This is a genomic window from Nonomuraea sp. NPDC049655 (assembly GCF_044465465.1).
Taxonomy (GTDB): domain Bacteria; phylum Actinomycetota; class Actinomycetes; order Streptosporangiales; family Streptosporangiaceae; genus Nonomuraea.
In genome coordinates this window covers 338723-561304 of the sequence record NZ_JBITLS010000004.1, presented here as the reverse complement: position 1 = coordinate 561304, position 222582 = coordinate 338723, and the positions used below count along the sequence as shown (strand labels likewise).

The following is a 222582-nucleotide window of genomic DNA, read 5'->3' as shown; positions in this document are numbered from 1 at the left end:
CGGTGCTGCGCCGGCTCGGCGCCGTCGACGACGAGGCCCAGCTCCGCTCGGTCCTGCTGATCTCGGCGCTGGCCGACGGCGATCTCGACGCCGCCGAGGCCGAGCTGGCCGGCATCAACGGGATCAGCGAGGGTGACACCGTGCTCGGCGGCGCGGCGATCGACTCGCTGTGCGCGGCCGAGATCGCCCTCGCCCGCGGGGAGACGTCCGCGGCGCTGGTGCACTACCGCAGGGCGGTGGAGCGGGCGCGCGACCTGCGTCCGCCGGGGGTGCCGTACGAGGGGGCCACGTCCTGGTCGGTCGTCGCGGAGTCGATCGCGCTGACGGCGTACGCCCACCATGCCGGGCCGCGGGAGGTCGGGTACGGCGCGGAGCTGTTCGCCGCCGCGCGGGGCTACGACCTGCTGATCGTGACGAACCCGGTCCTCGACTTCCCGGTGTGCGGCTCGATGTTGTTCGCGCTCGGGACGTGGGGGCTGCTGCGGCAGGCCGTGGCGGCGCGCGACGCGATCAGGCTGCTGGTGCTGGCCGAGCGGTTCTCGTACAACAGGACGATGCCGAGCATGCACTTCGCGTTGATCGAGCCGCACGCGGAACGGGCCGCGCCGGGCACGCTCGCGGCCGTCCGGGCCGAGTACGGCCACCGGCGCGGCCCTGACCTGCTCGACGAGGCCCGGCGGCACGTCGATCAGGTCTTCGGCCATGACCGGCGGCGCTCACATGTGCCGCTTGTAGCTGCGCACCGACAGGGGCGCGAAGATCGCCATGACGACCGCGCACGCCAGCAGGGTCCAGGCCACCTCGCCGCTGACGAGGGCGTTGTTGGCGAGGTCCCGGGTGGCCGTGACCAGGTGTGAGACCGGATTGACCCGGACGAACGCGGCCAGCCACCCCGGCAGGGTCTCCACGGGGACGAACGCGTTGGACAGGAACGTCAGCGGGAACAGGATCATCATCGAGATGCCCTGCACGGCCTGGGCGCTGCGGGCGATCGTGCCGACCCAGGTGAAGATCCACGCCAGCGACCAGCCCGTGAAGATGGCCAGCAGGATCGCGGCCAGCACGCCGCCCACCCCGCCGCCCGGCCGGTAGCCCATCACCATGCCCATGCCGAAGGTCAGCGTGGCCGCGATCGTGTAACGCAGCAGGTCGGCCACCATCGGGCCGGCGAGCGGCGCGATCCGGGCGATCGGCAACGACTTGAACCGGTCGAAGACGCCCTTCTCCATGTCCTCGCGCAGCTGCGTGCCCGTCGCCATGCACGTCGTCAGCACCGTCTGGGCGAGGATGCCGGGGATCATGAGCGGGAGGTAGCTCTGCACGTCGCCGGCGATGGCGCCGCCGAAGATGAAGGCGAACATCGCGGTGAACAGCAGGGGTTGCAGCGCCACGTCGAAGAACTGCTCCGGGTTGCGGCGCATCTTCTTCAGCGCCCGCCAGGCCATCGACAGGGTCTGGCCGACGGTCTCCGCCAGGGTCACGCGCCGCCGGGCGGCCTCCACGCGGTCGGCGGCCCTTACCGTCTCGCGGGTGGGGGCGATCATGGTGCTCATCGGTTCTCCTCCGTGCCGGTCGCGGCGTCGTCGTCCGTCCCGTGGCCGGTCAGGACGAGGAACACCTCGTCCAGGCTGGGCTTGGCCACGCTCACCGACGAGATCGACACCCCGGCGGTGCGCAGGGCGATCAGCACCTCGGCGGCCAGGTCGGCCTGGTCGAGCGCGACGTTGAGGCGGCCCTGCTCCGGGCTGAGCACCGGGTCGGAGCCGAGCACGCGCCGCACGACCTCCACGGCGGCGGGCACCTCGTCCGGCTCGGCGAGCAGCAACTGCAGGGTCGAGTTGCCGACCGCGCTCTTCAGCTGGTCGGGCGTGCCCTCGGCGACCTTGCGGCCGTGGTCGATGACGGCGATGCGGTCGGCGAGCTGGTCGGCCTCGTCCAGGTACTGGGTGGTCAGCAGCACGGTGCAGCCGTCGGAGACCAGGTCGCGGATGGCGTCCCACATCTGGCCGCGGGTGCGGGGGTCGAGGCCGGTGGTGGGCTCGTCCAGGAAGATCAGCGGCGGCCTGGTGATCAGGCTGACCGCCAGGTCCAGGCGCCTGCGCATGCCGCCGGAGAACTGCGAGATCGGCTTGTCGGCCGCGTCCTCCAGGCCGAACTGGCCCAGCAGCTCGGTGGCGATGCGCCGGGCGCGCGGCTTGGCGATGCCCTGGAGGCGGCTGAACAGCCAGAGGTTCTCGCGGGCGGTCAGGTTCTCGTCGACCGAGGCGTACTGGCCCGTGACGCCGACGAGCTGGCGGATCACGTGCGGGTTGGCGGCCACGTCGACCCCGAAGATCTCGGCGCGGCCGGCGTCGATCTTCAGGAGGGTGGCCAGCATGCGGAGGGTGGTGGTCTTGCCCGCGCCGTTGGGGCCGAGGACGCCGAAGATCTCGCCGGTGCGTACGTCCAGGTCGATCCCGTCCACGGCCCGGTGTGCGCCGAACGTCTTCACCAGCCCTTCGGCGTGTACGGCCGCCTCGGTGGCCGCTCTGGGGGGCGGGCCGACCCCGGTGTGCCCGAGTTCTGTGATGCTCATGGCTCCAGTGTCGGGGACGCCGGTTTCATGGCGCCCTCGACAAGGTTTCACCGGTTGCCGAGGAGAATGTACGGATGCGTGAATCGCCGTGGATGATCCTCATCGGCCCCGCCGCGGCGGGCAAGAGCACCCTGGGCGAGGGCATGGCCACGGCGACGGGCCGGCGCTTCGTCGACATCGACGCGAGTGGAACGCGCGGTGGCCGACCACCCGGACGCGATCATCGCCCTCGGGGCCGGCCACAGCCACTACACGCGGCCGGAGCTGTTCCGGCGCGTCCGGGCCGCCCTCGCCGCCGTCGAGCACGTGGTGCTGGTGCTGCCCTGTCCGGACGAGGAACGATCCGTCCAGGTCCTGCGGCGGCGCAGCCTGGCCACGAAGCAGACCGACTGGATCGGCGCCGACGGCCACGACTTCCTCGCGGAATGGGTGCGCGACCCGGGCAACCGCACCCTGGCCACGACCGTCCTGCACACCGACGCGGACACCCCCGGCCAGACCCTCGCCCGCCTTCTGACCGCGTGCGGGACCGGCTAGCGCTCGGAGCCGAAGCGGTAGACGGTCGAGTTCCTGGCCCGGAAGCCGAGGCGCTCAGGCGCCCAGGACGGCCTGCCGCTCCTGGCGGATGACGCCCTGGATGTCGAGGTCGTAGTTGCACAGGATGACCCCGACCCAGTCGCCGTCGAGGTAGATCGACCAGTTCGTGTTGCCGCCCGCGATGCCGCCCCCGTGGCTGACGTGCCGCTGGTCGCCTGTGATCCCGGCGACCGGCCCGTACGCGCAGGCGGCGTTGGTGCCCCCGGAGCTGCTGTAGGTCTTGTCGGTGCCGGGGGTGAAGACGGGCGGTCATAGGCGGCCACCCCGCCCTCGGCGGGCGTCAGCCCGCCACCGGCCGCCAGGGGCACACCGCGCCGAGCAGGCCCAACGTCGTCCGCCGCGACGGCCTCGCGGATCCGGCTCCACTCATGCGCACCTCTTCTCGGGCAGGTCCAGGAAAGGCATGCAACCGGTCACGACGTTTCCCCGAAGTTTCCCGTACGGCCGCCACGCCGGGCGGACCAGCACGGTAATCTCATCGGACGATAACTAAATGCATTAATCTGACGACTGTGAGTAATGGACACGTTGTCGGTACGCCGCCGCTTCGCCGTACCCTCACCCGCGTCCTCCGCCGCGTCGGGAGGCGGGGCGCCTCCTTGACGTTCGTGGGCCTGCTGAGCCTGGCCATCGCGGCCTCGCTGGCGTTCGTGCCGGGCAACCAGCGCGGCACGCCCGGCTACGCCTCGCTGGCCGTCGTCGCGCCGTTGCCCGCCTGGGCGGCGGTCTGGTGCGCGCTCGGCATGCTCTGCCTGGCGCAGGCGTTCATGCGGTCCGACCGGGTGGCCTTCGCCGCCGCGACCGCACTGCTCCTCACGTACGGGCTGATCTATCTGATCTCGACCTTCACCGGCGACAACCCGCGGGGCTGGGTCGGCGGGGCGGTCTGGCTGGCCTTCGGCGGCTGGATCGCGCTGATCGCCACCTGGCCCGAGGCGGTCGTGCTGGGCCGCCTGCCGGGCGGCCGCGCGGCGTCCTCGACGGCCGTCGTCGTGGCCGACGCCTCGGGCACGATCCAGTCGTGGAACCCGCAGGCCGAGGCCCTGTTCGGCTGGGACACCGACGAGGCGGTCGGCAGGTCGCTGACGATCCTGATGCCGCCGCGCTTCCGCGGCCGGCACACCGACGGGCTCGCCCGGGTGCTCTCCGACGGCCACTCCGACCTGGCCGGCCGGATCATCCCGCTGGTCGGCCTCCACCGCGACGGCAGCGAGTTCCCGATCGCGCTGACGGTCAACGCCTGGCACAGCGACGACGGCGTCACCTACACAGGGGTGATCCGTCCATTGGGGGGCCGCCATGTCCGCTCTGAGTGACATCCTGGTCCAGCTCGGCGTCGGCATCGTGCCGCTCGGCGTGGCCTACCTCGCCTTCCGCTCGGCGACGGACGCCAGCAAGAAGTCCCAGCAGAGCGCGCTGCTCCAGGTCGAGCACCAGGCCGAGGTCGAACGCTCGAAGGTCGACGCCGAAGCCTTCATCCGCGCCAAGACGATCTACGAGGACGCCCTGGCGCAGATGGAGAAGCAGATGACCCGGATGCAGGGCCAGGCCAGTCAGCTCGGCGCGGAGCTGGTCAACGAGCAGAGCAGCTCGGTGGCGATGCGCGACCAGATCCGCCGCTTGCAGGCCCAGATCCGGGCACTGGAACGCACGGTCCTGGCGTTGCGCTCCCAGCTCGTGGACGCGGGGTTGTCACCGGCGCCGCCGTCCGACCTGACCGGGCCGCATCTGCTGCGGCCGCAGCGCTCGGCCGACTAGGAGGCGTCGCGGGCCAGGCCGTGGGCGGCGGCCAGCAGCTCGATGGAGCGCAGCCACGCCTTCCTGTCGGGCGCCGAGGAGACGACGATCAGCTCGTCGGCCTGCGCGTGCGCGGCGAAGCGGGTGAGATAGTCCTCGACCTCGGCGGGCGTGCCGACGGCCGAGTACTGCATCATCCGCAGGATCTGCTGCCCGCCCGGCGATTCGAGCACCATGTCGGCCTCCTCCGGCGTGAACGTGCGCCCACGCCCGAGGAACCGGCTCACCCGGTACCGCTTGGCCGTCAGCAGCTGCTCCTGCGCCTCCTCGCGGGTGTCGGCGGCGATCACGTTCACCCCGGCGATCACGTACGGCTCGGCGAGCTGCTCGGACGGCTTGAACTCGCGCCGGTAGAGCGCCACGGCCTCCTCCAGCGCGTCGGGCGCGAAGTGCGAGGCGAACGCGTACGGCAGCCCGAGCGCGGCGGCCAGCTGGGCGCCGAACAACGACGAGCCGAGGATGTACAGCGGCACGTTCGTGCCCTTGCCGGGCGTGGCGTCCACACCGGGGATGCGTGACTCGCCGGTGAGGAATCCCTGCAGTTCGAGGACGTCCTGGGGGAAGGTGTCGGCGGCGCCCGGGGTGCGCCTCAGGGCGCGCATGGTGGGCTGGTCGCTGCCGGGGGCGCGGCCGAGGCCGAGGTCGATGCGTCCGGGGTGGAGGGTCTCCAGGGTGCCGAACTGCTCGGCGATGGTCAGCGGGGAGTGGTTGGGCAGCATGATGCCGCCCGCTCCGAGGCGGATCGTCCTGGTGTGAGCGGCTACGTGGGCGATGAGCACGCTGGTGGCCGAGGAGGCGATGCTCGGCATGTTGTGGTGCTCGGCGTACCAGATGCGGTGGTATCCCAGTTCTTCGGCCCGCTGGGCCAGACCCACGCTCGCGGCCAGACTCTCGCTCGCCGTCTCTCCGTCGCCGATGTGCGCCAGATCAAGGATGGAGAGTGGAACAGTCATGGGGAACGAGCCCTTTCGCCTGGACGGTGGCCATCGGGCAGTGCAACCGTAATGGCTCTCCGCTTATTTCCCGGGCTGGTTCCCGGGCTTGTTCCCCGGGCGCCCCCGCGCGGGGGCGCCCGGGAGGCGTCACGACGCGGTGCAGGTGAGGGCGGGCGGGGTGCTGGTCGCGGCGTCGCCGTTGGCGAGGAAGCCGAACGTGGTCGTCGCGCCGCCGGCCAGGGCGCCGTTCCAGCTCAGGTTCGTCACGGTGGCGTTGCCGGACAGAGTGCCGTTCCAGAGCTGGCTGATCGTCTGGCCGCCGGGGAACGTCCACTGGACCTTCCAGCCGGTGGTCGGCGCCGAGCCGGTGTTCTTCACGGAGACCTCGCCCTGGAAGCCGCCCTGCCACTGGCTGGTCACCTTGTAGGCGGCCGAGCAGCCGGCCGGGCCGGTGGTGGGGGTGACGGTGGGCGTGACCGTCGGGGTCACCGTGGGGGTCACGGTCGGGCTCGCGGTGGGCGAGGGCGCGGCCATGGCCAGGTCGTACGCCCGCTGCGGCACGAACTGCCCGGCCCCCGCGATGCAGCCGTCGGCCTCGCCCGGCGGCTTGACCCACAGGTAGGCGTCGATCGCCGCGTCACCCGTGTTCGTGGTGCTCCAGATGCCCGTGGCCCGGCCGGCGGGGTCGCACCACTCGCTGCCCGCCGGGCCGTTGCCGTTGCGGCTGGTGTCGATGACCGCCTTCAGCCTGGACACGCCGGTCGCCGCGATGACGCTCTTGGCGTACGACACCAGTCCCGGCGTCGCGCGGTAGTTGGAGGTGTTGAGCGCGATGCCGTCGGCGCTGCCCCCGACGTCGGCGCCGTTGAGCCTGGACGCGGCCTCCGACGCCGGCAACCAGGCGTCGTGACCGATGTCGAAGTACACCTTGACCTGCGACGACGTCGCCTTGAACTTCTTGCCCGCGTACGCCATGGACGCCTTCACCTCGGCCTGCTGCGCGGCGTTCATGCAGTTCGTCATGATGGCCAGCGCGTCCGGTTCGAGGACGACGGTCGCCGCCCGCCCGCCCAGACCGGCCGCGATCTGGTCGATCCACGCCCGGTAGGACGCGTGGTCGGGCGCCCCGCCCGCGCTCGCCCCGCCGCAGTCGCGGTTGGGCATGTCGTACACGACGACGATCGGGATCTTGCCCGCCGCGGCGGCGGCCCCCACGTAGGAGTCCACCTGGCCGCGCACGGTCGCGGGGTTGTAGCTGGCGAACCACCGGCCCTGCGGCACGGCGGCGATCCGGTCCCTGATCACCGGCGTACGGCTGTCGCCCGGGTTGGCGGCGACCCATTTGGCGGCGTTCGTCTGGGGATCGACGTAGAAAGCGGAGTCGGCGGCCTGGGCGGTGGACGAGGCGAGGACGACCGCCCCCGCCGCGGCCACGGCGGTGGCGGCGACGAGCGCCGCGAGCACGGGCCTTCTGCGAGACATGAGGTTACTCCGTCCGTAGAGTGGGAGTGGGAGCGCTCCCACGGCTCTCTCCGGATCGTAGGGAGCCTGCCCGGCCGCAGAAAGACATCCGACCGCTGCCGACCGGCTTTCCTCAGGATTTCTCCAGGCCAGGGCCGGTCAGGGCGATGAAAGTTTCACTCCGCCAGGCACGCCTCGAACACCGCGGTCAACCGGTCGACGTCGGCCGCCGTGGGCTGCTCGGGGCCCAGCCGGCGGCGCATCGCCCCGATGCCCAGGAAGACCGCCGTCGCCATCCTGGCCCGCGCCTGGACGTCGGGCCCGTCGAGCTGCGCGGCCAGCGGATCGAGGATGGACGTGCGCAGGCGCTCGCGGACGACGTCCTGGATCTCCGGATGGGCGGCCGAACGTTCGAGGGTGCGCAGCACCGGGCTCTCGGGGTCGTGGTGCATGCGCTCGGCGGCGTATTCGGCCAGGCGGCGCGGCAGGCTCCCGTGATCGCCGGCCAGCAGGGCGACGAATGTGGGCTCGCCTTCGAGCACCGCGCCGAAGAGCCCGGCCTTGGAGCCGAAATAGCGGCCGACCAGGGCGATGTTGGCCTCCGCGGCCGCGGCGATCATGCGGACGGTGACCTGCTCGTATCCGTGCTCGCCGAACAGCACGCGGGCCGCGTCAAGGATGCGCTGCCGGGTGGCCTCGCGCCCGCGGGGCCGGGCGTCCGTCGTCGGGGCGTCCATGTTCCGAACTCTACTCAGGAATAAAGTCACTTGCCGCGCGGCTAGTAAACATGCGTATACTCAACATTGGATAAGTGCGTACGAAGGGGATGTGGTGTCTTGGTAGCCCAGGCACAGGCCGCGCCCCCCGCCCGAAGGCAGTACACCCACCGCGAGATCCTCGAAGTCATGTCCGGGCTCATGCTCGCCATGCTGACGTCGATGATCTCCACTTCCGTGGTGGGCACCGCGTTGCCGACGATCGTGGGGGAACTCGGCGGTCAGGACCAGTACTCATGGGTGGCCAGCGCCACCATGCTGACGATGACGGTCTCGACGCCGTTGTGGGGCAAGCTGTCCGACCTGTTCGGACGGAAACTGCTCTTCCAGACCGCTCTCGGTCTGTTCGTGGCGGCTTCACTGGTGGCCGGTCTGTCGCAGAACATGGGACAGCTCATCGCGGCACGTGCCGTGCAGGGCCTGGGCGTGGGTGGTTTGTCGGCACTTGCGCAGGTGATCCTGGGAGACATCGTCTCGCCGCGCGAGCGCGGCCGGTACTCCGGTTACATGGGGGCCGTCTTCGGGATCTCCACCGTCGCCGGGCCGCTGCTCGGCGGGTTCATCGTGGACACCGACTGGCTCGGCTGGCGCTGGTGCTTCTACGTCGTGGTGCCGTTCGCCATCGTCGCGTTCGCGGTGGTGCAGAAGGTGCTGCGGCTGCCCAAGGTCAAGCGGAACACCTCGATCGACATCTGGGGCGCGACCACCATCACGGCCAGTGCGGCCTCGCTGATGCTGCTGCTGACGCTGGGCGGCAACGAGTTCGAGTGGAACTCGTTCTGGACCTACTTCCTGGCCGCGTTCGCCCTGCTCATGCTGGCCTTGGCGGTGCTGGCCGAGCGTACGGCCCGCAACCCGATCCTGCCCCCGCGGCTGTTCAGGAACCGCACGTTCGTGCTCACCAGCGCGGCCTCGCTGTTCGTCGGCATGGCCATGTTCGGCGCGATGATCTACCTGCCGCAGTACCTGCAGATCGTCAAGGGCCTGAGCCCGACGAACTCGGGTCTGATGACGCTGCCCATGGTGGTGGCGCTGTTCCTGGCGGGCGTGATCTCCGGCAAGATCGTCACGAACACCGGCAAGTGGAAGATCTTCCCGGTCGCCGGTCTGGTGATCGTGGCCGTCGGCCTGTTCCTGCTCTCCCGGCTGCACGTCGACTCCAGCGAATGGCTCATCGGCTTCGACGTGGGCGTCCTGGGCATCGGCCTCGGCCTGTCCATGCAGATGCTCATCCTGGCCGCCCAGAACGGCTCCGAGCTGCGTGACATGGCCTCGACCACGGCCGGCGTCTCGTTCTTCCGCTCGCTCGGCGGCGCGATGGGCGTCGCGGGCTTCGGCGCGATCCTGACCAACCGGCAGGCGAGCGAGTTCGCCGACCTGGTGGCCCAGGCCCGCCTCCACCTGCCCAGCACCGGGCAGAAGCTGGGCAGCCCCGCCGCGATCCAGCACCTGCCCGAACCGCTGAAGGGCATCATCCTGGAGTCCTTCACCCGGGCCCTGGAGACAGTGTTCATGGTCGGCGTGCCGATCGCCCTGCTCGGGTTCGTCGCGGCGCTGTTCCTGAAGGAGCTGCCGCTGCGCGGCACCACGATGCCGGCCGGCCCCAAGCCCCTCGGCAAGGACGACCTCGTCCTGGCCGGGCTGCTCCTGGAGCTCATCGCCCAGCGCGTCGAGCGCTCGAACGGCCAGCCGTCCGCGCTGCTCTCCGCGGTCGCCAGGATGGCGCCGCCCGACGGCCGCCCCGAGCGCGAACGCGCCTGGACGGTCGCACAGAACGTGCTCCGGCCCACCTCGCGCGCCCTCATCGCGCAGGCCACGCCGGCGCAGCAAGACCTCGTATCCGGAGGAGTCTCACAATGATTCGCAAGTTCGTGGGCGCCGTAGCGGCCGCCCTGGCGGTCATGGCCGGCCTGTGGCTGATGATCGCCCCCTTCGCCCTCGGCACGCAGCCCGAGAACGCCGACTGGACCGACCCCACCACGACCGAGTTCTTCTCGGGCCTGGGCGTGACCGTCTTCGGTCTCGTGGGCGTCATCGGCTTCGTCCTGGCCATCTACGAAGAGCTCGTGATCCGCGGGCTGGTGACCGTCAAGCAGCGCGTGAAGCCGGAGCCGGAGCCCGAGCCCGTGCCCGCCGCGCCGCAGGCGTCCTCGGCCGAGCTGGCGAGCCTGCTCGCGCCGCTCGTGGAGGCGCTGCGCGAGGACATGCACAACCCGAGCCGCGGCGGTGAGCACCGTCAGAACGGCAGGACCACCCTGGTGGGTCTGGAGGAGTCCCGATGAAGGCCAAGCTGGGCATTGCCGCCCTCGTCCTGCTGTTCCTGACCGGGCTGTGGCTGGTCGCCGCGCCGTTCGCGGTCGGCTACCAGCCCCGGGGCGCCGTGTACACGGACGCGACCGTCAACGACCTGTGGGTCGGCGGCGGGCTCGCCGCGGTCTCGTTCGTCGCCCTGGTGATCTACGCCGCCGACTCACTGCGCGAGCTGGCCCGCCGCGGCAAGCACGCGGACGCCTGACGCGAGTCCTGCCGTGTTCGGCGGTAGCACAGACCCCGGCTGGGAGCCACTTGAAGGCCGGCTCCCGGCGGGGCAGTTCGAGATCGGCAAGGACGGCGCCGGGCTGCTGGTCGTCGGCTTCGACGGGTCGGACCCCAGCCGCAACGCGCTCGCGTACGCGGCCGGACTGGCCCGGCGGGACGCCGCCGCGCTGCTCGTCGTCTTCGTGGAGCCGATCAACAGCGCCACGTTGTGGTTCTTCGCCGGCTCCCCGGTCATCCCGGACAGCGCGGCCGACCTCACCGACGACCTCCGGGACGAGCTGAAGGGCGCCGGCGTGCCCTGGCAGTTCGTCAGCGTCCGCGGGGACACCGCCCGCGAGTTGGAGGCGCTCGCCGGCTCCTACCGGGCCGACGCCATCGTGGTCGGCAGGTCGCGTTCCTCCTGGCACGCCCTGGGCGGCTCGGTGGCCGTCGGCCTGGCGAAACGGGCTCGCCGTACCGTGCTGATAGTCCCCTGACCTGGCATGACGTCGCATATGGTGGCCAGATGAAACGTACCGCCGCCATCGCGTTCGTGGTGCTCACGTCCGTTTCGTGCGCAGGTCAGGAGCCCGTCGCCTCGTCCGGCGCCACGCCCACGCCCTCCGCGCCCGCATCCGGGACGACGTCGCCCACGACCTCGCCCACCAGCGAGCCGAGCCCGACGGCTCCGCCGCCGTTCACCTCGAAGGTCACGAAGGTGTCGCGCGAGCGGCTGCCGTACTCGTGGCGGCCCGGGTGCCCGGTGTCCTACCAGGACCTGCGGCTGGTCACCATGTCGTTCTGGGGCTTCGACGACAAGCCGCACACCGGCGAGCTCGTCGTCCGCAAGACGGTCACCGACGACATCGAGACCGTCTTCCGCAAGCTGTACGACTGGCGCTGGCCCATCCGGCAGATGAAGCTCGTCGACGTCTACAAAGGCGACGACTTCGCCTCCATCGAGGCCGACAACACCTCGGCATTCAACTGCCGTCGCGCGACCGGCTCCAGCAATTGGTCGAACCACGCGTACGGCCAAGCGATTGACATCAATCCACGCGAGAACCCATATGTCACTGCAAGCGGTGGCACAGCACACCAAAATGCCAAGAGGTACACCCAGCGCCCAATGAAGGGTAAAGGTGTGGTAAACCCTGGAGACAAGGTCGTAAGGGCCTTCTCCGACGTCGGATGGGAGTGGGGCGGCTACTGGACGGGCGCCAAGGACCTGCAGCATTTCAGTAAGGGCGGAGGCTGAGACAATCCCTCATGGCGGCTAAGGACGGCGACGGCTGGGCCGAATGCGGGCTCGGACACAGACATTGGGGCATCCACGGAGCGTCGGGCCTGCTGCTCGTCCACCATGACCCGCTCGGCGTGCCCCACGTGCTCATGCAGGAACGCTCCTTGTGGAGCCACCACGGCGGCACCTGGGGGCTGCTCGGCGGCGCCCGCGACAGCCACGAGGACGCCGTCACCAGCGCGCTGCGCGAGGCCCACGAGGAGGCCGCCCTCGGCGGCGACGGGTTCCGCGTCCAAGGCGTCTACCTCGACGACCACGGCGGCTGGAGCTTCGAGACGGTGATCGCCGAGTCCGCCGAGCTGGTGCCGGCCAAGCCCGCCAACAGCGAGAGCACCGACCTGCGCTGGCTGCCGCTGCCCGAGGTGGCCGCCCGCAAGCTGCATCCCGGCTTCGCCGCGACCTGGGACCGCGTCCAGGCCGCCATCCGTCCCGAGACGATCGTGCTCGACGTCGCCAACATCATCGGCGCGCGGGCCGAGCGCGGCTGGTGGAACGACCGGCTGGGCGCGGCCACCCGCCTGCTCACCGACGTGGCGGAGCTCAGGCTGGTCCACCCTGTGTTGTCGCAGTGGTTCCCGCGGGTGGTCGCGGTGGTGGAGGGCGCGGCCAGGAGCACCCCCGAGATCCCCGGGCTGCAGGTCGTCGCGGCGACGGGCAGCGGTGACGACGCGATCGTCGACGTCGTGGCCCGGGCCAAGCCGTGGGAGCGGGTGCTCGTCGTCACGGCCGACCGCGGGCTCCGGGAACGGGTCGCCGAGCTGGGCGCCGAGATCGAGGGCCCCCGCTGGCTCCTGTCACAGCTGGGCCGCTGAACGGGCGGCACTTCTAAACAGGAAGCACCTCGTCGAAGGCGGCCACCAACCCGGTCACGTCGAGCACCCGCCGCAGCACGCCGTGCACGCCGAACAGGCGTAACGAGCCGCCGTGCCCGGCGACCGCGCGCTGGTGCTCCACCAGCGTCCACAGGCCGCTGGAGTCGCAGAAGTCGAGGTGGTGGGCGTCGATCGCGAGGTGCACGAGCCCTTCGGCGGTCAGCTCGGCCAGCCGCTGCCTCAGCAGGGGCGCCGTGACCTTGTCGAGGTCTCCGGCCAGGCGCACCGTCGTGTCGCCGGGACCACGCTCCACCTCGACGCCGAGATCCGCCACCTCCTGAACGTACACCCCTGCCACCACAGCCGCTATCGTGGTGTCCGCACAGGAGGGTTCGCATAGTGGACGAGTGCAGCCGCCTTGAAAGCGGCCAGGTCAGCGATGGCCTCGTGGGTTCGAATCCCACACCCTCCGCTCACTCGCGCACACCCGCGAACCCGTCGCCCACACTGGCGGCGAGCTGCAGGTAGGCCTCCCTGGTCGCCTCCTGGAGCCGGTCGAGGTCGATCTCCGCGCCCTCCTCCAGGTGCGGGTCGTACGGCACCCTGATCACCGCGCGGCACCTGGCCGCGAAATGGGCCTCCAGCTTTCTGATGTCCACCGCCGACTTCGACCGCGGCCGGACGCTGCACAGCACCACGGTCGCGTTCTTCACCAGGTCGGCGTAGTGATGGGCCTCCAGCCAGTCGAGGGTGGCCGAGGCCGCCCTGGCGCCGTCCACGGAAGGACTGCTGACCAGCACGATCTGGTCGGCGAGCCCGAGCACGCCGCCCATGGCGGAGTGGAGCAGGCCGGTGCCGCAGTCGGTGATGCAGATGGAGTAGAAGTTCTCCAGCACCTGGGAGACGGCCTGGTAGTCGGCGCCGCTGAACGCCTCCGACACCGACGGGTCGCGGTCGGAGGCCAGCACCTCCAGCCGCGAGGGCGCCTGCGAGGTGAACGCCCTGATGTCGACGTACCGCTTGACCTGGTCGCGCTCGTTGAGCAGGTCGCGCACGGTGGCGGAGGTCTCCAGCACCAGCTTGTCGGACAGCGTGCCCCGGTCGGGGTTGGCGTCCACGGCGATGACGCGGTCGCCGCGCATCTGCGCGAGCGTCGCGCCGAGCCCGACCGTCGTCGTGGTCTTGCCCACGCCGCCCTTCAGGCTCAGCACGGCCACCCGGTGGTGGCCGGTGGTCACGGGGGTGCGCGCCCTGGTCACCAGCTCGCGGCGGCGGCGCACCTCCGGCGCCTCGCCCGGCTTGATCCAGCCGCCGGACGCCTTGTAGACCAGACGCCGCCAGCCCTTCGAGGGCGCGTTGCGCCTGCCGCGCAGCAACGACTCCGGGTCGAGGCTGTCGGCGGTCGGCCTGCCGGTGAGCGGCGGGCGCTGCGGCGCGGTGAAGACGGGGATGGGCGCCGGACGCCGCCGGCGCTCGTGCGGCGGCGGGATCTCCCGCTCGGCCGGCCGCCACTCCTGGCGGTCGCTCCACTGCGGGCGCTCGTCCCGCGCGGCGTCCTGGGGGGCGGGCGCCTCGCCGTGCGTGAGGTCGGGCCGCTGCGGGCGGCCCTCGCGGAAGGAGGTGTCGGACCACTGCGGCCGCTCGTCCCAGCGGGGCCGCTCATCGGCCGGCGCCTCCTCGACCGCCTCCCCGCGTACGGGCTCCTCCCTGCGGACCGGCTCCTCGAACCCGCGCGGCGGCTCGACGCCGGCGGGCTCGGCGGCTTCGATCGGGGCGGGCTCGTCGAACGCCCTGGCCGCGTCGGTGCGGGCGGGCTCGTCGGACGCCCCGGGCGACTCGGTACGCGACGGCACGTCGAACGCCCCGGGCGACTCGGTGCGGGACGGCAGGTCGAACGTCCTGGATGACTCGGTGCGGGACGGCAGGTCGAATGCCGCGGGCAGCTCGGTGATCATCGGCTGTGTCTCGTTCGACTGCTCGGCGGGCCGCGACCAGTCGCCGAGCGACGGCCAGCCCGGCTCCTCGCTCTCGCGCGCCTGCTCCTCGCCCTGCTGCCGCCCCTGGTCCCCGACCGGCTCCTCGCCCTGCTCCTGGCTCGGCCTCTCGCCCTGCTCCCGGCCCTGCTCGGTGTCCTCCCCGCTCCCCGCCCGCTCGGGCGGCGTGAACGTCAAGGAGTAGCTGTCGGTGTCGTCAGGACGCGGCAACGGCTTGAGCGGCGCCAGGAAAGGGTCCTCCGACCGGCCGAGGCTCACCGGCGGCGCGGCCGGCTCGCCCGCCGCGCTCTCCTGCCCCCTGCCGCCTTCCCGGCCCCTGCCGCTCTCCTGCGTGGCGGCCCTGTCCAGCCACTCCCCGGCCTCGCTCTCGGCCTCGGGCAGATCCTCGGCCGCCGCGTGGCCGTAAACGGAGTCGACGGCGGCGCGGAACAGCGGCGGCGTCGGCGTGTCGTGCGGCGTGGGCACGAGCAGCCACGGGTCCTTGGGGTACGGCGAAGCGACCGGCTCGTCCGCCGACGCGGACGAGGCTCCGACGGAGACGGGCGTCTCCTCCGTCTCCTTGATCGCGTCCAGCCAGGCCAGCTGTTCCTCGAGAGATTCTTCTCGATCGTGTCTTGCCACCGTGTTCCCCCTCGGGTGGGTCTAAAGGGGCAGCAAATACTTTGCAGGTTAACGCCACGCGTTCCCGCGCAGCCCGGCAACCCACAACTTCTTTGCCCGGCTACCGTGGATCGCATGCGAGCCATTGAGATCACCGAGCCAGGCGGACCAGAGGTCCTGGAATGGCGTGAGGTGCCCGATCCGGCCGTCGGACGCGGCGACGTGCTCATCGACGTGGTGGCCTCGGCGGTGAACCGCGCCGACGTCCACCAGCGGATGGGCTTCTACGACCCGCCGCCCGGCGCGCCCCTGTACCCGGGGCTGGAGGTGTCGGGCGTGGTGGCCGCCGTGGGGGCGGACGTCGAGCAGTTCAAGGCCGGAGACGAGGTGTGCGCGCTGCTGGCCGGCGGCGGTTACGCCGAGCGCGTGGCGGTGCCCTGGCAGCAGGTCATGCCGGCGCCGCAGGGCGTGCCGCTGGCGGAGGCGGCGGGGCTGCCCGAGGTGGCGTGCACGGTGTGGTCGAACGTGTTCATGGTCGGCCGGCTGCGGCGCGGCGAGACCCTGCTGGTGCACGGCGGGGCCAGCGGCATCGGCACGTTCGCGGTGCAGCTCGCCAAGGCGCTCGGCTCACGGGTGGCGGCCACGGTCGGGTCCGAGTCGAAGGCCGAGCAGGTCAGGAAGCTGGGCGCGGACGAGGTCGTCAACTACCGCGAGGAGGACTTCGCCGACCGGGTGGAGGCCGACGTCATCCTCGACATCATGGGCGCCAAGTACCTGGCGGCCAACGTACGGGCGCTGCGCACCGGCGGCCGGCTGGTGATCATCGGCCTCCAGGGCGGCGGGAGGGCCGAGCTCGATCTCGGCGCGCTGCTGACCAAGCGGGCCTCCGTCCACGGCACCACGTTGCGCGCCCGTCCGGTCGACGAGAAGGGCGTCATCGTCCGGAGCGTCGTGGACAACGTCTGGCCGCTGGTCGAGGCGGGTGCCGTACGTCCCGTGGTCTACGCGAGCGTGCCCATGGCAGAGGCGGCCGATGCACACCGAATGTTGGATTCGGGAGAGCACGTCGGCAAGATCCTGCTAGTACGGTGAGTGTTATGAATGCTGAGGACAACAACACCCCTCACATCGTGGTGGTGGGCCCCGACTTCCAAGGTCAGGGCGATAGCGGTGATGAAGAGCGCTCGGTCACCAACCTGGTCGAGCAGCCCGCCAAGGTGATGCGCATCGGCAGCATGATCAGGCAGCTCCTGGAGGAGGTGCGCGCCGCCCCCCTCGACGAGGCCAGCCGCAAGCGGTTGAAGGAGATCCACGAGTCCTCCATCAAGGAGCTTGAGGACGGTTTGGCGCCGGAGCTGGTCGACGAGCTGGAACGGCTGTCGCTCCCGTTCACCGACGACAACGGCACGCCCCCCAGCGAGGCCGAGCTGCGCATCGCGCACGCCCAGCTCGTGGGCTGGCTGGAGGGTTTGTTCCACGGTATCCAGACCACCCTGTTCGCCCAGCAGATGGCGGCCAGGGCCCAGTTGGAGCAGATGCGCAGGGCGCTGCCCGGCGTGCCGCAGGGTGACGAGGGCCACCGGCCGCCGAGCGGGTCGGGCCCCTACCTGTAGAGCCGTTCCAGCACCTGAGCGACGCCGTCCTCGTCGTTGGACGCGGTCACGTGATCGACCGCCGCCAGCACGTCGGGGTGGGCGTTCGCGACGGCGTACGACGTACCTGCCCAGCTCAGCATGGGCAGGTCGTTCGGCATGTCGCCGAAGGCGACCACGTGGGCCGGCTTGATCTCGTGCCGCCCGGCGAGCGTGGCCAGCGCCGTGGCCTTCGTCACGCCCTGGGCGCTCATCTCGACCAGGCCGCCATGGCTGGAGTGGGTCGCGGTCACCAGGTGGCCCACCAGGTCGTGCACGGTCGCGTGCAGCTCGTCGGCGCCCATCTCGGGATGGAGGGCGAGCAACTTGGCGCAGGGCCGGGCGGTCAGCGCGTCTCGGTCAATCCGGACAACTCCGACACCCTTGCGATCCAGACCACCGAGCCGGAAATCGGACTCATGCGCAAAACCACCTTCATACTCGACCGAAAATACGAGACCGGACACGTTCGCTCGTAGCTGAGCGACGACTTCCCCCAGTACGTGGGCGTCGATGAGGTGAGATTCCACTATCCGTTCGGTATGGAGATCGTAGATCAGTGCGCCGTTGGCGCATACGGCCAGGCCACGGTGCCGTACGGCGCCCGCGACCTCCCTCATCCACCTGGGCGGCCGTCCGGTCACGAAGACGAGCGCAGCCCCGGATTCCTCGACTTTCGCGAAGGCCGCAGCCGTCCGGGGAGACACGGTTCCGTCGGCGCGCAGGGCGGTGCCGTCGAGGTCGGTGGCCACTAGGCGCGGCGGTGCAAGGCTCTGCATAACAGGTTCCAGTTTGCCCGGTGATGCCGCCTGACAGAAATCTTCGTAGGGACGGGAACACCAACGCGCCAGAATGGTGTTAGATGTGATGGCGTTGTATTAGCTGATCCCGTAGTGAAAACCAGCATGACTTTGTCTGAGCCACCCCGGGTGCCTGCTGTACGACACACCGGGATCCACGAGGTGTGGGTCCCATAGATTCACATCCTGAGGGAGAGCTTTTATGGCTCAGGGAACCGTCAAGTGGTTCAACGCTGAGAAGGGCTTCGGCTTCATCGCCCCGGACGGCGGTGCGCCGGACGTGTTCGTGCACTTCTCCGAGATCGTCGGCAACGGCTACCGCAGCCTTGAAGACGGCCAGCGGGTCGAGTTCGAGATCACGCAGGGACAGAAGGGGCCGCAGGCCTCCCAGGTCCGTGCTATCTGACCTGTAGTTCGTAGTTCGCAAGTAAGGCCGGGGTCCGCATTCCAGCGGGCTCCGGTCTTTTTGCTTCTCGCCCCGGAGACCTCCACCGCCTCTCGCCAAAGCCTGAGGACGCCGTGGCGGCCCCGAGAGGCGTCGTGCGGCCCCTCCCATGTCCGGACATGTACTCGCGCCTCAGCGGCCGTCTGAAGCGCCTGCCGAACTTCTGTCCACAGGCGGATGTCGCCCTGTGGACAAAGGTGAGTTTCACAAATCAGTCACGGCCTCGGGCACGGCCCAACTTCCCTCCGTCTCCTGCCATCCACCCGTATATGAGGTACGCGTGGTTATGTCACCCCGTGACCATCACCGGGGTCATCCTGCTCCTGCTCAACGACCACCTCTTCAAGCCGCTCTGGCCCGGCCTCCTCACGGGCAAGCTCAGTGACCTGGCCGGACTCGTGGTCGCCCCCGCCGTGCTGGCACTGCTCCTCGGACGCCGCGCCGACCTGGCGGCCACCGTCCTGACCGGCCTGCTGTTCACGTTCATGAAGACCACGGAGACGGGCGCCGATCTCGCCTCCCAGGCTTGGAGCCTCGTGGCCGGGCCCGCGCGCGTCCTGGCCGACCCGACGGACCTGATCGCCCTGCCCGCCCTCGCCCTGGCCTGGTGGGTACGGCAGCGCAGCGCCGGCACCGACTCCCCGCGCCGGCGGATCATGGTCACCGTGCCGCTGGCCGTCCTGGCCGTGACCGCCACGGCCGGGCCCGTCCCGGCATCGGCGGCCCTGTCCGTGGACGTGACCGAGTCGGGCAAGATCGTCGTTGGGACGACCGGCACGGAACACAGCACCCGCCTCTCCGACGACGGCGGCACGACCTGGACCGACGGAACCGCCCCCGCCGCGACCCGGACGTCGATCAGCGCCCAGTGCGTGCCCGGCCAGGCGACCCGCTGCTACCGCGTCCGCCAGAACCACCTCGGCGTGGACCAGTCGGACGACGGCGGCCGGACCTGGCGGCCCTCCTGGCAACCGTCCCCCGACGCCCGCCTCCGGCTGAGCAGGAAGTACGGCGCGGACGAGAGCATGCTCATGTCCTACGACCTGGCGGTCCAGGCCAGGCCCGGAGGGCACGTCGTGGTCGTCGCCAACGGCGTGGACGGCATCCTGGTCAGGGACGTCTCAGCCGCCTGGCGTCGTCTCGGCTGGTCCTACACCCTCGACGACGTGCGGGCCGACGAGGTGGACCTCAGCCCCGAGCGGAACGTCGCGCTCTTCCTGGCGGTGTGCATGCTGCTGGGCGGCGTCGGCGCCAGGATGCGCAGGTATCAGAGCGCGTTCGCGACATCAGGGGCGATCGGGGCGCTGGCCATGTACGTCGCGCTGGACAGCGGGAGCGGCGAGACGGTGTTCGTCAACCTCACCGCCGTGTTCAGCTGGGCGGTCGCGCTGGCGACCGGGCTGGCGTGCCTCGTGCTGGCCTGGGACGGAAAGCCGCAGCCGGTGAGCGCGCTGACCGGCGTGGTGGCCGCGCCGCTGGTCTACGCGGCCGTTTACCTGCCCTTCCACGGCTGGGCACGCGGCACGCCCGAGACCCACGGGACCGCCGTCACGCTCGCGGCCCTGCTGACCGGCCTGATCGTGGTCGCGGGCGTCGCCGTCATCGCGATCGACGCCCGCCGCCACTCCTACTTGGACGGCTCCAGCACGTCGAGCCCCACGTAGGGACGCAGCGCCTTGGGAACCACCACCGAGCCGTCGGCCTGCTGGTGGTTCTCCAGGATCGCCACGATCCACCGGGTGGTGGCCAGCGTGCCGTTGAGCGTGGCCAGATGCTGTGGCTTGCCGTCTTTGTCCCGATAACGGACGGCGAGCCTGCGCGACTGGAACTCGGTGCAGTTGGAGGTCGAGGTCAGCTCGCGGTAACGGCCCTGGGTCGGGATCCACGCCTCGCAGTCGAACTTGCGCGCCGCCGACATGCCGAGATCGCCCGCCGCCGTGTCGATGATCCGGTAGGGGACCTCGATCTTGGCCAGCATGTCCTTCTCCCAGGCCAGCAGCCGCTGGTGCTCCTCGTGCGCCTCCTCGGGACGGACGTAGGAGAACATCTCCACCTTGTCGAACTGGTGGACCCTGATGATGCCCCGGGTGTCCTTGCCGTACGAGCCGGCCTCGCGGCGGAAGCACGACGACCAGCCCGCGTAGCGCAGCGGCAGCTCGTCGCCGCTCACGATCTCGTTGGCGTGGTAGCCGGCCAGCGCCACCTCGGAGGTGCCGACGAGGTAGAGGTCGTCCTCCGGCAGGCGGTAGATCTCCTTGTCGTGGGCCACGTGGAAGCCGGTGCCCTGCATGGTCTCCGGCTTGACCAGCACCGGAGTGATCATCGGGGTGAAACCGGCCTCGATCGCCTGCTGCATCGCCATGTTGAGCAGGCCCAGCTGCAGGCGCGCGCCGACGCCCTTGAGGAAGAAGAACCGCGAGCCGGACACCTTGGCGCCGCGCTCCATGTCGATCGCGCCGAGCGCCTCGCCGAGCTCCAGGTGATCCTTCGGCTCGAAGTCGAACTGGCGCGGCTCCCCGAACGTCTCCAGGACGACATAGTCGTCCTCGCCGCCCGGAGGGGCGCCTTCCTCGACGATGTTCGGCACCGTCTGCATGAGCTGGTCGAGCTCGGCGGCCAGCTTCTCCGCCTCGGCCTCGGCGGCCTTGACCTGGCTCGCGAGGTCTTTGGCCCGCTGGAGCAGCGCGGCCTTCTCCTCGCCCTGCGCCTTGGAGACCGACTTGCCCATGCTCTTTTGCTCAGCGCGCATCGACTCGAACGAGGTCAGCGCGGATCGGTGGCGCTCGTCGAGGTCGAGCAGCGTTGCGACGACGGAGTCGTCCTCACCGCGGGCACGCTGCGACGCCCGTAGCCGGTCGGGATCCTCACGAAGGGTACGCAGGTCAATCACAAGGAAAGGCTACCGGCGCCCACCCCCACCCCGCCCCCGGATTCCCCGGCGCACCACTCGGGGCGCACCCGCAGACCCCCCGAAGGCACCGCGACCTGGGTGAACCATCGGGAACGGTCGGACCCGCGTCAACACCTCAGAGCGGTCAGGCCCGCGTGAACGCCCCAGGGTCAGAGCCGGCCGGATCTGATGCGGGCCAGCCAGTCGGCGGCCTCGGCGAACTGGGTGTCGGCCGTGCCCCTCTTGATCTGCGGCGCGACCCCGTCGGCGCGGGGGTAGCTGCCGAGGAAGCGCACCTCGCCGCAGATGCGGTGGAGCCCGGCGACGGCCTCGCCCACCCGCGCGTCGGCGATGTGCCCCTCGAAGTCGAAGTGGAAGAAATAGCGCCCGATGCCGTCGCCCGTCGGCCGGGACTCGATGCGGGTCAGGTTGACCCCGCGCACGGAGAACTCGGTCAGCATCTCCAGCAGCGCGCCCGGGTGGTCGTCGGCCAGGAAGACGACCAGCGTGGTGCGGTCGGAGCCGGTCGCCTCCGGCAGCGGCCCCGGACGGCTCACCTTGACGAACCTGGTCACCGTGTCGGACCGGTCGCCGATGTCGCCGGCCAGTGCCACCAGCCCGTAGTGTTCACCGGCGATGCGCGCGGCGATGGCCGCGTCGTACGGCGAGCCGGGCAGCGAAACCTCCTGGGCCGCGGCCGCCGTGGAAGGCGCGGCGACCACCACGGCGTCGGGCAGCTCGCGGGCGATGAAGGCGCGGCACTGCGTGATGGCCGCGGGATGGGTGTAGACCCGCTTGATGTGCGCGATCTCGGTGTCGGGCCTGGCCAGCAGCGAGAACTGGACCGGCAGCAGCAGCTCGGCCGTGATCGTCAACGGCTCGCCCCAGGCGAACTCGTCGAGCGTCGTGGTGATCGCGCCCTCGATGGAGTTCTCCAGCGGCACGACGGCGCCGTCGGCGTCACCGGAACGGGCGGCGTTGAGCGCCGCGCTCACCGTGGCGCAGGGCAGGCGCTCGGCGGCGGGGTCAAGGAGCCTCAGGGCCTCTTCGGTGAAGGTCCCTTCCGGTCCGAGATAGGCGAGTCTGGGCATGTATCCAGAGTATCCGCAGGTGGTCGCAGCACGCCGCCCTTTCGCCGACCGCGTACGGCACCCGTACGGACACTCAGCGTGAACCCTTGAGGACCCGCGGCGGGACCAGCGGCCCCAGCCCGAGCCGGGCCGCCCGCACCGCCTGCTCCTCCTCCGGCGACAGCGGCTGCTGCCCCTTCCCGCCCACCACCGGACGCACGTACGTGCGCGTCTCGCTGGTGCCGTTGATCGAGGTCAGCACGATGCCGTCGCCCAGCCCGTTGATCATGGCCACCGAGAACGAGAGCCTGCCGCTCATCTCGGCGAGCGCGTCGTAGCGGCACACGGCCACGTCCCTGATCGCCTTGAGGTCGCCGGCGCCCTCGCCGGCCTGCCTGGCCACCCTGCGCAGACAGTCGTCGACGGCGACCCTGGCCTGCCTGAGGCCCATGTAGCCGATGAACACGCCACTCACCCCGGCCACGAGGCCCACGACTACCCAAGCGGTAACGAGCACGACACAGAGGGTAATACTTCGGTCAAGCCGGCTGCCGCCGTTTGGGCAACCAGGACGCCAGCAGCCAGACCAGAACCAGCGCCCCGAGCCCGAACCCGTCCTGCACGATCTTCCCGAGCACCAGGCTCACCCCCGGGATCCCGGCGGCGATCAGCGAGACCCCCCACCAGGGCACGGGCACCACGTAGAACAGCCAGACCCCCGCCGCCACCCGCAGCCTCACCGGATCGCGCCCGTCGCCGACGATCGCCCCGAGCACCACGACCACCCAGGCCAGATGGTGGATCCAGGCGACCGGCGAGAGCAGCACCGCCATCAGCGACGTCAGCGCCACCGCCGTCAGCTCGTCCTTGGCCTGGTACGCCGCCCGCGCCGCGTGGAACCCGTACCAGGCCACGGCCGCCACGATCACGGCCCAGATCACGAACGTCAGCGACTCCGGCATGTACAGCCGCAGCAACATGCCGCGGATCGACTGGTTCGTCGTGGCGGTGTTCGCCCCCAGCCGCTCCGGATCGAGCAGCGCCGAGAACCAGAAGGCGGACGCGTCCTGCGGGATCACCACGAACGGCAGCACCGTCAGCACGGCCGCCACGAACGCCGCCATGAAGAACGTCCGCCACTGCCTGGTGACCAGGAAGTAGATCAGGAAGACGCCGGGAGTCAGCTTGACGGCCGTGGCCAGCCCGACCAGGAAGCCCCGCGGCAGCCAGGGCCGCCGTGCCAGGCAGTCCACCAGGCACAGGGCGACCAGCAGGATGTCCACCTGCCCGAACCGCACCTGGTCCCGGATCGGCATCAGGTACGTGCAGGCCACCATGAGCAGCCCGAACACCCACGGCACGTAGGCCCGCAGCGTCTGGCGGAAGGCGAACCAGACGGTGACCGCCAGCGCCACGAAGATGCCGGCCGTCCACACCCATTGGGCGGTGCCCCAGGACATCTCGGCCAGCGCCACGGCCAGCATCGCCGCGACGGGCGGATAGGTGAACGGCAGCAGCTGGGGCGCCGGGGTGAAGAAGTCGTACACCGGACGGCCGTCGAGCAGCATCTGGCCGCCGGTACGGTAGACGTCGAGGTCGACGAGCCGCTGGTCGTCCGGGTTGGTCAGCCACGTGTGCACGAGAGGCGCGGCCGCCGCCGCGACGACGAGCGCCACCACCACCCACGCCCACCACTGCCGCCGGATCACTCGCACCTCGCCTCTTGTCACGATGTGGCACGTTACCGTGGCTGTTGATCGAGGGCGCAGACACTGGGGGTTCCGTACATGCCTTACGCCACGCTCGGGGGCGAGCACCAAGCGCGTCGCGTACGCCCCGCGACCCCGAGCGCCCACCCCAAGCCCCTGCACAGTCTCGGTGCAGCGGCGCCTCGGGCGCGCCGCCATCTCATCACGGTGCTCCTCGGCCTCCTGATCGCCGCCCTCCTCCTCCCCGGCACGGCCGCCGCCGCCCAGGGGAGCGCCGCGGCGGCCTCGGGCAACGGCGTCCCGGGGCAAGGCGGGCCGGCAGGGGGGCGGGTCGTCGTGGTCGGCGTCCCCGGCCTCCAGTGGAGTGACTTCAGCGAGTCGGGCACGCCGACCCTGTGGAAGCTCGTCGCCCAGGGCAGCTCGGCGTCACTGTCCACCCGCGCCGTCCCGCCCAAGGACCGTGGCCTCACCTGCCCCATGGCCGGCTGGCTGACCGTCTCCGCCGGTCAGCGCGCCGGCACCCCCGGACAGGGCTGCCCCGCCGCGACGCCTCCTCAGGCCGCCGGGGAGGGCGCCACCGTCCCCGGGTGGCGGGAGCTGGTGGCCTTCCAGGCCGACACCGGCTACGCGGCCCAGATCGGCACGCTCGGCCAGTTGGTGGCGGACGGCGGAGGCAAGGTGGCGGCGATCGGCCCTGGCGCCGCCCTCGCCGCCGCCGACAAGACCGGAAAAATCACCAAATACGCCCCCACCCTCGACGCCCTGAACGACCTGACCCCCTACAACCTGATCGTCTTCGAAGCCGCCGACCTCACCACCGCCTGGGCCCGCGGCCCCCTCGACGATCACGGAATCCCGGTCTCGCTCCCGGCCGCCGAACGCCGAGCCGCCGCAACCAGGGCGGACCAGCAGATCGCCGCCCTGATCGGCAAGGTGCCCCAGAACACCACCGTCCTGCTCGCCGGCATCTCCGACCTCAGCCCGAACGCCCACCTGCACGCGGCCCTCGCCACGGGACCGTCCCCGAGCGGGCAGCCGTACCCGCGGGGTGGCTCTCTCACCGCCTCCTCCACCCGCCAGGACGGCCTGGTCACCATCACCGACCTCACCGCCACCGCCATCCAGCTCCTGGGCCTGACCGCCCCTCGCGACGTGGTCGGCCGCGCCTGGCAGCCCGACGGCGACGCCTCCGCGCCGGCCGCCGCCACGGTGACCCGACTGGCCGACGGCGACCTGGCCAGCCAGGTGCTCCGGGACGTACGCGGGCCCTTCTTCACCGTCCTGGTGAGCGTCCAGCTGCTCTTCTACGCCCTGGCCGCCCTGGCGCTGCGCCGCCGCAGCTCCTCCCGTGCCCGGCAGTCCCTGCCCGCGTCCGACGCCGCCGGCTCGTCGGCCGACCGCACGCCCACGGCGACCGCCGCCGTGCCGGGCGCTCCCCAGGCGGACGGCCACCCTGCCCCGGCTGCGGGCGGCGACCCGGCCGACGCCTCGAAGCTGCTGGCCGCCATCCAGGTGGTGGCGACGGTCAGCGGCGCCATCGCCGTCTCCACGTTCCTGGCCCAGCTCGTGCCGTGGTGGAGCCTGCCGATGCCGATGGTCTCGGTGATCGTGACGATCCTGGCCATCGCCGCCCTGGTCACCGGCCTCGCGTTCGCCGGCCCCTGGCGTGCGCACGTGCTCGGCCCGCTCACCGTGGTCGCGGCCGTCACCTCGCTCGCCCTCCTGATCGACGTGATGACCGGCTCGGCCCTCCAGGTCAACGCCGTGACCGGCTACGAACCCGTCACCGGAGGACGGTTCTACGGCTTCAGCAACATCGCCTTCGCCGTCTACGCCACCGGCACGGTGCTCGGCCTGGCCGGGGTGGCGCATTGGCTGCTCGGCAGGGGCGTCTCCAGGACGGTGGTCGTGGCGCTGTGCGGCCTGTACGGCGCCTTCGCCGTCTTCGCGGACGGTTCGCCCTCGTGGGGCGCCGACTTCGGCGGTGTCCCGGCGTTCGTGATCGGGGTGGCGGTCTTCCTCATCCTGCTGTCCGGCAGGCGGGTGTCGGTGCTGAAACTCCTGCTCGTGGGGGTGGGCGCGGTGGCGCTGATCGCCGCCATCTCGGTCTTCGACTGGATGCGCCCGGCCGACAGGCGCACGCACCTCGGCGCGTTCGTGCAGCAGATCATCGACGGCCAGGCGTGGACCGTCGTCGGACGCAAGTTCGGGGCCATGATCGGCGTGACCGTGGGCAACTGGCCGCTGACCCTGCTCTCGCTGGTCGCGCTGGCCTTCCTGTTCCTGGTGCTGGCCCGCCCGTCGCGCTGGGGGGCCTCGGCGCTGGGTCAGGCGTACACGCTGGCCCCGCCGCTCAGGGCCGGCCTGTTCGGGACGCTCACCTGCGCTTTCATCGGCTTCCTGATGAACGACTCGGGCATCGCCATCCCGGCCATGGCGCTCACGGTGGCGGTGCCGCTGACGCTCGCGGCCTGCGTACGGGCCCTCCAGCTCGCCACGCCCACACCACCAGCAGAACGGTCAACGCCAGCAGCGCCCACGCGATCTGAGGCCTGAGGACGCCACTGAGCCATTCGACGCCCCGCGGCTGCCCGTCGACCCGGGCGGGCAGGTAGGCCAGGGACAGGACCAGCAGGTGGGCGACCATGAACCCGTCGACGGCCGAGGCTCCCACCAGGGCGAGCATGCCGAACGCCAGCCCGTCGTACCAGGGCAGGATGTACGGCGTGGCGAACAGGTAGGCCACGACGAGCGCCGCCGCCATGACCGGCGCCTCCAGCCCTCCGGAGGCCCCCTCGCGGAAGGCGGACCGCCGGGACGCCAGCCGGAGCAACGACCAGGCGACGAGCGCGAGCACCACCAGCGCGCCCACCTGGATCTCGCCCCGATACGCGCGCCCGGTGCCCACCAGGGCCCAGAGCCCCCCCTGCACCAGCTTCCAGAACGAGGCATGCGAGATCGCCTTGCTGGTGGTCGTCACCGGCGTGATCGCCTCGGGCCCGACGACCGCGTAGCCGACGACCACCACGGCCAGCGCGCCGGCCGCCATGACGGCGAGCCGCCCAGGACGGCGGCGCAGCTCCCACGCGGGCCCCAGCGCCACCAGCCCCGCGTTGAGCTTCGTCGCCACCCCGAGCCCGAGCAGCACCCCCGACGTGACCGGACGTGCCCTGGCCAGCAGCGCGGCCACCATGCAGGCGATGGCCAGGGTGTCGGCGTGCATGCCCGCGACCAGGTGGTAGAGCAGGAGCGGATTGACCGCCCACAACAGGGCGGCCCGCAGCCGCCGGGCGGGGTCGTCCCTGGTGAAGCGGTCGATCAGCAGGGCCGTGACGACGAAGGCGGCGGCGTTGAACACCGCCAGCACGAAGATGGTCAACCGGAGCGAGTCGCCGCCGATCCAGCTCGCCAGCGCCTGCAGAGCGGTGGCGACGGGCCCGTAGACGCTGGGTTCCTCGCGCCACGGCCGCTCGACCGCGTCGGCGATGGGATCGCCCGGCAGGTCGACGGCGCCGTGCGTGTAGGGGCTGAGCCCCAGCGTGACCATCCGGCCGTACACGGCGTAGTTGAGGTGATCGCCAGAGCCCGAGGGAGGCAGGAACGCGAGCACCCCCGCGGCGAGACAACCGAGCAGCACCAGCGGCCGGACCCGCAGCCCGGGACGCGGCCCGGCGGCCAGCGCCGCCAGCAGCCCGGCCCCGCCGATGAGCAATGCCGCCGCGGCCAGGACGAGCACCGCATAAGGATCAGGACGGGCATCCAGCCAGTACGGCGGCTGCCACCCCGGCCCGCCCAGCGCGGGAACCATGGGAGAGGGCCCGAGCAACCCGATCGTGATCGTCAGGAGCACCGAGACCGCGATCATCACCAGCCCGGGAACCGCGAGCCGCGCTCGAACGGCGTCGAAGAGCCGCCCCGGCCGAGGCGCCGCCGCGCGCCCACCGGCCGCGGAGGCCCGGGCGAACACCGGCCGCCCACCCCACGCGACGACCCCGCCCCCGCCCGCCGGGAACCGGCGCCGGTCGGCGGCGGACCACGGAAGCCGCAGCGATGCCACCCGGAAGGGTGGGGCTTGTGCCTGTTTGCGGCGTCTCTCCGAAGTCACCCGCAAATTCCAGCACACTCGTCACGGCCCCAGCCCCAGATCATCCACGCCTGTGGATAACCCGGAGCACGAAATCACCGCTTAGGAAGGAGTTTGCCGAGATTTTCGACGACCACCGGCTCCCGGCTCGCCAGAGCCAGAGCGACGTCCCGCAACTGCCGGGCGCGGTGCAGCTGAGCCCGCCAGTCGTTGCCGGTGGCGCGGTGGGACATCTCCACCTCGACCTCGACGACCCTGAACCCCTTGCGCAGCAGGTCGATGGTGAGCGCCGTCTCCACGCCGAACCCGTGCGCCAGCGGCCGGGCGGCCTCGAAGGCGGCTCGGGTCAGGCAACGCTGGCCGTTGAGCGGCTGGGCGGCCTCGAAGCCGGTGGCGCGGCGGATGCCGTCTTTGGACACGCGCACGACTAACCCATGGCCGCCGAGCTTCACCCGCGTGCCGAACAGCGCGATCGTCATGTCGGCCTTGCCCTCGCGCACGGGCTCCACCAGCGGCGCCGCGGCGCTCGCCGTGTCACCCAGGTCGGCGTCGAGGAAGAGCAGGTGGCGAGGGGTACGGTCCTCGTCGAGGAGGCGTACGGCCTCAGCGCCCGTCTCCATGGCCGCGGCCTTGCCGCGGTTGCGGCTGTGGCGGACCACCCGCGCGCCCGCCGCCCGCGCCACCTTGCCGGTGCGGTCGTGCGAGCCGTCGTCGACGACCACGACGAGATCGACGCCCGGCAGGCCGGCCGCCGCGGCGACGGTGGCGGCGATGCGGTCGCCCTCGTTCACCGCGGGAATGACGACGGCCGTGTCAGCCTGCGTCATGATCCCTCGGTGATGAGGAACTCCTGCGGCAGCTCGTCATGCACGGTGAACACCGAGACGAGCCCCGTCACCTGCAGGATCTTGCGGACGGCCGGACGCGGCGCGGCCACCTCCAGCACACCCCCCCGCTCTTTCATGCGCTTGAGCGCCGAGAGCAGCACGTTCATCCCCGTGGAGTCGCAGAAATCCACGGCGGACATGTCGATGACCACCCGGCTGGGCTCGTCCTGCAGCAGCCGAGTGAACTCGGCCTGCAGGTGAGGCGCCGTATAGAGGTCGATTTCTCCGGTGATGGCAACGAGTGCGCACCCGGCATGTGATCGAGTCGAGACCTTGAGCTCCACATGGGCAGGCTAGCGGCGCGGAGGCTTCCGGTCACGTTGTCACGCCGAGAGGGGAACGACAGGTTTTTGTCCTCCGTTTGGGCTCCATCAAAACGGAGAGTACGCGAAGCTTGACAGCGTGACACCGGAACCGGCAACGCTTCATGGAGAAGGAGGGGCTGTGGCCCGCCCCATGGGCCTCGTATCGATGAATGCAGAGAAACCTGAAGATCCACAGCGTCAGGGGCTCCGGGAACGTCTGGAGACCATCCTCATCCGCACAGAAAAGGCCACGTCATGGCATGACGAAGCAGCGCGCCTGCGCAGTCTGCTGAACCACGAGGGCTACGTCCCGATCCGCACCAGGCTGGCGAGCGAAGACCTCGACTTCCTGGCCGGCTCCCGCGCCGACCTGCTCAGGTTCGCCGAGCTCGGGCTGCGGCTGCTCGACCTGCACCAGCCGCGTGACGCGGGTGGCATCACGAGCGACACCGCCAACCCGATCCTGCGGTGCCGGAGCTGCATGTGGCGCTGGCCCTGCCCGACGTTCCGGGCGATGTCGGAGTCGTTCGGGCAACGCGACACCGCGCTCCCCGAACCCGCCTGACCCGGGCGCCCAGACCCGGGCGACCCACGATCGAGGAAGCGAGACCACAGCGGAAGATCGAGGCAGGACACCGTGCGGGAACGTCAACTTCCGGACACCAGGGGCAACCGGATCTCGAACCGGCACCCCGGTCCTTCGTTGACCACCCCGATCATCCCATCATGCGCCTCGACGATCCCCTGGGCGATCGCCAGCCCGAGCCCGGCGCCGCCGTCGGCGGTGGGCGTACGCGCGGCCTCCCCCCGGAACGCCACCTCGAACACCCGAGGCAGATCCTCCTCGGGAATCCCCCCGCAACCGTCGGCCACCGAGAGGCAGGCCATCCCCTGCTCGTCCACCCCCGCCCGCAGCACCACGGCCCGTTCCGACGGCGTGTGCCGGATGGCGTTGACGACCAGGTTCCGCAGGGCCCGGCCCAGCGCCGCCGCGTCGGCCTCCACGGGCACGGCCCCCGCCGCCTCCGCCGTGAGCACCACCCCCTTGGCCCTGGCCAGCGGCTCGACCCCGGCCAGCGTGTCCGCGACGAGGTCGGCGAGCCCGATCCTGGCCCGCGAGAGCCGCAACGCGCCCGCGTGGATGCGCGACAGCTCGAACAGGTCGTCCACCATGGCCGAGAGCCGTTCGACCTCCAGCTTGATCTGGCCGTGGTAGCGCGCGACCGTCTCGTGCTCGGCCACCACCCCGTCCTCCAGGGCCTCGGCCATGGCCCGCAGGCCGGCGAGCGGCGTGCGCAGGTCGTGGCTCACCCAGGCGACCAGTTCCCGGCGCGCGCCTTCGAGCGCGCGTTCCCGCGCGTACGCCTCCTCAAGGGTGCTCGCGATCTCCTGGAGCTCGGCCGGCAACCCCAGCGGCGCCCTGAACGGCACGTCGCGCACAGCCGCCACCAGCCGCCTGCTCTCCCCCACCACCCGCCTGGCCAGCACGAACGCGACCCCGAGCCCCACCAGGCCGCCCACCGCGACCACGCTGAGCACGAAGTCCTTGACCGCCCCCTCGATGATCATCTTCATGGTGATGGCGACCACGCCCGCCAGCGTCGCCGCCACGGCGACCACCACCACGACGGCCAGCATCACCCCGATCGACCTGGTCCGCAGCCGTCCCATGGCCCATACGCCGGCGGCGGCGACCAGCAGCCCCAGCCCCGCCGAGACGGCCACGACCATGGGCAGCTCGCTCATCGACACCATGGGATCGGGAGGCGTCACCCCGCGCTCTCCTGCGGCTCGTACCGGTAGCCGACACCCCAGACCGTGACGATCCGCCGCGGCTCGGTCGGGTCCGCCTCGACCTTCTCCCGCAGCCGCCGCACGTGCACGGTCACGGTCGAGGAGTCGCCGAACGACCATCCCCACACCTGGTCGAGCAGCGCCGACCGGCTGAACGCCTGGCGCGGGTTGCGCATGAGGTAGGCCAGCAGGTCGAACTCCCTGGCCGTCAGCATCACCTGCGCGCCGCCGAGCCGCACCTCGTGGGCGCCGACGTCCACGACGAGGTCGCCGTCGCGCAGCACGCCGGTGCCGGCCGTGACCGACGCCCCCCGCGCCCGGCGCAGCACCGACTGCACGCGCAAGGCCAGCTCCCGGGGGCTGAACGGCTTCGTCACGTAGTCGTCGGCCCCGGTCTCCAGGCCCACCACCCGGTCGATCTCCTCGCCGAGCGCGGTCAGCATGATCACCGGGACCGGCCACCGCTCCCTGAGCTTCCTGCACACCTGGAGCCCGTCGATCCTGGGCAGCATCAGGTCGAGCACCATGAGGTCGGGCGGGTCGGCCAGGGCCCTGCGCAGCGCCTCGGCGCCGTCGCCCACGCACTCCACCTCGTGCCCGTCGCGCTCCAGATAGCGCGCCACGACCTCGGACACGGTCGGATCGTCGTCGACCACCAGGATGCGGGTGTTCACCGTCTCACCGTACGGCTGAGCCCCACGTGGCGGACATGGTGGCGGACATGGACGTCACAGGTTCGTAAGCCTCGCGGATCATGCTCGCAGGACGTACGGTGGCCTCATGAGTAGAGTCGTGATGCTCGTTTTAGGGACCCTTCTCGGTCTCTTCGTGCTGTTCAACTTCCTCCTGCCCCTGCTGGCAGGTCTGTTCAAGTTCGCCCTGATCGTCGGGGTCGTCGGCCTGATCGTCTTCATCACCGTCACCGTCGTCGGTAAGTCCCGTTCGTCGCAGTGACGTCGCTTCTGTTCGATCCGTGGCTGGTGGGGATCACCATGATGGCGATCCTCCTGCTGGCCACGTGGGCGGCCACGTTGCCGCCCGTCCTCGGCGGTGAGTCTCCCGGCTTCCCGCTGACCTACGCGCGCCGCACGGCCTTCCAGCGGCTGCGCGATCCCGACGCGGCCGGACGCCCGCGTCCACGAGCGCCCTAGGCGAGCCCCGCTTCCGTCAAAGCGGGGCTCATCGTCATGTGTGAGCCCTGATCCGTCGTCATGTCTGAAGGGCTCATGATCGATTCACTTGTCACGTTCGTCATCGGCGTGTCCGGCGGCCATGCCGCGCTCGCCATCGTGCTGTTCACCCTCGCCGTACGCCTGGTCCTGCTGCCGCTCAACGTCCGGCAGGCGCGGGCCGGCCAGGTCCGGCAGCGGCTCGCGCCCAAGTTGCAGGAGTTGCGTAAACGCCATGGGCGCGATCCCGAGCGGCTGTCCAAGGAGCTGACCGCTCTGTACGCCCGGGAGGGCACGTCGCCGTTCGCAGGGATCTTGCCGATGCTGGCGCAATTGCCGTTCCTGTGGCTGATGTTCAGGGTGGCCACGCACCCGACGGCACTGGCCGGTCACACTCTGTTCGGGGCGCCGCTGGGCCAGCAGCTCGCGGGTGTGGTGGCCAATTTCGGTCTGATCAGTTGGCCGGTTTCGGTCTTTGTCGTCGTGATCGCGGGGCTCGTGCTGCTGGCATGGCTGTCGGCACGCTCGATCAAGGTGTCGGAGGAGCAGCCTGAGTTGCTGCGCAAGGTCATGCCGCTGTTGCCGTACGGCTCCGCGCTGGCCGTGCTCGTGCTCCCCCTGGCGGCCGGCCTGTACCTCCTGGTCTCCACGGCGTGGGCCGTCACCGAACGGGCCGTACTGGCGGCCAGGACCGCCTAGCCGGCCTCCTTCAGGGCCGCGACCTGCCCGTTCACCGCCGCCCCGTTGGGTGCGGGCAGGATGGCCCACACCGTCGTCGTGTCACCGTCGTGACGAACCCCCCAGCTCTCAGCCACGTATTCGACGATCCCCAGCCCCCGGCCCCCGAGCGAAGACAGGGTCGGGCGGCCCGCCCGCGGCTCCGTCGCCGCACCCCCGTCGCTGACCGCCACCTCTATGTGATCGTCGCTACGCATCCATGCGACCCTCACCATGCCTGAAGGCAGCGGATGCGCGTGCCGCAGCGCGTTGCTCAGCAACTCGCTCACCACCAGCACCGCATCGTCGATCGCGGCGGTGTAGACCCCACAATCCTGCAGGTCAGTGCTCAGACGCTGGCGGGCGACGGCGACGCTGGACGGCGCGTACGGCAGCAGCACCACGCTTGACACACCCACCTCCCCGTTCCCTGTGCCCCCCGCGGGAACACTCCCCGGTACGACCGAAATGCCCCGTTAGCCAATCGCAGAAACCGCATCTCGATCACAGCTTGTACACATTGGACGATAGATCAGCTCAACTGTGACCACCTCGTTACCGCATCGGTGTGTCGGATCGGATAGGGGAAGCGCGCCTCAGGATCAACCGCATCCTCGTACCCCCTCCGGGCCTCGATTGAGCACTCACTTCTCCCCCCTGTGCCCTGGCCAGACTGCGCACGATGTAGAGGCCCAGCCCCACTCCACCAAAGCGCCTCCGGTCCCCGCTGTCCACCTGGACGAAGCGCTCAAAGATCCGTTCGCGGTCAGGCGGTGGGATTCCGACCCCCTCGTCATCCACCACTACGACCACGCCGTCGTCTTCGGGCCAAGCTTCAACACAGATCAATCCACCCATTGGGGAATATTTAAACGCGTTCTCCAGCAATTGCCCCAAAACGATGTCGGTTGCCAGGGCGTCACCCAGCACCGGCGGCAAATCGTCCGGGATGCGCACTTCGACGCGGTGGCGGTCGGACAACACGGGGAGGCCGAGCGTGGCCGCGTGGATCCGGGCCGCGAGGTCGAACGCCTCGATCCGCACGGCCAGCTCGTCCGCGCCCGCCCTGGCTCCCAGCAGCAGGTGGTCCATGAGCTGGCCCAGCGATCCGGCCCGCTCGGCGATCGTGTGCACGGCCGAGCGGCGTTCCGCGTCGCTCATCTTGTCCCAGCGCGCGTCGAGCGTGCCGGCGAACCCGCGCACGATCGTGATCGGCGTGCGCAGCTCGTGGCTGGTGGTGGCCAGGAAGAGGTCCTTGGCCTCCTCCAGCTCCTTGGCCTGGGTGACGTCGCGGAAGTCGATGACGATCTCGCCGGTCTCCTCGATGCGCGCGCTCACCACGTCCAGCCAGCGCCCGTTCTCCATCTGGAACGTGAGCTTCTCGCCGGGGCTGGGCAGCGGGAACGGCGGCGGGCCGCCGATCACCGCCTCGGCGGGGAAGGCGGTCAGCTCGGCCGCGGCGGGGTTCCAGCGCACGACCCGGCCGGCGTCGTCCAGCACGGCGATGCCGTCGGCGCTGGCGTCGAACACGGCCCGCTCGTGCGCCCGCTGCCGCACCGCCTCCTGGTAGGCCACCGCGTTGCCGACCGCGATGCCGGCGTGCCCGGCCAGCAGTTCGAGCAGCTCCAGCTCCAGGTGGCCGGGGGCGGGCCCGGCGAACAGCGCGTAAAGGGCCCCGTAGGGGCGGCCGCCGACCGCGGCCAGGCCGAGCGCGATCGTGTGCAGCCCGTTGAGCCTGGCCCAGACCAGGTCGCCGAGCCCCTGGGACTCCAGCATGACGGTCTTGCCCGTCCGTAAGAGCTTGTCCACCAGGCTCGTCCGCAGGCCGGTGGTGGTGCCCCTGAGCGTCTCCGGCAGCCGGTACGTGCTGACCAGCCGCAGCCGCTCCCCCTCGATCAGCACGAACCCGCCCGCGTCCGCGCCCGTCAGCTCGGTGAGGCTGGCCGAGATGCGGTCGAGCACGGCCGGCAGCTCCAGCTCGGAGTTGATGTCGCCGACCACGTCGGTGAGCCGGCGCACCAGCCTGGCCCGGCGTTCCATGCGCAGCCCGGCGACCTCGTCGGCCCGCGCGGGATGGTGGGCCAGGACGTAGCCGACCACGGAGTTGCCCATGCGCAGGGCGTTGATGTCCACCCGCAGGTCGAGCGGCCTGCCGTCCTTGTGGACGCGCTTGGTGCGCAGCGACACCTGGCCCCCGGTGCGGACGCGCTCCAGCACCGCGTTGTGCTCGGCGGCCAGCTCGTCGGGGACGATCGGCGCCCGGCGACCCAGCATCTCGGCCGCCGTCCAGCCGAACAGGTGCTCGGCCGCCGCGTTCCAGACCAGCACGCTCTGGTCGCGGTCGAGCGCCACCACGGCGTTGGGGGACCCGGCGAGCACGGCGCGAGCGATCTCCTCGTCACTGCCGACCCATGCGTATCCCACACCTCCATAGTGCACGTGGCGTGGTGGGTCTGACGGGCGATCCGTCCGATACGCTGCGCTCACGAAGATTCCGGTGGCTGAAACGGGTGAGAGGCATGTCGAGCAGCGACCTCGATGCCCTGCTGAGAGTGACCTCCAGCACCTACAAGGGCGAGGGGCCCCCGGACATCGCGTTCGGCACCTACGACGGCGCGGTGGGCAGGCTGGTGCTCGCGGTGACCGGCAAGGGCATCGCGGCCTGCAGTTTCGAGGCCGAGAACACCGTGTTCGAGCGGGTGGCCAAGGAGGTCGGCACGTTCATCGGGCCCGACGCCCGCCGCCTCGACCCGGTGCGCCGGGAGCTCGACGCGTACTTCTCCGGCCGGCTGCGCACCTTCGCCACGCCGGTCGACCTCGCGCTGGCCACGCCGTTCGCCCGTACCGTGCTGCAGAAGACCATGGCCGTGCCCTACGGCACGACCACGACGTACGAGGAGATCGGCGCGAGCATCGGACGGCCGCGCGCCCTTCGCGCGGTCGGCAACGCGGTCGGCGCCAACCCGGTGTGCGTGATCGTGCCCTGTCATCGGGTGGTCCGCGAGGACGGCGAGCTCGGCGACTACGCCGGAGGCGTGGCCGCCAAGCAGCACCTGCTCAACGTCGAACGCCGGGTCTCAGCGGGCCGCTGAGCGGCGCCGGCCGAGCACGCCGATGAGCAGCGTCACCAGGGCCGCGACCAGCGCGCCGCCGAGCGCGCCGTTCATCCACGGCTCCCGCGTGAAGCCGACGGCCTCGCGGGCGGAGGCCCAGAAGCCGTCCCAGCCGGCGACCGTGGGCGTCGAGGTGGTGAACCAGTAGGCGGCGAAGCCCAGCGCCCACGGCAGCAGCATCAGCCAGCGCGAGGGCGCGTCCTCGGCGGTGTTCCAGCGGGCCGCGCCGCCGAGCACGAAGTAGTCGACGGCCAGCACCGCGAACATCGGCACGAACACCGCGCCGATCACCCCGAGGAACGCGCCGTAGGAGGTGACGTCCACGACCAGGGCGATCGCGGTGGTGAGCACTCCGATCGCGGTGGAGACGACCCGCCGGTCCACCTTCGGCATCAGGTTCTGCAGCGAGACGGTGGTGGAGTAGACGTTGGCGAAGGACTGGTCGGTCTCGCGCAGCACCAGGATGCCGAAGAACAGCGCGCCCAGCGGCGCCGCGACGAACGGCTGGAACACGACCATGCCGTCGGCCTGGACCGCCTGGGCGCCCGCGATGGCCACCGCGTACACGCCGAGTGCCAGGCAGGCCACCTGGGCGACGGTGTAGCCGCCGACGACGCCGGTGAAGGCGGCCCGGCTGGAACGCGAGTGCCTGGCGAAGTCGGCGGCCATCGGCACCCACGACACCGACAGGGCGATGACGTAGTCGACGGCCGGGGCGAAGGCCGTCCACGACCCGCCCGTGTACGTCGGCGCCTCGCCCAGGAACGACACGGTGAACCAGATCAGCGACACGATCACGCCGGCGGTCACGTACCGGCGCAGCAGCCGGATCGACCCGAGCGGCCAGACGGCGAGCGCGGTGGTCAGCACCCCCGCCACCACCACCCACACCTGGTACGGGACGCCGCCGAAGATCGCGTTCGCGGCCTTGGCGATCACCCAGAGCTCGAAGGCCCCCCAGCCGAGCATCTGCACGATGTTCAGCACGGACGGGACGTACGACATCTTCGCCCCGAACAGCCCGCGCAGCAGCACCATCGCCGGCCGCCCGGTCTGCGTGCCGGGGATGGCCGACAGGCCGACCATGGCCGTGCCGATGAGGCTGCCGACCACGGCGGCCGTGAGCGCGGCCACGAGGCTGAGCGGCGCGTCGCCCAGGGGATCGATCAGGACGAGCGCGCCGGAGAAGCCGAGGAGGCTGACACCGAGGTTGGCCCAGAGCGCGCCCTGGTCGAGGACGCCGAGGGTCTTGGGGGGCGCGCCGTCAAGGGTCAGCGGAACTTCGTCGACGACATGCGTCATCGCACACTCCCTACGCCGGCATTACCCGGACAGGTTCAGGCGGTCGGCAGCGGCTGTGTTGCTGCCCTCTCAGCCCGGCACCCCGAGCTCCCGCGACTATGCAGTTGGCGCCCTCATCATGCCTCAATGGCGGCGGAACCGCCACAGTGGGGCATTCAGGCCACGAAAGGATCCTGCCCGGTCTCGCTGACCATCGGACGGCGCGCGAACTCCCACGACTGCATGCCGCCGCCCACGTTGACGGCGTCGCGCCCGAGCTGGTTGAGCCACGCCGTGACCTGCATCGACCGGCCGCCGACCCGGCACACCACGTAGACGGTGCGGTCGGCGGGCACCTCCTCGACCCGGCCCTGGATCTGCGACATGGGGATGTGCACGGCCTCGGGGGCGTGGCCGGCCAGCCACTCGTCCTGCTCGCGGACGTCGAGCAGGTAGGCGTCGTCGGGAACGGCGGTGACGTCGATCTCTGGAACGGTCATGCCTCCATCATCCCGCGCCCGGGACCCTACTTGAGCAGGCGCGACATCCGCCGGTCGGCCAGCGGCTTCCCGCCCGTCTGGCAGGTCGGGCAGTACTGGAGCGCGGAGTCGGCGAAGGACACCTCGCGGATCGTGTCGCCGCACACGTCGCACGGCTGGCCGGCCCGGTTGTGCACGCGCAGCCCGGACTTCTTCTCCGCCTTGAGGTCTTTGGCGGCCAGCCCGTGCGCCCGTTCGACGGCGTCGCGCAACGTCGTCACGATGGCCTCGTGCAGGTCGGCTATCTGCGCGTCGGTCAGCGTCGCGGCGATCTTGAACGGCGACATCCTCGCCGCGTGCAGCACCTCGTCGGAGTAGGCGTTGCCGATGCCCGCGATCACCTTCTGGTCGCGCAGCAGCCCCTTGATCTGGGTGCGGTTGCCGCCCACGATGCGCTTGAGCGCCTCGACGGTGAAGGCGTCGTCGAGCGGGTCGGGGCCCAGGGCGGCGACGCCGGGCACGTCCTCCGGCTTGTCGGTGACGTAGACGGCCAGCCGTTTCTGCGTGCCGGCCTCGGTCAGCTCGAAGCCGGGGGCCAGGCCGTCGTCGTCCGGCGCCAGCCGTACGCGTACGGCCAGCGGCCCCTTGCCCGGCCGCACCGGCCGCGCGCCGGTCAGGTCGTCGCGCCAGCGCAGCCAGCCGGCGCGGGCCAGATGGATGATCAGGTGCAGGCCGTCGCAGTCGAGGTCGAGGAACTTGCCGTGCCTCGACACGTTCGTGACGGTGAGCCCGCCGAGCGCGGTGACCGGCGGGTCGAACGTCTTGAGCGCCTGGAAGCCGACGACGTCGACGCCGGCGATCGAACGGCCGACCGCCCGCTCGCGCAGGAAGTTGGTGAGCGACTCCACCTCGGGAAGTTCCGGCATGCCCCCAGGGTATGGCGCGCGCCGGACCGGCACGCGACTACGGCACGTCCCAGAAAGCTACGGCACGTCCCAGAAGGCGAGCTCGTGTGCCATGCCCTCGGCGAACAGCGCTTCCGCCCGTACGGGGTCGGGGTCGGCCTCGTCGATCATCTGCCCGATCCGTACGGTCAGCGCCGCGAACGCGGGGTCGGCGTAGGTGTCCACCCAGGCCCGGTACCGCGGCTCGGCGGGCGGGTTCTCGGCGAGGATCTTCCCAAGACTCGAATAGCCCCACATACACGGATAGAGCGCGGCCAACCCCTCCCCGTACGACCCCGCCGCCTCCAGCAGAAACGCCGTGTACGCCACACACGCCGGCCCCTTCACCGCATTGTCCAGATCGGCCCCGAACTCCGCCGACAACGACCGATGCAGCCGCAGTTCGTCGTGGTACGTCGCGTACGCCAGATCCACCAGGTCTCCCAGATGCCCGTCCGGCGCCTGCCAGGCCAGCCTGGAGAACACCCGCACATAGTCGAGCAGGTACAGGTAGTCCTGCTCCAGCCAGGACCGGAAGACCGGCTCCGGCAGGTCGCCGCGCCCGATGCCGGCCACCGTGGGATGGTCCAGCTGCGCCTGGAGCAAGGGCCGGCCGATCGCGTGAAGTCTTTCCGAAATGCTCATGCCTGGGAGGTTAGTGTCGGGACATGACCGTGACGATCGCCGAAGAACTCCTCCTCCTGGCCCACGACGAGGAAGCAGGCAAACAGCTCATCGGAGGCGTCCAGCTCGACCCCGCGCTCGGCGGCGCGATCCTCGCCGAGCTGGCCGCCGCGGGCCGCGTCGAGCTGGCCGACGACAAGGTGACGGTGAAGGACCCCACCCCGCTGGGCGACGCCGAGCTCGACGCCGCCCTCGCCCGCATGGCCGAGGACGGCAAGGCCAGGAAGCCCGCGTGGTGGGTTCAGCGGCTGCAGTCGGACAAGCTGCGCAGGCGCCTGCTCACCAGGCTCGCCGAGGCGGGCGTGCTGGCCGAGGAGCGCGGCCGGGTCCTGGGCGTCTTCCCGACCACGCGCTGGCCGGAGGCGGACCCCCAGGTGGAGGCCGACGTGCGCGAACGCGTCACGGCCGTCCTCGCGGGCGCCGACCCCGACGAGCGCACCGCCACGCTGATCGCGATCATGCACGCGGCGAAGCTCGACCGCAAAGCCTTCCCGGGCGCCGACCGCGAGCGCGTCAAGGAGATCGCCGAGGGCGAGTGGGCCGGCCAGGCGGTCGCCAAGACGATCACCGCCATCACCGCGGCCATCGCCGCCACCGCCTCCACCGCCGCAGTCGTCGCCGCCACCACGACCTGAGCCGTGCCCTTGCCGGGCCGGGCCCCTGATCGGGCCCGGCCGTTCCCGCGAGGCTCGCGCCTACGCGGGACGGGTCAACCGGCGTCCACGATCTCCTTCGGCACCGGCTTGTCGGCCTTCAGCGCGTCGAAGAGGGCCAGCGCCTTGAGCCGGTCCCACTTGACCGCCGCGCCGCCGCCGGCGACGATCTCGTTCCCGCCGAACGGCACCACCGTCGTGACCGGGCTGTCGCCCATCGCCAGCCCCAGCGAGAGCATGTCGAACGCGCCGGTGCCGGAGTCGACCTCGACCGCGTCCGTGGCGCTCATGGCCAGCGGGATCGAGGTGAACGGGTTGATCAGCACGCCCGGACTGGCGGCCTTCTTCACCACCGCGCCGAGGAACTGCCGCTGCCGCTTGGTGCGCTCGAAGTCCGGCAGCGCGCCGCCCTTGCGGGTGCGCACGTAGCCGAGGGCCTGGGCGCCGTTGAGCACCTGCTTGCCCTTCTTGAGCTTGAGCCCGGCCTTGGGGTCGTCGACGTCGGCCCGGACGTTGATCTCGACGCCGCCGATCGCGTCCACGATGTCCACGAAGCCGGCGAAGCCGATCTCCATGTAGTTGTCGACGTGCACGCCGGTGACCGTCTCGATCGTGCGGACCAGCAGCTTCGGCCCGCCGGACGCGTACGCCGCGTTGAGCTTGTCGCGCCCGCGCCCCGGAATGGTCACCGCCGAGTCGCGCGGCAGACTGACCAGGGTGGGCTTGTCGCCGTTGTCGGAGATGTGCAGCAGCATCATCGAGTCGGTGCGCTGCCCGACCGCGCGCCCGGTGGCCAGCTTCTTGCGCTCGGCCGCGGTCAGCCCCTTGCGGCTGTCGGAGCCGACCAGCAGCCAGTTGGTGCCGGGCGTGTCGGCGGGGCGGCCCGGGTACTCGTCGAGCACCCCGTCGATGCCCGCCAGCCGGGAGTTGATCCAGAAGAACAGGCCCACGGACGCCACCAGGAGCAGCGCGACCAGGCCCGCGACGATCTTCAGGACGGTCCGGCCGCGCACCCGCGGCCCCCTGGGCCCGCGCGGCTCCTTCGGCGCGGTCTCGCCCGCCGCCCTGAGCGGTTTGACCGGGCTGTTCCCGGCACGCTCGCGTCCGTAGACCTTGCCCGATCGGGGAGGCGGCGGAGGCGGCGGCGACTGCTGCTGCTCGTCGGAGTAGGCGGGCAGCTTGGACGTGGCCGCGTTCGGCACGCCCGGCGGGACCCGGTGGGCGGGTGCGCCACCGGAACGCTGCCCGTCGCCGGGCCTCGGTGGCAGCGGGCGGCCGTCGCCCGGCGAGCGCATGGCCCGCGTACGGTCGTCCTCGGACACTTCGCCTTCTTCCCTTCGGTATGCCATAGACGCTACGTCCAACCCCCTGGCAGTGAAGACATCTCACCAAGTTTCTCCCACGGACAAGTACACACAACTAGCTGAGAGTCACTGCGGAAACATAGACGCGGACTGCGTCGTTAGCGTTATGGACGACCTCTATCGAAGGGATGATCGTGTCCGCTCCGGACTCGTGGAGTCTTGGCCCGTGCCTCGGCACGGGTTCCTCTGAGGGCTCACCCCGGTGAGCGCCTATCTCGGCCTACTGGCCCTTTTCCTCCTCACCGCCGCCACCGGGTACTTCGTCGCCCAGGAGTTCGCCTTCGTCGCCGCCGACCGGGGCCTCCTGCGCGAGCAGGCCGCCGCCGGTGACACCCAGGCCGAAAAGGCGCTCCAGGTGACCTCCCGGCTCTCGTTCATGCTCTCGGGCGCCCAGCTCGGCATCACCGTCACGGCCCTGCTCGTCGGCTTCCTGGCCGAGCCGGCCATCTCCGTCCTGGTACGGCCCTGGCTCGACGGCACGGGCCTGCCCGACGCGGCGATCACGGGGCTGTCCGTGGCCGCCGGCGTGTTCGTGGCGACCGTGGTGCAGATGGTGCTCGGCGAGCTGGCGCCGAAGAACCTCGGCATCGCCAGGCCCGAGCCGGTGGCCAAGTTCCTGGCCGGGTCCACGCTGGTCTACCTGGCGGTCGTCGGGCCGGTGGTCAAGCTGTTCGACTCGGCCGCCACCGGGCTGCTCCGCCGCGTCGGCATCGAGCCGGTCGAGGAGGTCGAGCACGGGGCCACCCCCGAGGAGCTCTCCCGGATCATCGAGGAGTCGACCCAGGCGGGCGAGCTGCCCCCGAGGTTGTCGGAGCTGCTGGAGCGCGCCCTGGAGTTCGGCGACCACAGCGCCGAGGAGATCATGGTGCCGCGCCCCCGCGTGGTGGCGCTGCGCGACTCCCAGCCCATCTCCGACCTGGTGGAGGTCATGCGCGAACGCGGCCACTCCCGCTACCCCGTCGTCGGTGACGACGGCGACGTGGTGGGCGTGACGGGCGTGCGCGAGCTGCTGGAGTCCGGCCTGGACGAGGGCCTGGTCGGCAGCATCACCCGCCCCGCGCTGCTGGTGCCCGACTCGCTGCCGCTGCCGGCCGTCCTCGACCGGATGCGGGCGGCCAACGACGACATCGTCTGCGTCATCGACGAGTACGGCGGCCTGGCCGGCGTGCTCACCGTCGAGGACCTGGCCGAGGAGCTGGTCGGCGAGCTCGTCGACGAGAACGACCCCGAGCCGGCGGGCGCCGTCGAACGGCCCGGCGGCGTCTGGGAGGTGCCCGGCTGGCTCAGGCTGGACGAGGTCGAGCGCGCGACCGGCGTCGCGCTGCCGGAGAGCGACGACTACGACACCCTCGCCGGCCTGGTGCTGGCCCGGCTGGGCCGGATGCCCGACCCCGGCGACATGGTGACCGTCCCGATCGAGGGGGTCGCCGACCCGTTCGCCGACGACGCGGCCGAGCACCTGGCCGAGCTGACCGTCATGTCGCTCAACCGCCGGGTGCCCGAATGGGTGCGGCTCGCGCCCGTGCAGCACGCGGAGGCGTCCCGATGACGATGATCCTGGTCAGCCTCGCGCTGCTGTTCTTCAACGCGCTGTTCGTGGCCGCCGAGTTCGCGTTCGTCTCCGCCAGGCGGCACCGCCTGGAGGAGATGGCCTCGGGCGGCAACCGCCTGGTCCGGGTCGCGGCCAAGTCGGCCGTGGGCGGCGGGCGTCAGCTCTCGCTCATGCTGGCCGGCGCGCAGCTCGGCATCACGCTGTGCACGCTGGGCCTCGGCCAGGTCACCGAGCCGGCCATCGAGCACTTCCTGGAGCCGGTCTTCGCCGCCGTCGGCGTGCCGGAGTCGCTGCGCATGCCGATCGCGCTGACGATCGCGCTGGCGCTGGTGACGTTCCTGCACATGGTGGTGGGCGAGATGGCCCCCAAGTCGTGGGCGCTGACGCACCCCGAGCGGGCGGCGCTGGTGCTGACGCTGCCGTTCCGCGGGTTCACGCAGCTCATGCGGCCGCTGCTGTCGTCGCTCAACGGGCTGACCAACCTGATCCTGCGCCTGTTCGGCGTGCAGCCGCGCGACGAGCTGGCCACCACCAGGACGCCCCGGCAGCTCGCCATGCTGGTGGGCGAGTCGGGCCGGATGGGCCTGCTCGACCGCGAGGAGCACGACCTGCTCACCCGCGCGCTGCGGCTGCAGGCCGAGGGCATCGAGCGTCTGATGGTGCCGATCGACCGGGCCGTGAAGGTGCCGCCGGCCGCCGGGTCGGCCCAGATCAGGGCCAGGGCGGCGGGCAGCGGGCACCTGCGGCTGCTGGTGGGCGGTCCGGCGGGCATCGAGGGCGTCCTGCACGCCCGTGACGCCCTCCTGCAGCCCACGCGTACGGCCGGTGAGCTCGCCAGGCCGCTGCCGAGGCTCGCGTGCGTCACGCAGGTCCCCGAGGCCGTGACGGCCCTTCAGGAGGCCCGCGCGCACCTGGCGCTGGTCACCGGCCAGGGCGGCGCGGTCATCGGCATGGTGAGCCTCACGGACCTGCTGGGCGAGCTCCTGGACACCAAGGCCGCCTCGCGCGCCTACTCCCCGGCGGCGAACCCGTCGAGGTAGGCGGCGTGCTGCGCCCGCTCGGCCTCGATGAGCGGGTGCGGCTCGGCGTAGACGTGTTCGAAGATCGCCGAAGGGACGGGGTCGGGCAGTTCGAGCAGCCGCCTGCGCAGCTCGGCCCCGATCTTGGCGGCGTCGGCCTCGACCTCGCGGAAGAAGTCGTCGCCGGTGCCGGCCGCGGTCAGGTACGCCCTGACCCGCTCGATGGGGTCGCGCCGCCGCCACGCCTCGACGTCGTCCTTGGCCCGGTAGCGGGTGGGGTCGTCGGAGGTGGTGTGCGCCCCCATCCGGTACGTGAACGCCTCGATGAGCGTGGGCCCCTGCCCCGACCGGGCGTCGGCCAGCGCCTTGCGCGTGACCGCGAGGCAGGCCAGCACGTCGTTGCCGTCGACCCGGACGCCGGGGAACCCGAAGCCTTCGGCCCGGCGGTACAGCGGGATCCGCGACTGGCGTTCCTGGGGCTCGGAGATGGCCCACTGGTTGTTCTGGCAGAAGAACACGATCGGCGCGTGGCAGGCGCCCGCGAAGACGAACGCCTCGTTCACGTCGCCCTGTGAGGTGGCGCCGTCGCCGAAGTAGACGATGGTCGCCCCGGCCTTGTCGGTGCCGATGACGCCGTCGCGCTGCATGCCCATCGCGTAACCGGTGGCGTGCAGCGCCTGCGTCCCGATGACGATCGTGTACAGGAAGAAGTTGTGCCGGGACGGGTCCCAGCCGCCGTGGTTGACGCCGCGCCACATGGCGACCACGTCGAGGGGGTCCATCCCCCGGCAGTAGGCGACCCCGTGCTCCCGGTAGGAGGGGAAGACGGCGTCCAGATCCCCGACGGCGCGCCCGGAGCCGACCTGGGCGGCCTCCTGACCGAGCAGGGACGTCCACAGCCCCAGCTCCCCCTGACGGGCGAGCGCGACGGCCTCGGAGTCGATCCGCCGGACGGTCACGAGATCCCGATAAAGATCCCGGATCTCATCATCCGAGACGACCAGCGGATATTCCGGATGCTCCACGCGCTCACCGGAGGGCGTGAGCAGCTGAACCATCGAGTCATCCATGTGCGGCAACCCCCTGAACAGAAACCCAGCGGCCACAGTTTGCCGTAGCCCTCAGGATCACCCGAACCCGCCCACCAAACCAATGTGACCTAAATCACGCAAGCCACCAGAAAGTTCGCTGCAAGTCGGCTGACCTAAAGTCCAAGAGCCACGTCACAAGAAAGAAATCCCAGGACCCTTGCGCACCAGAACCCGGTACGAAACTGTGGGCCAGACCCGAGAGACGAGCAACCCCCATGGACGGGGGCCCGGGGGAGAATCCCCCGAACGCTTGTCCCCCTGGGGGTCCGGGGGTTATCCCCCGGGCAGATATGACGAGGGGACCCGAGGAAGCCGACCTGTAAGGCCGGCGACCAAGGATCCCCTAGTCACCGAGTGGGCGAGGAGGGATTTGAACCCTCACGTCCTTTCGGACACACGGACCTGAACCGTGCGCGTCTGCCGTTCCGCCACCCGCCCGTTTGTGGGTGCGGAGAAACAGTAGCACGGAACAGCCACTGGTACTGAACCCGGATACGATCGCAGAAGACACGGAAGCGGAGGAGCTGGGCGCGACTGGCAACGAGCGTCACGACGCCGCCTCGTGGGACGAGCGGAAACCGGGCGCCGGAAGCGTCTGGGGCCGCGATCATATGCAGGGAAGAAGGGAGGTACCCGGTGGGAGTCCTTCAGCGCTTCGAGCGAAGGCTCGAAGGCTTGGTTGAGGGGGCCTTTGCGCGGGCGTTCAAATCTGACCTTCAGCCGGTCGAGGTCGCCAGCGCGGTTCAACGGGAGATGGACGAGCGGGCGGCGATCGTCGCACAGGGCCGGACGCTCGTGCCCAACGACTTCGTGGTGGAGCTGTCCACGACCGACAGCGAACGGCTTGAGGTCTACGCCGACAGCATCAGCCACGAGCTGGCCAACCTCGCCAGGGAGTACGCCAAGGAACAGGGCTACTCCTTCGTGGGACCGGTCCGGGTGCGCTTCGAGACCGCCGGGGACCTGGCTGTGGGCCTGTTCCGCATCCGGTCCGGCGTCATCCGCGGCGCGACGGTCGAGCAGGACGAGATCCGCCAGCCGGCGAGCGACCTGCCCCCGTCCAGGCCCGGGGCCTTCAACGGGCGGCCCAGGCTGCTCGTCTCCACCCAGGACGACCCGCAGGGCGACCGCTCCTACGAGCTCACCACGCCGGTGACCTTGCTAGGCAGGGGCACCGACTGCGATCTTCGTCTTGTCGATCCGGGAGTCTCGCGGCACCATGCGGAGCTGCGCGTCGAGGGGCAGCTCGTGGCCCTCGTCGATCTCGGTTCGACGAACGGCACCTTCGTCAACGGCCAGCCGGTACGCAGAATCGAGCTCCAGAACGGCACGCGAGTGACGCTGGGACGCACGACTCTGGTGTTCCGGCGCGATTAGGGGTAGACAGACGGTCCATGTCCGAGCTCACGCTGCTGCTGATCCGGCTCGCCTTCCTGGCGGTGCTGTGGTTTTTCGTCATTGCCGCAGTCGGCGTGATCCGGACTGACTTGTTCGGTTCACGCACGGCTCCCGCGGGCCCGCGCAAAGCCGTGAAGCCCGCCAAACCGGTGGCCAAGCCCAAGAGCAAAAAGGGCGAGCCACGCCAGCTCATCGTTACCGGTGGCCCATTGCAGGGCACCACCATTAACCTCACGGAGACGCCCATCACCATTGGCCGGGCGAACGACGCCACGCTGGTAGTCAGCGACGACTACGCATCCAGCCGGCATGCCCGGCTCTTCCCTCAGGACGGTCAGTGGATCGTGGAAGATCTCGGTTCGACCAACGGCACGTATCTCGACCGCTCGAAAGTCACCCGTCCGACCCCGGTGCCGCTCGGTGTTCCGATCCGCGTCGGCAAGACAGTCATTGAATTGCGCAAATGACCATCGCACTCCGCTACGCCGCCCGCTCGGACGTCGGCCTCCTCCGCGAAGGGAACGAGGACTCGGCGTACGCTAGCGGCCGCCTGCTGGCCGTCGCCGACGGCATGGGCGGGCACGCACACGGCGAGGTGGCGAGCTCTGTCGCCATCGCCGCCATGGCCTCTCTGGAAGAGGCCCAACAGGGGGGTGACCTGCTCAACGCCATCGAGGCAGCGGTGCGCGACGCCAATCGCCGGCTGCACGAGATGGTCGGGCGGGATCCCAGCCTCAAAGGCATGGGCACGACGCTCACCGCCATGCTCTGGAACGGCACCCAGGTCGCCCTGGTGCACGTGGGCGACTCGCGCGCCTACCTCCTGAGACGCGGCGAGCTCTACCAGATCACCCATGACCACACCCTGGTGCAACAGCTCGTCGACGACGGGCGCATCACGCCCGAAGAGGCGGCCACGCACCCCCAACGATCGATCCTGCTGCGCGCGCTCGACGGCAGCGGCGAGGTCGATCCCGACCTCACCCTGCGCGAGGCGCAGGTGGGCGACCGCTACCTGCTCTGTTCCGACGGCCTGTCGGGCGTGGTGAGCGCCGAGACGCTGCACGCCACGCTGACCAACATCGACGACCCCGAAGAGGTGGTCCGCCAGCTCATCGATCTGGCGAACCGGGGCGGCGGGCCCGACAACATCACGTGCGTGCTCGCCGACGTGCTGGAGATCAGCGACGGCCAGGAAGTTCCCGTGGAGGCGGCGGTCGTCGGCGCCGCGGGGATGACCAGGCTGCGAGGAGGCGCCCCGGAGACCCAGCCGGGGCGAGTGAGCGCGGTGACCGCACCCCAGCCGGCGATCGCCGGCGGTGACGACTTCGATGAGCCGGTCGCGCAGGCGACCCGGCGGTCGGGGCGGCGCCGTCGTGTGTGGCCCGTGCTGGTCACCGTGCTCGGGGTGGGCGCCGTCGCCTTGGGCGCCGGCGGTTACCTCGGATGGCAGTGGACCCAGGACCAGTTCTTCGTCGGTGCCAGGGGCGACGAAGTGGTCATCTTCCAGGGGATCAAGCAGGAGGTGGGGCCGATCGAGTTCTTCCACGTGGAGAAGCGCACCGGCCGTCCGGTCTCCAAGCTGTCCCCGGCGGACCAGGCCCTGATCAAGAGCGGCATCCCCGTCACCGACGTCAACGAAGGCGTGACGAAGATAAACGGATTGAAGTTCTCCCAGGACGACAAGGGCGACACGGGCGACACGAGCTCCACCACGGCCACGTCCCCGACTCCCTCCGCCACCAAGACGAAATCGCAATAAATGGCAGAAATGCTCGCGACCCCCGTCCCGATGCCGGCCAAACGGCGGGTGGCCCAGCTGGTCCTGCTCGCCCTGGCGGTGCTGATCATCATGGGCGCCTACGCCAACGTCGGCCTGGCCGTCGACGGCAAGGTGCCGGCCGGCATGCTGGCCTACGGGCTGGGCCTGGGCGGCCTGATGCTGGCGGCCTACCTGGTGCTGGCCAAGTTCGCACCATGGGCCGACCCGCTGATCCTGCCGCTGGTCACCCTGATCAACGGCCTCGGGCTGGTGATGATCTACCGGCTGGAGTCGGCCGACATGGGCGGCGCCTCCGCGGCCAACCAGATCATGTGGACCGGCGTCGGCGTCGTGATGTTCTCGATCACGTTGATCGTGCTGCGCGACCACCGCATGCTGCAACGCCTGACGTACACGGCGGGCGCGGTGGGCCTGGTGCTGCTGGCGATCCCGGCGCTGCTGCCCGGCTCGCTCAGCGAGGTCCAGGGCGCCAAGATCTGGATCCGCATCGGCGGCTTCTCCATCCAGCCGGGCGAGTTCGCCAAGCTGGCGCTGGTGGTCTTCTTCGCCGGCTACCTGGTGGCCAAGCGCGACGTGCTGGCGCTGGCCGGGCGGCGGCTGCTCTTCATCGACCTGCCGCGTGCCCGGGACCTCGGGCCGGTCCTGGTCACCTGGGGCCTCAGCCTGCTGGTGCTGGTCTTCGAGAAGGACCTGGGCACCTCGCTGCTGCTGTTCGGCACGTTCATCGCGATGCTCTACATCGCCACCCAGCGCACCTCGTGGGTGCTCATCGGCATCCTGCTGTTCGTCGGCGGCGCCTTCCTCGCCGGGCAGGTCTTCGACCACGTGGGCGCGCGTTTCGACGCCTGGCTCGACCCGAGCAACCCGGTCTACTACGGCACGGCTCCCGTCTGCCTGGAGGACCCGCCGGGCGACCCGATGTGCAGCAAGAGCTACCAGATCATGCAGGGGCTGTTCGGGTTCGGCGCGGGCGGCATCCTCGGCACCGGGCTCGGCCAGGGCCACCCCGACCTGATCCCGCTGAGCTTCTCCGACTTCATCTTCGCCGCGACCGGCGAGGAGCTCGGGCTGACCGGCCTGATGGCGCTGCTCATGCTCTACGCGCTGCTGGTCGAGCGCGGCCTGCGCACCTCGCTCGTGGCCCGCGACCCGTTCTCGAAGCTGCTGGCGGGCGGCCTGTCGTTCATCCTGGCCTGGCAGGTGTTCATCATCGTCGGCGGCGTGACGAACCTCATCCCGCTGACCGGCCTGGTCACCCCGTTCATGTCGCAGGGCGGCTCGGCGCTGCTGGCTAACTGGATCCTTATCGCGCTGCTGGTACGCATGTCAGACGCGGCGCGACGGCCCCCGCCCCAGGCGATCCAGAACGAAGGACTCACCCAGGTGTTCCAGCGATGAACAGCACTCTGAAGCGCGCGGCCGTGGCCTGCCTGGTCATGTTCGCGCTCCTGATGATCAACGTGAACATCCTCCAGGCGGTCCGGGCCGACGACTACCGCTCCAACCCGAGCAACCGCCGCAACTACTACGAGCGCTACGCCGTCGAACGCGGCCGCATCACCGCCGGCGGCAAGGTGATCGCCCAGTCGGTGGAGACCGACAGCAAGAACTTCAGGTTCATCAGGAAGTACACCGACGGGAAGCTCTACGCGCACGTCACGGGCTACTTCTCGCCCGAGAGCGCGAGCGCGATCGAGGGGGCCGAGAACAAGCTGCTCGACGGCTCCAGCGCCGACCTGCTGCTGCGGCGGAGCATCGACCTGTTCACGGGCGAGCCGACCAGGGGCGCGAACGTCGACCTCACGATCAACCCCAAGGCGCAGAAGGCGGCCTACGACGCCCTGCGCGCCAGCGGCAAGCGCGGCGCGCTGGTGGCGCTCGACCCGCGGACCGGCGGGATCCTGGCGATGGTGTCGCTGCCCACGTTCGACCCGGCCGAGCTGTCGGGCACCGACAAGGGCACGGTGTTCACCCGCTACAACGAGCTGGACAAGGACAAGAGCCAGCCGCTGCTCAACCGGGCCATCGCCCAGACGTACCCGCCGGGGTCGACGTTCAAGGTCGTGACGGCGGCGGCGTACCTGGAGGACGACTCCTCGCGCGGCGGCGACACCACGGTCGACGCGCCGCAGCGGCTGCCGCTGCCCAACACCAACATCAGCCTGCCCAACTACGGCGGCGCGGCCTGCGGCGCCGGCCAGGTGCCGCTCGTGTACGCGCTGGAGAAGTCCTGCAACACGCCGTTCGCCAAGATCGGCATGCAGCTGGGCTTCGACAAGCTCAACGAGCAGACCGAGAAGTTCGGCATGGGCAAGCAGATCGGCGTGCCGATGTCGGTGGCCCAGAGCGACTTCGGCAGCAAGTACGACGACGCCGCGCTCGCGATGGCCTCCATCGGCCAGCGCGACAACCGGATGACGCCGCTGCAGATGGCCATGATCGCGGCCGGCATCGCCAACGACGGCAAGGTGATGAAGCCGTACCTGGTGAACAAGATCACCGACTCCAAGAACGACGTCATGGAGGAGGCCAAGCCCGAGGAGCTGACCGAGGCGGTCAGCTCCGAGACGGCGAGCAAGCTGCGCGACATGATGGTCAGCGTGGTCAACAACGGCACGGCCAACCTCGCGCAGGTGCCGGGCGTCCAGGTGGGCGGCAAGACCGGCACCGCGGAGACCAGCAACGGCGCGCCGCCGCACGCCTGGTTCATCTCCTTCGCGCCCGCCGAGGACCCGAAGGTGGCGCTGGCGGTCATCGTCGAGTCGGGCGCGGCCAACGTCGGCGCGGAGGCCACGGGCGGCCACACCGCCGCCCCGATCGCAAAGGCTGTGCTGGAGGCGGTGCTGAACAAGTGAGTGACGGTAACGTGCTGGGTCATGCGGCTCCGTAACCGCTATCTTCTGCTCTCCCGCATCGCCACGGGCGGTATGGGAGAGGTGTGGCGCGCCCGTGACGAGCTTCTGGGCCGCGAGGTCGCGGTCAAGATCCTGCGCAGTCACATGCACGCCGACCCCACGTTCCGCGAGCGCTTCCGCAACGAGGCGCGGCTCACGGCCGCCCTGGCCGATCCAGGGGTGGCCCAGATCTTCGACTACGGCGAGCAGAGCGATCTGGCCTATCTCGTGATGGAGCTGGTGCACGGCGAGCCGCTGTCGGCCATCCTGGGGCGCAACGGCGCGCTCGGGCCCGAGGTGGCCCTCGACGTGGTGCACCAGACCGCCAAGGCGCTGCACGCGGCCCACTCCTCCGGGATCATCCACAGGGACGTCAAGCCCGGCAACCTGCTGGTCACCCGCGAGGGCACGATCAAGGTGACCGACTTCGGCATCGCCCGCGCCCTGGAGGCCGCGCCCGTCACGCAGACCGGCACCGTCCTCGGCACTGCCCAGTACGTCAGCCCCGAGCAGGCCCAGGGTTTCCCGCTCACACCCGCGACCGACCTGTACTCGCTGGGCGTGGTGGCCTACGAGTGCCTGGCGGGCCACACGCCGTTCCGGGCCGACAGCCAGGTGGCGATCGCGCTGCTGCACCTCAACGAGCAGCCGCCGCCGCTCGGCGCGGACGTGCCCGTCCCGGTGCGCGACCTGGTCATGACGCTGCTGTCCAAGGAGCCGGGGATGCGCCCGGCCTCGGCGCTGGAGGCGGCCGACCGGGCGTACGTGCTGCGCCAGTCGCTGGCCGAGGGCGTCGAGCAGGGCGCCGACCTGAGCATGTACACCGATCCGGCGGGTTTCCGGGTGCGCGAGCCGGCCACGGAGGACCAGCGGGCGACCGAGAGCCTCGCCCCGGCGACGACCGTCCAGAGCCCGCCCGACCCGCCGCCCCGCAGCCGCCGCGGCGCGCGGACGCTGGCGCTGGTCGCGACGGCCGGCTGCGTGGCCGCGGTGGGGCTGAGTGCGATCACGTTCGCCAACCGAAATACGACGCCGCCTCCCCTGCCGGAGATCGCCGAGCCCAGCCACTCCCCGATGCAGTCGCCTGAGCTGCTCAGGCCCACGCGGACGAAGAAGCACACGCGCCGACCCCCGGCGGTTCCGGTGAAGTCGACGCGGCCGGTACCCTCGCGGTCGGCTACGGTAAGCAAGTCGGCTACTCCTACGAAGAAGCCGACACCGAAGCCAACCCCGACCACCCGTACCCCGACTCCCACCCCCACCACCCCAACGCCCAGCAGGACACCGACAACTCCGACACCAACCGCTTCGCCGGACCCGGGTGGCACAAACCCGCCGAAGGAGGAGACGTGATGCGCTACGGGGTCGATGATGGACACCGGCGGCCCCCCGAGCAGGCCGGTACCCAAGATGAACGGTAAGGGACAGTGCAGGAAATGACTCAGCCTCGGCTACTCGGAGGTCGTTACGAGCTCGACGGTGTCGTCGGGCGCGGCGGCATGGCCGAGGTGTATCGCGCCCGAGACATCCGGCTGGACCGCATAGTCGCGATCAAGACCCTCCGCTCCGACCTGGCGCGCGATCACACCTTCCAGGCCCGCTTCCGCCGCGAGGCGCAGTCGGCGGCCTCACTGAACCACCCCGCCGTCGTCGCTGTCTACGACACCGGCGAAGACGTCACCGACGGCACCCCGGTGCCCTACATCGTGATGGAGTACGTCGACGGCCGGACGCTGCGCGACCTGCTGCGCCAGGACCGCCGGCTGCTGCCCGAGCGGGCGGCCGAGCTGGTCGACGGCATCCTGCGCGCGCTCGACTACAGCCACCGCGGCGGCATCGTCCACCGTGACATCAAGCCGGCCAACGTGATGATCACGCGCGCCGGCGACGTCAAGGTGATGGACTTCGGCATCGCGCGCGCGATGGCCGACTCGGCCGCCACCATGACCCAGACGGCGCAGGTGATAGGGACCGCCCAGTACCTGTCGCCCGAGCAGGCCCGCGGCGAGCGGGTCGACGCCCGCAGCGACATCTACTCCACCGGCTGCGTGCTGTACGAGCTGCTCACCGGCCAGCCGCCGTTCACCGGCGACTCCCCGGTGGCGATCGCCTACCAGCACGTCCGCGAAGAGCCGATCCCGCCCTCGCAGATCGACCGCGAGATCCCGGCGTGGGCCGACGCGATCGTGCTCAAGGCCATGGCCAAGGACCCGGCCCACCGCTACCAGAACGCCGGCGAGATGCGGGCCGACATCCAGCGGGCCATGTCCGGCATGCCGGTCGACGCCCAGACGATGGCGATGACCGGGAACTTCAACCAGGGCACCCGCATGATGACCGCCACCCAGGCGGCCCAGGGCCCGGCCACGCAGCGCACCGGCGCGGTCCCGCCGTACGAGTACGGCGACGGCGACGGCACCCGCGTGGGGCGGCGCAGGGCCTCCGGCGGCGGTGGCGGCAACGCGGTCAAGACAGCGTTGTGGATCATCATCCCGCTGCTGATCATCGGCGCCTTCGTCACGGTCGGCTACCTGGTGTTCGGCACCAAGGCCGCGCCCACCGACGCCTCGGTCACCATCCCGGCCCTGTCCACGCAGAAGCTGGATCCCGCGCAGAAGGCGCTCATCACCCTGGGCCTGAAGCCCGAGGTGGTGCAGGAGGCCAGCGACGAGTTCGGCAAGGGCACGGTGATCCGGACCGAGCCGGCGGAGGGCGAGAAGGTCGAGAAGGGCGCCACGGTCAAGCTGGTCGTGTCCAAGGGCAAGGAGAAGGTCGCCGTACCCGACGGGCTCATCGGCATGGACACCCAGGAAGCGATGAAGGCCCTCGCCGACGTCGGCCTGAAGGGCGTGGTCAAGACCAAGCAGTCCGCCAAGCCCCAGGGCAAGGTCTTCGAGACCAAGCCGGCGGCCGGCACCGAGATCGAGAAGGACGCCAGCGTCACCCTCTACGTGCCGTTCGAGCTGACCGAGCTGCCCGACGTGACCGGCTACACCCAGCAGGACGCCATCGCCGCGCTCAAGGGCGCCGGCTTCAAGGTGAAGGTGTCGCCGCAGGCCGACAACCAGGCCGAGGGCACGGTCATCCAGCAGAACCCGGGCGCGGGCCAGAAGCTGCCGCCGAACACGACGATCACGATCGTGGTGTCCACCGGCCCCGAGACGGCTCCGCCGCCCACCAACGAGCAGCCGACCGAGCAACCGACCGACGACCAGACGGACGACTTCCCGTCCGACGAGCCGACCGAGGACAACCCGATCGGCGACGACGGCCTCAACGGCTGACCCGACCGCCCAGGGCCGCCCTCCCCACACGGGAAGGGCGGCCCTCGGCGTTCCACCGCAGAACTTCCGGCCCGCCGACCACTACGCCTCGCGGAAGGGGGCGGGGGGCGAGTGCGCCGTGTTGTGGGAAGGGCCCGAGCTGGCGAGCGTCCCGCGTTGTGGGAAGAGCTGGGTGGCGGGTGTTCCGGTGCGCCGGGAGCCGGGGTTACGGGGAGCGTGGAGAACGCCCCCGCCGCTCGGGGGCAACGGCGGGGGCGTTCATTTGGTAGTCGCTCTGTGCGAGCCGGGCGTTACACGATCCCGTGCAGCCAGTTCCCGAGCAGCCGGTGGCCGTGCTCGGACAGCACCGACTCCGGGTGGAACTGGATGCCCTCGATGGGCGCCCGGCGGTGGCGCAGGCCCATGATGACCCCGTCGTCGGTGCGGGCGGTCACGTCGAGGACCTCGGGGACGGTCTCCGGCAGCACGGCGAGCGAGTGGTAGCGGGTCATCGGCACCGGCGACGGCAGGCCCTCGAAGACCCCCTTGCCGTCGTGGTGCACGGCGCTGGTACGCCCGTGGACCAGCTCGGGCGCGCGGGCCACGGTGGCCCCGAAGGCGACCGCGATGGCCTGGTGGCCGAGGCAGACGCCGAGCAGGGGCGTGCCGCGCTCGGCCGCGCGCAGCACCAGGGGCACGCTCACGCCGGCCGCCTCCGGCGTGCCCGGCCCGGGGCTGACGAGCACGCCGTCGAAGGCGTCGCCGTCGCGCACGCCCACGACGTCACGCGGGCGCACGTCGCAGTCGGCGCCCAGCACGCGCAGGTACTGGACGATCGTGTGGACGAAGCTGTCGTGGTTGTCCACGACCAGCACGCGGGTCATCTTCTTACGGTCACCTCGTCGAGCGTCACCGCCGGCTCCAGGAGCGGGAACACGGCATACCAGAGTACGACCCCCACGACCACGACCAGCAAGGCGGCCGCCAGCACCTTGCGACGGGGGTCGCCGGGCAGTTTGCGCCAGATCCAGCCGTACATCTCATTCCATTCTGAGCTCGGTCTTCTTGAGCACGCCGTACACGATGAGACGCTGGGCGGCGGAGTACTCGGGATGGCAGGTGGAGAGGGTGATGTAGGCGCGGATGGGACGGATGTCGGGCTTGCCGGGGACGGGGGCGAGCACCTCCACCTCCGTGGGCTCCACGACGTCCTGGGACGTGACGCGGTAGGTGTAGCGGGCCTCGCGGGCGTCCACGATGATCTCGTCGCCGCGTTCGAGCTCGTCGAGCTCCTTGAACGGGGCCGCGTACGTGGTCCGGTGGCCCGAGACCACGAAGTTGCCGATCTGGCCGGGCATGGCGCTGTCGGGGTAGTGTCCCGGGCCCTTCTTCAGGTGCTCGGCGTCCACGCCCTCGACGATGGCGTACCGGTAGTCGCGGCCGAGCCGCGGGATGCTCAGCATGGCGACGGCCCTGCCGAGCTGGATCTTGTCGATGCGGCCGCGGTCGCGCTCCGCCTTCTCGGCGGCCAGCTCGCGCTGGAGCAGCAACTGCTGGCTCTTGGTGTAGGCGCCGGTGCCCCAGAGCAGGTAGGCGCAGAACAACATGAGGACCAGGCCGGCGGTGATGCTCAGCTCCCCCACGGCCCGGAAGATGGACCGCATGTCGTCAGCGTATTCATGACATCTCCCGACGTGGGGGATCGCCATGTCGTGCGCGTGGCGACTATCCTGGGGCACGCTTCAACTACGCTTAACGAAGAGCCTGTGGACGATCCGGAAGCCCAGGCCCTCAGCAGGAGTTACCCAGTGCCCAAGTCCAAGGCTCGCAAGAAGGCGGTTTACACCCCGCCGCAGAAGTCCCAGCAGGTCAGGGTCAGCCCGCGCTGGCTGGCGCCCACCATGGTGGTGTCCTGGATCATCGGCATCCTGTGGATCGCGATCTACTACGTCGCCCCGCAGGCGCCCTTCTTCAGCGACCTCCAGAACTGGAACCTGCTGATCGGGTTTGTCTTCATCATCTTCGGTGTGGTTCTTTCCACCCGCTGGCGTTAGTTCTTTCCACAGTCTTTTCCACAGCCTGGGGAAGTCAGATCGAGCTCAGGATCGCCGAGGTCCGGGCCATCACGAGCACGGCTAGCACGGCCAGCGCTCCCGCGATCGCCAGCACCTGCCACAGGGTCCGGTTGGTCTTGGGGGCGTAGGCCATCGCTCCCGCCAGCACCGAGCCGGTGATCAGGCCGCCGACGTGCCCGGTCCAGCTGATGCCGGGGAACACGAAGGTGATCACCAGGTTGATCACGATGAGCATGGCGATGCCGCGTACGTCCATGTTGAGCTTGCGGCCCACCACGAAGACGGCGCCGAAGAGGCCGAAGATGGCTCCGGACGCGCCCACGGTCGGCTGGCCGAGCGGGTCGAGCCAGAGGCTGAGCACGCTGCCGCCGACGGCGCTGACGAGGTAGAGGGCCGTGTACCGCACGTGCCCGAACGCGCGCTCCAGGTAGGGCCCGACGACGTAGAGCGCCCAGCAGTTGAACAGGATGTGGAAGACGCCGGCGTGCACGAACGCGGCGCTGACCAGCCGGTAGTAGTCGCCGAAGACCGCCACTCCGGCCGGCCACATCTGCAGCGCGCCGGTGACGGCGGGCACGAGGTATTGGGCGCCGAAGACGAGGACGTTGACGGCCAGGATGGCCCAGGTGACGTACGGCGTGCCGACGACCTGGCCGCCGAAGGTGGAGCGGGCCTGGCGGAAGCCCTGGTTGCCCTGGGCGACGCATTCGGGGCACTGGAAGCCCACGGCGGCGTCGCGCATGCAGTCGGGGCAGATGGGCCGGTCGCAGCGCTGGCAGCGGACCCAGGTCTCCCTGCCGGGATGCCGGTAGCACGTGGGGACCGCCTCGGCGGGCTGCTCGGGCTGCGAGGGCGGGCTGGGCGGCTGGCTGGTCATGTCCAGAGCCTATGACGTACCGGACGTAGCTGTGTGCCGTCGATCAGGGCTGTGACATGCCTGCCCGAAGGGGGCGGGACCCGTGGACGGCCCGCCCCCGTCAGGGATCGGCTCAGCCCTGTACGCGCTCGATGGTGACCGACTCCAGGACGACGTCCTGGACGGGACGGTCGCGCCGGTCGGTGTCGGTCTTGGCGATGGCGTCGACGACGTCCTGGCCCTCGACGACCTCACCGAAGATCGTGTGCTTGCCGTTGAGGTGCGGCGTGGGCACGACCGTGATGAAGAACTGCGAGCCGTTGGTGCCCTTGCCGAACCGGACGCCCGCGTTGGCCATGGCCAGCAGGTAGGGCCGGTTGAAGTAGAGGTCCGGGTGGATCTCGTCGTCGAACTCGTAGCCGGGGCCGCCGATGCCCTGGCCGAGCGGGTCTCCGCCCTGGATCATGAAACCGGAGATGACCCGGTGGAAGATGGTCCCGTCGTACAGACGGGCCGTGCTCTTCTCGCCCGACTCCGGATGCGTCCACTCGCGGGTGCCCTCGGCGAGCTCCACGAAGTTGCGGACGGTCTTCGGCGCCTGGTTCGGGAAAAGCTCGACCTTGATATCGCCGCGATTGGTCTTCAGATTTGCGATCAGCTTCTCAGCCACGAGACAGCTGCCCCCCTCTATGCACAGGGTTGTTTGTGATGTTCTGAGGAATATGGCCGTTCGGCCTCCTGAGCCATCCTCCCATGGACCGCCATGATTGAGCCGCCTTGTCCAGGGAAGGTCAAGCGCGGGGCCCCAACGACAGGGGAGGTTGTCGTGTCCCTGACACTGAAGAGACGCCGCGTGGTAATAGAGGTACCCGCCACGTGGATGGGCCGCATGAAGGCCCAGGCCGTCAAGACCGGCCATCGCATGGCGCCAATGGCGGACCAGGCCAAGGTGGCCACCGCACAGCGCATCGAAGACGCCCGTTACTGGGCGGCGCCAAGGCTCGACGCCGCGGCGCACGGGTTCGAGGATCAGGTCGCCCCCAAGGTCAGCAGGATGCTGTCGGCGGCGGCCAAGCGAATCGACCCGAAACCGTCCCGGTCACGGCGGTGGCCGACGATGGTGCTGCTGACCGGTCTTGCGGTCGGCGCGATCGGCTACATGGCCTACCGTCGCAACGCCCAGCAGTGGACCGAGCACATGAAGGACTCTGCCTCCGATGCATCACGCTGGGTCGGCGAGAAGGCGGACAGGACCGCGCATTCAGCGGACCGGATGGCGTCCAACGTGCAGAACAAGACGGACCAGGCATCGCACAACATGCCCTGATCCGGACCGGAAGCGCGCCTCCGCTCTCACGAGAGCGGGGGCGCGCTTCCGCGTTCCGGCCCGTTGACGGTTCACCAAGCGCTTGCTACAAAGCCGAGCATGGCGCTGTCACCGCTCGACGATCACCCCGTGCACCAGACCGCCCAGGTCATGCGGCACGTCGCCACCTCCGACCGCAACTTCTACGACCGCTACTACTTCAACTGCCACGCCGGCACCGACGAGCTCATGCTGATCGTCGGCCTCGGCCAGTACCCCAACCTCGGCGTCACCGACGCCTTCGCCCTCGTAAGGCACGGCGACCTGCACCGGGTCGTGCGGGCCTCGCGCGAGCTGGGCCCCGACCGGATGGACACCAGGATCGGCCCCTTCCGGGTCGAGGTGATCGAAGGGCTCAAACGGCTCCGCGTGATCCTGGAGCCGACCGAGCATGGCCTGTCCTTCGAGCTCGACTGGGAGGGGACGATCCCGGCGACCCTCGAACCCCGCCACTTCCTGCGATGGCAGGAACGGGTGATGTTCGACTCGATGCGGCTCGCCCAGACCGGCCGCTGGTCCGGCAGCATCACCGTCGGCGAGCAGGTGATCCCGGTCACCCCCGACCGCTGGCTCGGCACCAGGGACCGGTCATGGGGCGTGCGGCCGGTGGGCGAGCCCGAGCCGCCCGGCATCCAGGCGAACAACCCCGGCACGTTCTACTGGCTGTACACGCCGATGAAGTTCGACGACCACGCCATCCTGTGCATCATCCAGGAGGACCACCGTGGCCGGCGGCTGCTGGAGGAGGCCGTACGCGTCTGGACGGACGGGCGGGAGGAGGAGTACCTCGGCCGGCCGGACTACCGCCCGGTCTACGCCCCGGGCACCCGGGACGTCGTGGACGCCGTGATCGCCTTCTCGCCGCCGGGCGGCAGGCCGTTCGAGGTGCGCTGCACGCCGGTGCTGCCGGTGCACCTCATGGCCGGCACCGGATACGGGCTGGAGCCGGAGTGGAGGCACGGCATGTACCAGGGGCCGGGGCCGGTCGTGCAGGGGGTGACGTACCGGCTGCCCGACGACGCCGCCAGGATGTGGGGCCTGGTCGACGCCGTCGGCCGCTTCGAGTACGACGGGCTCGTCGGTTACGGGCTGTACGAGTACTGGGCGCTCGGCCCGCACCCGTCGTTCCCCGGGTGAAACTACTTGGCGGGCTCGGCGGGGGCGCACACGATGTGGACGACCTTGCTGGGGTCGTCCAGCTGCACGGCCCCCGGGGGAAGCTCGGTCGCGGGCAGCGCCGGAAGCATCCGCGCCGCCTCGCCTTCGGGAAGGGCGGTGGGCCCGGCCTCGGCATCGGTCAGGGGGGTCGCCGGGACGGCGGGCACGGCCTCGCCCTCGGGAACGGTGGCGCTCGGCGTGGTGGGCGCGGCCTCGGTGCCGAACTGAGGGGCGCTCGGGGCGGAAGGCGTGGTGGGCGCGGCCTCGGTGCCGAACTGAGGGGCGGTCGGGGCGGAAGGCGTGGTCGGCGCGGCCTCGGTGATCGTCCGGGGGGCGAGTTCGATCACGCGGCCCCGCTCGGCCTTGAGCTCCGGCGCGCCGTCCGCCCGCTCCCCCTTCTCGTCGCGCATGACGAACACGCGGGCCGCCGGGCCGCCGGCGAGCTTGACCTCCTTGCCGTCCGGCGTCCGGCAGAGCACAGCCGTGGTCGTGGCGGTGGTGGCATCGGGTGCGGGGGTTCCGTCGGCCAGGGCGGAGCCGCCCAGGCCCGCGAGCGCGAGCACCCCCACCGTGCCGAGGACCGCGAGACGTCGCTTGAACATGCATTCTCCTCAGTGGAATCCATCCGAACGCCCCCGAGCGTGCTCGCCCGCACCTGAAGCGACCCTGAACGCGCCCGAAATGATCTTCAGGTTGGCTTTAGGTTCGCTCAGGCACTCTGGACGTCGTGCGAGTGCTGCTGGTGGAGGACGAGGAACGGCTGGCCGGCCTGATCAAGGGCGGGCTGGCAGGCGAGGGCTTCGCCGTGGACGTGGCCCACGACGGGCGCGACGGCCTGTGGATGGCGACCGAGAACGCCTACGACGTGATCGTCCTGGACGTGATGCTGCCCAGGATGAACGGCTACACGGTCTGCTCCCGGCTGCGCGAGGCGGGCGACTGGACCCCGATCATGATGCTCACCGCCAAGGACGGCGTCTACGACGAGGCCGAGTCGCTCGACAACGGCGCCGACGACTACCTGGCCAAGCCGTTCTCGTACGTGGTGCTGCTGGCCCGGCTGCGCGCCCTGGTGCGGCGCGGCGGGACCGAGCGGCCGGTGACGATCACGGTCGGCGACCTGGTGGTGGACCCGGCCGGCCTGCGCTGCCGCAGGGGCGGGGTGGAGGTCGGGCTGACGCCGAAGGAGTTCGCGGTGCTGCACGCGCTGGCCCGCCGTCCCGGCGAGGTGGTCTCCAAGAGCGAGCTGCTGGCCCAGGCGTGGGATTTCTCCTACGACGGCGACCCGAACATCGTCGAGGTCTACATCAGCGCCCTGCGCAGGAAGATCGACCTGCCGTTCGGCCGGACGACGCTGGTGACCGTCCGGGGAGCGGGTTACCGGTTGGAGGCGGCATGAAGGCGCTGCTCGGACGGCCGACGTGGGCCCGGGTGTCGGGCGGGCTGTCGTCGGTGCGGGTGCGGGCCACCGTCGCGGCGACGCTGGTGGTGGCCCTGGCGCTCGGCGTGGCCGCCCTGGTGCTGGTCATGGCGTTGCGCGGCACGCTGGAGGGCAACGCGGGCGAGGAGGCGGTCAGGCGCGCCGCGGCGGCGATGCCGTACGCGGAGACGGTGCCGATCATGCCGGAGGGGGCGACGCCGGCGGCCACGACGACCGCCGCCCAGATGAGCACGATCATGGTGGACGACCTGTCCGTGGTGCGGCTCGCCGATCCGGACCTCGTCCTGGCCGGCCGCGCCACCGGCTCGCCCGCCCTGTGGGCGCAGCCGGCCGACTACGCCGTCGCCGGTCTGCAGGTGAGCACGCCGACCGGCCCGGCCACGCTCTGGTCGCGGGTCTCCCTGGACGGCGTGCAGAAGGCCGTCCAGGCCCTGTACGGCGCGTTGCTGCCCGGCGTGCCCGCCCTGCTGCTCGTGGTGGCCGGGATGACCTGGTTCTCCGTGGGCCGCGCGCTGGCCCCCGTGGCCGCGATCAGGGCCAAGGTGGCCGACATCACGGCCCGCGACCTGCACCAGCGCGTGCCGGTGCCGGGCTCCAAGGACGAGATCGCGGCCCTGGCCACCACCGTGAACGGCACCCTCGACCGCCTGGAGACGGCCGTGGGCCGGCACAAGCGGTTCGTCGCCGACGCCGCGCACGAGCTGCGCAGCCCCATCGCGACCCTGCGGGCCCGGCTCGAACTGGCCGAGCAGAGCGAGCTCACCCGCGAGGCGCTGGCCGACGTCGAACGCCTGCAGTCGCTGGCCGCCGACCTGCTCATGCTGGCCAAGCTGGACGCCGGCGAGCCGCTGCGCACCGACGAGCTGGACCTGGGTCAGGTGGCGGCCGAGGAGTCGCTGCGCGCCAGGCGGCGGCCGGAGATCAGGGTCGAGCTGGACATCGAGCCGGACGTGGTGCTGCACGGCTCCCGCGCCCACCTCGACCGGCTGGTCACCAACCTGGCCGACAACGCCGTACGGCACGCCGCCTCGGCCGTACGCGTACGGGTGCGCGCCGAGGAGGGCCGGGCCGTGCTGGAGGTGCGCGACGACGGCCCGGGGATCCCGCCGGAGCACCGCGAGGCCGTCTTCGGCCGCTTCACCCGCCTGGACGAGGCACGGGCGAGGGACGCCGGCGGCGCCGGGCTCGGCCTGCCCATCGCCAGGGACATCGCCCACCTGCACGGCGGCACACTCACGTACACGGACGCCGGTTTCGTGGCCCGGTTCCCCCTCGCGGAGGGGGCGCTCAGCCCCGTTTGACGGCCAGGGCGTAGTTCGTGCTGCGCTGGAAAATCTCGAAACCGGCGCGGGAGTAGACGCTGACGGCTCCCGTGGGGTTGTCGGCGTCGACGCCCAGCCCGGTCGTGTCGAACCCCTGCGCGCGGAAGGCGGCCAGGGCGTGCGCGATCAGCGCGCCGGCCACGCCCTTGCCGCGCCACTCCCGGAGCGTCCCGATGATCTGGATCCAGGCCCGGCGCTCGCCGGCCAGCGCGTTGTAGCCCTCGAAGGTGTGGGTGATGAGCGTGCCCACCGCCCGCCCCTCGTGCAGGGCCAGGAACGACGATTCGGGCAGGAAGTTCTGGGAGCCGACGATGTAGTCGCGCCAGCTCTCCGGGGTGTGCGGCACGCTGCCCCAGTGGTCGAGGAACGCCTCGTTGCGGACGCGGCGGGCGCCCTCGTCCAGGTCGGGCGACCAGGTGGTGACGGTCACCCCGGCGGGCGGCGCGACGGCCGGCAGGTCGCCCGACAGCGAGCGTCCCATGTGGGCGAACCAGCGGTTGGCGACGAAACCGGCGCCCTCGGCCAGCGCCTTCAGCCCGAGGTTGGTGTCGGGCGCGTAGAGGTGGATCTCCGGCTGCACGCCGGGGAAGGCCCGCTCGCTCAGCCCCGGCGCCGCGGCCAGGCTCCAGTCGACGATCCGCCGCCCGAGCCCGCGCCTGCGGTGGGCGGGGTGCACGCCGCCCGACAGCCGCATGACGTGGGTGTCGGTGGCGGACTGCCGGGCCGGCAGGTAGCCGTAGGCGACGATCTCGCCGCCCTGCCTGGCCGCGAGCGTCCCCGCGGCCAGGTCGATCAGGCGGTGGCCGAGCTGCTCCCTGACGTCGTCGAGGTCGTGGACCTCGCCCGTGCGATCCTCGGCCTCGATCGCGGCCAGGAGTGCGGCGAGCGCCTCGGCGTCGTCAGGGGTCAGCGGTTCCCACACCAGGCTCATGGCCAGCAGCCTAGGACAGCCTGGCGGAGCACCCCAGTTCTTTCCCTATGCGGCCGATGCCTTCGGCGAAGTCCTTCCTCGTCCGCTGCGCGAACCCGATGAAGAACCGGTTGGCCAGGGGCACGCCCCAGCGTCCCCACTCGGCCACGTTGTAGACGCGGTGCTCCACGCGGGCGCCCTCGGGGTGCGGGAGCACGGTCCACTCGCCCCGGTACCACCAGCCGCCCTGGTAGGCGACGGTGTACCCGTCCTGCTCGACGGTCATCGGGTACGCGGGCAGCGAGCGCGTCAGGGCCTGCCACACCTGCTCGACCGGGGCGCCGACCACCCCGGCCACCTCGGTGATCAGCCGTTTCCTCACGGCTTGCGCACCCGGCTGTTCTGGAAGGAGGCGAACCGCCAGCCTTCCGGCGTGCGCAGCGCGGTCAGCGTGACGACGGACTCCCTGCTCGGGTCGGGCACGCCGTTCACCGACGAGTTGCCGCCGACGATCACCAGCGCGACGTCGTCGGTCAGCGGCCTGACGAGCGGCGCGGGGCCGCCCTCGGCGAGCTTGATGGAGGTCTCGAACAGCGCGCGGTGTGTCTCCTCGATCGCCTTCCTGCCCTGCAGGTGCAGGCCGAAGAAGGTGATGTAGTCGGCGTCCTCGGTGAACAGGCCGGCGTAGGCGGCGGAGTCACCGGCGTTCCAGGTCTCGGTCATCCGCTCCACCAGGCGGGTGATCTCTTCGGACATGGCACAGCTCCTTTCGTCGCGGCGCCTATCCTGGGAGTTGCGCGTCCGGGCAGGGCAGGCGCCGTGTTCGGATGTCCGGCCGCCGGGGTGTTGGCGCACCCCGGCGGCCCTTCTCTCACCCCTCGGTCGTGCTCGTCCAGGCGAGCTCGCCCTGGTCGAGCCGGTCGAGAAGCCTTCTGATCCAGGCGAGCTCGGCGGCGTGCAGCGCCTGCTCGCACTCGACCTCCAGCATGAGGATCTCGGGCAGGCCACTGTCGTGCATGGCCTTGATGTGTCCTTCCATCCCGGCGAGCGTGCCTTCGAGGGTGGCGGCGCGGGTGCGCAGCGCCCGCTGCGCCTCGGGCAGCGGCAGGCAGCCGATCAGCGAGATGGCCGCCACGAAGGCGCGCCGGTCGGGGTCGGGCTGCTCCAGCAGCCGCCGGAGCCGGGTGACCAGCTCCTCGCGGCCCTCCTCGGTGATCTCGTAGACCGTGCGCTCGGGCCGGCGGCCCTCGCGGCCGGTCGCGGCGGGGACGATCAGCTCGTCCCCGGCCAGCCGCTCGACCGCGTGGTAGAGGCTGCGCGGCAGGCCGGTGATGTAGTCCTTGTGCGTGTCGATGATGAAGCGGTGGAGCTCGTAGGGGTGGCTCGGCTGCACCGTGAGCAGGGCGAGCACGGTCAGGTCGACCAGGCTCTTGCGTTGTGCCATGTTGCCTCCCCCTATATTGCAGTTTGCAATATAGCTCACCTGTCGAGCTGGAGGAAGGCCCGCTCGATCGCCTGCCGCGACACCGCCTCCGGGTACGGGAACCGCGTGATCGAGTCGCGCAGCCCCTCCACGTGGGCCTTCGCGGCCAGCTCCGCCACCAGCGCCAGCTCGGCCTGCTGCTCCTGGACGAAGGACCGGCCGACCACCGCGCCGTGCCCCGGCACGAACACCGGCTCCGGCAGCGCGTCGAGCATCGCGGCCGTCGTGTCGGGCCAGTCGAGCGGGTAGGAGTCGCCGAACGCCGGCGGCGCGCCCTCCTCGACCAGGTCACCGGCGAACACCACGCCGGCGTCCGGCACGTGCACGACGATGTCGTTGCTGCTGTGGCCGAGCCCGAAGTGCCGCAGGTGCACCATGCGTCCGCCGATGTCGAGGCTGGCCGAGGTGGTGAAGGTGTGGTCGGGCGGCACGATGGCGATCTCCTCCATCTCCGCCCGGCGGTCCGGCAGCCGTTCGATGACGTCCGCGCGGTGCCGCTCGCCGTAGACGTCGATCTCCTCGACGCACCGGACGTGGCTCCAGATCTCGGCGGGACGGAAGAGCGCGTTGCCGAAGTAGTGGTCGAAATGCGAATGGCTGTTCACGACCGTCCACGGGTGGCCGGTGATCGTCCTGATCGCGTCGATCAGGTCGGCCGCCTCCCGGTGGGAGCTGCGGGTGTCGAGCACCAGGCAGTGCCCGTCGCCCACGATCAGGCCCGTGTTCAGGTCGAAGGACTCATGGCGGCGCACGTAGACCCGGTCGCCGACCTCCTGCCACTGCTCGTTCATGGCAACGAACCTTACTTTTCGGACTTCCCGCCGGTCATCCCTGAAGGTAGGCCAGCACGGCCAGGACCCGGCGGTGGCCGTCGGACTCGGGCGGCAGGTCGAGCTTGGTGAAGATGCCGGCGATGTGCTTGGCCACCGCGGCGTCGGTGACGACCAGCTCCCTGGCGATCGAGGCGTTCGCGCGGCCCTCGGCGATCAGGGCGAGCACCTGCTGCTCGCGCGGGGTGAGCCGGGCCAGCGGGTCGCGCCGCCGGCGCAGGAGCTGGCGCACCACCTCCGGGTCCACGACCGTGCCGCCCGCGGCCACCCGGTCGAGCGCGTCGACGAACTCGCGCACGTCGCCGATCCGGTCCTTCAGCAGGTAGCCGACGCCCACGCCGTCGCCGGACTCCAGCAGCTCGGCCGCGTACGTCTGCTCGACGTACTGGCTGAGCACGAGGACGGCCAGCTCGGGGTGACGGCGGCGCAGGCCGAGCGCGGCGCGCAGGCCCTCGTCGGTGAAGTCCGGGGGCATGCGCACGTCGGTCACCACGGCGTCGGGGCGGTGCTCGGCGACCGCCGCGACCAGGGCTTCGGCGTCGCCGACCGAGGCCGCCACGGTGTGGCCGAACCGTTCGAGCAGCCCCACCAGCCCCTCGCGGAGCAGCACGGCATCCTCGGCGATCACGACGCGCACGGAATCTCCACTCGTACCAGGGTCGGGCCGCCCGGCGGGCTGGACACCGACAATCTTCCCGCCACCACGGCCAGCCTGTCGGCCAGGCCGGTCAGCCCGGTGCCCCTGGCCGGGTCCGCGCCGCCGACGCCGTCGTCGCGCACCTCGACGGCCAGCGTGCCGGCCGTCGTCCGGGCGGTGACCGTGGCCCTGGTGGCTCCGCTGTGCCTGGCCACGTTCGCCAGGGCCTCGCTGACCACGTAGTACGCGGTGACCTCGACGGGCGCGGGCAGCCGTCCCAGCTCGTCGGCGTCAACGTCCACGGGGACGGGCGAGCGTCCGGCCACGTCGCGGATCGCCGCGCCCAGCCCGCGGTCGGTGAGCACCTGCGAGTGCACGCCCCGGATCAGCTCGCGCAGCTCGGCCAGCGCCTGCCTGGCCTCGTCGTGCGCCACGTCGAGCAGCCGGGCCGTCGGCGAGTCGTCGGGCACGTCCAGCCGGGCGAGGCCGAGCGTCATCGACAGCGCGACCAGCCGCTGCTGCGCGCCGTCGTGCAGGTCGCGCTCGATCCTGCGGCGTTCGGTCTCGAACGCGTCCACCAGGCGCGCCCGGGACCGCACGACCTCGCCCAGCTCCGACCCGGCCGGCGCGAGCACCGCCCTGGCCATCGCGCCCCGCGCCCCGCCCCAGGCCGTGATCGTGTACGCCGCCACCGGCAGCAGCAGCACCCCCGCCACGCTCGCCACGGCGCCGAGGGCCGGCCCGGCCTCCGGCTGGACCACGGGCGACAGGATCAGCAACACCGGCCCTCCGACGGTGAACCCCAGCATGACCAGGTCGATCCACCACATCGCGAACACCGTCATGACCGCGACCCCGATCTCCCGCCGGCGCCGGTCGGGCACCGGCGGCAGCGGCACGGTGTCCACCAGGCGCAGCCGCACCCGTTCGAACCGCGCGATCAGCGGCACGACCAGCGCCAGCAGCACCGGCACGAGCAGCAGGCCGGCCTGCGGCCCGGCGAGCCCGACCGCGATGACCCCGAGGGCGACGGCCGCCCCCGGGACCACGCTGCCTACCAGGTACGCCACGCACCGCCACGGCCAGGCCGACCGGAGGAAGGCGGGCGGCCGCTGCGTGAGCGCTTCGAGCGCGGTCCTGTCTCCCACCCGGTGACCGTATCCGGGGCCGGGAACGGCCCGCAGTAGTGCAGGGTCTACCGTCGGCGGCTCAGCCCGCCATCAGCGGCTCGGCGGCGGTACGCAGCTCGGCGCTGAACGGCGTGGGCCGGAAGGTCTGCGGATCGAGGTTGACGTTGACGCGGTAGCCCTCGGCGTGCACGACCGAGCGGTCCTGCGACAGGACGCGGAAGCCGTACACGCCGCTGGTGCGGCCCATGCGGTCGATCCAGAAGTCGACCTGCACCTCGCCCGCGCCCATGACCGGCGCGTTGTAGGTGATCTTGAACTCGCGGACGGCCAGGTAGAGGTCCTTGAACTTGGAGATCGCCGGGTCGAAGCTCCAGCCCCGCTCGGCCCAGTAGGCGGAGATCGCGCGCTCGACCAGCAGGGCGTAACGCGAGTTGTGCAGCAGGCCCATCGCGTCGAGGTCGTCGAAGTGCACCTGGGCGGGGCGGGTCTGGGTCACGCGGACTCCTTCAGTCGGTCGTGGACGGCTCGGCGGGCCCGCTCGTAGGCGGCCTCGCCCCTGCCGAGCAGGCGGGTGTGGGTGACCGCGGCCTCGCCGAGGGCGTCGATCTCGTACGCGAGCTGCGCCGGGTCGGTCTCCGGGGGCAGCTCCCCCAGCTCGACCGCCTCCCGGACCAGCCGCTCGATGAACCTCAGCCAGTCGGCCATCGACTCGGCCACCCGGTCCCTGACCGGGCCGGGACGGTCGTCGAACTCCACCCGCGCCGTGTAGAAGAAGCACCCGCCGGGCAGGACGCCTCTCTCGTAGAACCGCAGGCGGGCCTCGTGCAGGGCCAGGACGCGGGCCACGCCGGGAGGGGCCTTGAGCGCGGGCTTGACGATCTCGTCGGTCCATTGGCGGACGGCCCACTCGATGGTGTCGAGCTGAAGTTGCTCTTTATCCCTCCAGTGGGCGAAAAATCCGGATTTGCTGACTCCGGCGGCTTCTGCCAGCCGGCCGAGGGTCAGCCCGTCCAGACCGTGCACCGAGGCCAGTGACACGGCCTGCCCGAGGATCGCCTCACGGCTGCGCTGCCCGCGCGCCCGGCGACCGTCTTCCTTCACGTCGGCCATGCCGCCAGCATACATTAACGACCGATCGTTCAGATTGCTGGGTCAGATCCTTCCGGAGCGCACCCCGTCAGCCCCTTCCGGAGCGCACCCCGAGATCCTTCCGGAGCGCACCGCGACCGCGTCGAAGATCCGGACCGCCGCCGCGGCGTCCGCGTCCGCGAGCGGGCAGTCGAGCTGGGGATCGTTGCCGTCGAGCCCCGACTCCCGCTCGACGATCCGCGCCACCTGGTACATCAGGTCCACGACCCGGCCCGCGGCCTCACCGTGCCACCAGTAGGGCACGCTGATCCCCCAGCCGCCCGCCCAGTGGTCCACGGAGATGCCGGTGCCGTCGTGTTCGAGCTCCCAGTTGGGCGGGTCCTCGAAGACCGTCACGTCGCCGAGGAGCGCGCGGGCCTGGGTGACGACGTTGTTCCAGGCCACCAGGTCCGGCGGGCGCGGCTCGTCGTCCTCCGAGCCGAAGTACAGGTCGTAGCTCATGGTGGACGAAACTAGCGCCCACCCTTGACGAATCCACGCAAAATCCGCCGAACGACAACAACCAGCGCGAGCGCCACCCCGACCCCCACCACCACAGAACTCCCCCCGCGGGCGGCCTGTGCGGCCACGGGCGCCGCCCCGCCGGCGGTGACCTCCGAGTAGACGTCATCGATGATCAGGTTGAACCGGCGTTCCCTGCGCGACCCGGCGCTCGTCGTCCGCAGCGTCCGGGCCTGCCGCCAGAAGTCACGCCCGATCGGCCCGGCGAGCACGGTGGCGGCGATCTCCCGCAGGTGCGCCTCGGTGATCGAGCGTAGCTCCCACATCAGCAGCCAGTGGTTGAGGATCATGTTCACGTACAGGTGGGCCCGCTGGCCCTCCTCGTCGCCGGAGGCGAAGAACGCCCCCCAGCAGGCCCGGTAGAGCGGGTCGTCCATCGCCATCTTCATCAGGTCGCCGTGCAGCGTGCGCAGCGCCTGCTCCCTGGCGGACTTGGCCTCCCTGGCCTGGAGCACGAGCGAGAACGCCACGCCGATGAGCGCGAGGACGGCCAGGATGGCCGAGGCCGCGCCGTACGTCTGGCCGATGTCGCCGAGCACCGACCAGTCGCCGCGGCTGCGCCCCAGGGCGGCCAGGAAGAACGGCGAGGCGACGACCAGTCCGGCAGCGGCGACCACCGACAGCAGGAGCAGGATGGTCACCCAGTAGCGCCCGAACGACCGCCTGTTCACCGGGCTACAACGTGGCGGAGTGGCGCAGGGGCGGGGGGAGGACGTCGCGTTCGGCGGTCATGTACGGAATGAGCTCCACCCCCTGGCCGAAGAGCTTGTCCATGTCGTCTCCGCAGCTCTCGATCAACGACCGGTCGACGATCTTGCGCGCTCCGGTCAGTGTGCCGTCCTCGCTGTAGAGCACCTCGTACATGACCGCCGAGTCAAGGACGACCAGCTCAGGCAGCGGCCCGGGGAAGCCGAGCGCGGGCAGGCGGTCGGCTTCGAGCACGCGGATGTGCTCACCCGCCAGCGCCCGCAGACGGATGTAGTAGAGCTCCCACTGCAGGTAACGGCTGAAGGGCCGCTCGACGAGCCGGACGCGCCGCATCGCGAACTCCCCCGCCTCGCGCAGCGGCTGCTGGATCTCGTGGCGACGCTCGTCGATGAGCCTGATCGCCTCGCCCCAGTCGCCGGCGTCGAGGGCCAGCCAGCTCGGCTCGTCCGGCTCGCGGTAGCTCTGGCGGGTCTCCAGTTTCCAGAAGACACGTTCGAGCCCGCGGAAGTACGGCCAGAAATCGGAGAAATACTCATCTGGAGTGAGCAGCTGGGACTGCGCCGCAGCGACGTTTCTAAGCATCAGGGATATCCGGCTTGGCGGCTACGAGCATCTTGCGAGGAATGACGACCAGTCGTTCGTCTCGGGCAATACTAACCCCCGCGGGCAGGCGGCCACGATAACTCTCCGTGAGGTCGCGCCCGATCACCGCTATATCGCCGTTGGAAAGCTCCCAGATGTCAGGACATGAGGGACTTGCCGTGGTATCGCCGAGCTCAAGGGCCGACCTCCCAAGGCGTCGTCGCAGTTCGGCCGATGCGTCAGCTTCCCATGGACGCGCCACGGCAAAACCTCTTTTCCCTGGTGGCGTTACGCATGAGTGTGACATCGAATGCCATGACGGACAATGTCCCTGTCACGGAAGAGTGAATTCACTGCGGCGGCAGTAATGTTTTCGCGGTGAGCGCCGGATCATTCTCCCTCTGCGCGCTTGCGGAACTCCAGCCCCTCGAACGCCCCCGACGTGCGCCAGCCGTCGATGTAGGCGAAGTACGCCATCGCCCCCTGTGGATGGCCGATGTTCAGCCGGCCTTTCATGCCGGCGTCGCGGCCCTCGTTGTTGTAGTAGCCGGGGGTGCAGTCGGCGGAGGCGCCCAGGATGCTTCCGGGGCCCGACAGCAGCAGCTCGATCCAGGCGTCCTCGGCCTCCCGGGTCGCCTCGACCTCCTCGAAGCCCTGGTCGAGCGCGTGGCTGACGATCGTGGCGATGGTCCGGCCGGCCTCGGTGAGGTTGTGCGGGATGTTGGAGATGAGGTTCGCGCCCTGCGTGGGCTGGACGACGAAGACGTTGGGGAAGCCGTGCACGTGGATGCCGTGCAGAGTGCGCATGCCGTCCGCCCAGCGGTCGGTGAGCCGGAGGCCGTCGCGGCCGGTCAGCTCGTAGCCGGCGCGCCGGGTGTAGTCGGTGGTCACCTCGAAGCCCGAGGCGTAGATGACGCAGTCGACCTCGTACTCGACGCCCGCGGCCACCACCCCGCGCGCGGTGACGCGCTCGACGCCCTTGCCGTCGGTGTCCACCAGGCGGGTGCCCGGCACGTTGAAGGACTGCAGGTACTCGTCGTGGAAGCAGGGACGCTTGCAGAGCTGGCGGTACCAGGCCTTGAGCTTCGCCGCGGTCTGCGGGTCGGCGACGATCGCGTCGACGCGGGCCCGGATCTCCTCCATCTTCTCGAAGTCGGAGTCCTCGTACGCCTGCGCCATCTTCTCCGGGGTCAGGTCCTCGGGCGGCAGGGCCGCGATGCGGGCGCGGACGCGGCGGGCGATGTCGGTCCAGCCGTCCATCACCAGGTCCTCGTCGACCAGGCCGCCGGTCTGGTTGCCGGTGAAGTTCTCCAGCCAGCGCTGCTGCCAGCCGGGGGTGGCGATCCCGGCGAACCAGGCGGGATCGGTGGGCCGGTTGTCGCGTACGTCCACCGAGGAGGGGGTGCGCTGGAACACGTACAGCTCGGCGCAGGCGCGGGCCAGGTGCGGCACGCACTGGACGGCCGTCGCGCCCGTGCCGATGACGGCGACGCGCTTGTCCGCCAGCCGGTCCATGGGCGCGCCCGTGGGGTCGCCGCCGGTGTAGGCGTAGTCCCAGCGGCTGGTGTGGAACGAATGCCCGCGGAACTCGTCGATGCCCGGGATGCCGGGGAGCTTGGGCACGTGCAGCGGGCCGATGCCCATGACCACGAACCGGGCGGTGAAGGCGTCGCCGCGGTTCGTCCGGACGGTCCAGCGCGACCGGGACGCGTCCCACTCCAGGTCCTGGACCTCGGTGTGGAAGAGCGCGTCGTCGTACAGGCCGTAGTGCTTGCCGATGCGGCGGCAGTGTTCCAGGATCTCGGGCGCGTGCGCGTACTTCTCCGTCGGCATGTGGCCGGTCTCCTCCAGGAGCGGCATGTACACGAATGACGCGGTGTCGCACTGGGCTCCCGGGTAGCGGTTCCAGTACCAGGTGCCGCCGAAGTCGCCGCCCTTCTCGACGATCCGCACGTCGCCGACCCCCGCCTCCCTGAGCCGAGCGCCGGTGACGAGCCCGGCGAACCCGCCGCCGACGACGGCCACCGTCACGTGGTCGGTCTTCGGTTCGCGCTCGGTCCTCGGCGTGTACGGGTCGTCGAGGTAGTGGGCGAAGCGGCCGGTGAGGCGGACGTACTGGTCGTCGCCGTCCGGGCGGAGCCGCTTGTCGCGCTCTTCGAGGTATTTACGGCGGAGGGCTTCTTTGTCCATACGTCCTCCGGGGACGAGGTTCCGAATTCCAGAATGTCATTCGCGAATCTCGTTCGACAAGGCCCGCGGACGGGCGAAGCGGGCCCGCAGCCGGCCGAGGACCGGCGGACCGCCCGCGAAGCACCACAACGCGATCACCGGATCGCAGATGGCGCAGCCGAAGGAGGAGTCCGCGGCGAAGGGCAGCAGCGGGCTGCCCTGGAGGTGGTGCAGCACGTCCCAGGCGGTGTGCAGCAGCCAGCCGATGCCGATGAACGTCCAGCTCTCCAGCCCGCGGTAGGCGACGTACGTCATCACGACCGGCAGCAGGAACTCCCAGTAGCCGAGCCCGCCGCCGCTGAGGTAGGCGGCGCCCGCGCCGGCCACCAGCACGGCGTTGGCGCGGCGGCCGTGCGGCTCGGGGATCAGGGAGACGAGGGAGACGGCGACCAGGCCGATCAGGATCGGCATGAGGATGGACATGGGGCACTTCCTGCCGGTTTCGAGGGGAACGCAGCCAGGCTAGGCGGGCCGTCCGGACCGTCACAGTGGCTGGTTCGACAAACACCGACGAGTTCCCGCCAACCGCCCGCCGCCTGGCCTAGCGTGGCCGCATGCACACTGTGGCGGTCCTGGCCCTCGATCACGTGGTGGCGGCCGACCTGGCGATCCCGGTCGAGGTGTTCGGCCGTGCCCGGCTGGCCGACGGGAGCCGCCCGTACCGGGTCCAGGTGTGCGCGGCGACGCCGCAGGTGCCCGCCGACGCCTTCACGATCGTCGCGCCCCACGGCCTGGAGGCGCTGCGCACCGCCGACACGATCATCGTGCCCGGCTGCTCGGAGCAGGCCGTCCCGCCGGGGCCCGAGGTGCTCGCGGCGCTGCGTGACGCGGCCGCCGCCGGCACCCGCGTCGCCTCCATCTGCGTGGGGGCCTTCACCCTGGCCGCGGCCGGGCTGCTCGACGGGCTGGGCGCGACCACCCACTGGATGGCCGCCGACCGGCTGGCCGAGCTGTTCCCCGACGTCGACGTGCGGCCCGACGTGCTCTACGTCGACAACGGCCAGATACTGACCTCGGCCGGCGCCGCCGCCGGGCTCGACCTGTGCCTGCACCTCGTCCGGCGTGACTTCGGCTCGGCGGTCGCCGCCGACTCGGCCCGCCTGTCGGTGACGCCCCTGGAGCGGGAGGGCGGCCAGGCCCAGTTCATGGCGCACACCCGGCCGCCCGTGCCCCAGGGCTCGCTGCTGGAGCCGGTGCTGGCGTGGATCGAGGACAACCTCGACGGCAGGGTGACCCTGGCCGCGATGGCCGCGCACTGCGGGATGAGCGAGCGCACGTTCGGCCGCCGGTTCCGCGAGCAGACCGGCACCACGCCGCTGCAGTGGCTGCTGCGCGCCCGGGTGCGGCGGGCGCAGCTCCTCCTGGAGACCACCGACCACGGCGTGGAGCGGATCGCCGCGCAGTCCGGGTTCGGCTCGGCGGTCGCCCTCCGCGAGCGGTTCAAGCGGGTGGTCGGCGTGCCGCCGCAGTCCTACCGCGCCTCTTTCCGGCCTCTCGTCACGGACAAGGCCTCTCGTCACGGACGCAGCGCCGCGAGCGCGCTCTCCCAGACGTAGGTGTCGTTGCCGTCGCCGGCGCTCGGCGTGTGCGGCTCGAACTGCCCCGGCCCGATCAGGACGCGCACCCCCTCCGACCGCAGCTCCTCGACGCTGCGCCGGAAGGGCGCGCGGGCGGCGAGCGCGCTGTTGACGAACGGCAGCACGACCACGGGGATGCCGAGCCCCGGAGCCTCGGCCAGCAGCCCGAGCGCGTAGGTGTCGGCGACGCCCATGGCGAACTTGTTGATCGTGTTGTACGTGGCCGGGGCGACGATGATCGCGTCGGCCCTCGGCGGCCTGGGCTCGTGCGGCTTGCGGTAGCGGCTGCGGACCGGGCGCCCGGTCAGGCGCTCCAGCTCCGGCACGTCGACGAAGCCGAGCGCCGACGGCGTGGCGACGACCTGGACGTCCCAGCCCTCCTCCTGGGCCGGGACGACCAGCCTGGCCACGTCGCCGGCCGGGCCGGCCGCGCACACGATGACATAGAGACTGCGTGCCGGTGTCTTCACGGTTGAGATCGTAGGACGCCAGCAGCCCCCTCGACCGCGCGTACGCGGGCGGCGACCTCCGGCGTGAGGTGGCGGGCCAGCACCTCCAGGGCGGCGGTGACCTCGCCGACCGCCTCGGGGGCCGGATCGGGCAGGGCGGCGGCGAGGGCGTCGTCGATCGTGGCGGCCCTGACCTCGGCGACCCGGGCGGAGGGCGTCGCCGCGGGACGGATGAGCCGCCGCCGCCGGTCGGCCGGATCGGGCACGCCCTCGATCGACCCCGTGGACTCCAGCCGGGCGACGGCCGTGGACACCTGGCTCTGCGGCAGGCCGGTCCGCGCCGCGATCTCGCTGACCGTCGTGCCGGGGTGGGCGACCACGTCGCCGAGGACGACGAGCACCGTACGGACCGAGCCCCGGGGGCCGTCGCCCTTCGGCTGGGGCATCGCCTGCTCGCCGATCTTCATGAGGGTGCGGCCGAGCAGAAACAGTTCGACTCCGTTCATGAAGTCATGATACATCTATATCGATGCATCGATTTAGATGCTTTTTCCCCAGCGGAGGAGACCCCCATGAACGCCCTTCCCGTCCCAGGCGCCACCCTCCACTTCCAGGTCGAGGGCAGCGGCCCGGTCCTGTTGTTGTCGCAGAGCGGCGAGGGCGACGCCGATCGCACCGCCGACCTCGTGCCGCTCCTGGCCGACGCCTTCACCGTCGTCACCTACGACCGGCGCGGCCTGTCGCGCAGCACCCTCGACCCAGCCGCGCCGCCCGTCACCATGGCCGACCACGCCGACGACGTCGTGCGGCTGCTCGCCGAGGTCGCCGACGGGCCCGCCCTGATGGCCGGGTTCAGCATGGGAGGCGCGATCGGCCTGCGGGTCGCGGCCCGCCACCCCGGCGTGCTCGGCACGCTGGTCGCGCACGAGCCCGTGCTGCCGAACCTGCTGCCCGCCGGAGGCCGCGCCGAGCACGTGGCCGAGCTGGCGGCCATCCAGCGGGCGTACGCGGACGGGGGGCTGGCCGCGGCCTTCCCCGCGATCACCCGGCATCTCGGCATCGACCCGGCGCACGACGAGACCGAGGACGGCCTCACCCCGCAGCCGCTCACGGCCCGGCGGCAGGCCAACTTCGGGTTCTTCATCGGGACGGAGTTCACGGCCGTAATGGAGGACGACCTCGCCCCGGCGGAGACGGTGGGCACCGGGACCCGGGTGATCCCGGCGATCGGCCTCGCCACCCGGCCGTCGGTGCACACCTACCGCTGCGCGCTCGCGCTGGCCGAGTTGCTCGGCGTCGAGCCGGTCACGCTGCCGGGCGGCCACAACGGCAACACGGCCTTCCCGCGCGCGACGGCTCGGGCGCTCAAGGAACTGCTCGCTCCGCGTCACGTCCAGGCGTGAACGTCCGGGCGGCCAGGTGGACACGCGGTCAGCGGCCGCAGGTGCGGAGCATGTTGGACAGCGCCACGCGCTCGCTGCGCGTCACGAACAGGCGGTAGTGGTGTTTCACGGTGATCCACGAGGTCGCGTAGCGGCACCAGTAGGCGCGGCGGCGCGGACGCCAGCTCTGCGGCCCCTGCCCGCCCTTGGCGATGTTGGCGGAATGGCTGACGGTGACCAGCTCAGGACGGGTGAGATCGTTGGCGAAGGCCCGCCGCCGCGCCTGGCTCCACCTCTTGGCGCCCGAGCGCCAGGCGTAGGCCAGCGGGACGACGTGGTCGACGTCCACCATGCGCTCGCTCTTCAACCGCCTGCCGTCGTACGGGCTGTACCAGACGCCCTTCACCGGATGGCAGGCCGCGTTCCTGCGCACCCGCCGCCCGTCCCGGGCCAGGACGGTCTCGCGCACGTCACACCTTCCCTTGTGACGTCCCCACCTGGGCTGGAACCGGCGATGGGTGTAGCCGCGCAGCGATAAGGGCCTGGCGACCCGTAGCTGGGCCAGCATGCGGCGGGCCCGCGCCGCACCGGCCTGCGCGCCCGCGTGGGCGCGTGCGCCGGACTGCGCCGCGGCCGGCTGCGGCGCGGCGACGACCTCGGTGATCGGGATGACCAGAAAGGCGAGGACGGCCATCAGGACGGCCCGTCTCAGGAAGATCATGCTTTACCCCATACCCACCCACGACGGACCTCCTCCAAGTGGATGGCCAGCCCTCCGCAAGTGGGGGTGCGTACCTTCCCCAACCATGAGAAAGCTCCCTCTCCTCCTCGCCGCCCTGACCGCCGCCTCCGCCACCGCGCTGCCCGCGCTGCCCGCGACCGCGTCCCTCGCGTCGGCCTCCTCCGCCGGGAAGACGCTCTCCTTCCGCGGCATGACGCTGCGGATCCCCGCCGACTGGAAGGTGCACCGGTCCGGCGACCACGTCGTGGTGGTGACCGGGTTGTTGTGCAAGAAGCCGGAGCCGTTCGCGCCCGACTGCGAGAGCTTCTGGATCTTCGGCCCGAAGGACTACACGAACGTGCCGGTCGGCGGCGGGTCCGTCACGTACACGGGCAAGCAGCAGTTCCATCCGTTCAGCGGGGTGATCCCGTGCCCGTTCAACTCCAACCTGAGCTGGTATCCCGGCGAGAAGGCGTCCTACCGCGGGCTGCGGCCGGTGGGCTCCGGACACAAGGCGACGTACACCACCTGGCCGAACCGCTGCGTGACGAACGACACCGGCCGCACCACCGCCAGGTGGAACGAGAAGGAGTGGTTCCTGCCGCGGTCCGGGATCCTGGTGGTGGACGCCTGGAACACCTACGGGCTGGCCGGCGTGCTCAAGCGCGCCACCTGGAGCTGATCCCGCACGTCCCGATCTCCGGCACCATGGGCGGTGGTTCGGTGATGCGGGGTGAGGAATGACGAGCCGGTTCTTCATCGGTGAGGGGTACGCGTCGTACCAGGGGCCGTCGGCGGACAACTCGCTCCATCGTCACGCCGCCTACCACGTGACGGCCGCCGTGGAGGGCGAGGTGACCGTCATCGACGAGCGGGGGGCGTGTCATCGCGGGCCTGCCCTGATCATCCCGCCCATGGTCCGGCACCGCATGCCGGGGGCGCCGGACGTCCGCATCTGGTTCGTCGAGCCGCAGTGCTCGTACGCGTCCACCCTGCGCGACCGCTGCACCCCGGCCTCCGACCGGTTATCCACCGGCTCCGGCCTTTCAGCCGCGGGAGGCAGCTCCCCCACCGGCTCGGGCCTTCCGCCCACCGTCGGCTCCGGCTTCCCGTCCGTCGGTGGCGTGATCACCGCGGCCGCCGACCTGCATGCCCTCCGTGAGGAGGACTTCCGTCTGGTGGCGGAACCTCGGCCGTCCCGGGCGCTCGATCCGCGCCTGGTGATCGCGATGGAGGCGTTGACGTCGCGGAACCTCCTGGTCGCCGACGCGGCCACGCAGGCCGGGCTGTCCCCCCAACGCCTGCGCGCCCTGGCCCGGCTGCAACTCGGCATGCCGCTCGCCCGGTGGCGCATCTGGCGGCGGCTCACCCGAGCGGCCCGCGCCCTGGCCGACGGCCGCTCGATCGCCGAGGCCGCGCTCGACGGCGGCTTCGCCGACCAGGCCCACTTCCACCGGCAGCTGCGCGACATGCTGGGGCTCACGCCGGCGACCGTGCTGCCGCTGCTGCGCCGGTCAGCCGCGGGCGGCCACGTAGACGGAGATCGAGCCGGTCAGCCGCGGGCGGCCACGTAGACGGAGATCGAGCCGGTCATCGTCCGCACGATCTCAGCCTCCCGGACGTCCGCGAACCCCGCGCCGGTCATCAGCTCCGGCAGCACGCCGTCCGCGTTGGGCTGCGTGTCCCGCACCCCGTCGGCCAGTTGCACGACACGGAACGCCAGCCGCATCGACGCCGTCCGCTGCCACCCGTAGTCAGCGATCACCAGCTTGCCGCCCGGCCGCAGCACGGCGTGCATCGAGGCGAGGATCGCGCGTTTCATCGGAAGCGGACATTGGTGGAGGACCAGGCTCGACACCGCCGTGTCGGCCGAACCCGGCCCCAGCAGGCCGGCCAGCGCGTCCCCCATGCCGAGCCGCCATTCCGGGGCCGTACCGCTCGCCCTGCTCTTGCGTCGCGCCTGGGCCAGCGTCTCCGGATCGGGATCGACGCCGATGATCCGGGCCCGCGGTTCGAGGCGGTGCAGCAGCATGGCCTGCGAACCGGTGCCGCAGCCGACGTCCACGATCGTGTCGTCGGGCCTGGGGGCGACGTGCATGGCCACCAGGCTGCGCCACAGCCGTTCCCGCGTCAGGGCGACCACCGGGTCGTACAGGCGGGTGAACTTCAGGCGTCCGAGGGCGGGGGTGAAGGTCTGTTGCGACATGAGCGCAGTCTCAGCCGTACGCCGCCCCCCGGTCTTGAACAGAACGCTCGCGCGTCGACGCCGCTACTCGCATTCCCGGGTTCGGGCTTCGACGTTCTGCAGCCCGTATTCGGACCAGAGCCGCGCCATTTGCGACACGCACTCGTGGTCCCACACCTGGCTGACCCCCGGCATCTTCGCGAGCCGGTGACGCCAGGGGCCGCGGTTCACCTCCGGCTGTATCGACAGCCGATACGACTCGGGCATGTCCGACACCCTGGTAGCCGCGACCAACGTCTCATTGTCCGCGTACGTCTCGACGAAGTGGCGATAGGCCGTCTTCTGGTCCTCGTATTCATACGATTCGAGGCCGGGAATCCGCTCGATGACGGCGACGATCGCCTTCTTCTCGTTGGCGGTGGCGGCTTTCTTGTTCGCCCCTCCCCGCCCGTGCCGGCACTCGGGCAAGGAGGAATCGCCCGTGCAGATGAACACGGAGACTTCCACACTCCAGTACGGCCGGGTCACGCGACGGGTCTCCAGCTGATCGATCACCAGCCCGACCCCGGGCCGCCGATCCGCCGCATTCACGACGCGAGCCCGATCAGCCGCCTCGGAGACCCGGATCCAGAACGACTCCGGCATGTCCTTGGCCCGCACCTCGGCCAGCATCTTCGGCTGACCGGCGAACTCCCGCCGGAACTCCGCATAGGACGCCGCCCGGCTCACGAACCGGACCTCGGTCACGCCAGGCGTGGAGTTCAGGAAAGCCTCCATGTCGCGCCGCTGTCTCGCCGTCGCATGCCGTTTGTCACACCCGCGCGCGGAGGGCGTACAGAGGAACACCGCGATTTCGCCGTTGTCAGCGGCGACGTCCGCGGGACCGGGCTCCACCTCGGCCGACGCGGCCTGCCCGGCCATTCCCGACAACGCCACGACACTCGCAACCAGCACCCGCCAGAACCAACGTCTCACCGGACTCCTCGCACCACGAAGATATTCACTTGCGCCTGCGCGGGCGTCGCTGACGTACCGGCACGGTCGAGGAATCGTAGCCGGACCATCGCAACATCAAGATGGACAGGCCGACGACCGTAGTCACCGCACCGGAGAAGAGGCCCAGAAACGCCAGGACGCTTTCGCCGTCCGGATCGCCTATCCCGGGCGGGCCGGTCTCGACCCATTCGCCCATGGCCCATGCCTGAGTGGCGACCAGCACCCCGAAAAGGGTCGTGACCGTCCCCAGCAGATAGCCAGGAGTCCGCGCCCATGCCCCTTTCACGGCGAGCACGAGCCCCCCGACCAGCGCGATCGGCACGGTGACGAACTGCCCGATCTCCAGGGCCATCAGCGTCGAGAGTCGCGCCTGCTGAAAACCCTCCCCACGTCCGGGCGGCCACACGTACAGGCACAACGCGGCACCGGCAAGAAGACCTATCGCGAACAACCGGAGCATCGCCACGGGCAGCATGATCCCGGACCAACCCACCGAACCACCAGACGTTTGACCATACTCATCGACCGGCGGACCACCCGCTCCAAACCGGGTGGTACGGTATGCGTCATGCGGATGATCCACTCATTTCTCGGCTGGTGGCGCCCCTAACCGGGCGGCACTGCTCATCCGCGCAGACCTGACAAAGCGGCCGCCCAGTCCCGGGCGGCCCGTCGGTGTCCTCATCTCTCGGCCGATCCAGGACGACAGGCGGCTCCCGACCTGAGGGAGCTCCACCGATGCCACGACGTCTCACGGGTTTCACGCCGTCCGGCGACCTGCACCTCGGCAACTACTTCGGCGCCATCGCGCCGATCATCGCCGGTCAGACCACCACGGACACCGTCGTCTTCATCTCCGACCTGCACGCGCTCACCCTGGACCACGACCCCACCCAGGTGCACCGGCGAACCCTGGAATTCGCCACCCTGCTGCTCGCCGCCGGCACCGACCCCGAGTCCTGTCTGTTCCTCGTCCAGTCGCACGTCCCGGAACACACCGAACTGCACTACCTGCTCGAATGCACCACGGGCTACGGCGAGGCCCAGCGGATGATCCAGTTCAAGGAGAAGTCCGGCCGTCAGCAGCAGGTCCGCATGTCGCTGCTGACGTACCCGATCCTCATGGCCGCCGACATCCTGCTGTACGACACCGACGAGGTCCCCGTCGGCGAGGACCAACGCCAGCACGTCGAGCTGGCCAGAACCGTCGCCCAGCGGTTCAACACCCGGTACGCCCCCGTCTTCACCGTGCCCACGGCGGTCAACCCGCCGGTGGCCGCCCGTCTCATGGACCTGACGTCCCCGGCCGACAAGATGAGCAAGTCGGCCGCCACGCCGGGTGGCGCCCTGCGCCTGCTCGACGAGCCCGACGTGCTGCGGCGCAAGGTGATGCGCGCGGTCACCGACGCGGACAACACGGTCGCGTACGACCCCGACCGCAAACCCGGCGTCTCGAACCTCCTGGCCATCCTGGCCGCCTGCACCGGCCACGCCCCCGAGGACCTGGCGTCCCGCTTCGACCGCTACGGCGAGCTCAAGGAGGCGGTGGCCGACGCGGTGGTGGCCACCCTCACCCCCATCCGCGACCGCTACCTGCACCTGTCGGAAGTCCCCGGCCACGTCCAGAAGGCCCTGCGGGCCGGCGCCGAGCAAGCCCGCGACCTGGCCGGCGCCAAGGTCCGTCAGGCCAAGGCAGCCATCGGCCTGCTCCCCGCCTGACTGCGACTCAACCCCGCACCACGCCCGCCTCCGACCCCGCACCGGAGGCGGGCACCCATCACCCGCCGATCACGACATGGGCCCCGTCAGAGCCCTCACGAATCCGCCCGAGCACCCGCAGAAACCGACGACCGTGCGGATACAGGTTGTTCTGGGGCAGCCAACCGGTGGTGCGGCTGATGCCGACCTCTTGCAGATCCTGACGGACGCGTCGGCCGAGCATGTCGGCGACCGCCTGCCCATGGCGGCTGCGGGTGATGGTGAACTCGGTGAGCCTGCACGTGTCCGGTGACGGCTGCTGCAACTGGATCTCCACCGTGCCGAGCACTTCTCCCGCCATCGGATCGCCTGGCGGCTGCTTCTCGTAGGACCAGCGGCGCAGGTCCCACACGCGTGGCTCGTCGAGGGGTAGCGCCTGACGTACGTGTGTCTGGCCGTCGTCCCCCACCACGGCGACGTACCGGGCCCGGTTGTCGGAGCAGGGGGTGAGGTACAGGTGATCACCCGAGCAGAGCGGATCCCAGTGGTAGGCGAACCAGATCAGCGACGAGGCGAGCTCAGGGTAGGCGCCGGCCCATCGGTCGTCAAAGAAGAACCACTGTTCGTACGTCCCGTGGCCGCCGTGGACAAACATCTGGGCCACGTGTTCACCCGTCCGGACGACGGTCCCGTCGCGATCAGTCTCAAGGAGCCGCAGCGCTTCGGCATGCGAGTGAGGCAGGGCATGCTCCTCGCCCGACCCCCGTGGATGCTCGGGCCATCGGCTGCAACGCTCCAGCGCAGCCGCTACGCCGTCCTCGCCGGGCGCGACCAGCACGCGCAGAACACGCAGCTCTTCGGGCCACTCCTCGGTGGAGGCGTCCACATCCCGTAGCGCCGCACCGAATCGCGACAGTCGTACACCGGGCAACGCGTGAGTGGGATCCCAGCCGATGCTGTCGTGCCTCGCCTTGCAGGTGAGCAGTACCGCGAAGACGCACCCTTCCTCCGCAGGCGATCGCTCGGTCAGCTCGGTGACCCGCAGCGGCGGCGTGAACGTCGTGGCGCCCGCAACGTGATCAGCCACCTCGGGCAGCGGCCCGTCGTGCACGGCGAAGGCCCACCGCCCCGGATCCGCCGCGACCGCGGCGTCATCGACGAGATAGTAGGCCACGTCATGGTCCAGCCCGTTGGCGAGCACGCGAACGCTGTGCTCGTCGACGTTGCACTGATAGACGTCCGGGATCCGCGTTCTGGCAAGAGTGCGGAGCTCCTGCATGGTCGCGGGGGCCGGACCGCCCTCCGAGAAGAGACAGTCCAGCCCATGGACATTCGCCCCCAGCTCCCGCATGAGCCGGTCATGGGTGTCCTGAGCCGCGGTATCACTCCAAACGTTCCGGACCCACTCCAGGACCGTCGGCTCGGCCAGGCGCCGGACCGACTTTCCCAACATCCCTTGGTCCCAGGATCGATAGACCACATACACGGGCGGCCTCTCACAGCTGAGCAGCATGATCACGGCCACATTGCCCGAGCTTGCGGGCATTCACAACTCGCGCGAAGCAGGCCATCGGTCAAGGTGGGAAGGCAGGTTCGCCGACTCCAGCCCGCGGATCGCCGCCGTCGTACAGGCAGGCCCCGGACGTCATCCCGGGCCCGTTCTGTTCACGGGCGCCGTACGGCGGGCAGCGCGGCGCTGCGTCCCCACCCGCGGCGAACTCGCCGCGCTCACCGCCGACCTCAGCTGAGCACCTTCCCCTCTGCCGACGGACACCCCGGGTCCCGGCGTCAGAGCAGCGCCAGGCAGGCCGCGAACGGCAGCGGGATGAGCACCGCCGTGCCGAGCCGCGCCGCGAGCCCCCGCCCGCGCCGGACGGGGAGAACCACGTCGACCACCACCACCAGCGCCAGGATGACGACGCCGGTAACCGCCAGGAGGAACATGACGATGCTCGCGTGATCGAGCGTCGTGTAGTTGCAGTTGACGAGACCCGGCTTGGCGAGGTCTTCCGTGCTCCTGCAGTCCATCGGCAGGTACTCGGTCAGCAGCCAGCGCGCCAGAGCGAGCGGCAGGGCCGCGGGCACGCCGAGCGCGAGGTTGACCAGGGCGGGGCCCAAGAGCCCGCTCCTTGCTCGTCCCTCACGCCGAGAAGGCGGGTCCGTCCTGCGCACAGCCATCGAAACGCCCTCTGCTCTTCGGTAACCCGCCAGGGGCATCATGACCTACGACGCCCCGGCCGACCGTCATCGGCTGACCTGTTCCCATGCGACGCCTACAGGCAGCTCGGCAGCGGGACAGCCCGTCAATCACGCAGGCGAATCGCGGCTTCGATGCGAAGCCCGACACCGATCCCAGCGAAAATGAGCGTCCCGAGGAGAGCATTGGTGGAGAGCTCTTGCTGGAAAATGAGATCGAAGGCGGCCACCACCGCTGCAAGTATGAAAGCGGCGTTCCCCAGGGCTCTCACGGTAAGGGCATCAGCTGCAGCGCCTGTTTGCGGGGTGGCGGCGTCGGCAAGGAATTCCCACCCGAGCAGCTGCCTGTTCAGGTGTCGCGACTGTGGGATCCACATGGCGTACGCGGACTACACCTGACCTCGGTTGTGCACGCCGAGCCCCTATTGGGACGGCACCTGGTTGGCATTTATCGAGGCTCGTTCAGCGTCGGTCAGGCCGGCTTCCGCGAGGATGGCCTGGACCGTCGCGTTCTTTCCTCGGACGTAGTCGTCGATGTCGGCGGCGTTCCCGGCAACGTGCTTCTTCACCATGGCGTACTGGTCGCGAAGTCTCGCGTTGGTTCGCAGGGTGTCCCTGACCGCGAGATGATTGCGGAGGGACAGCGAACCGTCGACGATGACGTAGGTGTGGGTCCCGGCGAGTCGTGCGGGTGCCTTGAAGGCCCATCTCTGGGGGATCCCCAGCTCGCCCAACGGCGAGAACCCCAGGCCGATCAGGACGTCCGAGGCGGCTGCGACATCCTGCTCCGCCACCACGATGTCGCAGTCGATGATCGGCTTGGCGGCCAGCCCGGGCACTGACGTGCTGCCGACATGTTCGATGGAGATCACGGCGACTTCGGCGGCTGCCAATGCCTCGGCGTACTCCGTGCGCAGCGCCTCGAACCGATCCGGCCATGTGGGGTCGTAGTCGACTACCGTGATCACGACTGGAGCCTAGTGGGCGGACAGGCATGCGTGAGCGGTGCGCAGGAACGTCCGGCTGCCGGCCACGTTCCGTTCGGGCCGAACACGCGGCGATCCACTACACCCCGATCGACCCGGCACAGACGCCGGCGGGCCACCGTCCGGGACCGGCCCCCGCCGCGCGCCCGGACGGCGGGCGGGGTGAGGGCCGCGGTGCCGTTCTTCCGATGCCCCTGTCGGGCGGGACGCCGTCCGACCTCGTGCCCCGCGGTCAGGAGGGTTGGTGACCGCGATCAACGGTGGTCGGGCGGTCGTAGATGCCGACCGCCCACTCGCCGGGCTGTTCGCCGACCTCCGCCGAGAGGCGTTCGAGCACGTCAGGGCGAGGAAGTGAGACGCCGGCCGCCCGCTCGTCGCACGTCGCCCCCTTCGGGAACGGCAGGCAGCGGCCGAGTTCTTCGGCGACCCTGACGACGGGGGCGTCCGCGGGGAAGACCCATACCTGGATCGTCTGCCGGCCCTTGAGCCATTTGGTCGGCGCCGACAGCCGGTCGTGATGGCCGCCCACCCCGGCTCCACACCGCCCGGACGTGCCGCCCGATTCGCCGCTCTTGAGCGGGACCCTGACGACGACCCATGCTCGGGGATCCGCACAGACCACCTTGTAACCGGTGGAGAAGCTCGTCGGTGTGAACGTCACGCTCTTGCGGACGCCTGTCGTTCCGAAGCGCTGGGTGTGGATGAGGGGAAGGGTGAACTTCTCGGCTCCCAGCGCCCACGGGGAACGTCTTGGGCAGCTCCGGGGGCGTCTGGATCCGCGCCGAGCTGGGCGGCGCGGCCACCGCGGCCTGGTCGGTCCGGTCGGGGCCCGTCAGCATGACGGCAGCGACGGTGGCGACGCCCAGCACCCCGACGTTCAGCGAACGTCGGACCCCGCCGCATCCGGCGGCCTCGGCGGACGATCGCGTCGAGGTGGGGGACCGGTTCCCTACTGGTCGCGTCATGGGCGTACGTATCCAGGAGCGTGCGCAGGTTGCTCTCCGTGTGCCTCATCGCTGGAGCTCCTTCAGATTCATGGTGCGGATGTCCGGATCGACGCGCAGACGGGTCAGCGCCCTGCCGAGCTGGCTCTTGACCGCGTCCAGCGAGCAGCCGATGATGTCGGCGATCTGGGTGAGCGTCCGTCCCTCGAAACAGTGCAGGACGATCACCGCCCGCTGACGGGGCGACAGGGTGGCGATGGCCTTCCACAGCGCCGCCTGGTCCCCCATGGCGGCCGCGTGGTCCTGCGGGTCGGCCGTCTCGGGCAGGGTTTCGACCGGCACCTCGCCACGCCACGCCACAACCGACGCCACCAGGTGGCGTGGGTGTTGACGATGATGCGATACACGTACGGATCGGGGTTGCCCTCGATCCGCCGCCAGGCCACCCAGGCCTTGGCCAACGCCGTCTGCACCAGGTCCTCGGCGGTGCCCCAGTCCCGGGTGAGGAGGTACGCCATCCGGCACAGCCGTAGATGGCGATGCGCCACGTACTTGGCGAACCCGTGGTCCATCAGTCATCTCCGTCTCGTCGTCTCCGGCGAGGACTAAAACGTGGGGGGCACGTACGGACGACAGGCGGCGCGGTGAGCGCTCACGTCGAGGCCGGGCAGGCGTAGATCATCAGCTGCCGCCTGTGGAAGGCTCTTCCGACGGATCATCGCTGCTCAAGCAGCACCTCATGCGCTGTGATCATGTCGGTCAGCCCTAACTGGAGTGCGACCATGACCAGTTCGGAGGAACTTGAGCGAGAGAACGCGATAGTTCTGGATGCGGTCCAAGCATTATTGGGCCTTGTTTCTGCCGACGTCATTGCCGTCGCAGTCTGCGTGGAGACGGATCGCGTCGGATTGCACTTCTGGGTTCGACGCCGTACCAGTGAACTCGACGAGGACATCGAGGATGCGATTTTCGAGCTCGACGCTCTTCTCTCTGGAGACGGCCCTCTCATCGAGTCCCGAATCCATGACGGGCCACCTGATTCGACGATGCTGCGTTCGTACGGTCGGATGATCTATTGGGCGAAGTGCTAGGCGCGCTGTAGCTCAACCACGCTCCCCGCGACTCCCCGCCATTCCCCCGTTTTGTCCCCATGTCGAACCGCCGACGGCTTACAGGGAGTCAGTCGTCAAGGCCCCCGAAATCTGAGCGTCGACCTGCGGTGGAAACGCGAACCGCGCACACCTGAGCCCAAGACCATCGAACGCACTCCGGGGCCTGAAGTGGTTAACGGTGACGGACAGCCGCTTCAATGCGCAGAGTCAATCCAACCAGGACCACGAGCGTGAAGACTCCAAGGACCTGCCAGGGGGGCTCACCGTCTGCGAAGAACAGGGCTCCTACGCAAAGAGCCAGGCCCAGCACCAGGACAACGGTGCCACACACGCGGAGGGTATCGATCTTGTCCGACTCGGTGGGTGGGGTTGTATGGAGCATCGTTCACCTCGTCCCTACCGCGGTCATGTCGAGAGCATCCCACGTTGATCCACAATCCGAGAGTGCGGAGTTGCCGTATCGCCCCCAGACTGGTCCATGCCTTAGCTTGGCAGCAGACCGCAATCACATCGTCCAAGCAAATGTGCGACGGCCAACTACGCGTGGCGATCTTAAAGACTGCATCTGTACGACGGCATTGGGCCAGGTTGGAGCGTTCGGTTCATACGTGCGGGGCCGGCCCGGTGTCCCGCCGTTTGATCGGGGAGCCGATGGCCCGCATGGGCCACACAGCACCCGCGCCGTCCTTATGTGCCAGCACTCCACGGACGAACATCAACGCGAAGTAGCGCGCAAGTTCGACGAGCTTACTTGTGTATCTCTCCTGTGAAGTGAATACGCTGCCGGGATGGTCACGAACTATGGGACGTCGGAATCGCAGTTCCCGCCGAAGCGGGTGGTTGGTCAGGAGCGTGGCTGGTATCGAGGTGACTGCCATGTGCATTCGGTTCTCTCGAACGGTGGAGAGCTGACGCCGGAGGAGCTTGCGGCCGGTGCTCGTGCTGCGGGGCTGGACTTCATCGCGACCACTGAGCACAACACCGCAGATGCGCATGGTGCGTGGGGTTCGCTCGTCGGTGACGACCTGCTGGTGATCATTGGCCAGGAGGCCACCAGCCAGACCGGGCACTGGCTGGCGCTCGGCATCAGTCCGGGGCAGGTGGTCGACTGGCGGTACGGCGTCCGCGACGACGTGATCGGCAAGCATCTGGGTCAGGTACATGAGGCTGGTGGCCTATGCGTGGCGGCCCACCCGTACGCGCCGTACCCCTCTGGTGTCTTCATGTACCCGTTCGAGGGATTTGATGTGGTGGAGGTGTGGAACGGGCCATGGATCTCCGATGAGCCTTGGCAGGCGGACAATGCGGCAGCACTGGCCGAATGGGGCCGGGGCCTGGCCGTCGACATCCGCCGTGGACGGTGGCGTCCTGCGATGGGCAACAGCGACACCCATCTGGAGGGCCAGATCGGCAGACCGCACACCGTCGTGCTGGCTGAGGAACTGAGTGCTGACGCAGTCCTAGCCGGCATCCGTACCGGCCGGAGCTGGATCGCCGAATCGGCCACGGTTGAGCTGTCGCTCCAGGTCTCTGCTGGTGATGGCAGTGCCGATATCGGGGGGCGGCTGGATACCTACGGCGAACCGGCTGTGGTCCGGGTGGACGTCTGTGGTGTGCCGTCCGGCATTGTCAGCTTTCACACCGATCGAGGAACGGTGCACCGCGCACCATTGCCAGGCGATGGATCAGGCGTCTTGGAGTGGCATACCAATGCGGAGGAATCGTCCTTCGTCCGCGTTGAGGTGCGTCATCCCAACGAACACATGGCGGCGCTCACCAACCCCATCATCCTGAGCTGAAACGACGAAGGGTCAGGATGGTGCAGCTTCTCCAGACGGACATCGCAACCTTGTGGGGACAGGTCGGCGACAAGCGCTTCTCCACAGTGGTCAGCGTCGAGTACGACCCATCATCAGGCGAGCCCATCAAGGCCGAGCTGGCCAGCCCGCTCTACCGGCACAAAGAGGAGTAGACCGTGCGGGTCACCTTCGCCACCCAAGCGGCCCCAGGCCGGGCGAACGAGGACTTCGTCGCCGCCACCCCGGACGCCGCCGTACTCCTCGACGGCGCAGGCACACCACCCGGATCCGACTCCGGCTGCTCCCACGGGGTGGCCTGGTACTCCCGCACCCTCGGCTCCACCCTCATCGCCTCGATCAGCCAAGGTCCGAATCCTCTGCCTGAACTCGTCCCGGCCGACTCCGTCCTCGTCCTGGACATCACCGGCAACATCCCCGCCGACCGAGTACGCGCAGCCGCCCTGCTCAGCGACGGCGCCTCCCGCCTCGTCGACCGCTTCCACCTAACCACCTGGCGCGAAGCCCTGGACACACTCGACCAGCACGGGCCGGCGGACCTCATCACCACAGTCCGGGCCGCCGCATACTCAGATCCGGACGGCGAACGCTGGCCCCGCGGCAAGACCTACGACGACGCCACCGCCGCTCACATCTCATTCACCACGACGGAATAGGCACGTGATGTTGTCGTGGCGGCGGCCGAAGGCGGCCACCAGAACACTGGTGGCCATGTGCTCCAAGTACCACCCCTGCCCCTCGATCTCCTCGATGAGCTCACCGATCTCGGGGAGAGTTCTTCCTTCGGGCGCCTTGTCCAGAGGGGCAGTGAACCGGGCAACGAAGACCCGCCGCCCCGCCGCATAGGCATGTCCGGCAGCCATGACGACCTGCTGCTGACTAGGGCTAGCCCCACGAAGCACCATTAATGACGCACCTTTCTGCCATTCATCGAGGATTGCCTCGATATGACACGCAAGGGGCATAATGCCAGTCCAAGGCTACTGAGCACAGCAAAAAGTCAGACCCCTTAGCCGCAGCCCCCTATTCGCCACTCCGAGAAGTCGACCACCGGCGTCGACACCCTGGACAGTTGGGGAGACTCTGGCGTTCGTCCTCCACGTAGCCACCTGGACAGCTCCTCGGAGCGAACCGATCGCACCCGGAGCCGCGCTGCCCTCCCAGCACCCCACAGACGAACGCCGGATCAGAAGCCCAGGCTTATGACCTGGACTGCCGGACGCCGTGTTCAGTGGGTGGTGGACGGTCGTCGTAGTGAGCCCGTGTACGGGGACGTTGCTGTCAGGGCTGCTGTCATCGCGCTTGCTGGATCATGACCTTCGTCCGCCCGTGTCGCCCGAGTCGATCTGCCGGCAAGCAGGAGAACGGAGAGGCTGTTGTGGGGCAGACACCTCATGCAGAGACGAACCTCCTCGCAGAGACACTCCGCGCCGGGGCGGTCCCGGCCATCTCCGGGCCGGTCATCCTGAAGACCTCCCGGATCAGCCCGGCAGAGCTGAACATCTGGATCTGCCGGGGAGCCGACTTCGTCGTTCCCTTCCTCATGACGACAAGGGCATGGTGGCAGCTGCTCTCGTGGACCGAACTCCTGCTGCCGGTGGTCCTGGCAGGTCTCCTGCTGCACGCCTCGCCACGAACCACGCTCTTCGGGGTCGCGGCGATCAGCATGCCCGGACGTTCCTTGAACACCTTCGGACCATAGACGAACCGCTCTACGCCGCCTTCGTGCTCATGCTGGTCCTCGGCCTCCGCCGTGGTGAAGTCCTCGGCCTCACCTGGGACACCATCAACCTCGACGGCCAAGAGCTGTGGGTCTCTCAGCAGCTCAACCGCGTCCACGGAAAACTGCTCCACCGGGACTCCACCAAGACCACCGACTCAGACGCCTCGCTGCCGCTCCCGGCCTTTGCGTCACTGCGCTCAAGCACCGACGCTGGGTCCAGGAGGGAGCTCGCAAGGAGGCCGGCGACAAGTGGAAGGACTCAGAGCTCGTCTTCACCACCCGGTACGACACACCCGTCGAACCGCGGAACTTCAACCACTCATTCGAGCTACGTGGCAACGCCGCCGGTGTCCCACGCATCCGCGTTCACGACACCCGCCACACCTGCGCCTCGATGCTCGCCGCTCTGGGCGTTCACCCTCGGGTGGCGATGCGCATCCTGCGGCACTCGCAGATCTCCGTGACCATGAACGTCTACACCCAGATCGCCAGCCCGGAGACCCGCAAGGCTCTCGCCCAGCTCAACGCCAGCCTAGATCTCTAGCCCAACAGAACCCTAGTCATGCAACACATCAGCGGAGGCCATTTCCACGGCTAGGGGATGGCCTCCGCTGCGGTTCTAGGCGTGGGCTATCTGCAAGTCGCCTCCCCAACTTCGGGCGATGACAGTTCCCTCCTCGAACTCGAAGGCCATGCGCATGCGTTGGCCGGACAAGTCATCGAACTCCTCGACCAAGCGCCGCAACCGCTGACCGATGTACCTCACGAAGGGAACTTCATCGGGAGCGGCGATCACATCCACGCGGCTGCCCAGCTCCTCCATCACGTAGCCCTCCCCCGGCCCCTCGGAGTCGATCCTGAGTTCCCAATCAGCGGCAACACCTAGGTTGACATTCAACGTCTCGAATCTGAGCCAGACCTCGCCTATGACCGGGGCTTCAGATCGATGTGTGAACTGACTTGCTAGCACGCTCGCCAAGCGCAGATTCTCCAGGGCAGTCACATCCACCGGATCAGCCTAATCCGTAGCCCATCGATGGGCATCGGCTACAAGGGTTGCTGTATGGCGCAGCTGTACGGAGATCAAAAAGGCCCTTCCGGATCATCCGGGAGGGCCTTCGAGCTGGGAGCCGCCTCGGGGATTCGAACCCCTGCCCCCTTCATTACGAGTGAAGACACGATCGACGAGAAGACACGCGCAAGGCACTCAAGCGCCTTAGAGATCATTTAGAACGCCGGAGACAGAAGGATCTATCGCAGTAGGCCACCTCTGACCGGGGCGGCTTTCGCAATTCGCGGCTTCGTACAGCAGCCGCTCTCTACCCTGCCATCGGCAAGGGTCGTAACGTCAGCAGTCATGGCAGACGTCGTGATTTGGGTGAAGCCCTACGAACGCAAGAATCACAACCCAGGCACAGAGGGATACAAAGGCCTGTGCGGGTGGCACGGAACGACCTCCGGTCGAGGACCGTGTCGCAACGAGCCATACGCGAGCGTGAAACTGAACTACGCGAACTACCAGCCAGTTCAGTCGGCCTGCGTCCAAGCCCTCGAGGAGATCTCACAGCGCTACGGCTTCCCCATCCCGCAAGAGCAGGGCGTGCGCGCAGACGATTGACGCCGTAGCTGTGCCTCGCAGCCGTACCGCGTTGGTACCCGGCATGACGACCATCCCGGAGCCGGAGCGCCCTCGCCGGAGGCAAGAGCACCTGGCTGCGCTTCACACGCGAAAGCACCTCGTGGTCAACTCAGGGAATGTCGGCGATCGTCACATCCATCATTGCGGTCACAGGGACCCTCTTAGGCTCTCTGATGACATTTCTACTCCAGCGTCGTTCCATCGATAGATCGGAAAGGTTCGCTCGAGCGGAGCGGCTTCGAGGCGAGCAGATCAAGATCTACAGCGACTTTGCGCGTATCATCCTGGACTTCCGCAGTGCCCAACGACGAGCCTGGAGTGAGCGGGCCAAAGACGACAGGAAGAGCGAGACCTACCGCACGGCGGTGGATGAGGTCTTGCGCGCACGTGCAGCGGGGTGGACGGCTCTGTATCAGGTAGAACTGATCACAGAGGATGTCGAGATCAGACGACTCGCGAACCACGCCATGGAGTTGGTCAAGAGCATGAACAAGGCCGAGACCTCGGATGAGGTGAAGGCTTTGACTCCGGAAGTCCGCGTGGCGGTGGAGGACTTCGTCCGTGCGGCCGGCGTCATGGTGCGGAAGGTGTAAGTATGCGCGATCCGAGCGCGGGTGCGCGCGAGAACGGCCCCCCGGCCGCACGCGCAGCGTGTGGCCGCGCTCGGGCGGCCACTTGAAGGCGGCGAGATGCGCCTGGGCCCGCTCAAGTCACGAGCAGGAGGCCGGACGGTGAGCATCCCGGCAGTCATCATCCCCGTACTGACCGAACACCTGGCCACCTACGTCGCCCCACAGGGCGACGCCTTCGTCTTCCTAGGCAAGCGCGGGGCCTTCCTCAGGGGCGGCAACTTCAGACGCGAGGCCAAGTGGACGGAAGCGCTCAAGGAGATGGGCCGTACAGAGCCTGCACTTCCACGATCTCTGGCACACCGGCAACACTTTCGTCGCCCAGTCAGGTGCCAGCCTGGCCGACCTCAAGGCACGCATGGGACACGACAGCGACTGTTAACGGCACGAACGCCGCTTCCCATGATCAGAGAAGCGGCGTTTTGGCTGGTGGAGCCTAGAAGGTTCGAACTCCTGACATCCTGCTTGCGACCTCGCCGCTGTGGGGCGTCCGTACCGTCAGCGTGCCGGTGGGGTGGTGTCCGAGAGTGAGCCGGCCTGGTCACCGGATCGGACCAGTCGGTGTTCCCAGACCAGGGCCGCGACGATACCGACGGCATAGGCGACCAGGTCCCATGGGTCGGGGAATGCGCCGACCAGGACACCGCCGATGCCCGGCGGGGTCATGCCGACTATTTGGTAGAACTCGACGGCGACGGCGATCGCGGCCGTGGCCAGGGTGCGGCGTGCGGCGGTGGTGCGCCACAACAGCCCCAAGAACGCGTAGACCAGCATGGTGGCGCCGACGTCGCTCACGTAGCCGCGGATGAACGGTTGTCCCGGGCCCCGGTAGAAGAGGACGAACGCGCCGATGGCGAGGGCGACGCCCCCCAGAAGGACCATGGCGCGGCGCATGAGATTGACATCTTCTCCGAATCTGAACGATCAGGACGAACCTGATCATAGAGCTCGTCACCTATGGCGCATGCTCATTGCGTCAGGTCGGCGACCCACGTAGTGACGATTCATCCGGAATGCAGCCATCGCTCATCCCCGCCCCACCGAGTCGACACGCGCGTGCTCGTTGCTCGACTCATGCAGACGGCTTCTCAGACATTCTCGGTGCGTGACGACGGTATGGCTGCCAGGGCCGTCTGCGCTCCTGACATCCGTGACCACGCCGTCCCCTGCCGGGCTGAGGACGGTGGGCGTACCGCAGAAATCGCACAGCCACTGAAAGCTGTGAAGGTCCTGAGATCGAATCGTCAGACGCGCCCACGCCGGCGGACTCCATCGACGGATCCCTTGCACCACGGCGTCCACCTCCGTCCCCACAGCCGGATACTCGCCAAGCCACGCCCGTCCGACGCCGGAGGGACTGTCGATCGCCGCGCCATCGATCGATGCACCGATGCCCTCGTGACCCAGGATCTCCACCATGACGCCCCATGGGTGCTGCTGGGTCACTCGGACCCGGACCCGTTGACCAGGGACCAGGTCTGCTCCTGCGGCATCGAATCGCCGCACGAGATCGTTGTGCAACAGGGGCGTGTTGAACCGTTCGCCTACCTCGTTAAGCAGGGCGAACGATGGCTTGAGCTCCTCTAGGCAGAGCCGACGGTTTTACAGCTGGAGACTGCTCCGGTCCCGACTTGGCCTTTCATCTGCAACAGGACTAAAGCCCCAACGCTAAGGGAGATCTCCGGACGCGAACGCAGAACCTGCGGATCAGCACCGTAATTCCGAGACAGGTCCTCGTGGCATCGCTGGATCTCAAACAAGGGGCGACACGTACCTGCGTTGTAAGACCCGTCGATCTACGTGAGCTACAGATAGGAGCTGAAGTGGTCGGCCACGGTGTCTGCCACGACTTCCGCATCGTCGGAGCCATCGACCTCCAGGACTCGGATGCCCAAGCGGCAAGCGGAGCGGACCGCCTCATCGGCGACGAGGCGGTCTCGGGCAAGCCGGTTCTCCTGTGCTCGCTCAGGGTCGCTCACCTGGAGGCGGAGGCTGCCAGCACGGGGCAGTTCGCGGAGCTGGCGCTGACGGAATGCTTCGCTCGGCACCATGACGATCATCCGACAGGGCGAGTCGATGATGGAAGCGACCAGTTCGGGACGCAATCCCCAGCCTTCGGCAACGACAGGTCGCCCCGACACCAGGCCGCGCAGATCGTCCAACGCCCACTCGAACCGCGCGGGAAAGCCGGCCAGGGTCTCGTCGGCCATCTCTTGAGGGGTGGTGTTCACCCAGACGGTCTCCGGGTCAGGATCAGCGGTGGGCTCGCCAAGTCGCACTCGGCGGGCGATCCGGCGGTCATTGTGTGCGCGCGCGTCGTGGTAGTCGTAGTGATAGGCGGTCAGCTCGTACCGGATGGCCAGCACCCTGGCAACGGTGGACTTCCCGGCCCATTGCCCACCTCCGATCCACAGGGCGTTGTGGAGGGTGCCGAACGGATCCCAGACCCCGCTACTTGTGGCGTTCACGGATACAGCTTGGCGAAGGCATGGGCCAAGAAACAGTCTTGTTGTGCTTGCCCACCCGGATGATGATCGTAGAGAGGGAAGCGCCACCCTCTCCGCTTGCAACATTCTCGGAACGCACCTGGTGTCGTATTGCCCCCTGCCCCCTGCATGACCGGGCCGCAATCAGCCGGTTCAGGGGTCAACTCCTAGACGAGCACCCCCGACCATGTACGGTGGCCAGCCATGCCGTGGCGATCGTGAGGGCTTCGACTGTGCGGCGGCGCGGCAAGCATGGTCGGTGCGCCCGGTTCGTACGACGCGGCAGGCGTGTGGCCCCCGGCCCGGTGTCCCGCCGCCGTCCGGGACCGGCCCCAGGCCGCACGCCCGGACGGCGGGTGGGCGGAGAGCCAGCGGTAGGCGTGCCGCCGCTTGACGAGCTAGCAAGGGTAGCCCTGAGCACATCGGGCACGCAGCGGGCACGGCCCCAGAACAAGGCCCACTAACGATCAAAAGCCCAGGCCATTGACCTGGGCTTTTGTATGAGTGGAGCCTAGGAGATTCGAACTCCTGACATCCTGCTTGCAAATCGGCCTGATCACCAGGGGAAACGGCCCCCACCTGGGCGAGAGGCAGTCCGCGAGTGACCGTGAGTACCCCCTGATGACCGCCCTTAATGGCACGTTAATGGCACGACGATCACGCGATCCGATCTGCCCAGACAAGGGCCGACGCGGCCCGTCTCCTGGACCGTCTCCGTCCTCCTCGTAGCTGCCGGCCCCCAGGACGTGACCGCCGTGTCAAGGGTCAGCGAAGCCGATCGCGAAGCGACGCCGCAGGCGCCCTTGATGAGGCGGGCACGTCCGGGGCACTCGGACAGCGAGGAGGATCAGAGGGCCTGGGAGCTAATCCATCTACAGTCTCCGTCTCACGTACCTAGCATGGTGACCGTCTGCCATTTCGGTCCGTCGATAACTTCAATTATGCGCACTTAAATTCTTTGGCGTATCACGCAAGGGCGACAACAGCTATGCGAGACGATGTGGCATGGGTTACGATGCAAGGCTGCGCTAGAGCGCCCGCCAAATCGCGACGTCGGTGAATCTGCTCAAGGAGGACCATGCCGACAATAACAGTGGCTGATCGAATGCTCTTAAGTCTAGCCACGCGCAAGAAAGCCGATATGGCGGCGTTCGCATCTCTTAATAGTGGCCTGCATCCCTTTCCGTTGGCAGACGGGATTCGGCAAGCTATTTCTGACAGACTGACATTTGCGGGCGAACACCTTCGAGTCGGCGATAAACTACTATTCGATCTCCAATTTCGTACCGCAATAAGTAGGCATTACTATGCCATGTATCATTCCGCAAGAGCGATAGTGTTCGCAACACATGGCGGCGACGACTATCAGCAACATAGCAAGTTGCCCAAGAATTTGCCTGCTGACATGGCGGACGCCCCCTTGAGGCAGGTGCAGCTGACAAATGCACGCCTTCTGCGAAACGAAGCAGATTATGACCTCTATCCCGCAAGTCAGTCTAGCTGGGAAGCAGATTCTCGAGAGCTGGCGACCATAGCCGCAGCTTTTGTTAAGGCATGCGAAGAGTACGCTCTAGTGAATGGACATGTGTAATGTCAGAGATTGACTATGCGGATCACGTCAAGAGATATCTCGACGAGGCAGGCGTGCGCGCAGAAAAGGTAGAGGAGCGCACGTTTCCGGGTGAACGGTGGGTAATTGCCACAGTTCCCCGAGAGATGCTTCTTCTCGCCCAGAGCACTGCTGGAGCACTAGAGAATGAGCTAAACGCCCTCTCGGGCGAGCCAGAATATCCGATAACTGTTACTTTCCGCACGCCCCCGGAGATCACGAAAAAAGCGGAAGACTCCAACCGTCGAGGAAAGCTGTCTAACCCAGCCGTCGATCAGCTCATCCAACTTCTGGAAGCCAGGTCACGAACCTCAGATGCGCTACCTAGCCTCAAATATAACGAGGATCCGCGAGCAGGCCTAACCGCTATCGGGGCGTCAAGACACCACATAATTTACGGTCGCCGAGGCGTTGGAAAGACCGCCTTGATGCTGGAGGCGAAACGGATTTCGGAGCGAGACGGTCACGTAACAGTATGGTTGAACGCCCATACTTTCAGGCAGGCTGGCCCCGCAGGCGCCTTCCTTTTCGTAGCAGAAGCAGTCACGACTGCCTTGATTAAGCATGCGGGATCGTCCCAATCGGAGAACTTCTCTCGCCTCAGAAGCCTGAACGGTGCAATCGCACGTATCCGAAAAGAAGGGGCCCCGTCTGGCGAAGCTGTCACCAGCATACTTCCGGACCTTAATACTGCGTTGCGGCCAATTCTGAGAGAAGAGCTCATACGCCTATTCGTGTACATTGACGACTTCTATCTTTTCCCTATCGCCGACCAACCTCGTCTCCTCGACTACATCACAGGCATGCTGCGCGACTGCAACGGGTGGCTCAAGCTTGCCAGTATCGAACGCCTAACGCGTCCATTCGAGCCATCCTCGAAACTAGGAATCGAAATACCGCATGACGCATCTAAGATCGATCTAGATCTTACGTTGGAAGATCCTTCATCCACTCAGCGATTCCTTGAGTCTGTCCTGTCGGACTATACGATTGCAGCAGGCCTCAGAAAGCCATCCAGTCTTGCAGGTCGGGAGGCACTAGGGCGACTTGCCCTCGCCTCTGGGGGTGTTCCTCGTGACTATCTCAATCTATTCGCGTCTGCCATCGTCGTGGCGAGAGAGAATAGGGCGGACCCGCAGGAAGTTGGAAAAGAGGATGTCTCGGGTGCAGCGAGGAGATCTGCTCAGAGTAAGAAACGCGACTTGGAGCAAGACGTCTCTTCCCAGAACAGCGAAGCCTTGCTGACAGGGCTAGAACGACTGTCGAAGAATGTTCAATCTCACGGATACACCTTCTTCCGGGTCGATATCGAGCAGAAGTCCCGACCGGGCTATGAGATCCTCGCTCAACTCGTTGATCTTCGCTTTGCTCACCTCATACAAGCGTCACTCTCTGATCAACACAAAGGCGGCGTTAAGTACGAGGTGTATATGCTCGACCTCAGCGAGTTTAGCGACGTAAGGTTGAAGAGGGGTCTTCACGTACTCGACCTGGAGAGCGGGCAATGGTCCCTTCGGCAGACCGGGGCCGCAAGGTCTATGAAGAAGCTCAAAGGGACCCAGGTACGCGATGAGCTACGCCAGTCTCCCCTTGTAGACGTCAACGAGCTTGTCGATGAGTAGCCGGATCTTAGACGCTCCAGCGACCAGCACCGTCTCCTGCATGAGCAGAGATGCGCTGGTCGTCACATCCAGGAATTGGCCGCGGCATACGCGCGCCGCTGCATGCTTCCATGCGACTTCCGGGCCGCCGGCGGCCGGGACCGGCCCCCAGGCCGCATGCCCGGCCGCCGAGCGGGCGACGGGCCGCGAGGCGGCGCGGAGCGCTGCCCTTGATCTATATAAGATCAATTCGGCAATACTCGCACCACGGCGCTACTAAGGGCGGCGTGTGCTACGGACCGTCCGCTTTTCCAGACGGACCGATCAGCCTGTTCGACTGATCAGGACAGTGGTCAGGGACGTGCGGATGTAGCCGCAGTGCGGTTGTGTGTGTGGACGTAGCCGGCAGCACGCTGTCACCAGCCAGTGAACTTCCAAGATCGCTCAAGTGTGCGGACCATGTCCTCATGTCAGTGACGGAGTTCGCCGGCGGCCCTACCTGGTCAAGCCGCAAACCACTTCATTACGAGTGAGAACGAGATCGTCCACGGGTGCCAACGCCGCTCTGGCAACCCAGCTCGCGCGTCACCATGATGGCCTGGCTATCCACGAGTGTCCGTAGCAAGTTCTCTGGGCGGGGGCTCTCTTGCGGCGACACACCGTCGGCGGGGATGCTCACGATCAACCTCAGCACTGGCTCACAGACAGAGCCCTTCTGAGCCCCCTCCATCGCTACGACTTCGCAGTCATATGCCGAACTGTACGACTCCACACCGCAGGTGCCCTCTCCCTCCCACTAGTTGTGGCCCAGAGACCATCCGTTCTAACCCGATCGGAGATGACGTGATTGTCGGCTTCCCATGGTCAGGACCGCTGCGTTCAGCAGTCTGACAAGCCTGAGCTGCTAGTTCTTGTATCGTATCTAACAGACGCATTCGGCCTGGCAATAAGCGTTGAATCCAAGAGTGAGCTGAGGCGATAATTGAGGCATCTGATACTCCTAGCACTTATTCTCTATCGCTTAAAGCGTGCGCGAAAAATCTACACCAAGCAAGCTTCCATCGGCACGGATCGCGGTCGTCGAACTCGACGAAGGGCGGTAGCGCCATATGTTGGCATGCTTGCGATCACCGCGATCGCGACCGGACTTTCGGGAGGCCTATTCGTTGCCTATAAAAAATTTCAAGAAATCTCCGCCACTCCTTCTCCAATCTCAGAACAAGGAGAGGCTCGCCTATATTTCGACGAACCCAACGTTTCGGCTTATCTAAAAGTCGCATTCAAAGAGGACGACTATGGCGTGAAAGCGGACTATCATATTACTCTCGAGGGCAAGGCTGCACGCAAGGGAATAGGGTTTACCTTACTGCTAACTGGGGGCGCTCAATATCTAGAGCACTTCCAAGGCGGTGAACTGATACCTCGCGAGAACGGTTGCCCCAGCAGCCACGCGTACGTAACATCAGAGGTGAAGCAATATTCGTGCGCATGGATCCCCCTTGCTGATTCGTGGCCTCCTATCTCAGGCACCGACCCTCGCGCACAGATCATCCGCGGAATTATAAAAACCAACAGCATCGGGTCCGCATGGGCGTCCGTAACCACCTCTCGCATCAAAGCGATAGTATCCTCCACTGCAGGCAAGCGTACATATTTTTCTCTGCCCGCGGTTGGCACCACATACCTCCCACGCTCCCTGGATGGCAGGCAAATTGAATTCGACATAACCAAAGAGGTGAAGGGATTTGTTCCGCAAAGACTAGATTTATCTATAGATTATGGCAAAATACCAGTTCAATCTCGAATTGAGAGTATAGCGCCGGACCTCGTCCAAGCCGGGCAGTTTTTATGGTTCCAAGAAGACGCTGGCCTTATTAGGGCTGAAGGTTCAACCGTCGACACCGTGGTTGAAGAGGCCGGACAGCGAGTTCTTTTTTTGCTTGGGTTGTATGCGGGTTTCGTAGCCGGCGTGATACCGCCTCTCATGTCCGTCGGGTTCCGTCTATTTCGGAAGACGCGTACATAATGAATGTTCGCACCTTGAGTCAGATCCTAGGTCGATTCTCGGAAACCACATTTTCTGTTTGGCTGATCGAGTTTGTGGTCAGGCGCGTGTGGATGAGGCGTGGATGCGTCGGCTTGTAGAGGCGTTGCCGTCGGGCTGCCACCTCGGCCACATGCACCCGGCGGCAAGGCCGACGAAGGAAGGCTGTGTTAGCCGATCGCCCCAAACCGCCGTTACTGAAACCAGAAGCGGGCAATCGTAAGGGCCCAACCCGATCACTTCATCACGAGTGAAGCGGAGGACCGTCATCGAGGGCCGACTCTGCTGCTCAACCGTGCGACGCCGTACAGGACGGTCAGGCTACGTGAGGCGGCGTTGCTGTACTTCCCTTCTGTACAGCAGACCACAGCAACCCGCGTATCCGGTGGCAAGCCGACCCGGAGCACAGGGCCGCCAGGCCCGAGCACCGGAAGCGGCGCGGCAGGCTGGCCCCTGCGCTTCGAAGCTCCGGCGATCTCTGCTTAATGAATGAAGTCGTGGCTGGTGTATGTGAGTAGCAGTTGTGCCGAAGTAGTGCACGCAGAACGGGCAGTTAAATGTGCGCCCCGCTAGCCACTAAGATGACTAAGAGAGGCAAACGTAGACAGACGGCATGCGCCTATGCTGACGCTATTCCGCAACAAGGATCGTGTCAGCGCGGCCAGCCTGCCTACGAATACGATCGACTGAGATAAGGCCACTTGCGAAGGAGTTGTAGATGTCGACGAACGATCACACGGTACCACAAATGTATCTTAAGCGTTTCGCTGAAACCCGGCGAGGTCGCGGCAACTTCCTTGCAGCAATTCCTCTCAGCGATCTATCGAAAGCTTTTGTAACCAATATCAAAAATATAGCTGCAGTAAATGGCTTCTATTGGGGGGAGACTCCGGAGGGTGTTGCGCACCACGACATGGAGAAACTGCTTTGGAAGATCGAAAATGAGTCGACTAAAACGTTTAGCATGATGCTAGACGACTGCAGCTTTGCTCTTCCACGACGCTGGCCGCTGGGAGAAAAGGATCGCGCTAGTCTTGCCTGGTGGATAGCTGCACAGATTCTGCGAACCAAGAGACAACGAAAGCGGCTTGCACATATTGAGCCTGCCGGAGAAGTGCCAACGCCAAAGAGTATTACGTCTTTTGCGGCCAATAACACCCATCTCCGCTTCATGGCGGAGCAGCTGGCTGCGTTGGCATCAATTATTTACTACAGGCCGTGGGGTCTGGGATTTAGTGACGCATGCCTACTTACTAGCGATGTACCTGTAGTGATCCTTAATGGCCAAGATGCTGAGAATCAGCTTCTTGCAGCAGCTTACTGGGATATCATTTTGCCGCTAGACTCTCATCGCCTCCTTATACTTCCGCATCAAGCGACGCAGGCTGATCAAAGAAAGCGTTTTGATCATCTATTGAAGCTTGATGGCGCGGTTGGCCTCTTCGTAACCCAAGTTATCTACGATGCTGCTGACACCCATGTCTTCCATCATCCAGATCATAATCCTCTAGAGTTTATTACCCCCAAGGGGCCTCGTCTTCCAACCCCGTGGGCAGACGGCTGCGCGCCTGATGAAAAATACGCTGGTTTAAACCCGCAAGGGCCTGAATATGTGCTGGACTATGAAGTGCTGAGGCCGGGCTCTACAGTCGATCGCCGCTGGGTGTCCGAGCATCTACCTAGGAAATAGAATGCCACAATACTACCTGTCTTCTAGATAACTAGACGGCGGAAGGCCGGTTGAATGGCGCGTGGCGACGTTGGCCGTGACCCGCCGGAGAGTCGCAGCGCGGCCAGTGATCGCCGACTACGGCCGGGACGTCGCAAGCGGCGCAGCCCTTGTCCTCTGTAGGAGATAGTGCTCATCCGCGCTTGTGTCGGCGCTTCGAGCCGGGCAGGTGGTAGAACGCTCCCTGTGGATGAGCGGCGGGGTCGGTTGAGAGCGCTGGGTGATTTGCTTCGGAGGCTTCGGCGGGAGGCTGGCCTCACCGGTAAGGATCTCGCAGTACGGGCGCAGGTGGCGCAGCCTACGATTTCTCGGATTGAGACTGGGCAGCTGCTTCCGACGCCCGAGACAGTGGAGCGCCTGGTCGCTGCACTTGGCTTGGACGGTGCCGGTCAAGCTGAGCTCGATGCTCTTCTTCTTCGGCTTCGTGAAGAGGTCTCCCAGTTGAAGGGTGGGCTGGCTGGCCGTGAGGCAGCGAACTCTGCACGGCTGAGGACAGGCCGGCAACTTGCGTGCTTCCAAGCGGCCGTGATTCCAGCTCTCTTGCAGACGGCGGAGTACGCGCGTCTGGCGCTTGCTGTGGGACGTGACGTCGAGGCGGGCGATGTCGCCAAAGCGGCGGCTGTGCGGGTGGAAGCTCAGGCCGTGCTCTTCGATGCAGGTCGGGAGTTCTCTCTTGTGCTGACCGAGGGCGCTGTGCGGACGTGGCCAGGGCCGCCGTCGTTGATGCTGGCGCAGCTTGATCGGTTAGCTCAGGTGTCCACGCTCTCGCATGTGGCGCTCGGGGTTGTGCCGTGGTCGGTGCAGGTGCCGACGTTTCCGCTACATGGGTTCACGATCTATGACGGGACTGTGAGCGTGGTGGAGAGCTTGACCGGGGATCTGACTCTGACCGATCCCGCGGAGCTGGCCGCTCATCTCCAGACGTTCGAGGCGTTCGCTGGTGTGGCTGTTTACGGGGACGAACTCCGCGAACTACTGCGAACCATCGCCGATGACTACCGGGAGCTAGTCAAGCGGCTTGAGAAGTGACGCATTTATGCGTCGAATAGCTTGAGACAGTTCTAGGGTCGCTCATACTCTGGCGCCATCCGATGTATAGCCCCCTAGACGACGGAGCTCTTTCATGTCGGCTTGGCGCTTCTCCCGCTACTTCCTCGGCTCCGCCCCATCCATCACGGAAGCACGGCGGTTCGTCACCGCGCTCCTGCAAGGCTCCCCGACCATCGACGAGGCAGAGCTTGTCGTCAGCGAGCTGGCCACGAACGCGATACGACACTCCGCGAGCGGACGCTTCGGCGGCCGGTTCCTGGTCACCGTCCAAGCTCATCCGGACCGGCTCTGGCTCGGCGTCCACGACGAGGGAGGGCCATCTTCCCCAGCGGTCTTCTGCCCGTCCATGGGAGCGGAGGGCGGGCGTGGCCTGCTGCTCGTCTCCGCTCTGGCGCTCGACTGGGGCGTCTGGGGTGATGACGGTGGGCGGACGGTCTGGGCGGTGTTGCGGTACCAGCCACAGACGGCTTCCTGCTCATGAGCCCCTGCATGTCGCCCCACGTACCGTTGCCACAAGGTGCCTGCGCAAAGCTCACCTGGTATCCGTCTCGGCGGGATGAACCGTGTCGCGTCACCGACTGGACCTGTGCCTGTCGGAGCGTCTACTACGAACTGTGCCAGGTCGGCGGGTTGGGCTTCGTCCGGCGCGTCACTCAAGGCGAGGACCTGGTCGTGGCGGAGACCCGCCGAGTGCGGCTCGCCCAAGCCCACACGATGTGGCACGCACTGCTCACGGGCCTGGCACGATGAGCCCGAGAGGCGTCCCTAACCGGCGATCAGCGATTCGTGCAGTCAGTTCCAAAACCGGCGAACCACTACACTTCGTTCTGTCGAGGGGGATAGACGGCAAACCGTCTAGAGGCCTAGACTCACGTGTAGTGATCAAGGGGGGACCTGTGCCGCCGAGCGACGTGGATCGCATTGCCGCGATCGAAGACCCGTTCCAACTGCTGCGGGTCGCGACCGAACGCCTCAACGCTGCACAGCAGGAGGTCACCGAACTGGCCCGGCTGCGTCGCCGCGTGATCCAGGACCTCCACGCTCAGGGCCTGTCGTACGCGCAGATCGCCAAGGAAGCCGGACTCACCCGGGGACGCATCCACCAGATCCGCCACACCGGGCCGGCACCTGAGGGCGCCTTTCTCGGAACGGGCACCGTCACCCTGGCCATCCCCCTCAAGCGCGAGGCGAACAACGCCCGTCCCGTGGTCGCGATGGAAGACGTCACCGCAGCCAAGCGCCTTGAAGACCTCGTCCGCGGCTTCGACCTGGCGATGGAGCTGGAACACGTCCCCCTCAACGGCGAACTCAACCTCAACCGGCCGAACCTCATGGTTCTCTGCGGCCCTCGCCTCTCCCCTGTCACAGGTGAGCTGTACGAGTCCGACCCAGTTTTGAAGTGGGTCAAGGACGACGTGTGGACGCTGCACGACACCCGTACGGACACGATCTACCGTTCCGGCTCCGACAGCGAACCGGCCCGGCCCGTCGACTATGCCTACCTCGGGCGGCTCGCACGGCCGGACAACAACGGCAACCTGCTCATCTTCACCGGCATCCACCCCCAAGGCTCGCTCGGCGTGGTGCAGCTCCTCCAGACCGAGATCGCGACCCTGTGGGGACAGGTCGGCGACAAGCGCTTCTCCACGGTGGTCAGCGTCGAGTACGACCCGTCAACAGGCGAGCCCATCAAGGCCGAGCTGGCGAGCCCGCTCTACCGGCACGAAGAGGAGTAAGCGGTGCGGGTCACCTTCGCCACCCAAGCAGCCCCAGGCCGGCCGAACGAGGACTTCGTCGCCGCCACCCCGGATGCCGCCGTACTCCTCGACGGCGCAGGCACCCCGCCTGGCTCGGACTCTGGCTGCTTCCACGGCGTGGCCTGGTACTCGCGCACCCTTGGCTCCTCCCTCATCGCCTCGATCAGCCAGAGTCCCAATCCTCTGCCTGAACTGCTGGCCGAAGCGATCAAGGCGGTCAGCTCACTCCACGACGACACCTGCGACCTGAACCATCCCGGCTCCCCCTCAGCCACCGTCATCATGCTCCGCCGCAGGAACGAGCTGATCGAATGGCTCGTCCTGGCCGACTCCGTCCTCGTCCTGGACATCACCGGCACCCCAGACCCGACGGTCATCTGCGACGACCGGGAAGCCCAGGTAGGCGCCCACTACCGGGCCGAGATGGACGCCCTCGACTCCGGCAGCGACGCACACGTCTTGGCCCACCGACGCTACGTCGAGACCCTGCGCTCCCACCGCAACCGTGACGGCGGTTTCTGGGTGGCCGCCACTGACCCCCTCGCCGCCGACCAGGCCCTCACCGGCAGCATGCCCGCCGACCGAGTACGCGCAGCCGCCCTGCTCAGTGACGGCGTCTCCCGCCTCGTCGACCGCTTCCACCTGGCCACCTGGCGCGAAGCCCTGGACACACTCGACCAGCACGGGCCGGCGAACTTCATCACCCAAGTCCGGGCCGCCGAACACTCAGACCCGCACGGCGAACGCTGGCCCCGCGGCAAGACCTACGACGACGCCACCGCCGCTCACCTCTCATTCACTTCGACGGAGTAGGCATGTGACGTTGTCATGGTGGTTGAGGGCGGCCACCAGGACGCTGGTGGCCATGTGCTCCAAGTGCCACCCCTGAGCCTCGATCGCCTCAATGATCGAACTGATCACGGGGAGGCTTCTGCCTTGCGGTGCCCTGTCCAGAGGGGCGCTGAACCGGGCGACGAAGATCTGCCGCCCCTCTGCGTAGGCTTGTTCGGCGTCCTCGACGACATGCTGCTGGCTTGGGCTGGGCCCACGAAGCACCATTAATGGCGCACCTTTCTGTCATTTACGGAGAGCTGCCTCAACACAAGACACAACGGGCATAATCCCAGCACAAGACCAATGGACATCGCGGTAATTTCGGCCATTTCGCCGCAGCACTCCAATCGTCATTCCGAAAACACGCCCATTAGCGTTTACCCCCCTAGACAGTTTGGGGAGACTCTGGCTATCGTCCTCTGCATAGCCCCCTAGACAGCTCCGCACAGCGAGCCGATCGCAACTGTCTAGAGGGGGAGACGAAGGAGGTGGTGGACGATGGCACTTCAGGGACCGATCCCCGTGACGTTCGACATGGTCTTCCCGTACGGCTGCTACATCGTCGGGGACGTCGAGCCGGTCAAGGACTTCGACGCTTCGACGAACGGGCGCTTCGTGCAGGCCCGGGACAAGCAGACCGCTGAGCTGGTCTGGCAGGTCTCGGTCATGGACGCGGACCCGTCGCTCAAGGCCGCACAGAAGACGCTGGCGGTGAAGATCCTCAGCCCGGTTCAGCCGGCTCCCCTGCCCGCGATGCCGGGGTTGCCGTTCACTCCGGTCGAGTTCGACCAGATGACGGTCACCCCGTACGTCAACGGCAACGGACGGCTCGCCTACTCGATCCGGGTCCGAGAGATGCGGGCTCCCCGGCCGGTGGGTAAGCCTGCCACCACGAAGGACGCTGCCTGATGGGGCGGCGAGTACAGGCACGCCCGACAGGCGTGATCACCCTCAACACCGGCTCCGGCGCCGATGCGAAGAACCACGCCTACCCGCTGCGGACACCCGTCCTGGCTCTGGCCTTCGGGCTGGTTCAGGTACAGGTCACCACGGGCTCGACGGACAAGGTCACGGCGGCCGACGTCGAGTTCGCGCGCAAGCTCGCCCGACAGGCCCAGGACTTCGCCAGGTGCATCGAGCGCATCCACCGGCGCGGCGTGGCGGCCTGACATGCAAGACGGGGCCGCAGGAAGCGGCTACTTCCGGCGGCCCCTCGATCTTCCGCACACTCCACATGCTTGGAAGGACTCCAGCCTAATGTTCAAGAAGATGCCCGGCGAAGAGCCGTCACGCATCGTTTCCACCACCCCGGACACGGCGGTCGTGTTCAAGCCCGCCGTCGTCAAGACACCCGCGATCATCACCTTCATCGTCCTCGGCTGGCGCGCCGTCGTGAGCCTGGTCCTCACCGTGTGGCGGCATCCGGTCGCCGTGCTGGCCGTCACGGTCCCGTGCGCCCTGTCGGTGCTGTACGGCTGGCGGACCGCGCTGCTCCTCGTCACCCCGGCGCTCGTCGGGATCGTCAGCTGGGCCATCCTCGACCGGCCGACCTTCATGCGCTGGATCGGCTGGCGGCTGCTCGCCTGGTGGCGACTGATCGCGGTGTACCGGCGGCACTGGCAGCCGGTGATGATCGTCTCCGGCCTCGGCAGGCACATCCGGGGACGTGACTACCTGCCCAAGCTCGGCAAGGTCACCTGTACCTCGTGGGCCGACCTGATGACCGTCCGCATGCTCTCCGGCCAGGCGGTCAAGGACTGGGCCGACCGTACGGACAACCTCGCCTGTGGGTTCGGCGCGAGTTCCTGCCGCATTTCAGTCATGGAGGGTGGCCGGCTACAGCTCACCTTTCCACGACACGATCCGCTCGCCACTCCCCTGCCTGCCGTTCCGATTCACGAGACAGCCTCTGTCGGACCAATCGAGATCGGCAAGCAGGAGGACGGGCAGCCGTGGCTGCTCAAGGTGCATGGCACTCACGTCCTGGTCGCCGGCGCGACAGGGGCCGGCAAGGGGTCGATCATCTGGTCCGCGATCCGTGGACTGCTCCCGGCCGTACGGGCAGGGCTGGTCGAGATCTGGGCGATCGACCCCAAGCTGATGGAGCTGTCCTTCGGCCGCACGCTCTTCGGCTCCCGATACGCCGCTGACCCCAGCGACTGCGCGGACCTGCTCGACGACGCCGTCAAGGTCATGCAGTCCCGGGCCGCTCGCTTCGCCGGCCACCGCAGATCACACACACCCACTGTGGACGACCCGTTCGTCCTGGTCGTCGTCGACGAGGTGGCGTTCCTCACCGCCTACCAGCATGACAAAGAGCTACGACGCCGCATCTCCGCAGCGCTGGCCACGCTCACCACTCAAGGCCGCGCGGTCGGCGTCGGAATCCTCGCGGCGCTCCAGGACCCGCGCAAGGAGGTCATGAACATCCGCAACCTCTTCCCCGACAAGATCGCCCTCCGCCTGGACGAGTCGGAACAGGTGGACATGGTCCTCGGCGACGGCGCACGTGACAGGGGAGCACTTGCCGACCAGATCTCCCCCAGGCCCGAGGTGGGCGCTGGCGTCGGCTACGTCCGGCTGGAGACCTCACCCGACCCTCTGAGGGTCCGTGCGGCCTACGTCTCCGACGAGGACATCCGCGACATGGTCACCGCGTACGGAGAGGAGGCCCATTGAACAGTCCACAGCACCCGGCGGAGATCCGGGGAGAGGCGGCTCGCCGCTCGGTTCCTCGGAAGATCCGGATGGCGCAACCGCTCGCCCGCGAGGTCGCCGAAGAGGTCGCCAAGCTGCACGGCGTCTGCATCCGTCCCGTTGCCCTGCGGCGGCTCGACCTGGTCACAGGCAAGGACGAGGTCATCGATGTCCCGTGCGGGGCGACACTGGAGAGCAAGTGCCCCTCCTGCGCCAAGCGCAACCGACAACTCCGGATGGCCCAGTGCCGTGAAGGCTGGCACCTCTCCGAAGAGCCTGTCATCAGTCCCGACGCGGCCACCGAGGAACAGCGCTGGCTGGTCGAGTTCCGAGCCGACATGCAGGCACGACGAGACACAGCCGAACTCGCAGGCGAGGAGACCCGCGACTGGGACGCCGTTCTCGCCGGCCTCGACGAGGAGATCAACGCGGCAGGCATGCGTGGCAATGTCGTCGGCAGGACGGCAAACAAGCGCATCCGCTCTACGAGACGGCGACAGGATGCTCCGAACCTGCCCAAGCGCAAGATGGCCAGCACCACCCTTGGGCGCGCCTTCGAGGCCGGCGACGGCAAGGTCTACCGGCCCTCCCTGTTCGTCACCCTCACCCTGCCTTCGTACGGGAAGGTCCGCGACGGTGTCCCGGTCGATCCGGAGACATACGACTACCAGCGAGCCGCCCGCGACGCCCTGCACTTCTCCAAGCTGGTCGATCGGTTCGTGCAGAACCTTCGCCGCGTGGCGGGCTATGACGTGCAGTACTTCGCCACGGTGGAGCCACAGAAGCGCCTGGCCCCACATCTACACATGGCAATCCGCGGCACGCTACCCCGTGCGGAGGTGAAGCAGATTGCCGCAGCCACCTACCACCAAGTCTGGTGGCCACAGGCAGAAGAGGTGCGCTTCGAGGGCGAGCACCTACCCGTCTGGGAGGAAGAGGCCGGCTACCTCGACCCCAACACCGGCGAGGTCCTGCCAACCTGGGAACAGGCCCTCGACCAGCTCGACACCGACGAGGACGCCAAGCCCCTGCACTTGATCCGCTTCGGCGACCAAGTGGACGTCAAGGGCGTGCTCGCTGGCACTTCCGACTCAGACCAATGCATCCGCTACCTGTCCAAGTACCTCACGAAGAGCCTCGGCGATGGCCTCGACAACCCAGCGCAGCGACACCACACCGCCCGCTTCGTCGAGGCGCTGCGATACGAGCCATGCTCACCGACCTGCCCGAACTGGCTCCGGTACGGCGTCCAGCCCAAGGGAGCCAAGCCCGGCATGACACCGGGCCGGTGCCGCAGCAAGGCCCACAAGTCCGAACACCTCGGTTACGCGGGCCGTCGCGTCCTGGTTTCCCGCAAGTGGTCGAACAAGACGCTCGCCGAACACAAGCAGGATCGCCGCACCTGGGTCCTGGAAGCCCTCGGCCAGGCCGACGAGCCGACCGACCCACACCGCTACGTCTGGCGACCAGTCAGACCGGGAGACCCGGACATCGCCCCGGTCGGCATGCGACTGCTGCGCAGCGTCGCAGAACGCCAGCGCTGGCGCGCCCACCTGCGAGAACTGGAGGCCAGAGCCAACGGACAAGATCTTTCGGCAACCGGAGAGGAGGCAGCGTGATGGACAAGCTTCTCAACGTCGAGGAGGCAGCAGAACTCCTCAACACCTCCCCCAGGTTCGTCCGGCGGCTGATCGCCGAACGCCGCATCGAGTTCGTCAAGCTCGGCCGGCCCGTCCGGATACGGGAGTCGGCCCTGATCGCCTACGTCATCGCCGGGACCGTCGAACCCATGCGCGTGACCGATGCAGCCTCACCGTCAGGGAGGGCTGCCTGATGCCGAACAAGGACGGCCACCGGCGTTTCGGCAACATCCGCAAGCTGCCTTCCGGACGCTTCCAAATCCGCTATCCCGGCCCTGACGGCAGGATGCACACCGGCTCGACGACCTACCCCACCAGGACGGACGCCGACCGGGCGCTCACACTCATCGAAGCCCAGATGATCTCAGGGGACTGGACGGACTCTGACCGCGGCAAGGTGCTCCTCGGCGACTACGCGCGTACGTGGCTCAAGGAGCGTCCCGGCCTACGCCCCAAGACCGTGGAGCTCTACTCCTGGCTGCTGGAACGGCACCTCATCCCGGGCCTCGGCGGAGTGGCGGTCGGCAAGCTGACCACCCCACTGATCCGCTCCTGGCGGGCCGGCCTAATCGACAAGGGCGTCTCGGTCTCCACAACAGCGAAGGCATACCGCCTGCTAAGGGCCGTGCTGATGACGGCCGTCGAGGAGGACAAGCTGATCGCGCGCAACCCATGCCGCATCAGGGGCGCGGACAACGAGCACACCCAGGAACGCCCAGTCCTGACGGTCACCCAGGTCTTCGAGCTGGCCGACCGGATGGCAGACCGGCGCTTCAAGGCCCTGGTCCTGCTGGCCACGTTCGCCAGCCTGCGCTGGGGAGAGGTGACGGCTCTCCGTCGCAACAACATCGACCTCGAAACCCGAACCGTGGACGTACGAGAACAACTCATCGAACTCGACGGCGGCGAGATGCGCCTGGGCCCGCTCAAGTCACGAGCAGGACGCCGAAGGGTGAGCATCCCGGCAGTCATCATCCCCGTACTGACCGAACACCTGGCCACCTACGTCGCCCCACCGGACGACGCCTTCGTCTTCCTCGGCAAGCGCGGGGCCTTCCTCAGAGGCGGCAACTTCCGACGCGAGGCCAAGTGGGCGGAAGCGCTCAAGGAGATGGGCGTACAGGGCCTGCACTTCCACGATCTCCGCCACACCGGCAACACCTTGGCCGCCCAGTCAGGGGCGAGCCTGGCCGACCTTAAGGCGCGCATGGGACACGACAGCGACCGAGCGGCGCTGATCTACCAGCACGCCACCCGCGACGCGGACCAGAGAATCGCCGACGCGCTGAGCGCCCGCGTAGAAGCCGAACAAAAGAAGATCGCCAAAGGCTAATGGCACATTAATGGCACGAACGCCGCTTCTCATGATCAGAGAAGCGGCGTTTTGGCTGGTGGAGCCTAGGAGATTCGAACTCCTGACATCCTGCTTGCAAAGCAGGCGCTCTGCCAACTGAGCTAAGGCCCCTTCGACGAAGATAGCTTACCGGGCCGGGGAAGCCACCCGCGTCGTCCCGAGGTCGTCGCTCAGCACCAGGCCTGGGAAGTCCGCGATGGAGTCCAGGATGTGCGTGGCGCCGCCCTTGAGCAACCGTTCTCTGCTGTGCACGCCGGTCATCACCCCCGCCACCACGGAGGCCCCGGCCCGGCGCCCGCAGAGCATGTCGCTCTCCGAGTCGCCGACGACCGCCACGTGCCGTACGTCCGCCACGCCGAGTCGCAGCACGGCGTGCAGGACCATGTCCGGCCAGGGACGGCCGCGGCCGCCCGCGTCCTCCGGGGAGATGGCGAGGTCGACCTTGTCGTGCCAGCCGAGGACGCCGAGCACGCGGCTGAGCGTCGTACGGCTGAACCCGGTGATCAGGGCGAGCTTGACCCCGGTGCCGCGGAGTTTGTCGAGCGCCTCCAGGACCCCGGGCATGGGCTCCAGTCCGGCACGTTCCAGCGCACCCTCGTAGGAGCGCTCGAACGTCAGGTTCGCCGCCTGGGCCTGGGCCTCGTTGCCGGGGAAGATGCCCCGGAAGACATCGATCTTGGGACAGCCCCGGGACCGGTGCACGTGAACCATGGCACGCGCGTACGCTCCGGTCCCGGGCACTATGCCCTGGGTGGCGATCGCCTCGGCGAAGGCGCGCTCGACCATGGCGATGTCACCGACTGTGGTGCCTGCCAGGTCCAGGCACGCCAGCTCGATGGGGACGACGTCACTCATCGCCTCGCCGGTCGGTTAGTTCTCGCTGCCGGTCGCCTCGGTCCAGAGATCGAGCTCGGCGCGGTCAGCCTGCACCTTACGCCAGATCAGCAATCCCCCAAGGGCGACCAGCGCCAGAACGAGCAGCTTCTTCACGGTGTGACCCCACTTCTTCGACGGTCTCACCTGCCGGGGTGAGACCCAACGGTTGACATGCAGCCTAGCAAGGGATGGCTGCGCTCCTTGTGTTGCGCACGAACCTGATGTGCGGCTTGTGCGTAGAACGAGCCTTCAGCTCGGCCTGGATCATCCCTTCGACCCCGGCCTGTCTCCATCCCGTCCTGGGCAACCTGCCAATCACTTCGGACAACATCCCGATCATGCCAAATATCCGGACGTCCCGCGCGCGCGGCATACCCCTGCCCGTATCTTACGTTCCCGCCGCCGCCCAGTTCATGGTGATCGCGAAAGCGTCCGTCGCGATGCCGGAGACGCGGCGCGGTCTCGGCTTCTCGGCCTGGCGGCGGGGGCCCGCTGAGCGAGGTTGTCCGAGCTGTTCGGGACGTGTAGGGCGTTCGTCCCCGGATGGGTGGCGGCGATCGGCGGGCCAGTGATCGCCGCCGCGGCCAGGACGACCAGGACGGCCAGGGCGGGACGGCCTGAGCGGGCTCGCCGGGCGCGCAGGGCAGGGTGTCGGCGGCGCGCTCATCGCCCCCGCCGCGATTCCTCTGCTCGTGGTGCTCTTCGGAAACGACTCCCGCGGTTTCCGGGCCGCCTGTCCGGGCACCGCGGTGGTGGCCGTCAGGGGTGCGGGACGATGAGCGCGCAGGCGGTCCGTACGCGAAAGCGTGAGCTGAATCTCATACCCTCCGGAATACCCTAGGGGGGTACCGTGTTAGAGTATTCGGCAGGAACCGGAACTGCGTTGAAGGAGACCGTAATGAGCACCGCCACCTACACCGTCAAGGGCATGACCTGCGGCCACTGCGTGAGCTCGGTGAAGGAGGAGGTCGGCGGCGTGGCCGGCGTCACCGGCGTCGAGGTCGACCTGGCCAGCGGGCGGCTCACCGTGACCAGCGAGAGCCAGGTCGAGGAGTCCCAGATCGCCTCCGCGGTCGAGGAAGCCGGATACGAGCTGGTCGGGCAGTCATGAACACCGCCGCCAAGCTCGGCTCCTACGCCCTGGGGCTCGCCGTCGTCTTCGGCGGGGCCCTGGGCGTGGGCCGGGCGGTCGGCCCGGTGGCCCAGGACCCGCCGACACAGAGCCACACCGCCATGGCGAAAGGCCAGGAGGGCCAGGAGGGCCAGGAGGGCCAGGAGGGCCAGGAGGCTCAAGAGAACCAAAAGGGCCACGAAGGCGAGAAGAGCGAAGACGACAAGAGCCAGGAGCAGGCGTCCAGCGACACTCCCGGAGGGCTGCAGGTGTCGCAGGACGGATACACCCTCAACCCCCTGACCCCGATCGAGACCGGCAAGGCCACCGACTTCCGCTTCGCGGTAACCGGCCCGGACGGCCGCCCGGTAACCGCCTACCAGATGGAACACGACAAGAAGCTGCACTTCATCGTCGTCTCCCGCGACCTGACCACCTTCCTCCACCTTCATCCGGAGATGACCCCCGACGGCATCTGGTCGGTAGGGCTGACGCTGCCGGAGGCGGGCGCGTACCGGGCCTTCGCCGACTTCGTCCCGACCGGCGGCGAGAAGCTGACGCTCGGCGCCGACCTGCAGGCCGCCGGCGACTACCGGCCGAAGCCGCTGCCCGAGGCGAGCCGCTCCTCGAAGGTCGGCGACTATACTGTGAGCCTCGACGGAGACCTGGTCCCCGGGCGGGCGAGCAAGCTCACCCTCTCGGTGAGCAAAGACGGCAAGCCGGTCACCGACCTGCAGCCCTACCTGGGCGCGTACGGCCACCTGGTCGCCCTCCGCGCCGGTGACCTGGCCTACCTGCACGTGCACCCCGAGCAGAGCGAGAAGGCCGGTCCGCAGATCACCTTCTACGCCGAGGTGCCGAGCATCGGCGACTACCGGCTGTTCCTCGACTTCAAGCACGGGGACGAGGTCCGCACCGCGGACTTCACCGTGCGCGCCACGCAGGGCGACGCGGAACCGCCGTCCCCCAAAGGCCACTGAGAAGCACTGAGACGCTGAGAAAGGAGAGGTGATGTCTTCCCTCACCGAGGAAAAGGCCGTCGAGCTCGCGATCGGCGGAATGACGTGCGCGTCCTGCGCCAACCGCATCGAGCGCAAGCTGAACAAGCTTGAGGGCGTGACCGCGACGGTCAACTACGCGACGGAGAAGGCGAAGGTCACCTTTCCCGACGGGCTCGACCCCCAGACGCTGATCAGCGAGGTGGAGAAGGCCGGATACACCGCCGCGCTCCCGGTCACCAAGGAGCGTAAGGAGCAGGAGGAGCAGGCCGAACCCGCCGACGAGCTGCGTCCGCTGCGCGACCGGCTGATCGCCGCCGTCACGCTGAGCGTGCCGGTGATCGCCATGGCGATGGTCCCGGCGCTGCAGTTCACGAACTGGCAGTGGTTGTCGCTGGTGCTGGCCGCGCCGGTCGTGGTCTACGCCGGCTGGCCCTTCCACAAGGCCGCCTGGACGAACCTGCGCCACGGCGCCGCCACCATGGACACGCTGATCTCCATCGGCACGCTGGCCGCGCTCGGCTGGTCGCTGTGGGCCCTGTTCTTCGGCACGGCGGGCACCCCGGGCATGACTCACCCGTTCGAGCTGACCATCGAGCGCACCGACGGCTCGGGCAACATCTACCTGGAGGCCGCGGCGGGGGTGACCGCGTTCATCCTGGCCGGACGCTACTTCGAGTCGCGTTCCAAGCGGCGGGCGGGGGCCGCGCTGCGGGCCCTGATGGAGCTGGGCGCCAAGGACGTCGAGCTGGCCGACGGACGGCGGGTGCCGGTCGAGCAGCTCAAGGCGGGTGACACGTTCGTCGTGCGGCCGGGCGAGAAGATCGCGACCGACGGCGTGATCGAGGAGGGCGCCTCCGCGGTCGACGCCTCGATGCTGACCGGTGAGTCCGTGCCCGTCGAGGTGCGTCCCGGCGACGCCGTCACCGGCGCGACGGTGAACACGGGCGGCCGGCTGGTGGTGCGGGCCACCCGGGTCGGCGCGGACACGCAGCTCGCCCAGATGGCCAAGCTGGTGGAGGACGCCCAGACGGGCAAGGCCGAAGTGCAGCGGCTGGCCGACCGCGTGTCGGGCATCTTCGTCCCGATCGTGATCGCGCTGGCGGTGGGCACGCTGGGCTTCTGGCTCGGCACCGGCAACGGCGCGGGGGCCGCGTTCACCGCGGCGGTGGCCGTGCTGATCATCGCCTGCCCGTGCGCGCTCGGCCTGGCCACGCCCACGGCGTTGCTGGTCGGCACCGGCCGGGGCGCGCAGCTCGGCATCCTGATCAAGGGGCCGGAGGTGCTGGAGTCCACCCGCCGCATCGACACCATCGTCCTGGACAAGACCGGCACGGTCACCGAGGGCAGGATGACGCTGGTCGACGTGCACCTGGCCGAGGGCGAGAGCCGCGAGGAGGTGCTGCGGCTGGCCGGCGCCGTCGAGCACGCCTCCGAGCACCCGATCGCCCAGGCCGTCGCCAGGGAGGCGAAGTCCGACGCGACCGTGGAGGACTTCGCCAACGTCGAGGGGCTCGGCGTGCAGGGCATCGTGGACGGGCACGCGGTCCTGGTCGGCCGGCCGAGGCTGCTGGCCGAGTGGTCGCAGCACCTGCCCGCCGACCTGGCGGCCACCCTTGAGGAGGAGCAGGCCAAGGGCCGCACGGTGGTCGCGGCCGGCTGGGACGGCAAGGCCAGGGCGCTGCTCGTGGTGTCGGACGTGGTCAAGGAGACCAGTGCGGAGGCCATCGCCAGGCTGCGCGCGCTGGGCCTCACCCCGGTGCTGCTGACCGGCGACAACGAGGCCGTCGCCCGGCAGGTCGCGGACGAGGTCGGCATCGACGAGGTGATCGCCGAGGTGCTGCCCGCCGACAAGGTGGACGTGGTCAAGCGGCTGCAGTCGGAGGGCAAGGTCGTGGCGATGGCCGGCGACGGCGTCAACGACGCGGCCGCGCTCGCCCAGGCCGACCTGGGCCTGGCCATGGGCACCGGCACGGACGCCGCCATCGAGGCGTCGGACCTCACCCTGGTCAGAGGCGACCTGCTGGTGGCCGCCGACGCGATCAGGCTCTCCCGCCGGACGCTCGGCACGATCAAGGGCAACCTGTTCTGGGCCTTCGCCTACAACGTGGCCGCCCTGCCGCTGGCCGCGCTCGGCCTGCTCAACCCGATGATCGCGGGGGCCGCGATGGCCTTCTCCAGCGTGTTCGTGGTCAGCAACAGCCTCCGGCTGCGCCGCTTCAGGTGACCGCCGGGTCGAGTGATCGCTGAGCCCATCTGACGGCCGGTGCCATCGCGGCGCCGGCCGTCATGAACGCCAGCCCCAGCAGCAACCAGCCCACGGTCCCGCCGTCGAGCACGAGCGTGGTGAGCACGGCCGGGCCGAGCATCCTCGCCACCGCCGTGCCGGTGCCGAAGAAGCCCTGGTACTGGCCCTGCCTGTCGTCGGGGGCCAGGCCGAAGCCGATCTCCCAGGCCCCCGCGGCCAGCAGCATCTCCCCCGCGACCTGCAGACAGCCCGCCGCGATCAGGAAGACCCAGCCGTGCGGGCTGAGGGCGAACACCGCGCACGCGGCGAACAGCACGACGCCCGCCCGGCGGACGGCCGTGGACGCGTCCCGCAGGTCGCGCACCCGGCGGGCCACGCGTACCTGGAAGAGCAGCACGCTGCCGGTGTTGAGCACGAGCAGCACCGAGACCATCCAGGCGGGCCCGGACGTGCGGTGCGCGATCCACAGCGGCACCACGAGGCTGAGCAGCGGCATGTAGAACAGCATCACCGCGTTGATCACCGTGACCAGCGCGTACGGCCGGTCCCTGAGCACGGCCAGCCGCGGCCCCGGCGCGGCCGGCGCGGGCCGCACGGCGGGCAACCTGAGCAGGACCAGCGCGGCCACCAGGAAGCTCAGGGCGTCGAGCGTGAACACCGCGACGTATCCGGCCCGGGTGCCGACGGCCAGCGCGACGCCGCCCAGCGCGGCCCCCACGGCCATGCCGCCGTTGAGCGTGGACTGCAGCACCGCCCGCACGACCGTGCGGCGGTCCGGCTCGACCAGCCCGGCCAGCAGAGCCTGCCGGGCCGCCGACAGGCCGGTCTGCGCGGTCCCGTAGAGGCAGGCGACCAGCAGGAACAGCGCGAACGAGCGGACGAACACGAACGAGCCGGCCGCCACCGCGGTCGTGAGCGCGAGCAGCACCGCCACGCCGCGCGGCCCCCGCCGGTCGGCCAGGTGCCCGAGCGGCACCCCCGCCACCGAGCCGACCGCCCAGCCCAGCGTGAGGCCGAGGCCGATCTCGGTGGCCGACAGTCCCACGACGTCGGCGAAGTAGAGCGCCGAGGTGACCAGGTACGCGCCGTCGCCGATGGAGTTGGCGAGCTGCGCGGCGGCGAGCACGCGCTGGGCTCTCATGACTTGTATGACTCCGGGGTCATCCGGGTGGCGACGCCCATCCTGTTCCAGGCGTTGATGGTGGCCACGGCCACGGTCAGCGCGGCCATCTGCTGCTCGTCGAAGTGCGCGGCGGCCTGCGCCCAGACCTCGTCGGTGACGTCGTCGGTGGACAGGCGGGTGGCGGCCTCGGTGAAGGCCAGGGCGGCGCGTTCCTGCGGGGTGAAGAAGGGGGCCTCGCGCCAGACGGCCACGGCGTGCAGCCTGGCGTCGCTCTCCCCCGCCTGCTTGGCGTCGGAGCTGTGCATGTCCACGCAGTAGACGCAGCCGTTGATCTGGCTGGCGCGCAGCCGTACGAGTTCGAGGAGGGGCTTGGGGAGGGTGCTCTGGGCCACGAACCGGTCCAGGCCGGCCATCGCCTTGTACGCTTCGCCGGCGAACTTCCCGAGTTCCATGCGTTCGGTCATATGCCCATCTTGGCCGTACTCTTGTCCCTACATAAGCTCCAATTTCCGCCAAGTTGATTGGGCCAAGTTGGACGTTCACATCAGCCTCCAAGGACGCGGTGACCTGGCCGCACAGGTCTACCGGCAGCTGCTCGACGCCATACTCGACGGCCGCCTGCGCTCGGGCGAGCGGCTGCCGCCGACCAGGGAGCTGGCCGGCCGGCTGGAGATCTCCAGGAACACGGTGGCGGTGGCCTACGACCGGCTGGTGGCCGACGGCTTCCTGGTCGGCCGGGCGGGGGCGGGCACGTTCGTGTCGGCCGAGCCGGTGCGCGGCCGGGCCGCGCCCAAGGGGGTGGTCAGGCCGCGGGCGTTCTGGCGGGAGCTCGGGGAGACCGTCGAGGTGCCGCCCGCCCGGTACGACTTCCGCGTCGGCGTGCCGGACGCGCGGCTGTTCCCGATGGAGACCTGGCGCAGGCTGGTGGCCAGGGAACTGCGGGTGGGGCTGGCGACGTACGAGCCTTCGTCCGGCTATAAGCCTCTACGTGAGGCTATTTCGCGTCATATCGGGATCAGTCGGTCGGTGCACGCGGGGCCCGACGACGTCCTGATCACCAACGGCGCGCAGCAGGCCCTCGACCTCATCGGACGCGTCCTCATCGAGCCCGGCACGACCGTCGCCGTCGAGGAGCCCGGCTACCCGCCCGCCCGCCGGCTGTTCAGCTCGCTCGGCGCCCGCGTGACCGGCGTGCCCGTGGACGCCGAGGGCCTGGACGTGGCGGCCATCCCCCGCTCGGCGAGCCTGGTCTACGTCACGCCCTCGCACCAGTTCCCGCTGGGCACGCCCATGTCGCTGGCCCGCCGCGCCGCCCTGCTCGCCTGGGCCGAACGCCGCGCCGCCGTGGTGATCGAGGACGACTACGACAGCGAGTTCCGCTTCGGCGAACGCCCGCTCGAACCCCTGCAGAGCCTCGACCGGTCGGGCCGGGTGATCTACGTGGGCTCGTTCTCGAAGACCCTGCTGCCCATGCTCAGGCTCGGCTTCCTCGTCGCCCCCGCCTCGCTCGGCCCGGCCCTGTGCGCCGCGCGGCAGCTGTCCGACTGGCACGGCGACATGCCCACGCAGGCCGCCCTGGCCCGCTTCATCGACGAGGGCCTGCTCGCCAGGCACATCAGGAAGGCGACCCGCGAGTACGCCGCCCGGCACGAGCTGGTCACCGCGGCGCTGGCCGGGGACGAGCGGCTGCGCCTGATCCCGTCCGCCGCGGGCCTGCACGTGTGCGCCCGCCTGGCCCCGGGCGTGTCCCTGGGGCCCGTGCCGGACCTGGCCGTCGAGCAGCTCGACGCCTACTGCGGCGAGACCCCGGCGCAGCCGGGCCTGGTGCTCGGTTACGGCGCGATCGGGCCGCGCGACATCGGCCCCGGCCTGCGCCTGCTCACCGACAACCTGAGGACGGCCACGCCCGGTCAGTAGTAGCGCCGGCTCCAGAACCGCCACGCCCGGTCAGTAGTAGCGCCGGCTCCAGAACCGCCGCGCCCGGTCCCCCGTCAGCTCCGGATCGTCCGGCGGCGAGGGCTGCTGCACGATGACGACGGTCGTCTTGGCGTGCCGGGCGCAGTACATGCTGGTGGAGGGCAGCAGGATCCTGCTCAGCAGCCGCCGCCGCCCCCGGCCGAGCACCAGCAGGTCGCCCTCGCGGGCCAGATCGACGAGGTGGTAGCCGGGGTCGCCGACCTTGCTGAGCGTCGCCACGCGCAGGTCGTCGGGCACGCCTCCGGCGACGTCCTCGAACACGCCCGCGATCACCTCCGCGCAGCGGGACTCCTCGCCCTGCCGGATCGCGTGCTGCACGGGCAGCGCCTCGGGAAAGGGATGGACGGGCGCACGACTGACGTGAACGGCCACCAGAGCCATCCGGTGCAGCCTGGCCGCGCCGATGGCCCAGGCGAGTGCCCAACGCGAGGCCGGGGACTCGTCCACCCCCACGATCAGCCTCACACCGCCAGGCAGATCCTGTTCCACGGTGCCTCCTGGAAATGAAGTACGACCATAGTGCGCCAACCGGCCAGTTACCGGGAGGTGGCACTTTGCGAACTCTGGAGTCCCCCGCGAGCCCGGGCGTAGCATGCGGGGGTGGAACGAGGGTGGGTGCAACCCCGTCCCGCCCTCGACCGGCGGCTCGACGGGGCGCTTACGCACAGGCTCACCACGCTCGTGGCCTCTACAGGCTACGGGAAGTCGATCGCGCTCGCCGGTTGGAGCCACGCCGTGGGCGGCGTCCTGCACCTGCTCGGGCCCGCCGACCGCGACCTGCCGACGCTGGCGGGCTCGGTGGCGTCGGCGCTGGCCGAGGCCGTCCCGGGGTTGCCCGCCGACCTGCTGGCCGCGGCCGGGGCGCCGCTCGGGCCCGACGCCGACGAGCTGTCCAGGGCCGCCGCGCTGGCGGGCGCGCTGGCCGAGGCGCTGGCCCGGCGGCTGACGAGGGGGCTGGCGCTGGTCTTCGACGGCGTCGACGCGATCATCGGCGCGCCCGGCTCGGTGCGTTACGTCGAGACGCTGGTCCGCGCCGCGCCCCGGCACCTGCACCTGGTCACCGCCTCGCGGGCGCCGCTGCCGTTCCCGACGGCCCGGCTGCGCCAGGACCACGAGGTGCTCGACCTCGACGCCACCGACCTCGCGCTCACCGCGTCCGAGACCGGCGCCTGGGCCAGGGAACGGCTGGGCGAGCAGGGGGCGGGCATCGCCGCCAGGCTGCACGAGGCGTGCGCGGGCTGGCCGGCCGCCGTCCAGGCCGCCCTCGACGCGCTGGCCCGCGAGGAGCCGGCGAGCTGGCCGCGTACCGCGGCGAGCCTGGCCGCCAACTCGGCCACGCTCGAACACCTGACGCTCGCCGCGTTCAAGGACCTGCCGGCGGGCATGCGGGAGCTGCTGCGCGCGGCGACCGTCCTGCCGGTGCTGACGTCCGGCCTGGCCGCCACGCTCGGCGCGCCGCCCGACACGCTCGCGGCCCTGACCAGCCGCGGCCTGTTCATCGAGGCCGACCAGGACGGCCACCGGCTGACCTCGACCAGCAGGCACGTCCTGGCCAGGCACGCCCCGCTCGACCGGCACGAGGCCCACGACGTGGCCGCCGTCGCCGCCCGCTGGTACGTCGAGCACGACCAGCCCGAGCTGGCCCTGCGCGCCGCCGTCGCGACCGCCCACCCCGACCTCGCCGCGTCGCTGCTCAACTCCCACGGCCCCCGCCTGGCCGAGCGCGGCGACGTGATCGCGGCCCTCGACCTGCTGCCCGAGCAGGCCAGAGGGTCGCCGCCGATGCTCAGGCTGGCCGGCATCGCCGAGCAGAACCGCGGCCACTGGACCCGCGCCCGCGACCTGCTGGGCCGCGTCGCCGACGGCCCCGCCTTCGACGCGTTCGTGGCCAGGCGGCTCGGCTTCATCGACCACCTGCGCGGCGACCTCGACGCCGCCATGACGATGTACGCCAAGGGTCACGCCTACGGCTCGCCGCCCGCCGACGCCGCCATGTGCGCCGCCTCCATGGCCTCGGTGCTGTGGCTGAAGGGCGACCGGGCGGGCTGCGCCGAGCTGGCCGACCGGGCGCTGGAGCAGGCCGGCGGCCTCGGCGACCCCGGCGCGCTGGCGATGGCCAACACGGTGCTGGCCATGCTCGCCGCCCTCGACGGCGACCGCCGCGCCAACGACGCCTACTACCTGCGCGCCCTGGAGTACGCCGAACGCGCCGGCGACGTCGTCCAGCTCATCAGGATCCGGGCCAACCGGGCCTCCCGCCATCTGGACGAGGGCGCCTACGCCGAAGCGCTGGCCGAGACGGAGGCCGCGAGCAGACTGTGCGACCTGGTGTCGTTCGCGCCGTACGCCGCGCTCAACGTGGCCAACCGGGCCAAGGCGCTGGTCGGGCTCGGCCGGCTGGAGGAGTCGGCGATCGACGCCGCCGACGCGGTGGCCAGGTGGGAGGCGATGGGGTCGCGGCTGGTCAGCGTCGGGCTGGTCCGGCTGGCCGAGATCCACGCGCTGCGCGGCGACCGCGGGCAGGCGGCCGCCGTCTACCGCCGGGTGATCGCCGAGACCGAGCCGCTGGGCGAGGTGCAGACCCGCTCCAACGCGCTCAACGCGCTGGCCGAGCTGCTGGCCGAGGACGATCCTGAGGAGGCGGCCCAGGTGGCCCAGCAGGCGCTGGCGTACGCCGGCGGCATCGCCGGGGTCTCCGCGCGGGTGGCCGCGGCGCACGTGGCCCTGGCCGCCGGCCGTCGTGACGAGGCCGCCCGGCTGGTGGGCGAGACCGAGCCGATCGCCGTGGAGCGCAGGGACCACGCGGCCCAGGCCGTGCTGCACGAGCTGCGCGCCCGGCTCGACGGCGATCCCGCGCAGGCCGACGAGGCGGTGCGCGGGTGGGCGGCGCTCGGCGACCCGATCGGGCGGGCCAGGGCCGAGCTGGTGCGGGCGGCCCTGTCCGATCCGGTGAGCGGGGGCGAGGTGGCCGTACGGGTGCGCGAGCGGATGCACGCGATCGGCTGCCGGGCGCTGGACGACCGGATCGACGAGCTGATCGCCCGCGCGGCGCCTGTGCCGGGGGCGGCAGTGGTGATCGAGACCATGGGAACGTTCCGGGTGCTGCGCGGCGCGGTGCCGGTCCCGCGTACGGCCTGGCAGTCGCGCAAGGCCCGCGACCTGCTGAAGATCCTGGTCAGCCGCCGGGGCGGCGCGATCAGCAGGGAACGGCTGGTGGAGATCCTCTGGCCCGAGCAGCGCGACGACGCGGTCGGGCTGCGGCGGCTCAACGTCATGGTCTCCACGTTGCGCGCGGTGCTCGACCCGGCCCACCAACGGCCCGCCGACGACGTCGTGGTCTCCGAGGAGGGCGCGCTGCGCCTGGACCTGGCACACGCCGACGTCGACGTGGAGCGCTTCCTCGACCTGACCGCCGGAGCCGTACGGCTGGAGCAGGCCGGCCGCGCCGCCGAGGCGCTGGAGCGGTGGACGGCGGCCGAGAGCGCGTACGGCGGCGAGTTCTGCGAGGAGGACCCCTACGCCGACTGGGCGGTGGGCCTGCGCGAACAGGCGCGGCTGGCCTACGTGCAGGCGGCCGCCCGGCTGGCCGCGGCGCGCACCCGCGAGCGGCGCTACGACGAGGCCGCCCGCTACTGGCTGCGCCTGCTGGAGCGCGACGGCTACGACGAACGCGCCCACCTGGGCCTGGTGCGCGTGCTCGACCTGGCGGGCCGGCGCGGCGACGCCCGCAGGCGCTACCACCTCTACGCCGAGCGCATGCGGGAGCTGGAGGTCGAGCCCGCGCCCTACCCCACCTGAACCAGACCTGAACCGTCCGGGGCGATGGTGATCGGATGAGGACGGTCATCGTACGGCTGGTCGAGCCCGAGCAATCCGGCGGCCAGCTCCGCGGGCTGCTCGAAGAGGTGGGGGGCGAGCCGGTGCCGTTCAGCGGCGCCGACGCCGTGATCACCCTGTTGCTGAACGCGGCCGGCCTGAACCGCGATCCCGCCTGAACCTCGCGGCCTGAACCGCGATCCCGCCTGAACCTCGCGCGAACCTCGGCTCGCCACCATCTGTGGTGAGAGGAGGCACGATGAGCGAGCAACTGGGGAGTGGATGGCCGTTCGTCGGGCGAGGGGGATCGATCGCGACCGTGCGCGAGGCGCTGCGGTCGGGAGCGGGCGCGATGATCGCCGGTGAGGCGGGCGTCGGCAAGAGCAGGCTGGCCGCGCAGGCGCTGGCCGGTCTCGACGGGTACGAGGTCGTGCGCGTGCTGGGCACGGAGACCGCGTCGATGATCCCGTTCGGGGCGTTCGCCCATGTGTTGACGGGGCCGCCGCGGGGCGGCGAGAACCTGCTGCGCTGGGCCGCGCGGCACCTGCGCAGGGGAGAGGGAGAACTGCTGGTGAGCGTGGACGACGCCCACCGGCTGGACGCGGCGTCGGCGGCGCTGGTGCACTACCTGGCCGCGGGTGGGGAGGCCAGGGTGCTGGTCACCGTGCGTACGGGCGGTCCGCTGCCCGCGCCGGTGGCCGCGCTGTGGAAGGACGAGCTGCTGACCAGGGTCGAGCTGCCGCCGCTCGGCCGCGACGAGGTCGGCCAGGTGCTGGCGGGCGCGCTCGGCGGCGAGGTGGCGGAGGGGACCGTCCGGCATCTGGCGGCCGTCACCGGCGGGAACGTGCTCTACCTGCGCGAGGTCGTCCATGCCGGGCACACGTCCGGCTGCCTGGCCGAGAGCGGCGGCGAGTGGCGCTGGCGGGGCGAGCTGTCGATGACGACCCGGCTGCGCGAGCTGGTCGAGGCCCGGATCGGTCACCTGGACCAGGACGAGCGGGAGGTGCTGGAGCTGGTGGCGTACGGCGAGCCGGTGGGCGCGGAGCTGCTGATCGCGCTGACCTCGCCGCGCGCGGTGGAGCGGGTCGAGGCCCGCGGCCTGGTCACGGTCGCCGGCGACGGCAGGCGCGAGCAGGTACGCCTCGGCCACCCCCTGTACGGCGAGGTGGTCCGCGGCGACTGCGGCACCCTGCGGGCCAGGCGGCGGCTGCGGACGCTGGCCGAGGCCCTGGAGGCCGGCGGCCTGCGACGGCGCGAGGACGAGCTGCGCGCGGCCGTCTGGCGGCTGGACAGCCGGTCGGCCGCCGCGCCGGAGCTGTTGTTGTCGGCCGCGGGCCTGGCCTGGGCCAGGCGTGACCCCAGGCTGGCCGTCCGGCTGGCCAGGGCCGCGATCGAGGCGGGCGCGGGCGTGGCGGCGGTCGCGCTGCTCGGCCAGGTGCTGATGGTGCTGGGCGACCAGGACGCGGCGCTGGCGGCGCTGCGGCAGGCGGCCAGGAACGCCGTCACCGAGGGCGAGCGCGCCCAGCACGCCTTCAGCCTGGGCATGAACCTCGCCTGGGCGGGCGCGGACGCCGAGGCGTGCCGGGTGCTCGACCTGGCCGCCGGGTCGCTGACCGATCCGGCCTGGCGGCAGGAGGCGCACGTCTACCGGGGCGTCGCCGACTTCTTCGCCGGCCGGCTGGCCGGGGCCGCGGACGCCCTGGCGCGGGCGCGCGCGTGCGGGCCGGCGACCGTGCGCGGCGCGGCGCACGCGGCCGCGCTGGAGTCCTGGACCGCCGCCTACTCCGGGCGTACGGAGAGCGCGCTCGCCGTGGCCGGGCGGGCCCTCGCGGGCCGGGACGACTGGGATGACGACGCCCCGTACGCGCTCCCGGCCCTGCTGGACGCGCGCTGCGCCGCCCAGGTGTTCGCCGGCCGCCTGGACGCGGCGGAACGGACGGCCGCCGAGGGCATGGAGCCGGCCGCGGCCGAGCTGCCGGTGTCGGGGTCCGGGGCGTACCGGGCGATGGTCGGCAGGCTGCGCGGCGACGCGGCCGGCGCGGCCCGCTGGGCCAGGGAGGACGCGGCCCGGCTGCCGCCCGGGACGCCGTACCGGGGGCGCTGCCTGGCCGAGCTGGCCCACGCGCGGGCGCTGCTGGGGGAGACGGCGGCGGCGCGGTCCGCGCTGGCCGAGGCCGAGGGGCCGGCTTCGCGGTGGGCGTTCACCCGGCAGCCGGTGTTGCAGGCCGCGGTCTGGGTGACGGCCTCGGCGGGCGACCTGGACCAGGCGGTGAGCCTGTGCCTGACGGCCGCCGGGCTGGCCGAGCGGCACGAGCAGTTCGGGCACCTGATGTTCGCGCTGCACGACCTGGTGCGGCTGGGCGCGCCCGCCCTGGCGGCCCGGCGGCTGGCCGCGCTCGCCGAACGGGTGGACGGGCCGCTGGCCGGGCTGTTCGCCCGGCACGCGCGGGCCGCGGGCGACCCGGCCGAGCTGCGGGACGTCGCCGCCGAGTTCGAACGGCTCGGCCTGCTCCTGTACGCCGCCGAGGCCCTCGCCCAGGAGTCGGCGGCCCACCGCCGGGACGGCCGGGGCACGCTGGCCAGAGGGGCGCAGACCAGGGCATGGGCGCTGGCCAGGCGGTGCCCGGGGGTCTCGACGCCCGCGCTGGTCGAGCTGGCCACGCCGGAGCTCACGCCGCGCCAGCGGGAGATCGTCAAGCTGGCGGCGGCCGGGCTGACGAACCGGCAGATCGCCGACCGGCTGACGTTGTCCACCCGGACGGCGGCCAACCATCTGCAGGCGGCCTACGAGAAGCTGGGGGTCAACGACCGCACGCAGGTGGGCCGCCTGCTCGCGGCGCTCTAGACAAGGCTCAGGAGGCCGGCGTACAGGGTCTGGCGGTCGTCGTCCGTCATGGCCCGGTACGGGTCGGCGGCCCGCCGGTTCGTCTCGGCCTCGATCGCGGCCCGGACGGGACCGTCCCTCAGCGCGACGATCCCGTCCGCGGTCAGCCCGGCCGCGCGCCAGGACTCGGCGTGCGCGTCGGCCCGGTGGTAGCGCAGCGCGGCGAGCCGGTTGAACAGCAGCAGGCCGTCGGGGGCGGCGTCCGGCTCGTACGGCGGCGCCATCACCTCCAGGGCGCCGCCCGGCACGCGTACGGCCCGGTCGAGCACCCCGCCCACCGCCACGGCGAGACCGGCCACGTCGTGGCCCGCCCAGACGCGGCCGGCCGCCTCGGCGTGCGCGGCGTACAGGCCGTCCACGAACGCCCGTCCCTCGGAGGTGAGCCGCAGCGCCCCGGCGGCGTCCCGTTCGAGCGCGCCCTCGCGCAGGTGGACGCCGACGCCTTCGGTGACGTCGCCGTACCGGTGGACGGCGGCGAGCGCGGCCGTGGTCACCGGGCGCAGGGGGAGCACGAAGCGCAGGTCGTTGAGGAGGCCGCTGGTCAGGCCGGAGCGCTCGGTCAGGTCCAGGACGGCTCTGCGGGCGGCGGCGTGCACGTCGACGTGGGCCGCGTCGATGACGGGGGCGATCGCCGCGGCAAACTCCCCCAACCCCTGAAATTTCGGCATTGAGCGTCATTATGGCGCTCAATCCGTAGCTCATCAGCAGGAAACCGTAATCGCCTGGCTCCAGGGTGAGGCACGTGACCTGGGCGCTGGCGGCCGGGGTCAACCGTCCGGCGTCCGCCGGTGTTCTTCCACCGCCCGGTTCCTCCCTCCCCTGGAGTCCCTGATGTCCCTCCGTCCTCGCTGGGCGGCCCTGCCCGTGGTGCTGGTCGCGGTGTTCATGACCACGCTCGACTTCTTTGTCGCGAACGTGGCCGTGCCCTCGATCCGCGCCGACCTGGGAGCGGGCGACGCGGCGAGCCAGTTCGTGGTCGCCGGGTACGGGCTGGCGTACGCGGCGGGCCTGATCGTCTCGGGACGGCTCGGCGACCTGTACGGGCCGCGCCGGCTCTTCGCCGCCGGGCTGGCCCTGTTCACGCTCGCCTCGGCGGCCTGCGGCGGCGCGCCGGACGCCGCCGCGCTGGTGCTCGCCCGGGTGGCGCAGGGCGTCGCGGCCGCGCTGCTCGCGCCGCAGGTCCTGACGCTGATCGGGACGCTGTTCCCGGGCGCGGGCCGGGCCAGGGCGTTCGGCTGGTACGGCACGGTGGTGGGCCTGGCCGGGATGAGCGGCCAAGTGGTGGGCGGGCTGGTGGTGGCGGCCGACCCCCTCGGGCTCGGCTGGCGGGCGTGCTTCCTGGTCAACGTGCCGATCGGCCTGGCGGCGCTGGCGCTGACCGGACGGCTGGTCCCCCGGGTCGCCGGGGCCGGGTCGCGTGCGCGGCTGGACCTGCCGGGGGCGGCGCTGGTCGCGGCGGGGCTGGCAGGCGTCGTGCTGCCGCTGGTCCAGGGCCGCGAGGAGGGCTGGCCGCACTGGACGTGGCCGTGCCTGGGCGGCGCGGCGCTCATGCTGGCGGCTTTCGTCCGGCGGCAGCGGCGGCTGGCGGCGAGCGGCCAGGAACCGCTGCTGGACCTGGCGGTGTTCGGCGAGAAGGGGTTCACGGCCGGGCTGGCGGCGGTCGCGCTGCTGTTCGGCACCTCCGCGGGCCTGTCGTTCGTGCTCGCCCTCCACCTCCAGGACGGCCTCGGCCTCGGTCCCCTGGCCGCCGGGGCGGTGTGCACGGCGCTGAACGCGGGCTTCTTCCTGGCCTCGCCGCGCGCGGCCCGGGTGCCGCACGCGGCCGGTCCGCTGGCGCTGCTGCTCGGGCTCGGGCTGCTCGTCCAGGCGGGGGAGTCGCCGTACCTGGTGGCGGGCGCGCTGCTGGTTGTGGGCGCGGGGATGGGGCTGGTCATGTCGCCGCTGCTGTCGTCGGTCCTCGCGTCCGTACGCCGTGAGCGGGCGGGCGCGGCGGCCGGGGTGCTGGGGACCGTCCAGGAGACCGGCGGCGTGCTCGGCGGCACGATCACCGGCGCGGTGTTCTTCGGCTCCCTGGACGCCGGCTGGCCCGCGGCCACCAGGGCGGCCCTGCTCGTGCTCATCGTGGGCGCGCTGGGCGTGCTGGCCCACTCGGTACGCCGCCCGCGCCGCCCCCGCCGCCCCGAGCCGTGCCCGGCGATGTCCCTGGAGCCGAACCGCTGATCGCGGGGCCCGTCCAGGACGTCAGCCGTACCGGCCGGCCGTGGGCGGGCGCAGGGCTGCGGCCAGGTCGCCGGCCAGGCGCGGCAGCTCGTCGGGCCGCAGCGTGGAGACCGTCAGCCGCAGCGCGGGCGGCGTGCGGACGCGGTTGCGGGCGCCGGGCGCGGCCGCCCAGCCGAAGGCCAGCAGCCGGGTGACGGCGGTGGTCTCGTCGGCGACCGGGACCCAGACGTTGAGCCCGCTGCGGCCGTGCGCCCGCAGGCCACGCGCGGCCAGCGCGTCGATCAGGCCGTCGCGCCGACCGGCGTACGCGGCGGCCACGGCCGCGGTGTCCACAGCCTGTGCACGCCACAGGTGGGCGACCGCGCGCTGCAGCAGATGGCTGACCCAGCCGGCGGCCAGCCGCTGCCGCCCGCGCAGCCGGTCGAGCGTGACGGGATCGCCGGTGACCAGCGCCAGCCGCAGGTCGGGGCCGAACGCCTTGGCCGTCGAGCGGGTGAGCAACCAGCGGGTGGTCACGCCGGCCAGGGGATGGAGGGGGAGGTCCACCAGGCTCGCGCCGTGGTCGTCTTCGATCAGCACCACGTCGGGACGGGTGGCGAGCAGGGCACGCAGGTCCGCGGCCCGCCGGGCGGTGACGGCCGCGCCGGTGGGGTTCTGGGCACGGGCGGTGATCACCACCGCTCGTACGCCCGCCCGCAACGCCCGGTCGAGCTCGTCCGGCAGCGGGCCCTCGTCGTCCAGCCGCATCGGGACCGGCCGCAACCCCAGGGCGGCGACCAGGTCGAGCAGGGCCGTCCAGCCGGGGTCCTCGACGCCGATCGCGTCGCCGGGACGAAGGTGGGCGTTCAGGACGCGTTCCACCGCGTCGAGAGTGCCGGAGGTGATCGCCAGCGGCGCGGCGGGCACGCCGTCCGCGCGCAGACGGGCGGCGGCCAGCGCGAGCAGTTCCTCGTCGTCGCCCGTGCCGTACATGGCCGGACGCTGCTCGTGCGCCCTGGCGGCGGCGGCGAGCGCCTCGTGCAGCGGCGGCAGCAGGGCCGGGTCGGGGTTGCCGTGCGACAGGTCGCGCACGCCCGGCGGCACCTCGATGCGGATCTCCTCGCGGGTCGTGGTGGCCGGGCGCGGCCGGACCCGCGTGCCGCGCCGGCCCGCCGTCTCGACGATCCCGCGCTCCCGCAGCAGCCGGTACGCGGCCGCGGCGGTGTTCGGGCTGACCTCGGCCGTGGCGGCCACCTCGCGCACGGGCGGCAGGTGCGTCCCGGGAGGCAGCAGGCCCGCGGACACGGCGGCCTCGACGCCCGCCGCGATCTCGCTGGCCGTCCCACCGACGATCCTGTATGTTTCTGACACAAAGTACATTATGTACCAATACAAAGCTGGGCGGGAGGGTTTCACGTGCTCATTCATCCCTGGGACGCGGCACGGGACGACGACGAGTGGCACACCTGGCTGGCCACCCGCGACTTCGGCCAGCTGGCCGCGAACGCCCCCGACGGCGGCCCGCCCGTCGTCGTCCCCACCCACTTCCTCTTCGACGCCGCCGCCGGGGAGGTGCTGCTCCACCTGGCCAGGCCCAACCCGGTGTGGGCGGCGATCGAGCGCGATCCGGCGGTCCTGCTGAGCGTGCACGACGACTACGCCTACATCCCCGGCGGATGGCGGACGGGCGACCCCGAGACCGGCGTGCCCACCAGCTATTACGCCTCCGTCCAGCTCACCTGCCGGGCCGAGGTGGTGGACGACCCCGAGGGCAAGGCCGAGATCCTGCGCCGCCAGCTCGCCCACTTCCAGCCCGACGGCGCGCACGGCGTCGTGGCGGCCGGCGAGGGGCCCTACCACCGGCAGCTGCCCGGCCTGCGCGGGCTGCGGCTGGCGGTGATGGAGGCGCGCGCCAAGTTCAAGTACGACGGCCGCCACCCCGTCGAGGTCCGCGAGCGCGTCGCCGGGCTGCTGGCCGAGCGCGGCCTGCCGGGCGACGCCGGGGCCAGGGAGCAGCAGCTCAGGCGGATGGCCGACCGCTGAGGCAGGTGCGCAACATGCGGATGAGGGCCCGTTTCTCCCGGTGGGTGACGGTCAGCCCGTAGTGGTGCTTCACCGTGATCCAGGCCCGCGCGTACGTGCACCAGTACGACCTGCGCGGCGGCCGCCACGTCGCCGGGCTGCCGCCGGCCTTGTCCAGGTTGACCGACTCGCTGACGGCGATGAGCTCGGGCCTGGTGAGATCGTTGGCGAACGCCTGCCGCTGCTCGTCGGTCCAGGCGTTCGCGCCGGAGACCCAGGCGTTGGCCAGCGGCACGAGGTGGTCGACGTCGATCTGCTCCTCGCTGTGCAGGGTCAGGCCGTCGTACTCGCTGAACCAGGTGCCGTGGACGGCCTCGCAGTCGAGGTCGGTCGTCACGGACACGGCGTCACGCCGCAGGACGACCTCCCGCGTGTCGCACGCGCCCTCCGCCTCGGTCCAGGACGGCATGAACCGCTCGTGCGAATACCCCCTCAGCGAACGGGCCTCGGCGACGACCAGCTCCCGCAACTCGCTCCGGGCTCGGACGACCGAGGTCGGCTCGGGCAGGACCAGGGGGAGGAGCAGCAGCGGCCACATGACGACGATCATGGATCCAGCATTAGCAGCCCACCCTTCGTTGCTCCTAGTATTTGACGACTCACACAGAGCGATGTCGATGGAGAGGGTTCCACATGCAGTCGCCGGACGGTCCGGGCCGGGAGCAGGTGCTCGACTGGGTCGAGCGGGTGGCGGACTTCGTTTCCGAGGAGTGGGGGCTGGCCCCGATCACCGGCCGCGTCCTGGGCTGGCTGATGGTCTGCGACCCGCCCGCGCAGACGGCCTCCGACATCGCCGACGCCATCGGCGCGAGCCGCGCGTCCCTGACGACGACCATGCAGCTGCTGACGTCGATCCGGCTCGTCCACAAGCTGCGCAGGCCGGGGGAGCGCAACGTCTACTACCGGATCGAGGACGACGCCTGGTCGAAGGTCCTGCGCCAGAAACTGGCCGCGTTCACGGCCTTCGACGCGCTGGCCGAGGAGGGCCTGCGGCTCGGCTGGACGGACGAGACCCAGACCGCCCGCATCCGCTCCGCGCACGACTCCATCGCGGCCGTCGCCACCGCTCTCGACAGCCTGTGGAAAACCGACGCGCCTGTGGATAACTAGCCGTCGGCGTCCGGATACTGGAAGACGTCGTCCAGGGGCACCCGGAACACCCGGGCGATCTGAAAGGCCACCTCAAGAGAGGGTGAGTAGCGGCCCTGCTCGATGGCGATGACGGTCTGCCGCGTGACGCCGACCCGCTGGGCCAGCTCGGCCTGCGTCATCTCCCCGTGCGCGAACCGCAGAGCCCTGATGGAGTTGGTCACCTTGGTCGGTTTGCCCATCTACAGGCCCCTCCGGTAGGCGAGCAGCCGCAGCGGGGTGGCCACCAGAGTGGACAGGACGAGCGCGGCGTAGATGGCGTTGGCGATCCAGAAATGGTCGGCTTCCGCCATGGTCAGGCCAAGGGGGACCACCATGGAGGCGGCGAGCACGACGCCTCCGACATGTTGGGCGGAACGGTTGATTTCCCTGTCTCGCACGTCGCTCTCGTGACTCTCGCTGGGCTTCACGATCTCGACCACGATACGGCCCACGATCGACAGGACGATGCTGATCCCGATCGCCCACACCATCGGCGCGACATAGGGGACGGCGCTGAGCGGGCCGTCGCCGGCCCGGCTCAGGATGACGATGACGTAGGCCACGTAGGCGCCGGCCGTCGCCACGAGATAGACCCAGGCGCCCTTTTCCTCGTACGACATCACAAGCACGGAAGGTAAAACAATCCAGACATCGTGTCAATGATTTCAGACTTGTCCACCACTGTGGACAACCACCCCCAACCTGTGGATAACTTCGCGCCCTCTGCGCGGGGAAACAGCCTGCGCCAGGCGGGCCCGTCCACCATGCTTGCACCTGTCCCAGGACAGGAGGCAACCATGCGCTACTTCCTTGAGGTACCCCTCGACGACGGCGGCACCGTGCTCGTGGAGGTCAACGAGCGGCCCGGCGACGAGCCGCTTCCCGCCGGACGGACCCGCGCGGCCGTCGAACGCATGCCGGAGGCGCTGGGCGCGGGCCTCCAGCGCGTCCAGACCTTCGCCACCGACGTCCTGCGCCGCATGCGGTCATGCCCCGAGCCGCCGGACGTGGTCGCGGTCGAGTTCGGGATGAAGCTGACCGCCAAGGCCGGCGTGGTCATCGCCGAATCGACGGGGGAGGCCCACCTCAAGGTCACCGCGGAATGGCGGAAACCGGAAGGCGGCTGATCCGGCCTTCCGTCAAGGCATGATCAGGTCACGCCTTGATGGCGGTGCCCTGCGCCGAGACCAGCCGCCAGCCTCCGTCGGGACCGATGGCGTACACGTGCGTGTACCGGCTGCCGGCGCTGAACGTGCTGCCGTCGGGGTTCGTGAAGTTCATCCCCGTACGCCCCACGACGATCCCGACGTCCCCGATCACCCGCACGATGGCCTCGTCGGGGAACGAGTCGATCTTCGGGAACTGCAGGCTGCCCGACGTCACCAGGTCGAGCAGGACGTCCTTGCCAGCGACCGCGCCGTCCTCGACCCCCACCAGGACGAAGTCGTCCGCCAGCAGGTCCTTCAGGCGGTCGTGGTCGTTGGCCACCAGGGCGTCGAAGAAGCTCTGGTCCAGCTCGACCAGCGTGGTGCGGTGGGTGCTCAAGGGGTCGTCCGTTCTCGTCGACGTGCGGGCAACGAGGGTAGACGTTGACGCCGGTGACAAGGTCAAACCGTCAGGCCGCGAACCGCTTCAGCAGCAGCTCCAGCCTGCGTTCGTGCTGCTCGGCCGGCAGTCGCTTGCCGCGCATGAGCGTGACCAGCCCGTGCAGGGCGGCCCAGTAGGTCTCGGTGAGCAGGGCCAGGTCCTCCCCCTCGCCGGCGTGCGGGCGCAGCCCCTCGACCAGCTCGCCGAAGGCCGCGTGCAGGGCCGCGGGAGCCTCCGGCGTGGCGAACGGCAGGTCGACGTTCTGGCTGAAGATGACGTCGTAGAGCGCCGGACGCCGCTCGGCGAACGCCGTGTAGGCCGCGCCGACGGCCGCGAGGGCGCTGTCGGCGTCCGGAGCGGCGGTACGGGCCGCGCGCAGCTCGTCCGCGAGGATCACGCACCCCTCCACGGCCACGGCCGCCATGATCGCGCCCTTGCCCTTGAAGTGGCTGTAGAGCACCGGCTGGCTGTACTCGATGCGCTCGGCCAGCCGCCGCGTCGTCACCGCCTCCCAGCCCTCGGCCTCGGCCAGCTCGCAGGCGGCCGTGATGATCAGCTTCTCGCGTTCCGCACGTTCGCGCTCCCGGCGCGCCTGTATCGACATGCTCTCGATCCTAGCACCGCTAGCGCTTCTGTCATCGTTCTGCTAGCGTCGTCCTCGTTCCTAGCAACGCTAGCTCTTGGAGACGGACATGCTCACCACCCTTGCCTACGGCCTCGCCATCGCCCTCAACCTGATGGTCGTGCTCATCGGCGCGCGCTTCCTGTTCGTCCCGGTCGCCGCGGCCGCCGGTTACGGCGTCCCCGCCAAGCAGGACGGCGACCGCGCCTACCTGACCATCAAGGGGCTGCGCGACGGCACGTACGGGCTGCTCGGCCTGGCCCTGCTGGCCTTCGTCGGCGCCCAGGCCGAAGCCTGGTTCATGCTGATCGTCGCGCTGCTGCCTCTTGGCGACACCCTGATCGTGCTTCGCAACGGCGGCACCAAGGCGGTCGCCTTCGGCGTGCACTTCGCGACCGCCGTCGCCCTCCTGGTCAACGCCGCCCTGCTCTTCGCCGTGTGACCCGGCGATCCCGGAGCTACCCCGCCGTCGCCGTCCGTACGTCCCGCTCGATCTCCCGCCGGGACGTGCGCAGCGGCGAGCACCACATGACCACCGGACCGGCCAGCATCCCGGCCGAGAACACGACAAGCGTGCCGCGCATGCCGATCCCGCCGGCCAGCGCCCCGGCGAGGATCGCGCCGACCGGCGTGGCGGCCCAGGTGAGCCAGCGGGACGTGGCCGCCAGCCGCCCCTGCATCTCCTTGGGCGTCAGAAGCTGCCGCAGACTGCGCTGGGTGCTCTGGAAGACGAGCGTGACGATGATCATCAACGTCCACGAGACGCCCACCACCAGCTGCCCGGCCAGTCCCGGCCCCACCAGCCCGATCGACCCGCTGCACAACGGGTACGCGAAGGCCGCCCCGAGCAGCACGCGCGGCATGCCGTACCGGTCGGTGAGCGGCCCCGCGATCGCCCCGGCCGCCAGCCCGCCGGCCATGCTCACCCCGAACACCAGGCCGGTCGCCAGGCCCGACCAGCCGAGCTCCCGTACGACGTAGTTGACCTCCAGCGCGCTCAGCCCGGCGATGCAGAAGCTGACCGTGGCCATGTAGAGCACCAGCGGCCCGATCACCCGATGGCGGACGACGTACCGCAGCCCCTCCGCGATCTGCTCGCGCAGCCGAGGGGCCCGCTCCTTCCGCTCCGGCCTGGCCTCCGGCGACCGGATCAGCGCGAGCGCGAGCGCGCCTCCCAGGTAGGACAGCGCGTCGGCGAGCACCGCCTTGGCCGGCCCGAACAGCGAGATCAGCACCCCGCCGATCGGCTGCCCCGCCATCCCCGCCACCGTGACCGTGCTGGTGAGCTTGGCGTTCCCCTCCATCAACCGCTCAGGCCCGAGCAACGTCAGCGGGTACGTCTGGTACGCGGGCGTGAAGAACACCTCACACGTCGCGACCACCAGCGCCACGGCGTAGAGCTGCCCGAGCGTGAGCCCTCCGGCCACGGCCGCCAAGGGGATCGTCCCCATCGCGCACCCGGACACCAGGAACGCGACGATCATCACCGGCCGCTTGCGCCACCGATCGCTCAGGGCCCCCGCCGGCAACGACGCGAACAGCACCGGCAACCGCCGCGCCGCCGTCAGCAGCCCGAGCTCCACCGGCGAGGCGTCCAAGACGAGCCCCGCGACCAGCGGTAACGCCAGATAGGAGATCTCGTTCCCGAGCGAACTGGTGGTCTGGCTGCCCCACAGGAGCACGAAATCCCGCTGCCGCCACAACGACCCCGCCCTCGACATCCGCGACATTCTGCCACCGCGCGCCGGTGGCGAAGGCGAGTTCCGGTACTAGCTCGCCAACCACCTAAAGTCCGGCGCCGGGACGTCGAGGACCACCCCTTCACGGACGTGCCAGCATCGCGCCCGGCCGCGCTCGTCGGTGACCACGAAGACCCCCCGCGGACGATCTCCGTCCTCGTCCACCGGCGGCAGGGCGGCCAGTCGCTCGACCTTGGCCCGGATCTCGTGCAGCGCGCCCTCTCTGACGTCGCCCCCGTAGAACAGGTAGAGCGTCCAAATCTGGGGCCTTTCCTCATCAGCGCGATCGCTGATCACCAGCGCGGCTTGCTAACCCTGCGGCAGCTGCCAAATGAGAATCGCCCATTTGGCACCCACGGGCGCCTCGACCTTGACGCTCCGGACAGCCGCGTCGTCGGGGATCATGCTGACGCGCACACCGCCAGGCTCGATGGAGCACTGATGAGGGAGCTGAGTTTTGCCCACGCGGACGATTATCGTCCCGCTCGCTCCAACGCAGTCCACCTCAAGGCGAAACGATGCTCTCATCTTGAGCTTCGTGGTCCAGCGGTCAGTCCGCCCCTGCTCATCGACATGATGAAGCAACACCTTGCCTTTGGCGCTTTTCGTCAGATCCGCGAGCGTGCGATCGACAGGGGGCGGATCGATCGAGAAGCGAGGCGGCGATTCACCTTCCTGTCCTGAAAACGAAATTGCACAACCGGCCAGGAGCGACGAGACGACGGCAATGGCCGCAACGTATCTGCGCATATCACCCCTCCGTTGATCAAGTCGCGACAAGGCTACGGCAAGCTCGCTCCGTAGCCTGCTGGGCGGTAATCAGGCATCCAACGTATTGCTATCGCGGACGGGTGCAATGCGTATGCGGACGGGGTGCCGTACACCTCAATCGACGGAACGAGGGGAAGCGATCATGGCCACCTCATATGGAGCGGCCGAGGCCATCCTGAACAGCGACAGCAGATGGATCGCCTACATCGACGCGGCCAACCTCTACTACGGGATCTGCGAGAGTGCAGGCCCCGACTACTGGCGTGTGGACGTCGTCAGAATGTGCAACCAGGTACTGAAGGCGTACAACGGCAAGCTGATCAGGGTGAAGTACTTCACCACCGCGCTGAGCGGCCAGGCCGGAGTGGATCAGAAGCAGTTCGAACAGGACACCATCCGCGTCTACGGCAAGCAGTTCCAGCCGTTCATGGGGAAGACCAAGTACGACGACAAGACCGGCAGCTTCAAGGAGAAGCAGGTCGACGTGCGGCTGGCGGCGCACCTGGTCGGCGACCTGTGCACCAAGGCGTGCGAGGCAGCGCTGGTGGTGAGCTCGGACTCCGATCTGGCCGCGGCGATCGGTGAGGCCAGGTACTACGCGCCGGGCCGGACCATTGTGGCGGCTCATCCCGACGGCGTGCCTTCCGGCGCCTACACAGACGTCGTCGACGAGGCCATCCCGATCGACGCCGGCATGTACAAGAACGCCGCACGCCTGGACGTGACGCTCACGAAGTACCGCAAGTAGGCGGCGAGCCCGCGCGCTCCCGCCGTTCCGCCCGAGACGAGTAGGCCCTCAGCCGGGTCAGTGGTCGTAGGGGATCGAGTGATGGGCCCGCCGGCGGATCGTTCGACCCGCCCATCATTCGACCTCGCCCAGCGCCGCCGCGCCCCGGCTGATGTCAATGCGAATCGATCTCTGGCACCTGAGGACTGACACTCGTGGCGGCACATTGACGGCAAACACTCAAAAGGCCGTCCCCGATCTCCGGGAAACGGCCTCTGCATTGAGAAACTGTGGGGCTACCAGGACTTGAACCTGGGACCTCTTCCTTATCAGGGAAGCGCTCTAACCGTCTGAGCTATAGCCCCGCACACCGAACGGTATCGCATTCGCCTCTTGGAGGCGAACCAGTTGTTCGGACGAGAAAAGCTTACCGTGTCCGACGGGCTGCTCGTGCCGTACCAGCCATCCCGGTACGGCACGAGCCCCCGCCCGAACCTGTTATTCGGCCTCGCTGAACGTCACCTCAACGCCCCCGACCAGGTCGGAGGCGATGTTGTAGATGACCGCGCCCAGCGTGGACAGAGCGGTGATCAGCACCACGTTCACGGCGCCGATCAGCGCGGTGTACCCGAGGATGCGCACCGGCTCGAACCACGAGGCGATGTTGATCGGGATCGAGCTCTGTCCCTGCTCACCCTTGCCGAGCTGGTTGACCAGGTCGACGAGTGAGTCGAACACCCCCAGGGCCGACAGCACGCCGTACAGGACGGCCACTGCCACGAAGAGCACCACGAAGCAGACCAGGGACACCACGAAGCTGAACTTCATGGCCGACCACGGCTCGATGCGGCGCAACACCAGGTGTGCCTTGCGGGGCAGCCTGGACCCCGCGTTGTTCGACGACTTCTTCTTGGGCATCTCGACGGGCGGAGGTGCCTCACTGGTGAGCGACGGACGGAGGCGCACCGTCTCGTTGCCCTCCGCCTGCGGCTCGTCCTTGGAGCGGGGCTGAGCGGCGGCGCCCTTCGCGGGCGTCCTGTCCTGCTCGCCGTCGACCGAATTGAAGATTTCCGGCTCAGCGGACTTCTTCGGCTGCTGTCCGTTACCCGACGCCGCCTGGGCTCTGGCGGTGCCACCCTGGGCGCTCATGATTTACTCTCCTCCCCCGTCTTCCTCATTCTCCACCGGAGTCTCCATCGACTCCGCGTTCCGGGCGAGGGCAACCACGCTGTCGCCTTCGGCGAGGTTCATCAATCGCACTCCCATGGTCTGGCGGCCGGACTGCTTGATCTCGCCGGCACTCGTCCGGATCACCCCGCCGGCGGACGTGATCGCGAAGACCTCGTCCTCTGGGTTGACCATGACGGCTCCGACCAGCTTGCCACGGGAACTCACGATTTTCGCAGTCAGCACGCCCCTACCGCCACGTCCTTGAACTGGATACTGCTCCACTGGCGTCCGTTTTGCGTACCCAGCCTTCGTGGCGATAAGCACATCTTGACCGTCGGCGATCCGATTCATGGCGAGAAGTTCGTCTCCTTCGAGGAACCTCATGCCGATGACACCGCTGGTCGCGCGGCCCATGGGCCGCAGCGCCTCGTCGGAGGCGGTGAACCTGATCGACTGCGCGCCCTTGGAGACGAGCAGCAGATCGTCGGTCTCGGAGACCAGGCGGGCGCCGATGACCTCGTCGTCCTCGCGCAGGTTGATCGCGATCAGACCGCCCGACCTGGGGGAGTCGTACTCGGACAGGCGCGTCTTCTTGACCAGGCCGCTGCGCGTGGCGAGCACCAGGTAGGGGGCGACGTCGTAGTCGCGGAGGTCGAGAACTTCCATGACTGTTTCGTCGGGCTGCATGGCCAAAAGGTTCGCGAGATGCATGCCACGGGCGTCACGCCCGGCATCAGGCAGCTCGTACGCCTTGACCCGGTACACCCGGCCCTTGTTCGTGAAGAACAGCAGCCAGTGGTGCGTCGTGGTGACGAAGAAGTGGTCGACGATGTCGTCCTGGCGCAGCTGGGCGCCGCGCACGCCCTTGCCGCCCCGCTTCTGCGCCCGGTAGAGGTCGGTACGGGTGCGCTTGGCATAACCGCCGCGGGTGATCGTGACGACGATCTCCTCCTCGGCGATGAGGTCTTCGATCGACATGTCGCCGTCGTAGGCGATGATCTCGGTCTTGCGCTCGTCGCCGTAGCGGTTGACGACCTCGGTCAGCTCGTCGCCGATGATCTCGCGCTGGCGGGCCTCGCTGGCCAGGATCGAGTTGTACTCGGCGATCTGGGCCATCAGGCCGTCGTACTCGTCCTGGATGGCCTGCCGCTCCAGGGCGGCCAGCTTGCGCAGCTGCATGTCCAGGATGGCCTGCGCCTGGATCTCGTCGATCTCCAGGAGCCCCATGAGGCCCTGCTGGGCGTGCGAGGCCGACTCCGAGGCCCGGATGAGGGCGATGACGTCGTCGAGCCGCTCAAGGGCCCTCAGCAGCCCGCGCAGGATGTGCGCGCGCTCCTCGGCCTTGCGCAGCAGGTAACGCGTCCGGCGGACGATGACCTCGACCTGGTGGGCCACGTAGTGGCGGATGAACTGGTCGAGCCGCAGCGTGCGCGGCACGCCGTCGACCAGCGCCAGCATGTTGGCGCCGAAGGTGTCCTGGAGCTGGGTGTGCTTGTACAGGTTGTTGAGCACGACCTTGGCGACCGCGTCGCGCTTGAGCACGATCACCAGGCGCTGCCCGACCCGCGAGGAGCTCTCGTCGCGTACGTCGGCGATGCCCGAGAGCTTGCCCTCGCGCACCAGCTCGGCGATCTTCAGGGCCAGGTTGTCCGGGTTGACCTGGTACGGCAGCTCGGTGACGACGAGCGCCTGCCGGCCCTTGTCCTCCTCGACCTCGACGACCGCGCGCATGGTGATCGAGCCGCGCCCGGTGCGGTACGCGTCCTCGATGCCCCGGCGTCCGACGATCAGCGCCTTGGTCGGGAAGTCGGGCCCCTTGACCAGCCTGATCGAGGCTTCCAGCAGCTCCTCGTCGTCGGCCTCGGGGTTCTCCAGGTACCACCGGACGGCGGCCGAGACCTCGCGCAGGTTGTGCGGCGGGATGTTGGTGGCCATGCCGACCGCGATGCCGCCCGAGCCGTTGACCAGCAGCTGCGGGAACCGCGCCGGCAGGACGTCGGGCTCCTGCGACTTGCCGTCGTAGTTCGGGCGGAAGTCGACCGTGTCCTTGTCGATGTCGCGCAGCATCTCCATGGCGATGGGCGCGAGCTTGCACTCGGTGTACCGCATCGCGGCCGCCGGGTCGTTGCCCGGCGAGCCGAAGTTGCCCTGCCCGTCGACCAGGGGATAGCGCAGCGACCACGGCTGGGCCAGGCGGACCAGCGCGTCGTAGATCGAGGTGTCGCCGTGAGGGTGGTAGGTGCCCATCACGTCGCCGACGACGCGGGCGCACTTGAAGTAGCCGCGGTCGGGACGGTAGCCACCGTCGTACATCGCGTAGAGCACCCGCCGGTGCACCGGTTTGAGACCGTCGCGCACGTCAGGCAGCGCCCTGGACACGATGACGGACATCGCGTAGTCCATGTAACTGCGCTGCATCTCGGACTGGATGTCCACCGGTTCGATGCGGTCAGCCGGGGGAGTGGTGTTCACGTCCGTCACAGGTTTAGGTCCTTCTTAAACGTCGAGGAAGCGAACGTCGCGCGCGTTGCGGATGATGAAGTCGCGCCGCGCCTCGACGTCCTCGCCCATGAGCACGCTGAACAGGTCGTCGGCCTGGGCCGCGTCGTCGAGCGTGACCAGGCGCAGCAGTCGCGTCGCCGGGTTCATGGTGGTCTCCCAGAGCTGGCCGGCGTTCATCTCGCCGAGGCCCTTGAACCGCTGGACGTTGTCCCGCGGGCGCGGGTCTGCCTTGCCCTGCGCGATGCCGTCGTTGATGACCGCGTCGCGCTCGGCGTCGGAGTAGGCGTAGGAGGCGTCCTCACCCTTCCGGTCCCACTTGATCTTGTAGAGCGGCGGGCACGACAGGTAGACGTGCCCGGCCTCGATCAGCGGCCGCATGAACCTGAACAGCAGCGTCAGCAGCAGGGTGTTGATGTGCTGGCCGTCGACGTCGGCGTCGGCCATCAGGATCACCTTGTGGTAACGCAGCTTGGCGATGTCGAACTCGTCGTGCACGCCGGTGCCCAGGGCGGTGATGAGCGCCTGGACCTCGTTGTTCTTCAGGACCTTGTCGATCCGCGCCTTCTCGACGTTGAGGATCTTGCCGCGGATGGGCAGGATCGCCTGGAAGCGCGAGTCGCGGCCGCCCTTGGCCGAGCCGCCGGCCGAGTCGCCCTCGACGATGAACAGCTCGCACTTCTCCGGGTCGTTCCACTGGCAGTCGGCCAGCTTGCCGGGAAGGCCGCTGCCGGACTCCAGGAGCGACTTGCGCCGGGTCAGGTCGCGGGCCTGGCGGGCCGCCAGGCGGGCGCGGCTGGCCTGCAGCGACTTGTTGATGATGTCCTTGGCCTCGCCGGGGTTGCGCTCGAACCAGTCGCGCAGGTGGTCGTTGCAGGCCTTCTGCACGAACGACTTGGCCTCGGTGTTGCCCAGCTTGGTCTTGGTCTGGCCCTCGAACTGCGGGTCGGACAGCTTGACCGAGATGATCGCGGTCAGGCCCTCGCGGACGTCCTCGCCGGAGAGGTTGTCGTCCTTGCCCTCCTTGAGGAACTTCTGCTCGCGCGCGTAGCGGTTGACGATGGACGTCAGCGCCGCGCGGAAGCCCTCCTCGTGGGTGCCGCCCTCGGCGGTGTTGATCGTGTTGGCGAAGGTGTACACCGACTCCGCGTAGGAGTTGTTCCACTGCATCGCGATCTCCACCGCGATGCCGTCGCCCTCCTCCTCGAAGGCGACGATCGACGCGTGCGCCGGCTCCTTCTTGGCGTTGAGGTGCTTGACGAAGTCGGCCAGGCCGCCCTCGTAGTGGTATTCGACCGTGCGGGGCTCGCCGTTGACGTGGTCGGGACGCTCGTCGGCGAGCGTGATCGTCAGGCCCTTGTTGAGGAAGGCCATCTCCTGGAAGCGGCGCGAGAGCGTCTCGTAGTTCCAGGTGGTGGTCTCGAAGATCTCGGGATCGGGCCAGAACGTGATCGTGGTGCCGGTCTCGTCGGTCTCCTCGCCCTTGGCCAGCGGGGCCAGCGCCTTGGAGTTGACGAGGTTCAGCCGCCAGTAGTGACCGTTCTGCTTGACCTCGACGTCCATGGCGGTGGACAGCGCGTTGACGACGGCCGAGCCGACGCCGTGCAGGCCGCCGGAGACCGCGTAGGACTGGCTGTCGAACTTGCCGCCCGCGTGGAGTGTGGTCAGCACGACCTCGACGGCCGAGCGCTTCTCCACAGGGTGGATGCCCGTGGGGATGCCGCGGCCGTTGTCGACGACGCGCACGCCGCCGTCGGCCAGCAGCGTGATGTCGATCCTGGTGGCGAAACCGGCCAGCGCCTCGTCCACCGCGTTGTCCACGATCTCGTAGACGAGGTGGTGCAGGCCGCGCTCACCGGTGGAGCCGATATACATACCCGGGCGTTTGCGAACCGCCTCAAGTCCTTCGAGTACGGTGATTGAGCTAGCGTCGTAGGACAACTGCGAAATCCTCCTGCCGCGGACACGCGGCGGGGGAGGCCGTCAACTTCATGCTGCCCCTACCGTGCCCGTCACCGTCGTGAGTGCCCCGATGCGCGGTCACCCGGGGGAGTCGGCTTACTGCCGGGGTGACACGCAAGCGGACGTGTCCGGAATCCGTTTTCATTCTACCGCTTCCCGGAGCCCGTGGTGGCAATACACGCGCCTGTGATGCGCCCTAGCTCGATTTGCCCCCCACTCAAGCATCCCCCCTTCGGAAAGGGGGCTTATCGCGTCTGCGGCTGTCTGATCGCTCCCGGCGCCTAACCATAGGTGTCGCCGGGCCCTCTACTTCCGGTCACCCGCAAACCCCCTGCGGGGCGGGGCGCGTTCTGCGGCCCCCTGACCTTGACCTTTGTCACGGAACCGTCACCCAGCTCCTCGTTGAGCCTGCGGATGAGGGTGCGCGCGAGCAGCCTGACCTGCGTCGCCCAGGCTGTGGAATCGGCCGCGATGAGCACCTCGCCCTCGTCGAAGGACTCCGGCCGGGTGTGGGCGGCCAGGTCGGGGCCGACGATCTCCTTCCACCGGCCGAACACCGCGCCGACGGCCGCCGAGCGCTCCCAGCCGCGGTCGGCCAGCAGGTCGGCGATGGCCCGGCCGAAGAGCTGGGGATCGCCGGCCTCCCTGCGCGGGCCGGCCTTGCGCCTGGGCTCGCGGCGCGGGAGCTGGCCGCGCTTGGCCGCGTCGGCCTTCGCCTGCGCTAGCTTCTCCCTCGCCATGGCGGCCCCCCTGGCCGCCGCGTTGTGCTGCTCATCGGACACGGGTCACGCTCCCCTCAGCGACGTCGAAACGGGCCCCCGCCAGCTCCTTCGGCACGTCGTCGGGCACGGCGGCGGTGATCAGCACCTGTTCGGCCGGCGCGACGATCTCGGCCAGCCGGCGCCGGCGCTGGCTGTCGAGCTCGGCGAACACGTCGTCGAGGATCAGCACCGGGTCGCCGCCGTCGGCCCGCAGCAGGTCGTAGGCGGCCAGCCGCAGCGCCAGCGCGAACGACCACGACTCGCCGTGGCTGGCGTAGCCGCGGGCGGGCAGGTCGCCGAGGCCCAGGATCAGGTCGTCGCGGTGTGGGCCGACCAGGGTGACGCCCCGTTCCAGCTCGGCCTGGCGGACCTCCGTGAGCCGGTCGCGGAGCTGCTGTTCAAGGGTTTTCCCCAAGTCTGTGGATAACGTCTGCGCATCGGGAGATCCCCGCTCACCGGCGACTTCGTCCTCCGCGCCGTCCCCACCTGTGGACAACGTGCTGCGGTAGGCCAGCGTCGCGGGGGCGCTCGTGGGGGCCAGCGCGGCGTAGGCCCCGGCCACCAGCGGGCGCAACGCCTCGATGAGCTCCAGCCGCGCCCGCAACAGCTCCGCGCCGTGCCTGGCGAGGTGGGCGTCCCACACCTCCAGCGTGCTCAGGACGTCGCCGGCGCCCGCGGCGGCGAACGCGGTGTCGCTCTCGGCCCGCCGGCCGCTCCTGCTGCCTCTGCGGGCCTGCGCGGCCGTGCGCAGCAGGGCGCCGCGCTGCTTCAGCACCCGGTCGTAGTCGGCCCGGACCCCGGCGAACCTCGGAGCCCTGGCCACGAGCAGGTCGTCGAGGAAACGGCGGCGCTCCGACGGGTCGCCCTTGGACAGCGCCAGGTCCTCCGGCGCGAACAGCACCGTGCGCAGCAGCCCGATGACGTCGCGCGGCCTGGACACGGGGGAGCGGTTGAGCCGCGCCCGATTGGCCTTGCCCGGGTTGATCTCCAGCTCCACCAGCGCCCGCCGGTCGTCCCTGTGGACGGCGCAGCGCACGATGGCCCGCGCGGCCCCCTGCCGCACCAGCGGCGCGTCGTTGGCCACGCGGTGGCTGGAGTGCGTCGCGACATAGCCGAGGGCCTCGACCAGGTTGGTCTTGCCCTGGCCGTTGGGCCCGACGAGAGCCGTGACGCCCGGTTCCAGACCGAGCTCCACGGACGCGTAGGACCTGAAGTCGGTCAGCGAGAGGTGGGCGACATGCACCCCACGAAGGTTAGTCCGCCGCGGGGGCCGCCCGTGTCATCGGCTTGCCGTCCTGTGGAAAACCTCGGGCTTCCCCGGACGGCCTGTGGACCACAGGCCGGCCCGACCGGCCGGACCCCGGCTTGACTGCTCGGCTGGGTTACTCGGCTTCGCGCGGCGGGGCCACGTCGGCGCCGGGCGAGTCGGCGCCCTTGCCGGTGCTGCCCTCGGTCGAGGTGATCGCGTGGCCGCCGAACTGGTTGCGCAGCGCGGCGACGACCTTCATCGCGGGGGAGTCGTCCTGGCGCGAGGCGAACCGCGCGTAGAGGGCGGCGGTGATCACCGGCAGCGGCACGGCGTGGTCGACGGCCGCCTGGACCGTCCAGCGGCCCTCGCCGGAGTCCTGGGCGTAACCGCGGAGCTGGTCGAGGTGCTCGTCGTCGTCGAGCGCCCGCACCATCAGATCGAGCAGCCAGGAGCGGATGACGGTGCCGGTGCGCCAGCTGCTGAAGGAGCCCCTGACGTCCTTGACGACGTCGGACGCCTCCAGAAGCTCCCAGCCCTCCGCGAACGCCTGCATCATGCCGTACTCGATGCCGTTGTGGACCATCTTCGCGAAGTGGCCGGCGCCGACGTCACCGGCGTGGACGAAGCCGTCCTCGCCCTCGGGCTTGAGCGTCTCGAAGATCGGCATGAGCCGGTCGACGTCGGCCTGCTCGCCGCCGCACATGAGGGCGTAGCCGTTCTGGAGCCCCCACACGCCGCCGCTCACGCCGCAGTCGACGAAGCCGATGCCCTTCTCGCGCAGCTCGGCGGCGTGCTTCTGGTCGTCCACATAGTGTGAATTGCCGCCGTCGACGACGATGTCGCCCTCGTCGAGCAGCTCGCCGAGCTCGTCGATCGTCTGCTGGGTGGGCTTGCCCGCGGGAACCATGACCCAGACCGCGCGCGGCGCGGACAGCCGTTCGACCAGCTCCTTCAGGCTGGCCACGTCGCTGATGCCGGGGTCGCGGTCGTAACCGACCACCTCCTGGCCGCCGCGGCGCAGCCGCTCGGCCATGTTGCCGCCCATCTTGCCCAGTCCCACCATGCCGATCTGCATGACGCTCCTCTACCCCCTTGTCAGGCTTCCATCATCCCCGATGACGGGATCAGCCCGACAGGCGGATGGGCATGATCAGGTAACGGTAGTCCGTACCTGCGCCTTCGTCCACAGGCTTGCCCCCTGTGAGGATGGCCGGTTTGGTCGAGGTCGTCATCTGCAGGCGCGCCACGTCCGAGTCGATCGCGCCGAGCCCCTCCAGCAGGAACTGGTGGTTGAAGGCGATGTTCATCTCCTCGCCCTCGTAATCCACGGGCAGTGCCTCGACGGCCTGCGCCTCGTCGCCGCTGCCGGCCTCCAGCACGACCTCGCCGCTCCTGAACGCCAGACGTACGGGGGTGTTGCGCTCGGCGACCAGGGCCACGCGCTTGACCGCCTCGACGAACGGGCCTGTGGACAGGTCGGCGCGCGCGGAGAACTCCGTGGGCAGCAGCGAGCGGTACTTGGGGAACTCGGGGTCGAGCAGCCGCGTCGTGGTGCGCCGGCCCGCGCTGGAGAAGCCGATCATGCCCTCGCCGGTGCCGCCGGCCGAGCTGAGCGCGATCTCCACCTCGGCGCCGGTGGTGCCGAGGGCCTTGGCGGTGTCGGCGAGCGTCTTGCCGGGGATCATCGCGATCGCGGCGAAGTCGGGCTGGCCCGGCTGCCACTTGAGCTCGCGCACGGCGAGCCGGTAGCGGTCGGTGGCGGCGAGGGTGACGGTGTCGCCCTCGATCTCCATGCGCACGCCCGTGAGCATCGGCAGCGTGTCGTCCCGGCCCGCCGCGACGGCGACCTGGCTGACGGCGGAGGCGAACACGTCGCTGCCCACCCGCCCGGCGGCCGGCGGCATGGCCGGGAGCGACGGGTAGTCCTCCACAGGCATGGTCAGCAGGGTGAACCGGGCGCTGCCGCAAGTGACGACGGCCTTGGCGCCTTCCACCACGAAGTCCACAGGCTGTGCGGGAAGCGCGCGCGTGATCTCGGCGAGCAGCTTGCCCGAGACCAGGACGACGCCCGCCTCACCGGTGTGGAGTTCGAGCGTGACCTCGGCGGAGACCTCGTAGTCGAACCCCGACAGCTTGAGCTGCTGGCCCTCCGTCACCTCCAGGCGCATGCCGGCGAGCACGGGCACCGACGGGCGCGCCGGGAGACTGCGTGCCGTCCATGCCACCGCCTCAGCGAGGACGTCTCGCTCGATTCGGAACATCACGGTGATCAGCCTCCTGGGTTCGTCGTTGATTCAAGTGTTCACTCTCCCGCACCGCGGTTCGGGGAGAACCCCTCTATGGGTCTTTGATTTTCTTAGTAAGAGAGATAAGAGGTCATCACACTAGGGGCTGTGGGAACTGTGGACAACTGATGTCCTCGCAGCTCAGTGCCCCTGTTTTCATCCACCGAGGGTGTGGGTGACGCCTGGGGGAAACTTCGCCGCCTGGGGATGGAGATTCGTCGCCCACAGGCCGTCCCCAGATCATGGGGTGTTCATCCACCGGTTATCCACGAGGTTTCCACAGGTTGTCCACGGGGTAAGAGGGGGCCTTCTGGAGTCCCAGATCGACTGTTCACAGGCCGTCCACACGTTATCCACGAGTCATCCCCAGGTTCTCCTCAGGATGTCCCCAGATTCGTCCCCAGCCCTTGTGGGTGGATTTTTCCCGGCATTGGCGGTCGTACCGACGCGCCGATTTTGCGTTTCCGCTGGTCCACAGTGTTTTCCACAGGCTGTGTACGAGCATCAAGATCCACGCTTGCTCTGTTTGATACGCATTGTCAGCTCGTTGACCTGGTTGTACATCGACCTGCGCTCGGCGATGAGCGACCGGATCTTGCGCTCGGCGTGCATCACGGTGGTGTGGTCGCGGCCGCCGAACTGCTGGCCGATCTTCGGCAGCGACAGCTCGGTCAGCTCGCGCGCCAGGTACATGGCGATCTGCCGGGCGTTGACGAGCGCGCGGCTGCGCGAGGTGCCGCACAGGTCTTCGATGCTGATGCCGAAGTAGTTGGCGGTCTCGGTCATAATGGCCGCGATCGTGATCTCGGTGTCGGACTCCGAGGTGATCAGGTCCTTCAGCACGACCTCGGCGAGCTGCAGGTCCACGCCCTGCCTGTTGAGGCTGGCGAACGCGGTCACCCTGATCAGGGCGCCCTCCAGCTCGCGGATGTTGGTGGAGATCCGGCTCGCGATGTACTCCAGCACCTCGGGCGGCGCGGCCAGGCCCTCCTGGATGGCCTTCTTCCGCAGGATCGCGATGCGGGTCTCCAGCTCAGGCGGCTGGACGTCGGTGATCAGGCCCCACTCGAACCGGTTGCGCAGCCGGTCCTCCAGCGTGATGAGCTGCTTGGGCGCGCGGTCGCTGGAGATGACGATCTGCTTGTTGGCGTTGTGCAGGGTGTTGAAGGTGTGGAAGAACTCCTCCTGCGTCTGTTCCTTGCCCTCCAGGAACTGGATGTCGTCCACAAGCAGGATGTCGATCGCGCGGTAGCGGCCGCGGAAGCCGTCGGCCTTGTGGTCGCGGATGCTGTTGATGAAGTCGTTGGTGAACTCCTCCGAGCTCACGTATCTCACCCGGGCGCCGTCGTACAGGCTCTGCGCGTAATGCCCGATCGCGTGCAGCAAGTGGGTCTTCCCCAGGCCGGAGTCGCCGTAAATGAAGAGCGGGTTGTACGCCTTCGCGGGGGATTCGGCCACCGCCACGGCCGCGGCGTGCGCGAACCGGTTGCTGGCGCCGATGACGAATGTCTCAAATGTGTACTTCTGGTTGAGTCTGGCCGGCTCGCTGGGCTTGTTGCTCTTCGCTTCCCAGCGATTCGGCGCCGGCTCCGGCGCTTTCTCCACAGGCGGTGTGTACGGCTGCACCTGTTCAAAAGAGAACGAAGGCTGTGGATATTCGGTGGACGCCGGAGGCTGCTCGGGCTGTGGAGAATAGAACTGCGGGGGCTCGGATGCCTGGTAGTGCTGGGGTTGCACCGGCTGTGTGTAACGCGGCTGGCTATCCACACTCTGGGGATAAGGCACATTCACAGGCTGTTGATGGGCGTCCGGCAAAGGCTGTTCCGGAGCCGTGGTGTCGATCATCACGGCCAGCCGCATCGTCATCCCCAGCTCCTGGGACAGCGCGTGGGCCACCAGCGGGCGCAACTTGCCCTCGATGAGGTCCTTGAGGAAGTCGTTGGGGACGCCGAGCACGATCGTGTCGTCCGCGAGAGCGATCGGACGGACCATCGACAGCCAGGTGCGCTGCTGGATGGGCACGTTCTCGTTGAGGAAGTTGCCCAGGGCCCTCGCCCATACCGTGCCGAGGTCGACACCACTCATGGTGCGGCTCCCCTCCTTCCTCTCGCGGCCCCCCGCGATCGTTTATCCACATGACCGTGGTCGCCCCGAGCGGTCGGCGACCCCTTCGTCCACAGCGTGGCGGCAGGGCTTCGTACCCAGGTCCTCCACAGGAGATCCACAGGCTGTGCACGGTGTTTCCGGTGGTCCAGAAGGGCCGACAGTATCCATGTGCACAGCTGTGTTCAAGACGTTGTCCACAGCGTAGTGGCACCTGGATGCACAAACTGTGGACGTGGGCCCGGCGGTGGAAAAGTCGCCTGTGGATCAGTGGATAACCCGTTCAGTTTGACCTGGGACGCCGTTGGCCCGTAACGTACGACGGTCGGCTTGCCACGCGACGGCTATTTCGCGTGCCCTCGCTCCCACGGCAGGCCAGCCATGTGTGTATAAGCGCCCCTGGGCGCACCTTCAAGCCTGGAGCCCACCCGTGAGCAAGCGTACTTTCCAGCCGAACAACCGTCGCCGCGCGAAGACCCACGGCTTCCGGCTGCGGATGCGCACCCGGGCCGGTCGCGCCATCCTCGCTGCCCGTCGCCGCAAGGGCCGCGAGAAGCTGTCGGCCTGATCGACCCGCGCCCGAAGTCCGGCCCGTCGGTGTACCTCGCCGACGGGCGTTAGGCGTATACGGTGCTGTCCCGTCAATCCCGCATGCGGCGCGGGGACGAGTTCGAAGCGGCGGTCCGACGCGGCAAACGCGCCGGACGCCCCACTTTGGTGGTGCATCTCAACCTTTCTGGGGAAGAGACACCTCTGGTTGGTTTCGTGGTGAGCAAGGCCGTTGGTGGCGCGGTGACCCGGAACAAGGTCAAACGACGGCTCCGACACCTGATGCGCGACCGTCTCGACCGGCTGCCGCGAGGTAGCCTGCTGGTGGTACGCGCCAATCCACCGGCCGCGTCCGCGTGCGTCGAGCAACTGGCCGCCGATCTCGACGCCGCGCTGGATCGTTTGTTCAGGCGGCGCGAGTCCTCGACGGGTGGACACAGATGACGGAGCAGCCGCAAGGGATGCCGGGCCTCACCGCCCGGGCGCTGATCATCCCCATTCGGTTCTACCGGGCGTTCATCAGCCCGATGCTCGGTCCACGCTGCCGGTTCTACCCGTCGTGCAGCGCGTATGGGCTCGAGGCGATTGCCGTACATGGGGCATTGCGCGGCACATGGCTGACTGTCCGGCGCATCGGGCGGTGCCACCCATTCCATCCCGGAGGTATAGACCCGGTGCCCCCACGCCCGGTCCGGTCCCACGAAACGCAAGGGAGCTAGCTCGGTGGAGCTGTCCTGGCTCAATTGGCTGTACACGGCCGTCGCCCAAGTCATCACCTGGATCCACCAGGTCTACAGCACTTTCCTCGACCCCAACAGCGGGTTGACCTGGGCGCTGACCATCGTCACGCTGACCGTCTGCATGCGGATCCTCATCTTCCCGCTGTTCCTCAAGCAGATGCGGTCGTCGCGGAAGATGCAGGAGCTGGCACCGAAGGTCCAGGAGCTCCGCAAGCGCTACAAGAACGACAAGCAGCGCATGAACCAGGAGGTCATGGCGCTGTACCAGGGCGCGGGCGCCAACCCCCTCGGTGGCTGCCTCCCCGTCGTGGCGCAGTTCCCGATCTTCATCTCGATGTTCACCGTGCTGCGGGCCATCGCCGCCGACCAGGCCAAGTTCGGCATGTCGCAGGAGCTGGTCGACAGCGCCAAGCACGCGCTGATCATCAACGCTCCCCTGCCCGCCACGTTCTTCGAGGCTCCTGACATCGCCCAGAAGGTCGTCATCGGCTTCTTCGTGGCGATCAGCTCGCTGACCACGTTCCTCACCGTCCGGCAGAGCGTGACCCGCTCGATGGCGCAGATGCCGGACAACCCCATGGCGCAGCAGCAGAAGATCCTGATGTACATCTCGCCGCTGTTCGCCTTCTTCAGCCTCAACTTCCCGCTGGGCCTGATCCTCTACTGGGTCACCACCAACCTGTGGACGCTGGGCCAGCAGCACTGGTTCTACAGCCGGCACCCGATGCCGCAGTTCGACGCCAAGGGCAACGCCATCCCCGTGACGCCCAAGCCCGGCCTGGTGGCAAAGATGCGCAAGACCACTCCGGAAGAGGAGGCCCCTCCCGCCCCGCCGGAGCCTAAGATCATTAGGCAGCAGCCCAGCCGCCAGTCCCGCAGCAAGCGCACCGGCAGCAAGAAGTCTTGAACACGAAGGAGAGGCCGGCCATGACCGAGGCCGAGCAGGAGAAGGCTCCTGATCTCAACGCGCTTGAGCAGGAAGGCGAGATCGCTGCCGACTACGTCGAGGGCCTTCTCGACATCGCCGACATCGACGGCGACATCGACATGGACGTCGAGGGCGACCGCGCCATGGTCTCCGTCGTGGGGCTCAAGGGCAACGAGCTGGTCGGGCCCGCCGGCGAGGTCCTGGAGGCGCTGCAGGAGCTGACCCGGCTGGCCGTCCACCGGCAGACCGGGGAGCGGTCGCGGCTCATGCTCGACGTCGCCGGCTACCGCGAGCGCCGCCGGGCCGAGCTGAGCAAGCTCGGCACCGAGGTCGCCAACCAGGTCAAGGACAAGGGTGAGCCGAAGGCGCTGCACCCGATGACGCCGTTCGAGCGGAAGATCGTCCACGACGCGGTGGCGGCCGCCGGGCTGCGCAGCGAGTCCGAAGGTGAGGAGCCGCAGCGGTACGTGGTGGTCCTTCCCGCCTGAAACGTGCATGGTGAGCCGGTTCGGCCGTCTGTCGGCGCTTGGGTGCGCTGATGGGCGGCCGTTTCCGTATCTATAGCTGTACGTACGGGATGCGGGGCCTATGTGGGCCGCTGGCGGGTTTGCGGGCTGGTCTCCGTGCTTGTGCGGATCGATCCCTGTTTCTTGTTGTTGGGGAGTTGTCCGGCATCTTTGTGCGCTGGCGTTGGAGTTCGGCGCTGTTAGCGGGGGAGCGCGCGGTTTTGTGCGTTGGCCTTGTTGTTCGTCCTGAAAAGTGCCTCTGAGTGCTTCTTTCGGATGATATGCGCTCTATGTCGTTTGTAGGGGATTTGGTGTCGAGGGTGGATCGGGAGGGGCGCGCGGCGGCGTGCTCGACCGTCACCCACATGCCAGCCCGCTAGTCTTCCAGTGTGATCTCACATCTAGCCTTGGGTGGACACCGCCCCTAGAACGTCGAGACACCCACCGTCGAACGCCCACCGGCATCACCGCCGAGCAGGCAACCTGAGTACGAACACCACCTGAGACCGAGAAAGGGCCAGCATCCAGTGAGCGAAGAGCTTCCGGCGCCGCCGGACATAGCGCGGGACGTCTTCGCCGGGGAGGCATGGGACCGTGCGAACGCGTTCGCGGCGCTGCTGGCGGGCCCGGGCGTCGTCCGGGGCTTGCTGGGGCCGCGTGAGGTGCCGCGTATCTGGGATCGCCACCTGCTCAACTGCGCCGTGGTCGCCGAGGCCGTGCCGCCGGAGGTGCGGCTGGTGGACATCGGCTCGGGGGCGGGGCTGCCGGGGCTGGTGCTGGCCATCGTCCGCCAGGACATCGAGGTCACGCTGCTGGAGCCGTTGCTTCGCCGTACGGTGTTCCTGGAGGAGTGCGTCGAGGCGCTCAAGCTGGACAACGTCGAGGTGCTGCGTGGGCGGGCCGAGGATCTGGCGGGGGAGCGGGAGTTCGACGTCGCCAGTGCTCGGGCGGTCGCGCCACTCGACCGGCTGCTGAAGTGGGCCATGCCTCTTCTGCGTGAGGGCGGCGAGCTGATAGCCATGAAGGGGGAGCGAGCCGCCGGCGAGCTCGCCGAGGCGGAGTCCCAATTGCGGGCCTGCGGGGCCCGAACGGCCGAGCTTGTGACCGTCGGGCACGGTAAGGTCGAGCCGCCTGCAACATTGGTTCGGGTGGTAGCGGGTCGCGCGCCGGAGCGAGCCAGGCGGCGACGAAGGAGGTGACGGTTGTGCCAGTCGCGTCTTGCGGTCTTGGCTGGCCGGACAGCCGTCTGTCCGAGAGCCCAACCGGGGTTGGATGGCCCGAAATGGGCGTGTCGCAACAGCAAATTCCCGGCACCGGCACACCACTGGTTGAAAGGATGGCCAACGTGACCCAGACCCCCCTGAACCCCGGTGATTCGCCGTTGGTACGAGAGGCGCTCAGTTCAGTGGTTTCACGTGAAACACCTGCCACCACCCAACCGGCTGCCCCTCAGCCAGCCACCGAGCAGCCCGCCGCCACCCAGAGGGGCGGCACCAGCGGCGACGGCGACAACTCCTGGCCTCGGCCGGCGAAGTGCAGAGTGATCGCGGTGGCCAACCAGAAGGGCGGCGTCGGCAAGACCACCACCTCGGTGAACATTGCCGCGGCCCTGTCGATGCACGGCCAGCGCGTCCTCGTGGTGGACCTCGACCCGCAGGGCAACGCCTCGACGGCGCTGGCCACGGAGCATCGTGGTGACGTACCGGATGTGTACCAGGTGCTCGTCGACGATCTGCCCATGGTGGACATCGTCAAGCAGGTCCCCGAGATGCCGAACCTCTACTGCGCGCCCGCCACGATCGACCTGGCCGGCGCGGAGATCGAGCTCGTCTCGCTGGTGGCGCGGGAGGCCCGGCTCCGGCGGGCGCTGGCGGCGTACGAGGCGGAGTTCGACTACATCGTCATCGACTGCCCGCCGTCCCTCGGCCTGCTGACGGTCAACGCCCTGGTCGCGGCGGAGGAGGTCATGATTCCGATCCAGTGCGAGTACTACGCGCTGGAGGGCCTGGGGCAGCTCCTCAGGAACGTCGACCTCATCAAGGCGCACCTCAACCCGGCTCTGCGGCTCTCCACGATCGTCCTGACGATGTACGACGGGCGTACCCGGCTGGCTTCGCAGGTCGCCGACGAAGTGCGGTCGCACTTCGGGGAGACGGTGCTGAAGACAGTCATTCCGCGCAGCGTCCGGCTGTCGGAGGCGCCCAGCTATGGGCAGTCGGTCATGACGTACGATCCGGGGTCGAGCGGGGCGATGGCCTACATGGACGCGGCCCGGGAGATCGCCCACCGCGCCACCGTGGCTTGACGGCTGGTCGCTCGCGGGTCTTTCAGGCACGGTCTGAGGGTGTGGGTTGTCATGCCCGTGCTCCGGTGTGCCTGCGCCGGGTCGGCGGGGTGGACGTCGGCGCTGGACGCCGACGGTGAGCGGTGTCGTTCGGCGCGAGTCGTGAGTTGGGCAGATTTGTAACCGTGTCGGCGTAAATCCCACGGGACTGTGTGTGGCGTGGGGGCACCCCGCTGGGCCCGCAACGGTAACCTCTCCTGGAGTGACCGGAATCGACCGGCTGGATGAGGAGACGCAGTGAGTCAGCAGCGGCGGGGATTGGGCAAGGGACTCGGGGCGCTCATCCCGACCGGACCCATCGTTGACGGCCCGGGTACGGCGCCCGCTCCCTCGAACGGTTCCACGGTCGAGGCAGGTCCGAAGCCGATCGCTGGAGCGTACTTCAAAGAGGTCGCGCTGACCGCGATCGTGCCCAACCCTCGTCAGCCGCGTGAGGTGTTCGACGACGAGCGCCTCCAGGAGCTCGCCGACTCCATCCGCGAGGTCGGCCTTCTGCAGCCGATCGTGGTGCGATCCGTGGGTGGCGGCCAGTACGAGCTGATCATGGGGGAGCGGCGCTGGCGGGCGTGCCAGCAGGTCGGTCTTGACCCGGTCCCGGCGATCGTCCGGAACACCCAGGACACCGACCTCCTCCGGGACGCGCTCATCGAGAACCTCCAGCGCGAGCAGCTGAACGCCCTGGAAGAGGCGGCCGCCTACCAGCAGTTGCTGGACGACTTCCAGGCGACCCACGAGCAGTTGGCCAGCAAGGTGGGGCGCTCTCGGTCCCACATCACCAACACGCTCCGGCTGCTCAACCTCCCGCCGGAGGTTCAGCTCCGCGTGGCCGCCGGCACCATCAGCGCCGGGCACGCTCGCGCCCTGCTCGGCCTGAGCAGTGCGGAGGAGCAGGTTGAGTTGGCCAAGCGCATCGTGGCGGAACTGCTGTCCGTGAGGGCGGTGGAGGAGATCGTCGCCATGGGCAGCGCGAAGGCCGCTCAGAAGGCGCCGCGTGAGCGGCAGGCACCCAAGCCTACGGCTCCTGGTCTGACCCATCTGGCGGACCGGCTCTCCGACCACTTCGAGACGAAGGTCAAGGTCGACTTGGGGCGGCGTAAGGGGCGGATCGTGGTGGAGTTCGCGACGATCGACGACCTTGAGCGCATCATCGGGACGATGGCGCCTGAGGCGGCACGGGCGATGCGCGAGCGCGAGGACTGACCTTGCCTGTTTCACGTGAAACCACTCGCCTTTTCACGTGAAACCCCTTCCTCCGCTCTTCGCTTCTCCCTTCTCTTCAGTTCTCCTCTCTCCTCTTCTCTGTTCTCTGTTCGCCTGTGCTGGTCCTTCTTCGTGTTGTGGGTGGGTCCGCAGGGCTGCGCCGTGAGTGCGGCATGCGGGGGGAGCACGATGGCTGGCCGGGCTGCGGCCTTGGGGTCTCTCCAGCTCGCTCCGGCTCGCGCGGCGCTCCAGCTTGCGCGGCGCCCCGACTCGCCCATCTTGCGTGGTTCCCCGGCTTCTCAGTTCGCCCTGCCGGGTCGGTTCTTCGGCTCCTTGGTTTGCCCGGCTCTTGCGTAGCTCGCTTAGTGCCGTGTGGTGATTGCTCGGCAGCTTCGTTCGCGTCGAAGTCCCGCGGCTGGGGTCGCGCCTGGCGGGTTCTGTTCAGCCTCGACCTCTTCCCGGGGCGGGCCTCGGGGGGCGGCCCTTCACGTCCCACGCCCTAGGCATCCGTCTCTGGATGGGTGAGTGGACGCGTTTCACGTGAAACGCCGGCGGGACTCCGGGCGGGGGGCGTGGCGGGTGGCGGTGTTTCACGTGAAACGGTGGTGGCGGAGGCTAAGGGGTGGCTGCCTTGTGGAGGGCGGCCAGGAAGTCGTCCACATGTTCTTCGGTGGTGTCGAAGGCGGTCATCCAGCGGACCGTGCCTGCGGCCTCGTCCCAGTAGTGGAAGAGGTAGTTCTCCAGGAGGGATTCAGAGATCGCGTGGGGGAGGGTGGCGAAGACGGCGTTGGACTCCACGGGGTAGGCGAGGTTGACGCCGGGGACGTCCGCGAGACCGTCCGCCAGACGGAGTGCCATCTGGTTGGCGTGGGAGGCGTTGCGGTGCCAGAGGTCGTCGGTCAGGAGAGCGGAGAGCTGGGCTGAGACGAAGCGCATCTTGGAGGCCAGCTGCAGCGACTGGCGGCGAAGGTAGGGGACAGCGTCCGTCAGGGACGGGTCCAGGATGACCACCGCTTCGGCGGCCATGGCGCCATTCTTGGTGCCCCCGAAGCTGAAGACGTCCACGCCTACGTCCGTGGTGATGGCTTTCAGGGAGCAGTCCAGGTGGGCGGCGGCGTTGGCGAGGCGGGCGCCGTCCACGTGGAGGCGTAGGCCGGAGGCGTGGGCCGTTTCGGCCAGGGCGGCGATCTCGGCGGGGGAGTAGCAGGTGCCCAACTCGGTCACCTGGGAGATGGAGACGACCGTCGGTTGAGGCTCGTGGTGCTGGCCGAGGAGGTGGAGGTGGGCCTTGATGTCGTCCGGGTGGAGCTTGCCCTGAAGGGTGGGGACGGTTCGGAGCTTCACGCCCAGGAGGCGTTCCGTGGCGCCCGTTTCGTGGGTGGCGATGTGGGCGGTCTCGGCGCAGAGGACTGCGTCGTAGCGGCCGAGCATGAGGGCCAGGCCGACCATGTTGGCGCCGGCTCCGTTGAGTACGGTGAAGCCTTCCGCTGCGGGGCCGAACGTTTCCTTGATTTTGTGCTCGAAGGTCGAGGTCCAGGTGTCGTCGCCGTAGGCGGGGGCGTCTCCCTGGTTGGCGGCGGTCATGGCGTTGAGGATGTCTGGGTGCACGCCGGCGTGGTTGTCGCTGGCGAAGCTCTTCGGGTGGGCGGGATTGATCGGCACACCGTAAGGCTATGCAAGGCGCTTGGGCGGAGGCTGTGAGGGGCGGGCCGCCGGGGCGGTTCTCGCGGATGCCTCGTGAGTCGTTGGCGGTGATGTCTCCCGTCGGCGTCGCGCTGATGCTTCATCCGGTGGCCGTTGGCGAAGGTTCTGGAGCAGTGCGGGTGCGGCCGGTCGCCTGTGCGGCATGGCGGCGGTTGGCACGGCGGGGAGGTCGACGGTGTCCGCCAAATGATCCACGGCTGCTGTCCATGAGTTAGCGGCCGCAACCAGTCGAGGCATCGAAAGGAGGGCGGGGCCGCCCCGTCGGGGAGTGGGGCGGCCTGTGGGGAAGAGAGGAAGAGCGGCGAGGTCGAGGCACGCGGCTCCGGCGCAGTAGAGCACAAAGGAAGCAGGCCCTCAAGAAGGCGCCGTCAGTTCGGCGCGCGAGATGGTGGGCGCGGGGACAGGAGCAGCATCATGCGGAGCACGCGAGCGGTAGTGGCCTGGCGGACGAAGAGAGTTGTCGTGCGGCGGATTACGGGAGGCACGACGCGGGCGACAAGAGAGTGGCAGCCGTGTGGGAGAAGCGAGCGGTGGTCGCCTGGTGGGCGAGGGGAGGCCGCCGCACAAGGGGCGAGAAAGCAGCAGCCCCGCAGCGGGACGGTAGTGGTAGTCGCCTGACGGAAAAGGGGGGGCTGTCGTGTGGCGGGCAACGGGCGGCGCTCACGGCACGACAAGAGGGCAGCAGCCGCGCGAGGATGAGGGGACAGCTGTTCAGGAGATGAAAGCGGTGGTCGCCTGGCGGACGAATAGAGCTGTTGTGCGGCGGGCAACGGGAAGCGCAGCACAAGGGGCCAGGGAGCGGCAGCCGCGCGGCGGGACGGGGGCGGTAGTCCCCTGACGGACATGGGGCTGTTGTGCGGCGGACAATGGGCGGCGCAGCACGAGGGGCGAGGGAGCGGCAGCCGTGCGATGACGGGAGCGGTCATCGCCTGACGGGCCAAGGGGGCTGTCGGGCCGCGGGCAATGGGTGGCCCCCGCGGCCCGACAAGAAGGCAGCCGCCGCGCGGCGGAGAAGAACAGCAGCCGCGCGGCGGAGAAGACCAGTCACCGCGCGGCGGAGGCGAACAGTTGCCGCGGCGGCGGAGAACAGCTGCCGTGGGAGGAGTGGGCCTGGAAAGGGGTTAGGGGCGGGGGCGGTGGGCGGCGTTTTGGAGGAGGGTGCGGCAGAGGTCGCCGAGGTCGCGCCCCGCTGCCTCCGCCGCCATCGGCAGCAGCGACGTCTCCGTCATCCCCGGCGCCACGTTCACCTCAAGGAAGTGCGGGTCGTCGGACGCGTCCACGATCAGGTCGGTACGGGAGATGTCCCGCAGCCCCAACGCCGTGTGCGCCGTCACGGCCATCCGGGCGCAGGCTTCGGCGGCGGCCGCGGAGAGGCGGGCGGGGGCGAAGAACTCGGTGTGCCCGGCGGTGTATCGGGCGGCGTAGTCGTAGACGCCGGCGTCGGGGACGATCTCCACGGCGGGCAGCGCCACCGGCCCTTCGCCGAGGTCGACGACCGAGACCGACACCTCGACGCCCTCGACGTACCGCTCGATGAGGGCGGTGTCGCCGTAGGCGAAGCAGCCGACCATGGCGGCGGGCAGCTCTTCGGCCGTGCGGACGATGGACGCGCCGAGCGCCGAGCCGCCGCGGGCGGGCTTGACGAACAGGGGAAGGCCGAGCCGGTCGATGATGCGGCCGAGCACGACGGTGGCGCCGAGGTCGTGGAAGGTCTCCCTGGGGAGGGTGACGGACTCGGGGGTGCGCAGGCCGACCGAGCGTACGACGGCCTTGGCGGTGGGCTTGTCGAAGGCCACGCGGCAGGCGTCGGGGCCGGCGCCGACGTAGGGCACGTCGAGGAGTTCGAGCACGGAACGGATCGCGCCGTCCTCGCCCGCGCCGCCGTGGAGGGTGACGAACACCGCCTCGGGCGGGTCGGCGAGGATGGCGGGCACGAGGGAGGCGTCGGTGTCGCGGGCCTCCACGTCGATGCCCGTGGCGCGCAGCACCTCGCTCACCCGGCGGCCGGAGCGCAGGGACACCTCCCGCTCATAGGAGAGGCCCCCGGCCAGCACGAGCACGTGGCCCAGATCGCTCATCACATCTCCTCCGCTGATCGTACGCGTCCAACCGTACCGGCGGCTGGCGGCGAATGGTGTAGGTGAGGCCCGCACACGAGTACGGCCGGCGTCCCCGTCCCCGGGGAGCGCCGGCCGTACCGAGGAAAGCTAGGCCAGTTCGGGCCCCGGCGTGTCAACGCCGGCCCGCTCGGGACCGGAGCCGGTGCCGAACATGTCCCGGAGCTGCATCTCCTGCTCGATCACCCCGGACAGGCGCCGGACGCCTTCGCGGATGCGGTCGGGCTCGGGGAAGCAGTAGGACAGTCGCATGTGCCGGGCGCCGCTGCCGTCGGAGAAGAACCCGGTGCCGGGCACGAACGCCACCCGCTCGGCCACGGCCCGCGGCAGGATCGCCTTGGAGTCGAGCCCTTCGGGCAGGGTCGCCCAGACGAAGAAGCCGCCGGCAGGCCGGGTCCAGGTGACCTCGGGCGGCATCAGGGCCTCCAGGGAGTCCAGCATGGAGTCGCGCCGCTCGCGGTAGAGCTCCTTGAAGGACTTGATCTGCTCCCGCCACGGCTGCGTGGCCAGGAATTGGCCCACGGCGAGCTGCGTGAACACCGAGTGCGACAGCACGGCCGACTCCATGGCCAGGATCAGCTTGTCGCGGATGGCGTGCGGCGCGAGCGCCCAGCCGACGCGGAAGCCGGGGGCGAGCGTCTTGGAGAACGACCCCAGGTAGACCACGCCGTCGGGGTTGTCGGCGCGCAGGGCGCGCATGGGCTCGCCGTCGAAGCCGAGCAGCCCGTACGGGTTGTCCTCGATGATGAGGATGCCGGCACGCTGGCAGATGTCGAGCACCTGCTGCCGCCTGGCCAGGTTGAGCGTGACGCCGGCCGGGTTCTGGAAGGTCGGGATCGTGTAGAGGAACTTGACGGGAGCTCCGGCGGTCTCCAGCGCGTAGATGGTCTGCGCCAGCGATTCGGGCACGATGCCCTGATCGTCCATGGCGATGTGGACCACTTTGGCCTGGTAGGCGGAGAACGTCCCGAGGGCCCCGACGTACGAGGGGCCTTCGGCGAGCACGACGTCGCCCGGGTCGATGAAGATCCGGGTGATCAGGTCGAGCGCCTGCTGTGAACCGACGGTGACGACGACGTCGTTCGCCCCGGCCTCGATCCCCTCCAGCCGCATGACCTCGCAGATCTGCTCGCGCAGGTGCGGGTCACCCTGGCCGGAACCGTACTGCAGCGCGACCGTGCCGCGCGTGGTGACCAGGTCGGAGACCAGCTCGCCGACCATGTCGAGGGGGAGCGCCGTGACGTACGGCATGCCGCCGGCGAGCGAGACCACCTCGGGTCTCGACGCGACGGCGAAGAGAGCTCGGATCTCGGAGGCGACCATCCCGGTAGCTCGCGCGGCATACCGGTCGACGTAGGCGTCGATGCGCGACCCTTGGGTCGCGGGTGTCTGACCGTGATCCAGCTCTTCCGTCACGGCCCACCTCCTAGGTGTCATATCGGACCGAAATACCAGATTACGCCAGTCGGACATGTCCTTCGTGACCGGGCTCGACCGTCGTGGTATCCGCTGGCTGCATCTTCACTGAGCTACCATGCCACCAACGGACGCGGTTTTCGCGCGCTTTTCTGGGTCGACGATAGGGGCCGTAGTTGTCGCGCCGGCTGGTCAACATAACCCTGGACAATCTCGAAGATCTGCCACGCCGCTGCCGGCGGTGCGTGTTCTGGGAGCTCGATCCCGTCAGCGGCGAGCGTGCCATCCATTCCGGCGACTCCGGGCTGGAGAAGGAGGCCTGGATCTCCGGCACGCTGCTGGAATGGGGGAGCTGCGGGAAAATCGTCTATGTCGACGGGGTTCCGGCCGGGTTCGTCCTCTACAGCCCGCCGCTCTACAGCCCGCGTTCGCTGGCCTTCCCCACCTCGCCGGTGAGCGCCGACGCGGTGCTGCTGATGACGGCCCACATCATCCCCGAGTTCTCGGGCGGCGGGCTGGGCCGGATGCTGATCCAGGGCGTGGCGAAGGATCTGACCCGGCGCGGGGTGAAAGCCATCGAGGCGTTCGGCGACCTGAAGTGGGAAGAGCCTAGTTGTGTAGTTCCTGCTGAATACTTGCTTTCTGTGGGTTTTAAGACGGTTCGACCGCATTTGCGGTTTCCGCGCCTGCGTTTGGAGCTGAAGAGCGCCATCTCGTGGCGTGAGGACGTCGAGGTGGCCCTCGAACGCCTTCTGGGGTCCATGAGCCCGGAGCGCGCCCTTCGTCCCGTCTGACGGCTCTTGGGGGCCGAAGAAGGGCATACGAAAGCCCCCCGCGGGCACCGCCGCAGGGGGCTCTCACATGAGGGCGACTAGATGATGCCGTCGAGCTCGCGGAGCAGCATGGCCTTCGGCTTGGCGCCGATGATCTGCTTCACGACCTCGCCCCCCTTGTAGACGTTCATCGTGGGGATCTGGAGCACGCCGTACTGGCGGGGAACCTCGGGGTTCTCGTCGATGTTCAGCTTGACGATCTCAAGCTTGTCGCCGTGCTCGTTCGCGATCTCCTGCAGGATGGGCGCGACCTGACGGCACGGGCCGCACCACTCGGCCCAGAAGTCGACCAGCACGGGCTTGTCGCTCTTGAGGACCTCGGTCTCGAACGTGGCGTCGGTAACTGCCTTCACGGTGCGCTCCTTACTTCTCGTTGTTGGCCAGCCAGCGCTCGGAGTCGAGCGAGGCGGCACAGCCGGTACCGGCCGCGGTGATGGCCTGGCGGTAGGTGTGGTCGACGACGTCGCCGGCCGCGAACACGCCGTCGATGTTGGTGGCGGTCGACGGCGAGGCGACCTTGACGTACCCGTCGTCGTCGAGCTCGACCTGGCCCTTGACCAGGTCGGTGCGCGGGTCGTGACCGATGGCCAGGAACAGCGCGTCGGTCGCCAGCTCGCACTCCTCGCCGGTCTTGACGTTGCGCAGCTTGACCGCCTCGACCTTGGTGTCGCCGAGCACGTCGACGACCTCGGAGTCCCAGACGAACCGGATCTTCTCGTTGGCGAACGCGCGCTCCTGCATGATCTTGCTGGCGCGCAGCTCGTCACGGCGGTGGACGACCGTCACCATGCGCCCGAACCGGGTCAGGAACGTCGCCTCCTCCATGGCGGTGTCGCCGCCGCCCACGACCACGATGTCCTTGTTGCGGAAGAAGAAGCCGTCGCAGGTGGCGCACCAGGACACGCCGTGGCCGGACAGGCGCTTCTCGTTCTCCAGGCCGAGCTCGCGGTAGCCCGAGCCCATGGCCAGGATCACCGACTTGGCGTAGTAGGTGTCGGTGTGGGTCTTGACGACCTTGGGGTTGGCCTCCAGGTCGACCTCGACCACGTCGTCGGCCACCAGCTCGGCGCCGAAGCGCTCGGCCTGCTTGCGCAGGTTGTCCATCAGGTCGGGGCCCATGATGCCGTCAGGGAAACCGGGGAAGTTCTCCACGTCGGTGGTGTTCATGAGCGCACCGCCCGCCGTCACGGAGCCCTCGAAGACCAGCGGCTTGAGTTCGGCGCGCGCGGAGTAGACGGCCGCGGTGTAGCCCGCAGGGCCCGACCCAATGATGATCACGTTACGAACGTCGCTCAACGCTCCCACGCCTTCCTCGTCTGCTGTTTGCTTCGGGCTCAACAGATCCTAGGCCGCGCTGATTCCCGGCCCTGCCCGCAAAACGAAAGAGCCCGCCGAAGCGGGCTCTGACGTGGGCTTTCGATTACCAGCGGCCCAACGTGGGCTTGCGCAGGTTCTTGCAGTTGAACGGGTCGACGATGTCGATGCGCAGCTTCTTGGCGGCCTGGTCCTTCCAGGAGGCCACGATCAGCGCCTCCTGGCCGTTGTACTGGCCCTGGTCGACCGCGAACGTCTTCAGCTTCGATCGGGCGGCCACCTTGCCGACGCATCGGTCGACCCTGGCGGTGTCCGTGGGGCCTTCGAGGGCCGGAGCGGCGCCGAAGTACCCGAGCAGCGGCTGGCGCAGCTCCCGGTCGCTGTAGTTGTAGTTGCTGTCGGTCAGCGCGTAGGCCCTCGCCCGCTGGTGGGACGGCTTCGACGGCGACATCGGCTGCGCCACCGTGGGCCCGGACGAACCGCCCGGTCCGCCCCCGCCGGCCAGCAACCCGCCCGAGACCGCCAGCGTGCCGACCACCACCGCGGCCGCCGCCGACGCCGCCACGGCGGGCATGGCCCACCTGCGCCGCCGTACCGACCTGGTCCGGGCCGGGACGATCGTGCCGTCGTCGGAGACCACCCCGAGACGAACCGGCTCGGGCGTCTCCGCCGCCGGCTGCTCCCACGGGGAGTCCTGCATGGGCCTGTCCCAGTCCGGTGCCTCCACGAGGTCGACGCCCCCGCGGCGGGACTCCGCCTCGGCGGCCAGCGCCTTGTCGATGCGCAGTGCGACGCCCATCGGCATGGCCGGTGTTGGGGTCGCCGCGAGCACCTCGCGAACCGCCGCCAGGTCTGCCAGCAGCTCCCCACAGGGGTCGCAGACCGCGAGATGCTCGCGGACCCGGCGTGCCGTCGCGGCGTCCAAGAGATCCTCTGCCAGCTCGGCCAGGACCTCAAGATCGTAGTGCGTATCACCCGTCACGAAGTTCTGCTCCCTTCGCGGATGAGACGCGATTGAGGTCCGAACGGTTCCGCAGATGCGAAAGAATTGGGGCAAGTTTCGCGCGCCCCCGCGCGCATCTGCTCTTCACGGTGCCGCTGGGCACCTGAAGCACCTGAGCTGCGTCTTCGACGGAATACCCCATCATGTCCACGAGCACGAGCGCCGCCCGCTGGTCGGCGGGCAGCAGTTTCAGAGCGGCCGAAACCTCCATCGAGACCTCGCGCTCGACGGTCTGGTCGGGGAGCGGGCTGTCCCGCTCGGCGGCCTCGATCAGTTCGTCGTCGGCCACCGGACGGACGGACTTGCGCCGCATCCGGTCGAGGCAGGCGTTGACGACGATGCGGTGGAGCCAGGTGGTGACGGCCGCCTCACCTCGGAACGAGGCGGCCTTGCGATATGCGGAGACGAACGCGTCCTGAACGGCGTCCGCCGCCTCGTCAGGGTCACCGAGAGTACGCAGCGCCACCGCCCACATGCGGTCACGGTGCCTTTTGACGATCTCGCTGAACGCGTGTGGATCCCCGTTGATGTGCGCGGTGAGCAGCTCGGCGTCTGTGATCGCCGGCCGCTCCGCTGGTGAGGGTGTCTCGGGTGGGGAGTTCACAAGAGAGATTCCTGATTTATGCCGATCCGGGAGAATGCACCACTACTTCATAGATGGTGCCACGAAACTGGCCCGCATCTGCCGGAACGCGCGTAAACCAGATCAAAACGTACCGACCGCTTGCCGGGTCGTCGGGGGTCAGGGTGGTCTTGCCCGAGGCGCTCTTCTGGGTCGCCACGGTCTTGAGCGAGCCGAGCTCGGGGGAGTCGCCGACCTTCAGCTCGACGCTCGCGCCGCCGGCCTTGCCCAGCGTAGCCACCACGTCGCTGATCTGCATGGACTTGCCCATGTCGAGCAGCAGGCCGACGCCCTTCTTGAGGTTTCCCAGCTCGGCGTTGCCGTAGCTCTGGGTCGTCCAGGCCGTGCTGGGCTTGCCGTCGATGGCCAGCTCGGCGATGTCGGACTTCTCGTCGCCGTCGTCGCCGAGCGGGTCGAAGCCCTTGGCCTTGTCGGGCTTGACGGCCTGGGCCGAGGCCGAGGCGGAGGACTTGCCGGTGGTCGGGCTGACCGACGCCTCGGGGGTGGCGGGGCTGCCGAGGCTGCGGCCTATCGTCCAGGCGCCGACGCCCACGGCGGCGATGACCAGCAGCACCACCAGCGTCATCAGCACCCGGTTGAGCACGCTGCCGCCGCCCTGGTTGGGCGGCCGGCGCGGCACGGGCGGCGGTGGCGGCATGGTGCGCTGCTGCCGATGGGCGATGTCGAGGCCCTCGGTGTGCGAGGCGGAGGCGACCGCCGGCGTCGAGGGGTAGGAGATGGCGATCGGCATGGGCCGGGCCACGTCGGCCAGCGCCTCGGCGACCTCGGACGGGCTCGACAGCGCACCCTGGCCCTTGCGCGACTCGGGAAGGCAGGCGCGGACCGTGACGGTGTCCAGGTAGTTGGGGACGCCGGCGGTGACCTGCCGCGGCGAGCAGAAGTGCCCGTCGATCATGGGAGCGGCGGGCAGGCCGCCCTCCTCCTCGTCGCCGGGCCAGTGGCCGGTCAGGCCGGCGTACAGCAGCCTGCCCAGCCCTTCGGCGTCGTCGAGGGCGGGCTGGTCGGTGGTGAGCCCGGACAGCGCGGCGTCGACGGCCACGCCGAGCACCTTGACCGTGTTGCCCGTCGTCCAGACCAGGTGGGACGGGCGCAGGCACAGGTGGTAGAGCTTGGCCTCGTGGGCGTGCGCCAGCGCCTCGGCGGCCTCGGCCACCAGACCGGCCGCGCGCTCGGGCTCCAGCGGGCCGGCGGCGAGCAGGTCGGTCAGCGTCTCGCCGGTGACCCACTCGCTGACCACGTAGGAGTGCTTGTCGTCCTCGGCGGCGTCGAACACCTGCGTCAGGCGCGGGTCGGTGAGCCGGCTCGCGGCACGGGCGGCGGTGACGACCTCGTGCACGCGCGGGAAGTCGGGACCGAACGTGTGCACCGCAACCGGGCGCGCGAGGATCTCGTCGATCGCCTTCCACAGGGTCGCGCCGTCGGACTCGCTGACGCGGTCCTCCAGCCGGAAGCGCTCGGCCAGTCGGGTGCCGGGTTCCACGGCCGACGTGCTCACAGGCTCTCTCCGCTAGGCCGATCGGGCGTGCTCATGACTCGACTCACCTGCGTGGTGGTGTCCCACGTAGGCACGCTATGCCGGGTGGATCCGCCCACGCCCCTCCTGCTTCCATTCGCGCGTGTCGGGCACCATGGTAGTGCCGAGTCGATTCCGCCCGCGTTCTTTGCCAACGGGAAACTCGTCAGCCGTCGTGGTCAAGTCCGTCCATATGCCGGATTTCCCAATTACTACCGACCTACGCGTCTGGCGACCATACCAACGAGTGAGTTGACCTCCGCTATGCGCATCCTGTGGGCGACGGCGAGATAGAGCAACAGTCCCAGCCCACCACCCACGGCCAGGACAATCAGCGAGTTGACGAAACCGAGACCACCGAACAGCTGAGTGACCACCCAGACCGTGAGCAGCCCCAGCACGGCCGTGGGCAGCGAGGCCAGGTACATCCTGGTCAGCGCCGTGCCGATGGTCCAGCCGCCCAGGCCCTGGACGCGGCGGCTGGCCAGCGTCCAGGCCAGGACCGCGCCCAGCCCGTACGCGACGGCGTACGCCAGCGCCAGGCCCATCACCGCGTAGCGGGCGGGCAGCAGCACGAAGAAGATCACCATGAGCAGCGCGTTGACCGCGGTCGTGCCGGCCCCCACGAACACCGGCGTACGGGTGTCGCCGAAGCTGTAGAACACCCGCAGCAGGAGCTGGAACACCGCGAACGGCACCAGCGCCAGGCCGTAGACCTGCAACACGTTCCCGATGTAGACGGCGTCGGCGACGCTGTTGGCGCCGTGGCCGTAGATCGGCACGGTGATCGCCGGGCCGAGCACCATCAGCAGCAGCGAGACCGGCACCATGAGCGAGCAGATGAGCCGCACGCTCGACCCGAACTCGCTGCGCACGTCGTCGAGCCGGCCCTCGCCCACCGCCCGGCTCATCCGGGGCAGCATCGCCGTGATCACCGACACGCCGATGATCCCGTACGGAAGCTGGAAGAGCTGGAACGCCAGCGTGTACGGGCTGATGCCGTGGCCGGCCACCTCGTTGCCCGCCGAGCTGGCCAGGTTGGTCGTCAGCATGAACCCGAGCTGGGTGACCACCACGTAGCCGATGGTCCAGACCCCGGCCCTGCCCATCTCGCCCAGCCGGGCGTTGCGCACGTCGAAGCGCGGCACGAACGAGAACCCCACCCGCTTCAGCGCGACGATCAGCACCACCGCCTGGGCGACGATGCCCGCCGTGGTGCCGAGACCGAGCAGCGCGAGGTCGCCGGTGGTGACCGCCTCGATGTCGGACCCGCTGCCGACCACGGCGTAGGCCACGAACACGCAGATGACGACCAGGTTGTTGAGCACCGGCGCCCACATGGGGGCGCCGTAGCGGTCGCGGGTGTTCAGGATGGCGCCGGCGACCGCGCCGATGCCGAAGAAGGCGAGCTGCGGCAGGATGAACCGGGCCAGCATGACCCCGGTCTCGAACTTGATGCTGCCGCGGTCCCAGTCGGTGTACAGGTCGATGAGCAGCGGCGCGCCCAGCACGGCGAGCACGGCCACCACGACCAGCACGGCGGTGGCCAGCGTCAGCAGGCGCTGCTCGTAGGCCCGGCCGCCGTCGGCGTCGTGCTGCTGCGCCCGGACGATCATCGGCACCACCACGCTGCTCAGCACGCCCAGCAGCAGCAGGTCGAGGATGCTGTACGGGATCGCGTAGGCCGCGTTGTAGGAGTCGCCCAGCGCCGCGGTGCCGATGGCGTAGGCCAGCACCATCGTGCGGGCGAACCCGGTGACCCTGGACACCATCGTGCCCGCCGCCATGATGGCGCTGGCCCGCAGCATGCGGCTCATACGGTCTCACTCTCCCGGGATTTGCCCGCTCGCGCGAGCCGTCGCTCGGACCGGCGGCGCAGGATCCGCGTCACGACGGCGGCGAGCATCACCGTCAGCGCGGCGCCCACGATGACCAGGGCGATGCCGGTGTAGCCGGTGGTGCGGATGGTCAGTCGCTCCGGCTTGCCGTAGGGCAGGCCGTCGATCGTGCGCAGCTGCACGGTGACGGTGGCGTCGCCGCTGGTGCTGGCGTCCATCTTCACCTGCAGCGTGCCGCTCTGGTTGCCGCCGATCACCAGCGGATCGGGCGGCACGGGCTGGATCTGCAGCCGCCTCCGGTCGTTGGACTTGACGTCGATGTACAGGGTGACGGGCTTGTCCAGCGAGTTCTTCACGCTGATGGGGACCACGCCGTTGCTGCCGGCCAGCGTCCGCGGCGCGTCGGTGATCTGGATCTTGTCGATGCGCTCGTCCACGGCCGTGCCGACGAGCTTGGTCACCGCGCGGCCGGCGCGGGTGTTGTTGCGCCAGGCCGACGAGGTGAGCCTGAGCACCGCGGCGTCGAAGGCCGAGGGCGTCCTGGTCCCGGCGACCGAGGCGGTGACGGAGGCGGTGAGCTGCGCCTGCGTGGCGACCTCCTTGACGGGGGCCAGGTACTTGGCGCTCAGCTCCTCCTTGCGGTCCTGCTCGGTGTAGGTGAGCTCGGCCCGCGGCGTGGCCGCCTTGCTCGGCTTGATCGATTCGAGCTTGGTCAGCGAGAGCCACGGCAGCTTGTCCGCGGTCTTCAGCAGGCTGGTGACCAGCGTCGGGTTGGGGTCCCAGCGGCGCGACGGCGCGACGACCAGCGACCGCGGCTCGACCTGCCCGGCCTCGGCGGCGATCATCGCGGTCTCGGCGATGAAGCGCTGCGTGCTGAGCAGGACCGTCGTGGGCGCGGTCGGCTCGAACAGCCGGCTCAGCTCGGCGTCGGCGACCAGGGCCTTGATCGGGCCGGCGACGCTGTCGACGGTGGCGGCGGCGTCGGGCGTGTGGGCGACGGGCGGCTGCGGCGGCAGGTTGGTGGAGTTGAGCAGGACGGTGGTGACCTTGCCGGGGCTGACCGAGAGCAGGTCGAGCGCGTCGGCGTCGAGCACGCCCGCGGGCGGCCAGTTGATCGAGGTCTGCGCGTTGCGGTTGAGCAGCGCCCGGGCGGTCTGGCCGCCGAGCTCGATCGCCCGGCCGGGCTGCGCGTCGAGCCCCTGATGGGCCAGGGCCGCCACGTCGGGGTCGCCGTAGGGGGTGGCGATGACGGGGGAGGAGGCCAGCGCCGTGCTCATGGTGGACAGCCAGGTGCCGGCGGTGTCGTTGGCCGGCTTGCCTTCTGTGCCGTTCTTGGTCTTGACGTGGTAGCCCTTGGTCATCGCCTTCAGGTCGTCGAGCAGCGACGGCTCGACGAACCAGGTGACGCTCTTCGGCGCCGTCTGCGCGATGCGGGCCAGGTCGGCCAGGCGGCCCTTGCCGCTGAGCGACTGGCTCAGCTTGTCGTCGACGAACAACGTCTCGTCGGAGCCGCGGTGGGGCTGGTCGATGACGGGCAGGGCGACGGCCAGCTTGTTGCGCGGCAGCTTCGGCGTGGTGGGCGGGGCATAGGTGAGGAACGTGCGCTGCGCCGAGATCGGCACTTCGTTCTGGGAGACGTCGACGGCGATCCGGTAGACGCCGAACGCGCGGTAGCCCAGCTGGATCGGGGTCGCCGTGAACGTCCAGGTGGCCTGCCCGCCGACGGCCAGGGCCGGGATGTCCATGGCCGAGGTGCGGGAGACGTTTCCGGGCAGCGTGGCGTTGTTCTGGTCGCTCTGGTACGCCGCCATGGAGGCGCGGTCGTAGAAACGCTCGCTGGTGTAGCGCAGGCGTACGCGGAGGGGGCCGAGCGCGGTTCCGGTGTCGTTGCGGACCGTGCCGGTGAACTTGATCTCGTCGGTCGGGCTGCGCGTCACCTGTGGCGTGATCGACGTGATGGAGACCGAGAGCGTCTCCCGCGCCGCCTCCACCGTGGCAGCAGAGTTCGGCGCCGCCGCCACCATGGGGGCGAGCGACGCGACGGACATCACGGCGAGCAGCGCGATCTTACGGATCACACGCATGCCAGAGCTGGGGTACGACGGCGCACGCCCGCAATGGTACGGGTTCAGTGCCGCGGCGCGACCGCCTCGCGTGTTCCCCGCGGTCGGGGCGTACGCAGGTCGACGGTCTTGCCGGTGAGGACATTCAGCAGGTCGAGCGCACGAAGACAGAGCGCGGTGTGCCGTTCGCCGGTGGCGGTGAAGACCGCCATGTCGTCGGCGACGAGCCGGTCGTCGATGAGCACCGGAAGCGACTCCGGCAGCAGCAGCGGGCAGACGAGCCCGTCGGTGTAGTCGGTGGCCGAGTTGACCAGGAAGGCCGGCGCCGGCCGCACCTGGCGGGCGCCCAGCAGGCCCCCGACGACGCCGGGCTGGGGCGGGGTCGCCGCGGTGGCGACGACGGCGACGACGACCTCGCTGCCGATCCTGGTGGCGACGTCGAACACGGTCACCACGACGCACCGCCCGGGCTCCGCGCGGACCGTCTCCGGCAGTTCCTCCGCGCAAGTCATGGGGCGCGGAAGGCGTACGATCTCATGATGGACCTGGTGTGCGAGGAGCCAGCGGTGGATCGCGAGGGCGTCCTTCATGAAGTCCTCCTCCGTCTCGCCCTGTTCCATGGCCCCCGACGGTCCCCAGACCGAAGGTAACCCGGACCTGATGTGGCTCGGGGGATATGTTCCGGAATCGAAGGACCGACAGGGTTTGTCCGACTCAACAATGACCGAAAGCCAGCAGCGGGCGATGCACGACCTGTTCCGCAAGATCGCACCGGTGGCCGACGAGCTCGGCCGCCTGTTCGCCGACCACGGCCACGAGCTGGCCCTCGTCGGCGGCCCCGTGCGCGACATCCTGCTGGGCCGCGTCGGCAACGACCTCGACCTGACCACCGACGCCAACCCCCACAGGGTGCTCGACGTCGTCAGGGACTGGGCCGACTCCGTGTGGACGATCGGCATCGACTTCGGCACCGTCGGCCTGCGCAAGGGCAACTGGCTGATCGAGATCACCACGTACCGGAGCGAGTCCTACGACCCCAAGTCGCGCAAGCCCGAGGTCGTCTACGGCGAGACGCTGGAGGCCGACCTGGAGCGGCGCGACTTCGCGGTCAACGCGATGGCGGTGCGCCTGCCCGGCCACGAGTTCGTCGACCCCTACGGCGGTCTCGACGACCTGCGCGCCAAGCGGCTGCGCACGCCCGGCACCCCCGAGCGCTCGTTCGCCGACGACCCGCTGCGCATGCTCAGGGCCGCCCGGTTCGCCTCCCAGCTCGGCTTCGGCGTCGACCGGGCCGTCCTGGCGGCGATGACCGCGATGGCCGAGCGCATCGAGATCGTCTCGGCCGAGCGCATCCGCGACGAGCTCGACAAGCTGCTCTGCGGCGCCAACCCGCGCGAGGGCCTGCGCCTGCTGGTGGAGACGGGCCTGGCCGCGCACGTGCTGCCCGAGCTGCCCAAGCTGCGCCTGGAGATCGACGAGCACCACCGGCACAAGGACGTCTACGAGCACAGCCTGACCGTCCTCGACCAGGCCATCGCCCAGGAGGAGGACGGCAAGCCCGACCGCATCCTGCGCTGGGCCGCGATCATGCACGACATCGGCAAGCCCAAGACCCGGCGCCACGAGGCCGGCGGGCGGGTGTCGTTCCACCATCACGAGGTCGTCGGCGCGCAGATGACCAAGAAGCGCATGACCGAGCTGCGGTTCCCCAAGGACGTCGTGGCCGACGTCTCCCAGCTGGTCGAGCTCCACCTGCGCTTCCACGGCTACGGCACGGGGGAGTGGACCGACAGCGCCGTGCGTCGCTACGTGCGCGACGCCGGCCACCTGCTCGGCCGCCTGCACAAGCTGACCAGGGCCGACTGCACCACCCGCAACAAGCGCAAGGCGGCGGCGCTGTCGCGCACCTACGACCAGCTCGAAGAGCGCATCGCCCGGCTCGCCGAGGAGGAGGAGCTGGCCAAGATCCGGCCCGAGCTCGACGGCAACGAGATCCAGGCCGTGCTCGGCGTGGGCCCTGGGCCCGTGGTGGGCCGGGCGTACAAGTTCCTGCTCGACCTCAGGCTGGACAAGGGCGTGCTCGGCAAGGAGGCGGCCACCCAGGCGCTGCTCGACTGGGCGCGGTCAAACGGCCTGGGAGCGTGACGACGACGTCGTGACCATCCGGTAGGCCAGCGCCGCCATGGGGTAGCCCACCGTGATGATCACGACCGCCGGGTACGACTTGCCGTTGGGCGGCAGGATCGCCGCCGAGAGCGCGGCGGCCAGCACGTACATGCCGTTGAAGAGCATGTCGTAGAGCGAGAAGGCACGGCCGAGATAGGCGTCCTCGACGTCGCGCTGGACGGTCGTGTCGGCGCAGATCTTGACGCTCTGCCCGGCCACGCCCAGCACGAAGCCGGCCACCGGCAGCCCCCACGTCTGGAACGGCAGGACCAGCGCGCCCGCCAGCACGCCGGCCGAGCACAGCGCGATGACCACCCAGGGGCCGATGCCGAACCGCTCGGTCGCGTACGGGGTGATGATCACCGCGAGGAAGTAGCCGAAGCCGGAGGCGGCCACCACCAGGCCGATCCCGCGCAGGGCGGCGTCGGGGTCGCCGTCGGTGAAGTAGTAGCGGTAGAGGATGATGCCGAGGGCGGTGGCCATTCCGTACAGGAAGCGGTGGGCGGCCATCGCGCCCATGGTCGCGGCTGCCTCGCGGTGGCGTGCCAGGTGCCGGGCGCCGTCGACCAGGCCCACGACCACGTTGCGCAGGGCCTCGCGGGCCTGGGGCTGGTCGGGGTCGTAGGAGGGGCCGAGCAGCGCGCGGTCCATCGTGCGGGCGACCAGGGCGCTCAGCCCGAACATCACGCCGGACACGGCCAGCAGCAGCCCGATGCCCCGGTCGCCGTCGCCGAGCACCTCGCGCAGCAGGAACCCGACGCCCGCGCCGACGAACGTGACCACGGTGCCGCAGGTCGGCGTCACCGCGTTGGCCGCCATCAGCCGGTCGGACGGCACCACGTGCGGCAGCGAGGCGCCGAGCGCGGCCAGGAAGAACCGGTTGACCCCGAGCACGCCGAGCGCGGCCGCGTAGAAGACGGGATCGGGCGCGTCGGAGGCGACCAGCGCCGCCGCGACCAGCAGCAGCCCACCGCGCACGAACGGCGCTATGACCAGGATCTGCCGCCGCGACCACCGGTCGATGAACACCCCGACGAACGGCCCGAGCACGCTGTACGGCAGGAACAGCACGGCCAGGCCGGCGGCCACCGCCAGGGCCGTCGTCTGCTTCTCGGGGCTGAAGAAGGCGAAGTTCGTGACGCCGAACTGGAAGATCCCGTCGGAGAACTGGGAGACCAGCCGCGTGCCGAACAGCCGTCGGAAGTCACGGCCTTGGAGGACGACGCGGAGATCGGCGACGAATGACACCCCGTCAGCCTAGCCGTGCGCACCGCGGCATAGGATGCGCCGGAGGTGGCCGGGCGGGTTCCGAACGCGCATGGCGATCTCGTACGCTTCAAAGCGTGACCACTGAGGAACACGTTGTGCTGGTCGACCGCGAGGGGCACGCGCTCGGCACCGCGCCCAAGACGTCGGTGCACGGCCGGGAGACCCCGCTCCATCTAGCCTTCTCCAGCTACGTCTTCGACCCCGAGGGCCGCGTGCTGCTCACCAGGCGGGCCAGCCACAAGATCACCTGGCCCGGCGTCTGGACCAACAGCTGCTGCGGCCACCCGCTGCCGGGCGAGCCGCTCGGCCGGGCGGTCATCCGCAGGCTCTCCTACGAGCTCGGCCTGCACGCCGGCGGCGCCGATCTCATGCTGCCCGGCTTCTCCTACCGCGCTGTCATGGGCAACGGCATCGTCGAGCACGAGCTGTGCCCGGTCTACCGCGTCACGGTCGACACCCCGGTGGCGCCCAACCCCGACGAGGTGGGCGAGGTGCGCTGGATGCCGTGGAAGGAGTTCGCCGAGGGCGTGCGCAGCGGCCTGCTGGCGATCTCACCGTGGTGCAGGGAACAGGTGCCGCTGCTCAGCGAGCTGGGCGCCGACCCGATGGCCTGGTCTCCCGCCTCCGACGACGAACTGCCCCCCGCCGCGCGCGGCTGAAGCCGCGGCCGCGAGGGGCCCACAGGTCAGCGCTCGACCTCGCCCCTGATGAACTTCTCGACGTACTCGCGGGCCTCGTCGTCGGAGTACTGCTCCGGCGGCGACTTCATGAAGTACGACGACGCCGACAGGATCGGGCCGCCGATGCCCCGGTCAAGGGCGATCTTGGCCGCGCGCACGGCGTCGATGATGATGCCGGCCGAGTTGGGGGAGTCCCAGACCTCCAGCTTGTACTCCAGGTTCAGCGGGGTGTCGCCGAACGAGCGGCCCTCCAGGCGCACGTACGCCCACTTGCGGTCGTCGAGCCACGGCACGTGGTCCGACGGGCCGATGTGCACGTCGGCCTTGCCCATCTCGTGCGGGATCTGCGAGGTGACCGACTGCGTCTTGGAGATCTTCTTCGACTGGAGCCGGCTGCGCTCCAGCATGTTCATGAAGTCCATGTTGCCGCCGAAGTTGAGCTGGTACGTGCGCAGCAGCTCGACACCGCGGTCCTCGAACAGCTTGGCCAGCACGCGGTGCGTGATGGTGGCGCCGACCTGCGACTTGATGTCGTCGCCGACGATCGGCACCCCGGCCTCGGTGAACTTCTCGGCCCACTCGGGGTCGGAGGCGATGAAGACCGGCAGCGCGTTGACGAACGCCACCTTGGCGTCGATGGCGCACTGCGCGTAGAAACGGTCGGCCTCCTCCGAGCCCACCGGCAGGTACGACACCAGCACGTCGACCTGGTTGTCGCGGAGCACCTTGACCACGTCGACGGGTTCCTCGTCGGACTCCTCGATGATCTCGCGGTAGAACTCGCCCAGACCGTCGAAGGTGTGGCCGCGCAGCACGGTCACCCCCGTGGGCGGCACATCGGTGATCTTCACGGTGTTGTTCTCGCTGGCGACGATCGCCTCGGACAGGTCGCGGCCGACCTTCTTGGCGTCCACGTCGAAGGCGGCGACGAACTCGACGTCACCTACGTGGTACTCACCGAACTTCACGTGCATCAGGCCCGGCACTCGTGCGGCCGGGTCCGCATCCTTGTAGTAGTGGACGCCCTGGACCAGCGAAGACGCGCAGTTGCCGACGCCGACAATGGCCACGCGAACCGAACCCATCGCACTCGCTCCCTTACTCATCAGTTGACGTGGTATCTCTCTCGGGCCCTTCCGAGGCCCGCCGCTCCGTGGCGATCAGCTCGTTCAGCCAACGCACCTCGCGTTCGACCGACTCGAGCCCATGGCGCTGCAGCTCAAGCGTGTAGCTGTCGAGCCGCTCCCTGGTACGGGCCAGCGCCGTGCGCACGCTGTCGAGGCGCTCCTCCAGGCGGCTGCGGCGGCCTTCGAGGATGCGCAGGCGCACCTCGGCCTCCGTGTGCCTGAAGAAGGCGAAGTGCACACCGAAGCTCTCGTCCTCCCAGGCTGACGGGCCGGCCTGGGTCAGCAGCTCCTGGAGGCGTTCCTTGCCCTCCGCGGTGAGCTTGTAGACGATTTTCGACCGGCCGCCGACGATCGTGGCGGGAGCGGGCTGCTCCTCCACGATGAGGCCCTGGGCCAGTAGTGATCGCAGACAGGGGTACAGCGATCCATAGGAGAACGCACGGAACATGCCCAACAGGGCGTTGAGCCGTTTGCGCAGCTCATAGCCGTGTAGCGGCTGTTCGTGCAGCGACCCGAGCACGGCTAGCTCCAGAACTCTGCCTTGTCCGCTGGCCACTGGAACCGCCCCCTCTCGCGTCGATGTATCGAGTCGATACATCCAGAGGATACGTCGATTCGCTATAAGGCCGCAATCAAAGGATTTGCCAAGCCGTTGGGATGATTCGGTAAAACGCCGTAGTCTGGCGCTCATGTGGTCACAGCGGAGGGTGGTGGACTACGGCCTCGCCAAGCGGGCAGCGGTCCGTTCCCTGGAGGTGGGCCGTGCCTCGCGCGGGGACCTCTGTGACGCACAGCCGTACCTCCTTCGCGCGGCCCGCGTGTTCGGCGAGCCGACCGAACGTCTCTGCCCGGTGTGCGAGAGGGAGAACGTCACCAACGTGACCTATGTCTTCGGCGATTCGCTGGGACGGCATGCCGGTCAGGCAAAGGCCACGTCAGAGCTTGTCGAAATGGCCCATGATTACGATGAGTTCCGGGTGTACGTCGTCGAGGTCTGCCAAGGTTGTTCCTGGAACCACCTGACGGTCTCGTTCGTCCTCGGCAACGGACCGCCAGACCTCGTCGGCCAACCGTGAACACCGAGGGCGGCGAGTCACCTCACGCCCATACGCCGTTTTTATCCGACGACGATGCGAGGACGTGTGAGTAACAGCATGAATGAGGGGACGGCCCGCCCGGGAAGGCGCCGTCGCTCCAACTCATCCCGTTCTGTGCCCCCAGGTTCTCCTCCCCAAACCGGCGATTCCGATTGGGGTGCCTCGCAGCAACAGCGTCGTCCTGAAGCCGCGTACGAGCAGACGGGCGCGATGTCCGCGCAGCCGTACGGCGACCCCGCCTCCGGGCCGCAGCCCCAGCGCGGGGCGCCCCAGGGGCGCGAGGAACCGACGCCGCGCGGCCGCTCCCGGGCCCGGCAGGACACGCGTTCGCTGAGCAACCAGGAGACGATGGTCAGCGACGCGCCGCCCAGGCGCTCGCGCCGGGCGAGCGGGCAGGGCGAGCCGCCCGAGCCGCCCGGCCCGCCGGACAGGAAGCGCGGCGGCTGGCGCCGGTTCGTGCCGAGCTGGAAGATCGTCGTGGCCAGCGTGGTCGTGCTGGCGGCCGGCATCTTCGGCATGATCATGGTCGCGTACAACCTCACGCCGGTGCCCGAGGGCACGCAGGCGTCGGCGGTCGCGCAGCAGAGCACGCTCTACTACCGCAACGGCAAGGTCCTCGCCAAGCTCGGCGTGCCCCGGCAGACCGTCACCATCGACAAGATGGCGGAGACGGTCAAGGACGCCACGGTCGCCATCGAGAACAAGACGTTCTACGAGGACTCCGGCGTCTCCCTCTCGGGCATGGCCCGTTCGGTGTGGATGACCGCGACCGGCCAGCAGCTCCAGGGCGCCTCGACCATCACCCAGCAGATGGCCCGCGGCTACTACGACGGCCTCAGCCAGGAGGTCTCCGTCAAGCGCAAGCTCAAGGAGATCTTCGTCGCGGTCAAGCTCAACCAGTCGCTGTCCAAGGAAGAGATCCTCGCCCGCTACCTCAACACCGTGAACTTCGGCCTCGCCTACGGCGTCGAGGCCGCCTCGCAGGCGTACTTCGGCAAGAACGTGCACGCCAAGGACCTGACCCCCGAGCAGGGCGCCTACCTGGCCGCCCGCATCCAGCGCCCGAGCTGGGGCCCCGACGACCCCGGCCTGCGCGACCGGTGGAGCACGACCATCAAGTACATGGCCGAGCAGTGGCCCCAGAAGTACGGCGACCTGCCGGCGAAGGCGAAGTTTCCGAAGATCCGCAAGGGTGAGACCAAGGAGGTCTACGCGGGCCTGCGCGGCTACATGATCACGCAGGTGCTGGAGGAGCTGAAGCAGCGCAAGCTCACCCCCGACATGGTCAGGAGCGGCGGCTACCAGATCACCTCCACCTTCGACGAGAACCTCATGAAGGCCGCCAAGACGGCGGTGGAGACCGAGCTGGCGACCAGGTCGAAGGAGTACCACGCCGGGCTGGCGGCGGTCGACCCGAGGAACGGCCGCGTCCTGGCCTTCTACGGCGGCTCGAACTTCCTCACCGACCCGTTCAACGAGCCCTTCGACGCCAACAAGCAGGCCGCGTCGGCGTTCAAGCCGTACGTGCTGGCCGCCTGGCTGCAGGCCGGTTACTCGCTCAAGAGCTACGTGCCGGGCAACCAGACCGTGCCGAAGGTCATCCCGGGTCAGCAGAAGGACGGTTTCCGCAACAGCCACAACGTCGGCCAGGCCGTCGACGTGGTCAAGGCCACGGCCCAGTCCGTCAACACTGCGTACGTGTCGATGGCGTACAAGCTGCCCGGGAAGCTCGACGACGTGAAGGAGCTCGTGGAGAACGCCGGGTTCGACAAGGGGCGCATGGACCAGGACGTCAGGGACCACCAGTTCCAGTTCGCCATCGGCAGCGCCCTGGTGAAGCCGGTCGAGCAGGCCGCCGGGTATGCGATCTTCGCCAACGGCGGCAAGTACACCAAGTACCACGTGGTCCAGGACGTCAAGCTCAACGGCCAGGTCGTCTACCCCGAGCAGCGGACCTCGACCAGGGTCATCGACGCCGAGGTGGCCGCCGACGCGACGACCGCCATGCAGGAGGTGCTGAGGAGCGGCACCGCCGCCGGCCAGGGCCTCGGCAACCGGCCCGCGGCCGGCAAGACCGGCACCAACAACGACGAGAAGGAAGCCTGGTTCGTCGGTTACACCCCGCAGATCTCCACGGCCGTCGGGTTCTACCGCGAGCAGTGCGTGACCAAGACGGGCAAGATCGTCCAGCCCATGCATTCCAACTGCCCGGAGACTCCCGGCGGCAAGCCGCACAAGAAGTACAACACGGACAACCCGTATACCAGGGCCAAGGAGGTCTCGCTCGGCTTCGAGGGCGCCGGCCCGCCCACCGCGACCTGGCGGCGGTTCATGCTCGCCGCCCACGAGGGCAAGCCGATCGAGCAGTTCCCGCAGAAGGCCGACATCGGCCTGCCGGAGAACATCGTGGAGCGCCCGGTGCCGACGCCGACGCCGACCGCCACGAACCCGTTCGACGACGGCGCGGACAACCCCTTCGACGACGGCAGCGACCAGAACTGCCTGGTCGCGCCGTGCAACGACGACAGCGGTGACGTCACCGACGACTCCCAGGACACCGGCATCCCCGAGGCCGACGACCACGGCATCCTGAGCGGCGGCGGAGGCGGCAAGGCGCCCGACTCCCGGCCGACGGGAACCTCGCAGATGAGCGCCCGACACGAGGAGTGGTGACCACGACCGAGGCACGCGTCCCGCTGGCGGCGCGTGCCGTGCCGTACCTGCCCCTGGGGCTGATCGCCGCCCTGGGGGCCGTCCTCGGCTACGTCGTGCGGCTGCCGTGCCGGACCGGTGGATGGAACGACCAGGTCCAGACGTACACGAACTTCTGTTACACCGACATCTACCCGCTGTACTTCGACCGGCAGCTCGCGACCCAGAACCCGTACTTCGCCGACGTGCCGTTCGACAAGCAGGTCGAGTACCCCGTGGTGCTCGGCGAGGTGATGCAGGTCATCGCCTGGATCTCGCGGAAGCTGGAGCTCGACCAGGTCGCGCAGGCCGTCCGGTTCTACGACCTCACGGTCCTGCTGCTCGGCGTCTGCCTGGTGGCCGGCGTCCTGCTGATGGCGGCGGTGGCCGGGCCCACCCGCAGGTGGGACGCGTTGTGGTACGCGATCTCGCCCGCCGTGATCCTGGCCGCGTACATCAACTGGGACCTGGTCGCCGGCGCGCTGTCGATGGGCATGCTGCTGGCCTGGGCGCGCAGGCGGCAGGTGCTCGCGGGCGTGCTGCTCGGGCTGGCGATCGCCACCAAGTTCTACCCGTTGATGTTCCTCGGCGCGCTGTTCCTGCTCACGCTGCGGACCGCGCGCTGGCGGCCGTTCCTGGTGACGCTGGGGTCGGCCGCGGGGGCCTGGCTCGTGGTGAACGTGCCCTTCATGGTCTTCGCCTGGGACGGCTGGCGCCGGTTCTACGTCTTCTCCCAGGAACGCGGGATCGACTGGGGCTCGCCGTGGCTGTTCTTCCAGCGCAAGGGCTGGGGGGTCCTGGGCGAGGCCGACGTCAGCACCCTCGGCATGGTGACGCTGGCCGCGCTCTGCCTGGGCATCGCCGTGCTCGCGCTCACCGCGCCGCGCCGGCCCCGGCTGGCGCAGCTCTGCTTCCTCGCCCTGGCCGCTTTCATGATGACGAACAAGGTGTGGTCGCCGCAGTTCGTGTTGTGGCTGGTGCCGTTCGCGGTGCTGGCCAGGCCCAGGTGGAAGCCGCTGGCGTTGTGGCAGCTCGCCGAGGTCTGGTACTTCGCGGCGATCTGGCTCTACCTGCTCGCCCAGCCCCCCCTCAGCAGGGACGACCTGGGCATCGGGGACGACACGTACTTCACCGCCGTCTGGGGACGGGTCATCACCATCGGGATCATGATGGCGTTCGTCGTCCGTGACATCCTGCGTCCGGACCGGGACGTGGTGCGCCAGGACGGCGTCGACGACCAGGCGGGCGGGGTGTTCGACGACGCCCCCGACCGGTTCGTGCTGAAGACAAGATGATCACCCGCTCGGCCGCTCGGGACGCGCTGCTGCTGTGGCTCGGATCGCGGGCCGGGCTCCTGCTGTCCACGCTGCTCGGCCTGACCCTGGCCGAGTACGCCGGCAAGTGGCGCCAATGGGACGCCGGCCTGTTCGTCACCATCGCCCAATACGGGTACGACGGCGAACCGGGCAAACCACCCGATGACGGCCTGCCCGCGTTCTTCCCCGGCCTGCCGGTCGTGCTGCGCGCGGTGCATCTCGTGGTGCCCGACTGGGCGATCTGCGGGCTGCTGATCTCGCTGGTCGCCGGGGCGGTGGCCATGGTCGCGCTGGCCCGGCTGGCCGAGTTCGAGGGCGCGACCGGCTGGATGGCGGTGCTGGCGCTGCTGCTGTTCCCGATGGCCGTGTTCCTGGCGGCGGGCTACAGCGAGTCGCTGTTCCTGGCCTTCGCGATCCCCGCCTGGCTGGCCGCCCGGCTCGGACGCTGGCCGCAGGCCGTCCTGCTGGCGGCGGGGGCGTCGTGCGTGCGGATCACCGGACTGTTCCTGGCGGTCGCGCTGGCGGCGGAGTTCGTCAGGAGCAGGGAGTCGTGGCGGCGGGCCGGCTGGCTGGCGGTGCCGTTCCTTCCGCTGGCGGCGTACTCCTTCTACCACTACCGGCGGTCGGGCGACTGGCTGGCGTGGAAGCACGCGCAGGAGGCCGGCTGGGGACGCGACTTCGTCTGGCCCTGGGAGGCGTGGCGCACGACGTGGAACTCGGCCATGGGCACCGACGACTTCGCGGTGGCCTTCCGCATGGAGATCGCCGGGGCCGTGCTGGCGGTGGGCGTGCTGGTGTGGCTGCTGGCGCTGCGCAGGTGGAGCGAGGCCGTCTACTGCGGGTTGCAGGCGGCGGCGCTGATGACCTCGGCGTACTACCTGTCGATCCCGCGCTCGCTGCTGCTGTGGTTCCCGCTGTGGGTCCTGGTCGCCAAGGTCGCGACCAGGAAGCCGTGGGTGATCGTGCTGTACGCGATGATCTGCGGGCCGCTCATGTACCTGAACGCGGCCCGCTTCCTCACGGGCGCCTGGGCGGGGTGAAACCTCTACCCGTTTCTTCGCCTCGGTAATCCAGGGAAGTTATCCACAGGCTGTGTGCTTTCGGTCCGGAGACGTTCAGAGGTTCTTGCGCAGGAACGCGATGTCGTCGGCCTGGCCCTCGCCCGGCGTCTCCACCACGACCGGGGCGCCCGCCGCGCGGCAGACCGCCAGGATCAGCTCCGGGTCGATCTTCCCCTGACCCAGATTCGCGTGCCGGTCGGCGCCGGAGTCGAAGTCGTCGCGCGAGTCGTTGCAGTGGACGAGGTCGATCCGGCCGGTGATCGCCTTGACCCGCTCGACCAGATCGACCAGCTCCTCGCCGCCCGCGTGCGCGTGACAGGTGTCGAGGCAGAAGCCCACGTCGAAGCCGTCGAGCGCGTCCCACAGACGGGCGATGCGCTCCAGCTTGCGGGCCATGGCGTTGCCGCCGCCCGCGGTGTTCTCGATGAGCACGGGGATCGGGCACTCCATGCGCTCGAACACCTTGCGCCAGTTGTCGAAGCCCACCTGCGGGTCGTCGCTCTTGTTGACGTGGCCGCCGTGCACGACCAGGCCCTTGGCGCCGAGCCCCGCGGCCGCCTTGAGGTGCTGTTCGAGCAGCTTGCGGCTGGGGATCCTGATGCGGTTGTTCGTCGTGGCGACGTTGATCAGGTAGGGGGCGTGGATGTAGACGTCGACGCCCTCGACCGGCTTGTCCGGCAGCACCGGCTTGGCGTAGCCCTGCGGGTCGCCGAGGAAGAACTGCACGACCTCCGCCCCGACCCGTTCGGCGTGAGCGGCGGGATCGTCCTGGTCGACGTGAGCTCCGATACGCACCATGTCAAGGAGCTTATCCGTTTGGCGGAACCGCCTCCGGGAAGACGCCCGGCACCCCCTACCCCCGAGGAGAGCGCACATGACACGCTGGCGGCTGCGGGCGCTGATCTTATTGGTCTACGTGATCGTCGGAATCTACGTCGCCTGGATCTACGACTACATCACCCCGGGTCTCCTCCGGGACGTCGCCGAGGCTCTGCTCGCGGTGTTCCTCTGGTTCCTGGTGCTGCTCGGCATCGACCTGCACATCGGCAGGTGAGTCACATATACCCGACGGCCCCGGCGTCACCGGGGCCGTTCGGCGGGCACGAGGCCCGTCAAGGATGCGGCAGGAAGCCGCCGTGGGCGATGCCGAGCACGGCCCCCACGAACGAGGCCACCAGGCCGACGATGTTGACCGAGCGCTGCGGCGTGGTCACCGAGATGTACTGCGAGTAGAGCCCGGTCCCGAAACCGAGCGTGCCGATCCAGGACGAGATCACGTGGGCGGCGGGGAAGAACGCGGCGACGAACGCCACGAGCCCGCACACCAGTGTCGCGATCGCCAGGCCGTTCTCCACCGGGTGAGAGCGTCCGTCGGTGTTGAGCGTGAGCCTGAACCGCTCCCTCTCTGAGGGATGAAGCACATGTGGCACAGCCGCCACCCCCTTGGTTTCCTACAGGCCTTCCCACCTACTCGTGGCTGGTAACCTGGGCAGCGCTGCGTTGTGATGGGTGACCCATCGCCCCGGGGCGCCGAAATGGGGCGCCGCGGCCTGACGTCAGCGTCCTCCTGTCACGGCAGAGTGTCGTGACCGCAAAAGTCCAGAGGAGGTTGGAGTCCCGCATGCGTCGTTACGAAGTAATGGTCATTCTGGACCCTTCGCTCGATGAGCGCACTGTCGCGCCGTCCCTCGACCAGTTCCTCACCGTGGTCCGCAACGACGGCGGCACCGTGGAGAAGGTCGACGTCTGGGGCCGTCGCCGTCTCGCCTACGACATCGACAAGAAGTCGGAAGGCATCTACGCCGTCATCGACCTGTCCGCGGAGCCCGCGACGGTCAAGGAGCTCGACCGCCAGATGAACCTCAACGAGGGCATTCTGCGCACCAAGGTCCTGCGCCCGGACGTGCACTAGCCACAGGAAAGCCGCGAAGTGGGCCGTCCCTCCGGGAGGCGGCTCAACGAGCGGGTTTCTTGTTGACGACCACCGGCTTTTTGTCGGAGAGCACCCGTACTCTGAGCCGTAACCCAAGCGAAGGCGTGCAGGAAGGCGAGCGCTAGCCATGGCAGCAGGCGACACCGTAATCACCATCGTCGGCAATCTTGTCGACGACCCGGAGCTGCGCTTCACCCCGACGGGTCAAGCGGTGGCTCGATTCCGCATCGCGTCCACTCCGCGGTTCATGGATCGCCAGACCAACGAGTGGAAGGATGGCGAAAGCCTCTTCCTGACCTGCAACGTGTGGCGGCAGGCGGCGGAGAACGCCGCCGAGAGCCTCCAGCGCGGCATGCGGGTCATCGTGCAGGGGCGGCTCAAGCAACGGTCTTACGAGACCAAGGAAGGCGAGAAGCGCACGGTCTATGAGGTCGAGGTCGACGAGGTCGGCCCGTCCCTGCGCAACGCCACGGCCAAGGTCAACCGCACCACCCGCCAGGGTGGCGGCGGTGGCGGCGGCTTCGGCGGCGGTCCCGCCGACGACCCGTGGGCCTCTGCCTCGCCCGCCCCGCCCCAGGGCGGCGGCTACCAGGGCGGTGGCGGCGGCTTCGGCGGCGGCGGTGGCGGCAACCAGGGCGGCGGCTTCGGCGGCGGCAACGACTTCAGCGACGAACCGCCTTTCTAACACCTGTCCACAAGCCCGAGTCCATTCCCGCCCGAAAGGCGGGGCTCTGAGAGGAGCACCACGATGGCTAAGCCGGCACTGCGCAAGCCCAAGAAGAAGGTTTGCCTGTTCTGCCACGACAAGATCTCATACGTCGACTACAAGGACACGGCGCTGCTGCGGAAGTTCATCTCCGACCGCGGCAAGATCCGTGCGCGCCGGGTGACGGGCAACTGCACCCAGCACCAGCGCGACGTGGCGACCGCGATCAAGAACGCCCGTGAGGTGGCTCTGCTGCCTTACACGAGCACCGCGCGCTAAGGAGGTCTGTCGACATGAAGCTCATCCTCACCAACGAGGTCTCCGGCCTCGGCGCCCCTGGCGACGTCGTCGAGGTCAAGGACGGCTACGGCCGTAACTACCTCATCCCGCGCGGCTACGCCATGCGCTGGACGCGTGGCGCCGAGCGCCAGATCGAGACCATCAAGAAGGCTCGCGACGCTCGCGAGATCCGCGACCTCGGCACCGCCAAGGAGGTCGCCGGCCAGCTCGGCGCCCTGCGCGTGCGGCTGTCCACCCGCGCGGGCGAGTCGGGCCGGCTGTTCGGCTCGATCACCACGGGCGACATCGCCGACGCCGTCAAGGCGGCCGGTGGCCCGATCCTCGACCGCCGTCGCATCGAGATCCGCAACCCGATCAAGAGCGTCGGGTCGCACAAGATCACCGTCAAGCTCCACCCCGAGGTGTCGGCGTCCGTCGACGTCGACGTCGTGGCCGGCTGACGACTGCTGATCAAGCCCCTCTCCGTCAGGAGGGGGGCTTTTTCGCGTTCCGGGGGACCGGCTGCCACGGTGGCGCGTTCCCCTGCGGGACCGGCTGGCCTGGTGACCTGCGCACTTCGTTCCTATGGGGGCCGCGTAGAATGCCTGCGTTCTTTGTGTGTGTTTCCCCCTGGAGGCTCTGCCATGGCCCGTTCCACGATGCTGCTTGCGATCGGTGTGCTCGCGGTAGGGGCCGTCGCATGTGCCCCTGCCGACCAACCGGCCGCCACGGCGACCGGTTCCGCCCCGACCGGCTCCGCGGCGGCCGACGCCTGCGCCAAGGACCAGCTCAAGCTCGTCAACGGCGGCAAGCTGACCGTCGGCACCGACAAGCCGGCCTACGAGCCGTGGTTCAAGGACGACGACCCCAGCAACGGCCAGGGGTTCGAGAGCGCGGTGGCGTTCGCGGTGGCCGGTGAGCTCGGCTTCGACCGGACCGAGGTGGAGTGGAGCACGGTCAAGTTCGACTCCGCGTTCGCGCCCGGCGCCAAGCAGTTCGACTTCGACGTCAACCAGGTCTCGATCAACCCCGACCGCGCCAAGGCGGTCGACTTCAGCAAGGGCTACTACACGGTCAAGCAGGCCGTCGTGGCGATCAAGGGCAGCAAGTTCGCCGAGGCCAAGAGCCTGGCCGAGCTCAAGGACGCCAAGTTCGGCGTCCAGGTGGGCACCACGTCGCTGGCCGGCGTCAACGACGTGATCAAGCCGTCCGCCGAGCCCAACGTCTACAACGACCAGGTCGACGCCGTGAACGCGCTGAAGAACAAGCAGGTGGACGCGATCGTCGTCGACGTGCCCACCGCGTTCTACGTGACGGCCGCCCAGGTGGAGAACTCCAAGATCGTCGGCCAGTTCAGCTCGACCGGCGGCACGCCGGAGGAGTTCGGGCTGGTCATGGAGAAGGGCAGCGCGCTCAAGCCCTGCGTCGACAAGGCCGTCGACTCGCTGAAGTCGAAGGGTGAGCTGGCGAAGATCGAGCAGGAGTGGCTGGGCTCGGCGGCGGGCGCGCCCGAACTGTCGTGAGCCCGACCGGTAAGCCCGTGAGCGAGCACGTCCCCTCGCAACGTCAGCTTGAGCGCGAGCGCGTCCGCAGGTCGCGGGCGCGCCGCTCGGCCTCGATCGCGACGGCCTCGACGATCGTGTTCATCGTCCTGGTCGTCGTCCTGGTCACGAACTCGCCCGGCTGGCCCCGGGTCCAGGAGGCGTTCTTCTCTCCCGAGTGGTTCGTCGCCGCGCTGCCCAAGGTGCTGGAAGGGTTCCTGCTCAACATCAAGATGTTCCTGATCGCCGAGCCGCTGATTTTGATCATCGGGCTGCTGGTGGCGCTGGCCAGGGGCATCACCGCGCCCGCCTTCTTCCCGATCAGGGCCCTGGCCACGCTCTACACCGACGTCTTCCGCGGCGTGCCGACGATCCTGGTCATCTACCTCGTCGGATTCGGGCTGCCCGCGCTGCGGTTGCAGGGCATCCCGACCGACCTGGCGACGCTGGGCGTGATCGCGCTGACGCTGTCGTACGGCGCGTACGTGGCCGAGGTGTTCCGCTCCGGCATCGAGTCGGTGCATCCGAGCCAGATCGCCGCCGCCCGCTCGCTGGGCCTGAGCCACTTCAAGGCCATGCGGTTCGTGGTGCTTCCGCAGGCCACCCGCCGGGTCGTGCCGCCGCTGCTCAACGACTTCGTCTCGCTGCAGAAGGACACCGCGCTGGTGGCCACCATCGGGCCGCTGGAGGCGCTCAGGCAGGCCCAGATCATCGCCACCAGCAAGTTCAACTACACCCCCTACCTGGTCGCCTCGCTGGTGTTCATCCTGCTCACGATCCCGATGGCCAGGTTCACCGACCACCTGGCCGCCCGTACGCGCAGGAGGCGTGGCGCATGAGCCTGCTGACCATCGAAGGGGTGTGGAAGAACTTCCACGGCCACAGCGTGCTGCGCGGGATCGACCTTGAGGTGCAGCCGCACGAGGTCGTCAGCCTGATCGGCGCGTCCGGGTCGGGCAAGTCCACCCTCCTGCGCTGCGTGAACCTGCTGGAGACCGTGGACGACGGCGCCATCCACCTCGACGGCCAGGAGATCACCGACCCCCGCGTGGACGTCGACGACGTGCGCAAGCGGCTCGGCATCGTCTTCCAGGCGTTCAACCTGTTCCCGCACATGAGCGTGCTGGACAACATCACGCTCGCGCCCCGGCGGGTGCTCAGGACGTCCAAGGAACAGGCCGAGGAGCAGGCGCACGAGCTGCTGGCCAGGTTCGGGCTGGCGGCCAAGGCCGGCGCGTACCCCGACCAGCTCTCGGGCGGGCAGCAGCAGCGGGTGGCGGTCATCCGGGCGATGGCCATGCAGCCGAGGCTCATGCTGCTGGACGAGGTCACCTCGGCGCTCGACCCCCAGCTGGTGGTGGAGGTGCTGGGGATCATCAAGGAGCTCAAGGAGTCGGGCATGACGATGATCCTCACGACCCACGAGATGAGCTTCTGCCGCGACATCTCCGACACCGTGTGCTTCCTCGACGACGGGGTGCTGGTGGAGAAGGGGCCGCCGGAGAAGATCTTCGCCGCACCGGAGCAGCCGCGGACCAGGGAGTTCCTGCGCAGCGTGCTCGAATCCGGCCGCCTCTAGCGGCGGTGACGGCCCCGGCCGGGTTCGGCCGGGGCCTCCCGCGGGGTGGCCAGCAGGCTGTTGCGGCGGCCGTACAGAAGGTAGACCAGCAGGCCGAAGGCCATCCACAGGACGAACCACGCCCAGGTGAGCAGGCGCAGGTTGAGCATCAGCCACAGCGTGGCGACCAGCGAGAGCGCGGGCAGCAGCGGCGAGAGCGGCACGCGGAAGCCGCGTTCCAGGTGCGGCATGCGCCGCCGCATCACGATCACGCCCGCCGCCACGAACAGGAACGCGAACAACGTCCCGATGACGACCAGTTCCTGCATGGTGAGCACCGGGACGAACTCGGCCAGCACGATCGCGATGAACCCGATCACCAGCGTCACCCGCGACGGCGTGTGGTACCTGCGGCTGACCGTGGCCAGGCCGCGCGGGATCAGCCCGTCGCGGGCCATCGAGAACAGCACCCGCGTCTGACCCACGATCAGCACCAGGATCACGGTGGTCAGCCCGAGCACCGCCCCCGCGTCGATGACGTGCACCATCCAGTCCACGCCCACGGCGCGGAACGCGCTGGACAGCGGCGCGTCCCCGCTGATCTTCGTGTACGACACCATGCCCACCATGACCAGCGCGACCGCCAGATAGATGACCGTGGCGATCACCAGGCTGCGGATCATGCCCTTGGGCACGGACTTCGGCGCGTTGACACTCTCCTCGGCCGAGGTCGCGACGATGTCGAAGCCGATGTAGGCGAACGCGATCGCCGAGGCCGCGGCGAAGACCCCGAACCAGCCGAAGGCCATGCCGTGCCCGGCGAAGAGCTCGATGACGGTCTGCGGGCGGACGGGCAGGGCCTTGGGCTCGACGTAGAAGTCGCCGTAATTGGCCACGTCGATGTGGGTCAGGCCCACGACGATGACCGCCCCGATGGCCAGCAGCTTGGCCGACACCATGATCCACAGTGCCCGCAGCCCCACCCGCGCGCCGAGGGCCACGATGCCCGTCAGCAGCACCAGGATGACCAGGACGAGCACGTCGTCCACGCCTCGCGGCACCCGTACGCCGAAGTCGGCGACCGCCTTGACCGCGATGGACGCCCACGCCCTGGCCACCACCGCGGCGGCGAACTGCAGCTCCAGGATCAGCGCCCAGCCGATGATCCAGGCCCAGACCTCGCCGAAGATGACGTACGTGAAGGTGTAGGCGCTGCCCGACGTCGGCATCGTGGACGACAGCTCGGCGTAGCACAGGCAGGCGAGCAGGCACGCGATACCGGCGATCATGAACGAGAGGATCACGCCGGGACCGGCCATGGTGTGGGCCTGCTCGCCGGCGATGCTGAAGATGCCGGCGCCGATGATCACACCGAGACCGAGAACGACGAGGTCGGCCGGGCGGTAGACCTCGGACAGGCTGTGCCGGGCGCCGGTGCGTAACCCGGTCGCCTCTGACGGTGGCAGTCGTCGAAGAATCGTGGACACGGAACACCCCGCTCAGGGAACTCGCCCACTCTGTCTCACCACTTGGACAACGGCAAGCACAGGACGATTACGGTGGCCCGGCGTCCGGGCGTCCGAAGGGGGGACGCGGCTGGTCGGATCGGCTACGCGCCGGTCACCAGCCAGGCCGTGCCGGCCGCGCGCCGCCCGAGGGTGATCAACCGGGCGATCATCCACACCCCGAGCGCGCACCAGAGCGCGACCACGCCGAACCCGGCGGCCAGGAACGCCGCCGGCAGGTACGCCAGCGTCGTCCACACCCCGGCCCAGGCCAGGTAGCGCTGGTCGCCCGCGCCGATGAGCACGCCGTCGAGCACGAACACCACCCCGCAGATCGGCTGGAACAGCGCGACCGGCCACAACACGGCCAGCAGCTCGCCGGTCACGGCCGGGTCGGCGCCGAACAGGCCGGGCAGCAACGGCCTGGCCGCCACGACCACCACGCCGAGCGCCAGGCCCGACCACAGGCCCCACTGCATCATCCGCCTGGTCGCGGCCCTGGTGGCGACCGTGTCACCGGCGCCCAGCGAGCGTCCGGTGATGGCCTGGCCGGCGATCGCGATCGCGTCCAGGGCGAAGGCCATCAGGTTCCACACCTGGCCGGCGATGGCGTACGCGGCCAGTTCGGCCTGGCCCATCCTGGTGGCGACCACCGTGCCCACGATGAGCACGATCCGCAGGCACACCGTACGGATGAGCAGGGCGAAACCGGCCGTACCGGCCTGCAGGACGCCCGCCAGGTCGGGCATGAGCGGCGTGCCGAGCCGTCGCGCGCCCCGGACCACCACGACCAGGTAGACGGCCGCGCCCAGCGTCTGGGCCAGCGTGGTGCCCCAGGCGGACCCGGCGATGCCCCAATGCAGCCCGAGCACGAACCAGGCGTTCAGCGCCGCGTTCAGCGCGAACGAGCCCACGGCCACCACCAGCGGCGTGACGGTGTCCTGAAGGCCGCGCAGCACCCCGGTGCCGGCCAGCACGACCAGCATGCCGGGCGCGCCGAGCAGGCTGATCCGCAGGTACGTCACGGCCAGCGCGGCCTGGTCGGGACCGGCGCCGAACAGGTCCACCATGGCCGGCGCGAGCGGCCAGCCCAGGGCGATGAGCGCGACGCCGATGGCCAGGGCGAGCCAGATGCCGTCCACGCCGTTGCGCATGGCCCGCCCGTGGTTGCCGGCGCCGCTCTGCCGCGCCACGGACGCCGTCGTGCCGTACGCCAGGAAGACGCAGAGGTTCACCAGCGTCGCCAGGACGGCCCCCGCCACGCCCAGCGCGCCCACCGCCGTGGTGCCGAGGCCGTGGCCGACGATGGCGTAGTCGGCGAGCAGGAAGAGCGGCTCGGCGACCAGCGCGCCGAACGCGGGCAGCGCGAGCCGCAGAATCTCCCGGTCCCGGGGTGTAATGGGCATTTGTCTATTATGGCCATTACACGGCGTGTCGGGCCAACTTTCTTTCCTCCACAGTCGGTGGACACTGTTTGCCCAGGTCAGACGATGATCGGTGCATATCCGAAAGAGTTATCCCCAGGCTCGTCCACAGAGCTTTCACACCCTGGGCGCGATAGTGCACAGCTCACCCACAGCGTTGTCCACAGGCCGCGTTGCCCTCACGCGCCGAACGAGCGAAACTGTCACACCGGTCGGCTACAAGTGGGGGTGGTGCGACCGCCTGCGAGGTTGTTCGAGGGGGCGCGGTGAGCATTGACGAAGAGGGCGGCGGAGGCCCCGGTTTCGAGCGCACCCCGCCGCACAACATCGAGGCCGAGCAGTCGGTGCTCGGCGGCATGCTGCTGTCGAAGGACGCCATCGCCGACGTCGTCGAGATCCTGCGGTCCGACGACTTCTACCGGCCCGCCCACCAGATGGTCTACGACGTCATCACCGACCTCTACGGCCGCGGCGAGCCCGCCGACGCCGTCACCGTCTTCGACGAGCTGCAGAAACGCGGCGAGATGGCCCGGGTGGGCGGCGCAGCCTACCTGCACACGCTCACGGCGGTCGTCCCTACGGCCGCCAACGCCGGCTACTACGCCAAGATCGTGCGCGAGCAGGCGGTCCTGCGTCGCCTCATCGAGGCCGGCACCCGCATCGTCTCCTTCGGCTACGGCGGCCAGAACGAGGAGGTCGACGACCTCGTCGACCGCGCCCAGGCGGAGATCTACAAGGTCACCGAGCGCCGCACGTCGGAGGACTACGCGCCGCTGGCCGACATCATGCCGGGCGCCCTCGACGAGCTGGAGGCCATCGGCAGCCGCGGCGGCCAGATGGTCGGCGTCCCGACCGGCTTCCAGGACCTCGACCAGCTCACCAACGGCCTCCACCCAGGCCAGATGATCGTCGTGGCCGCCCGCCCGGCCATCGGCAAGGCGCTGGCCCTGGACACCCCGCTGCCCACGCCGACCGGCTGGACGACGATGGGCGAGGTCGAGGTCGGCGACGAGCTGATCGGAGCCGACGGCAGGCCGACCAGGGTGGTCGCGGCGACCGACGTGATGCACGACAGGCCGTGTTACGAGGTGGAGTTCAGCGACGGCACGGTGATCGTCGCGGACGCCCAGCACCAGTGGCGTACGTCCACGCGCGCGGCCAGGAAGGCGGCCGGCACGCTGCCGTCCTTCCACTGGACGGCGGAGGCGGTCCGGCGGGTCGAAGAGGCCCGCGACGCGGCGTCCGCACATCCGGACAGGCTGGTGACGCATCGCGAGGTCCTTGAGACCGTGGGGGAGGAGTTCCGTAACGTCCTCCACACCGTCCAGCGTCAGGTGGGCCCCATGGAGAAGGTTCTCACCGCCGTGGGCGGCCCGATCAGGAGCTATTCCTGGCATGCCCCCGCCTGTCGGGCGGGCGAGCTCTACAGCGCTCTGCACGCGCGGATCACCACGCCGAAGAACGCCGCCACCACCGCGGAGCACCAGCAGGTCGTGACGACGGAGGAGATCGCCGCCACCCTCCGCTGCGCGACCGCCGACCGGCGCCCCAACCACGCGGTGGCGGTGGCCGCGCCGTTCGCGCTGGAGGAGCGGGAGCTTCCGCTGTCCCCGTACGTGCTCGGCGTGTGGCTGGGCGACGGCCACAGCGCGGCCGCGCGGTTCTCGACCATCGACCCGGAGATCATCGAGAACATCGAAGCCGAGGGCGTCCGGGTCACCCGCGTGGGATCCTCGATCTCCTACCAGCTGACCCCTCCGGAGCCGCCGCCGTCCCGGCGGACATGCGTGGTGTGCGGCGCCGGGTTCGTGCCCCAGACCTCGCAGGTCCGCACCTGTGGCAGAAGCTGCGGAGCGAGGGCCCGTTCGCTCTCCGAGCCGGTGGCCGCGCCCACGTGTCCCGACTGCGGCGGCCGTTCAAGCGGGCTGCGGCGGTGTCAGGCCTGCCATTTCGAACACGGCACCGTCCAGGGCATCCTTCGTACTCTGGGCGTTCTCGGGGACAAGCACATCCCCGCGAGCTACCTGCGGGCCTCCGAGGGGCAGCGACGAGCCCTGCTGGCCGGACTGCTCGACTCCGACGGTTACGTCAGCGCCGCGGGGCAGATCCAGTTCGCCGTCACCAGCAAGAGCCTCGCCGCCGACGTGCACGAGCTGGTGCTGAGCCTCGGCTACAAGGCGACCATGCGCACCAAGCCGGTCAGAGGCAGGTCCGAGGAGAGCTCGACCTGCTACATGATCAATTTCACGACCTCCGACAAGCTCTTCCGGCTGCCGAGGAAGGCGGCCAGGCAGGTCGACGCCACCCATCCCAAGACTCTGGTCCGCTACATCGTCGATGTGCGGAAGATCGACAGCCGTCCGGTGCGCTGCGTCGAGGTCGACAACGCGGATCACATGTACCTGGCCGGCCGGGCCTGCATTCCCACCCACAACAGCACGTTGGGCCTCGACTTCGCACGTTCTGCGGCGATCAAGCATGGAATGACCACCGTCATCTTCTCGCTGGAGATGTCCCGTAACGAGATCACCATGCGTCTGCTGTCCGCCGAGGCCAGGGTCGCCCTGCACGCGATGCGCTCGGGCATGATGGGCGACGACGACTGGACGCGCCTCGCGCGCAGGATGAGCGAGGTGGCCGAGGCGCCGCTGTTCATCGACGACTCGCCCAACATGTCGATGATGGAGATCCGGGCCAAGTGCCGGCGCCTCAAACAGCGCAACGACCTGCGGTTCGTGGTCATCGACTACCTCCAGCTCATGAGCTCGCCGAAGAAGACCGAGAGCCGCCAGAACGAGGTCTCGGAGATCTCCCGTGCGATCAAGCTGCTGGCCAAGGAGCTGGAGGTGCCGGTCATCGCGATCTCCCAGCTCAACCGAGGCCCCGAGCAGCGCACGGACAAGCGCCCCGCGGTCAGCGACCTTCGCGAGTCGGGCTGCCTGACCGCCGCCACCCGCATCATGCGCGCCGACACCGGCGCCGAGGTGTCGATCGGCGAACTCCTGGAGAGCGGCGCGCGCGACATCCCGGTGTGGTCGCTCGACGAACGGCTGCGGCTCGTGCCGCGCACGATGACACACGCCTTCCCGAGCGGGGTCAAGGAGGTCTTCCGCCTGCGTCTGCGCTCCGGACGTGAGATCGAGGCCACCGCGAACCACCCCTTCCTGACCTACGACGGCTGGCGGCCGCTGGGTGAGCTGACCACCGGGTCCCGGCTGGCGGTCCCACGTCACGTTCCGGCCCCGCAGGGCCTCCAGGAGTGGCCGGAGGCGGAGATCGTGCTGCTCGCGCACATGATCGGCGACGGCTCCTTCGTCAAGCGTCAGCCGATCCGCTACGCGAGCACGGACGAGGCCTGCCTGACGGCGGTGACGTGGGCGGCCGAGCACTTCGGGATCAGTGCCGTCCGCGATGAGTACGCTGCCGCACGGGTCACCACCTTGAGGTTGCCGGCTCCCGACCGGCTGACTCACGGCAGGCGCAACCCCGTCGCCGCCTGGCTGGACGGCTTGGGGCTCTTCGGGTTGCGGAGCCATGAGAAGTTCGTCCCTGATGGAGTCTTCTCCCTGCCCAAGAAGCAGATCGCGCTGTTCCTGCGGCACCTGTGGGCCACCGATGGCTGTGTGTGGTGGGACGCGAAGAGCGGTCAGTCGAGGGTCTACTACGCCTCGACGAGCCGCAGGCTGGTCGACGACGTGGCTCGGCTGCTCCTCCGGTTCAACGTGATGACCCGCGTGAAGGAGGTCCGGAAGGACGGCCACAGGCCCGGATACCAGTTGGTCGTCTACGGTGCCGAGAACCAGCTGCGGTTCCTGGACGAGGTGGGCGTGCACGGCGAGCGGTCGGCGCAGGCGGACGCGTCCGCGGGCCGGCTGCGGGAGATCAAGGGCAACACCAATCTGGACACGGTTCCCCGCGAGATCTGGGACCGCGTGCGCGGCGTGCTGTCGGAGCGCGGCATGACTCACCGGGAGTTCTCCGCCCGGCTCGGCACCCAGTTCTGCGGCAGCACGTTGTGGAAGCACGCGCCGAGCCGGGAACGTCTGGGCAAGGTGGCTTCGATCCTCGACGACGCCGACATGGAGATGCTGGCGACGAACGACGTGTTCTGGGACGAGGTCGCATCGATCGAGAGCCTGGGCGACCAGCCGGTGTTCGACGCCACGGTCCTCGGCACCCACAACTTCGTCGCCAACGGCATCGCGGTGCACAACAGCATCGAACAGGACGCCGACATGGTCATCCTGTTGCATCGCGAGGACGCCTACGAGCGGGAGTCCCCCCGGGCCGGTGAGGCCGACCTGATCGTGGCCAAGCACCGTAACGGCCCCACCGCCACGGTGACCGTGGCCTTCCAGGGGCACTACAGCCGTTTCGTGGACATGGCCCAGCACTAAGGCGTGAAAGCCCGGTCAAGGTGTGACAAACCAGACAGCGCGGAAGGGATGGCGATCGATCATCGGGGCGCTTTACCCGATGACTGAAGCAAAGGGGAGAACGCCATGACCATCCTGATCGCCTACGACGGCTCGGCCGACTCGCGCAGCGCCATCGAGTTCGCCGCCAAGCACCTGGCCGCCCAGCCGACCGTCGTCGTCACCGTGTGGGAGCCGCTGCTCGTGCAGCTCAGGAAGCACCCGCTGGCGGCGGGGGCGATCTCCCTCGAGACCGAGACCGAGGGGCAGGCCCAGGCCGAGTACTACGCCAAGGAAGGCGCCGAGCTGGCCGCCGCCGCCGGGCTGCCCGAGGTGAGCCACCGCGCGGTCGCCGACAACGAGTCGATCTGGAAGACGATCGTCGACGTGGCCGACGAGCTGGACGCCTCGCTCATCGTGACCGGTTCGCGTGGCCTGGCGGGGGTCAGGTCGGTGCTGCTCGGCAGCGTGTCCAACCATGTGCTGCACCACGCCCACCGGCCGACGCTCATCGTTCCGCCGGTTGCGCAGCCGAAGGCGTGACGCAGCAGACCTTGGGCGGGGACAGCCGGGTGTCCATGCGACGGGCGCCCGGTCCCTCCTCGCCGAGCCGGTCGCGGGGGTTGGCCACCGGGCACCGGTCGAGCGACAGGCAGCCGCAGCCGATGCAGTCGGTCAGGTCGTCGCGCAGCCGCTGAAGCTGTTCGATGCGGTCGTCGAGCTCGCCGCGCCAGGCGGCCGACAGCCTGGCCCAGTCCTCCCGGTTGGGGGTGCGCCCGTCGGGCAGCTCGGAGAGCGCGTCCTTGATGGTCGCGAGAGGGATGCCGAGGCGTTGGGAGAGCCGGATGAAGGCGACCCTGCGCAGCGTGTCGCGGTGGTAGCGGCGCTGGTTGCCGGCCGTGCGGCGGCTGGCGATGAGCCCCTTGGTCTCGTAGAAGTGCAGCGCGGAGACGGCCACGCCGCTGCGCTCGGCGAGCTGTCCGACCGTCAGTTCTCTGCTGTTCCAGGCGACCATACCTGAAGCTTACTTGAGGGTTCGTTCGAAGAACGTCTCCAGCACGACGACGGTCTGGGTGCCGGTCACGCCGTCCACCTCGAAGATCTGGCGCAGGACGTCCTGGAGCTCCTTGGTGCTGGACGTGCGCACCTTGAGCAGCAGCGACGCGGGCCCGGCGATGACGTGGGCCTCCTCGACGGCGGGGATCCGCGCCAGCAGGCCGGCGCTGTCGCCCATCCAGCTCGCGCCGTCCACCAGCACGTAGGCGGTCACCGTGCGGCCGAGGGCGTCCTGGTCCACCTCGATCGTGGTGCGCCTGATCACGCCGCGCTCGCGCAGCTTGCGTACGCGTTCGTGCGCGGCCCCGCTGGACAGCCCCACCGCCTTGCCGAGCGCGGCGTACGACTGCGTCGCGTCCTCCAGCAGCAGGCCGATCAAAGTCCTGTCGATCTCATCCATGACCGAATGCTATCTGGCGAAATGCGGCAATGGTCGAATGCCGTATGGTGGCCGCCATGGACACGATCCCCACCGAGTTCGAGGTTCTGGACGAGCGTTTCGCCACGATCGGCGGCGACGACCGGATCGAACGCCTCCACACCGGCACCCGCTGGGCCGAGGGCCCGGTCTACTTCCCGGCCGGCCGCTTCTTGGTCTGGAGCGACATCCCCAACGAGCGCATGCTGCGCTGGGACGAGATGACCGGCGCCGTCGGCCCGTTCCGGCAGCCGTCCGGCTACACCAACGGCAACACCCTCGACCGCGAGGGCCGGTTGATCTCGTGCGAGCAGGGCAACCGCCGCGTCACCCGCACCGAGCCCGACGGCTCGATCACCGTCATCGCCGACCGCTGGCAGGGCAAGCGCCTCAACAGCCCCAACGACGCGGTCGTGCGCTCCGACGGCTCGGTCTGGTTCACCGACCCCCCGTACGGCATCACCAGCAACTACGAGGGCGTCGTGGCCGAGCAGGAGATCGACGGCTGCCACGTCTACCGCGCCGACCCGGTGACCGGCGAGGTGCGCGTGGTGGCCGACGACTTCGTCCGCCCCAACGGCCTGGCCTTCTCCCTCGACGAGAAGCTCCTGTACGTCGCCGACACCCGGGCCAGGCACCTGCGCGTCTTCGAGGTGCGCGAGGACGGCACGCTGTCGGGCGGCCGGGTCTTCGCCGAGGGCACCCAGGCCGACAACTTCGACGGCATGCGCCTCGACGACACCGGCCGCGTCTGGGCCGCGGCCGGCAAGGCGCTGCTCTGCCACGACCCCGACGGCACCCTGATCGGCCGGCTCAGGCTGCCGGAGTTCACGGCGAACCTGGTGTTCGGCGGGCTGAAGAGGAATCGGCTGTTCATCGCCTCCTCCTCTTCGCTCTACTCCCTGATGACCAACGTCACCGGCGCCCGCCCGGTCTGGGCCCGCCGCTGACGTCCCTACTCCCACCGGAACAGCCGCACGGCCAGGCCCCCGAACACCGCCAGCCCCGCGGCCATCACCACCAGGTGCAGGAGCTGGGGGCTCTGTCCCGCCCAGGTGTCCTTGAGCGCCTGGGCGAACGGCCCGGCCACGGAGAAGTCGCTGACCTTGCGCAGGGCGTCCGGCATCATCTCGCGCGGCAGCCACATGCCGCCGACGAACATGAGCGGGAACATCACCGCCGACCCGATCCCCGAGGCAGCCTTCCCGTTGGGCGCCAGCGCCGCGATCACCAGGCCGATGGCCATCAGCGCGGCGGTGCCGAGCAGGAAGACCAGCACGAACCCGACCCACTGCCTGGGCGCGGACGTGCCGAACGCCGCCATCCCGGCCACGATCAGCACGACCGTGGACACGGCCCCGACGGTCAGGTTGACCAGGAGCTGGACGGTCAGCAGCCGTCCTGGATGCACCGGCGTGGTGGACATGCGCCTGAGCACGCCCTGCTCCCGGTAGCCGGCCAGCACGGTGGGCAGCACGCTGCAGGCCAGCGTCAGCAGCGCGAGCAGGGTCATCATGGCCGGCATGTGCGCGTCCACCGACCGCAGCCCGGAGGCGTCGGGCTTGGTCATGTCCGGCACGCTGAGCCCCAGCACCAGCAGCAGGCCGACCGGCAACCCGATGGTGAAGATCATGAACGGCCAGTCGCGCAGGTGCAGCTTGGCCTCCACGAGCAGGATCTTCCTCATGAAATCTTCCTTCCGGTGAGCGAGAGGAACGCGTCGTCCAGGGTCGCCTGCTCGATGCGCAGGTCGGCCGGGATGATCTGGTGCTGCGCCAGGGCCAGCGTGACCACGTGGGCGAGGTTGCCGGTGCCGGACACCGAGACCTGACCGCCGTGCCGGACGACCTCGCGCACCTCGGGCAGCGCCAGCAGCACGGCGTCGTCCAGCGGGCCGGAGGGGCGGAACCGCACGTGCTGCTCGGCCCCCACCTGGGCGATCAGCCCCGCGGGCGTGTCGGTGGCCACCACCTTGCCCGCGTCGATGAGCGCGAGCCGGTCGCAGAGCCGCTCGGCCTCCTCCATGAAATGGGTGACCAGCACGATCGTCACGCCCGAGTCGCGCACCTGCTCGATCAGCTCCCAGGTGTCCCTGCGGGCCTGCGGGTCGAGGCCGGTGGTCAGCTCGTCGAGGATCGCCACCCGCGGCCGGCCCACCAGCGCCAGCGCGACCGACAGCCGCTGCCGCTGGCCGCCGGAGAGGCTCTTGAAGGCGGCGTCCCGCTTGTGCGCCAGACCGACGTGTTCGAGCAGTTCCCGCCAGTCGGCCGGGTCGGGGTAGAAGGAGGCGTACAGGTCCAGGGCCTCCCACACCTTGATCTTCTCCGGCAGCGCGGCGCTCTGCAGCTGCATGCCGAGCACCTGGCGCAGCTCGTCCCGGTCGCGCCGCGGGTCCAGGCCCGCCACGCGTACGGTGCCGCCGTCCGCCGGGCGCATGCCCGCCACGCACTCCACGGTCGTGGTCTTGCCGGCGCCGTTGGGGCCGAGGATGCCGAAGATCTCGCCCTCGGCCACCTCGAAAGACACGTCGTCCACCGCGAGGTGGTTCGGATACTGCTTGCGCAGGTTCCGCACTTCGATCACCTTCATGGCATCGACGCTAGGAGCTGCGGGTTTTTCGGGGAATCTCGGTAGATGCCGAGCAAGGGTGTATCTAGGTGCAATGTCCCCGGCGGCGACGGTGGCGCAGACTGGGGGCATGCTTCAACGGTTCGGGCAGGTCGCGGTCTTGTTCGCGCTGCTGCTGGTCGAGGTGGCGCTGATCCCCTTGGCCGGCGCCATGATCATGCTGTCGTTCGCCCTGGGGATGGTCTTCTTCTTCCCGTGGCAGGCCAGGCTGGTCAGGCGGGTGGCCGAGCAGCACCGGCGCCTCCTGCGCGCCTGGACCGGCGTCGAGATCGAGGCGCCCTACCTGCCCGAGCCGCCGCCGCCGGTCCCCATGGCCGACGGCCTCTACCGCGTCGACCGCACGCTGTACAAGTCGCCGCGCATGCCCGCCTGGAACGACCGGTTCAAGTGGCTGCTCACCGACCCGGCGACCTGGCGCGACACGCTCTGGCTGACGCTCGACCCGATCGTCAAGATCGGCCTGCTGCCGCTGTTCGTCCTGCTCCCGGCGCGCGGCCTGCGTCTGTACGCCCTCACCGTCCGCCTGCTGCTCGGCGCCACCTCCGCCAGCCGCCTGGCCGTCCAGATCACCCATCTGCGGCAGGTGCGCAACCTCGCCGCCGACTCCCAGGCCGCCGAGATGCGCAGGATCGAACGCGACCTGCACGACGGCACCCAGGCCCGCCTGGTGGCCATCGGCATGACGCTGGGCGCGGTGGAACAGCTCATCGACGACAACCCGGCCGCCGCCAAGGCCCTGCTGGCCAAGACCAGGGACGCCTCCGCCGAGACCCTGACCGAGCTGCGCACCGTCATCCGCGGCATCCACCCGCCGGTGCTGGCCGAACGCGGCCTCGCCGACGCCGTACGCGCCCTGGCCATGGACAGCCCGCTGCGCGTCAAGGTGGACGTCGAGCTGCCCCACCGCCTGGAACCCCCGGTGGAGGCGGCGGCCTACTTCGCGATCAGCGAACTGCTCGCCAACGCGGCCCGGCACAGCGGCGCCGAGTCGGTGGCCATAGACATCAGCGTCAACGGCGCGGCCCTGCGCGTCACCGTCAGCGACGACGGCATGGGCGGCGCCGACCCGGCCAAGGGCAGCGGCCTGACCGGCATCGAACGCCGCCTGGCCGCCTTCGACGGCGTGCTGGCCCTGCACAGCCCGCCGGGCGGCCCCACCACCGTCACCCTGGACATCCCGCACGTCCTGCCCGAGCAGGCCGACCAGGCGAAGCTGCCCCCCAGGAAAGCCGCCACCATCGCCGTCCTGTACGGCACGGCCTGGTGCCCGATCTTCCCCCAGGGCCTCGTCACAGCCGTCTTCAAGGCGTTCCACATCGACGAGCGGAGCTGGTTCCTGGCCCTCTACCTGCCCGAGCCCCTGCAGTGGCCGGTGATCGTGGCCAACATCGCCCTCGGCACGCTCATGTACATTGCGGCCATGCGCATCCGGCTCGTCCACAACAGAAGCCTCGTACTCGGCCGCGTCGGCGGTCTGGGGTCCTGCTGATGAAGCGGGTGCTCGTCGCCGAAGACCTCTACCTGCTCAGAGACGGCCTGGTCCACCTGCTGCAGGCGCACGGCTTCACGGTCGTCGCCGCCGTCGAGAGCGGGCCGGAGCTGCTGAAGGGCCTGCTGGAGCTGCGTCCCGACGTCTCGGTCGTCGACGTACGGCTGCCGCCCACGTTCACCGACGAGGGCCTGCAGGCCGCGCTGGCCGCCCGCGCGCAGATTCCAGGGCTGCCCGTTCTGGTGCTGTCGCAGCACGTCGAGCAGCTCTACGCCCGCGAGCTGCTGGCCGACGGCTCGGGCGGCATCGGCTACCTGCTGAAGGACCGGGTGTTCAACGCGGAGCAGTTCGTCGACGCCGTGCGCAGGGTGGCCGAAGGCGGCACCGCGATGGACCCCGAAGTGATCGCCAAGCTGCTGGCCAGCAACGCCAGGAACGAGCCGCTGGCCGCGCTCACGCCCCGCGAGCGCGAGGTGCTGGAGGCCATGGCGGAGGGCCGCTCCAACGCCGCGATCTCCCAGCGGCTCTTCCTCAGCGAGAGCGCCGTCGCCAAGCACACGGCCGGCATCTTCACCAAACTCGGCCTGGCCCCCTCCGACGACGACAACCGCCGCGTCCTCGCCGTGCTCGCCTACCTGAACAGCCGCGCCTGACGCCCTTCCGGTCCCACCAGGCCCATTGTGCACAGGGCGCCCAACCGTGCCCGGACACAGCCGGAGTTGTCGGTGGGAGCGGCTATTTTCATAGAGGCACGGCGCGACGAAAGGGTGGATCCTCGTGAAGATCCGGGTTAACCGCGATGTACTGGCAGATGCGGTGGCATGGGCCGCCAGAGTCCTGCCCAGCCGCCCGGTGGTGCCCGTACTCTCCGGGTTGCTGCTGGAGGCCGGCGACGAGCTGAGCCTGTCCGCCTTCGACTACGACGTCTCCGCGCGCGCCCTGGTCGACGCCGACATCGTCGAGTCCGGGAGCGTGCTCATCCCCGGCCGGCTGCTCGCCGAGATCAGCCGCAGCCTGCCGGCCGAAGACGTCGAGATCGTCACCGAGGGCGCCGAGGCCGTGCTGACCTGCGGAAGCGCCGAGTTCGGGCTGATCACGATGCCGGTCGAGGACTTCCCGGCCCTGCCGACGATGCCCCCGAGCATCGGCGCGATCGGCGGCGGCGTGTTCGCCTCCGCGGTGAACCAGGTCGCGCCCGCCGCCAGCCGCGACGACACGCTGCCGATGCTCACCGGCATCCGGGTCGACATCGAGGGCGAGTCCGTGGCGATGGCCTCCACCGACCGCTACCGTATCGCCGCCCGCGACTTCACCTGGCGTCCGGCCGCGCCCGACGTCGCCGTCTCGGCCATGGTGCCGGCGAAGGTGCTGGTCGAGGTGGCCAAGTCGTTGCGCGGCGGCGAGGTGTCGGTCGCGATGGGCGACGGCGTGGCCGGGTTCGAGAGCGTCGGCCGCAGCACCACCGTGCGCCTGCTCGACGAGCAGTTCATCGACTACCGGGCCAGGCTGACCTCCGACTGGTCGATCAGGGCCGACGTCGCGGTGACTCCGTTCGTCAACGCGATCAAGCGGGTGGCCCTGGTCGCCGAGCGCAACACCGCGATCCGGCTGTCGTTCACGCAGGGCCAGGTGCTGATCCAGGCGGGCGGCGGCGACATCGGGCGCGGCACCGAGGTGGTCCCCTGCGAGCTGCGCGGCGACGACATCCAGATCGCCTTCCAGTCGCAGTTCCTGCTCGACGGCCTGACCGGCATCGAGGGCGAGCTGGCCAGGATCAACATGGAGTCGCCGACCAGGCCCGCCCTCATCCAGGACGTGCCGGGCGACGCCCAGCCCGCCTTCCGCTACCTCGTCATGTCGTTGCGCCTGACCTGAGCGGTCGTCACTCCGCCGCGAGCGTCTGCCGCTCGGCGACCAGCTTGAAGACCCTCTTGAACTCCGCGTACGCCTGCTCGCCCACGGCCCGTGCGTGCGCGGCCTCCATCTCGGCGATGATCGCGTCCGACTTCACCATGTGGTCCAGCGCCTTGTCCGTCGGCACGATCAGCTTGGCCCGCCGGTCGGCCGGGTCGGGCTGCCGCTCCACGTAGCCTAGCGCGACCAGCTCGTCCACCAGCGTGCCGATCACCTGCTTGTGCTGCCCCGACTGCGCGGCCAGGTCGGTCGCCCTGCTGCCCTCCTCGTCCAGGTAGGCCAGCACGGCGCCGTGCCGCGGCCGCAGCCCCGGATGGCCCTGCTCGGCCAGCTTGGCGAACAGGTCGCGCTGCAGGGCGAAGAGCGTGCGCCCCGCCAGGACGCCGAGATCTGGTTCGTCCTGCTTGCGATGACTCCTGCGCACGTGCGGCCCTCCAATTAGTCACTGATTTTGACTGTCACTGATTCTTACTATATCGTCATGTCATGACCACGACGGTGGAACTCACCAGATTCAGAGTGTCCCCGGAACGCGCCGGCCAGTTGCTGGCGGCCCGTCCGGGCATGCTCGCCGACTTCGCGGCCGACCGCGCCGGCTTCCTCGGCGCCCGGCTGGTCCGCCTGTCCGACGACGAGTGGCTGGACATCGTCGACTGGCGCTCGGGCGACGACTTCGCCGCCTCCCGTGCCAAGGGCGCGAACCTGCCCGGCATCCAGAAGTTCTTCGACCTGATCGACGAGTTGATCTCTGCAGAAGAGGGGACATTGCGATGACCATCCTGATCACCGGTGCCACCGGCACCGTCTCCGGGGCCGTGCTGAAGTCGCTGGGCGACCTGAGCGACGTGCGCGTCCTGGTGCGCGACGCGGCCAAGGCCCCCGAGGGCGTCGAAGTGGCCGTCGGCGACCTCGACCAGCCTGCCACGCTCGACGCGGCCTTCGAGGGGGTCGACACCCTGTGGCTGCTGACCGCCATGGGCCCCCAGGCGCCCCATGCGAGCATGAACGCCCTCTGGGCGGCCCGGAAGGCGGGGGTGCGTCACGTCGTGCGCCTGTCGGCCATCGGAGCCGCGCACGACGCCCCCACGCGCAACGGCCGCCTGCACGCGCTCTCCGACGTCGAGCTGGCCGCCTCGGGCCTCGACTGGACCGTCATCCGCCCGGCCTTCTTCATGCAGAACCTGCTCGGCTCGGTGGCCGGCGACACCCTCTACGGCGGCACGGGCGAGGGCCGGATCGGGCTGATCGACGTCCGCGACATCGGCGACTTCGCCGCCGCGGTGCTGCGTGACCCAACGCCGCACAAGGGCCGCACCTACACCCTCACGGGCCCGGCCAGCATCTCGATGGGGGAGGCGGCCACCGCCCTGACCGAGGTCTACGGCACGCCGATCGCCTACCAGCCCGTCGCCCCCGACGACGCCTACCGCTCGATGCTCGACGCCGGCCTGCGCGAATGGGACGCGGCCGTCACCAGGGAGTACCTCACGGCGTACGCCGCGAACTGGGGCGACCTCACGACGACGGCCTTCACCGACGTGACCGGCCGCCAGGGCCGCAGCTTCACCGAGTTCGCCAAGGACCATGCGGCCGAGCTGCGCCCCGCCGCATGAGGGCCGGTCAGGCGTCGGTGAGGGCGATGAGGATGTGCTCCATGCACGCGTGCCCGGCCCGCTCGGCCGCGGTGGCGTCGCCGGCGGCGATGGCGCGGGCGATGGCGTCGTGCGGGATGTAGCTCTTGTTGAAAGACGTGCCCGCGGCCGTGATGCTGGCCCGCAGAGCCGCCGAGAAGTCCTCGTAGAGGTCGATGAGCACGAGATTGTGGGTGGCGTGCGCGACCGCCATGTGGAAGGCGAGGTCGGCCTCGACGAAGAAGTCGGGGTCGTCCAGCTCCCAGGCGCGGTCGCGTTCGGCCAGCGCGGCCTCGATGCGGCGGATGTCCTCGTCGGTGCGGCGGGTCGCGGCCAGCCGGGCGGACTCGACCTCCAGCGCGCGCCGCACCTCAAGGATCTCCAGCTGCTCGGCCTGGCGCAGCCGGCGCAGCATCGCCCCGGACAGCTCACTGGTCGCCCGGACGTAAGTGCCGTCCCCCTGACGGCACTCGAGCAGCCCGGCGTGCGTCAACGCGCGCACGGCCTCGCGAACGGTGTTGCGCCCCACTCCGAGCTGCTCGGCGAGCACGGTCTCGGTGGGGATCTTGCCGTTCATCTGCCACGACCCTGAGGTGATCTGCTCCTTGAGCTGATCGATCACCTGGTCGACGAGCGAAGCCCGCTGCGCCGTACGCAGACTCACAGTCCGCCTCCTCCGGGGAAACCAATCATCCTATGAGTCAATGACTGGTCGACCCTAATTATTCCAGACTCAAAAGTCCAAATCTGGAGCTCCCGGAGGTTCAGTGCGCGACCGTGGCCTCGACCGTCACCCCTGCCAACGCGGAGCGAACTCCGGCAGCTTCAAGGGCTTTACGATATGCGGCGGTCTGTTGTGCTCTTGCCCCGACCCTCCCGTAAAGGTCACCCAGCTCGCGCCAGCAGCGGGCGGCCTGCCTGTCGGACCCGAACACCGGACGGTCGAGCGAGTCGAGCAGTTCGTGCGCGGTGCGGAGCTGCGTCGTGGCACTGCCGTCGAGGTCGAGCGCGACGGTGGCGAGCACCAGGTTCGCCTCGGCCGGCGTGGTGCCCGAACCGTCGTGGGCCAGCCCCAGCGCCGTGGTGGCCAGCTCGGCGGCACCCGCCTGGTCGCCCGCCCGCAGCTGCACCCGAGCGTGCGCCACCAGGCTCTCGCCGTGCTCGCGGACGCTGCCGGGGGAGGACGCGAACGCCCGCGACGCGGCGGCGGCCAGCCGCTCGGCCTCGTCGAGCGGCGCGGTGACCAACCTGGACCAGTGCATGGCCGCCCGCGCGAGCTGCAGCGCGAGCCGGGACTGACGACCGGCCATGATGGCGTCGTCGGCCAGGCGCACGGCCAGCGCGGAGTCCTCGCCGGCGGCGGCGGCGGAGCTCGCCTGCCACAGGGCGTGGATCTCCTCGGAACGGTCCATAACTTCAGGAACGCCGCTGTTGTCCAGCACCCGCTTGACGTACTCGAGCTCGGGGGAGTCGCCCTGACGCTCGCTGCGCGCCTCGACCAGAGCGGTGGCCAGGTCGATCGCGATCTCGCCCTGCGAGATGGACAGCCGCTCGGCCTGCTCCAGCGCGGCCGCGGCCAGGTCGCGAGCCCTCAGCCGGTCGCCGGCCCGCTGGTAGCAGCGGCTCAGCGCGATCGTGAGCGGCAGGTCGGCCAGCCGCTCGGGATGCGCGGCGGCCTCCCTGCGCAGCCGTTCGAACGCCTCGACGGCCTGGCCGAGACGCCCCTGGACCTCCAGCGCACGGGCCCGGCCGAAGCGGGCGTGCGCGGTGAGCATGGCGTTCTCCTCGTCGGCCGCCTTCACGATCTCCGTGAAGCGGTCGGCCGCCACCGCGGGGTCGCCGTGCTGCAGCTCCAGCTCGGCATGGCGAAGACCCAGCTCGGTGTCGATGCGCTGCCGCGGCTCGATGCCGTGCAGGAGGAACTCGGTGGTGCATCCCAGCCGCTCGGCGAGGAGGCGGGCCACGACAGGAGTCGGCGTACGCTTGCCCGACTCGATGAGCGAGACATAACTGTCAGACAGGTCGGGTCCGGCCAACTGGGCCTGAGACATCCGCCTGTTCAGCCGCAGTCCACGGACGCGGTCACCGATGGTTCCCTGACTCGGCATCTCATCTCTCAAGGCGGGGAAGGGTCAACAACACGCAATGATTGCATGAAGTAGCCGAATCTGGTATCCCCGCGTGAAGAATTTGCCGCGCGGAGATTAATCGTCGCTGTCGTCCTTGCTGGGGAAAAGCATCTGGCAGACCTCCAGGTAGAGGGTCTCCGGATACGGAATGTACTCGACCGTTGACAGAGCCTGGTCCTGACCAGCGGACTCGAGGATGAACTCGCCGTAACCGAGCATGCGGCCCAGGAGAGATCGCTGGAAGCTCATGTCGGTGACCTTGCCGAGCGGCATCATCGCGACCTTGCGCGTGATCAACCCGGTGGTGAGCAGCATCCGCTTGGACGTCACCACAAAGTAGTCGACCGACCACTCCGCGACTTTCCACACGAAACGCACGAGCAGCAGCAGCCACAGCCACCACACCACGACGAGCGCCGTGCCGCCGGACTCCCCTCCACCGAAGAACTTGCTGAGGAGCCCGGCGATGACCAGGCCGCCGAAGACCTCGGCGACCGGGCGCAGCAGCACGGCGGGATGACGCCGCACCATGATGACCTGTTGTTCGTTGGGGAGGAGGTAGCGGTTGACCGACGACGGAGCAGAGTCCCCGTGGGTCACCAGTCTCATGCGAGGTTGTTCACAAATTGGGCCAGAGAGTCGGCCGCGTTGAACACCGTGTCGAACGCCCCCTTCACCGCGTCTGCGGCATCCGCTGGTCGTGCGAACAGGTAGTACGCCACAAATGCGATCCCACTGTATGTGAGGACTTTTTTGACCTGCACTGTCGCCTCCGTGCCACTAACCCACTCCACCCGCCGTATACATTACCCACCCGGTAGCCGGGGTAAAGGTAACTTGGCGGGTTAGTTTTGATCTTGCTTAGCCACGTTCGCTGGCGACCAGCGCCAGGACGTGAAGGTGCTTCCGGGCGATGCGCTCCACAAGGCTCGGATGCGCATAGCCGGTGACCTCCAGCGCGCCGTAGTGCGCTGCTTCCACACAGCGGGTTACGGTGGTGGAGGAATGCACGCCGGCGAACTCGTCGCGCAGCGCGGCCTCGACCTCCGCGTACGGGGTCGGGTCGGCCTCGGTGTGCTCGCTCATGCGCCCTCCTGTGCTGGTCGCATGAGACGGGGCGCTGCTGTTGCCGGTCGGTCGCTCGTTCACGAGGACTCCTCGGCACCGGGCATGTCGCTCATCGTGCTTCCCCCACGCGCATGCGGAAGTTCCCTTCCTGTCTCTTCGTACCCACCCAACCACAGTATGTAACGAAGTGACGACCCAGCGTAAGGAGAAGGGGAGCCGATGGAAGGGTCAGACCACGCCGTAGAGGCGGTCGCCGGCGTCGCCGAGGCCGGGGACGATGTAGCCGTTCTCGTTGAGGCGCTCGTCGAGGGCGGCGGTGACCACGCGGATGGGCTTGCCGGAGCCGGCGAACACCTTGTCCATGTACGCCAGGCCCTCGGGGGCGGCCAGCAGGCAGATGGCCGTGACGTCGACCGCGCCCCGGTCGAACAGGAACTGCACGGCCGCGGCGAGCGTGCCGCCGGTGGCGAGCATCGGGTCGACGACGAAGCACTGACGCCCCGACAGGTCGTCGGGCAGGCGGGTGGCGTACGTCTCGGCCTGGAGGGTGGACTCGTTGCGGATCATGCCGAGGAAGCCGACCTCGGCGGTGGGCAGCAGCCGGGTCATGCCGTCGAGCATGCCGAGCCCGGCGCGCAGGATGGGCACGACGAGCGGCTGGGGCTTGGCCAGGCGCACGCCGTGGGCGGGGGAGACCGGGGTCTGGACGGTGACGTCGGTGACCCGGACGTCACGCGTCGCCTCGTACGCCAGCAGCGTCACCAACTCGTCCGCGAGCCTGCGGAAGGTCGGGGAGTCGGTGCGGACATCGCGCAGCGTGGTGAGCTTGTGGGCCACGAGCGGATGGTCGACGACGAGGGTTTCCATAGCGCCCAACGGTATCCGGTGACCGGAGTGGTGGCATCCCGGGCCTTTGGTTTTGATCACAATTTGGTCGGAGAAGCACACGCCGCGTGGCCTGTTCTGGAACGATTGGGGTCTGGTGCGAACCTGTCGTGTCAGAGGCTCGGGTGGGGATGGCGATGACAGACGAAGATGCGCTCGACTTCGCCATAGTGATTTACCGCGAGGACGAGCGGTGGCACGCTGAGCTGCTGCCCGTAACGCTCACGTCCGACCTCCAGGGCCTGATCCAGGCCCTCAGGCAGCAGCCGAGCGAGAGCGGCACCATCGGCCTGATCGCCGTCGGCGACGAGTTCTTCGTGGCGCTGCGCGTGCTCGGCGAGCGTGTCGACGTCTTCCTGTCCGACATCGCCGCCTCCTGGGACTTCCCGCTCGCCCGCCAGGTGCTGCACTACCTCGACGTGCCGGTCCCCGACGAGGAGGAGCTCGACGAGATCCTCCAGGACGAGGAGACCGTGCTGCCGGCGGGAGATCTGTCGATCTTCGCCGATCTCGGATTGGACGAGATGGAGCTGGGCATCCTCTCCGGCGACATCGATCTCCTCCCCGAAGATGTGCTGTCCAGCATCGCCGCGCGACTCGGCTTCTCCGAGCCGTTCGAGCGTGCCATCGAATCGGTCTTCGGCTGAACCCCCTGGAGTGCGGGCATGGCGTCCAACACCTTCTCTGCGGCTTTTGTCAGGACTTCCGACGGCTGGACCGGCGCAGAGGTCGATCTGCGCCACGCGGAGATCGTCGACGACTTCGGTGACGCCGTCATCGAGACCCTGGGCCTGACGGGCGACGAGCTGGCTCTGCTCTGCGTCGAGGTCGAGGACGAATGGTTCGCCATCGCCCGCTATCGCGGCGAGGACGAGCCCCGGGTGTTCCTGTCGGACGTGCACGCGATCTCCTCCAACAGCATGGGCGAGCTGTTCGCCGAGTTCGCCGGCGTGGCCCCCGACAAGGAGGGCAACGGGCTCGGCGTGCGTCCCGCCGGTGACTTCGAGCTGCTCAGCGACCTTGGCGTGAGCTCGGAGGAACTGCTGGAGCTGAGCATGGAGGAGGGCCTGCTGCCCGCCGACGTCCTGTCGGTGATCGCCGAACGGCTGTCGTTCGCCGACGAGCTCGACCGGTTGCGTTGACCCACGAGGAAGCGATGCGCCTGGCCCTGGCCGAGGCCGTCGCGGCCGGCGGCAGGGGCGAGATCCCCGTCGGCGCCGTCGTGCTCGGCCCGCTGGGCGAGGTGCTGGCCGCGGCCGGCAACGACCGCGAGTCCGCCGCGGATCCCACCGCGCACGCCGAGGTGCTGGCGCTCAGGCGGGCCGCCGCGCTGCGCGGTGAGTGGCGGCTGAGCGGCTGCACGCTGGTGGTCACGCTGGAGCCGTGCACGATGTGCGCGGGCGCGTCCGTGCTCGCCCGGGTCGACCGGATCGTGTACGGCGCCGTCGACGCCAAGGCCGGCGCCGTGGGCTCGCTCTGGGACGTCGTACGCGACCGCAGGCTCAACCATCGGCCCGAGGTCGTCATGGGCGTCCTGGCCGAAGAATGCTCTGCCGTCCTCAAGACGTTCTTCGCTACTCGGAGAATCCGGTAAGCTCGTCCGCGGTGGTGTCGCCTAGTGGCCGAGGGCGCACGCCTCGAAAGCGTGTGATGGGGCAACTCATCCGTGGGTTCAAATCCCACCACCACCGCCAGCGGGCCTCCGACGACCTCGGAGGCCCTTTTCTTTTGCCCTCAGGGCTGCTGGGTGGGCCCGTCGGCCGGCGGATTCAGGTTGAGCTGGACGTCCGGCGGGCTGTCCTCGACGACCTGCGTCTGGACCGTCCCGCCGCCGCGGGTCTCCGGACGGCCGTCGTCGGTCAGGACGAAGAACAGCGCGCCGCAGGCGCTCAGGAGCAGCAGCGGCAGCCCGACGGCCAGCAGCACGATCAGGTTGCGATTGTCGAGCGGCCCGGGCTCCTCGACGTACTCGTGCGCCGGCGGCTGCGCGTAGTGGGGCGGCTGCGAGTAGTAGGACGGCGGGCCGTATCCGGGTGGCGGCCACGACCCGTGTGGCGGTGGATACGACACGGCATTCTCCGAACGATGTTGAAAGACGCGGACGTGACACACGGCACGTCGATCAGGTTGACACATGAAAAAGGGAGCCGCGAATGGCGGCTCCCTTTTCCGGCGCGTTTCAGTTGGGCAGATCCAGGACCCTGGCGTGCAGGATCGACCGTTGGTGCAGGGCCGCGCGCAGGGCCCGGTGGAGGCCGTCCTCCAGATAGAGCTCGCCCTGCCACTGCACCACGTGCGGGAACAGGTCGCCGTAGAAAGTGGAGTCCGCGGCGAGCAGCGAGTGCAGGTCCAGCATGGCCTTCGTGGTGATCAACGAGTCGAGCCGGACCTGCCTGGGAGGGATCTGCGCCCACTCTCGGTTCGTCAGACCGTGTTCGGGATAAGGGCGTCCGTCGCCGACGAGCTTGAAGATCACCCACCTCATTTTAGGAGAGAATTCGACCTGCTGCGTTGTCCAGGGCTATCGGCCCAGCTCAGACTGTTCACACTCGCCCGGCCGGCCGTTTTGGTAGCCGCGCTGGAAGGCGTTGACGCGTTGCTCGGACGAGCCGTGCGTAAACGATTCGGGATCGATTCTGCCGCTCGTGCGTTGCTGGATTCTGTCGTCGCCCACGGCGGCCGCGGCGTCCAGTGCCTCGGCGATTTCCGTCTGGGTGAAGGCCTTTTCGTAGAAGCCGGTGCGGACGGCGTTGTGCGCCCACACGCCCGCGTAGCAGTCGGCCTGGAGCTCGACGGGGACCGAGCTGCCGGTGTCCGACTGGAGGGCCCCACGCAGGTCCTGGACGTGATGACCGTATTCGTGGGCGATCACGTACGCCTGGGCGAAGGGGCCGCCCTTGGCGCCGAACTGGCTGTGGAGCTGGTCGAAGAAGCTCAGGTCGAGGTAGACGCGCTGGTCGCTCGGGCAGTAGAACGGCCCGACGGCGGAGCTGGCCGCGCCGCAGCCGGTGCGGAGGCTGCCGGAGTACAGGATCGTCTTCGACGTCCGGTAGTCGGGGATCTCCTGCTTCCAGTAGTCCTGGATGCTGTTGACCACCCCGACGACGCGGCACTTCTCCGACTGGTCGGCGTCCTTGCCCGTCTTGCACTCCTCGGCGAGCTTGGCCGGGGGTTGCTTCTGCGCCGGCTCGGCGTCGCCGCCTCCGCCGCCCAGGTTGTTGAGCACGAACACCAGCACTAAGGCGATCAGGCCGACGATGCCGCCGCCCCCGAGGACCATGCCGCCGGGGAAGCCGCCGCCCGAGAGCCCGCCGCCACCGCGACCGCCGACGTCCTCGACCTGCGACGAGTCGAGGTTGACGTCGTCCTTGAAATCCATATCTGACGTCCCTTCTGGGTGCTGCCCGCTAGAGAGCTTCCCCAGGAGGGCGTCTAGATGCCATCCGAGAAGGTGTCACATCTGTCCGGGAGGCCGCTGTCGTATCCGACGCTGAACCACTTCTCGCGTTGCTGGGAGGTGCCGTGGGTGAACGCGTCGGGCGTGACGCGGCCCTGCGAGCGGCGCTGGATGCTGTCGTCGCCGACCGCCGCGGCGGCGTCCAGGGCCTGGTTGATGTCGGCCTGCGTGAACGGCTCGCGGTAGAAGCCCGTCTTGACCGCGTTGTGCGCCCAGACGCCGGCGTAGCAGTCGGCCTGCAGCTCCAGGCGCACGGACGCGCTGCCGGCGCCCGGCCGGCTGTTGTTGCCGACCTTGTCCATGGTGCCGAGCAGGTTCTGGACGTGGTGGCCGTACTCGTGGGCGACCACGTACGCCTGGGCGAACGGGCCGCCCTCGGCGCCGAAGTCGCGCTGGAGCGTGTCGAAGAAGGCCAGGTCCAGGTAGACCTTGCGGTCGCGCGGGCAGTAGAACGGGCCCACGGCTGAGTCGGCGGGGCCGCAGCCGGTGTTCACCGCCCGCGAGAACAGCACGGTCTTGGCCGGCGTGTACTGCTGGTCGCGTTCCTTGAACTCCTGCCGCCAGTAGGACTGGATGCTGTTCACCGTGCCGACGATCCGGCAGTCCTCCGACTGGTCGGCGTCGGCGCCCGTACGGCAGCGCTCGGCCAGGTTGCCGCTGGGGGAGAGCTGGCCGGGGGCGCTCGGGTAGCGTGCGCCGCCCTGCTCGCCGCCCTCGTCGCCGCTGAAGGGCGTGGGGGCGAGCTTGAACAGGAACAGCCCGGCCACCGCCAGGACCAGCAGCAGGCAGCCGCCGCCACGGCCGCCGATGGGCAACATGCAGCCGCCGCCCGGCATCCCGCCCCAGCCGCCGCCGCCCCGGCCGGGCTGGGAGCCGGAGGCCCGGACGTCCTCGACCTGTGAGGGGTCGAGTGGCGCGTCGTCGTCGAACTGCATGCCCTGTGTCATCCCCCGTAGTCGGTCGATTACGCAAGGCAATATGTGGGACCGTGATTTTCTGCCATTTGTCAGCTAATGTGCCGCTATGACGGGTGGGTTGGTGGGGATCGCGCTGGTGTCCCTGGGCATGGTTCTGACGCCCGGACCGAACATGATCTATCTGGTCTCCCGCTCGATCAGCCAGGGGCGTCGTGCCGGGCTGATCTCGCTCGTCGGCGTCGCGCTCGGGTTCATGGCGTACCTGACGGCGACGTGCCTCGGGCTGACGGCCGTGTTCGCGTACGTGCCGGTGGCCTACACGGCGCTCAAGCTGGCCGGGGCCGCGTACCTGCTCTGGATGGCCTGGAACGCGGTCAGGCCGGGCGGCGCCTCGGTCTTCCAGCCGCGCGAGCTGGCGGTGGAGAGGCCGCGGAAACTGTTCGCCATGGGGCTGTTCACCTGCCTGCTCAACCCCAAGATCGCGATCCTGTACCTGTCGCTGCTGCCGCAGTTCATCGACCCCGCCATGGGGCACGTGCTGCTGCAGAGCCTCGCGCTCGGCTCGGTGCAGATCGCGATCGGCACGCTGGTCAACGCGCTGATCGCGATCTCGGCCGGCGGCCTCGCCGCCTTCCTCGCACGGCATCCGGTGTGGCTGCGGGTGCAGCGGTACGCGATGGGGACCGTGCTCGGCGTCTTCGCCGTACGGATGGTCGCCGACCGCTCCAAGGCGCTCGTGCCGGCCTGACCGGGCTCTACTGGCTCACCTGGGCCCTGAAGCGCTCGTGGGCGGCCTGCTTGGAGATCCCCATGGCCTCCCCGATCTCCGCCCAGGAGGCGCCGTTGTCCCGCGCCCCGGCGACGGCCTGGTCGAGCACCGTCCGCTGCCAGCTCTCCACCTGGGACAGCAGGGTGAGCGCGGCCAGCGGCCGGTCGGCCGCGAGCTTGACGACCTGCTCGCACAGCAGGTTCGACTTGATCACCAGCCAGCTGGGCGGGGCGGCGGCGAGCAGCGGCGGCGTGTGCCTGCTCCACCACCGGTACTCCGCCTCCTTGGCCCCCTCCGGCGTCGCCGGATACCGCCGCCGGTCGGTCCATCCGCACGAACAGGCGGCCTGATACCCGACGAACGTCCTGGTGAAGGCGCTGGACGACGAGGCCAGCTCCCCGTCGGGCAGGACGGGCGCGACGAAACCCTCGTGCCCGGGAAGCTCGGCAGTGCTCAAAGTCATAGCCGTCAAGATATCCTGACGATTTCAGTTCTCGCCACCCCTACCGGGTCTCCGGCCGCCGGGGTTCAGGTTCTCGATCACCTGGGAGGGGCGTGACCAGCCGCCTGACGCGGCCGGCTCAGCGCCCCGGTCGCCTGGCGACCAGCACCTCGGTGGTCAGCCGCTGCTCCCACCGGCCCGTGGGATTGCCGGCGAGGAGCGCCCGTCGCAGTGTTTCGACGAAGGCGGGCAGACGGTCGCCGAGCCTGGCGGGAGAGCTGTAGGAGTAGGAGAGCTGGAGCCCGACCAGTCCGTCCACGTCCCATGTCAGCCGCCGACTGAACACCCGGGACTCCAGGCTGCCGAAGGGCGAGGCGGCGAGCACGCCGCTGTGGTGCTCGCCGGTGGCGTGGAACGAACCGGCGGCGGTGTGGATGTCGAGGCCGAACTCCTCGCACACCCGTCTCTCGATCGGCTGCCACGGTTGCGCGTCCGGCTGCCACGGCTCACCCTGCCGCCTCGCGGGGCCGACCAGTGCCACCGCGCCGCCGGGCGGCAGCAGCCCGTCCAGCTCCACCAGCACGGACCGGCGGTCCATCCAGTGGAACGACCGCCCCATCACCACGTGATCGAACGGCGGCAACGCCCCCAGACCGGTCGAGTCGCCACGCAGCCAGACGATGTTCGCGACGCTCTTGGCCAGCCGCCTGCCCTCCGCCAGCATCTCCCGCGCCGGATCGACGGCGAGCACGGCCCCGACCCGCCGCGCCAGGGGGATCGCGATCGTCCCGGGGCCGCAGCCGAGATCCAGCACCCGGCTGCCCGCGCCGAACGTCTTCGCCAGGTGCTCAGTCGTCGCCTGCCCGTGGCCTGGACGGTACCTGGCGTAGTACGGCGCGGCACTGCCGAACACATCCTCCATGAACCGGACCATAGAAGACCGGCCGGTCGAGGCATCAGAAGGACGACACAACGCCAGAAGGGCCATGCCGTTGACCTGGCATGACCCTTCTGAACTGGCGGAGGATAGGGGATTTGAACCCCTGATAGGTTGCCCTATACACGCTTTCCAAGCGTGCGCCCTCGGCCACTAGGCGAATCCTCCGCCGACGAGCTTACCGGACTTCCGGCACTGCGGTGACCGCGATTTTTTCCAGGACATGCTCAACCCGAACCGTGGAGCGAGCACTGCTGAGGCCGGTTAGACTGTCCAGGGACCCCTCGCGCGGCGTCATCCTGTGAACCTCCCCAGGGCCGGAAGGCAGCAAGGATAAGCGGGCTCTGGCGGGTGTGCGGGGGGTCTCTTCGTTGAGAGCCCCCTCGCAGGCGGGATGGTCGCATGAGCCTTGCGCTTTACCGCAAGTACCGACCCGGGACCTTCGCCGAGGTCAAGGGTCAGGAACACGTCACAGATCCACTGCGACAGGCGTTGCGTACGGGCCGCATCAACCACGCGTACCTGTTCAGCGGCCCCCGCGGATGTGGCAAGACCTCCAGCGCGCGCATTCTCGCCCGCTCTCTCAACTGCGAGCAGGGCCCGACGCCCGACCCCTGCGGCACCTGCGAGTCGTGTGTGGCGCTCGCCCCGACCGGCCCCGGCCACCTCGACGTCATCGAGATCGACGCGGCCTCCCACGGCGGTGTCGACGACGCGCGTGACCTGCGCGAACGCGCCTTCTTCGCGCCCGTGTCGGCGCGCTACAAGATCTACATCATCGACGAGGCGCACATGGTGACCCGCGAGGGTTTCAACGCGCTGCTCAAGCTCGTCGAGGAGCCTCCGCCGCACCTGAAGTTCATCTTCGCGACCACCGAGCCGGAAAAGGTCATCGGCACCATCAAGTCGCGTACGCACCACTACCCGTTCAGGCTGATGCCGCCGGCGACGCTCAAGGCGCTGATGGAGGAGATCCTCACCTCCGAGAGCGTGCCCTTCGAGCCGCCCGCCCTGCCGCTGGTCGTCCGCGCGGGCGCCGGCTCGGCCCGTGACTCGCTCTCCATCCTCGACCAGCTCCTCGCCGGGGCCGAGGACGACGGCATCACCTACGCCAAGGCCGTCTCCCTGCTCGGCTACACCGACGGCGACCTGCTCGACGAGGTCGTCAACGCGTTCGCAGCGCGCGACGGCGGCCAGGTGTTCCAGGCGGTCAACCGGGTGATCGAGGGCGGCCACGACCCGCGCCGCTTCGCCTCCGACCTGCTGGAGCGCTTCCGCGACCTGGTGATCCTGGCCAACGTGCCCGAGGCGGCGTCCAGCGGGCTGCTCGACCGTCCCGCCGACGAGCTGGAGCGGCTGGTGGGGCAGGCGTCCTCGATGGGGCCGGCCGAGCTCACCCGTGCGGCCGAGATCTTCAACGCGGGGCTCACCGAGATGCGCGGCGCCACCTCGCCGCGGCTGCTGCTCGAACTGATGTGCGCGCGCGTGCTGCTGCCGGGCGCCTCGCAGGGCGAGGCGTCCCTGCTCGCCCGGCTCGAACGTCTGGAGCGCGGCGGCACGGTCGCCCAGATGGCCTCCAGGGCGGGCGCGGTGACGATCCCGCGTCCGGCCGCCCCGGGCGGCGGCCACGACGTGCACGTTCCCGTCGCGCCCCCGGCTGTCTCCGTCGGTACGGCGGCGCCGGTCGGCGGCGACGCGGCGGTTCCGGAGCCTGCGACGCCCGTGGGGAGCAACGGCTCCGCCGGTGGTCAGGGGCCGGTGGGCGGCGGGGCCGACGACTGGCCCGAGCCCGTACGTCCCGGTTCGGCGGCGGCACCGGCCTCCGACGCGCCCGCACCCGTCGCTCAGGCGCCTGTCGCTCAGGCGCCCGCGGCGGCGGGCCCGGTCGCGGGCGGGGCGGGCGGCATGCAGCAGCAGTGGCCCGCCGTGCTGGCCGCGCTCAAGCAGCGCAGCATCGTGGTCTGGGCCAACGTCAGTACGAACGCCCAGGTCGTGGGCGTCGAAGGCAACCTGGTCACGCTCGGGTTCAGCCAGGTCGGCGCGATGAAGAACTTCACCGGCGGCGGCAAGGACGCCGTCGTGGCGACCGCGCTCGGCGACGTGCTCGGCGGCACCTGGCGGGTCGAGGCGGTGGTCGGCGGCTCTCCGGCGCCCCAGGCCACCCGCGGCCCCGCACGCCAGCAGCCGCCGTCGGGCGGCCACGGCGCCCCGGCTCCCCAGGCGGCCCCGGCCGCGAGCCAGGCGACGACCAGCCCGCAGGGCGGGACGGGCGTCCAGGCGACCTCCCAGGGGCGGTCCGGCTCGCACGGCGGCTCCCAGGACGACCAGGGCTCCCAGGACCCGGGCCAACCTCCGGCCGCCGCGTCAGCGCGCCCGACCACCGAGTCCGCGCGGCCGACCACCGACGAGTCGTGGCCCGACGCGCCCGACGACCTCAGCCCCGGTTCCCCGCCGAGCCCCGACCCCACCCAGACCGTGACCGCCCGACAGCCCGCCGCCGCGCCGGTCGGAGCGGGGCTGGCCGCCGCGCGGTCGGCCGCCAAGGCGGCCGCTCAGGCGGGTCCGCGCACCCCGGCGTCACGCGCGGGTGGCACGGCGGCGTGGCCGAGCGCGATCCCGGGCCGTGACAAGGCCGCCGACGCCGACGACGTCGATCCGCTGAACGACGCGGACGCCGACGTCGACGCCGTCTCCGGCATGGCCCTGCTGCAACGCGAGCTCGGCGCCCAGGTCATCGGCGAGATCGACCACACCTGACCGAAGTCCCCCTCCACCCGCCCGGGACGAGGCCGAGCTGCGGTCAGGGGAAGAGGCGGGCGCGGGCGGCGGCCGAGCGGGGGTCCGTCGGCGGAAGGGCCGACAGGCGTTCCAGGATCTGGTAGTCGTCGCGGCCGTTGGGCGTCTGGGCGTAGGTCCACAGGTCGTCGGGCGAGCCGTGGCGCAGGAGGCACGCGCGTACCTGGGCTTCGAGCTCCTCGCGTTCGCGCCGGATGTCCGGCGACTCCGAGCGCGGCAGGAGCGGCCCGGGGTAGGCGCGGGCCAGCGCGGCGGTGTCGCCCGAGTCGAGCAGCCGGCGAACGCCGAGGAAGTCCGCCTCGACCGGGCAGACCAGCCGGTACGGCTTCGCCGCCAGCACCTCCCCGAGCTGACCGCGCAGCCGGTGGATCTCGGCCCGGATGGTCACCGGGTTGCCGTCGTCGCCGTAGAGGTGGAACGAGAGCTGGTCGGCCGACAGGCCCTGCGGGTGCAGGGCGAGCAGAGCGAGGATCTCGGCGTGGCGCAGTGAGAGCGGACGCGGGCGCTCGCCCAGGTCGGCCGTCGGGGTGCCCTCGCCCAGGCAGGTCAGGCGCAGGGTGGGCGGCGTCGCGGACGGCGTGTCGCGCAGCAGGTAGCCGTCGCAGAAGGGTTCGAGGAAGGCGACGCTGCCGTCACGCAGGATCATGCGCTGGCCGGACAGGGGGAGGCGGGCGCCGAGGCGGCCCATGGGATCGCCCGAGATGACCCGGCCCGTGGGCGACAGCAGGATGCCGCCCCGGTTGCGCAGCGACTCGTAGCGGCGGCGCAGGCGTTCGTCGCGCTCGTGCATCCGTACGGCGAGCTGCGACTCGGCGAGCCTGGCCGTCGCGCCGACCAGGGCGACGGTCGCCGGATGCAGGGACCGCGCGATGCCGCTGACGTCGACGCAGCCGATGACGTCGCCCGACTCCGGATCGCTGATCGGCGCCGCGCTGCACGACCAGACGTGCAGCACCCGCATCAGGTGTTCCTCGGAGTAGACGTGCACCGGCCGGCCGGTGGCGAGCGCGGTGCCGATGCCGTTGGTGCCGGCCATGCACTCGCCCCAGTGATGGCCGTCGGCCAGACCCACCTGGTCCGCGTCGCGCAGGATGCCGCCTTTGCCGTCACGCCAGAGCACTCGCCCGTCACGGTCTGTGACGATCATGACGTGCTCGGCCTCGTCGGCCAGGCCGGAGAGCGTCTGGGCGAGCAGGGGCAGCAGCGGTCGCAGCGGATGAGCCTCGCGGATCTCGACGACGTCGGAGGACTCGCAGACCAAAGGGGCACTCCGGCCATCCGGGTCGATCCCCGCCGCGAGCGATCGCCGCCACGAGGCTGTGATCAGGGTGCGGGGCGAATCGGGCGAGCTCTGCCCGGTAGCCGCCGCTTCGTGTGCTCCGCGTAGAAGGCGGGAGTACGCATCGAGATGGCCGTAACTCATCGGTCACTCCAAGTAGTCAACAACGAGCATCCGTCCTGGCGGCGATATGCGCAAGCCGTTCAGGGGGATTGCGTAGGGTGATTGAATGAACGCAACGTGTGTGCAACGTTGGGCGCACTACCGTTCCGAAACACGCGTCGGCGTGGTGCGGCCGCTCCGTCCGACGTGATGGCCGGGTCTCGGACACTGGAGGGGGGCCGAGATCCGGCCATGACAAAGGTCCGTGACGAATGCCTGGAGGGAAACATGGGGAGCCCTCCCAGTACATGACGCCGCCCAAACACCGTAGGCTCGTGGCAGTCAAGAACCGGAGCCACGAGGAGCGCACGACGGTGAACCCAGGGGATGTCAACCTGCAGCAGCTGCTGGAGCAGGCTCAGCTCATGCAGCAGCAGCTTGTGAGCGCCCAGCAGGAGCTCAACGACGCGCAGATCGAGGGCTCGTCGGGCGGCGGCATGGTCACTGCCGTCGTCAACGGCTCAGGTGAGCTGCTCGAACTCAAGATCGACCCGAGCGTGATCGACGCGGCCGACCCGCAGGACACCGCCGACACGATCGCCGACCTGGTGATCGCGGCCGTCCGCGACGCGGTGCGTGCCGCCGCCGACCTGCAGCAGGAGAAGCTCGGCCCGCTCGCCCAAGGTCTGGGCGGCGGCGGACTCGGACAGCTGCCAGGGTTCTAGGCATGTACGAAGGGGTCGTCCAGAACCTGATCGACGAGCTCGGCATGCTGCCCGGGGTCGGTCCCAAGAGCGCGCAGCGCATCGCGTTCCACCTGCTGGCGGCCGACCCGGCCGACGTCAAGCGGCTGGCGCACGCGCTGCTCGAAGTCAAGGACAAGGTGCGCTTCTGCCGGGTGTGCGGCAACGTGGCCTCCGAGGAGGAGTGCCGCATCTGCCGTGACCCGCGGCGCGACACGCACGTCATCTGCGTGGTCGAGGAGTCGAAGGACGTCGTGGCGATCGAGAAGACGCGCGAGTACCGCGGCACGTACCACGTGCTCGGCGGCGCGATCAGCCCGATCGACGGCATCGGCCCCGACGACCTGCGCATCCGCGAGCTCATGACGCGCCTGGCCGACGGGCGGGTCACCGAGCTCATCCTCGCCACCGACCCCAACCTCGAAGGCGAGGCGACCGCTACCTACCTCGCCCGTCTGGTCAAGCCGATGGGCATCAAAGTGACACGACTCGCCAGCGGCCTGCCGGTGGGCGGTGACCTCGAGTACGCCGACGAGGTGACCCTGGGCCGTGCGTTCGAAGGACGGAGGCTCCTGGATGTCTGATATGTGGGATGTGCTGGCCGAAGAGATCGCCGCGCACGCGCAGAACTACGTCGACGGCCTGACCAGGGTCGCCGGCGGCGAGGGCGGCGACGCGATCTGGTCGCTGCTCCTGGTGGAGGTCGCGCAGGTGAGCCTGGCCGGCGCCAAGCTCGGCGCCAACCGCGACGTGATCCTGTCGGGCAACTACGAGCCGCCGATGAGCGAGGACCCCGACATCGACGGCGTGCGCACGGCGCTGGCCGAGCGGCTGGAGGCGGTCGACGACTACGCCGAGGTGTTCGACCCGTACAAGGACACGTCGGTCACGCCGTACCGGCTGTCGGACGACCTGACCGCGGTGGCCGCCGACCTCATCCACGGGCTGCGTCACTTCCACGCGGGCCGTCCGCACGAGGCGCTGTGGTGGTGGCAGTACTCCTACTTCAACACCTGGGGCAACCACGCGGGCGCGGCGATGCGCGCGCTGCAGGCCCTCGCCGCGCACTCGCGGCTCGACGTGGCGGAGGAAGCCACCACCGTGTGATGATCATCCACATAGTGGTATGAACCATCAGGCCCATGAGAGGCCCCCAGTAGACTGGCAGTTCACAGTCCAGACCGGGAGACTCTCGTGGCGCTCGTTGTGCAAAAGTACGGTGGTTCGTCCGTCGCCGACGCGTCCTGCATCAAGCGGGTCGCGCAGCGGATCGTCGCGACGAAAAAAACCGGCAACGACGTGGTCGTGATCGTCTCCGCGATGGGCGACACGACGGATGAGCTGCTCGACCTGGCCGAGCAGGTGTCGCCGCTGCCTCCGGGCCGCGAGCTCGACATGTTGCTGACCTCCGGAGAGCGCATCTCGATGGCTCTGCTGGCCATGGCGATCGCCAACCTCGGTCACGAGGCGCGCTCGTTCACCGGCTCGCAGGCCGGCGTGATCACCGACTCCACCCACGGCAAGGCGCGCATCATCGACGTGACGCCGGGCCGCATCCGTGAGGCGCTCGACCAGGGGCACATCGCGATCGTGGCCGGGTTCCAGGGCGTCTCGCAGGACACCAAGGACATCACCACGCTGGGCCGCGGCGGCTCCGACACCACCGCGGTCGCGCTCGCGGCGGCCCTGGAGGCCGACGTCTGCGAGATCTACACCGACGTCGACGGCATCTTCACGGCCGACCCCCGCATCGTGCCCGTCGCCCGCAAGATCCCCAAGATCTCGTACGACGAGATGATGGAGATGGCGGCCTGCGGCGCGAAGATCCTGCATCTGCGCTGCGTCGAGTACGCTCGGCGGTTCGACCTGCCGATCCACGTACGCAGCTCGTTCAGCACCACGGAAGGCACGTGGGTCGTCTCCGACCCTTACACCGAAGGAACCGAGATGGAGCAGCCGATCATCTCCGGCGTCGCGCACGACCGGAGCGAGGCCAAGATCACTGTTGTCGGGGTCCCCGACAAGGTCGGCGAGGCTGCCTCGATCTTCAAAACGCTGGCCGACGCCGAGATCAACATCGACATGATCGTCCAGAACGTCTCGGCCGCGGCCACGGGCCGCACGGACATCTCCTTCACGCTGCCCACGGCCGACAGCCAGGTGGCGCTGACCGCGCTGAAGAAGATCCAGGGCCGCATCGGCTACGAGTCGCTGCTCTTCGACGACCAGATCGGGAAGGTGTCGCTGATCGGCGCGGGCATGCGCTCGCACCCCGGCGTCACGGCGACGTTCTTCGCGGCCCTCGCCGACGCGGGGGTCAACATCGAGATGATCTCCACCTCGGAGATCCGCATCTCGGTGATCGTCGAGCAGGACGGTGTCGACGCGGCCGTGGCGGCCGCCCACCGTGCCTTCGATCTCGACGCCGACCAGGTCGAAGCTGTGGTTTACGGAGGTAGCGGACGATGAGCAGGCCCAATCTCGCCCTGATCGGCGCCACCGGCGCCGTGGGCACCGTCATGCGGGACATCGTGTCCAGCCGGCAGGACATCTGGGGCGAGATCCGTCTCGTCGCCTCCCCGCGCTCGGCGGGCAAGGTGCTGAGCGTGCGCGGCGAGGACGTCGTGGTCCAGGCGCTCGCGCCCGAGGTCTTCGACGGCATCGACATCGCCATCTTCGACGTGCCCGACGAGGTGTCGGCCGTGTGGGTGCCGATCGCGGCCGAGCGCGGCGCGATCGCGATCGACAAGTCCGGCACGTTCCGCATGGAGCCCGACGTGCCGCTGGTGGTGCCCGAGGTCAACCCGCTCGACGCGCGGCAGCGGCCCAGGAACATCATCTCGACCCCCAACTGCACCACGCTGTCGATGATGGCGGCCATGGGCGCGCTGCACGCCGAGTACGT

236 protein-coding genes, 7 tRNA genes, 1 other RNA gene and 1 riboswitch (1 of these 245 running past the window's edge) are annotated in these 222582 nt (G+C 69.4%); of the genes, 115 read left to right on the top strand and 129 right to left on the bottom strand.

The genetic code is table 11. The features are described from left to right. Positions 1–716 precede the first annotated feature (716 nt). On the bottom strand, positions 717–1553 hold the full coding sequence (locus ACIBQ6_RS16725; RefSeq protein WP_364327859.1) for an ABC transporter permease: 837 nt from the start codon (positions 1551–1553) through the stop codon (positions 717–719). Next, on the bottom strand, positions 1550–2575 hold the full coding sequence (locus tag ACIBQ6_RS16720; protein ID WP_397154920.1) for an ATP-binding cassette domain-containing protein: 1026 nt from the start codon (positions 2573–2575) through the stop codon (positions 1550–1552). The genes ACIBQ6_RS16725 and ACIBQ6_RS16720 overlap by 4 nt, the downstream gene beginning before the upstream one ends. A gap of 186 nt (positions 2576–2761) precedes the next feature. Between ACIBQ6_RS16720 and ACIBQ6_RS16715 the strand changes: the two genes are divergently transcribed. The 3 genes from ACIBQ6_RS16715 to ACIBQ6_RS16705 all read left to right on the top strand — a co-directional run bounded on the left by ACIBQ6_RS16715 (position 2762) and on the right by ACIBQ6_RS16705 (position 4930). Then, positions 2762–3112 (top strand): hypothetical protein, encoded by a 351-nt coding sequence (locus ACIBQ6_RS16715; RefSeq protein ID WP_397212760.1) that lies wholly within the window; start codon positions 2762–2764, stop codon positions 3110–3112. Between the two features lie 668 nt (positions 3113–3780). Further along, positions 3781–4488 (top strand): PAS domain S-box protein, encoded by a 708-nt coding sequence (locus tag ACIBQ6_RS16710; protein ID WP_397212847.1) that lies wholly within the window; start codon positions 3781–3783, stop codon positions 4486–4488. Next, positions 4472–4930, top strand: coding sequence for a hypothetical protein (locus tag ACIBQ6_RS16705; protein WP_358290937.1), 459 nt, complete (start codon positions 4472–4474; stop codon positions 4928–4930). Before ACIBQ6_RS16710 ends, ACIBQ6_RS16705 begins: the two co-directional genes overlap by 17 nt. Here ACIBQ6_RS16705 and ACIBQ6_RS16700 read toward each other — a convergent pair. From ACIBQ6_RS16700 to ACIBQ6_RS16690, 3 genes are all read right to left on the bottom strand, one after another. Then, entirely contained in the window at positions 4927–5922 is a 996-nt protein-coding gene (locus tag ACIBQ6_RS16700) for an LLM class flavin-dependent oxidoreductase (RefSeq protein WP_352363228.1), read from the bottom strand. The two genes, ACIBQ6_RS16705 and ACIBQ6_RS16700, sit on opposite strands and share 4 nt — an antisense overlap. A 129-nt stretch (positions 5923–6051) precedes the next feature. After that, positions 6052–7386: a glycoside hydrolase family 6 protein gene (locus ACIBQ6_RS16695; protein ID WP_397212758.1), complete on the bottom strand. Its 1335-nt coding sequence runs from the start codon at positions 7384–7386 to the stop codon at positions 6052–6054. A 155-nt stretch (positions 7387–7541) separates the two neighbouring features. Further along, complete coding sequence (locus tag ACIBQ6_RS16690; protein WP_387672102.1) at positions 7542–8102, bottom strand: TetR family transcriptional regulator; 561 nt, start codon at positions 8100–8102, stop codon at positions 7542–7544. Positions 8103–8201: 99 nt separating this feature from the next. On the opposite strand from ACIBQ6_RS16690, the gene ACIBQ6_RS16685 reads away from it, so the two are divergent. The 4 genes from ACIBQ6_RS16685 to ACIBQ6_RS16670 are packed head-to-tail and all read left to right on the top strand — an operon-like array spanning position 8202 to position 11155. Then, entirely contained in the window at positions 8202–10001 is a 1800-nt protein-coding gene (locus tag ACIBQ6_RS16685) for an MDR family MFS transporter (RefSeq protein ID WP_397212756.1), read from the top strand. Continuing rightward, on the top strand, positions 9998–10423 hold the full coding sequence (locus ACIBQ6_RS16680) for a hypothetical protein (RefSeq protein WP_358290946.1): 426 nt from the start codon (positions 9998–10000) through the stop codon (positions 10421–10423). Before ACIBQ6_RS16685 ends, ACIBQ6_RS16680 begins: the two co-directional genes overlap by 4 nt. Beyond that, positions 10420–10656, top strand: coding sequence for a hypothetical protein (locus tag ACIBQ6_RS16675; RefSeq protein ID WP_397212754.1), 237 nt, complete (start codon positions 10420–10422; stop codon positions 10654–10656). The genes ACIBQ6_RS16680 and ACIBQ6_RS16675 overlap by 4 nt, the downstream gene beginning before the upstream one ends. 13 nt (positions 10657–10669) lie before the next feature. Further along, on the top strand, positions 10670–11155 hold the full coding sequence (locus ACIBQ6_RS16670; RefSeq protein WP_358290949.1) for a universal stress protein: 486 nt from the start codon (positions 10670–10672) through the stop codon (positions 11153–11155). 85 nt (positions 11156–11240) lie between these two features. On the opposite strand, the gene ACIBQ6_RS16665 is transcribed toward ACIBQ6_RS16670, so the two are convergent. After that, complete coding sequence (locus ACIBQ6_RS16665; protein ID WP_397212752.1) at positions 11241–11372, bottom strand: hypothetical protein; 132 nt, start codon at positions 11370–11372, stop codon at positions 11241–11243. 4 nt (positions 11373–11376) lie between these two features. Here ACIBQ6_RS16665 and ACIBQ6_RS16660 point away from each other — a divergent pair, with 4 nt between their 5' ends. Together ACIBQ6_RS16660 and ACIBQ6_RS16655 are read left to right on the top strand one after the other, a co-directional pair. Next, a complete protein-coding gene (locus ACIBQ6_RS16660; protein WP_397212750.1) occupies positions 11377–11916 on the top strand; it encodes a M15 family metallopeptidase in 540 nt (179 codons plus the stop codon). Positions 11917–11927: 11 nt separating this feature from the next. Further along, positions 11928–12773 (top strand): NUDIX domain-containing protein, encoded by an 846-nt coding sequence (locus ACIBQ6_RS16655; RefSeq protein WP_397212748.1) that lies wholly within the window; start codon positions 11928–11930, stop codon positions 12771–12773. 13 nt (positions 12774–12786) lie between these two features. Here ACIBQ6_RS16655 and ACIBQ6_RS16650 read toward each other — a convergent pair whose 3' ends face one another. Continuing rightward, complete coding sequence (locus ACIBQ6_RS16650; RefSeq protein WP_397212746.1) at positions 12787–13122, bottom strand: STAS domain-containing protein; 336 nt, start codon at positions 13120–13122, stop codon at positions 12787–12789. Between the two features lie 36 nt (positions 13123–13158). On the opposite strand from ACIBQ6_RS16650, the gene ACIBQ6_RS16645 reads away from it, so the two are divergent. Continuing rightward, positions 13159–13245: transfer RNA gene (locus tag ACIBQ6_RS16645), tRNA-Ser, on the top strand. Between the two features lies 1 nt (position 13246). Here the strand turns inward: ACIBQ6_RS16645 and ACIBQ6_RS16640 are convergent. After that, on the bottom strand, positions 13247–15388 hold the full coding sequence (locus tag ACIBQ6_RS16640) for an AAA family ATPase (RefSeq protein WP_397212744.1): 2142 nt from the start codon (positions 15386–15388) through the stop codon (positions 13247–13249). Between the two features lie 114 nt (positions 15389–15502). On the opposite strand from ACIBQ6_RS16640, the gene ACIBQ6_RS16635 reads away from it, so the two are divergent. Both ACIBQ6_RS16635 and ACIBQ6_RS16630 read left to right on the top strand, forming a co-directional pair. Continuing rightward, entirely contained in the window at positions 15503–16459 is a 957-nt protein-coding gene (locus ACIBQ6_RS16635) for an NAD(P)H-quinone oxidoreductase (RefSeq protein WP_397212742.1), read from the top strand. Between the two features lie 5 nt (positions 16460–16464). Beyond that, positions 16465–16980, top strand: coding sequence for a bacterial proteasome activator family protein (locus tag ACIBQ6_RS16630; protein ID WP_125641062.1), 516 nt, complete (start codon positions 16465–16467; stop codon positions 16978–16980). On the opposite strand, the gene ACIBQ6_RS16625 is transcribed toward ACIBQ6_RS16630, so the two are convergent. Beyond that, entirely contained in the window at positions 16971–17750 is a 780-nt protein-coding gene (locus ACIBQ6_RS16625; RefSeq protein ID WP_397212740.1) for an HAD family hydrolase, read from the bottom strand. The genes ACIBQ6_RS16630 and ACIBQ6_RS16625 overlap by 10 nt on opposite strands. A 250-nt stretch (positions 17751–18000) precedes the next feature. Between ACIBQ6_RS16625 and ACIBQ6_RS16620 the strand changes: the two genes are divergently transcribed. Further along, a complete protein-coding gene (locus ACIBQ6_RS16620; RefSeq protein ID WP_043619750.1) occupies positions 18001–18204 on the top strand; it encodes a cold-shock protein in 204 nt (67 codons plus the stop codon). A gap of 335 nt (positions 18205–18539) precedes the next feature. Next, positions 18540–19907 carry a hypothetical protein gene (locus tag ACIBQ6_RS16615; protein WP_397212738.1) on the top strand — a complete coding sequence of 456 codons (1368 nt, stop codon included), beginning with the start codon at positions 18540–18542 and terminating at the stop codon, positions 19905–19907. Here ACIBQ6_RS16615 and serS read toward each other — a convergent pair. The 4 genes from serS to ACIBQ6_RS16595 form a co-directional block, all read right to left on the bottom strand. Then, the gene (serS, locus tag ACIBQ6_RS16610) at positions 19871–21133 is read right to left on the bottom strand and encodes a serine--tRNA ligase (protein ID WP_358290963.1); all 1263 of its coding nucleotides are present in this window, start codon (positions 21131–21133) and stop codon (positions 19871–19873) included. The genes ACIBQ6_RS16615 and serS overlap by 37 nt on opposite strands. 170 nt (positions 21134–21303) lie before the next feature. Further along, on the bottom strand, positions 21304–22224 hold the full coding sequence (pheA, locus tag ACIBQ6_RS16605) for a prephenate dehydratase (protein WP_352363259.1): 921 nt from the start codon (positions 22222–22224) through the stop codon (positions 21304–21306). A gap of 73 nt (positions 22225–22297) precedes the next feature. Then, positions 22298–22720: a DUF4446 family protein gene (locus ACIBQ6_RS16600; RefSeq protein WP_397212735.1), complete on the bottom strand. Its 423-nt coding sequence runs from the start codon at positions 22718–22720 to the stop codon at positions 22298–22300. A gap of 22 nt (positions 22721–22742) precedes the next feature. Continuing rightward, complete coding sequence (locus ACIBQ6_RS16595; RefSeq protein ID WP_397212733.1) at positions 22743–23933, bottom strand: glycosyltransferase 87 family protein; 1191 nt, start codon at positions 23931–23933, stop codon at positions 22743–22745. Between the two features lie 186 nt (positions 23934–24119). Between ACIBQ6_RS16595 and ACIBQ6_RS16590 the strand changes: the two genes are divergently transcribed. Next, positions 24120–26468, top strand: coding sequence for a hypothetical protein (locus ACIBQ6_RS16590; protein ID WP_397212731.1), 2349 nt, complete (start codon positions 24120–24122; stop codon positions 26466–26468). On the opposite strand, the gene mptB is transcribed toward ACIBQ6_RS16590, so the two are convergent. From mptB to ACIBQ6_RS16575, 3 genes are all read right to left on the bottom strand, one after another. Beyond that, the gene (mptB, locus tag ACIBQ6_RS16585; protein ID WP_397212729.1) at positions 26353–27969 is read right to left on the bottom strand and encodes a polyprenol phosphomannose-dependent alpha 1,6 mannosyltransferase MptB; all 1617 of its coding nucleotides are present in this window, start codon (positions 27967–27969) and stop codon (positions 26353–26355) included. The genes ACIBQ6_RS16590 and mptB overlap by 116 nt on opposite strands. Before the next feature lie 122 nt (positions 27970–28091). Next, positions 28092–28823: a glycosyltransferase family 2 protein gene (locus ACIBQ6_RS16580; protein WP_397154958.1), complete on the bottom strand. Its 732-nt coding sequence runs from the start codon at positions 28821–28823 to the stop codon at positions 28092–28094. Next, complete coding sequence (locus tag ACIBQ6_RS16575; protein WP_352318253.1) at positions 28820–29167, bottom strand: STAS domain-containing protein; 348 nt, start codon at positions 29165–29167, stop codon at positions 28820–28822. Before ACIBQ6_RS16575 ends, ACIBQ6_RS16580 begins: the two co-directional genes overlap by 4 nt. A 160-nt stretch (positions 29168–29327) precedes the next feature. Between ACIBQ6_RS16575 and ACIBQ6_RS16570 the strand changes: the two genes are divergently transcribed. Beyond that, positions 29328–29753: a hypothetical protein gene (locus ACIBQ6_RS16570; protein WP_358290975.1), complete on the top strand. Its 426-nt coding sequence runs from the start codon at positions 29328–29330 to the stop codon at positions 29751–29753. Between the two features lie 83 nt (positions 29754–29836). Here the strand turns inward: ACIBQ6_RS16570 and ACIBQ6_RS16565 are convergent, their stop codons facing one another. Both ACIBQ6_RS16565 and ACIBQ6_RS16560 read right to left on the bottom strand, forming a co-directional pair. Next, the gene (locus ACIBQ6_RS16565; RefSeq protein ID WP_397212727.1) at positions 29837–30961 is read right to left on the bottom strand and encodes a sensor histidine kinase; all 1125 of its coding nucleotides are present in this window, start codon (positions 30959–30961) and stop codon (positions 29837–29839) included. Further along, on the bottom strand, positions 30958–31656 hold the full coding sequence (locus tag ACIBQ6_RS16560) for a response regulator transcription factor (RefSeq protein WP_358290979.1): 699 nt from the start codon (positions 31654–31656) through the stop codon (positions 30958–30960). Before ACIBQ6_RS16560 ends, ACIBQ6_RS16565 begins: the two co-directional genes overlap by 4 nt. 106 nt (positions 31657–31762) lie before the next feature. On the opposite strand from ACIBQ6_RS16560, the gene ACIBQ6_RS16555 reads away from it, so the two are divergent. Genes ACIBQ6_RS16555 through ACIBQ6_RS16545 form a run of 3 tightly spaced genes read left to right on the top strand, consistent with a single transcriptional unit; the run spans position 31763 to position 32850 of the window. After that, positions 31763–31936, top strand: coding sequence for a hypothetical protein (locus ACIBQ6_RS16555; RefSeq protein WP_358290981.1), 174 nt, complete (start codon positions 31763–31765; stop codon positions 31934–31936). Then, positions 31933–32133: a DUF6412 domain-containing protein gene (locus tag ACIBQ6_RS16550; protein ID WP_352318263.1), complete on the top strand. Its 201-nt coding sequence runs from the start codon at positions 31933–31935 to the stop codon at positions 32131–32133. The genes ACIBQ6_RS16555 and ACIBQ6_RS16550 overlap by 4 nt, the downstream gene beginning before the upstream one ends. 60 nt (positions 32134–32193) lie before the next feature. Continuing rightward, a complete protein-coding gene (locus ACIBQ6_RS16545; RefSeq protein ID WP_397212725.1) occupies positions 32194–32850 on the top strand; it encodes a YidC/Oxa1 family membrane protein insertase in 657 nt (218 codons plus the stop codon). Here the strand turns inward: ACIBQ6_RS16545 and ACIBQ6_RS16540 are convergent. Together ACIBQ6_RS16540 and ACIBQ6_RS16535 are read right to left on the bottom strand one after the other, a co-directional pair. Beyond that, the gene (locus ACIBQ6_RS16540) at positions 32847–33272 is read right to left on the bottom strand and encodes an ATP-binding protein (protein WP_352363279.1); all 426 of its coding nucleotides are present in this window, start codon (positions 33270–33272) and stop codon (positions 32847–32849) included. The genes ACIBQ6_RS16545 and ACIBQ6_RS16540 overlap by 4 nt on opposite strands. Before the next feature lie 151 nt (positions 33273–33423). Next, on the bottom strand, positions 33424–35292 hold the full coding sequence (locus tag ACIBQ6_RS16535; RefSeq protein WP_397212723.1) for an ATP-binding protein: 1869 nt from the start codon (positions 35290–35292) through the stop codon (positions 33424–33426). A gap of 95 nt (positions 35293–35387) precedes the next feature. On the opposite strand from ACIBQ6_RS16535, the gene ACIBQ6_RS16530 reads away from it, so the two are divergent. Beyond that, complete coding sequence (locus tag ACIBQ6_RS16530; protein ID WP_358290987.1) at positions 35388–35960, top strand: methylated-DNA--[protein]-cysteine S-methyltransferase; 573 nt, start codon at positions 35388–35390, stop codon at positions 35958–35960. Here the strand turns inward: ACIBQ6_RS16530 and ACIBQ6_RS16525 are convergent. From ACIBQ6_RS16525 to ACIBQ6_RS16510, 4 genes are all read right to left on the bottom strand, one after another. Then, positions 35946–37283, bottom strand: a complete 1338-nt coding sequence (locus tag ACIBQ6_RS16525; protein ID WP_397212720.1) for a purine-cytosine permease family protein — start codon at positions 37281–37283, stop codon at positions 35946–35948. The genes ACIBQ6_RS16530 and ACIBQ6_RS16525 overlap by 15 nt on opposite strands. Continuing rightward, a riboswitch (TPP riboswitch) is annotated at positions 37274–37387 on the bottom strand. (Overlaps the previous gene by 10 nt.) 51 nt (positions 37388–37438) lie before the next feature. After that, positions 37439–37762, bottom strand: a complete 324-nt coding sequence (locus ACIBQ6_RS16520) for a rhodanese-like domain-containing protein (protein WP_352318274.1) — start codon at positions 37760–37762, stop codon at positions 37439–37441. 26 nt (positions 37763–37788) lie between these two features. Next, positions 37789–38667: an Fpg/Nei family DNA glycosylase gene (locus ACIBQ6_RS16515; RefSeq protein ID WP_387672027.1), complete on the bottom strand. Its 879-nt coding sequence runs from the start codon at positions 38665–38667 to the stop codon at positions 37789–37791. A 57-nt stretch (positions 38668–38724) separates the two neighbouring features. After that, a complete protein-coding gene (locus ACIBQ6_RS16510; RefSeq protein WP_397154971.1) occupies positions 38725–39330 on the bottom strand; it encodes a TenA family protein in 606 nt (201 codons plus the stop codon). 23 nt (positions 39331–39353) lie between these two features. Between ACIBQ6_RS16510 and ACIBQ6_RS16505 the strand changes: the two genes are divergently transcribed. Further along, a complete protein-coding gene (locus ACIBQ6_RS16505; RefSeq protein ID WP_397212718.1) occupies positions 39354–40004 on the top strand; it encodes a GPP34 family phosphoprotein in 651 nt (216 codons plus the stop codon). Positions 40005–40078: 74 nt separating this feature from the next. On the opposite strand, the gene ACIBQ6_RS16500 is transcribed toward ACIBQ6_RS16505, so the two are convergent. Continuing rightward, entirely contained in the window at positions 40079–41344 is a 1266-nt protein-coding gene (locus ACIBQ6_RS16500; protein WP_397212716.1) for an LCP family protein, read from the bottom strand. Between the two features lie 244 nt (positions 41345–41588). On the opposite strand from ACIBQ6_RS16500, the gene ACIBQ6_RS16495 reads away from it, so the two are divergent. Both ACIBQ6_RS16495 and ACIBQ6_RS16490 read left to right on the top strand, forming a co-directional pair. Continuing rightward, positions 41589–42935, top strand: coding sequence for a hemolysin family protein (locus tag ACIBQ6_RS16495; RefSeq protein WP_358290998.1), 1347 nt, complete (start codon positions 41589–41591; stop codon positions 42933–42935). After that, complete coding sequence (locus tag ACIBQ6_RS16490) at positions 42932–43978, top strand: hemolysin family protein (RefSeq protein WP_357982951.1); 1047 nt, start codon at positions 42932–42934, stop codon at positions 43976–43978. Before ACIBQ6_RS16495 ends, ACIBQ6_RS16490 begins: the two co-directional genes overlap by 4 nt. On the opposite strand, the gene pdhA is transcribed toward ACIBQ6_RS16490, so the two are convergent. Further along, the gene (gene pdhA / locus ACIBQ6_RS16485; protein WP_397212714.1) at positions 43948–45015 is read right to left on the bottom strand and encodes a pyruvate dehydrogenase (acetyl-transferring) E1 component subunit alpha; all 1068 of its coding nucleotides are present in this window, start codon (positions 45013–45015) and stop codon (positions 43948–43950) included. The two genes, ACIBQ6_RS16490 and pdhA, sit on opposite strands and share 31 nt — an antisense overlap. Before the next feature lie 388 nt (positions 45016–45403). Beyond that, positions 45404–45486, bottom strand: a tRNA-Leu gene (locus tag ACIBQ6_RS16480). Positions 45487–45684: 198 nt separating this feature from the next. On the opposite strand from ACIBQ6_RS16480, the gene ACIBQ6_RS16475 reads away from it, so the two are divergent. The 7 genes from ACIBQ6_RS16475 to pknB all read left to right on the top strand — a co-directional run bounded on the left by ACIBQ6_RS16475 (position 45685) and on the right by pknB (position 54407). Beyond that, positions 45685–46425 carry a DUF3662 and FHA domain-containing protein gene (locus ACIBQ6_RS16475; protein ID WP_125640997.1) on the top strand — a complete coding sequence of 247 codons (741 nt, stop codon included), beginning with the start codon at positions 45685–45687 and terminating at the stop codon, positions 46423–46425. A gap of 17 nt (positions 46426–46442) precedes the next feature. Then, the gene (locus ACIBQ6_RS16470) at positions 46443–46913 is read left to right on the top strand and encodes an FHA domain-containing protein (RefSeq protein WP_357693136.1); all 471 of its coding nucleotides are present in this window, start codon (positions 46443–46445) and stop codon (positions 46911–46913) included. Beyond that, positions 46910–48208 (top strand): Stp1/IreP family PP2C-type Ser/Thr phosphatase, encoded by a 1299-nt coding sequence (locus tag ACIBQ6_RS16465; protein ID WP_397212712.1) that lies wholly within the window; start codon positions 46910–46912, stop codon positions 48206–48208. The genes ACIBQ6_RS16470 and ACIBQ6_RS16465 overlap by 4 nt, the downstream gene beginning before the upstream one ends. Beyond that, on the top strand, positions 48209–49627 hold the full coding sequence (locus ACIBQ6_RS16460) for an FtsW/RodA/SpoVE family cell cycle protein (RefSeq protein WP_358291006.1): 1419 nt from the start codon (positions 48209–48211) through the stop codon (positions 49625–49627). Then, positions 49624–51084, top strand: coding sequence for a penicillin-binding protein 2 (locus tag ACIBQ6_RS16455; protein ID WP_358291008.1), 1461 nt, complete (start codon positions 49624–49626; stop codon positions 51082–51084). The genes ACIBQ6_RS16460 and ACIBQ6_RS16455 overlap by 4 nt, the downstream gene beginning before the upstream one ends. 21 nt (positions 51085–51105) lie before the next feature. Next, on the top strand, positions 51106–52476 hold the full coding sequence (locus ACIBQ6_RS16450; protein ID WP_397212709.1) for a serine/threonine-protein kinase: 1371 nt from the start codon (positions 51106–51108) through the stop codon (positions 52474–52476). 83 nt (positions 52477–52559) lie between these two features. Continuing rightward, the gene (pknB, locus tag ACIBQ6_RS16445) at positions 52560–54407 is read left to right on the top strand and encodes a Stk1 family PASTA domain-containing Ser/Thr kinase (RefSeq protein WP_397212707.1); all 1848 of its coding nucleotides are present in this window, start codon (positions 52560–52562) and stop codon (positions 54405–54407) included. A 290-nt stretch (positions 54408–54697) separates the two neighbouring features. On the opposite strand, the gene ACIBQ6_RS16440 is transcribed toward pknB, so the two are convergent. Genes ACIBQ6_RS16440 through ACIBQ6_RS16430 form a run of 3 tightly spaced genes read right to left on the bottom strand, consistent with a single transcriptional unit; the run spans position 54698 to position 56050 of the window. Further along, on the bottom strand, positions 54698–55270 hold the full coding sequence (locus tag ACIBQ6_RS16440; RefSeq protein WP_364327984.1) for a gamma-glutamyl-gamma-aminobutyrate hydrolase family protein: 573 nt from the start codon (positions 55268–55270) through the stop codon (positions 54698–54700). After that, complete coding sequence (locus ACIBQ6_RS16435) at positions 55267–55425, bottom strand: hypothetical protein (protein WP_358291016.1); 159 nt, start codon at positions 55423–55425, stop codon at positions 55267–55269. The genes ACIBQ6_RS16440 and ACIBQ6_RS16435 overlap by 4 nt, the downstream gene beginning before the upstream one ends. Before the next feature lies 1 nt (position 55426). Continuing rightward, positions 55427–56050 (bottom strand): class E sortase, encoded by a 624-nt coding sequence (locus ACIBQ6_RS16430; RefSeq protein ID WP_397212705.1) that lies wholly within the window; start codon positions 56048–56050, stop codon positions 55427–55429. Between the two features lie 144 nt (positions 56051–56194). On the opposite strand from ACIBQ6_RS16430, the gene ACIBQ6_RS16425 reads away from it, so the two are divergent. Further along, on the top strand, positions 56195–56440 hold the full coding sequence (locus ACIBQ6_RS16425) for a cell division protein CrgA (protein ID WP_358291020.1): 246 nt from the start codon (positions 56195–56197) through the stop codon (positions 56438–56440). 34 nt (positions 56441–56474) lie between these two features. On the opposite strand, the gene ACIBQ6_RS16420 is transcribed toward ACIBQ6_RS16425, so the two are convergent. Then, a complete protein-coding gene (locus ACIBQ6_RS16420; protein ID WP_397212703.1) occupies positions 56475–57338 on the bottom strand; it encodes a rhomboid family intramembrane serine protease in 864 nt (287 codons plus the stop codon). Positions 57339–57450: 112 nt separating this feature from the next. Further along, positions 57451–57987, bottom strand: coding sequence for a peptidylprolyl isomerase (locus tag ACIBQ6_RS16415; protein WP_352363322.1), 537 nt, complete (start codon positions 57985–57987; stop codon positions 57451–57453). Between the two features lie 219 nt (positions 57988–58206). On the opposite strand from ACIBQ6_RS16415, the gene ACIBQ6_RS16410 reads away from it, so the two are divergent. Both ACIBQ6_RS16410 and ACIBQ6_RS16405 read left to right on the top strand, forming a co-directional pair. Next, complete coding sequence (locus ACIBQ6_RS16410) at positions 58207–58644, top strand: hypothetical protein (RefSeq protein ID WP_352363324.1); 438 nt, start codon at positions 58207–58209, stop codon at positions 58642–58644. Positions 58645–58743: 99 nt separating this feature from the next. Beyond that, positions 58744–59820, top strand: coding sequence for a hypothetical protein (locus tag ACIBQ6_RS16405; protein WP_397212701.1), 1077 nt, complete (start codon positions 58744–58746; stop codon positions 59818–59820). Positions 59821–59822: 2 nt separating this feature from the next. Here ACIBQ6_RS16405 and ACIBQ6_RS16400 read toward each other — a convergent pair whose 3' ends face one another. Beyond that, positions 59823–60443 carry a hypothetical protein gene (locus tag ACIBQ6_RS16400; RefSeq protein WP_397212699.1) on the bottom strand — a complete coding sequence of 207 codons (621 nt, stop codon included), beginning with the start codon at positions 60441–60443 and terminating at the stop codon, positions 59823–59825. 125 nt (positions 60444–60568) lie between these two features. Between ACIBQ6_RS16400 and ACIBQ6_RS16395 the strand changes: the two genes are divergently transcribed. Both ACIBQ6_RS16395 and ACIBQ6_RS16390 read left to right on the top strand, forming a co-directional pair. After that, a complete protein-coding gene (locus ACIBQ6_RS16395) occupies positions 60569–61240 on the top strand; it encodes a response regulator transcription factor (RefSeq protein ID WP_352363329.1) in 672 nt (223 codons plus the stop codon). Then, on the top strand, positions 61237–62583 hold the full coding sequence (locus ACIBQ6_RS16390) for an ATP-binding protein (RefSeq protein ID WP_358291028.1): 1347 nt from the start codon (positions 61237–61239) through the stop codon (positions 62581–62583). Before ACIBQ6_RS16395 ends, ACIBQ6_RS16390 begins: the two co-directional genes overlap by 4 nt. Here ACIBQ6_RS16390 and ACIBQ6_RS16385 read toward each other — a convergent pair. The 15 genes from ACIBQ6_RS16385 to ACIBQ6_RS16315 all read right to left on the bottom strand — a co-directional run bounded on the left by ACIBQ6_RS16385 (position 62570) and on the right by ACIBQ6_RS16315 (position 73186). Continuing rightward, positions 62570–63535: a GNAT family N-acetyltransferase gene (locus tag ACIBQ6_RS16385; RefSeq protein ID WP_397212696.1), complete on the bottom strand. Its 966-nt coding sequence runs from the start codon at positions 63533–63535 to the stop codon at positions 62570–62572. The two genes, ACIBQ6_RS16390 and ACIBQ6_RS16385, sit on opposite strands and share 14 nt — an antisense overlap. 10 nt (positions 63536–63545) lie before the next feature. Then, a complete protein-coding gene (locus tag ACIBQ6_RS16380) occupies positions 63546–63896 on the bottom strand; it encodes a hypothetical protein (RefSeq protein WP_397212694.1) in 351 nt (116 codons plus the stop codon). After that, positions 63893–64270 (bottom strand): SgcJ/EcaC family oxidoreductase, encoded by a 378-nt coding sequence (locus tag ACIBQ6_RS16375; protein WP_358291034.1) that lies wholly within the window; start codon positions 64268–64270, stop codon positions 63893–63895. Before ACIBQ6_RS16375 ends, ACIBQ6_RS16380 begins: the two co-directional genes overlap by 4 nt. Before the next feature lie 115 nt (positions 64271–64385). Further along, positions 64386–64958, bottom strand: coding sequence for a PadR family transcriptional regulator (locus ACIBQ6_RS16370; RefSeq protein WP_397212692.1), 573 nt, complete (start codon positions 64956–64958; stop codon positions 64386–64388). A gap of 35 nt (positions 64959–64993) precedes the next feature. Further along, complete coding sequence (locus ACIBQ6_RS16365; protein WP_397212690.1) at positions 64994–65788, bottom strand: MBL fold metallo-hydrolase; 795 nt, start codon at positions 65786–65788, stop codon at positions 64994–64996. Between the two features lie 34 nt (positions 65789–65822). Continuing rightward, a complete protein-coding gene (locus tag ACIBQ6_RS16360) occupies positions 65823–66464 on the bottom strand; it encodes a response regulator (protein ID WP_397212688.1) in 642 nt (213 codons plus the stop codon). Then, a complete protein-coding gene (locus ACIBQ6_RS16355; protein WP_397212686.1) occupies positions 66452–67612 on the bottom strand; it encodes a sensor histidine kinase in 1161 nt (386 codons plus the stop codon). Before ACIBQ6_RS16355 ends, ACIBQ6_RS16360 begins: the two co-directional genes overlap by 13 nt. A gap of 61 nt (positions 67613–67673) precedes the next feature. Then, entirely contained in the window at positions 67674–68090 is a 417-nt protein-coding gene (locus ACIBQ6_RS16350; protein WP_358291044.1) for a thioesterase family protein, read from the bottom strand. Beyond that, positions 68087–68704 carry a TetR/AcrR family transcriptional regulator gene (locus tag ACIBQ6_RS16345; RefSeq protein WP_358291046.1) on the bottom strand — a complete coding sequence of 206 codons (618 nt, stop codon included), beginning with the start codon at positions 68702–68704 and terminating at the stop codon, positions 68087–68089. Before ACIBQ6_RS16345 ends, ACIBQ6_RS16350 begins: the two co-directional genes overlap by 4 nt. 42 nt (positions 68705–68746) lie before the next feature. After that, entirely contained in the window at positions 68747–69184 is a 438-nt protein-coding gene (locus tag ACIBQ6_RS16340) for a hypothetical protein (RefSeq protein WP_397212684.1), read from the bottom strand. An 11-nt stretch (positions 69185–69195) separates the two neighbouring features. Then, positions 69196–69915: a DUF6082 family protein gene (locus ACIBQ6_RS16335; RefSeq protein WP_397212682.1), complete on the bottom strand. Its 720-nt coding sequence runs from the start codon at positions 69913–69915 to the stop codon at positions 69196–69198. Positions 69916–69919: 4 nt separating this feature from the next. Continuing rightward, a complete protein-coding gene (locus ACIBQ6_RS16330) occupies positions 69920–70534 on the bottom strand; it encodes a DUF6879 family protein (protein ID WP_358291052.1) in 615 nt (204 codons plus the stop codon). Then, the gene (locus ACIBQ6_RS16325; RefSeq protein ID WP_358291054.1) at positions 70527–70796 is read right to left on the bottom strand and encodes a hypothetical protein; all 270 of its coding nucleotides are present in this window, start codon (positions 70794–70796) and stop codon (positions 70527–70529) included. Before ACIBQ6_RS16325 ends, ACIBQ6_RS16330 begins: the two co-directional genes overlap by 8 nt. A 128-nt stretch (positions 70797–70924) precedes the next feature. Next, positions 70925–72724: a flavin-containing monooxygenase gene (locus tag ACIBQ6_RS16320; RefSeq protein ID WP_397212680.1), complete on the bottom strand. Its 1800-nt coding sequence runs from the start codon at positions 72722–72724 to the stop codon at positions 70925–70927. A 36-nt stretch (positions 72725–72760) separates the two neighbouring features. Next, on the bottom strand, positions 72761–73186 hold the full coding sequence (locus ACIBQ6_RS16315) for a DUF6010 family protein (RefSeq protein WP_352363358.1): 426 nt from the start codon (positions 73184–73186) through the stop codon (positions 72761–72763). Between the two features lie 131 nt (positions 73187–73317). On the opposite strand from ACIBQ6_RS16315, the gene ACIBQ6_RS16310 reads away from it, so the two are divergent. Beyond that, positions 73318–74319: a GlxA family transcriptional regulator gene (locus ACIBQ6_RS16310; RefSeq protein ID WP_397212678.1), complete on the top strand. Its 1002-nt coding sequence runs from the start codon at positions 73318–73320 to the stop codon at positions 74317–74319. Here ACIBQ6_RS16310 and ACIBQ6_RS16305 read toward each other — a convergent pair. Next, positions 74280–74810: a flavoprotein gene (locus ACIBQ6_RS16305; RefSeq protein WP_358291060.1), complete on the bottom strand. Its 531-nt coding sequence runs from the start codon at positions 74808–74810 to the stop codon at positions 74280–74282. The genes ACIBQ6_RS16310 and ACIBQ6_RS16305 overlap by 40 nt on opposite strands. After that, positions 74807–75295, bottom strand: a complete 489-nt coding sequence (locus ACIBQ6_RS16300) for a MarR family transcriptional regulator (protein WP_397212675.1) — start codon at positions 75293–75295, stop codon at positions 74807–74809. Before ACIBQ6_RS16300 ends, ACIBQ6_RS16305 begins: the two co-directional genes overlap by 4 nt. A gap of 66 nt (positions 75296–75361) precedes the next feature. Here ACIBQ6_RS16300 and ACIBQ6_RS16295 point away from each other — a divergent pair, with 66 nt between their 5' ends. Continuing rightward, positions 75362–76192, top strand: coding sequence for an alpha/beta fold hydrolase (locus tag ACIBQ6_RS16295; RefSeq protein WP_397212673.1), 831 nt, complete (start codon positions 75362–75364; stop codon positions 76190–76192). A 28-nt stretch (positions 76193–76220) separates the two neighbouring features. On the opposite strand, the gene ACIBQ6_RS16290 is transcribed toward ACIBQ6_RS16295, so the two are convergent. After that, positions 76221–76892, bottom strand: coding sequence for an HNH endonuclease family protein (locus ACIBQ6_RS16290; RefSeq protein WP_358291066.1), 672 nt, complete (start codon positions 76890–76892; stop codon positions 76221–76223). 85 nt (positions 76893–76977) lie between these two features. Here ACIBQ6_RS16290 and ACIBQ6_RS16285 point away from each other — a divergent pair, with 85 nt between their 5' ends. Beyond that, on the top strand, positions 76978–77574 hold the full coding sequence (locus ACIBQ6_RS16285; RefSeq protein ID WP_358291068.1) for a hypothetical protein: 597 nt from the start codon (positions 76978–76980) through the stop codon (positions 77572–77574). A 58-nt stretch (positions 77575–77632) separates the two neighbouring features. Next, positions 77633–78466 (top strand): helix-turn-helix domain-containing protein, encoded by an 834-nt coding sequence (locus ACIBQ6_RS16280; protein ID WP_397212670.1) that lies wholly within the window; start codon positions 77633–77635, stop codon positions 78464–78466. Here the strand turns inward: ACIBQ6_RS16280 and ACIBQ6_RS16275 are convergent. The 3 genes from ACIBQ6_RS16275 to ACIBQ6_RS16265 all read right to left on the bottom strand — a co-directional run bounded on the left by ACIBQ6_RS16275 (position 78445) and on the right by ACIBQ6_RS16265 (position 80539). Next, complete coding sequence (locus tag ACIBQ6_RS16275) at positions 78445–79098, bottom strand: class I SAM-dependent methyltransferase (RefSeq protein ID WP_397212667.1); 654 nt, start codon at positions 79096–79098, stop codon at positions 78445–78447. The two genes, ACIBQ6_RS16280 and ACIBQ6_RS16275, sit on opposite strands and share 22 nt — an antisense overlap. A 63-nt stretch (positions 79099–79161) precedes the next feature. Beyond that, positions 79162–80052, bottom strand: coding sequence for a permease-like cell division protein FtsX (locus tag ACIBQ6_RS16270; protein WP_397212665.1), 891 nt, complete (start codon positions 80050–80052; stop codon positions 79162–79164). 25 nt (positions 80053–80077) lie between these two features. Next, the gene (locus ACIBQ6_RS16265) at positions 80078–80539 is read right to left on the bottom strand and encodes a hypothetical protein (protein ID WP_397212663.1); all 462 of its coding nucleotides are present in this window, start codon (positions 80537–80539) and stop codon (positions 80078–80080) included. A 272-nt stretch (positions 80540–80811) separates the two neighbouring features. On the opposite strand from ACIBQ6_RS16265, the gene trpS reads away from it, so the two are divergent. Next, positions 80812–81792: a tryptophan--tRNA ligase gene (gene trpS / locus ACIBQ6_RS16260; RefSeq protein WP_397212661.1), complete on the top strand. Its 981-nt coding sequence runs from the start codon at positions 80812–80814 to the stop codon at positions 81790–81792. A gap of 58 nt (positions 81793–81850) precedes the next feature. Here trpS and ACIBQ6_RS16255 read toward each other — a convergent pair whose 3' ends face one another. The 7 genes from ACIBQ6_RS16255 to ACIBQ6_RS16225 all read right to left on the bottom strand — a co-directional run bounded on the left by ACIBQ6_RS16255 (position 81851) and on the right by ACIBQ6_RS16225 (position 86415). Then, the gene (locus ACIBQ6_RS16255; protein ID WP_397212659.1) at positions 81851–83290 is read right to left on the bottom strand and encodes a hypothetical protein; all 1440 of its coding nucleotides are present in this window, start codon (positions 83288–83290) and stop codon (positions 81851–81853) included. 269 nt (positions 83291–83559) lie between these two features. After that, the gene (locus tag ACIBQ6_RS16250) at positions 83560–83889 is read right to left on the bottom strand and encodes a hypothetical protein (RefSeq protein WP_397212657.1); all 330 of its coding nucleotides are present in this window, start codon (positions 83887–83889) and stop codon (positions 83560–83562) included. A gap of 185 nt (positions 83890–84074) precedes the next feature. Further along, entirely contained in the window at positions 84075–84200 is a 126-nt protein-coding gene (locus ACIBQ6_RS16245; RefSeq protein WP_358291082.1) for a hypothetical protein, read from the bottom strand. Between the two features lie 189 nt (positions 84201–84389). Continuing rightward, positions 84390–84935: a GrpB family protein gene (locus ACIBQ6_RS16240; RefSeq protein ID WP_397212655.1), complete on the bottom strand. Its 546-nt coding sequence runs from the start codon at positions 84933–84935 to the stop codon at positions 84390–84392. A 250-nt stretch (positions 84936–85185) separates the two neighbouring features. Next, complete coding sequence (locus ACIBQ6_RS16235; protein WP_397212653.1) at positions 85186–85614, bottom strand: hypothetical protein; 429 nt, start codon at positions 85612–85614, stop codon at positions 85186–85188. 349 nt (positions 85615–85963) lie between these two features. Further along, entirely contained in the window at positions 85964–86239 is a 276-nt protein-coding gene (locus ACIBQ6_RS16230; RefSeq protein WP_397212651.1) for a sigma-70 family RNA polymerase sigma factor, read from the bottom strand. Then, a complete protein-coding gene (locus ACIBQ6_RS16225; protein WP_397212845.1) occupies positions 86122–86415 on the bottom strand; it encodes a sigma factor in 294 nt (97 codons plus the stop codon). The genes ACIBQ6_RS16230 and ACIBQ6_RS16225 overlap by 118 nt, the downstream gene beginning before the upstream one ends. Positions 86416–86679: 264 nt before the next feature. On the opposite strand from ACIBQ6_RS16225, the gene ACIBQ6_RS16220 reads away from it, so the two are divergent. From ACIBQ6_RS16220 to ACIBQ6_RS16205, 4 genes are all read left to right on the top strand, one after another. Then, entirely contained in the window at positions 86680–86988 is a 309-nt protein-coding gene (locus ACIBQ6_RS16220) for a hypothetical protein (protein WP_358291090.1), read from the top strand. Positions 86989–87797: 809 nt separating this feature from the next. Then, positions 87798–88808: a CehA/McbA family metallohydrolase gene (locus ACIBQ6_RS16215; RefSeq protein ID WP_397212649.1), complete on the top strand. Its 1011-nt coding sequence runs from the start codon at positions 87798–87800 to the stop codon at positions 88806–88808. Between the two features lie 17 nt (positions 88809–88825). Next, entirely contained in the window at positions 88826–88981 is a 156-nt protein-coding gene (locus ACIBQ6_RS16210) for a hypothetical protein (RefSeq protein ID WP_397212647.1), read from the top strand. 3 nt (positions 88982–88984) lie between these two features. Next, the gene (locus ACIBQ6_RS16205) at positions 88985–89482 is read left to right on the top strand and encodes a hypothetical protein (RefSeq protein WP_397212645.1); all 498 of its coding nucleotides are present in this window, start codon (positions 88985–88987) and stop codon (positions 89480–89482) included. Here ACIBQ6_RS16205 and ACIBQ6_RS16200 read toward each other — a convergent pair. Both ACIBQ6_RS16200 and ACIBQ6_RS16195 read right to left on the bottom strand, forming a co-directional pair. After that, positions 89462–89689, bottom strand: a complete 228-nt coding sequence (locus tag ACIBQ6_RS16200) for a hypothetical protein (RefSeq protein WP_397212643.1) — start codon at positions 89687–89689, stop codon at positions 89462–89464. The two genes, ACIBQ6_RS16205 and ACIBQ6_RS16200, sit on opposite strands and share 21 nt — an antisense overlap. A 529-nt stretch (positions 89690–90218) precedes the next feature. Then, on the bottom strand, positions 90219–90680 hold the full coding sequence (locus ACIBQ6_RS16195) for a hypothetical protein (protein WP_397212854.1): 462 nt from the start codon (positions 90678–90680) through the stop codon (positions 90219–90221). Between ACIBQ6_RS16195 and ACIBQ6_RS16190 the strand changes: the two genes are divergently transcribed. Further along, complete coding sequence (locus ACIBQ6_RS16190; protein ID WP_397212641.1) at positions 90635–91093, top strand: tyrosine-type recombinase/integrase; 459 nt, start codon at positions 90635–90637, stop codon at positions 91091–91093. The genes ACIBQ6_RS16195 and ACIBQ6_RS16190 overlap by 46 nt on opposite strands. Positions 91094–91168: 75 nt before the next feature. On the opposite strand, the gene ACIBQ6_RS16185 is transcribed toward ACIBQ6_RS16190, so the two are convergent. Together ACIBQ6_RS16185 and ACIBQ6_RS16180 are read right to left on the bottom strand one after the other, a co-directional pair. Beyond that, positions 91169–91558: a hypothetical protein gene (locus ACIBQ6_RS16185; RefSeq protein WP_397212639.1), complete on the bottom strand. Its 390-nt coding sequence runs from the start codon at positions 91556–91558 to the stop codon at positions 91169–91171. Positions 91559–91677: 119 nt separating this feature from the next. Further along, positions 91678–91765 (bottom strand) — tRNA-Ser (locus ACIBQ6_RS16180). Positions 91766–92304: 539 nt separating this feature from the next. Between ACIBQ6_RS16180 and ACIBQ6_RS16175 the strand changes: the two genes are divergently transcribed. Continuing rightward, on the top strand, positions 92305–92781 hold the full coding sequence (locus tag ACIBQ6_RS16175) for a hypothetical protein (protein WP_397212637.1): 477 nt from the start codon (positions 92305–92307) through the stop codon (positions 92779–92781). 534 nt (positions 92782–93315) lie between these two features. On the opposite strand, the gene ACIBQ6_RS16170 is transcribed toward ACIBQ6_RS16175, so the two are convergent. The 3 genes from ACIBQ6_RS16170 to ACIBQ6_RS16160 all read right to left on the bottom strand — a co-directional run bounded on the left by ACIBQ6_RS16170 (position 93316) and on the right by ACIBQ6_RS16160 (position 95285). Continuing rightward, positions 93316–93711 (bottom strand): DUF2809 domain-containing protein, encoded by a 396-nt coding sequence (locus ACIBQ6_RS16170; RefSeq protein WP_397212635.1) that lies wholly within the window; start codon positions 93709–93711, stop codon positions 93316–93318. A 132-nt stretch (positions 93712–93843) separates the two neighbouring features. Beyond that, positions 93844–94236 (bottom strand): hypothetical protein, encoded by a 393-nt coding sequence (locus ACIBQ6_RS16165; protein ID WP_397212633.1) that lies wholly within the window; start codon positions 94234–94236, stop codon positions 93844–93846. A 386-nt stretch (positions 94237–94622) separates the two neighbouring features. Beyond that, complete coding sequence (locus ACIBQ6_RS16160) at positions 94623–95285, bottom strand: hypothetical protein (RefSeq protein ID WP_397212631.1); 663 nt, start codon at positions 95283–95285, stop codon at positions 94623–94625. Between the two features lie 1608 nt (positions 95286–96893). On the opposite strand from ACIBQ6_RS16160, the gene ACIBQ6_RS16155 reads away from it, so the two are divergent. From ACIBQ6_RS16155 to ACIBQ6_RS16095, 13 genes are all read left to right on the top strand, one after another. Further along, complete coding sequence (locus ACIBQ6_RS16155) at positions 96894–98534, top strand: hypothetical protein (RefSeq protein WP_397212629.1); 1641 nt, start codon at positions 96894–96896, stop codon at positions 98532–98534. A 1096-nt stretch (positions 98535–99630) separates the two neighbouring features. Beyond that, positions 99631–100539 carry a hypothetical protein gene (locus tag ACIBQ6_RS16150; protein WP_397212627.1) on the top strand — a complete coding sequence of 303 codons (909 nt, stop codon included), beginning with the start codon at positions 99631–99633 and terminating at the stop codon, positions 100537–100539. Between the two features lie 736 nt (positions 100540–101275). Further along, positions 101276–102247: a DUF4238 domain-containing protein gene (locus ACIBQ6_RS16145; protein ID WP_397212625.1), complete on the top strand. Its 972-nt coding sequence runs from the start codon at positions 101276–101278 to the stop codon at positions 102245–102247. 225 nt (positions 102248–102472) lie between these two features. Then, positions 102473–103315: a helix-turn-helix domain-containing protein gene (locus ACIBQ6_RS16140; RefSeq protein WP_397212623.1), complete on the top strand. Its 843-nt coding sequence runs from the start codon at positions 102473–102475 to the stop codon at positions 103313–103315. Positions 103316–103409: 94 nt separating this feature from the next. Beyond that, positions 103410–103817 (top strand): ATP-binding protein, encoded by a 408-nt coding sequence (locus ACIBQ6_RS16135; RefSeq protein WP_397212621.1) that lies wholly within the window; start codon positions 103410–103412, stop codon positions 103815–103817. A gap of 415 nt (positions 103818–104232) precedes the next feature. Continuing rightward, the gene (locus tag ACIBQ6_RS16130; protein ID WP_397212619.1) at positions 104233–105072 is read left to right on the top strand and encodes a sigma factor-like helix-turn-helix DNA-binding protein; all 840 of its coding nucleotides are present in this window, start codon (positions 104233–104235) and stop codon (positions 105070–105072) included. Between the two features lie 3 nt (positions 105073–105075). Beyond that, positions 105076–105906, top strand: coding sequence for a protein phosphatase 2C domain-containing protein (locus ACIBQ6_RS16125; protein ID WP_397212617.1), 831 nt, complete (start codon positions 105076–105078; stop codon positions 105904–105906). 519 nt (positions 105907–106425) lie between these two features. Next, entirely contained in the window at positions 106426–106836 is a 411-nt protein-coding gene (locus ACIBQ6_RS16120; protein WP_358012012.1) for a plasmid replication, integration and excision activator, read from the top strand. 32 nt (positions 106837–106868) lie between these two features. Next, positions 106869–107096, top strand: a complete 228-nt coding sequence (locus ACIBQ6_RS16115) for a hypothetical protein (RefSeq protein ID WP_387659490.1) — start codon at positions 106869–106871, stop codon at positions 107094–107096. A gap of 88 nt (positions 107097–107184) precedes the next feature. Beyond that, positions 107185–108606 carry an FtsK/SpoIIIE domain-containing protein gene (locus ACIBQ6_RS16110; RefSeq protein ID WP_397212843.1) on the top strand — a complete coding sequence of 474 codons (1422 nt, stop codon included), beginning with the start codon at positions 107185–107187 and terminating at the stop codon, positions 108604–108606. Positions 108607–108674: 68 nt separating this feature from the next. Then, positions 108675–110243: a replication initiator gene (locus ACIBQ6_RS16105; RefSeq protein WP_397212615.1), complete on the top strand. Its 1569-nt coding sequence runs from the start codon at positions 108675–108677 to the stop codon at positions 110241–110243. Further along, positions 110243–110458: a helix-turn-helix domain-containing protein gene (locus tag ACIBQ6_RS16100; RefSeq protein WP_397212613.1), complete on the top strand. Its 216-nt coding sequence runs from the start codon at positions 110243–110245 to the stop codon at positions 110456–110458. Before ACIBQ6_RS16105 ends, ACIBQ6_RS16100 begins: the two co-directional genes overlap by 1 nt. Continuing rightward, positions 110458–111597: a tyrosine-type recombinase/integrase gene (locus tag ACIBQ6_RS16095; protein WP_397212611.1), complete on the top strand. Its 1140-nt coding sequence runs from the start codon at positions 110458–110460 to the stop codon at positions 111595–111597. Before ACIBQ6_RS16100 ends, ACIBQ6_RS16095 begins: the two co-directional genes overlap by 1 nt. Positions 111598–111653: 56 nt before the next feature. On the opposite strand, the gene ACIBQ6_RS16090 is transcribed toward ACIBQ6_RS16095, so the two are convergent. From ACIBQ6_RS16090 to ACIBQ6_RS16080, 3 genes are all read right to left on the bottom strand, one after another. Further along, a tRNA-Ala gene (locus tag ACIBQ6_RS16090) sits at positions 111654–111729 on the bottom strand. A 15-nt stretch (positions 111730–111744) separates the two neighbouring features. Then, positions 111745–112473: an HAD-IA family hydrolase gene (locus ACIBQ6_RS16085; RefSeq protein WP_358291150.1), complete on the bottom strand. Its 729-nt coding sequence runs from the start codon at positions 112471–112473 to the stop codon at positions 111745–111747. Between the two features lie 15 nt (positions 112474–112488). Beyond that, positions 112489–112608 carry a DLW-39 family protein gene (locus ACIBQ6_RS16080; protein ID WP_013130296.1) on the bottom strand — a complete coding sequence of 40 codons (120 nt, stop codon included), beginning with the start codon at positions 112606–112608 and terminating at the stop codon, positions 112489–112491. 784 nt (positions 112609–113392) lie between these two features. Between ACIBQ6_RS16080 and ACIBQ6_RS16075 the strand changes: the two genes are divergently transcribed. Genes ACIBQ6_RS16075 through ACIBQ6_RS16065 form a run of 3 tightly spaced genes read left to right on the top strand, consistent with a single transcriptional unit; the run spans position 113393 to position 116830 of the window. After that, positions 113393–113605, top strand: coding sequence for a heavy-metal-associated domain-containing protein (locus ACIBQ6_RS16075; protein WP_352323852.1), 213 nt, complete (start codon positions 113393–113395; stop codon positions 113603–113605). Further along, positions 113602–114585, top strand: a complete 984-nt coding sequence (locus ACIBQ6_RS16070) for a hypothetical protein (RefSeq protein WP_397212609.1) — start codon at positions 113602–113604, stop codon at positions 114583–114585. The genes ACIBQ6_RS16075 and ACIBQ6_RS16070 overlap by 4 nt, the downstream gene beginning before the upstream one ends. A 31-nt stretch (positions 114586–114616) precedes the next feature. Further along, on the top strand, positions 114617–116830 hold the full coding sequence (locus tag ACIBQ6_RS16065) for a heavy metal translocating P-type ATPase (protein WP_397212607.1): 2214 nt from the start codon (positions 114617–114619) through the stop codon (positions 116828–116830). Here the strand turns inward: ACIBQ6_RS16065 and ACIBQ6_RS16060 are convergent. Both ACIBQ6_RS16060 and ACIBQ6_RS16055 read right to left on the bottom strand, forming a co-directional pair. After that, entirely contained in the window at positions 116823–117992 is a 1170-nt protein-coding gene (locus tag ACIBQ6_RS16060; RefSeq protein WP_397212605.1) for an MFS transporter, read from the bottom strand. The two genes, ACIBQ6_RS16065 and ACIBQ6_RS16060, sit on opposite strands and share 8 nt — an antisense overlap. After that, a complete protein-coding gene (locus ACIBQ6_RS16055; RefSeq protein WP_352328679.1) occupies positions 117989–118438 on the bottom strand; it encodes a carboxymuconolactone decarboxylase family protein in 450 nt (149 codons plus the stop codon). The genes ACIBQ6_RS16060 and ACIBQ6_RS16055 overlap by 4 nt, the downstream gene beginning before the upstream one ends. A 67-nt stretch (positions 118439–118505) precedes the next feature. Here ACIBQ6_RS16055 and ACIBQ6_RS16050 point away from each other — a divergent pair, with 67 nt between their 5' ends. Then, the gene (locus ACIBQ6_RS16050; RefSeq protein WP_397212603.1) at positions 118506–119891 is read left to right on the top strand and encodes a PLP-dependent aminotransferase family protein; all 1386 of its coding nucleotides are present in this window, start codon (positions 118506–118508) and stop codon (positions 119889–119891) included. 30 nt (positions 119892–119921) lie between these two features. Here ACIBQ6_RS16050 and ACIBQ6_RS16045 read toward each other — a convergent pair whose 3' ends face one another. Next, positions 119922–120440 (bottom strand): universal stress protein, encoded by a 519-nt coding sequence (locus tag ACIBQ6_RS16045; RefSeq protein ID WP_397212601.1) that lies wholly within the window; start codon positions 120438–120440, stop codon positions 119922–119924. Between the two features lie 111 nt (positions 120441–120551). On the opposite strand from ACIBQ6_RS16045, the gene ACIBQ6_RS16040 reads away from it, so the two are divergent. The 3 genes from ACIBQ6_RS16040 to ACIBQ6_RS16030 all read left to right on the top strand — a co-directional run bounded on the left by ACIBQ6_RS16040 (position 120552) and on the right by ACIBQ6_RS16030 (position 126612). After that, positions 120552–123749 (top strand): BTAD domain-containing putative transcriptional regulator, encoded by a 3198-nt coding sequence (locus ACIBQ6_RS16040; protein WP_397212599.1) that lies wholly within the window; start codon positions 120552–120554, stop codon positions 123747–123749. Between the two features lie 35 nt (positions 123750–123784). Beyond that, positions 123785–123946 carry a hypothetical protein gene (locus ACIBQ6_RS16035; RefSeq protein WP_185844989.1) on the top strand — a complete coding sequence of 54 codons (162 nt, stop codon included), beginning with the start codon at positions 123785–123787 and terminating at the stop codon, positions 123944–123946. 80 nt (positions 123947–124026) lie between these two features. Further along, entirely contained in the window at positions 124027–126612 is a 2586-nt protein-coding gene (locus ACIBQ6_RS16030) for a LuxR C-terminal-related transcriptional regulator (RefSeq protein WP_397212597.1), read from the top strand. Here the strand turns inward: ACIBQ6_RS16030 and ACIBQ6_RS16025 are convergent. After that, entirely contained in the window at positions 126609–127301 is a 693-nt protein-coding gene (locus tag ACIBQ6_RS16025) for a hypothetical protein (RefSeq protein WP_397212595.1), read from the bottom strand. The two genes, ACIBQ6_RS16030 and ACIBQ6_RS16025, sit on opposite strands and share 4 nt — an antisense overlap. A 181-nt stretch (positions 127302–127482) precedes the next feature. Between ACIBQ6_RS16025 and ACIBQ6_RS16020 the strand changes: the two genes are divergently transcribed. Then, the gene (locus tag ACIBQ6_RS16020; RefSeq protein ID WP_397212593.1) at positions 127483–128871 is read left to right on the top strand and encodes an MFS transporter; all 1389 of its coding nucleotides are present in this window, start codon (positions 127483–127485) and stop codon (positions 128869–128871) included. A 21-nt stretch (positions 128872–128892) separates the two neighbouring features. Here the strand turns inward: ACIBQ6_RS16020 and ACIBQ6_RS16015 are convergent, their stop codons facing one another. Then, entirely contained in the window at positions 128893–130230 is a 1338-nt protein-coding gene (locus ACIBQ6_RS16015) for an aminotransferase class I/II-fold pyridoxal phosphate-dependent enzyme (protein ID WP_397212591.1), read from the bottom strand. A 36-nt stretch (positions 130231–130266) separates the two neighbouring features. On the opposite strand from ACIBQ6_RS16015, the gene ACIBQ6_RS16010 reads away from it, so the two are divergent. After that, positions 130267–130893, top strand: coding sequence for an FMN-binding negative transcriptional regulator (locus ACIBQ6_RS16010; RefSeq protein WP_397212589.1), 627 nt, complete (start codon positions 130267–130269; stop codon positions 130891–130893). On the opposite strand, the gene ACIBQ6_RS16005 is transcribed toward ACIBQ6_RS16010, so the two are convergent. Then, entirely contained in the window at positions 130871–131482 is a 612-nt protein-coding gene (locus ACIBQ6_RS16005) for an HNH endonuclease family protein (RefSeq protein ID WP_397155091.1), read from the bottom strand. The two genes, ACIBQ6_RS16010 and ACIBQ6_RS16005, sit on opposite strands and share 23 nt — an antisense overlap. 83 nt (positions 131483–131565) lie before the next feature. On the opposite strand from ACIBQ6_RS16005, the gene ACIBQ6_RS16000 reads away from it, so the two are divergent. Continuing rightward, on the top strand, positions 131566–132042 hold the full coding sequence (locus tag ACIBQ6_RS16000) for a transcriptional regulator (RefSeq protein WP_358291173.1): 477 nt from the start codon (positions 131566–131568) through the stop codon (positions 132040–132042). On the opposite strand, the gene ACIBQ6_RS15995 is transcribed toward ACIBQ6_RS16000, so the two are convergent. Continuing rightward, positions 132039–132263: a helix-turn-helix transcriptional regulator gene (locus tag ACIBQ6_RS15995; protein WP_352324570.1), complete on the bottom strand. Its 225-nt coding sequence runs from the start codon at positions 132261–132263 to the stop codon at positions 132039–132041. The two genes, ACIBQ6_RS16000 and ACIBQ6_RS15995, sit on opposite strands and share 4 nt — an antisense overlap. Further along, the gene (locus ACIBQ6_RS15990) at positions 132264–132686 is read right to left on the bottom strand and encodes a hypothetical protein (RefSeq protein ID WP_397212587.1); all 423 of its coding nucleotides are present in this window, start codon (positions 132684–132686) and stop codon (positions 132264–132266) included. Between the two features lie 174 nt (positions 132687–132860). On the opposite strand from ACIBQ6_RS15990, the gene ACIBQ6_RS15985 reads away from it, so the two are divergent. Then, positions 132861–133190, top strand: coding sequence for a CU044_2847 family protein (locus ACIBQ6_RS15985; protein ID WP_397212585.1), 330 nt, complete (start codon positions 132861–132863; stop codon positions 133188–133190). 28 nt (positions 133191–133218) lie between these two features. Here ACIBQ6_RS15985 and ACIBQ6_RS15980 read toward each other — a convergent pair whose 3' ends face one another. Further along, positions 133219–133608 (bottom strand): nuclear transport factor 2 family protein, encoded by a 390-nt coding sequence (locus ACIBQ6_RS15980; protein WP_358291179.1) that lies wholly within the window; start codon positions 133606–133608, stop codon positions 133219–133221. A gap of 70 nt (positions 133609–133678) precedes the next feature. Next, positions 133679–134254, bottom strand: coding sequence for a TetR/AcrR family transcriptional regulator (locus ACIBQ6_RS15975; protein ID WP_397212583.1), 576 nt, complete (start codon positions 134252–134254; stop codon positions 133679–133681). Between the two features lie 88 nt (positions 134255–134342). Here ACIBQ6_RS15975 and ACIBQ6_RS15970 point away from each other — a divergent pair, with 88 nt between their 5' ends. Then, positions 134343–134714: a DUF4267 domain-containing protein gene (locus ACIBQ6_RS15970; RefSeq protein ID WP_358291183.1), complete on the top strand. Its 372-nt coding sequence runs from the start codon at positions 134343–134345 to the stop codon at positions 134712–134714. A 16-nt stretch (positions 134715–134730) separates the two neighbouring features. Here ACIBQ6_RS15970 and ACIBQ6_RS15965 read toward each other — a convergent pair whose 3' ends face one another. The 3 genes from ACIBQ6_RS15965 to ACIBQ6_RS15955 are packed head-to-tail and all read right to left on the bottom strand — an operon-like array spanning position 134731 to position 136761. Further along, positions 134731–135993: an MFS transporter gene (locus ACIBQ6_RS15965; protein ID WP_397212581.1), complete on the bottom strand. Its 1263-nt coding sequence runs from the start codon at positions 135991–135993 to the stop codon at positions 134731–134733. Between the two features lie 48 nt (positions 135994–136041). Continuing rightward, positions 136042–136308 carry a hypothetical protein gene (locus ACIBQ6_RS15960; protein WP_397212579.1) on the bottom strand — a complete coding sequence of 89 codons (267 nt, stop codon included), beginning with the start codon at positions 136306–136308 and terminating at the stop codon, positions 136042–136044. 12 nt (positions 136309–136320) lie between these two features. Next, complete coding sequence (locus tag ACIBQ6_RS15955) at positions 136321–136761, bottom strand: hypothetical protein (RefSeq protein WP_397212577.1); 441 nt, start codon at positions 136759–136761, stop codon at positions 136321–136323. A gap of 163 nt (positions 136762–136924) precedes the next feature. Here ACIBQ6_RS15955 and ACIBQ6_RS15950 point away from each other — a divergent pair, with 163 nt between their 5' ends. Then, positions 136925–137530: an NYN domain-containing protein gene (locus ACIBQ6_RS15950; protein WP_397212575.1), complete on the top strand. Its 606-nt coding sequence runs from the start codon at positions 136925–136927 to the stop codon at positions 137528–137530. 270 nt (positions 137531–137800) lie between these two features. Here the strand turns inward: ACIBQ6_RS15950 and ACIBQ6_RS15945 are convergent. From ACIBQ6_RS15945 to dnaA, 9 genes are all read right to left on the bottom strand, one after another. Continuing rightward, positions 137801–137874 (bottom strand) — tRNA-Ile (locus tag ACIBQ6_RS15945). Positions 137875–138007: 133 nt separating this feature from the next. Next, on the bottom strand, positions 138008–138658 hold the full coding sequence (locus ACIBQ6_RS15940) for a DUF3566 domain-containing protein (RefSeq protein WP_358291196.1): 651 nt from the start codon (positions 138656–138658) through the stop codon (positions 138008–138010). Positions 138659–138661: 3 nt separating this feature from the next. Continuing rightward, a complete protein-coding gene (gene gyrA / locus ACIBQ6_RS15935) occupies positions 138662–141160 on the bottom strand; it encodes a DNA gyrase subunit A (RefSeq protein ID WP_358291198.1) in 2499 nt (832 codons plus the stop codon). 15 nt (positions 141161–141175) lie between these two features. Beyond that, complete coding sequence (gene gyrB / locus ACIBQ6_RS15930) at positions 141176–143119, bottom strand: DNA topoisomerase (ATP-hydrolyzing) subunit B (RefSeq protein ID WP_397212573.1); 1944 nt, start codon at positions 143117–143119, stop codon at positions 141176–141178. A gap of 302 nt (positions 143120–143421) precedes the next feature. Further along, complete coding sequence (locus tag ACIBQ6_RS15925) at positions 143422–143922, bottom strand: DciA family protein (RefSeq protein ID WP_357974065.1); 501 nt, start codon at positions 143920–143922, stop codon at positions 143422–143424. Then, positions 143912–145144 carry a DNA replication/repair protein RecF gene (gene recF / locus ACIBQ6_RS15920; RefSeq protein ID WP_358291201.1) on the bottom strand — a complete coding sequence of 411 codons (1233 nt, stop codon included), beginning with the start codon at positions 145142–145144 and terminating at the stop codon, positions 143912–143914. The genes ACIBQ6_RS15925 and recF overlap by 11 nt, the downstream gene beginning before the upstream one ends. A 139-nt stretch (positions 145145–145283) precedes the next feature. Further along, positions 145284–146225 (bottom strand): phosphogluconate dehydrogenase (NAD(+)-dependent, decarboxylating), encoded by a 942-nt coding sequence (gene gnd, locus ACIBQ6_RS15915; protein ID WP_352362307.1) that lies wholly within the window; start codon positions 146223–146225, stop codon positions 145284–145286. Positions 146226–146274: 49 nt separating this feature from the next. After that, positions 146275–147414 (bottom strand): DNA polymerase III subunit beta, encoded by a 1140-nt coding sequence (dnaN, locus tag ACIBQ6_RS15910; RefSeq protein ID WP_352324554.1) that lies wholly within the window; start codon positions 147412–147414, stop codon positions 146275–146277. A gap of 525 nt (positions 147415–147939) precedes the next feature. Beyond that, positions 147940–149520 (bottom strand): chromosomal replication initiator protein DnaA, encoded by a 1581-nt coding sequence (gene dnaA / locus ACIBQ6_RS15905; RefSeq protein ID WP_357974053.1) that lies wholly within the window; start codon positions 149518–149520, stop codon positions 147940–147942. A 448-nt stretch (positions 149521–149968) separates the two neighbouring features. Between dnaA and rpmH the strand changes: the two genes are divergently transcribed. The 8 genes from rpmH (at position 149969) to ACIBQ6_RS15865 (ending at position 155805) form a co-directional block, all read left to right on the top strand. Further along, on the top strand, positions 149969–150106 hold the full coding sequence (gene rpmH / locus ACIBQ6_RS15900; RefSeq protein WP_043614899.1) for a 50S ribosomal protein L34: 138 nt from the start codon (positions 149969–149971) through the stop codon (positions 150104–150106). Positions 150107–150168: 62 nt separating this feature from the next. Next, a complete protein-coding gene (rnpA, locus tag ACIBQ6_RS15895; RefSeq protein WP_397212570.1) occupies positions 150169–150531 on the top strand; it encodes a ribonuclease P protein component in 363 nt (120 codons plus the stop codon). 17 nt (positions 150532–150548) lie between these two features. Beyond that, positions 150549–150806: a membrane protein insertion efficiency factor YidD gene (gene yidD, locus ACIBQ6_RS15890; RefSeq protein WP_397212841.1), complete on the top strand. Its 258-nt coding sequence runs from the start codon at positions 150549–150551 to the stop codon at positions 150804–150806. A gap of 4 nt (positions 150807–150810) precedes the next feature. Beyond that, positions 150811–151734, top strand: a complete 924-nt coding sequence (gene yidC / locus ACIBQ6_RS15885) for a membrane protein insertase YidC (protein WP_352362300.1) — start codon at positions 150811–150813, stop codon at positions 151732–151734. Between the two features lie 20 nt (positions 151735–151754). Next, the gene (locus ACIBQ6_RS15880) at positions 151755–152243 is read left to right on the top strand and encodes a R3H domain-containing nucleic acid-binding protein (protein WP_352362298.1); all 489 of its coding nucleotides are present in this window, start codon (positions 151755–151757) and stop codon (positions 152241–152243) included. Between the two features lie 545 nt (positions 152244–152788). Beyond that, entirely contained in the window at positions 152789–153460 is a 672-nt protein-coding gene (gene rsmG, locus ACIBQ6_RS15875) for a 16S rRNA (guanine(527)-N(7))-methyltransferase RsmG (protein WP_352322967.1), read from the top strand. A gap of 146 nt (positions 153461–153606) precedes the next feature. Further along, positions 153607–154566 carry a ParA family protein gene (locus ACIBQ6_RS15870; RefSeq protein ID WP_397212568.1) on the top strand — a complete coding sequence of 320 codons (960 nt, stop codon included), beginning with the start codon at positions 153607–153609 and terminating at the stop codon, positions 154564–154566. Between the two features lie 276 nt (positions 154567–154842). Further along, a complete protein-coding gene (locus ACIBQ6_RS15865) occupies positions 154843–155805 on the top strand; it encodes a ParB/RepB/Spo0J family partition protein (protein ID WP_397212566.1) in 963 nt (320 codons plus the stop codon). Positions 155806–156420: 615 nt separating this feature from the next. Here ACIBQ6_RS15865 and ACIBQ6_RS15860 read toward each other — a convergent pair. The 3 genes from ACIBQ6_RS15860 to ACIBQ6_RS15850 form a co-directional block, all read right to left on the bottom strand. After that, positions 156421–157467 (bottom strand): threonine aldolase family protein, encoded by a 1047-nt coding sequence (locus ACIBQ6_RS15860; protein WP_397212564.1) that lies wholly within the window; start codon positions 157465–157467, stop codon positions 156421–156423. 1163 nt (positions 157468–158630) lie between these two features. After that, the gene (locus ACIBQ6_RS15855) at positions 158631–159587 is read right to left on the bottom strand and encodes a D-alanine--D-alanine ligase (protein WP_352362290.1); all 957 of its coding nucleotides are present in this window, start codon (positions 159585–159587) and stop codon (positions 158631–158633) included. Positions 159588–159716: 129 nt separating this feature from the next. Next, a complete protein-coding gene (locus ACIBQ6_RS15850) occupies positions 159717–161063 on the bottom strand; it encodes a PLP-dependent aminotransferase family protein (RefSeq protein WP_397178812.1) in 1347 nt (448 codons plus the stop codon). Between the two features lie 155 nt (positions 161064–161218). Here ACIBQ6_RS15850 and ACIBQ6_RS15845 point away from each other — a divergent pair, with 155 nt between their 5' ends. Then, positions 161219–161836 carry a GNAT family N-acetyltransferase gene (locus ACIBQ6_RS15845; RefSeq protein ID WP_352322962.1) on the top strand — a complete coding sequence of 206 codons (618 nt, stop codon included), beginning with the start codon at positions 161219–161221 and terminating at the stop codon, positions 161834–161836. A gap of 77 nt (positions 161837–161913) precedes the next feature. Here ACIBQ6_RS15845 and trxA read toward each other — a convergent pair whose 3' ends face one another. The 8 genes from trxA to ACIBQ6_RS15805 form a co-directional block, all read right to left on the bottom strand. Further along, complete coding sequence (trxA, locus tag ACIBQ6_RS15840; RefSeq protein WP_352322961.1) at positions 161914–162228, bottom strand: thioredoxin; 315 nt, start codon at positions 162226–162228, stop codon at positions 161914–161916. Between the two features lie 10 nt (positions 162229–162238). Beyond that, positions 162239–163171, bottom strand: coding sequence for a thioredoxin-disulfide reductase (gene trxB / locus ACIBQ6_RS15835; protein ID WP_358291212.1), 933 nt, complete (start codon positions 163169–163171; stop codon positions 162239–162241). 124 nt (positions 163172–163295) lie between these two features. Next, positions 163296–164171 carry an anti-sigma factor family protein gene (locus tag ACIBQ6_RS15830; protein WP_397212562.1) on the bottom strand — a complete coding sequence of 292 codons (876 nt, stop codon included), beginning with the start codon at positions 164169–164171 and terminating at the stop codon, positions 163296–163298. Beyond that, the gene (gene sigM, locus ACIBQ6_RS15825; protein ID WP_352322958.1) at positions 164161–164796 is read right to left on the bottom strand and encodes an RNA polymerase sigma factor SigM; all 636 of its coding nucleotides are present in this window, start codon (positions 164794–164796) and stop codon (positions 164161–164163) included. Before sigM ends, ACIBQ6_RS15830 begins: the two co-directional genes overlap by 11 nt. 16 nt (positions 164797–164812) lie before the next feature. Next, positions 164813–166330 (bottom strand): serine/threonine protein kinase, encoded by a 1518-nt coding sequence (locus ACIBQ6_RS15820; protein WP_397212560.1) that lies wholly within the window; start codon positions 166328–166330, stop codon positions 164813–164815. A gap of 230 nt (positions 166331–166560) precedes the next feature. Further along, complete coding sequence (gene murJ, locus ACIBQ6_RS15815) at positions 166561–168165, bottom strand: murein biosynthesis integral membrane protein MurJ (protein ID WP_358291217.1); 1605 nt, start codon at positions 168163–168165, stop codon at positions 166561–166563. Beyond that, on the bottom strand, positions 168162–170270 hold the full coding sequence (locus ACIBQ6_RS15810; RefSeq protein WP_397212558.1) for a DUF6049 family protein: 2109 nt from the start codon (positions 170268–170270) through the stop codon (positions 168162–168164). The genes murJ and ACIBQ6_RS15810 overlap by 4 nt, the downstream gene beginning before the upstream one ends. Before the next feature lie 44 nt (positions 170271–170314). Beyond that, positions 170315–170839, bottom strand: coding sequence for a YbaK/EbsC family protein (locus tag ACIBQ6_RS15805; protein WP_358291220.1), 525 nt, complete (start codon positions 170837–170839; stop codon positions 170315–170317). A 130-nt stretch (positions 170840–170969) separates the two neighbouring features. On the opposite strand from ACIBQ6_RS15805, the gene ACIBQ6_RS15800 reads away from it, so the two are divergent. Next, positions 170970–172394: a CCA tRNA nucleotidyltransferase gene (locus ACIBQ6_RS15800; protein WP_397212556.1), complete on the top strand. Its 1425-nt coding sequence runs from the start codon at positions 170970–170972 to the stop codon at positions 172392–172394. On the opposite strand, the gene ACIBQ6_RS15795 is transcribed toward ACIBQ6_RS15800, so the two are convergent. Next, a complete protein-coding gene (locus ACIBQ6_RS15795; protein WP_397212554.1) occupies positions 172374–173663 on the bottom strand; it encodes an MFS transporter in 1290 nt (429 codons plus the stop codon). The genes ACIBQ6_RS15800 and ACIBQ6_RS15795 overlap by 21 nt on opposite strands. Before the next feature lie 95 nt (positions 173664–173758). Between ACIBQ6_RS15795 and idi the strand changes: the two genes are divergently transcribed. Next, positions 173759–174343 (top strand): isopentenyl-diphosphate Delta-isomerase, encoded by a 585-nt coding sequence (gene idi / locus ACIBQ6_RS15790; protein WP_358291226.1) that lies wholly within the window; start codon positions 173759–173761, stop codon positions 174341–174343. Positions 174344–174369: 26 nt separating this feature from the next. Here idi and ACIBQ6_RS15785 read toward each other — a convergent pair whose 3' ends face one another. Together ACIBQ6_RS15785 and ACIBQ6_RS15780 are read right to left on the bottom strand one after the other, a co-directional pair. Further along, complete coding sequence (locus ACIBQ6_RS15785; RefSeq protein ID WP_352362269.1) at positions 174370–175449, bottom strand: inositol-3-phosphate synthase; 1080 nt, start codon at positions 175447–175449, stop codon at positions 174370–174372. Between the two features lie 13 nt (positions 175450–175462). Then, complete coding sequence (locus tag ACIBQ6_RS15780; protein ID WP_352322949.1) at positions 175463–176047, bottom strand: PadR family transcriptional regulator; 585 nt, start codon at positions 176045–176047, stop codon at positions 175463–175465. Positions 176048–176180: 133 nt separating this feature from the next. On the opposite strand from ACIBQ6_RS15780, the gene ACIBQ6_RS15775 reads away from it, so the two are divergent. The 4 genes from ACIBQ6_RS15775 (at position 176181) to ACIBQ6_RS15760 (ending at position 181635) form a co-directional block, all read left to right on the top strand. Further along, on the top strand, positions 176181–176567 hold the full coding sequence (locus ACIBQ6_RS15775; protein ID WP_352322948.1) for a DUF5318 family protein: 387 nt from the start codon (positions 176181–176183) through the stop codon (positions 176565–176567). Positions 176568–176798: 231 nt separating this feature from the next. Continuing rightward, a complete protein-coding gene (locus tag ACIBQ6_RS15770) occupies positions 176799–179261 on the top strand; it encodes a transglycosylase domain-containing protein (protein ID WP_397212552.1) in 2463 nt (820 codons plus the stop codon). Next, positions 179258–180574: a glycosyltransferase family 87 protein gene (locus tag ACIBQ6_RS15765; RefSeq protein WP_397212550.1), complete on the top strand. Its 1317-nt coding sequence runs from the start codon at positions 179258–179260 to the stop codon at positions 180572–180574. The genes ACIBQ6_RS15770 and ACIBQ6_RS15765 overlap by 4 nt, the downstream gene beginning before the upstream one ends. Beyond that, positions 180571–181635, top strand: coding sequence for a mannosyltransferase family protein (locus tag ACIBQ6_RS15760; protein WP_397212548.1), 1065 nt, complete (start codon positions 180571–180573; stop codon positions 181633–181635). The genes ACIBQ6_RS15765 and ACIBQ6_RS15760 overlap by 4 nt, the downstream gene beginning before the upstream one ends. A 75-nt stretch (positions 181636–181710) precedes the next feature. On the opposite strand, the gene ACIBQ6_RS15755 is transcribed toward ACIBQ6_RS15760, so the two are convergent. Then, positions 181711–182454 (bottom strand): deoxyribonuclease IV, encoded by a 744-nt coding sequence (locus tag ACIBQ6_RS15755; RefSeq protein WP_357973988.1) that lies wholly within the window; start codon positions 182452–182454, stop codon positions 181711–181713. Positions 182455–182530: 76 nt separating this feature from the next. Here ACIBQ6_RS15755 and ACIBQ6_RS15750 point away from each other — a divergent pair, with 76 nt between their 5' ends. After that, positions 182531–182710, top strand: a complete 180-nt coding sequence (locus tag ACIBQ6_RS15750) for a hypothetical protein (protein WP_357973985.1) — start codon at positions 182531–182533, stop codon at positions 182708–182710. A gap of 58 nt (positions 182711–182768) precedes the next feature. Here the strand turns inward: ACIBQ6_RS15750 and ACIBQ6_RS15745 are convergent, their stop codons facing one another. Then, on the bottom strand, positions 182769–183011 hold the full coding sequence (locus ACIBQ6_RS15745; RefSeq protein WP_358291234.1) for a hypothetical protein: 243 nt from the start codon (positions 183009–183011) through the stop codon (positions 182769–182771). A gap of 266 nt (positions 183012–183277) precedes the next feature. Here ACIBQ6_RS15745 and rpsF point away from each other — a divergent pair, with 266 nt between their 5' ends. The 7 genes from rpsF to ACIBQ6_RS15710 all read left to right on the top strand — a co-directional run bounded on the left by rpsF (position 183278) and on the right by ACIBQ6_RS15710 (position 187694). Next, the gene (rpsF, locus tag ACIBQ6_RS15740) at positions 183278–183568 is read left to right on the top strand and encodes a 30S ribosomal protein S6 (RefSeq protein WP_026214314.1); all 291 of its coding nucleotides are present in this window, start codon (positions 183278–183280) and stop codon (positions 183566–183568) included. 148 nt (positions 183569–183716) lie between these two features. Continuing rightward, positions 183717–184274: a single-stranded DNA-binding protein gene (locus ACIBQ6_RS15735; RefSeq protein WP_352322941.1), complete on the top strand. Its 558-nt coding sequence runs from the start codon at positions 183717–183719 to the stop codon at positions 184272–184274. A gap of 63 nt (positions 184275–184337) precedes the next feature. Then, entirely contained in the window at positions 184338–184574 is a 237-nt protein-coding gene (rpsR, locus tag ACIBQ6_RS15730) for a 30S ribosomal protein S18 (RefSeq protein WP_020543048.1), read from the top strand. A 14-nt stretch (positions 184575–184588) separates the two neighbouring features. Then, positions 184589–185035 (top strand): 50S ribosomal protein L9, encoded by a 447-nt coding sequence (gene rplI / locus ACIBQ6_RS15725; protein WP_352322940.1) that lies wholly within the window; start codon positions 184589–184591, stop codon positions 185033–185035. Between the two features lie 183 nt (positions 185036–185218). Then, positions 185219–186097 (top strand): ABC transporter substrate-binding protein, encoded by an 879-nt coding sequence (locus ACIBQ6_RS15720; protein WP_397212546.1) that lies wholly within the window; start codon positions 185219–185221, stop codon positions 186095–186097. A 17-nt stretch (positions 186098–186114) separates the two neighbouring features. Continuing rightward, a complete protein-coding gene (locus ACIBQ6_RS15715; RefSeq protein WP_397212544.1) occupies positions 186115–186954 on the top strand; it encodes an amino acid ABC transporter permease in 840 nt (279 codons plus the stop codon). Beyond that, a complete protein-coding gene (locus ACIBQ6_RS15710; RefSeq protein WP_397212542.1) occupies positions 186951–187694 on the top strand; it encodes an amino acid ABC transporter ATP-binding protein in 744 nt (247 codons plus the stop codon). The genes ACIBQ6_RS15715 and ACIBQ6_RS15710 overlap by 4 nt, the downstream gene beginning before the upstream one ends. Here ACIBQ6_RS15710 and ACIBQ6_RS15705 read toward each other — a convergent pair. After that, a complete protein-coding gene (locus ACIBQ6_RS15705) occupies positions 187691–189160 on the bottom strand; it encodes an APC family permease (RefSeq protein ID WP_397212540.1) in 1470 nt (489 codons plus the stop codon). The two genes, ACIBQ6_RS15710 and ACIBQ6_RS15705, sit on opposite strands and share 4 nt — an antisense overlap. Before the next feature lie 122 nt (positions 189161–189282). Further along, complete coding sequence (locus ACIBQ6_RS15700; RefSeq protein WP_397212539.1) at positions 189283–190584, bottom strand: MATE family efflux transporter; 1302 nt, start codon at positions 190582–190584, stop codon at positions 189283–189285. A gap of 284 nt (positions 190585–190868) precedes the next feature. Between ACIBQ6_RS15700 and ACIBQ6_RS15695 the strand changes: the two genes are divergently transcribed. Both ACIBQ6_RS15695 and ACIBQ6_RS15690 read left to right on the top strand, forming a co-directional pair. Then, positions 190869–194999: a replicative DNA helicase gene (locus ACIBQ6_RS15695; protein ID WP_397212538.1), complete on the top strand. Its 4131-nt coding sequence runs from the start codon at positions 190869–190871 to the stop codon at positions 194997–194999. Positions 195000–195104: 105 nt separating this feature from the next. Then, complete coding sequence (locus tag ACIBQ6_RS15690) at positions 195105–195560, top strand: universal stress protein (protein ID WP_397212536.1); 456 nt, start codon at positions 195105–195107, stop codon at positions 195558–195560. On the opposite strand, the gene soxR is transcribed toward ACIBQ6_RS15690, so the two are convergent. Further along, positions 195526–196032 (bottom strand): redox-sensitive transcriptional activator SoxR, encoded by a 507-nt coding sequence (soxR, locus tag ACIBQ6_RS15685; protein WP_352362238.1) that lies wholly within the window; start codon positions 196030–196032, stop codon positions 195526–195528. The genes ACIBQ6_RS15690 and soxR overlap by 35 nt on opposite strands. 9 nt (positions 196033–196041) lie before the next feature. After that, positions 196042–196473 (bottom strand): Lrp/AsnC family transcriptional regulator, encoded by a 432-nt coding sequence (locus ACIBQ6_RS15680; RefSeq protein WP_352362236.1) that lies wholly within the window; start codon positions 196471–196473, stop codon positions 196042–196044. A 56-nt stretch (positions 196474–196529) separates the two neighbouring features. Here ACIBQ6_RS15680 and ACIBQ6_RS15675 point away from each other — a divergent pair, with 56 nt between their 5' ends. Beyond that, positions 196530–197441: an SMP-30/gluconolactonase/LRE family protein gene (locus ACIBQ6_RS15675; RefSeq protein ID WP_358291253.1), complete on the top strand. Its 912-nt coding sequence runs from the start codon at positions 196530–196532 to the stop codon at positions 197439–197441. Positions 197442–197446: 5 nt separating this feature from the next. Here ACIBQ6_RS15675 and ACIBQ6_RS15670 read toward each other — a convergent pair whose 3' ends face one another. Both ACIBQ6_RS15670 and ACIBQ6_RS15665 read right to left on the bottom strand, forming a co-directional pair. Continuing rightward, the gene (locus ACIBQ6_RS15670) at positions 197447–198178 is read right to left on the bottom strand and encodes an ABC transporter permease (protein ID WP_397212535.1); all 732 of its coding nucleotides are present in this window, start codon (positions 198176–198178) and stop codon (positions 197447–197449) included. Continuing rightward, on the bottom strand, positions 198175–199080 hold the full coding sequence (locus tag ACIBQ6_RS15665) for an ABC transporter ATP-binding protein (RefSeq protein ID WP_397212534.1): 906 nt from the start codon (positions 199078–199080) through the stop codon (positions 198175–198177). The genes ACIBQ6_RS15670 and ACIBQ6_RS15665 overlap by 4 nt, the downstream gene beginning before the upstream one ends. Before the next feature lie 109 nt (positions 199081–199189). Here ACIBQ6_RS15665 and ACIBQ6_RS15660 point away from each other — a divergent pair, with 109 nt between their 5' ends. The 3 genes from ACIBQ6_RS15660 (at position 199190) to dnaN (ACIBQ6_RS15650) (ending at position 202483) form a co-directional block, all read left to right on the top strand. Then, positions 199190–200608: a sensor histidine kinase gene (locus ACIBQ6_RS15660; protein WP_397212532.1), complete on the top strand. Its 1419-nt coding sequence runs from the start codon at positions 199190–199192 to the stop codon at positions 200606–200608. Then, positions 200608–201261 (top strand): response regulator transcription factor, encoded by a 654-nt coding sequence (locus tag ACIBQ6_RS15655; protein ID WP_358291261.1) that lies wholly within the window; start codon positions 200608–200610, stop codon positions 201259–201261. The genes ACIBQ6_RS15660 and ACIBQ6_RS15655 overlap by 1 nt, the downstream gene beginning before the upstream one ends. Before the next feature lie 124 nt (positions 201262–201385). Next, positions 201386–202483: a DNA polymerase III subunit beta gene (gene dnaN / locus ACIBQ6_RS15650; protein ID WP_364333002.1), complete on the top strand. Its 1098-nt coding sequence runs from the start codon at positions 201386–201388 to the stop codon at positions 202481–202483. Positions 202484–202490: 7 nt separating this feature from the next. Here dnaN (ACIBQ6_RS15650) and ACIBQ6_RS15645 read toward each other — a convergent pair whose 3' ends face one another. Further along, the gene (locus ACIBQ6_RS15645) at positions 202491–202946 is read right to left on the bottom strand and encodes a helix-turn-helix domain-containing protein (protein WP_358291265.1); all 456 of its coding nucleotides are present in this window, start codon (positions 202944–202946) and stop codon (positions 202491–202493) included. Between the two features lie 62 nt (positions 202947–203008). Here ACIBQ6_RS15645 and ACIBQ6_RS15640 point away from each other — a divergent pair, with 62 nt between their 5' ends. Beyond that, positions 203009–203296, top strand: coding sequence for an antibiotic biosynthesis monooxygenase (locus tag ACIBQ6_RS15640; RefSeq protein ID WP_352318454.1), 288 nt, complete (start codon positions 203009–203011; stop codon positions 203294–203296). After that, positions 203293–204135 carry an SDR family oxidoreductase gene (locus ACIBQ6_RS15635; protein ID WP_397212529.1) on the top strand — a complete coding sequence of 281 codons (843 nt, stop codon included), beginning with the start codon at positions 203293–203295 and terminating at the stop codon, positions 204133–204135. The genes ACIBQ6_RS15640 and ACIBQ6_RS15635 overlap by 4 nt, the downstream gene beginning before the upstream one ends. 7 nt (positions 204136–204142) lie before the next feature. Here ACIBQ6_RS15635 and ACIBQ6_RS15630 read toward each other — a convergent pair whose 3' ends face one another. The 5 genes from ACIBQ6_RS15630 to upp form a co-directional block, all read right to left on the bottom strand. Next, positions 204143–204817: a FadR/GntR family transcriptional regulator gene (locus tag ACIBQ6_RS15630; RefSeq protein WP_357693399.1), complete on the bottom strand. Its 675-nt coding sequence runs from the start codon at positions 204815–204817 to the stop codon at positions 204143–204145. A gap of 100 nt (positions 204818–204917) precedes the next feature. Beyond that, positions 204918–206261 (bottom strand): helix-turn-helix domain-containing protein, encoded by a 1344-nt coding sequence (locus ACIBQ6_RS15625; protein WP_397212527.1) that lies wholly within the window; start codon positions 206259–206261, stop codon positions 204918–204920. Between the two features lie 96 nt (positions 206262–206357). After that, positions 206358–206891, bottom strand: a complete 534-nt coding sequence (locus ACIBQ6_RS15620; protein WP_352318446.1) for a PH domain-containing protein — start codon at positions 206889–206891, stop codon at positions 206358–206360. Positions 206892–207143: 252 nt separating this feature from the next. Next, positions 207144–207368, bottom strand: coding sequence for a hypothetical protein (locus tag ACIBQ6_RS15615; RefSeq protein WP_352318442.1), 225 nt, complete (start codon positions 207366–207368; stop codon positions 207144–207146). Positions 207369–207578: 210 nt separating this feature from the next. Beyond that, entirely contained in the window at positions 207579–208217 is a 639-nt protein-coding gene (gene upp / locus ACIBQ6_RS15610) for a uracil phosphoribosyltransferase (RefSeq protein WP_352362215.1), read from the bottom strand. Positions 208218–208366: 149 nt separating this feature from the next. On the opposite strand from upp, the gene ACIBQ6_RS15605 reads away from it, so the two are divergent. The 4 genes from ACIBQ6_RS15605 to ACIBQ6_RS15590 all read left to right on the top strand — a co-directional run bounded on the left by ACIBQ6_RS15605 (position 208367) and on the right by ACIBQ6_RS15590 (position 209929). After that, positions 208367–208882 (top strand): tRNA adenosine deaminase-associated protein, encoded by a 516-nt coding sequence (locus ACIBQ6_RS15605; protein ID WP_387671736.1) that lies wholly within the window; start codon positions 208367–208369, stop codon positions 208880–208882. 18 nt (positions 208883–208900) lie between these two features. Next, positions 208901–209377, top strand: a complete 477-nt coding sequence (locus ACIBQ6_RS15600) for a tRNA adenosine deaminase-associated protein (RefSeq protein WP_358291272.1) — start codon at positions 208901–208903, stop codon at positions 209375–209377. 14 nt (positions 209378–209391) lie between these two features. After that, positions 209392–209829, top strand: coding sequence for a tRNA adenosine(34) deaminase TadA (gene tadA, locus ACIBQ6_RS15595; protein WP_397155899.1), 438 nt, complete (start codon positions 209392–209394; stop codon positions 209827–209829). A gap of 10 nt (positions 209830–209839) precedes the next feature. Further along, positions 209840–209929 (top strand) — tRNA-Ser (locus tag ACIBQ6_RS15590). A 40-nt stretch (positions 209930–209969) separates the two neighbouring features. Here the strand turns inward: ACIBQ6_RS15590 and ACIBQ6_RS15585 are convergent. The 4 genes from ACIBQ6_RS15585 to ACIBQ6_RS15570 all read right to left on the bottom strand — a co-directional run bounded on the left by ACIBQ6_RS15585 (position 209970) and on the right by ACIBQ6_RS15570 (position 212627). Then, positions 209970–210305 (bottom strand): hypothetical protein, encoded by a 336-nt coding sequence (locus ACIBQ6_RS15585; protein ID WP_397212525.1) that lies wholly within the window; start codon positions 210303–210305, stop codon positions 209970–209972. Positions 210306–210414: 109 nt separating this feature from the next. Further along, positions 210415–210711 carry a type II toxin-antitoxin system VapB family antitoxin gene (locus ACIBQ6_RS15580; protein WP_352318431.1) on the bottom strand — a complete coding sequence of 99 codons (297 nt, stop codon included), beginning with the start codon at positions 210709–210711 and terminating at the stop codon, positions 210415–210417. Positions 210712–210756: 45 nt separating this feature from the next. Beyond that, positions 210757–211614 carry a neutral zinc metallopeptidase gene (locus ACIBQ6_RS15575; protein WP_397212523.1) on the bottom strand — a complete coding sequence of 286 codons (858 nt, stop codon included), beginning with the start codon at positions 211612–211614 and terminating at the stop codon, positions 210757–210759. A gap of 53 nt (positions 211615–211667) precedes the next feature. After that, a complete protein-coding gene (locus ACIBQ6_RS15570) occupies positions 211668–212627 on the bottom strand; it encodes a neutral zinc metallopeptidase (RefSeq protein WP_358291279.1) in 960 nt (319 codons plus the stop codon). 88 nt (positions 212628–212715) lie between these two features. On the opposite strand from ACIBQ6_RS15570, the gene ACIBQ6_RS15565 reads away from it, so the two are divergent. After that, positions 212716–213357, top strand: coding sequence for a LysE family translocator (locus tag ACIBQ6_RS15565; RefSeq protein ID WP_397212521.1), 642 nt, complete (start codon positions 212716–212718; stop codon positions 213355–213357). 7 nt (positions 213358–213364) lie between these two features. On the opposite strand, the gene ACIBQ6_RS15560 is transcribed toward ACIBQ6_RS15565, so the two are convergent. The 3 genes from ACIBQ6_RS15560 to ACIBQ6_RS15550 form a co-directional block, all read right to left on the bottom strand. Further along, positions 213365–213841, bottom strand: coding sequence for a hypothetical protein (locus ACIBQ6_RS15560; protein WP_397212519.1), 477 nt, complete (start codon positions 213839–213841; stop codon positions 213365–213367). A gap of 118 nt (positions 213842–213959) precedes the next feature. Beyond that, positions 213960–214742: a class I SAM-dependent methyltransferase gene (locus ACIBQ6_RS15555; protein WP_397212517.1), complete on the bottom strand. Its 783-nt coding sequence runs from the start codon at positions 214740–214742 to the stop codon at positions 213960–213962. A gap of 95 nt (positions 214743–214837) precedes the next feature. Next, positions 214838–214925: transfer RNA gene (locus ACIBQ6_RS15550), tRNA-Ser, on the bottom strand. A 107-nt stretch (positions 214926–215032) separates the two neighbouring features. Here ACIBQ6_RS15550 and ffs point away from each other — a divergent pair. Next, an RNA gene (gene ffs, locus ACIBQ6_RS15545) (signal recognition particle sRNA small type) lies at positions 215033–215128 on the top strand. 31 nt (positions 215129–215159) lie between these two features. Continuing rightward, positions 215160–217514 (top strand): DNA polymerase III subunit gamma and tau, encoded by a 2355-nt coding sequence (locus ACIBQ6_RS15540; protein ID WP_397212515.1) that lies wholly within the window; start codon positions 215160–215162, stop codon positions 217512–217514. Between the two features lie 43 nt (positions 217515–217557). Here ACIBQ6_RS15540 and ACIBQ6_RS15535 read toward each other — a convergent pair whose 3' ends face one another. Further along, entirely contained in the window at positions 217558–218814 is a 1257-nt protein-coding gene (locus ACIBQ6_RS15535) for a GAF domain-containing protein (RefSeq protein ID WP_358291299.1), read from the bottom strand. A 494-nt stretch (positions 218815–219308) separates the two neighbouring features. On the opposite strand from ACIBQ6_RS15535, the gene ACIBQ6_RS15530 reads away from it, so the two are divergent. The 5 genes from ACIBQ6_RS15530 to ACIBQ6_RS15510 form a co-directional block, all read left to right on the top strand. Continuing rightward, positions 219309–219659, top strand: coding sequence for a YbaB/EbfC family nucleoid-associated protein (locus ACIBQ6_RS15530; RefSeq protein WP_125640519.1), 351 nt, complete (start codon positions 219309–219311; stop codon positions 219657–219659). Positions 219660–219661: 2 nt separating this feature from the next. After that, the gene (gene recR, locus ACIBQ6_RS15525; protein ID WP_125640516.1) at positions 219662–220261 is read left to right on the top strand and encodes a recombination mediator RecR; all 600 of its coding nucleotides are present in this window, start codon (positions 219662–219664) and stop codon (positions 220259–220261) included. Then, the gene (locus ACIBQ6_RS15520) at positions 220254–220784 is read left to right on the top strand and encodes a DUF5063 domain-containing protein (protein ID WP_352362187.1); all 531 of its coding nucleotides are present in this window, start codon (positions 220254–220256) and stop codon (positions 220782–220784) included. Before recR ends, ACIBQ6_RS15520 begins: the two co-directional genes overlap by 8 nt. A gap of 87 nt (positions 220785–220871) precedes the next feature. After that, positions 220872–222146 (top strand): aspartate kinase, encoded by a 1275-nt coding sequence (locus ACIBQ6_RS15515; RefSeq protein WP_352318411.1) that lies wholly within the window; start codon positions 220872–220874, stop codon positions 222144–222146. Next, a protein-coding gene (locus ACIBQ6_RS15510) for an aspartate-semialdehyde dehydrogenase (protein ID WP_387671721.1) crosses the window boundary here: on the top strand, positions 222143–222582 show its beginning. Its footprint extends 619 nt past the window's final position; 440 of the gene's 1059 nt are visible here — the first part of the coding sequence; it begins with the start codon at positions 222143–222145; the stop codon falls past the right edge of the window. The genes ACIBQ6_RS15515 and ACIBQ6_RS15510 overlap by 4 nt, the downstream gene beginning before the upstream one ends.

Excerpts from the sequence above, each read along its gene's own strand:
- ACIBQ6_RS15995 (WP_352324570.1), bottom strand. The coding sequence starts at position 132,263 with ATGGGCAAACCGACCAAGGTGACCAACTCCATCAGGGCTCTGCGGTTC.
- ACIBQ6_RS16320 (WP_397212680.1), bottom strand. The coding sequence starts at position 72,724 with ATGGACAAAGAAGCCCTCCGCCGTAAATACCTCGAAGAGCGCGACAAG.
- ACIBQ6_RS16490 (WP_357982951.1), top strand. The coding sequence starts at position 42,932 with ATGACGATGATCCTGGTCAGCCTCGCGCTGCTGTTCTTCAACGCGCTG.
- ACIBQ6_RS16020 (WP_397212593.1), top strand. The coding sequence starts at position 127,483 with ATGTCCCTCCGTCCTCGCTGGGCGGCCCTGCCCGTGGTGCTGGTCGCG.
- pheA (WP_352363259.1), bottom strand. The coding sequence starts at position 22,224 with ATGCCCAGACTCGCCTATCTCGGACCGGAAGGGACCTTCACCGAAGAG.
- ACIBQ6_RS16430 (WP_397212705.1), bottom strand. The coding sequence starts at position 56,050 with ATGCGGTCCATCTTCCGGGCCGTGGGGGAGCTGAGCATCACCGCCGGC.
- ACIBQ6_RS16390 (WP_358291028.1), top strand. The coding sequence starts at position 61,237 with ATGAAGGCGCTGCTCGGACGGCCGACGTGGGCCCGGGTGTCGGGCGGG.
- ACIBQ6_RS16470 (WP_357693136.1), top strand. The coding sequence starts at position 46,443 with ATGTCCGAGCTCACGCTGCTGCTGATCCGGCTCGCCTTCCTGGCGGTG.
- ACIBQ6_RS16680 (WP_358290946.1), top strand. The coding sequence starts at position 9,998 with ATGATTCGCAAGTTCGTGGGCGCCGTAGCGGCCGCCCTGGCGGTCATG.
- ACIBQ6_RS16515 (WP_387672027.1), bottom strand. The coding sequence starts at position 38,667 with ATGCCGGAACTTCCCGAGGTGGAGTCGCTCACCAACTTCCTGCGCGAG.
- ACIBQ6_RS16100 (WP_397212613.1), top strand. The coding sequence starts at position 110,243 with ATGGACAAGCTTCTCAACGTCGAGGAGGCAGCAGAACTCCTCAACACC.
- ACIBQ6_RS16170 (WP_397212635.1), bottom strand. The coding sequence starts at position 93,711 with ATGCGCCGCGCCATGGTCCTTCTGGGGGGCGTCGCCCTCGCCATCGGC.
- ACIBQ6_RS15560 (WP_397212519.1), bottom strand. The coding sequence starts at position 213,841 with ATGACTTTGAGCACTGCCGAGCTTCCCGGGCACGAGGGTTTCGTCGCG.
- rpsR (WP_020543048.1), top strand. The coding sequence starts at position 184,338 with ATGGCTAAGCCGGCACTGCGCAAGCCCAAGAAGAAGGTTTGCCTGTTC.
- ACIBQ6_RS15850 (WP_397178812.1), bottom strand. The coding sequence starts at position 161,063 with ATGACACCTAGGAGGTGGGCCGTGACGGAAGAGCTGGATCACGGTCAG.
- ACIBQ6_RS16510 (WP_397154971.1), bottom strand. The coding sequence starts at position 39,330 with ATGAGCATTTCGGAAAGACTTCACGCGATCGGCCGGCCCTTGCTCCAG.
- ACIBQ6_RS16400 (WP_397212699.1), bottom strand. The coding sequence starts at position 60,443 with ATGTTCAAGCGACGTCTCGCGGTCCTCGGCACGGTGGGGGTGCTCGCG.
- ACIBQ6_RS16345 (WP_358291046.1), bottom strand. The coding sequence starts at position 68,704 with ATGGCCGACGTGAAGGAAGACGGTCGCCGGGCGCGCGGGCAGCGCAGC.
- ACIBQ6_RS15760 (WP_397212548.1), top strand. The coding sequence starts at position 180,571 with ATGATCACCCGCTCGGCCGCTCGGGACGCGCTGCTGCTGTGGCTCGGA.
- ACIBQ6_RS15965 (WP_397212581.1), bottom strand. The coding sequence starts at position 135,993 with ATGTCGAGGGCGGGGTCGTTGTGGCGGCAGCGGGATTTCGTGCTCCTG.
- ACIBQ6_RS15775 (WP_352322948.1), top strand. The coding sequence starts at position 176,181 with ATGTGGTCACAGCGGAGGGTGGTGGACTACGGCCTCGCCAAGCGGGCA.
- ACIBQ6_RS16060 (WP_397212605.1), bottom strand. The coding sequence starts at position 117,992 with ATGAGAGCCCAGCGCGTGCTCGCCGCCGCGCAGCTCGCCAACTCCATC.
- ACIBQ6_RS16300 (WP_397212675.1), bottom strand. The coding sequence starts at position 75,295 with ATGAACGGAGTCGAACTGTTTCTGCTCGGCCGCACCCTCATGAAGATC.
- ACIBQ6_RS15880 (WP_352362298.1), top strand. The coding sequence starts at position 151,755 with ATGACCGAGGCCGAGCAGGAGAAGGCTCCTGATCTCAACGCGCTTGAG.
- ACIBQ6_RS16220 (WP_358291090.1), top strand. The coding sequence starts at position 86,680 with ATGACCAGTTCGGAGGAACTTGAGCGAGAGAACGCGATAGTTCTGGAT.
- ACIBQ6_RS15975 (WP_397212583.1), bottom strand. The coding sequence starts at position 134,254 with ATGTCGATACAGGCGCGCCGGGAGCGCGAACGTGCGGAACGCGAGAAG.
- ACIBQ6_RS16075 (WP_352323852.1), top strand. The coding sequence starts at position 113,393 with ATGAGCACCGCCACCTACACCGTCAAGGGCATGACCTGCGGCCACTGC.
- ACIBQ6_RS15615 (WP_352318442.1), bottom strand. The coding sequence starts at position 207,368 with ATGAGCGAGCACACCGAGGCCGACCCGACCCCGTACGCGGAGGTCGAG.
- ACIBQ6_RS15700 (WP_397212539.1), bottom strand. The coding sequence starts at position 190,584 with ATGCCCATTACACCCCGGGACCGGGAGATTCTGCGGCTCGCGCTGCCC.
- ACIBQ6_RS15640 (WP_352318454.1), top strand. The coding sequence starts at position 203,009 with ATGACCACGACGGTGGAACTCACCAGATTCAGAGTGTCCCCGGAACGC.
- ACIBQ6_RS15950 (WP_397212575.1), top strand. The coding sequence starts at position 136,925 with ATGGCCACCTCATATGGAGCGGCCGAGGCCATCCTGAACAGCGACAGC.
- dnaA (WP_357974053.1), bottom strand. The coding sequence starts at position 149,520 with ATGAGTGGTGTCGACCTCGGCACGGTATGGGCGAGGGCCCTGGGCAAC.
- tadA (WP_397155899.1), top strand. The coding sequence starts at position 209,392 with ATGCGCCTGGCCCTGGCCGAGGCCGTCGCGGCCGGCGGCAGGGGCGAG.
- ACIBQ6_RS16065 (WP_397212607.1), top strand. The coding sequence starts at position 114,617 with ATGTCTTCCCTCACCGAGGAAAAGGCCGTCGAGCTCGCGATCGGCGGA.
- ACIBQ6_RS16725 (WP_364327859.1), bottom strand. The coding sequence starts at position 1,553 with ATGAGCACCATGATCGCCCCCACCCGCGAGACGGTAAGGGCCGCCGAC.
- ACIBQ6_RS16405 (WP_397212701.1), top strand. The coding sequence starts at position 58,744 with ATGGCGCTGTCACCGCTCGACGATCACCCCGTGCACCAGACCGCCCAG.
- ACIBQ6_RS16200 (WP_397212643.1), bottom strand. The coding sequence starts at position 89,689 with ATGGCTGCCGGACATGCCTATGCGGCGGGGCGGCGGGTCTTCGTTGCC.
- ACIBQ6_RS16690 (WP_387672102.1), bottom strand. The coding sequence starts at position 8,102 with ATGGACGCCCCGACGACGGACGCCCGGCCCCGCGGGCGCGAGGCCACC.
- ACIBQ6_RS15605 (WP_387671736.1), top strand. The coding sequence starts at position 208,367 with ATGGCGATGACAGACGAAGATGCGCTCGACTTCGCCATAGTGATTTAC.
- ACIBQ6_RS16365 (WP_397212690.1), bottom strand. The coding sequence starts at position 65,788 with ATGAACGAGCAGTGGCAGGAGGTCGGCGACCGGGTCTACGTGCGCCGC.
- ACIBQ6_RS15970 (WP_358291183.1), top strand. The coding sequence starts at position 134,343 with ATGCTCACCACCCTTGCCTACGGCCTCGCCATCGCCCTCAACCTGATG.
- rpsF (WP_026214314.1), top strand. The coding sequence starts at position 183,278 with ATGCGTCGTTACGAAGTAATGGTCATTCTGGACCCTTCGCTCGATGAG.
- ACIBQ6_RS16290 (WP_358291066.1), bottom strand. The coding sequence starts at position 76,892 with ATGATCTTCCTGAGACGGGCCGTCCTGATGGCCGTCCTCGCCTTTCTG.
- ACIBQ6_RS15655 (WP_358291261.1), top strand. The coding sequence starts at position 200,608 with ATGAAGCGGGTGCTCGTCGCCGAAGACCTCTACCTGCTCAGAGACGGC.
- soxR (WP_352362238.1), bottom strand. The coding sequence starts at position 196,032 with ATGGTCGCCTGGAACAGCAGAGAACTGACGGTCGGACAGCTCGCCGAG.
- ACIBQ6_RS15575 (WP_397212523.1), bottom strand. The coding sequence starts at position 211,614 with ATGGATTTCAAGGACGACGTCAACCTCGACTCGTCGCAGGTCGAGGAC.
- ACIBQ6_RS15805 (WP_358291220.1), bottom strand. The coding sequence starts at position 170,839 with ATGAAGGACGCCCTCGCGATCCACCGCTGGCTCCTCGCACACCAGGTC.
- pknB (WP_397212707.1), top strand. The coding sequence starts at position 52,560 with ATGACTCAGCCTCGGCTACTCGGAGGTCGTTACGAGCTCGACGGTGTC.
- ACIBQ6_RS15680 (WP_352362236.1), bottom strand. The coding sequence starts at position 196,473 with ATGGATGAGATCGACAGGACTTTGATCGGCCTGCTGCTGGAGGACGCG.
- ACIBQ6_RS16420 (WP_397212703.1), bottom strand. The coding sequence starts at position 57,338 with ATGACCAGCCAGCCGCCCAGCCCGCCCTCGCAGCCCGAGCAGCCCGCC.
- recR (WP_125640516.1), top strand. The coding sequence starts at position 219,662 with ATGTACGAAGGGGTCGTCCAGAACCTGATCGACGAGCTCGGCATGCTG.
- ACIBQ6_RS16375 (WP_358291034.1), bottom strand. The coding sequence starts at position 64,270 with ATGTCCGAAGAGATCACCCGCCTGGTGGAGCGGATGACCGAGACCTGG.
- ACIBQ6_RS15690 (WP_397212536.1), top strand. The coding sequence starts at position 195,105 with ATGACCATCCTGATCGCCTACGACGGCTCGGCCGACTCGCGCAGCGCC.
- ACIBQ6_RS16465 (WP_397212712.1), top strand. The coding sequence starts at position 46,910 with ATGACCATCGCACTCCGCTACGCCGCCCGCTCGGACGTCGGCCTCCTC.
- ACIBQ6_RS15620 (WP_352318446.1), bottom strand. The coding sequence starts at position 206,891 with ATGAGACTGGTGACCCACGGGGACTCTGCTCCGTCGTCGGTCAACCGC.
- ACIBQ6_RS16095 (WP_397212611.1), top strand. The coding sequence starts at position 110,458 with ATGCCGAACAAGGACGGCCACCGGCGTTTCGGCAACATCCGCAAGCTG.
- ACIBQ6_RS16215 (WP_397212649.1), top strand. The coding sequence starts at position 87,798 with ATGGTCACGAACTATGGGACGTCGGAATCGCAGTTCCCGCCGAAGCGG.
- ACIBQ6_RS15955 (WP_397212577.1), bottom strand. The coding sequence starts at position 136,761 with ATGCGCAGATACGTTGCGGCCATTGCCGTCGTCTCGTCGCTCCTGGCC.
- ACIBQ6_RS15800 (WP_397212556.1), top strand. The coding sequence starts at position 170,970 with ATGACCGAAAGCCAGCAGCGGGCGATGCACGACCTGTTCCGCAAGATC.
- upp (WP_352362215.1), bottom strand. The coding sequence starts at position 208,217 with ATGGAAACCCTCGTCGTCGACCATCCGCTCGTGGCCCACAAGCTCACC.
- ACIBQ6_RS15600 (WP_358291272.1), top strand. The coding sequence starts at position 208,901 with ATGGCGTCCAACACCTTCTCTGCGGCTTTTGTCAGGACTTCCGACGGC.
- ACIBQ6_RS16370 (WP_397212692.1), bottom strand. The coding sequence starts at position 64,958 with ATGGCACAACGCAAGAGCCTGGTCGACCTGACCGTGCTCGCCCTGCTC.
- ACIBQ6_RS16525 (WP_397212720.1), bottom strand. The coding sequence starts at position 37,283 with ATGACGCATGTCGTCGACGAAGTTCCGCTGACCCTTGACGGCGCGCCC.
- ACIBQ6_RS16505 (WP_397212718.1), top strand. The coding sequence starts at position 39,354 with ATGACCGTGACGATCGCCGAAGAACTCCTCCTCCTGGCCCACGACGAG.
- ACIBQ6_RS16340 (WP_397212684.1), bottom strand. The coding sequence starts at position 69,184 with ATGAGCTACGACCTGTACTTCGGCTCGGAGGACGACGAGCCGCGCCCG.
- ACIBQ6_RS15985 (WP_397212585.1), top strand. The coding sequence starts at position 132,861 with ATGCGCTACTTCCTTGAGGTACCCCTCGACGACGGCGGCACCGTGCTC.
- ACIBQ6_RS15520 (WP_352362187.1), top strand. The coding sequence starts at position 220,254 with ATGTCTGATATGTGGGATGTGCTGGCCGAAGAGATCGCCGCGCACGCG.
- ACIBQ6_RS16520 (WP_352318274.1), bottom strand. The coding sequence starts at position 37,762 with ATGACCGTTCCAGAGATCGACGTCACCGCCGTTCCCGACGACGCCTAC.
- ACIBQ6_RS15940 (WP_358291196.1), bottom strand. The coding sequence starts at position 138,658 with ATGAGCGCCCAGGGTGGCACCGCCAGAGCCCAGGCGGCGTCGGGTAAC.
- trpS (WP_397212661.1), top strand. The coding sequence starts at position 80,812 with ATGCCACGACGTCTCACGGGTTTCACGCCGTCCGGCGACCTGCACCTC.
- ACIBQ6_RS16285 (WP_358291068.1), top strand. The coding sequence starts at position 76,978 with ATGAGAAAGCTCCCTCTCCTCCTCGCCGCCCTGACCGCCGCCTCCGCC.
- ACIBQ6_RS15810 (WP_397212558.1), bottom strand. The coding sequence starts at position 170,270 with ATGCGTGTGATCCGTAAGATCGCGCTGCTCGCCGTGATGTCCGTCGCG.
- ACIBQ6_RS15670 (WP_397212535.1), bottom strand. The coding sequence starts at position 198,178 with ATGAGGAAGATCCTGCTCGTGGAGGCCAAGCTGCACCTGCGCGACTGG.
- ACIBQ6_RS15635 (WP_397212529.1), top strand. The coding sequence starts at position 203,293 with ATGACCATCCTGATCACCGGTGCCACCGGCACCGTCTCCGGGGCCGTG.
- ACIBQ6_RS16705 (WP_358290937.1), top strand. The coding sequence starts at position 4,472 with ATGTCCGCTCTGAGTGACATCCTGGTCCAGCTCGGCGTCGGCATCGTG.
- ACIBQ6_RS16545 (WP_397212725.1), top strand. The coding sequence starts at position 32,194 with ATGTCTGAAGGGCTCATGATCGATTCACTTGTCACGTTCGTCATCGGC.
- ACIBQ6_RS16450 (WP_397212709.1), top strand. The coding sequence starts at position 51,106 with ATGCGGCTCCGTAACCGCTATCTTCTGCTCTCCCGCATCGCCACGGGC.
- ACIBQ6_RS16675 (WP_397212754.1), top strand. The coding sequence starts at position 10,420 with ATGAAGGCCAAGCTGGGCATTGCCGCCCTCGTCCTGCTGTTCCTGACC.
- ACIBQ6_RS15625 (WP_397212527.1), bottom strand. The coding sequence starts at position 206,261 with ATGCCGAGTCAGGGAACCATCGGTGACCGCGTCCGTGGACTGCGGCTG.
- ACIBQ6_RS16175 (WP_397212637.1), top strand. The coding sequence starts at position 92,305 with ATGTCGGCGATCGTCACATCCATCATTGCGGTCACAGGGACCCTCTTA.
- ACIBQ6_RS16720 (WP_397154920.1), bottom strand. The coding sequence starts at position 2,575 with ATGAGCATCACAGAACTCGGGCACACCGGGGTCGGCCCGCCCCCCAGA.
- ACIBQ6_RS16280 (WP_397212670.1), top strand. The coding sequence starts at position 77,633 with ATGACGAGCCGGTTCTTCATCGGTGAGGGGTACGCGTCGTACCAGGGG.
- ACIBQ6_RS16700 (WP_352363228.1), bottom strand. The coding sequence starts at position 5,922 with ATGACTGTTCCACTCTCCATCCTTGATCTGGCGCACATCGGCGACGGA.
- ACIBQ6_RS16330 (WP_358291052.1), bottom strand. The coding sequence starts at position 70,534 with ATGCTTAGAAACGTCGCTGCGGCGCAGTCCCAGCTGCTCACTCCAGAT.
- ACIBQ6_RS16530 (WP_358290987.1), top strand. The coding sequence starts at position 35,388 with ATGTCGAGCAGCGACCTCGATGCCCTGCTGAGAGTGACCTCCAGCACC.
- ACIBQ6_RS16210 (WP_397212647.1), top strand. The coding sequence starts at position 88,826 with ATGGTGCAGCTTCTCCAGACGGACATCGCAACCTTGTGGGGACAGGTC.
- ACIBQ6_RS16165 (WP_397212633.1), bottom strand. The coding sequence starts at position 94,236 with ATGGTGGAGATCCTGGGTCACGAGGGCATCGGTGCATCGATCGATGGC.
- pdhA (WP_397212714.1), bottom strand. The coding sequence starts at position 45,015 with ATGGTTCAGCTGCTCACGCCCTCCGGTGAGCGCGTGGAGCATCCGGAA.
- ACIBQ6_RS15750 (WP_357973985.1), top strand. The coding sequence starts at position 182,531 with ATGACACGCTGGCGGCTGCGGGCGCTGATCTTATTGGTCTACGTGATC.
- ACIBQ6_RS16620 (WP_043619750.1), top strand. The coding sequence starts at position 18,001 with ATGGCTCAGGGAACCGTCAAGTGGTTCAACGCTGAGAAGGGCTTCGGC.
- ACIBQ6_RS15555 (WP_397212517.1), bottom strand. The coding sequence starts at position 214,742 with ATGGAGGATGTGTTCGGCAGTGCCGCGCCGTACTACGCCAGGTACCGT.
- ACIBQ6_RS16155 (WP_397212629.1), top strand. The coding sequence starts at position 96,894 with ATGTCAGAGATTGACTATGCGGATCACGTCAAGAGATATCTCGACGAG.
- ACIBQ6_RS16295 (WP_397212673.1), top strand. The coding sequence starts at position 75,362 with ATGAACGCCCTTCCCGTCCCAGGCGCCACCCTCCACTTCCAGGTCGAG.
- ACIBQ6_RS16000 (WP_358291173.1), top strand. The coding sequence starts at position 131,566 with ATGCAGTCGCCGGACGGTCCGGGCCGGGAGCAGGTGCTCGACTGGGTC.
- ACIBQ6_RS15770 (WP_397212552.1), top strand. The coding sequence starts at position 176,799 with ATGTCCGCGCAGCCGTACGGCGACCCCGCCTCCGGGCCGCAGCCCCAG.
- ACIBQ6_RS16015 (WP_397212591.1), bottom strand. The coding sequence starts at position 130,230 with ATGTACTTTGTGTCAGAAACATACAGGATCGTCGGTGGGACGGCCAGC.
- ACIBQ6_RS16580 (WP_397154958.1), bottom strand. The coding sequence starts at position 28,823 with ATGACGCAGGCTGACACGGCCGTCGTCATTCCCGCGGTGAACGAGGGC.
- ACIBQ6_RS16440 (WP_364327984.1), bottom strand. The coding sequence starts at position 55,270 with ATGACCCGCGTGCTGGTCGTGGACAACCACGACAGCTTCGTCCACACG.
- ACIBQ6_RS16460 (WP_358291006.1), top strand. The coding sequence starts at position 48,209 with ATGGCAGAAATGCTCGCGACCCCCGTCCCGATGCCGGCCAAACGGCGG.
- ACIBQ6_RS15720 (WP_397212546.1), top strand. The coding sequence starts at position 185,219 with ATGGCCCGTTCCACGATGCTGCTTGCGATCGGTGTGCTCGCGGTAGGG.
- ACIBQ6_RS16055 (WP_352328679.1), bottom strand. The coding sequence starts at position 118,438 with ATGACCGAACGCATGGAACTCGGGAAGTTCGCCGGCGAAGCGTACAAG.
- ACIBQ6_RS15710 (WP_397212542.1), top strand. The coding sequence starts at position 186,951 with ATGAGCCTGCTGACCATCGAAGGGGTGTGGAAGAACTTCCACGGCCAC.
- ACIBQ6_RS16005 (WP_397155091.1), bottom strand. The coding sequence starts at position 131,482 with ATGATCGTCGTCATGTGGCCGCTGCTGCTCCTCCCCCTGGTCCTGCCC.
- ACIBQ6_RS16110 (WP_397212843.1), top strand. The coding sequence starts at position 107,185 with ATGTTCAAGAAGATGCCCGGCGAAGAGCCGTCACGCATCGTTTCCACC.
- ACIBQ6_RS15755 (WP_357973988.1), bottom strand. The coding sequence starts at position 182,454 with ATGGTGCGTATCGGAGCTCACGTCGACCAGGACGATCCCGCCGCTCAC.
- ACIBQ6_RS15665 (WP_397212534.1), bottom strand. The coding sequence starts at position 199,080 with ATGAAGGTGATCGAAGTGCGGAACCTGCGCAAGCAGTATCCGAACCAC.
- ACIBQ6_RS16145 (WP_397212625.1), top strand. The coding sequence starts at position 101,276 with ATGTCGACGAACGATCACACGGTACCACAAATGTATCTTAAGCGTTTC.
- ACIBQ6_RS16225 (WP_397212845.1), bottom strand. The coding sequence starts at position 86,415 with ATGGCGTACCTCCTCACCCGGGACTGGGGCACCGCCGAGGACCTGGTG.
- ACIBQ6_RS16635 (WP_397212742.1), top strand. The coding sequence starts at position 15,503 with ATGCGAGCCATTGAGATCACCGAGCCAGGCGGACCAGAGGTCCTGGAA.
- ACIBQ6_RS15785 (WP_352362269.1), bottom strand. The coding sequence starts at position 175,449 with ATGGGTTCGGTTCGCGTGGCCATTGTCGGCGTCGGCAACTGCGCGTCT.
- ACIBQ6_RS16435 (WP_358291016.1), bottom strand. The coding sequence starts at position 55,425 with ATGTACGGCTGGATCTGGCGCAAACTGCCCGGCGACCCCCGTCGCAAG.
- ACIBQ6_RS16385 (WP_397212696.1), bottom strand. The coding sequence starts at position 63,535 with ATGAGCCTGGTGTGGGAACCGCTGACCCCTGACGACGCCGAGGCGCTC.
- ACIBQ6_RS16085 (WP_358291150.1), bottom strand. The coding sequence starts at position 112,473 with ATGAGTGACGTCGTCCCCATCGAGCTGGCGTGCCTGGACCTGGCAGGC.
- ACIBQ6_RS15570 (WP_358291279.1), bottom strand. The coding sequence starts at position 212,627 with ATGCAGTTCGACGACGACGCGCCACTCGACCCCTCACAGGTCGAGGAC.
- ACIBQ6_RS16070 (WP_397212609.1), top strand. The coding sequence starts at position 113,602 with ATGAACACCGCCGCCAAGCTCGGCTCCTACGCCCTGGGGCTCGCCGTC.
- ACIBQ6_RS16555 (WP_358290981.1), top strand. The coding sequence starts at position 31,763 with ATGAGTAGAGTCGTGATGCTCGTTTTAGGGACCCTTCTCGGTCTCTTC.
- ACIBQ6_RS16035 (WP_185844989.1), top strand. The coding sequence starts at position 123,785 with ATGAGGACGGTCATCGTACGGCTGGTCGAGCCCGAGCAATCCGGCGGC.
- ACIBQ6_RS16310 (WP_397212678.1), top strand. The coding sequence starts at position 73,318 with ATGCACACTGTGGCGGTCCTGGCCCTCGATCACGTGGTGGCGGCCGAC.
- ACIBQ6_RS16105 (WP_397212615.1), top strand. The coding sequence starts at position 108,675 with ATGGCGCAACCGCTCGCCCGCGAGGTCGCCGAAGAGGTCGCCAAGCTG.
- ACIBQ6_RS16695 (WP_397212758.1), bottom strand. The coding sequence starts at position 7,386 with ATGTCTCGCAGAAGGCCCGTGCTCGCGGCGCTCGTCGCCGCCACCGCC.
- ACIBQ6_RS15540 (WP_397212515.1), top strand. The coding sequence starts at position 215,160 with ATGAGCCTTGCGCTTTACCGCAAGTACCGACCCGGGACCTTCGCCGAG.
- rplI (WP_352322940.1), top strand. The coding sequence starts at position 184,589 with ATGAAGCTCATCCTCACCAACGAGGTCTCCGGCCTCGGCGCCCCTGGC.
- ACIBQ6_RS15675 (WP_358291253.1), top strand. The coding sequence starts at position 196,530 with ATGGACACGATCCCCACCGAGTTCGAGGTTCTGGACGAGCGTTTCGCC.
- ACIBQ6_RS16275 (WP_397212667.1), bottom strand. The coding sequence starts at position 79,098 with ATGTCGCAACAGACCTTCACCCCCGCCCTCGGACGCCTGAAGTTCACC.
- ACIBQ6_RS16455 (WP_358291008.1), top strand. The coding sequence starts at position 49,624 with ATGAACAGCACTCTGAAGCGCGCGGCCGTGGCCTGCCTGGTCATGTTC.
- ACIBQ6_RS16655 (WP_397212748.1), top strand. The coding sequence starts at position 11,928 with ATGGCGGCTAAGGACGGCGACGGCTGGGCCGAATGCGGGCTCGGACAC.
- ACIBQ6_RS16030 (WP_397212597.1), top strand. The coding sequence starts at position 124,027 with ATGAGCGAGCAACTGGGGAGTGGATGGCCGTTCGTCGGGCGAGGGGGA.
- ACIBQ6_RS16410 (WP_352363324.1), top strand. The coding sequence starts at position 58,207 with ATGAAGGCCCAGGCCGTCAAGACCGGCCATCGCATGGCGCCAATGGCG.
- murJ (WP_358291217.1), bottom strand. The coding sequence starts at position 168,165 with ATGAGCCGCATGCTGCGGGCCAGCGCCATCATGGCGGCGGGCACGATG.
- yidD (WP_397212841.1), top strand. The coding sequence starts at position 150,549 with ATGCCGGGCCTCACCGCCCGGGCGCTGATCATCCCCATTCGGTTCTAC.
- ACIBQ6_RS15735 (WP_352322941.1), top strand. The coding sequence starts at position 183,717 with ATGGCAGCAGGCGACACCGTAATCACCATCGTCGGCAATCTTGTCGAC.
- ACIBQ6_RS15660 (WP_397212532.1), top strand. The coding sequence starts at position 199,190 with ATGCTTCAACGGTTCGGGCAGGTCGCGGTCTTGTTCGCGCTGCTGCTG.
- ACIBQ6_RS16630 (WP_125641062.1), top strand. The coding sequence starts at position 16,465 with ATGAATGCTGAGGACAACAACACCCCTCACATCGTGGTGGTGGGCCCC.
- ACIBQ6_RS16315 (WP_352363358.1), bottom strand. The coding sequence starts at position 73,186 with ATGTCCATCCTCATGCCGATCCTGATCGGCCTGGTCGCCGTCTCCCTC.
- ACIBQ6_RS16135 (WP_397212621.1), top strand. The coding sequence starts at position 103,410 with ATGTCGGCTTGGCGCTTCTCCCGCTACTTCCTCGGCTCCGCCCCATCC.
- ACIBQ6_RS16150 (WP_397212627.1), top strand. The coding sequence starts at position 99,631 with ATGCTTGCGATCACCGCGATCGCGACCGGACTTTCGGGAGGCCTATTC.
- ACIBQ6_RS15855 (WP_352362290.1), bottom strand. The coding sequence starts at position 159,587 with ATGAGCGATCTGGGCCACGTGCTCGTGCTGGCCGGGGGCCTCTCCTAT.
- ACIBQ6_RS16120 (WP_358012012.1), top strand. The coding sequence starts at position 106,426 with ATGGCACTTCAGGGACCGATCCCCGTGACGTTCGACATGGTCTTCCCG.
- gnd (WP_352362307.1), bottom strand. The coding sequence starts at position 146,225 with ATGCAGATCGGCATGGTGGGACTGGGCAAGATGGGCGGCAACATGGCC.
- ACIBQ6_RS15565 (WP_397212521.1), top strand. The coding sequence starts at position 212,716 with ATGACGGGTGGGTTGGTGGGGATCGCGCTGGTGTCCCTGGGCATGGTT.